At 36.1% G+C, this 230,686-nt stretch carries 233 protein-coding genes, 8 tRNA genes and 1 other RNA gene (2 of these 242 cut by a window edge); 56 read left to right on the top strand and 186 right to left on the bottom strand.

What is annotated here, in order from left to right:
- Together ACMAWV_RS02955 and ACMAWV_RS02950 are read left to right on the top strand one after the other, a co-directional pair.
- Positions 1 to 98, top strand: the 3' end of a protein-coding gene (locus ACMAWV_RS02955) for an MFS transporter (RefSeq protein WP_412469971.1). Its footprint begins 1,150 nt before the window's first position; 98 of the gene's 1,248 nt are visible here — the last part of the coding sequence; its start codon lies off the left edge, out of view; the stop codon is at positions 96 to 98.
- A gap of 22 nt (positions 99 to 120) precedes the next feature.
- On the top strand, positions 121 to 1,176 hold the full coding sequence (locus ACMAWV_RS02950; protein ID WP_412469972.1) for a saccharopine dehydrogenase: 1,056 nt from the start codon (positions 121 to 123) through the stop codon (positions 1,174 to 1,176).
- 29 nt (positions 1,177 to 1,205) lie between these two features.
- On the opposite strand, the gene ACMAWV_RS02945 is transcribed toward ACMAWV_RS02950, so the two are convergent.
- Genes ACMAWV_RS02945 through ACMAWV_RS02930 form a run of 4 tightly spaced genes read right to left on the bottom strand, consistent with a single transcriptional unit; the run spans position 1,206 to position 5,610 of the window.
- Positions 1,206 to 3,239, bottom strand: a complete 2,034-nt coding sequence (locus tag ACMAWV_RS02945) for a M3 family metallopeptidase (RefSeq protein ID WP_412469973.1) — start codon at positions 3,237 to 3,239, stop codon at positions 1,206 to 1,208.
- Between the two features lie 31 nt (positions 3,240 to 3,270).
- Positions 3,271 to 4,488, bottom strand: coding sequence for an Npt1/Npt2 family nucleotide transporter (locus ACMAWV_RS02940; RefSeq protein WP_412469974.1), 1,218 nt, complete (start codon positions 4,486 to 4,488; stop codon positions 3,271 to 3,273).
- Positions 4,488 to 5,075, bottom strand: a complete 588-nt coding sequence (locus tag ACMAWV_RS02935; RefSeq protein ID WP_412469975.1) for a hypothetical protein — start codon at positions 5,073 to 5,075, stop codon at positions 4,488 to 4,490. The genes ACMAWV_RS02940 and ACMAWV_RS02935 overlap by 1 nt, the downstream gene beginning before the upstream one ends.
- A complete protein-coding gene (locus ACMAWV_RS02930; protein ID WP_103218849.1) occupies positions 5,041 to 5,610 on the bottom strand; it encodes a metal-dependent transcriptional regulator in 570 nt (189 codons plus the stop codon). The genes ACMAWV_RS02935 and ACMAWV_RS02930 overlap by 35 nt, the downstream gene beginning before the upstream one ends.
- 274 nt (positions 5,611 to 5,884) lie before the next feature.
- On the opposite strand from ACMAWV_RS02930, the gene ACMAWV_RS02925 reads away from it, so the two are divergent.
- Both ACMAWV_RS02925 and ACMAWV_RS02920 read left to right on the top strand, forming a co-directional pair.
- Positions 5,885 to 7,594 carry a hypothetical protein gene (locus ACMAWV_RS02925; RefSeq protein ID WP_146037902.1) on the top strand — a complete coding sequence of 570 codons (1,710 nt, stop codon included), beginning with the start codon at positions 5,885 to 5,887 and terminating at the stop codon, positions 7,592 to 7,594.
- A 16-nt stretch (positions 7,595 to 7,610) separates the two neighbouring features.
- Positions 7,611 to 7,997 (top strand): thiol-disulfide oxidoreductase DCC family protein, encoded by a 387-nt coding sequence (locus ACMAWV_RS02920; RefSeq protein WP_103218847.1) that lies wholly within the window; start codon positions 7,611 to 7,613, stop codon positions 7,995 to 7,997.
- A gap of 12 nt (positions 7,998 to 8,009) precedes the next feature.
- Here ACMAWV_RS02920 and ACMAWV_RS02915 read toward each other — a convergent pair whose 3' ends face one another.
- From ACMAWV_RS02915 to ahcY, 3 genes are read right to left on the bottom strand one after another with little or no spacing between them, the layout of a single operon-like run.
- On the bottom strand, positions 8,010 to 8,690 hold the full coding sequence (locus ACMAWV_RS02915; RefSeq protein WP_146037901.1) for a hypothetical protein: 681 nt from the start codon (positions 8,688 to 8,690) through the stop codon (positions 8,010 to 8,012).
- Between the two features lie 4 nt (positions 8,691 to 8,694).
- Positions 8,695 to 9,135 (bottom strand): ribose 5-phosphate isomerase B, encoded by a 441-nt coding sequence (rpiB, locus tag ACMAWV_RS02910; RefSeq protein ID WP_412469976.1) that lies wholly within the window; start codon positions 9,133 to 9,135, stop codon positions 8,695 to 8,697.
- A 55-nt stretch (positions 9,136 to 9,190) separates the two neighbouring features.
- On the bottom strand, positions 9,191 to 10,486 hold the full coding sequence (gene ahcY, locus ACMAWV_RS02905; protein ID WP_103218844.1) for an adenosylhomocysteinase: 1,296 nt from the start codon (positions 10,484 to 10,486) through the stop codon (positions 9,191 to 9,193).
- Between the two features lie 183 nt (positions 10,487 to 10,669).
- Here ahcY and ACMAWV_RS02900 point away from each other — a divergent pair, with 183 nt between their 5' ends.
- The gene (locus ACMAWV_RS02900; RefSeq protein ID WP_103218843.1) at positions 10,670 to 11,905 is read left to right on the top strand and encodes a THUMP domain-containing class I SAM-dependent RNA methyltransferase; all 1,236 of its coding nucleotides are present in this window, start codon (positions 10,670 to 10,672) and stop codon (positions 11,903 to 11,905) included.
- Positions 11,906 to 11,907: 2 nt separating this feature from the next.
- Here the strand turns inward: ACMAWV_RS02900 and ACMAWV_RS02895 are convergent, their stop codons facing one another.
- The 3 genes from ACMAWV_RS02895 to ACMAWV_RS02885 form a co-directional block, all read right to left on the bottom strand.
- A complete protein-coding gene (locus ACMAWV_RS02895; RefSeq protein WP_146037900.1) occupies positions 11,908 to 12,711 on the bottom strand; it encodes a hypothetical protein in 804 nt (267 codons plus the stop codon).
- A gap of 39 nt (positions 12,712 to 12,750) precedes the next feature.
- A complete protein-coding gene (locus tag ACMAWV_RS02890; RefSeq protein ID WP_412469977.1) occupies positions 12,751 to 14,475 on the bottom strand; it encodes an acyl-CoA dehydrogenase in 1,725 nt (574 codons plus the stop codon).
- Between the two features lie 167 nt (positions 14,476 to 14,642).
- On the bottom strand, positions 14,643 to 15,398 hold the full coding sequence (locus ACMAWV_RS02885; RefSeq protein ID WP_103218840.1) for a hypothetical protein: 756 nt from the start codon (positions 15,396 to 15,398) through the stop codon (positions 14,643 to 14,645).
- Positions 15,399 to 15,600: 202 nt separating this feature from the next.
- Between ACMAWV_RS02885 and gpmI the strand changes: the two genes are divergently transcribed.
- The 3 genes from gpmI to ACMAWV_RS02870 are packed head-to-tail and all read left to right on the top strand — an operon-like array spanning position 15,601 to position 19,728.
- Entirely contained in the window at positions 15,601 to 17,124 is a 1,524-nt protein-coding gene (gene gpmI / locus ACMAWV_RS02880) for a 2,3-bisphosphoglycerate-independent phosphoglycerate mutase (RefSeq protein ID WP_103218839.1), read from the top strand.
- A gap of 8 nt (positions 17,125 to 17,132) precedes the next feature.
- Entirely contained in the window at positions 17,133 to 18,140 is a 1,008-nt protein-coding gene (gene pfkA / locus ACMAWV_RS02875; protein WP_199177567.1) for a 6-phosphofructokinase, read from the top strand.
- Positions 18,141 to 18,156: 16 nt separating this feature from the next.
- Positions 18,157 to 19,728, top strand: a complete 1,572-nt coding sequence (locus ACMAWV_RS02870; protein WP_392990689.1) for an ArnT family glycosyltransferase — start codon at positions 18,157 to 18,159, stop codon at positions 19,726 to 19,728.
- On the opposite strand, the gene ACMAWV_RS02865 is transcribed toward ACMAWV_RS02870, so the two are convergent.
- From ACMAWV_RS02865 to ACMAWV_RS02815, 11 genes are all read right to left on the bottom strand, one after another.
- Positions 19,710 to 20,462, bottom strand: a complete 753-nt coding sequence (locus ACMAWV_RS02865; RefSeq protein ID WP_103218837.1) for an alpha/beta fold hydrolase — start codon at positions 20,460 to 20,462, stop codon at positions 19,710 to 19,712. The genes ACMAWV_RS02870 and ACMAWV_RS02865 overlap by 19 nt on opposite strands.
- A 3-nt stretch (positions 20,463 to 20,465) precedes the next feature.
- Entirely contained in the window at positions 20,466 to 21,422 is a 957-nt protein-coding gene (locus ACMAWV_RS02860) for a DUF2817 domain-containing protein (RefSeq protein ID WP_392990685.1), read from the bottom strand.
- Positions 21,423 to 22,103, bottom strand: a complete 681-nt coding sequence (locus tag ACMAWV_RS02855) for a hypothetical protein (RefSeq protein WP_103218835.1) — start codon at positions 22,101 to 22,103, stop codon at positions 21,423 to 21,425.
- Positions 22,104 to 22,156: 53 nt separating this feature from the next.
- A complete protein-coding gene (locus tag ACMAWV_RS02850) occupies positions 22,157 to 23,428 on the bottom strand; it encodes a Y-family DNA polymerase (RefSeq protein WP_392990683.1) in 1,272 nt (423 codons plus the stop codon).
- Positions 23,429 to 23,437: 9 nt separating this feature from the next.
- A complete protein-coding gene (locus ACMAWV_RS02845) occupies positions 23,438 to 23,833 on the bottom strand; it encodes a LexA family protein (protein WP_103218833.1) in 396 nt (131 codons plus the stop codon).
- Between the two features lie 78 nt (positions 23,834 to 23,911).
- Positions 23,912 to 24,427 carry a hypothetical protein gene (locus ACMAWV_RS02840; RefSeq protein WP_103218832.1) on the bottom strand — a complete coding sequence of 172 codons (516 nt, stop codon included), beginning with the start codon at positions 24,425 to 24,427 and terminating at the stop codon, positions 23,912 to 23,914.
- A 47-nt stretch (positions 24,428 to 24,474) separates the two neighbouring features.
- A complete protein-coding gene (locus tag ACMAWV_RS02835; protein ID WP_103218831.1) occupies positions 24,475 to 24,960 on the bottom strand; it encodes a hypothetical protein in 486 nt (161 codons plus the stop codon).
- A 53-nt stretch (positions 24,961 to 25,013) separates the two neighbouring features.
- A complete protein-coding gene (locus ACMAWV_RS02830; RefSeq protein ID WP_103218830.1) occupies positions 25,014 to 26,276 on the bottom strand; it encodes a Glu/Leu/Phe/Val family dehydrogenase in 1,263 nt (420 codons plus the stop codon).
- Between the two features lie 109 nt (positions 26,277 to 26,385).
- Positions 26,386 to 27,132, bottom strand: a complete 747-nt coding sequence (locus ACMAWV_RS02825) for a hypothetical protein (RefSeq protein WP_146037899.1) — start codon at positions 27,130 to 27,132, stop codon at positions 26,386 to 26,388.
- A gap of 177 nt (positions 27,133 to 27,309) precedes the next feature.
- The gene (locus tag ACMAWV_RS02820; RefSeq protein WP_103218828.1) at positions 27,310 to 28,191 is read right to left on the bottom strand and encodes a ParB/RepB/Spo0J family partition protein; all 882 of its coding nucleotides are present in this window, start codon (positions 28,189 to 28,191) and stop codon (positions 27,310 to 27,312) included.
- Positions 28,192 to 28,298: 107 nt separating this feature from the next.
- Complete coding sequence (locus tag ACMAWV_RS02815; protein WP_158246927.1) at positions 28,299 to 29,075, bottom strand: ParA family protein; 777 nt, start codon at positions 29,073 to 29,075, stop codon at positions 28,299 to 28,301.
- 208 nt (positions 29,076 to 29,283) lie between these two features.
- Between ACMAWV_RS02815 and ACMAWV_RS02810 the strand changes: the two genes are divergently transcribed.
- The 4 genes from ACMAWV_RS02810 (at position 29,284) to ACMAWV_RS02795 (ending at position 32,983) form a co-directional block, all read left to right on the top strand.
- Positions 29,284 to 29,601: a rhodanese-like domain-containing protein gene (locus tag ACMAWV_RS02810; RefSeq protein ID WP_103218826.1), complete on the top strand. Its 318-nt coding sequence runs from the start codon at positions 29,284 to 29,286 to the stop codon at positions 29,599 to 29,601.
- 28 nt (positions 29,602 to 29,629) lie between these two features.
- On the top strand, positions 29,630 to 30,736 hold the full coding sequence (nadA, locus tag ACMAWV_RS02805) for a quinolinate synthase NadA (RefSeq protein WP_103218825.1): 1,107 nt from the start codon (positions 29,630 to 29,632) through the stop codon (positions 30,734 to 30,736).
- 36 nt (positions 30,737 to 30,772) lie between these two features.
- Positions 30,773 to 31,921 (top strand): cysteine desulfurase family protein, encoded by a 1,149-nt coding sequence (locus tag ACMAWV_RS02800; protein ID WP_103218824.1) that lies wholly within the window; start codon positions 30,773 to 30,775, stop codon positions 31,919 to 31,921.
- A 90-nt stretch (positions 31,922 to 32,011) separates the two neighbouring features.
- Positions 32,012 to 32,983, top strand: coding sequence for a hypothetical protein (locus tag ACMAWV_RS02795; protein ID WP_412463033.1), 972 nt, complete (start codon positions 32,012 to 32,014; stop codon positions 32,981 to 32,983).
- Here the strand turns inward: ACMAWV_RS02795 and ACMAWV_RS02790 are convergent.
- Both ACMAWV_RS02790 and ACMAWV_RS02785 read right to left on the bottom strand, forming a co-directional pair.
- Entirely contained in the window at positions 32,978 to 33,769 is a 792-nt protein-coding gene (locus ACMAWV_RS02790) for a hypothetical protein (protein ID WP_412463034.1), read from the bottom strand. The genes ACMAWV_RS02795 and ACMAWV_RS02790 overlap by 6 nt on opposite strands.
- On the bottom strand, positions 33,769 to 34,938 hold the full coding sequence (locus ACMAWV_RS02785) for a hypothetical protein (RefSeq protein WP_392990673.1): 1,170 nt from the start codon (positions 34,936 to 34,938) through the stop codon (positions 33,769 to 33,771). The genes ACMAWV_RS02790 and ACMAWV_RS02785 overlap by 1 nt, the downstream gene beginning before the upstream one ends.
- A gap of 81 nt (positions 34,939 to 35,019) precedes the next feature.
- Between ACMAWV_RS02785 and ACMAWV_RS02780 the strand changes: the two genes are divergently transcribed.
- Both ACMAWV_RS02780 and ACMAWV_RS02775 read left to right on the top strand, forming a co-directional pair.
- Positions 35,020 to 37,218: a hypothetical protein gene (locus tag ACMAWV_RS02780; protein ID WP_103218820.1), complete on the top strand. Its 2,199-nt coding sequence runs from the start codon at positions 35,020 to 35,022 to the stop codon at positions 37,216 to 37,218.
- A gap of 14 nt (positions 37,219 to 37,232) precedes the next feature.
- Positions 37,233 to 38,318: an RluA family pseudouridine synthase gene (locus ACMAWV_RS02775; protein WP_103218819.1), complete on the top strand. Its 1,086-nt coding sequence runs from the start codon at positions 37,233 to 37,235 to the stop codon at positions 38,316 to 38,318.
- On the opposite strand, the gene ACMAWV_RS02770 is transcribed toward ACMAWV_RS02775, so the two are convergent.
- Positions 38,281 to 39,009: an HAD family hydrolase gene (locus ACMAWV_RS02770; protein WP_103218818.1), complete on the bottom strand. Its 729-nt coding sequence runs from the start codon at positions 39,007 to 39,009 to the stop codon at positions 38,281 to 38,283. The two genes, ACMAWV_RS02775 and ACMAWV_RS02770, sit on opposite strands and share 38 nt — an antisense overlap.
- A gap of 70 nt (positions 39,010 to 39,079) precedes the next feature.
- Entirely contained in the window at positions 39,080 to 39,682 is a 603-nt protein-coding gene (locus ACMAWV_RS02765) for a hypothetical protein (protein ID WP_412469978.1), read from the bottom strand.
- Between the two features lie 162 nt (positions 39,683 to 39,844).
- Here ACMAWV_RS02765 and ACMAWV_RS02760 point away from each other — a divergent pair.
- From ACMAWV_RS02760 to ACMAWV_RS02740, 5 genes are all read left to right on the top strand, one after another.
- Positions 39,845 to 39,920, top strand: a tRNA-His gene (locus ACMAWV_RS02760).
- Positions 39,921 to 40,510: 590 nt separating this feature from the next.
- A complete protein-coding gene (locus ACMAWV_RS02755; protein ID WP_412469979.1) occupies positions 40,511 to 42,214 on the top strand; it encodes a hypothetical protein in 1,704 nt (567 codons plus the stop codon).
- A gap of 52 nt (positions 42,215 to 42,266) precedes the next feature.
- Positions 42,267 to 44,546 (top strand): hypothetical protein, encoded by a 2,280-nt coding sequence (locus tag ACMAWV_RS02750; protein ID WP_412469980.1) that lies wholly within the window; start codon positions 42,267 to 42,269, stop codon positions 44,544 to 44,546.
- A gap of 630 nt (positions 44,547 to 45,176) precedes the next feature.
- Positions 45,177 to 45,722, top strand: coding sequence for a hypothetical protein (locus ACMAWV_RS02745; protein ID WP_412469981.1), 546 nt, complete (start codon positions 45,177 to 45,179; stop codon positions 45,720 to 45,722).
- Positions 45,719 to 46,273: a hypothetical protein gene (locus tag ACMAWV_RS02740; protein ID WP_412469982.1), complete on the top strand. Its 555-nt coding sequence runs from the start codon at positions 45,719 to 45,721 to the stop codon at positions 46,271 to 46,273. The genes ACMAWV_RS02745 and ACMAWV_RS02740 overlap by 4 nt, the downstream gene beginning before the upstream one ends.
- Before the next feature lie 308 nt (positions 46,274 to 46,581).
- On the opposite strand, the gene ACMAWV_RS02735 is transcribed toward ACMAWV_RS02740, so the two are convergent.
- Entirely contained in the window at positions 46,582 to 48,162 is a 1,581-nt protein-coding gene (locus ACMAWV_RS02735; RefSeq protein ID WP_412469983.1) for a hypothetical protein, read from the bottom strand.
- On the bottom strand, positions 48,155 to 48,901 hold the full coding sequence (locus ACMAWV_RS02730) for a TIGR02147 family protein (RefSeq protein ID WP_412469984.1): 747 nt from the start codon (positions 48,899 to 48,901) through the stop codon (positions 48,155 to 48,157). The genes ACMAWV_RS02735 and ACMAWV_RS02730 overlap by 8 nt, the downstream gene beginning before the upstream one ends.
- Positions 48,902 to 49,456: 555 nt before the next feature.
- Here ACMAWV_RS02730 and ACMAWV_RS02725 point away from each other — a divergent pair.
- The gene (locus tag ACMAWV_RS02725) at positions 49,457 to 50,017 is read left to right on the top strand and encodes a hypothetical protein (protein ID WP_412469985.1); all 561 of its coding nucleotides are present in this window, start codon (positions 49,457 to 49,459) and stop codon (positions 50,015 to 50,017) included.
- Between the two features lie 19 nt (positions 50,018 to 50,036).
- The gene (locus ACMAWV_RS02720; RefSeq protein ID WP_412469986.1) at positions 50,037 to 51,608 is read left to right on the top strand and encodes a flotillin family protein; all 1,572 of its coding nucleotides are present in this window, start codon (positions 50,037 to 50,039) and stop codon (positions 51,606 to 51,608) included.
- 26 nt (positions 51,609 to 51,634) lie between these two features.
- On the opposite strand, the gene ACMAWV_RS02715 is transcribed toward ACMAWV_RS02720, so the two are convergent.
- From ACMAWV_RS02715 to ACMAWV_RS02675, 9 genes are all read right to left on the bottom strand, one after another.
- Entirely contained in the window at positions 51,635 to 52,411 is a 777-nt protein-coding gene (locus ACMAWV_RS02715; protein ID WP_412469987.1) for an MBL fold metallo-hydrolase, read from the bottom strand.
- A 4-nt stretch (positions 52,412 to 52,415) separates the two neighbouring features.
- Entirely contained in the window at positions 52,416 to 53,348 is a 933-nt protein-coding gene (locus ACMAWV_RS02710) for a hypothetical protein (protein ID WP_412469988.1), read from the bottom strand.
- A 160-nt stretch (positions 53,349 to 53,508) separates the two neighbouring features.
- Positions 53,509 to 55,125 carry a methyl-accepting chemotaxis protein gene (locus ACMAWV_RS02705; protein ID WP_412475792.1) on the bottom strand — a complete coding sequence of 539 codons (1,617 nt, stop codon included), beginning with the start codon at positions 55,123 to 55,125 and terminating at the stop codon, positions 53,509 to 53,511.
- Between the two features lie 223 nt (positions 55,126 to 55,348).
- Positions 55,349 to 56,308, bottom strand: a complete 960-nt coding sequence (locus tag ACMAWV_RS02700; RefSeq protein ID WP_412469990.1) for an FAD:protein FMN transferase — start codon at positions 56,306 to 56,308, stop codon at positions 55,349 to 55,351.
- Positions 56,305 to 56,709, bottom strand: a complete 405-nt coding sequence (locus tag ACMAWV_RS02695) for a TlpA family protein disulfide reductase (RefSeq protein ID WP_412469991.1) — start codon at positions 56,707 to 56,709, stop codon at positions 56,305 to 56,307. The genes ACMAWV_RS02700 and ACMAWV_RS02695 overlap by 4 nt, the downstream gene beginning before the upstream one ends.
- 49 nt (positions 56,710 to 56,758) lie before the next feature.
- Positions 56,759 to 57,922 (bottom strand): DUF3570 domain-containing protein, encoded by a 1,164-nt coding sequence (locus ACMAWV_RS02690; protein WP_412469992.1) that lies wholly within the window; start codon positions 57,920 to 57,922, stop codon positions 56,759 to 56,761.
- Positions 57,909 to 58,076: a DUF4266 domain-containing protein gene (locus ACMAWV_RS02685; RefSeq protein ID WP_392990630.1), complete on the bottom strand. Its 168-nt coding sequence runs from the start codon at positions 58,074 to 58,076 to the stop codon at positions 57,909 to 57,911. Before ACMAWV_RS02685 ends, ACMAWV_RS02690 begins: the two co-directional genes overlap by 14 nt.
- A gap of 68 nt (positions 58,077 to 58,144) precedes the next feature.
- Entirely contained in the window at positions 58,145 to 59,494 is a 1,350-nt protein-coding gene (locus tag ACMAWV_RS02680) for a hypothetical protein (RefSeq protein WP_412469993.1), read from the bottom strand.
- A 3-nt stretch (positions 59,495 to 59,497) separates the two neighbouring features.
- Positions 59,498 to 60,892 (bottom strand): hypothetical protein, encoded by a 1,395-nt coding sequence (locus ACMAWV_RS02675; protein WP_392990627.1) that lies wholly within the window; start codon positions 60,890 to 60,892, stop codon positions 59,498 to 59,500.
- Between the two features lie 131 nt (positions 60,893 to 61,023).
- On the opposite strand from ACMAWV_RS02675, the gene ACMAWV_RS02670 reads away from it, so the two are divergent.
- The 3 genes from ACMAWV_RS02670 to ACMAWV_RS02660 all read left to right on the top strand — a co-directional run bounded on the left by ACMAWV_RS02670 (position 61,024) and on the right by ACMAWV_RS02660 (position 62,638).
- Positions 61,024 to 61,398, top strand: coding sequence for a VOC family protein (locus ACMAWV_RS02670; RefSeq protein WP_392990625.1), 375 nt, complete (start codon positions 61,024 to 61,026; stop codon positions 61,396 to 61,398).
- Between the two features lie 237 nt (positions 61,399 to 61,635).
- Positions 61,636 to 62,385, top strand: coding sequence for a hypothetical protein (locus ACMAWV_RS02665; RefSeq protein ID WP_412463044.1), 750 nt, complete (start codon positions 61,636 to 61,638; stop codon positions 62,383 to 62,385).
- Between the two features lie 10 nt (positions 62,386 to 62,395).
- Positions 62,396 to 62,638 carry a DUF6868 family protein gene (locus ACMAWV_RS02660; RefSeq protein ID WP_412463045.1) on the top strand — a complete coding sequence of 81 codons (243 nt, stop codon included), beginning with the start codon at positions 62,396 to 62,398 and terminating at the stop codon, positions 62,636 to 62,638.
- A 5-nt stretch (positions 62,639 to 62,643) separates the two neighbouring features.
- Here ACMAWV_RS02660 and ACMAWV_RS02655 read toward each other — a convergent pair whose 3' ends face one another.
- Both ACMAWV_RS02655 and ACMAWV_RS02650 read right to left on the bottom strand, forming a co-directional pair.
- Positions 62,644 to 63,387, bottom strand: a complete 744-nt coding sequence (locus ACMAWV_RS02655) for a hypothetical protein (RefSeq protein ID WP_412469994.1) — start codon at positions 63,385 to 63,387, stop codon at positions 62,644 to 62,646.
- A gap of 51 nt (positions 63,388 to 63,438) precedes the next feature.
- Positions 63,439 to 63,624 carry a hypothetical protein gene (locus ACMAWV_RS02650; protein WP_412463047.1) on the bottom strand — a complete coding sequence of 62 codons (186 nt, stop codon included), beginning with the start codon at positions 63,622 to 63,624 and terminating at the stop codon, positions 63,439 to 63,441.
- 176 nt (positions 63,625 to 63,800) lie between these two features.
- On the opposite strand from ACMAWV_RS02650, the gene ACMAWV_RS02645 reads away from it, so the two are divergent.
- From ACMAWV_RS02645 to ACMAWV_RS02630, 4 genes are all read left to right on the top strand, one after another.
- The gene (locus ACMAWV_RS02645; protein ID WP_412469995.1) at positions 63,801 to 65,390 is read left to right on the top strand and encodes a methyl-accepting chemotaxis protein; all 1,590 of its coding nucleotides are present in this window, start codon (positions 63,801 to 63,803) and stop codon (positions 65,388 to 65,390) included.
- A gap of 340 nt (positions 65,391 to 65,730) precedes the next feature.
- Complete coding sequence (locus tag ACMAWV_RS02640) at positions 65,731 to 66,075, top strand: hypothetical protein (RefSeq protein WP_392990605.1); 345 nt, start codon at positions 65,731 to 65,733, stop codon at positions 66,073 to 66,075.
- Positions 66,076 to 66,148: 73 nt separating this feature from the next.
- Positions 66,149 to 66,721, top strand: coding sequence for a hypothetical protein (locus tag ACMAWV_RS02635; protein WP_412463049.1), 573 nt, complete (start codon positions 66,149 to 66,151; stop codon positions 66,719 to 66,721).
- Between the two features lie 7 nt (positions 66,722 to 66,728).
- Positions 66,729 to 67,301: a hypothetical protein gene (locus ACMAWV_RS02630; RefSeq protein WP_392990601.1), complete on the top strand. Its 573-nt coding sequence runs from the start codon at positions 66,729 to 66,731 to the stop codon at positions 67,299 to 67,301.
- On the opposite strand, the gene ACMAWV_RS02625 is transcribed toward ACMAWV_RS02630, so the two are convergent.
- Positions 67,298 to 67,894, bottom strand: coding sequence for a hypothetical protein (locus ACMAWV_RS02625; protein ID WP_412469996.1), 597 nt, complete (start codon positions 67,892 to 67,894; stop codon positions 67,298 to 67,300). The genes ACMAWV_RS02630 and ACMAWV_RS02625 overlap by 4 nt on opposite strands.
- Entirely contained in the window at positions 67,884 to 68,678 is a 795-nt protein-coding gene (locus ACMAWV_RS02620; RefSeq protein ID WP_103218795.1) for a biosynthetic peptidoglycan transglycosylase, read from the bottom strand. The genes ACMAWV_RS02625 and ACMAWV_RS02620 overlap by 11 nt, the downstream gene beginning before the upstream one ends.
- Before the next feature lie 205 nt (positions 68,679 to 68,883).
- Here ACMAWV_RS02620 and ACMAWV_RS02615 point away from each other — a divergent pair, with 205 nt between their 5' ends.
- On the top strand, positions 68,884 to 69,726 hold the full coding sequence (locus ACMAWV_RS02615; RefSeq protein ID WP_412469997.1) for a hypothetical protein: 843 nt from the start codon (positions 68,884 to 68,886) through the stop codon (positions 69,724 to 69,726).
- A gap of 16 nt (positions 69,727 to 69,742) precedes the next feature.
- Here ACMAWV_RS02615 and ACMAWV_RS02610 read toward each other — a convergent pair whose 3' ends face one another.
- Genes ACMAWV_RS02610 through dapF form a run of 4 tightly spaced genes read right to left on the bottom strand, consistent with a single transcriptional unit; the run spans position 69,743 to position 72,230 of the window.
- Positions 69,743 to 70,273 (bottom strand): TIGR00730 family Rossman fold protein, encoded by a 531-nt coding sequence (locus tag ACMAWV_RS02610; RefSeq protein WP_103218793.1) that lies wholly within the window; start codon positions 70,271 to 70,273, stop codon positions 69,743 to 69,745.
- A 1-nt stretch (position 70,274) separates the two neighbouring features.
- On the bottom strand, positions 70,275 to 71,060 hold the full coding sequence (locus tag ACMAWV_RS02605) for a TlyA family RNA methyltransferase (protein WP_103218792.1): 786 nt from the start codon (positions 71,058 to 71,060) through the stop codon (positions 70,275 to 70,277).
- Positions 71,060 to 71,449 (bottom strand): hypothetical protein, encoded by a 390-nt coding sequence (locus ACMAWV_RS02600; protein ID WP_103218791.1) that lies wholly within the window; start codon positions 71,447 to 71,449, stop codon positions 71,060 to 71,062. The genes ACMAWV_RS02605 and ACMAWV_RS02600 overlap by 1 nt, the downstream gene beginning before the upstream one ends.
- Complete coding sequence (dapF, locus tag ACMAWV_RS02595; protein WP_392990592.1) at positions 71,442 to 72,230, bottom strand: diaminopimelate epimerase; 789 nt, start codon at positions 72,228 to 72,230, stop codon at positions 71,442 to 71,444. The genes ACMAWV_RS02600 and dapF overlap by 8 nt, the downstream gene beginning before the upstream one ends.
- Before the next feature lie 132 nt (positions 72,231 to 72,362).
- On the opposite strand from dapF, the gene ACMAWV_RS02590 reads away from it, so the two are divergent.
- Positions 72,363 to 72,439: transfer RNA gene (locus ACMAWV_RS02590), tRNA-Ile, on the top strand.
- A 392-nt stretch (positions 72,440 to 72,831) separates the two neighbouring features.
- Here the strand turns inward: ACMAWV_RS02590 and ACMAWV_RS02585 are convergent.
- The 6 genes from ACMAWV_RS02585 to ACMAWV_RS02560 all read right to left on the bottom strand — a co-directional run bounded on the left by ACMAWV_RS02585 (position 72,832) and on the right by ACMAWV_RS02560 (position 76,090).
- Positions 72,832 to 73,107 (bottom strand): DUF4242 domain-containing protein, encoded by a 276-nt coding sequence (locus ACMAWV_RS02585; RefSeq protein ID WP_392990588.1) that lies wholly within the window; start codon positions 73,105 to 73,107, stop codon positions 72,832 to 72,834.
- Between the two features lie 124 nt (positions 73,108 to 73,231).
- Positions 73,232 to 73,660 (bottom strand): hypothetical protein, encoded by a 429-nt coding sequence (locus ACMAWV_RS02580; RefSeq protein WP_412469998.1) that lies wholly within the window; start codon positions 73,658 to 73,660, stop codon positions 73,232 to 73,234.
- Positions 73,661 to 73,694: 34 nt separating this feature from the next.
- Positions 73,695 to 74,492: a hypothetical protein gene (locus ACMAWV_RS02575; RefSeq protein WP_412469999.1), complete on the bottom strand. Its 798-nt coding sequence runs from the start codon at positions 74,490 to 74,492 to the stop codon at positions 73,695 to 73,697.
- A 48-nt stretch (positions 74,493 to 74,540) separates the two neighbouring features.
- The gene (locus ACMAWV_RS02570) at positions 74,541 to 74,906 is read right to left on the bottom strand and encodes a cupin domain-containing protein (protein ID WP_412470000.1); all 366 of its coding nucleotides are present in this window, start codon (positions 74,904 to 74,906) and stop codon (positions 74,541 to 74,543) included.
- A gap of 40 nt (positions 74,907 to 74,946) precedes the next feature.
- A complete protein-coding gene (locus ACMAWV_RS02565; protein WP_412470001.1) occupies positions 74,947 to 75,645 on the bottom strand; it encodes a type II CAAX prenyl endopeptidase Rce1 family protein in 699 nt (232 codons plus the stop codon).
- A 160-nt stretch (positions 75,646 to 75,805) separates the two neighbouring features.
- Positions 75,806 to 76,090 (bottom strand): hypothetical protein, encoded by a 285-nt coding sequence (locus tag ACMAWV_RS02560; protein WP_412470002.1) that lies wholly within the window; start codon positions 76,088 to 76,090, stop codon positions 75,806 to 75,808.
- Positions 76,091 to 76,265: 175 nt separating this feature from the next.
- Here ACMAWV_RS02560 and ACMAWV_RS02555 point away from each other — a divergent pair, with 175 nt between their 5' ends.
- Entirely contained in the window at positions 76,266 to 77,858 is a 1,593-nt protein-coding gene (locus ACMAWV_RS02555; RefSeq protein ID WP_412472279.1) for a GMC oxidoreductase, read from the top strand.
- Positions 77,859 to 77,883: 25 nt separating this feature from the next.
- Here ACMAWV_RS02555 and ACMAWV_RS02550 read toward each other — a convergent pair whose 3' ends face one another.
- Entirely contained in the window at positions 77,884 to 79,428 is a 1,545-nt protein-coding gene (locus ACMAWV_RS02550; RefSeq protein WP_392990580.1) for a carbon-nitrogen hydrolase family protein, read from the bottom strand.
- 124 nt (positions 79,429 to 79,552) lie between these two features.
- Between ACMAWV_RS02550 and ACMAWV_RS02545 the strand changes: the two genes are divergently transcribed.
- A complete protein-coding gene (locus ACMAWV_RS02545) occupies positions 79,553 to 80,155 on the top strand; it encodes a radical SAM protein (RefSeq protein WP_103218781.1) in 603 nt (200 codons plus the stop codon).
- On the opposite strand, the gene ACMAWV_RS02540 is transcribed toward ACMAWV_RS02545, so the two are convergent.
- Together ACMAWV_RS02540 and ACMAWV_RS02535 are read right to left on the bottom strand one after the other, a co-directional pair.
- Positions 80,152 to 81,342, bottom strand: coding sequence for a nucleotide sugar dehydrogenase (locus tag ACMAWV_RS02540; protein WP_412470004.1), 1,191 nt, complete (start codon positions 81,340 to 81,342; stop codon positions 80,152 to 80,154). The two genes, ACMAWV_RS02545 and ACMAWV_RS02540, sit on opposite strands and share 4 nt — an antisense overlap.
- A gap of 4 nt (positions 81,343 to 81,346) precedes the next feature.
- Positions 81,347 to 82,900: a tail fiber domain-containing protein gene (locus ACMAWV_RS02535; protein WP_412470005.1), complete on the bottom strand. Its 1,554-nt coding sequence runs from the start codon at positions 82,898 to 82,900 to the stop codon at positions 81,347 to 81,349.
- 117 nt (positions 82,901 to 83,017) lie between these two features.
- Between ACMAWV_RS02535 and ACMAWV_RS02530 the strand changes: the two genes are divergently transcribed.
- Genes ACMAWV_RS02530 through ACMAWV_RS02515 form a run of 4 tightly spaced genes read left to right on the top strand, consistent with a single transcriptional unit; the run spans position 83,018 to position 86,099 of the window.
- Positions 83,018 to 83,977 (top strand): NAD-dependent epimerase/dehydratase family protein, encoded by a 960-nt coding sequence (locus tag ACMAWV_RS02530; protein ID WP_412470006.1) that lies wholly within the window; start codon positions 83,018 to 83,020, stop codon positions 83,975 to 83,977.
- Positions 83,978 to 83,996: 19 nt separating this feature from the next.
- On the top strand, positions 83,997 to 84,539 hold the full coding sequence (locus tag ACMAWV_RS02525) for a polysaccharide deacetylase family protein (RefSeq protein WP_412475809.1): 543 nt from the start codon (positions 83,997 to 83,999) through the stop codon (positions 84,537 to 84,539).
- Positions 84,529 to 85,440, top strand: a complete 912-nt coding sequence (locus ACMAWV_RS02520) for a radical SAM protein (protein ID WP_412470007.1) — start codon at positions 84,529 to 84,531, stop codon at positions 85,438 to 85,440. The genes ACMAWV_RS02525 and ACMAWV_RS02520 overlap by 11 nt, the downstream gene beginning before the upstream one ends.
- Positions 85,437 to 86,099: a PIG-L deacetylase family protein gene (locus ACMAWV_RS02515; protein ID WP_412463060.1), complete on the top strand. Its 663-nt coding sequence runs from the start codon at positions 85,437 to 85,439 to the stop codon at positions 86,097 to 86,099. Before ACMAWV_RS02520 ends, ACMAWV_RS02515 begins: the two co-directional genes overlap by 4 nt.
- Here ACMAWV_RS02515 and ACMAWV_RS02510 read toward each other — a convergent pair.
- From ACMAWV_RS02510 to ACMAWV_RS02430, 17 genes are all read right to left on the bottom strand, one after another.
- On the bottom strand, positions 86,092 to 87,165 hold the full coding sequence (locus tag ACMAWV_RS02510; protein WP_392990565.1) for a DegT/DnrJ/EryC1/StrS family aminotransferase: 1,074 nt from the start codon (positions 87,163 to 87,165) through the stop codon (positions 86,092 to 86,094). The genes ACMAWV_RS02515 and ACMAWV_RS02510 overlap by 8 nt on opposite strands.
- A complete protein-coding gene (locus ACMAWV_RS02505; protein ID WP_103218774.1) occupies positions 87,165 to 87,842 on the bottom strand; it encodes a hypothetical protein in 678 nt (225 codons plus the stop codon). Before ACMAWV_RS02505 ends, ACMAWV_RS02510 begins: the two co-directional genes overlap by 1 nt.
- Positions 87,843 to 88,682, bottom strand: a complete 840-nt coding sequence (locus ACMAWV_RS02500; RefSeq protein WP_103218773.1) for a hypothetical protein — start codon at positions 88,680 to 88,682, stop codon at positions 87,843 to 87,845.
- Between the two features lie 5 nt (positions 88,683 to 88,687).
- Positions 88,688 to 89,782 carry a hypothetical protein gene (locus ACMAWV_RS02495; RefSeq protein WP_103218772.1) on the bottom strand — a complete coding sequence of 365 codons (1,095 nt, stop codon included), beginning with the start codon at positions 89,780 to 89,782 and terminating at the stop codon, positions 88,688 to 88,690.
- The gene (locus ACMAWV_RS02490; protein ID WP_412470009.1) at positions 89,779 to 90,684 is read right to left on the bottom strand and encodes a radical SAM protein; all 906 of its coding nucleotides are present in this window, start codon (positions 90,682 to 90,684) and stop codon (positions 89,779 to 89,781) included. Before ACMAWV_RS02490 ends, ACMAWV_RS02495 begins: the two co-directional genes overlap by 4 nt.
- On the bottom strand, positions 90,684 to 91,613 hold the full coding sequence (locus tag ACMAWV_RS02485; protein ID WP_392990557.1) for a radical SAM protein: 930 nt from the start codon (positions 91,611 to 91,613) through the stop codon (positions 90,684 to 90,686). The genes ACMAWV_RS02490 and ACMAWV_RS02485 overlap by 1 nt, the downstream gene beginning before the upstream one ends.
- Positions 91,603 to 92,541: a radical SAM protein gene (locus ACMAWV_RS02480; protein ID WP_412463064.1), complete on the bottom strand. Its 939-nt coding sequence runs from the start codon at positions 92,539 to 92,541 to the stop codon at positions 91,603 to 91,605. Before ACMAWV_RS02480 ends, ACMAWV_RS02485 begins: the two co-directional genes overlap by 11 nt.
- Complete coding sequence (locus ACMAWV_RS02475; protein WP_412470010.1) at positions 92,541 to 93,482, bottom strand: radical SAM protein; 942 nt, start codon at positions 93,480 to 93,482, stop codon at positions 92,541 to 92,543. Before ACMAWV_RS02475 ends, ACMAWV_RS02480 begins: the two co-directional genes overlap by 1 nt.
- Positions 93,483 to 93,489: 7 nt before the next feature.
- Positions 93,490 to 94,521 (bottom strand): radical SAM protein, encoded by a 1,032-nt coding sequence (locus ACMAWV_RS02470; RefSeq protein ID WP_412470011.1) that lies wholly within the window; start codon positions 94,519 to 94,521, stop codon positions 93,490 to 93,492.
- Positions 94,511 to 95,431 carry a hypothetical protein gene (locus ACMAWV_RS02465; protein ID WP_412470012.1) on the bottom strand — a complete coding sequence of 307 codons (921 nt, stop codon included), beginning with the start codon at positions 95,429 to 95,431 and terminating at the stop codon, positions 94,511 to 94,513. Before ACMAWV_RS02465 ends, ACMAWV_RS02470 begins: the two co-directional genes overlap by 11 nt.
- A 1-nt stretch (position 95,432) precedes the next feature.
- Entirely contained in the window at positions 95,433 to 96,122 is a 690-nt protein-coding gene (locus tag ACMAWV_RS02460) for a hypothetical protein (RefSeq protein ID WP_103218765.1), read from the bottom strand.
- A 97-nt stretch (positions 96,123 to 96,219) separates the two neighbouring features.
- Positions 96,220 to 96,828 (bottom strand): hypothetical protein, encoded by a 609-nt coding sequence (locus ACMAWV_RS02455; protein WP_103218764.1) that lies wholly within the window; start codon positions 96,826 to 96,828, stop codon positions 96,220 to 96,222.
- A gap of 18 nt (positions 96,829 to 96,846) precedes the next feature.
- On the bottom strand, positions 96,847 to 97,410 hold the full coding sequence (locus ACMAWV_RS02450; protein WP_103218763.1) for a hypothetical protein: 564 nt from the start codon (positions 97,408 to 97,410) through the stop codon (positions 96,847 to 96,849).
- Positions 97,400 to 98,620, bottom strand: a complete 1,221-nt coding sequence (locus ACMAWV_RS02445) for a radical SAM protein (RefSeq protein ID WP_103218762.1) — start codon at positions 98,618 to 98,620, stop codon at positions 97,400 to 97,402. The genes ACMAWV_RS02450 and ACMAWV_RS02445 overlap by 11 nt, the downstream gene beginning before the upstream one ends.
- Complete coding sequence (locus ACMAWV_RS02440; RefSeq protein WP_103218761.1) at positions 98,620 to 98,835, bottom strand: hypothetical protein; 216 nt, start codon at positions 98,833 to 98,835, stop codon at positions 98,620 to 98,622. The genes ACMAWV_RS02445 and ACMAWV_RS02440 overlap by 1 nt, the downstream gene beginning before the upstream one ends.
- Positions 98,825 to 99,829, bottom strand: a complete 1,005-nt coding sequence (locus ACMAWV_RS02435; protein ID WP_103218760.1) for a radical SAM protein — start codon at positions 99,827 to 99,829, stop codon at positions 98,825 to 98,827. Before ACMAWV_RS02435 ends, ACMAWV_RS02440 begins: the two co-directional genes overlap by 11 nt.
- A gap of 13 nt (positions 99,830 to 99,842) precedes the next feature.
- Positions 99,843 to 100,502, bottom strand: a complete 660-nt coding sequence (locus tag ACMAWV_RS02430; RefSeq protein ID WP_412470013.1) for a hypothetical protein — start codon at positions 100,500 to 100,502, stop codon at positions 99,843 to 99,845.
- Between the two features lie 60 nt (positions 100,503 to 100,562).
- Between ACMAWV_RS02430 and ACMAWV_RS02425 the strand changes: the two genes are divergently transcribed.
- Complete coding sequence (locus ACMAWV_RS02425) at positions 100,563 to 100,937, top strand: hypothetical protein (RefSeq protein WP_412470014.1); 375 nt, start codon at positions 100,563 to 100,565, stop codon at positions 100,935 to 100,937.
- Here ACMAWV_RS02425 and ACMAWV_RS02420 read toward each other — a convergent pair.
- The 3 genes from ACMAWV_RS02420 to aroC form a co-directional block, all read right to left on the bottom strand.
- On the bottom strand, positions 100,903 to 101,622 hold the full coding sequence (locus tag ACMAWV_RS02420; protein ID WP_392990540.1) for a hypothetical protein: 720 nt from the start codon (positions 101,620 to 101,622) through the stop codon (positions 100,903 to 100,905). The two genes, ACMAWV_RS02425 and ACMAWV_RS02420, sit on opposite strands and share 35 nt — an antisense overlap.
- Positions 101,623 to 101,786: 164 nt before the next feature.
- Positions 101,787 to 103,973, bottom strand: coding sequence for a hypothetical protein (locus ACMAWV_RS02415; RefSeq protein ID WP_412470015.1), 2,187 nt, complete (start codon positions 103,971 to 103,973; stop codon positions 101,787 to 101,789).
- Between the two features lies 1 nt (position 103,974).
- A complete protein-coding gene (gene aroC, locus ACMAWV_RS02410) occupies positions 103,975 to 104,967 on the bottom strand; it encodes a chorismate synthase (protein WP_103218755.1) in 993 nt (330 codons plus the stop codon).
- Between the two features lie 83 nt (positions 104,968 to 105,050).
- Between aroC and ACMAWV_RS02405 the strand changes: the two genes are divergently transcribed.
- Entirely contained in the window at positions 105,051 to 105,764 is a 714-nt protein-coding gene (locus ACMAWV_RS02405; protein WP_392990536.1) for a zinc ribbon domain-containing protein, read from the top strand.
- A 4-nt stretch (positions 105,765 to 105,768) separates the two neighbouring features.
- Here the strand turns inward: ACMAWV_RS02405 and ACMAWV_RS02400 are convergent, their stop codons facing one another.
- Positions 105,769 to 107,157 (bottom strand): TolC family protein, encoded by a 1,389-nt coding sequence (locus tag ACMAWV_RS02400; RefSeq protein WP_412470016.1) that lies wholly within the window; start codon positions 107,155 to 107,157, stop codon positions 105,769 to 105,771.
- Between the two features lie 134 nt (positions 107,158 to 107,291).
- Between ACMAWV_RS02400 and rnpB the strand changes: the two genes are divergently transcribed.
- Positions 107,292 to 107,655, top strand: an RNA gene (gene rnpB / locus ACMAWV_RS02395) — RNase P RNA component class A.
- A 58-nt stretch (positions 107,656 to 107,713) separates the two neighbouring features.
- Positions 107,714 to 109,732: a S9 family peptidase gene (locus tag ACMAWV_RS02390; protein ID WP_412470017.1), complete on the top strand. Its 2,019-nt coding sequence runs from the start codon at positions 107,714 to 107,716 to the stop codon at positions 109,730 to 109,732.
- Here the strand turns inward: ACMAWV_RS02390 and ACMAWV_RS02385 are convergent.
- The 4 genes from ACMAWV_RS02385 to ACMAWV_RS02370 are packed head-to-tail and all read right to left on the bottom strand — an operon-like array spanning position 109,724 to position 112,595.
- Positions 109,724 to 110,152, bottom strand: a complete 429-nt coding sequence (locus ACMAWV_RS02385; protein ID WP_412470018.1) for a hypothetical protein — start codon at positions 110,150 to 110,152, stop codon at positions 109,724 to 109,726. The two genes, ACMAWV_RS02390 and ACMAWV_RS02385, sit on opposite strands and share 9 nt — an antisense overlap.
- Complete coding sequence (locus tag ACMAWV_RS02380) at positions 110,152 to 111,177, bottom strand: hypothetical protein (RefSeq protein WP_412470019.1); 1,026 nt, start codon at positions 111,175 to 111,177, stop codon at positions 110,152 to 110,154. Before ACMAWV_RS02380 ends, ACMAWV_RS02385 begins: the two co-directional genes overlap by 1 nt.
- Positions 111,178 to 111,198: 21 nt before the next feature.
- Entirely contained in the window at positions 111,199 to 111,969 is a 771-nt protein-coding gene (locus ACMAWV_RS02375; RefSeq protein ID WP_412463069.1) for a hypothetical protein, read from the bottom strand.
- Positions 111,969 to 112,595, bottom strand: coding sequence for a helix-turn-helix domain-containing protein (locus tag ACMAWV_RS02370; RefSeq protein WP_103218748.1), 627 nt, complete (start codon positions 112,593 to 112,595; stop codon positions 111,969 to 111,971). Before ACMAWV_RS02370 ends, ACMAWV_RS02375 begins: the two co-directional genes overlap by 1 nt.
- A gap of 221 nt (positions 112,596 to 112,816) precedes the next feature.
- Here ACMAWV_RS02370 and ACMAWV_RS02365 point away from each other — a divergent pair, with 221 nt between their 5' ends.
- Entirely contained in the window at positions 112,817 to 113,344 is a 528-nt protein-coding gene (locus ACMAWV_RS02365) for a pentapeptide repeat-containing protein (RefSeq protein WP_158246922.1), read from the top strand.
- A gap of 183 nt (positions 113,345 to 113,527) precedes the next feature.
- Here ACMAWV_RS02365 and nadB read toward each other — a convergent pair whose 3' ends face one another.
- Positions 113,528 to 115,093: an L-aspartate oxidase gene (nadB, locus tag ACMAWV_RS02360; protein ID WP_103218746.1), complete on the bottom strand. Its 1,566-nt coding sequence runs from the start codon at positions 115,091 to 115,093 to the stop codon at positions 113,528 to 113,530.
- A gap of 4 nt (positions 115,094 to 115,097) precedes the next feature.
- Entirely contained in the window at positions 115,098 to 115,946 is an 849-nt protein-coding gene (gene nadC / locus ACMAWV_RS02355; protein ID WP_158246921.1) for a carboxylating nicotinate-nucleotide diphosphorylase, read from the bottom strand.
- A gap of 111 nt (positions 115,947 to 116,057) precedes the next feature.
- Here nadC and ACMAWV_RS02350 point away from each other — a divergent pair, with 111 nt between their 5' ends.
- Positions 116,058 to 117,017 (top strand): ComEC/Rec2 family competence protein, encoded by a 960-nt coding sequence (locus tag ACMAWV_RS02350; RefSeq protein WP_412470978.1) that lies wholly within the window; start codon positions 116,058 to 116,060, stop codon positions 117,015 to 117,017.
- Here ACMAWV_RS02350 and ung read toward each other — a convergent pair.
- From ung to ACMAWV_RS02330, 4 genes are all read right to left on the bottom strand, one after another.
- The gene (gene ung / locus ACMAWV_RS02345) at positions 116,952 to 117,623 is read right to left on the bottom strand and encodes a uracil-DNA glycosylase (protein WP_412463071.1); all 672 of its coding nucleotides are present in this window, start codon (positions 117,621 to 117,623) and stop codon (positions 116,952 to 116,954) included. The two genes, ACMAWV_RS02350 and ung, sit on opposite strands and share 66 nt — an antisense overlap.
- A gap of 17 nt (positions 117,624 to 117,640) precedes the next feature.
- Positions 117,641 to 119,818, bottom strand: a complete 2,178-nt coding sequence (locus tag ACMAWV_RS02340; RefSeq protein WP_103218742.1) for an alpha-ketoacid dehydrogenase subunit alpha/beta — start codon at positions 119,816 to 119,818, stop codon at positions 117,641 to 117,643.
- A gap of 116 nt (positions 119,819 to 119,934) precedes the next feature.
- Positions 119,935 to 121,026: a hypothetical protein gene (locus tag ACMAWV_RS02335; protein WP_103218741.1), complete on the bottom strand. Its 1,092-nt coding sequence runs from the start codon at positions 121,024 to 121,026 to the stop codon at positions 119,935 to 119,937.
- Positions 121,027 to 121,138: 112 nt separating this feature from the next.
- Complete coding sequence (locus ACMAWV_RS02330; RefSeq protein WP_021265862.1) at positions 121,139 to 122,245, bottom strand: Glu/Leu/Phe/Val dehydrogenase dimerization domain-containing protein; 1,107 nt, start codon at positions 122,243 to 122,245, stop codon at positions 121,139 to 121,141.
- A 117-nt stretch (positions 122,246 to 122,362) separates the two neighbouring features.
- Between ACMAWV_RS02330 and ACMAWV_RS02325 the strand changes: the two genes are divergently transcribed.
- Positions 122,363 to 122,671, top strand: a complete 309-nt coding sequence (locus tag ACMAWV_RS02325; RefSeq protein ID WP_103218740.1) for a 2Fe-2S iron-sulfur cluster-binding protein — start codon at positions 122,363 to 122,365, stop codon at positions 122,669 to 122,671.
- Here the strand turns inward: ACMAWV_RS02325 and ACMAWV_RS02320 are convergent.
- The 6 genes from ACMAWV_RS02320 to ACMAWV_RS02295 all read right to left on the bottom strand — a co-directional run bounded on the left by ACMAWV_RS02320 (position 122,649) and on the right by ACMAWV_RS02295 (position 127,888).
- A complete protein-coding gene (locus ACMAWV_RS02320) occupies positions 122,649 to 123,389 on the bottom strand; it encodes a hypothetical protein (protein ID WP_103218739.1) in 741 nt (246 codons plus the stop codon). The two genes, ACMAWV_RS02325 and ACMAWV_RS02320, sit on opposite strands and share 23 nt — an antisense overlap.
- Positions 123,390 to 123,571: 182 nt before the next feature.
- Complete coding sequence (locus tag ACMAWV_RS02315) at positions 123,572 to 124,573, bottom strand: NAD(P)/FAD-dependent oxidoreductase (protein ID WP_412470021.1); 1,002 nt, start codon at positions 124,571 to 124,573, stop codon at positions 123,572 to 123,574.
- Between the two features lie 102 nt (positions 124,574 to 124,675).
- Positions 124,676 to 126,022: a hemolysin family protein gene (locus tag ACMAWV_RS02310; RefSeq protein ID WP_103218737.1), complete on the bottom strand. Its 1,347-nt coding sequence runs from the start codon at positions 126,020 to 126,022 to the stop codon at positions 124,676 to 124,678.
- 207 nt (positions 126,023 to 126,229) lie between these two features.
- Positions 126,230 to 126,709, bottom strand: a complete 480-nt coding sequence (locus tag ACMAWV_RS02305) for a hypothetical protein (RefSeq protein ID WP_103218736.1) — start codon at positions 126,707 to 126,709, stop codon at positions 126,230 to 126,232.
- Complete coding sequence (locus tag ACMAWV_RS02300; RefSeq protein WP_412470022.1) at positions 126,706 to 127,482, bottom strand: hypothetical protein; 777 nt, start codon at positions 127,480 to 127,482, stop codon at positions 126,706 to 126,708. Before ACMAWV_RS02300 ends, ACMAWV_RS02305 begins: the two co-directional genes overlap by 4 nt.
- The gene (locus ACMAWV_RS02295) at positions 127,475 to 127,888 is read right to left on the bottom strand and encodes an NUDIX domain-containing protein (protein ID WP_412470023.1); all 414 of its coding nucleotides are present in this window, start codon (positions 127,886 to 127,888) and stop codon (positions 127,475 to 127,477) included. The genes ACMAWV_RS02300 and ACMAWV_RS02295 overlap by 8 nt, the downstream gene beginning before the upstream one ends.
- An 81-nt stretch (positions 127,889 to 127,969) precedes the next feature.
- Between ACMAWV_RS02295 and ACMAWV_RS02290 the strand changes: the two genes are divergently transcribed.
- Positions 127,970 to 128,971 carry a tRNA dihydrouridine synthase gene (locus ACMAWV_RS02290; RefSeq protein ID WP_412470024.1) on the top strand — a complete coding sequence of 334 codons (1,002 nt, stop codon included), beginning with the start codon at positions 127,970 to 127,972 and terminating at the stop codon, positions 128,969 to 128,971.
- Here the strand turns inward: ACMAWV_RS02290 and ACMAWV_RS02285 are convergent.
- The 5 genes from ACMAWV_RS02285 to ftsY form a co-directional block, all read right to left on the bottom strand.
- Entirely contained in the window at positions 128,889 to 129,353 is a 465-nt protein-coding gene (locus tag ACMAWV_RS02285; RefSeq protein WP_146037893.1) for a hypothetical protein, read from the bottom strand. The two genes, ACMAWV_RS02290 and ACMAWV_RS02285, sit on opposite strands and share 83 nt — an antisense overlap.
- 72 nt (positions 129,354 to 129,425) lie before the next feature.
- Positions 129,426 to 130,979, bottom strand: a complete 1,554-nt coding sequence (gene rny, locus ACMAWV_RS02280; protein ID WP_368667189.1) for a ribonuclease Y — start codon at positions 130,977 to 130,979, stop codon at positions 129,426 to 129,428.
- Positions 130,980 to 130,994: 15 nt separating this feature from the next.
- Positions 130,995 to 131,600 carry a 5-formyltetrahydrofolate cyclo-ligase gene (locus tag ACMAWV_RS02275; protein WP_412470025.1) on the bottom strand — a complete coding sequence of 202 codons (606 nt, stop codon included), beginning with the start codon at positions 131,598 to 131,600 and terminating at the stop codon, positions 130,995 to 130,997.
- Positions 131,572 to 131,877: a cell division protein ZapA gene (gene zapA, locus ACMAWV_RS02270; RefSeq protein ID WP_103218729.1), complete on the bottom strand. Its 306-nt coding sequence runs from the start codon at positions 131,875 to 131,877 to the stop codon at positions 131,572 to 131,574. The genes ACMAWV_RS02275 and zapA overlap by 29 nt, the downstream gene beginning before the upstream one ends.
- A 42-nt stretch (positions 131,878 to 131,919) precedes the next feature.
- Complete coding sequence (gene ftsY / locus ACMAWV_RS02265; protein ID WP_412470026.1) at positions 131,920 to 133,140, bottom strand: signal recognition particle-docking protein FtsY; 1,221 nt, start codon at positions 133,138 to 133,140, stop codon at positions 131,920 to 131,922.
- A 76-nt stretch (positions 133,141 to 133,216) separates the two neighbouring features.
- Between ftsY and epmA the strand changes: the two genes are divergently transcribed.
- Entirely contained in the window at positions 133,217 to 134,185 is a 969-nt protein-coding gene (gene epmA, locus ACMAWV_RS02260) for an EF-P lysine aminoacylase EpmA (RefSeq protein WP_392990509.1), read from the top strand.
- On the opposite strand, the gene ACMAWV_RS02255 is transcribed toward epmA, so the two are convergent.
- The gene (locus tag ACMAWV_RS02255) at positions 134,186 to 134,962 is read right to left on the bottom strand and encodes a hypothetical protein (RefSeq protein ID WP_412470027.1); all 777 of its coding nucleotides are present in this window, start codon (positions 134,960 to 134,962) and stop codon (positions 134,186 to 134,188) included.
- 206 nt (positions 134,963 to 135,168) lie between these two features.
- Between ACMAWV_RS02255 and ACMAWV_RS02250 the strand changes: the two genes are divergently transcribed.
- Complete coding sequence (locus ACMAWV_RS02250; protein WP_412470028.1) at positions 135,169 to 138,960, top strand: hypothetical protein; 3,792 nt, start codon at positions 135,169 to 135,171, stop codon at positions 138,958 to 138,960.
- Positions 138,961 to 138,964: 4 nt separating this feature from the next.
- On the opposite strand, the gene rimO is transcribed toward ACMAWV_RS02250, so the two are convergent.
- Positions 138,965 to 140,350 (bottom strand): 30S ribosomal protein S12 methylthiotransferase RimO, encoded by a 1,386-nt coding sequence (gene rimO / locus ACMAWV_RS02245; RefSeq protein ID WP_158246919.1) that lies wholly within the window; start codon positions 140,348 to 140,350, stop codon positions 138,965 to 138,967.
- A 143-nt stretch (positions 140,351 to 140,493) separates the two neighbouring features.
- Between rimO and ACMAWV_RS02240 the strand changes: the two genes are divergently transcribed.
- Complete coding sequence (locus tag ACMAWV_RS02240; RefSeq protein ID WP_412470029.1) at positions 140,494 to 142,449, top strand: transglycosylase SLT domain-containing protein; 1,956 nt, start codon at positions 140,494 to 140,496, stop codon at positions 142,447 to 142,449.
- Here the strand turns inward: ACMAWV_RS02240 and ACMAWV_RS02235 are convergent.
- Positions 142,430 to 143,023 carry a LolA family protein gene (locus ACMAWV_RS02235; protein WP_412470030.1) on the bottom strand — a complete coding sequence of 198 codons (594 nt, stop codon included), beginning with the start codon at positions 143,021 to 143,023 and terminating at the stop codon, positions 142,430 to 142,432. The two genes, ACMAWV_RS02240 and ACMAWV_RS02235, sit on opposite strands and share 20 nt — an antisense overlap.
- The gene (gene smc / locus ACMAWV_RS02230; protein WP_412470031.1) at positions 143,023 to 146,706 is read right to left on the bottom strand and encodes a chromosome segregation protein SMC; all 3,684 of its coding nucleotides are present in this window, start codon (positions 146,704 to 146,706) and stop codon (positions 143,023 to 143,025) included. The genes ACMAWV_RS02235 and smc overlap by 1 nt, the downstream gene beginning before the upstream one ends.
- A 229-nt stretch (positions 146,707 to 146,935) precedes the next feature.
- On the opposite strand from smc, the gene ACMAWV_RS02225 reads away from it, so the two are divergent.
- Positions 146,936 to 148,069 (top strand): HD-GYP domain-containing protein, encoded by a 1,134-nt coding sequence (locus ACMAWV_RS02225; protein ID WP_392990502.1) that lies wholly within the window; start codon positions 146,936 to 146,938, stop codon positions 148,067 to 148,069.
- A 34-nt stretch (positions 148,070 to 148,103) separates the two neighbouring features.
- On the opposite strand, the gene ACMAWV_RS02220 is transcribed toward ACMAWV_RS02225, so the two are convergent.
- Positions 148,104 to 148,697 (bottom strand): LysE family translocator, encoded by a 594-nt coding sequence (locus ACMAWV_RS02220; protein ID WP_103218719.1) that lies wholly within the window; start codon positions 148,695 to 148,697, stop codon positions 148,104 to 148,106.
- 74 nt (positions 148,698 to 148,771) lie between these two features.
- Here ACMAWV_RS02220 and ACMAWV_RS02215 point away from each other — a divergent pair, with 74 nt between their 5' ends.
- Positions 148,772 to 149,224: an Lrp/AsnC family transcriptional regulator gene (locus tag ACMAWV_RS02215; RefSeq protein WP_392990498.1), complete on the top strand. Its 453-nt coding sequence runs from the start codon at positions 148,772 to 148,774 to the stop codon at positions 149,222 to 149,224.
- A 16-nt stretch (positions 149,225 to 149,240) separates the two neighbouring features.
- On the opposite strand, the gene ACMAWV_RS02210 is transcribed toward ACMAWV_RS02215, so the two are convergent.
- The 3 genes from ACMAWV_RS02210 to rph form a co-directional block, all read right to left on the bottom strand.
- Positions 149,241 to 149,317 (bottom strand) — tRNA-Pro (locus tag ACMAWV_RS02210).
- Between the two features lie 70 nt (positions 149,318 to 149,387).
- On the bottom strand, positions 149,388 to 149,963 hold the full coding sequence (gene rdgB, locus ACMAWV_RS02205; protein WP_103219300.1) for an RdgB/HAM1 family non-canonical purine NTP pyrophosphatase: 576 nt from the start codon (positions 149,961 to 149,963) through the stop codon (positions 149,388 to 149,390).
- Positions 149,963 to 150,670: a ribonuclease PH gene (gene rph / locus ACMAWV_RS02200; protein ID WP_103219299.1), complete on the bottom strand. Its 708-nt coding sequence runs from the start codon at positions 150,668 to 150,670 to the stop codon at positions 149,963 to 149,965. Before rph ends, rdgB begins: the two co-directional genes overlap by 1 nt.
- Before the next feature lie 56 nt (positions 150,671 to 150,726).
- On the opposite strand from rph, the gene ACMAWV_RS02195 reads away from it, so the two are divergent.
- Complete coding sequence (locus tag ACMAWV_RS02195) at positions 150,727 to 151,383, top strand: biotin--[acetyl-CoA-carboxylase] ligase (RefSeq protein WP_412475810.1); 657 nt, start codon at positions 150,727 to 150,729, stop codon at positions 151,381 to 151,383.
- Here ACMAWV_RS02195 and ACMAWV_RS02190 read toward each other — a convergent pair whose 3' ends face one another.
- The 19 genes from ACMAWV_RS02190 to ACMAWV_RS02100 all read right to left on the bottom strand — a co-directional run bounded on the left by ACMAWV_RS02190 (position 151,384) and on the right by ACMAWV_RS02100 (position 173,697).
- Positions 151,384 to 152,616: a response regulator gene (locus tag ACMAWV_RS02190; protein ID WP_412470032.1), complete on the bottom strand. Its 1,233-nt coding sequence runs from the start codon at positions 152,614 to 152,616 to the stop codon at positions 151,384 to 151,386.
- A gap of 73 nt (positions 152,617 to 152,689) precedes the next feature.
- Positions 152,690 to 153,433, bottom strand: a complete 744-nt coding sequence (locus ACMAWV_RS02185) for a PP2C family protein-serine/threonine phosphatase (protein WP_103219296.1) — start codon at positions 153,431 to 153,433, stop codon at positions 152,690 to 152,692.
- Positions 153,430 to 155,673, bottom strand: coding sequence for an FHA domain-containing protein (locus ACMAWV_RS02180; protein ID WP_412470033.1), 2,244 nt, complete (start codon positions 155,671 to 155,673; stop codon positions 153,430 to 153,432). The genes ACMAWV_RS02185 and ACMAWV_RS02180 overlap by 4 nt, the downstream gene beginning before the upstream one ends.
- Positions 155,654 to 156,658: an FHA domain-containing protein gene (locus ACMAWV_RS02175; protein WP_103219294.1), complete on the bottom strand. Its 1,005-nt coding sequence runs from the start codon at positions 156,656 to 156,658 to the stop codon at positions 155,654 to 155,656. The genes ACMAWV_RS02180 and ACMAWV_RS02175 overlap by 20 nt, the downstream gene beginning before the upstream one ends.
- 6 nt (positions 156,659 to 156,664) lie before the next feature.
- Positions 156,665 to 158,236, bottom strand: coding sequence for an FHA domain-containing protein (locus ACMAWV_RS02170; protein ID WP_103219293.1), 1,572 nt, complete (start codon positions 158,234 to 158,236; stop codon positions 156,665 to 156,667).
- Positions 158,224 to 158,562 (bottom strand): DUF192 domain-containing protein, encoded by a 339-nt coding sequence (locus tag ACMAWV_RS02165; RefSeq protein ID WP_103219292.1) that lies wholly within the window; start codon positions 158,560 to 158,562, stop codon positions 158,224 to 158,226. Before ACMAWV_RS02165 ends, ACMAWV_RS02170 begins: the two co-directional genes overlap by 13 nt.
- On the bottom strand, positions 158,562 to 159,746 hold the full coding sequence (locus tag ACMAWV_RS02160) for a type II secretion system F family protein (RefSeq protein WP_158246955.1): 1,185 nt from the start codon (positions 159,744 to 159,746) through the stop codon (positions 158,562 to 158,564). Before ACMAWV_RS02160 ends, ACMAWV_RS02165 begins: the two co-directional genes overlap by 1 nt.
- Positions 159,747 to 159,843: 97 nt before the next feature.
- Positions 159,844 to 160,905 (bottom strand): beta-N-acetylhexosaminidase, encoded by a 1,062-nt coding sequence (gene nagZ / locus ACMAWV_RS02155; RefSeq protein WP_103219290.1) that lies wholly within the window; start codon positions 160,903 to 160,905, stop codon positions 159,844 to 159,846.
- Positions 160,906 to 161,733, bottom strand: a complete 828-nt coding sequence (locus ACMAWV_RS02150) for an ABC transporter permease (RefSeq protein WP_103219289.1) — start codon at positions 161,731 to 161,733, stop codon at positions 160,906 to 160,908.
- On the bottom strand, positions 161,733 to 162,605 hold the full coding sequence (locus ACMAWV_RS02145; protein WP_412470034.1) for an ABC transporter permease: 873 nt from the start codon (positions 162,603 to 162,605) through the stop codon (positions 161,733 to 161,735). The genes ACMAWV_RS02150 and ACMAWV_RS02145 overlap by 1 nt, the downstream gene beginning before the upstream one ends.
- Positions 162,606 to 162,625: 20 nt before the next feature.
- Positions 162,626 to 163,381, bottom strand: a complete 756-nt coding sequence (locus ACMAWV_RS02140; protein WP_103219287.1) for a hypothetical protein — start codon at positions 163,379 to 163,381, stop codon at positions 162,626 to 162,628.
- Positions 163,382 to 163,384: 3 nt separating this feature from the next.
- Entirely contained in the window at positions 163,385 to 164,176 is a 792-nt protein-coding gene (locus ACMAWV_RS02135) for a hypothetical protein (protein WP_103219286.1), read from the bottom strand.
- A 19-nt stretch (positions 164,177 to 164,195) separates the two neighbouring features.
- Positions 164,196 to 165,236 carry a rod shape-determining protein gene (locus ACMAWV_RS02130; protein ID WP_021266421.1) on the bottom strand — a complete coding sequence of 347 codons (1,041 nt, stop codon included), beginning with the start codon at positions 165,234 to 165,236 and terminating at the stop codon, positions 164,196 to 164,198.
- Positions 165,237 to 165,257: 21 nt separating this feature from the next.
- Positions 165,258 to 166,337 carry an AMP nucleosidase gene (locus ACMAWV_RS02125; protein ID WP_103219285.1) on the bottom strand — a complete coding sequence of 360 codons (1,080 nt, stop codon included), beginning with the start codon at positions 166,335 to 166,337 and terminating at the stop codon, positions 165,258 to 165,260.
- 318 nt (positions 166,338 to 166,655) lie between these two features.
- Positions 166,656 to 168,659, bottom strand: coding sequence for an ABC transporter substrate-binding protein (locus tag ACMAWV_RS02120; RefSeq protein WP_412470035.1), 2,004 nt, complete (start codon positions 168,657 to 168,659; stop codon positions 166,656 to 166,658).
- A gap of 127 nt (positions 168,660 to 168,786) precedes the next feature.
- Entirely contained in the window at positions 168,787 to 169,932 is a 1,146-nt protein-coding gene (gene dnaJ, locus ACMAWV_RS02115) for a molecular chaperone DnaJ (RefSeq protein ID WP_103219283.1), read from the bottom strand.
- Positions 169,933 to 169,995: 63 nt separating this feature from the next.
- Positions 169,996 to 171,912: a molecular chaperone DnaK gene (gene dnaK, locus ACMAWV_RS02110; RefSeq protein WP_103219282.1), complete on the bottom strand. Its 1,917-nt coding sequence runs from the start codon at positions 171,910 to 171,912 to the stop codon at positions 169,996 to 169,998.
- 19 nt (positions 171,913 to 171,931) lie between these two features.
- A complete protein-coding gene (gene grpE, locus ACMAWV_RS02105) occupies positions 171,932 to 172,489 on the bottom strand; it encodes a nucleotide exchange factor GrpE (protein ID WP_103219281.1) in 558 nt (185 codons plus the stop codon).
- A 107-nt stretch (positions 172,490 to 172,596) separates the two neighbouring features.
- Entirely contained in the window at positions 172,597 to 173,697 is a 1,101-nt protein-coding gene (locus ACMAWV_RS02100) for a coproporphyrinogen-III oxidase family protein (RefSeq protein WP_392990477.1), read from the bottom strand.
- 60 nt (positions 173,698 to 173,757) lie between these two features.
- Here ACMAWV_RS02100 and ACMAWV_RS02095 point away from each other — a divergent pair, with 60 nt between their 5' ends.
- The gene (locus ACMAWV_RS02095; protein ID WP_103219279.1) at positions 173,758 to 176,343 is read left to right on the top strand and encodes a M16 family metallopeptidase; all 2,586 of its coding nucleotides are present in this window, start codon (positions 173,758 to 173,760) and stop codon (positions 176,341 to 176,343) included.
- On the opposite strand, the gene ACMAWV_RS02090 is transcribed toward ACMAWV_RS02095, so the two are convergent.
- A complete protein-coding gene (locus tag ACMAWV_RS02090) occupies positions 176,327 to 176,857 on the bottom strand; it encodes a hypothetical protein (RefSeq protein WP_103219278.1) in 531 nt (176 codons plus the stop codon). The two genes, ACMAWV_RS02095 and ACMAWV_RS02090, sit on opposite strands and share 17 nt — an antisense overlap.
- A gap of 91 nt (positions 176,858 to 176,948) precedes the next feature.
- Here ACMAWV_RS02090 and ACMAWV_RS02085 point away from each other — a divergent pair, with 91 nt between their 5' ends.
- From ACMAWV_RS02085 to meaB, 3 genes are read left to right on the top strand one after another with little or no spacing between them, the layout of a single operon-like run.
- On the top strand, positions 176,949 to 177,596 hold the full coding sequence (locus ACMAWV_RS02085) for an HAD family hydrolase (protein ID WP_412470036.1): 648 nt from the start codon (positions 176,949 to 176,951) through the stop codon (positions 177,594 to 177,596).
- A complete protein-coding gene (gene scpA / locus ACMAWV_RS02080) occupies positions 177,597 to 179,735 on the top strand; it encodes a methylmalonyl-CoA mutase (protein ID WP_103219276.1) in 2,139 nt (712 codons plus the stop codon).
- On the top strand, positions 179,735 to 180,694 hold the full coding sequence (gene meaB, locus ACMAWV_RS02075) for a methylmalonyl Co-A mutase-associated GTPase MeaB (RefSeq protein ID WP_103219275.1): 960 nt from the start codon (positions 179,735 to 179,737) through the stop codon (positions 180,692 to 180,694). Before scpA ends, meaB begins: the two co-directional genes overlap by 1 nt.
- On the opposite strand, the gene ACMAWV_RS02070 is transcribed toward meaB, so the two are convergent.
- The 52 genes from ACMAWV_RS02070 to ACMAWV_RS01815 all read right to left on the bottom strand — a co-directional run bounded on the left by ACMAWV_RS02070 (position 180,680) and on the right by ACMAWV_RS01815 (position 221,772).
- On the bottom strand, positions 180,680 to 180,982 hold the full coding sequence (locus ACMAWV_RS02070; protein WP_103219274.1) for a hypothetical protein: 303 nt from the start codon (positions 180,980 to 180,982) through the stop codon (positions 180,680 to 180,682). The genes meaB and ACMAWV_RS02070 overlap by 15 nt on opposite strands.
- Before the next feature lie 8 nt (positions 180,983 to 180,990).
- Entirely contained in the window at positions 180,991 to 182,430 is a 1,440-nt protein-coding gene (locus ACMAWV_RS02065; RefSeq protein WP_412470037.1) for a hypothetical protein, read from the bottom strand.
- A 108-nt stretch (positions 182,431 to 182,538) separates the two neighbouring features.
- Positions 182,539 to 183,162, bottom strand: coding sequence for an L-threonylcarbamoyladenylate synthase (locus tag ACMAWV_RS02060; RefSeq protein WP_103219272.1), 624 nt, complete (start codon positions 183,160 to 183,162; stop codon positions 182,539 to 182,541).
- A gap of 3 nt (positions 183,163 to 183,165) precedes the next feature.
- Positions 183,166 to 184,107: a protease modulator HflC gene (gene hflC, locus ACMAWV_RS02055; RefSeq protein WP_392990469.1), complete on the bottom strand. Its 942-nt coding sequence runs from the start codon at positions 184,105 to 184,107 to the stop codon at positions 183,166 to 183,168.
- On the bottom strand, positions 184,104 to 185,096 hold the full coding sequence (gene hflK / locus ACMAWV_RS02050; protein ID WP_103219270.1) for an FtsH protease activity modulator HflK: 993 nt from the start codon (positions 185,094 to 185,096) through the stop codon (positions 184,104 to 184,106). Before hflK ends, hflC begins: the two co-directional genes overlap by 4 nt.
- 21 nt (positions 185,097 to 185,117) lie before the next feature.
- Positions 185,118 to 185,624, bottom strand: coding sequence for an acetyl-CoA carboxylase biotin carboxyl carrier protein subunit (locus ACMAWV_RS02045; protein WP_199177580.1), 507 nt, complete (start codon positions 185,622 to 185,624; stop codon positions 185,118 to 185,120).
- A 1-nt stretch (position 185,625) separates the two neighbouring features.
- A complete protein-coding gene (locus tag ACMAWV_RS02040; protein ID WP_103219269.1) occupies positions 185,626 to 187,077 on the bottom strand; it encodes an acetyl-CoA carboxylase biotin carboxylase subunit in 1,452 nt (483 codons plus the stop codon).
- A complete protein-coding gene (locus ACMAWV_RS02035) occupies positions 187,074 to 188,648 on the bottom strand; it encodes an acyl-CoA carboxylase subunit beta (RefSeq protein ID WP_392990464.1) in 1,575 nt (524 codons plus the stop codon). Before ACMAWV_RS02035 ends, ACMAWV_RS02040 begins: the two co-directional genes overlap by 4 nt.
- A 198-nt stretch (positions 188,649 to 188,846) precedes the next feature.
- A complete protein-coding gene (locus ACMAWV_RS02030; RefSeq protein ID WP_103219267.1) occupies positions 188,847 to 190,418 on the bottom strand; it encodes a sigma-54 interaction domain-containing protein in 1,572 nt (523 codons plus the stop codon).
- Positions 190,419 to 190,556: 138 nt separating this feature from the next.
- On the bottom strand, positions 190,557 to 191,114 hold the full coding sequence (locus tag ACMAWV_RS02025; RefSeq protein WP_103219266.1) for a TlpA family protein disulfide reductase: 558 nt from the start codon (positions 191,112 to 191,114) through the stop codon (positions 190,557 to 190,559).
- 81 nt (positions 191,115 to 191,195) lie between these two features.
- On the bottom strand, positions 191,196 to 191,552 hold the full coding sequence (rplQ, locus tag ACMAWV_RS02020; RefSeq protein ID WP_021266273.1) for a 50S ribosomal protein L17: 357 nt from the start codon (positions 191,550 to 191,552) through the stop codon (positions 191,196 to 191,198).
- Between the two features lie 26 nt (positions 191,553 to 191,578).
- Positions 191,579 to 192,589, bottom strand: a complete 1,011-nt coding sequence (locus tag ACMAWV_RS02015) for a DNA-directed RNA polymerase subunit alpha (RefSeq protein ID WP_103219265.1) — start codon at positions 192,587 to 192,589, stop codon at positions 191,579 to 191,581.
- Between the two features lie 29 nt (positions 192,590 to 192,618).
- Positions 192,619 to 193,005, bottom strand: coding sequence for a 30S ribosomal protein S11 (rpsK, locus tag ACMAWV_RS02010; RefSeq protein ID WP_021266246.1), 387 nt, complete (start codon positions 193,003 to 193,005; stop codon positions 192,619 to 192,621).
- A 16-nt stretch (positions 193,006 to 193,021) separates the two neighbouring features.
- Positions 193,022 to 193,405 carry a 30S ribosomal protein S13 gene (rpsM, locus tag ACMAWV_RS02005; protein WP_103219264.1) on the bottom strand — a complete coding sequence of 128 codons (384 nt, stop codon included), beginning with the start codon at positions 193,403 to 193,405 and terminating at the stop codon, positions 193,022 to 193,024.
- A 21-nt stretch (positions 193,406 to 193,426) separates the two neighbouring features.
- The gene (gene rpmJ, locus ACMAWV_RS02000; RefSeq protein WP_021266475.1) at positions 193,427 to 193,540 is read right to left on the bottom strand and encodes a 50S ribosomal protein L36; all 114 of its coding nucleotides are present in this window, start codon (positions 193,538 to 193,540) and stop codon (positions 193,427 to 193,429) included.
- Positions 193,541 to 193,561: 21 nt separating this feature from the next.
- Positions 193,562 to 193,786, bottom strand: a complete 225-nt coding sequence (gene infA, locus ACMAWV_RS01995) for a translation initiation factor IF-1 (protein WP_021266177.1) — start codon at positions 193,784 to 193,786, stop codon at positions 193,562 to 193,564.
- 75 nt (positions 193,787 to 193,861) lie between these two features.
- On the bottom strand, positions 193,862 to 194,497 hold the full coding sequence (locus tag ACMAWV_RS01990) for an adenylate kinase (RefSeq protein ID WP_412470038.1): 636 nt from the start codon (positions 194,495 to 194,497) through the stop codon (positions 193,862 to 193,864).
- A gap of 3 nt (positions 194,498 to 194,500) precedes the next feature.
- On the bottom strand, positions 194,501 to 195,814 hold the full coding sequence (gene secY / locus ACMAWV_RS01985) for a preprotein translocase subunit SecY (RefSeq protein WP_103219262.1): 1,314 nt from the start codon (positions 195,812 to 195,814) through the stop codon (positions 194,501 to 194,503).
- Positions 195,815 to 195,830: 16 nt separating this feature from the next.
- A complete protein-coding gene (gene rplO / locus ACMAWV_RS01980) occupies positions 195,831 to 196,286 on the bottom strand; it encodes a 50S ribosomal protein L15 (protein ID WP_103219261.1) in 456 nt (151 codons plus the stop codon).
- Positions 196,287 to 196,313: 27 nt separating this feature from the next.
- Positions 196,314 to 196,496 (bottom strand): 50S ribosomal protein L30, encoded by a 183-nt coding sequence (rpmD, locus tag ACMAWV_RS01975; RefSeq protein WP_103219260.1) that lies wholly within the window; start codon positions 196,494 to 196,496, stop codon positions 196,314 to 196,316.
- 11 nt (positions 196,497 to 196,507) lie between these two features.
- On the bottom strand, positions 196,508 to 196,996 hold the full coding sequence (rpsE, locus tag ACMAWV_RS01970; protein ID WP_233189739.1) for a 30S ribosomal protein S5: 489 nt from the start codon (positions 196,994 to 196,996) through the stop codon (positions 196,508 to 196,510).
- Between the two features lie 111 nt (positions 196,997 to 197,107).
- Positions 197,108 to 197,485, bottom strand: a complete 378-nt coding sequence (gene rplR / locus ACMAWV_RS01965; protein WP_146037929.1) for a 50S ribosomal protein L18 — start codon at positions 197,483 to 197,485, stop codon at positions 197,108 to 197,110.
- A gap of 54 nt (positions 197,486 to 197,539) precedes the next feature.
- Positions 197,540 to 198,076 (bottom strand): 50S ribosomal protein L6, encoded by a 537-nt coding sequence (gene rplF / locus ACMAWV_RS01960; RefSeq protein WP_103219258.1) that lies wholly within the window; start codon positions 198,074 to 198,076, stop codon positions 197,540 to 197,542.
- Between the two features lie 13 nt (positions 198,077 to 198,089).
- Positions 198,090 to 198,470 carry a 30S ribosomal protein S8 gene (rpsH, locus tag ACMAWV_RS01955; RefSeq protein ID WP_040313878.1) on the bottom strand — a complete coding sequence of 127 codons (381 nt, stop codon included), beginning with the start codon at positions 198,468 to 198,470 and terminating at the stop codon, positions 198,090 to 198,092.
- A gap of 22 nt (positions 198,471 to 198,492) precedes the next feature.
- Positions 198,493 to 198,798: a 30S ribosomal protein S14 gene (rpsN, locus tag ACMAWV_RS01950; RefSeq protein ID WP_103219257.1), complete on the bottom strand. Its 306-nt coding sequence runs from the start codon at positions 198,796 to 198,798 to the stop codon at positions 198,493 to 198,495.
- A gap of 14 nt (positions 198,799 to 198,812) precedes the next feature.
- Positions 198,813 to 199,352, bottom strand: a complete 540-nt coding sequence (rplE, locus tag ACMAWV_RS01945) for a 50S ribosomal protein L5 (RefSeq protein ID WP_103219256.1) — start codon at positions 199,350 to 199,352, stop codon at positions 198,813 to 198,815.
- Between the two features lie 14 nt (positions 199,353 to 199,366).
- A complete protein-coding gene (gene rplX, locus ACMAWV_RS01940; protein WP_103219255.1) occupies positions 199,367 to 199,678 on the bottom strand; it encodes a 50S ribosomal protein L24 in 312 nt (103 codons plus the stop codon).
- A 21-nt stretch (positions 199,679 to 199,699) separates the two neighbouring features.
- Positions 199,700 to 200,068 carry a 50S ribosomal protein L14 gene (rplN, locus tag ACMAWV_RS01935; RefSeq protein ID WP_103219254.1) on the bottom strand — a complete coding sequence of 123 codons (369 nt, stop codon included), beginning with the start codon at positions 200,066 to 200,068 and terminating at the stop codon, positions 199,700 to 199,702.
- Between the two features lie 30 nt (positions 200,069 to 200,098).
- A complete protein-coding gene (gene rpsQ, locus ACMAWV_RS01930; protein WP_021266428.1) occupies positions 200,099 to 200,347 on the bottom strand; it encodes a 30S ribosomal protein S17 in 249 nt (82 codons plus the stop codon).
- A gap of 2 nt (positions 200,348 to 200,349) precedes the next feature.
- Positions 200,350 to 200,547 (bottom strand): 50S ribosomal protein L29, encoded by a 198-nt coding sequence (gene rpmC, locus ACMAWV_RS01925; protein ID WP_103219253.1) that lies wholly within the window; start codon positions 200,545 to 200,547, stop codon positions 200,350 to 200,352.
- Between the two features lie 17 nt (positions 200,548 to 200,564).
- A complete protein-coding gene (rplP, locus tag ACMAWV_RS01920; protein ID WP_021266311.1) occupies positions 200,565 to 200,984 on the bottom strand; it encodes a 50S ribosomal protein L16 in 420 nt (139 codons plus the stop codon).
- A gap of 39 nt (positions 200,985 to 201,023) precedes the next feature.
- A complete protein-coding gene (gene rpsC / locus ACMAWV_RS01915) occupies positions 201,024 to 201,653 on the bottom strand; it encodes a 30S ribosomal protein S3 (RefSeq protein WP_021265986.1) in 630 nt (209 codons plus the stop codon).
- A gap of 8 nt (positions 201,654 to 201,661) precedes the next feature.
- Positions 201,662 to 201,997, bottom strand: coding sequence for a 50S ribosomal protein L22 (gene rplV, locus ACMAWV_RS01910; RefSeq protein WP_103219252.1), 336 nt, complete (start codon positions 201,995 to 201,997; stop codon positions 201,662 to 201,664).
- Between the two features lie 30 nt (positions 201,998 to 202,027).
- A complete protein-coding gene (gene rpsS, locus ACMAWV_RS01905; RefSeq protein WP_021266332.1) occupies positions 202,028 to 202,312 on the bottom strand; it encodes a 30S ribosomal protein S19 in 285 nt (94 codons plus the stop codon).
- A 12-nt stretch (positions 202,313 to 202,324) separates the two neighbouring features.
- Positions 202,325 to 203,149 (bottom strand): 50S ribosomal protein L2, encoded by an 825-nt coding sequence (rplB, locus tag ACMAWV_RS01900; protein ID WP_103219251.1) that lies wholly within the window; start codon positions 203,147 to 203,149, stop codon positions 202,325 to 202,327.
- 19 nt (positions 203,150 to 203,168) lie between these two features.
- Positions 203,169 to 203,459 (bottom strand): 50S ribosomal protein L23, encoded by a 291-nt coding sequence (gene rplW / locus ACMAWV_RS01895; RefSeq protein ID WP_103219250.1) that lies wholly within the window; start codon positions 203,457 to 203,459, stop codon positions 203,169 to 203,171.
- Between the two features lie 3 nt (positions 203,460 to 203,462).
- The gene (gene rplD, locus ACMAWV_RS01890; RefSeq protein ID WP_103219249.1) at positions 203,463 to 204,080 is read right to left on the bottom strand and encodes a 50S ribosomal protein L4; all 618 of its coding nucleotides are present in this window, start codon (positions 204,078 to 204,080) and stop codon (positions 203,463 to 203,465) included.
- A 22-nt stretch (positions 204,081 to 204,102) separates the two neighbouring features.
- Positions 204,103 to 204,777, bottom strand: a complete 675-nt coding sequence (rplC, locus tag ACMAWV_RS01885) for a 50S ribosomal protein L3 (protein ID WP_021265983.1) — start codon at positions 204,775 to 204,777, stop codon at positions 204,103 to 204,105.
- A gap of 72 nt (positions 204,778 to 204,849) precedes the next feature.
- Entirely contained in the window at positions 204,850 to 205,158 is a 309-nt protein-coding gene (rpsJ, locus tag ACMAWV_RS01880; protein WP_021265868.1) for a 30S ribosomal protein S10, read from the bottom strand.
- Positions 205,159 to 205,324: 166 nt separating this feature from the next.
- Entirely contained in the window at positions 205,325 to 206,515 is a 1,191-nt protein-coding gene (gene tuf / locus ACMAWV_RS01875; RefSeq protein ID WP_393022178.1) for an elongation factor Tu, read from the bottom strand.
- Between the two features lie 52 nt (positions 206,516 to 206,567).
- Complete coding sequence (gene fusA / locus ACMAWV_RS01870; protein WP_103219303.1) at positions 206,568 to 208,643, bottom strand: elongation factor G; 2,076 nt, start codon at positions 208,641 to 208,643, stop codon at positions 206,568 to 206,570.
- A 163-nt stretch (positions 208,644 to 208,806) separates the two neighbouring features.
- Positions 208,807 to 209,277, bottom strand: a complete 471-nt coding sequence (gene rpsG / locus ACMAWV_RS01865) for a 30S ribosomal protein S7 (protein WP_103219304.1) — start codon at positions 209,275 to 209,277, stop codon at positions 208,807 to 208,809.
- A 91-nt stretch (positions 209,278 to 209,368) separates the two neighbouring features.
- A complete protein-coding gene (gene rpsL / locus ACMAWV_RS01860) occupies positions 209,369 to 209,743 on the bottom strand; it encodes a 30S ribosomal protein S12 (protein WP_021266546.1) in 375 nt (124 codons plus the stop codon).
- A gap of 108 nt (positions 209,744 to 209,851) precedes the next feature.
- A complete protein-coding gene (gene rpoC / locus ACMAWV_RS01855; RefSeq protein ID WP_103219305.1) occupies positions 209,852 to 213,970 on the bottom strand; it encodes a DNA-directed RNA polymerase subunit beta' in 4,119 nt (1,372 codons plus the stop codon).
- Positions 213,971 to 214,016: 46 nt separating this feature from the next.
- Positions 214,017 to 218,144, bottom strand: a complete 4,128-nt coding sequence (rpoB, locus tag ACMAWV_RS01850; protein ID WP_103219306.1) for a DNA-directed RNA polymerase subunit beta — start codon at positions 218,142 to 218,144, stop codon at positions 214,017 to 214,019.
- 162 nt (positions 218,145 to 218,306) lie between these two features.
- A complete protein-coding gene (gene rplL, locus ACMAWV_RS01845; protein WP_103219307.1) occupies positions 218,307 to 218,675 on the bottom strand; it encodes a 50S ribosomal protein L7/L12 in 369 nt (122 codons plus the stop codon).
- Between the two features lie 50 nt (positions 218,676 to 218,725).
- The gene (gene rplJ / locus ACMAWV_RS01840; RefSeq protein WP_103219308.1) at positions 218,726 to 219,256 is read right to left on the bottom strand and encodes a 50S ribosomal protein L10; all 531 of its coding nucleotides are present in this window, start codon (positions 219,254 to 219,256) and stop codon (positions 218,726 to 218,728) included.
- 95 nt (positions 219,257 to 219,351) lie between these two features.
- On the bottom strand, positions 219,352 to 220,059 hold the full coding sequence (gene rplA / locus ACMAWV_RS01835) for a 50S ribosomal protein L1 (RefSeq protein WP_103219309.1): 708 nt from the start codon (positions 220,057 to 220,059) through the stop codon (positions 219,352 to 219,354).
- Positions 220,060 to 220,070: 11 nt separating this feature from the next.
- Positions 220,071 to 220,496: a 50S ribosomal protein L11 gene (gene rplK / locus ACMAWV_RS01830; RefSeq protein WP_103219310.1), complete on the bottom strand. Its 426-nt coding sequence runs from the start codon at positions 220,494 to 220,496 to the stop codon at positions 220,071 to 220,073.
- A gap of 37 nt (positions 220,497 to 220,533) precedes the next feature.
- Positions 220,534 to 221,103: a transcription termination/antitermination protein NusG gene (gene nusG, locus ACMAWV_RS01825; RefSeq protein WP_368667192.1), complete on the bottom strand. Its 570-nt coding sequence runs from the start codon at positions 221,101 to 221,103 to the stop codon at positions 220,534 to 220,536.
- 77 nt (positions 221,104 to 221,180) lie between these two features.
- On the bottom strand, positions 221,181 to 221,567 hold the full coding sequence (gene secE / locus ACMAWV_RS01820; RefSeq protein ID WP_103219312.1) for a preprotein translocase subunit SecE: 387 nt from the start codon (positions 221,565 to 221,567) through the stop codon (positions 221,181 to 221,183).
- A 129-nt stretch (positions 221,568 to 221,696) separates the two neighbouring features.
- Positions 221,697 to 221,772: transfer RNA gene (locus ACMAWV_RS01815), tRNA-Trp, on the bottom strand.
- Between the two features lie 151 nt (positions 221,773 to 221,923).
- Here ACMAWV_RS01815 and ACMAWV_RS01810 point away from each other — a divergent pair.
- On the top strand, positions 221,924 to 222,454 hold the full coding sequence (locus ACMAWV_RS01810; protein WP_412470530.1) for a M35 family metallo-endopeptidase: 531 nt from the start codon (positions 221,924 to 221,926) through the stop codon (positions 222,452 to 222,454).
- A gap of 75 nt (positions 222,455 to 222,529) precedes the next feature.
- Here ACMAWV_RS01810 and tuf (ACMAWV_RS01805) read toward each other — a convergent pair whose 3' ends face one another.
- From tuf (ACMAWV_RS01805) to lpxC, 8 genes are all read right to left on the bottom strand, one after another.
- Positions 222,530 to 223,720, bottom strand: a complete 1,191-nt coding sequence (tuf, locus tag ACMAWV_RS01805) for an elongation factor Tu (protein WP_393022178.1) — start codon at positions 223,718 to 223,720, stop codon at positions 222,530 to 222,532.
- A gap of 245 nt (positions 223,721 to 223,965) precedes the next feature.
- Positions 223,966 to 224,040, bottom strand: a tRNA-Thr gene (locus tag ACMAWV_RS01800).
- An 80-nt stretch (positions 224,041 to 224,120) separates the two neighbouring features.
- Positions 224,121 to 224,196 (bottom strand) — tRNA-Gly (locus tag ACMAWV_RS01795).
- Positions 224,197 to 224,253: 57 nt separating this feature from the next.
- Positions 224,254 to 224,339: transfer RNA gene (locus ACMAWV_RS01790), tRNA-Tyr, on the bottom strand.
- 18 nt (positions 224,340 to 224,357) lie between these two features.
- A tRNA-Thr gene (locus ACMAWV_RS01785) sits at positions 224,358 to 224,434 on the bottom strand.
- 64 nt (positions 224,435 to 224,498) lie between these two features.
- Positions 224,499 to 225,260 (bottom strand): TrmH family RNA methyltransferase, encoded by a 762-nt coding sequence (locus tag ACMAWV_RS01780; RefSeq protein ID WP_392994142.1) that lies wholly within the window; start codon positions 225,258 to 225,260, stop codon positions 224,499 to 224,501.
- Positions 225,260 to 226,978 (bottom strand): proline--tRNA ligase, encoded by a 1,719-nt coding sequence (locus tag ACMAWV_RS01775; protein ID WP_103218705.1) that lies wholly within the window; start codon positions 226,976 to 226,978, stop codon positions 225,260 to 225,262. The genes ACMAWV_RS01780 and ACMAWV_RS01775 overlap by 1 nt, the downstream gene beginning before the upstream one ends.
- Positions 226,979 to 227,071: 93 nt before the next feature.
- Entirely contained in the window at positions 227,072 to 227,989 is a 918-nt protein-coding gene (lpxC, locus tag ACMAWV_RS01770; protein ID WP_103218704.1) for a UDP-3-O-acyl-N-acetylglucosamine deacetylase, read from the bottom strand.
- Between the two features lie 225 nt (positions 227,990 to 228,214).
- Here lpxC and ACMAWV_RS01765 point away from each other — a divergent pair, with 225 nt between their 5' ends.
- Positions 228,215 to 228,637 (top strand): hotdog fold thioesterase, encoded by a 423-nt coding sequence (locus tag ACMAWV_RS01765; protein WP_103218703.1) that lies wholly within the window; start codon positions 228,215 to 228,217, stop codon positions 228,635 to 228,637.
- A gap of 4 nt (positions 228,638 to 228,641) precedes the next feature.
- On the opposite strand, the gene ACMAWV_RS01760 is transcribed toward ACMAWV_RS01765, so the two are convergent.
- The 3 genes in view from ACMAWV_RS01760 to ruvB are tightly spaced (each overlapping or abutting the next) and all read right to left on the bottom strand, a layout consistent with a single transcriptional unit that may run on beyond the window.
- Positions 228,642 to 229,865 carry an amidohydrolase family protein gene (locus ACMAWV_RS01760; RefSeq protein ID WP_412463476.1) on the bottom strand — a complete coding sequence of 408 codons (1,224 nt, stop codon included), beginning with the start codon at positions 229,863 to 229,865 and terminating at the stop codon, positions 228,642 to 228,644.
- Positions 229,865 to 230,614 carry a hypothetical protein gene (locus ACMAWV_RS01755; RefSeq protein WP_412463477.1) on the bottom strand — a complete coding sequence of 250 codons (750 nt, stop codon included), beginning with the start codon at positions 230,612 to 230,614 and terminating at the stop codon, positions 229,865 to 229,867. The genes ACMAWV_RS01760 and ACMAWV_RS01755 overlap by 1 nt, the downstream gene beginning before the upstream one ends.
- Positions 230,604 to 230,686, bottom strand: partial view of a Holliday junction branch migration DNA helicase RuvB gene (gene ruvB, locus ACMAWV_RS01750; RefSeq protein ID WP_103218700.1) — the final stretch only. The gene runs 910 nt beyond the window's last position; the window shows 83 of its 993 coding nt (coding positions 911-993); its start codon lies off the right edge, out of view — the gene reads right to left on this strand; its stop codon occupies positions 230,604 to 230,606. The genes ACMAWV_RS01755 and ruvB overlap by 11 nt, the downstream gene beginning before the upstream one ends.

Here is a 230,686-nt window from a genome sequence, read left to right as displayed (position 1 = left end):
TCATTTTTCCTCGAATGCTATTTTCTGATATGAAAGCACTATTTAACTTAAATAACGAAACTGTCGATAGGGATACATCAATACAAGATCAAATCTAATTTAAAGACAAGGTTATATAGTATGACAACAATATGGTTAAGAGATGAGGATAAAGCATTTGAAAAAAGAACTCCTCTAACACCAGAGAATGCAAAGAAGCTGATCGATGCCGGCTATAAAGTTATCGTTGAGAAATCACAGGATAGAATCTTTCCAATAGAAGAATATGAAAAGCTAGGTTGTGAAATTAAAGAAAGTCACGCATGGATAACAGATGCTCCAATAAGCGATGACGTCTTTATTCTAGGTTTAAAAGAATTGAAAGAAACGGATGAGTTTCCCCTAAAGCACAATCATATCTACTTTGCCCATATATATAAAGGTCAGCATGGAGCTGAGCAAGTTTTTGATCGCTACAGTAAAGGCGGTGGAACATTATTTGATCTTGAATTCTTGCTTAATGAAGACAATAAACGTGTTGCGGCCTTCGGTTACTGGGCCGGATATGTAGGAGCAGCACTTAGTGTTGAAAACTTTTTTTCAGACTCACCTGCACCCTTAAAACACTATTCCTCTAAAGAAGAGTGGCTTAAAATTATTAACAATAAAAGACAGGGTAAGCGCAACCCTTGTACTTTTATTATTGGCGCCCAAGGGCGTTGTGGAAGCGGAGCAAGAGAGCTACTTTCAGATCTTGAACTAGAGTCAATTAATTGGGACGTAGAAGAAACTAAAGTTGGTGGACCATTTGATGAAATCATTAACGCTGATATTTTCATCAACACAGTTCTTATGACAAAGAAGATTGCTCCTTTTCTTGATAAAGCGATTATGGAGAGGAATGAGAAGCTTTCACTTATTTGTGATGTTAGTTGTGATCCAAATAGTGATCTAAATCCAATCCCAGTTTATAATGTCCATACAACTTGGGATAAACCACTTCACCGTATAGAAAGTTCTATTGATCACGAGTGTAATATTATTGCAATAGATAACCTTCCTTCGGCCTTACCTAAAGAGAGTTCAATTGATTATTCAGATCAATTGATTCCGCACCTCTTAGAGCTTAAGAATGCGAAGGATTACTATACTTGGTATCATGCTAAAGAAATTTTCGAAAATAAAAAAGGCTCCTAAAAAGGAGCCTTTGCTTTATTCGTTAAGGGCTAGATAAGACCACCACGTCTAAGTAGTGCATCAACCTCTGGCTCACGTCCACGGAATCTCTTATAAAGATCCATTGGGTGCTCTGAACCACCTTTTTCAAGGATATTTTCTCTAAAGCGATCAGCAATCGTTGTGTTAAAGATCCCTTCTTCAAGGAATAATTCAAACGCATCTGCATCAAGAACTTCTGCCCATTTGTACGAGTAGTAACCTGCAGAATATCCACCAGCAAAGATGTGCCCAAATGATGTTGAAGTCATCACACCTGGTACTCTTGGAAGAAGATCAACATCTTGAGTTGCAAGTTTTTCAAATTCCTCAACACTTGTAATCGTTGATGGATCACCTGAGTGCCATGCCATATCAAGTAGTCCAAGACTTAATTGACGAACAGTGTGACGTCCTTCTCCAAAGTTTGAACTATCTTTTAGTTTTTGTACTAATTCTGCTGGAATTAACTCTCCAGTTTCATAGTGCTTAGCAAATAGATCAAGACATTCTTTTTCAAATGCCCAGTTTTCCATAATTTGAGATGGAAGCTCAACGAAGTCCCAGAATACGTTTGGACCAGAAAGCATACGGTACTGACACTTAGTTAGAATACCGTGAAGTGCGTGACCAAATTCGTGGAATAGAGTTGTTACTTCATTAAATGTTAGAAGTGATGGCTTCGTTGTTGTTGGCTTTGTAAAGTTACATACGTTTGCAATATGTGGACGTACATCTTCTCCATTTTGAACATATTGTTCTCTAAAGGCTGTCATCCATGCTCCACCACGCTTTGAAGCACGTGGGAAGTAGTCACCATAAAATAGAGAAATGAAGTTTCCATCACGATCAGTGATTTCATAAGTCATTACATCTTGGTGATACTTTGGAATATTAGAAACTTCTTTAAAGTTAAGTCCATAAAGTTTTGTTGCAACTTCAAAAACACCATTTAAAACATTTTCTAATTTAAAGTATGGCTTAAGCATTTCATCATCAATACTATATCTTTCTTTCTTAAGCTTCTCGTAATAGTACATATAGTCCCAAGAAGCGAAATCTTCGATACCATCTTGTTCTTTTGCATAAGCTTTAATTTCATCCATATGCTCAATCGCTGCAGGCATTGCTTTATCTTTAAGCTGATTTAGAAGATCAAAAACGTTTTGTGCACTCATGGCCATACGTTCTTCAAGAATATAATCGGCGTGGCTTTTATATCCAAGAATTCCAGCTCTTTCATAACGAAGCTGTGCAATTCTTTTTACATTTTCTTGGTTATCAAGCTCGTCACCCTTGGCACATTTTGTACCAGAAGCGATTGTCATTTTCTTACGTAGCTCACGATTTTCTGAGTAAGTAATGAAGGGACCAAAGCTTGGGTAATCAAGAGTAAATACCCATTTACCCTCATGACCTTTTTCAGTTGCTGTCATCGCAGCAGCTTCAATAAGTCCTTCAGGAAGACCAGCAAGATCTTCTTTATTATCAAGTACCATTTCAAACTTATTAGTTTCTTTTAAAAGGTTATCTGAGAACTCAAGTCCTAGTTTTGAAAGTTCTTCATCGATCTTTCTAACTTTGTTCTTATCTTCTTCACTTAATAAAGCACCGTTTCTAACGAAGCCCTTATAAATCTTTGAAAGAAGTGTCATTTGCTCAGCATTTAAGTCTTCATTTTCTTTGTTATCGAAAACAACTTTTACTTTTGCGAATAGATCAGCGTCAAGATTAACGTCATTTCCGTGAGCTGTTAAAAGAGGAGAGAATTCTTTTGCAATTTCATTCATCTCATCATCTGTGTTTGCAGACTTTAGGTTAAAGAAGATCATTGAAATATCTTCAATTGCACTCCCTGAATTTGCATACGGCTCAATGATATTTGCAAATGTAAGTTCTCCATCAAAGCTTTTAATCGCTTCGATTTCTTCTTTGTGCATTTTAATTGCTTCGCGAATTGCCGGCATGTAATGCTCATTCTTGATTGTATCAAATGGTCTTGCACCATGTGGATTTGTGAATTTTTCTAATAATGGATTAGACATATAAACTCCTAAATGAATTTTATTAAAGACATTACTCTGAACGAAACTTAATGGCCATAAAGGCCGCTAGAACTAGCCAAAGTAACACTGATATTATTAGCATATTTTGGGTAAAAGCCAAACTCGTAAACACTAAGAGTAGAGCTGAAATACCCATTTTTGACGCACGATACACAATCATATCCACGATATACTTGGCCCCGTACTTTTGTTCTTTACTCAAAGGGAAGTAAAGCATCTCCTTGGCGGCCGAAAAGATTGAATAATCAAGTCCTTTAAAGCCTACAAATAATATTGCTGTCCCCAGTAAACCCAAGTACTCCAATCGATCAAGTAAGATTAATACAAGATAAACAAATGGTATGAAAATATGTACAGTAGAAACTTTAAAGTATTTAAAAGCGATTGGAATAATAACAATTTGGACAATTAAGGATATCGCATTAATCGATGAATATATATTTCCAAGATATGCACCTTTTTCGTTAGCATCCTTAAATATCTCTAGACCTAGATTGAACTTATAATTTGCAAGATTAATCACCACTTGAGAAAGAATAATTAGGCCACAAATGAAGAACACATAGAGCTTCTTATCGGCAAGTGATGTTATTGGAGACTTTTCTTTAAGTGCTAAATATTGTTTTTGTGTAAGACTAAATATAACAATAACTAAAGACAAAACTAATAAACCACTTGAAGCCGCATAGTAAACCCCCACGCCCTTCATAAGTTTAGTAGTGAGTAGCCCTCCTAAAATTCCCCCTAAGGAGCCGAGAGCACCAAGTGGCCCATAGACAAGTTTGGCAACTTTGACGTCAATGACAGAATTTAAATAACCAAGTGATAAATGAACGACAAGAATAATATAGACTTCTTTCCAAACAGCGAAAACACCACTTCCAATATGATGACCACTACCATGAACAATTAAGGCTCCTCCCATTAGAACGAGTGAGACTGCCACAATAGAATTAAAAATTTTTGCTATTGAAAAATGCTTTTGAAGTTCATTAATGATACTGACACTAAATCCTAAGAACAACACAGAAGTCAGCCAAATCCAAGGCGTACTCTTTGCTCCATAGCTTTGAATAAATAAAGCTGTTGAGCTAGAGCGAATCATTGGATATGAAAAAAACGCTATAAATAAAGTGAATGTTACTAAGAGAATATTTTTCTTCTCAGATGTTGAAAGACCAAAAAGACCCGCATTTATCTCTTTAACGGCCGTTATAATATTTTTCATTATTCAATCACCATAAGAGAATATTCTTTATTCTCAAGCTTTGTAAGTGAAGTTAAATCAACCCATTTACCCAAATTAAAAGTAAGTGAAGTTAGTTGATCTTTATTAGATTTACTTCTTAGATCAAGAAGGTACACACTACCTTTTTTTGAACAAGTAGCGTAATAGTGCTCACCACCAAAATCAATTTCAAAGCGATTCCCTTCGGAACTGATAATATCAGAAATTTGCTCATTAACTTTATCCTTAAGTTTTGTGACCTCTTTCAATCGAAATTTGCACATATCTTGGGTGTATAGGGATAAAGAGCTTTTCTCTAGCTGCTTAGGAAAATACTTATTCACAAGCTTACGAAATAATTCCTGACGGTAAGATTTAACTTCAAGATTTAAGCAATTCTTATGAGAATCAATTTTTATCTTTTCACCATCAATCACATATTTCATAAGATCCATACGAATCGTATGAATTGGTCGACTTCTGTTAAAGCAGTATTCAGTGGCGGATACTGAAGATAGTTCTAAAATAAAAAGAACTAAAAGAACAAAGAATTTATGCGTCTTTTTCTTCTTGTAAGTACGTATCACCCTTTTGACCTTCCATGAATTCTTCAGCCGTCTTGTAGTCACAAAGACTTAAAGTTGTCTGAAAATTAAACCCTTTAGGAAGTTTACCACTTTTTGCAAGATCGTCACATGAGCAAGAAAGTGTCTTCATGAATTCAAAGAATTTTGTACTAGTTTCCTCACTTAAAAGGTGTTCGATCATGCATGAATCTTTTTCTGCAATCTCTTCTGAAACACCAACAAAGTCTTTAAGGAAATAATAAAGAAGTGTACGAGAAGTTAAAGTCTTGTGAACTTCATCGTGTCCGTTATCTGTTAAAAGAAGAAACTTTGTATCATCTTCTTCTTTTACAAGATTACGTTTTTTAAGATTATTAAGAGCTGTTGAAACAGAACCCTTTGTTAAACCTAAATCTTTGGCAATATCAGTAACTCGAGCATAACCTTTTTCTTCTTTTAGCTTATGAATTGCTAAAAGATAGTGAACCATAGAGTGAGATAGCTCAGCTTCACGTGGTTTTTTGTCAGTTGTAGTATCTTTTGATGTATTGGCCATGATATTTCTCACTAATTAGGTTATGCCTTTAATCTAGCAATTTCAGGTATTTTTGGCAACCAAAGCTCAATCGAAGATGCCCCAAATAATGTGCATCACTTTTCTCACATTCCCAACTAAGGCAAGCACGTAACCTACTGATTTCACATATTTTTTCATGAGGCATATATTACAGACCTCCCGACTATCACCACAGCGTGTTAAAATCATAAAGAATCTAAATAATTGGGGTTAGCTAATGTTGAGGCCAAAATCAAAAATATTCACAACTCTCGTGGTGCTATTATTAGTAACGTGTTCATTTACGTCATATGGACAAGATTCTAATTACGAAGCGCCATCTGAAGCTGATGTAGCAGCTGGGAATGTCACGGACAGAGAAAAGTATACAATGGATAATTACACTCATGCAGGCTATCAGCAAAGAGAAGCCGACGAGAAGTGGGCCGAAGAATGTGGTAGCTCTCAAGAGTGTGAAAATATAAGAAAGGGTGGCGATGCAACTGACGGTGAGAAATTCATGGGAATGTCACCATCAATGTTTAAGGCCGTAGGTCAAGCCTACTCGATTATTATGCCGGCCATGTCACAAGCTGGTGGTGGCGGAAAATTTAACGAAATAGATGTTGTCACAAAGAAGGATGTTGCCTCTAAATATAAAGAGAAAGGAATCTCATTCAACGAAAATGGCAAGGCCGAAGCAATGGCCGACTCCAAAGCATCACCAGATGATGTAAAAGCTGCACAATCAGAACATGACAAAGCTAGAGAAGAAGAAGGTACTGATTACTGCCAATATATTCCTATGGGGGCTGAAGTTATTGCACGAGTTACTCAACAAAAGAGTGATGAGTTTGCACTAGCAACAGAGCCAGATGTTGAGAATGCTCAAAGCCAGGCCCTTTATAAACAGGCACGCTCTCACCGCGATCGTCAAAAGTCTGTTGATATTCAAAGAAAAGGATGGGGAGCGACGACAGTATGCTATGTTACCTCAATGGCCACAATGGGTGGATTCACAAGTGGTTGGAGTAACTGGGTTAAGCTTGGAGCTTCGACACTTATGACTAGTTACTATATGTGGGAACACAAAATGCACGGCGATGCTGCTGATAAATTAAATAATGTAGCTAATAAACTAAGTGGTAAAGGAAAGTGTAACCCTGTTTCAGATCGTGACTGTTACTGTAGTCAACCAGAGACAATGAATGACGTTAAGTACTGTTATCCGCAAATTAGACAAAGAACTGCTCAAAATAATAACTGGCAAGTTACTTGTGTTGATAACAATGTAAAAGAAGACCTGAACTGTACTTGTCGCCAAACAAATACATGTCTCGATTCTAGAATTTCTGCAAAGATCAATGGAATGCACATTCCAGGTGGCCTAGGAACTAGTCTTGATGATTTCTACAAAATGACAAATGGTATTTCGACTCCAGGAGATAGTTCAAACAACTTTAATGCTACTGCTGGAAAGATCTTTGCTATCGCTAATGACAAGCTTAAAGATGGACTTAGCAAGGTTACTCTTCCAGATAGCTACAAGAAAAAAGACCCGAAGATTGCTGAAGGACTTAGACAACTTGGTTTTGACGGAGCTGTAGCAAATGCGATGTCAGCAACACCAGAAACTAACGAAAGTAAGTCGGCAGAGGCAAAACTTAAATCTCGTGCTTCGGGACTAAGAGGAAAAGTAGGCAAGTATACTGCTTCTTATAAACCAAAAGATAATGGCCTTTACTTTAGAGGCGGAAGCGGTCTCGATAATAAAAAGAAGAAAAAGAAGACTGCGACTAATCCATATGCTCACCTACTTAAGAAGAAAGTGAAAGACAATGCTAATACAAGTGCAGAGATATTAGATTTCTCTCAAAGAGCACAAAAAAATGCAGGTATCACTAAAGATAAATCTAGTAATATTTTTGAGATCATATCAAGAAGATATCGTTACTCAGCAACTAAGAAATTAGGAGCACAATAAATAAAAGGTTGTTTTCATGGAAGAAAATTATAAATTACCACTTCTCATTTTCGATGATGAATGCCCACTATGTGTTAGGTTCAAGGACTCCCTTGCTCGCTTAGAAGACGCAAAATCAGTTAACTTTGTCAGTGTAAACGATGATAAACTTTATCAAGTACACCCTCAACTCAACAAAGAAGAGTGCCAAGAAGTAGTCCACTATATAACAAGTGATAGTAAGATTCTAAAAGGTGATGAAGTGATCACTCACCTAGCCAAACTCTATCCTCTTGTTAATAAATTTAGCTGGCTAATCGAAAGCAATATGGGACAAAAGGCAACAAGCTACTTTCACAAGACAACAAATGCATATAGAAGAATGCTTAAAAGAAAATGTCCAAGTTGCGTAAAGCACGCTTAGCTAATAGAAAGACTAGCGAACTAAACTTCGACGAGAAAACATACTGCGGTTAAATGGCTCTAATGTTAGGGCCGTTAAAACCCAAGTCAAACAAAACTCAGCAAATTGCACCTTATTCTCGCTTGGAATATAAAGTGTAATCACTAATAGAATCATAAAACTTAAAATATGAGTGGCCTTCGGTACCGGTAGAGCAAATTTATCGATAAATTGCTTGGCCTTCTCAACTTTACAATATGAAAAAGGAACAGCAAAAAGATAGATAAACAGGATTACTCTTAACGATAAGTTCCAAGACTCATGTGAAACTCCACGGGCAATAAGCCAATTTTGAAAGTTAGTTTCAAGAAGGACACTATTAATATCTCTAAACATCTCAGGTGAGTGCCAACCAAAAACACGTTGCCCCCAACTAACCTCTTCTAGTGCACAGATCACATAGAAGACACCTTGAGTACTTAACATAATAAGAAATTTACGATCTCTAAACTTTGCTAGAACTTTTCTGCGATAGAAGTAGCCAAATGAAATGAGACAAAGCCCTACGAAAGTAAACCACTCGAGTAGTCCATTTTGAGCACTTAGTACTTTATCAAAATAAGCTAAATCAGTTCTTGATATATATAAGCTATAAATACCAACAACTAAGATAACAAAGAATGAGATATATTCAGTCCATTTAACTTTAAACATAAGATTAATTTTCACCGAGGTCAGTGAACATGTCAATGCGGGTTTGATGTCTGCCGCCTTCAAACTCAGTCGCAAGCCATACTTTTGTCATGGCCAGAACTTCTTCACTTGATGAAATACGGCCACCAAAACAAATCACATTTGCATTATTATGCTCACGTGAAAGCCTAGCTAAATCGACACTGTGACAAAGGGCCGCTCGAATTCCTTTAAATTTATTAGCAACCATGCAAACACCAATACCAGATCCACAAAGAAGAATTCCTCTTCCCTCTTTCTGAACTGCTTTTGCCAAAGCAATAGCATATTCTGGATAGTGGCATGAGTCAGTTGAGTGAGTCCCTAGGTCCTCGACCTCATAACCTTCATCGATTAAGAATTTCTTAATTGCTTCCTTTTGTTCGAAAGCACCATGATCAGTAGCTAGAAAAATCTTTTTGCTCATAGTTTTACCTTAAATAAGAAAGCCTCCTTTCGGAGGCTTCATATATAGCAGTTGCTTAGTATCTGTAGTGTTCTGGCTTATATGGACCTTGAACTGGGATGTCTAGGTACTCAGCTTGCTCAGCAGTTAATGTATCGATTTCAACATTAATTCTTTCAAGGTGAAGCATAGCAACTTTTTCATCCAGGTGCTTTGGTAGCATATAAACTTTGTTCTCATACTTACCAGCATTGTCCCAAAGTTCCATTTGAGCAATTACTTGGTTACAGAAAGAGTTAGACATTACGAATGATGGGTGACCAGTAGCACATCCAAGGTTAACTAGACGACCTTGAGCAAGAAGGATAATTCTTCTTCCATCTTTTGAAGTATACATATCTACCTGTGGCTTGATGTTATCTTCTTCGTAGTTATTGTGTAGGTGAGAAATTTCGATTTCTGAATCGAAGTGACCAATGTTACATACGATTGCACCGTCTCTCATCTTATCAAGGTGTGAAGCATTGATAACTTTTAGACAACCAGTAGTTGTAACGAAGATATCACCTTCAGAAGCTGCTTTATCCATTTTCATTACTTCGAAACCTTCCATTGCTGCTTGAAGAGCACAGATTGGATCGATTTCAGTAACGATAACTCTTGCTCCTAGACCTTTGAAAGACTGAGCAGAACCCTTACCAACATCACCGTAACCAACAACAACACAAGTTTTACCTGCGATCATTACGTCAGTTGCACGCTTGATACCGTCTACTAGAGACTCTCTACATCCGTAAAGGTTATCAAATTTAGACTTTGTTACAGAGTCATTGATGTTGATTGCTGGCATCTTAAGAGTACCTTTTCTAACTCTTTCATATAGTCTGTGAACACCAGTAGTTGTTTCTTCAGAAAGACCTTTGATTCCTTCGATTAATTCAGGATATTTGTCGTGAACCATATTTGTAAGGTCACCACCATCATCAAGGATCATGTTAAGAGCTGATCCATCTGCCCACTTAAGAGTTTGCTCGATACACCAGTCGAATTCCTCTTCGTTCATACCTTTCCAAGCAAAAACAGGAATTCCAGCAGCAGCGATTGCAGCAGCAGCTTGATCTTGAGTTGAATAAATATTACATGAAGACCATCTTACTTCAGCACCTAGCTCAACTAGAGTCTCAATAAGTACAGCTGTTTGAATAGTCATGTGAAGACAACCAGCGATTTTTGCACCTTTAAGTGGCTTTGCCGCTCCAAACTCTTTTCTTAGAGACATTAGTCCCGGCATTTCAGTTTCAGCGATCTTAATTTCTTTTCTTCCCCAGTCAGCTAGAGAGATGTCTGCTACTTTGTAATCTGTAAAGCTCATGTTTCCTCACTTTATGTATGAATAAATCTTTATATATTTATGTTCGAAACTATATCAGCATATGCTCCAAGTTTGAACCCTATACAAAGGAAATTAGCCTATTTTATTGAGGAAAATGAACGAATTTTTACCAACTTAAGCCTTTTTCTTTGACACATACCTAAATAAATCATAAATCGAGTCATGGAAAAATATCAGAAGTCGAACAAAGTCATTAATGACAAGAGTTTTTATTTTGCCTCTTGCCCAAGAGGTTGCGAACAATATCTAGTAAATGAGCTACGTGCTAACGGTATCGAGGCCAAGGCCGGCCGTGGTGGAGCTTCATTTAAGGCAAGAAATAAGGCCACAGTTGAATATATCTTCAACGCTAGAATTGCTTCTCGTGTCTTTAAAGAAGTTGGCTTCTTCTATATTCGCGACGAAAAACAAATCTATAAAAGAGCAAGTGAGCTTCCATGGGAAGACTATATTACTCCAGAGCAAACTTTTAAAATCAACACTCTTCTAGATGGTGAGAGTAAGGAGCTTTTTAGAAGTTCTATCTTCCTTTCACAAACTCTAAAAGATTCTCTTGTTGATTATATGAGAGATAAATTTAATAAGCGTCCAAATGTAGAGACAAATGAACCTAACGTTAGCTTTCTTCAACGTGTTGAAAAGGTTAAAGAAGGCTGTAAGGTAATTGTTTACGCTGATATGGTTGGAACTTCTCTTGATAAGCGTGGCTATCGTGAAAGCGGACACCGTGCACCACTACGTGAAAACTTAGCGGCCTCTCTTATTGCAGAAACAAAATGGGACTGCCAAGGTCCATTCTATGATCCAATGGCAGGTTCAGGAACAATTTTAATTGAAGCAATTTTCTACTTCTTGAAATTATCGCCAGCATTTTTAAGACTTAAACAAAATACGACTCCGTATTCTTTTACAGGTCAGCCGTGGTTTCATGATTCGAATCTAGTTGATTGGTACTTTGATAAAGTTCACGAGATCATGAAAGATTCACAGGAAAGAATAGATTCAATTCCAAATGATAAGTTCTATTGCAATGATGCTGATGTTGAAAACTTTAAACTCATGAGAACTCACCTTCTCAACTGTTTTGGCCGTGTTGATTTCGTAAACTTCAACTGCGAAAACTTCATTAATTCACAAGCACCTGCGGGATTTGAAAGAGGATTAATCCTATTTAACCCTCCTTATGGAGAGCGTATTCAAGCGATTGGTGGTCTTGATATTAACGACTTCTATTTCGAGATGGGTGAAACTCTTAAAAATAACTTCAAGGGTTCTACAGCATTTATTCTTACAGCTCACGGGCCTCTAAGAAAAAATATTCGTTTAAAAACAAGTAAGAAAACAGAGTTTTTAAATGGCGACATTGAATGCCGCCTTTTAAAATATGAATTACTATAATCTTAGCTTTCTAAGAATTCTGTTAAATTCATCGCAAGCTTAGGTAAAGCGTATTTAAGAAGAGCATTCTTATTTACGACTTTATCTTTATGCTTCGTTGACTTTGAAAAGAAGTAACCACTAATTTCAGAATCTTTTAGAAAAAGAGTATGTCCCTTTCCTGCAAATTTTCTTAAAACATAATCTGAATCGAGAAGACAGATATCTCTAATCATAAAGTTACGAGCTAGATAAATGATAATAACGCTTGCTGAAAGATCACATAGAGACTTTCTAACTTTTACACCTTTTGGAGATGTTTGATCTCCCCAGTGCACAACAACTTCAACTCTCTTATCACCAACGTAGAAATCAAAACCTCGTTGTGATGTCGACTTTTGTTGCATTAGACCGAAGATACATTTTGCGTACCACTCCCCCAACTGAACAGGAAGCTTCTTACCATTAAAAATAATTCGCTCATCGCGAAGAATATCATAAACCTTATTAACTGTTTCAATAGCGTCAAAGATTCTTTTGTTATCCGGTAAGTGAATAATTAGAACCTGCTTAGCATGAGACCTTTTCATCTTTCGAGAAAATTGTTTTTCATACCATTCAGAAAATTCTTTATCACCTACGAGCTCAAGTGAGTCGTAGATAAATCCACGACTAAGTAAGCTTTCCTCATCAAAGCCTTCAACTTTCTTTTTCATGAAACTTAAAGGAGCATACTCTCCTTTCTTTTTCATGATATAAACATTGTCTTTATAGTAGTCTGTACTACCACGAGTCGCCTCATTAAATAGATCGACTCCTTTTTCCATTTCTTGCATCTCTCACATACCCTTGTGCTTAATCTTTAATTAAACATTAATCGAAGTTAAATCTTCCTCGAAGTTTAAAACACTATGTGCGAGTCCAATATTTCTCGTTAATTGGTACTGACAAAAAACTTTAAAATCATCGATTTTAGACTGATAATATTTCTTCTCTTCTTCACCTGTTGCCGTCTTTAATTCATTTTGAGCAATACAAGCATGCTCAAGAAGAAGCCATGAAACGACAAGGTTTCCACAATAACTTAAAAAATCAGTTGCGTGAGCTAGAACTGCGCTTTGATTCTTTGCCGCCATAAACGATCCGAATTTCTTCACAACTTCTTCACTCATCTCCATTGATTTCCCAATCATTGAAACTTCATGAGGGTACGCCTTGGCCTCTTCTCTATTCATTGTCGCTTGAATCTTCTTACCTACATTAAAGAATGTTTCGCCTTTATCCATAAGAATTTTTCTCATAACAAAGTCGATCGCCTGGATACCATTTGTACCTTCATAAATTGTTGCAATCTTTGTATCACGCATAAATTGCTCAATTCCATACTCAGTACAGTATCCGTAACCGCCGTGAACTTGAACACCTTCACTTGCGATATTTACACCCTCATCTGTACAAAATCCCTTACAAATCGGAGTAAATAATGCGATTTCTTTTTCAGCTTCATCATCACCTTTTTCAGCTTTATCAAAAAGGTTTGCTGTATAAAGAGAAAGAGCTCTCAGTCCACGTCCCGTAGATCTCATTTTAAGAAGCATTCTCTTAACATCTGGCATATTGATAATTTCGGTACCAAATTGAGAGCGCTCTCTTGCATATTGCTCAGTAAGCTCAAAGCAAAGATTTGATTGGGCTTCACCTTGAAGGCCACAAAGAAGCCTTGCCTCATTCATCATGATGAACATATTTGTCATTCCATCAAACTCTTCCCCAATCAGTTCTCCAACACACTCACCATCTTGGCCAAATGTTAATTCGCATGTTGCCTGTGCGTGAATCCCCATTTTATGTTCTAGCTTTGTGCACTTAACATTATTTGACTCACCAGTTTCAACGTTAAAGCGTGGAACAATAAAAAGGGAAAGTCCCTTCGTACCTTCTGGAGCACCAGGAGTTCTTGCTAGAACAAGGTGGATGTTATTTTCGTAAAGATCACTTTCTCCAGAAGAGATAAAAATCTTCACACCATTGATTGCGTATTTCCCGTTATCAAGAGGTTTTGCCGTCGTCTTTGCGTTCCCAACATCAGATCCAGCACCAGGCTCAGTAAGACACATTGTGCCTCCCCACTCTCCTGTCATCATCTTTGTCACAAATAGATCTTTCTGTTCTTGAGAACCAACCTTAAGAATTACATTCATGGCACCTTGAGACAGTCCGTAGTACATTGACCACGCAACATTTGAACCAATTGCCATTGAAGTACATGCAACTTTCATTGCGTGAGGAGCTGGCATTCCACCAACCTCTTCAGGATAACCAAGTGCATACCAACCATTCTCATAGAAGGCTTTATTTGCTTGGTGAAAAACTTCTGGAACAATAACTTTTCCATCAACGTGCTTTACGCCAATCTCATCACTAATTTGACGAGTTGGATAAATTTCATTTTCAACGAATTTATCGAATTGAGTTAGGATATCTTTTAATTCAGCTTCACCATATCCAAGCTCGCTTGCTTCGTCTTGAATTTTGCACGCTTTAAATAGATTGAAATTCACATCCATTAAATCTGTACGATACTTTGCCATATAATAGTCCTTTTTTAATACTAAAACAGTTCTATTATAAATGATGTTCAGATTTCATGCACGTGTAGACACAATTTAGCCGGAGTAAATTAGGTTAAATTTAATAAAAAAGCGCGAACAATGCCGCGCTTTTTAGTCAGGTATAAATTAAAAATCGTTTTTATTTATTAGTGAGCCGAAACTCCTACACTTGTTGCTCTTAAAACTGGTTGTAAAGCAAGTGGTGCATTCATATTAATAAGGGCCCTTTTTCCGTTAATTGTCACAATCCACTCCACTGCATATGTTTGTGCAACTTGAGTACAAAATTGTATCGATCCATTGTAGTAGCTTCTTACCCAATTATAGTCATTACACATTCCATCTTTATATGGAGCATATCCATAACCATAACGTTTAAAAAGTGTACCATTTGCATCAGATTCTTGTACTTTATTGGCCAAGAAAGTAGCTAATTGTGAAATAGTAGATCCAAATGCGCCATCAAGAGACTCATTACTACGTGCAATTCTTCCATCTCTATAGAGACCACGATATCCACCGACAGTATAGCCAGATGAAGACGAAGAAGATGATGAAGTACATATAGTTCCTAAACTCATTCCAAATACTTCAAAATCATCACAATTACCTGAATTATTTGATCCTGATAAATTATCAAAGCTAGAAATTGTATAAATAGGATATTCAGAATCGCCAATACTTCTATTTGCAAAATTATTATTAACAATTGCTTGAGATAATTCATCCGCAGTGCTTAAGCTATTTGGTAAGCCTCTTGCTGTATCAACATACTCACTAGCAGAGCCAGCAGCGTAATTTCCATAAGTGCTTCCATTTCCAGACCCACCGTCAGATCCACACCCGACAAGCGAAGCTAGAACAATAACTGAAAGTAATGTGTTCTTAAGGTTAAGTTTCATAGTATTCTCCAAAATTCTCTGTGTTTGCGTGTGTTTAAACTATTTGCCTATATATATACAAGTTGTGTGCCAAGTTTTAAGATGAGATTACAGTCCTTTACAAAGACCTAGTGTTTAAAAAATGAACACGATAGAGTATTTTGTCTAATCTTTGGGTAGTATTAGAATAAGGATTGAATAAGCTTTTAACGGGAATCAATTTATGTCGATTAAAAATATTAGCCAAAAGGCCCTTCTTGTCATCCTAGATGGCTTTGGGATTAGTGAAAATACTGAAAAGAATGCGATTCGAGATGCAAAAACTCCAGTTTTAGATGAATTGTTTAAAAGTTATCCATTTACAACGATCCAAGCAGGCGGTGTTTTAGTAGGTCTTCCAAAAGGTGTTGTTGGAAATTCGGAAGTTGGCCATATGAACTTAGGTGCGGGACGTGCCATTCGCCAGGATTTAGTTCGTATTAATGAAGCAATTAAAAATCATACTTTTGGTGAACTTCCTAAACTAAAGGAACTCATTGAAGTAGCAAAGAAAAATAATAATCGCATTCACCTCATGGGACTTCTTTCGGACGGTGGAATTCACTCACATATTGAACACACGAAAGAAATCATCAAATGTCTTAAGAAAGAAGGTATTGAAGTTTTCTTACATGCTTTCATGGATGGTAGAGATACACCGCCAGCATGTGGTGAAATGTATTTAAAAGAGATCGTTGATTTTGAAGGATCACACTTTGCTTCAATGCAAGGCCGCTCAATTGGAATGGATCGTGATCGCCGTTGGGAAAAAATCAAATTAGCATATGATATGTTCCTAGGTCATGGTGATGTGACTGACTTATCACCTATTGAATATCTCAATAGTGAGTATGAAGCTGGTCGCACTGATGAGTTCGTATCGCCGACACTCTTTAATAAAGACTACGCTATTAAAGAAGGAGACTGCGTCTTCTTTACAAATTTTAGACCCGATCGCGCAATTCAGTTAACAATGGCATTTAACTATCCAGAGTTTACTGAGTTTGAAAGGCCATTCTTTCCAGCAATGTTTCTATGTATGACGCCATTTATTCCGGATGAAATGGAACTTCCAATTTTATTTGATAAAGAGAAGCTTCAAGGAACAATGACTGAGTACTTAAGTAGTATTGGAAAGAAGCAATTAAAGATTGCTGAGACTGAAAAGTATGCACACGTAACATTCTTTTTTAATGGTGGAGAAAAGAAGCCTTTTCCAAATGAAGAACATTTTCTAATTCCTTCGCCAAAAGAAGTTTCAACTTATGATGAAAAGCCACAAATGAGTGCGCCAGAAGTAACAGAGAATTTAATTTCTAAAATAAGTGACTTTGATTTTAGTGTCGTAAACTTTGCAAACTCAGATATGGTTGGACACACGGGTAAATATGAAGCTGCAGTTCATGCTATTGAAACACTTGATGAGTGCGTAGGAAAACTAGTACAAAAATGTCTTGATGAAAATATAACTATTATTATCACTGCCGATCATGGCAATAGTGACCAAATGGTACATAAGGATGGAACACCACATACAGCTCATACAGGAGCACCGGTACCGTTTTGTGTTATCAATAGCGCATTAAAGGATAAAGCTTTTACTATAGCACCGGGGGATCATTCGCTAATGGATGTCTCACCTACTTGTCTTTATATTATGGGGATTGATCGTCCAGCAAGTTTTACTGGCCATCATATTTTTGAATAGGAAATTTTATGAGTGAAGTTGAAAAAGATGTAAAGTCGATTAAAACAATTGCTGTTCTTTGTAGCGGTGGCGATAGCCCAGGAATGAACTGTGCGATTAGAGCAGTCGTTCGTACTTGTATTGCAAATGATATTGAGATTTATGGAATTCGTCGTGGTTTTGCAGGTCTACTCGAAGGATCGCAACACAAAATGGATGCCGCAAGTGTTGGTAACATTCTTCAAAAAGGTGGAACAATTCTTCAAACTTCTCGTTGTCCTGAATTTATGCAACCAGAGATAAGAAGAGAAGCGGCACATATTCTTAAGAGAAAGAATATTGATGCCTTAATTGTTATTGGTGGTAATGGTTCATTTAATGGTGCTTGGGAGCTTCACAAGGAACACGGTGTTCCAGTAGTTGGAATTCCTGGAACAATTGATAATGATATTGAAGGAACTGATTATTCAATCGGTTTTGATACTGCCGTTCAAACTGCTATTGAGGCCGTGGATAAAATTCGTGACACTGCACACTCACACGATCGTACATTCATTGTTGAAGTAATGGGGCGAAAGTCTCCTGCTATCGCTCTTCACGTAGGACTTTGTACTGGAGCAGAAAATATTATCTTCCCTATTCAAGATGAAAGTAATGTTGATGTTGACACAATTGCGACAGATATTAAACGTGGACTTCAGCGTGGAAAAGGTTCTTCAATCATCATTGCTGCTGAAGGGGAAACTGAAGGTCTGTCTCACTACGTTCACAACAAACTTCTTGAAGATCACAAGATTGATTCACGTGTTTGTATCCTAGGACATATTCAACGCGGAGGAAACCCTACTGGTCGTGATCGCTTTATTGCAACCCAAATGGGACATCTTGCTGTTAAATCACTTCTTGAAGGAAAAACTGCAATTGTTACAGCAGAACAAAATGGTCAAATTGTTGTCGAAAACTTAGAGAAGTGTCTTGGCAAAAAATTTGAAGTTGAAGAGAAATACGTAGATATGGTTAAGACCTTATCAAAATAAAACGAAGTTTATAAATATGACAAAAGTTTCAGATAAGAATTTATTTATTATTTTTACATTCCTATTTTCAATTTTCTACTTTTGGGACATTGGAAATATTAGTGCCCCAAGACAAGGGACAGAATCATTATATGTGCAAATATCACAAGATATGTATGACACAAATAATATCATGACACCCCACTACCGCGGGGAGAGACATTGGTCAAAACCACCAGTTCATTTCTGGCTGCCGTTTCCTATTTATGTACTAATGGGAGAATCTTCTTTAACAGGTGCACGAGCGTCGATGGCATTTCTTACAATCGCTCTCGGTATCTTGACTGCAGTTTGGTTAAAAAGAAGATTTAATATTGAACCACTATTATCTCTGGCCTTCTTTTTAGGAGGGTATGGTGCTATTAAATTTGGTCGAACATTTATGATGGAAACATCTCTATCTCTTCTTCCATTTATTAGCTCACTCTTTCTTTTTGACTACTTAAAGACAAAGGCTAAAAAGTATTTTATTTGGGCGATTCTTTTTGGAGCGGCAGGAGCTCTAATCAAAGGCCCTGTTTCAATTGTTATGAGCTTTCTTGCAATGTCTCTTTATCAAGCTTTCTTATTCAAGAAAGAAAAGCGCTTTATTATTAAAGAGTGCTTTTTCTATTTTCTATCGATTACTATTTTGAGTTGTCTTTGGTACTTCATTAGTTATCTAAACTATGGTGAAGAGTTTTTCAATTACTTCTTCGTAAGAGAAAATGTAGGAAAATTTGATCAAAAGCCAATGCCAATGATTAAGGTATTCCAAGGACTCATTCTCTATTCTCTTCCATGGTTATTAATTCTTCCATTTGCTTGGAAGAAAGTAAGAGAAAACTTTAAGAACTTAAATAATGAAACATATTTTTTCTTTGCACATTTTTTATGTTTCTTTATCACATGGTTAATTCCATCTCAGAGATCACACCACTATGCAATACCATCAATTCCATTCCTAATGGTTTTCATGCTCTTGCAAATTGATATTGAAACTATTCGAGAAAAGGCAAAAGGTATCCTTTTTATCTTCTTGCCAATAAATATCCTATTTTTGGCCATTGGATGCCTACTCCTTTATTTTTCTGATGGAGTAACGATCGTTGCCAATTTACTATTTGTTGCTCTAATTATTGTGACAAATATTTTCATTCTTAAAAGAAAGATGCTCATTGCTTTCAACACGATGGGACTATATTTAATTTTCTTATGGTCCGTTGTTGCATCTCAATTTTACATCTTACCTGTTCCACAAGCCGCTCAAGGTCTTTTCAAAGATAAAAATGTAGCACTAGTTGATCGTCGTTCTTACTTTTACGAGCAAACTCTTGAGATGAATGTTGAGCCAATTAGCTACGCAAATATCTCTTCATTTCTAGAGAAAGAAAACACTGTGGTTATTACTGCAGAATCAAAAACTCCTTTAGAGTATCGTAAGAATTTAAGAATTTTAGCAAAATGGCAAAAATGGAAGAGAAGAGTTAAATGGCCACATATAAAAGCGGCCCTTAATGCACGCTCTTATGGGCCATTAAAAGAAGATGTTTATTTACTATCTAAGTAATGCTCTTCAATCTTTTTAATGATCCATTCAGGATCGTCTAGAGGTAAATCGTGTCCCGCTTGTTCATGTAGTTCAAGCGCGGCACCAAGCCTTTTAGAAATTTCAACACTGCATTTATAATTTGCAAGCTTATCTTGCTTGCCTGCAAGCAACAAGACATCCGTTTTCAATTTCTTAGGTAAACGGTAGTGTGATGCCGCAATTAACTGCCTTACAAAGTTAGCGCGATTAAGAGGTCTTTCCTCAAAATATGCAGCATATGCATCAAGTAAATCATCAGACAACTCTTTCATCTTAACAGTTAAAGATAAGGCCTTTTCTTCTCGTTCGCGGTGATTGTTATTAAAGGCCAGTTTTGAAAAGGTCGTTACTGCTTCAAGAGACATACGATGATAAATTTTCCCTGAGTCACTCGTTGAAGTGTTAAGAAGAACAGCATGTTCAAAGTCATCGCTATGTCGCTCACACCAATCAAGGGCCATCATTCCCCCCATTGAAATTCCGATAACACTCCACGGGCCATCATTTTCTTCTTTAAGTTTTAGCCAATCACTTCTCATATCTTCAACATAATCAGATATCTTTAATGGAGACTTCTCTTCATTCTTGCTACCAACACCCAAGTAATCAATTGCAAAGACATGATTTGTGCCTTTCATTTTTTTTACATAGTCAGGGAATTCATACCAATGTCGACTATCTCTTGCTAAACCCCTAAGAAGCAACCAATTCATAACTTACCTTTTCACCCATGCTTTAGAACTTCCAACAGCTCGAAAGAGAAATTTAATTAGCATAATATGTCTTCTCATCGTTCGATCATATCGATGAGACTTAAGAGGATTAAATAATCCTCCTCTTCTAAATATTTGTAATGGATTCTTTTTAACCCAAATCCAACTTCCCATCTCAAGAGTTAAAGGTAGATAGACTCCCTCTGGATTTTTTTCTAAATACTCATCATATAGATAATCCCAGGCATCACCTTGGATTGTATAACTTTCAGATGTCGGCTCTATTCGATAAATATGATGAGGATGGGTTTCATTTAATAAGTGCTCTAGGTTTTCCATTTCTGTTATATGCTTAAAAGGTGTAAGCGTTCTGGCATAAGGATACCAAAGTCGATCTCTTAGGCCAAAGCCAGAATGGAAGTCGACAGAGATAGCACGCTGAGATTCAAATATATGTTCTTTCACATAGTCTACTAGAGTTTGAAGTTCATGCTCCATTTGATCACTATTTCCCTGATACCATGGAAGCTTATCTGATAACTTATGTCCTGATAGTAGAAATTTTGTTTTCTCATGAGTTCGCGATGGTGAGTTTCTCATAAGATCAATATTGTTTGGATTAGAGCGGCGATGATGATACATGCCCCATGGATTGATAAGAGGAATCGATACGATTCTAAACTTCTCTAGGCTTCGTCTTAACTCTTCATCCCAAGATAGTTGTTTAAATAATGAAGAAAGATAAGTAACAACGACTTGTGTCCCTACTTTTTCTAGTCCGTGAATACCACCAAATAAACCTAGAACCGGAGCGCTTGGATCTGAGCTACCTATTTCAAAACTATGAATTGGATAGCTCTCACCTTCATGATTAATACGTGTAATTTCACGACAACGAATGAGTGGGTCTTCGATACAAGTTAATTCGCTTATGGCATTTAACTCATCGAAGTCTTTCATTTATGACCTCTGGAAAGTCTTGTCGTTATAAGGAAATAAGAAAATAACGAAGAACATTGCACACCCAACAAGTTCTACAACTTCTCCTTTTTTACCATGATCAATTAAGCTTACTAGAATAAACATTAAAAGATAAAAAAGAGAGTGCATTAACTTTGGAACAGGAACTGCAAAGTCATCAACAAGATACTGAATAAAACCAATTGCTCTATAGAGAAATGGAAGAATTAATACATAAACACCAACAATAATTCCGACAATAAGACCAAAGATAATTTTATTAACTTTGAAATCACCGAATTTTAAGTTGTGGAGTGTAATATCATTTTGTGTATTGTATTGCTGAAAAAACTCAGGCGCAGTCACGTTGAAAATTCTTTGGCCCCACGCAATCTCTTCTCCAAATCCAAAAAAGAAAAGTGCTGCAAAACCAAGAAGCGCAAATGAGAATAATTTTGGCTTTGTACCTTTTAACTTAAAGTAGCGCCACAGACAGACAAATGAAACGAGTAGTAGATAGATGGCCTGTTGTATTTCTAAGAATCCATCTTCAACTGTGTAAACATCGCTAAACCATTGAGGATTTGCTTTCGCAAAATACATTCCAAAGAATACCATATGGGCGATTGATGTTAATATTACTGCTTCAAATATATTAATCTTGTCTTTAAATATGCTCATTTCGTCATTATAGTCACGTCATCAACTAATGGCAATATATGTCATCGCTGACACTACGAACATTTTGGCAATTCGCTCCAACCTGTGACATAGCGCAAAGAAACTTTCTCCCTTCGCATTTTCCATGCCTGATTATCGACCCCACAGGCCATTGACCTAACCATGCCACTTCCCTCTCGTCGATTAATTTTATCAATGATTTCCATTAGCTTCACACTTCGTGGATCATCTAATTCTTCAAATAGGCTTTGTTGGATAATCTCTGAATCTGAAAAGTCTCCAAGCTTTACTCCGGCCTTTTTAAAACAAACCCCCATGCGAAAGAGATCATCAAGGGCCGCCCATGCATACTTGATAATTTTTCTGGTATCACTTGTTGGACCAAGAAGCTTAACTTTGTCTTTACCATAATATGGCGTTTGATCGATCTTATGTGGATCACTTAAACAAAAAACTTCAATAGTTGAACACAAGCTCTGCTGATTTCTCATTTTCTCACTGGCATTTGTTACATAATTGGCCACTGATTCTCGCAAGCTTTTTAGATCCACAACACTTGTACTAAAGCTTCGTGAACATAGAATTTCTTTCTTTTTAGGCTGAGCTTCTTCTAACTCAAAACAGGTAATTCCTCGTAACTCATCTTGAGTCATGCGACCTAGCTTAGTTAAAAGTCTTTGTATGACATGAGTATTTTTGAACTTCTTAAAATCATACGCCGTTTTAATTCCAATGCTTTTTAACTTTACGCTATTCTTCCTTCCAATTCCCCACACGTCTTCAATAGGAGTTCTCTGAAGTGCAATATCTTGCAACCTCTCTTCTAGAATACAGACGACTCCTTGCGCCTTTTGTGACTTCTTCCCAATATGATTGGCCACTTTTGCGAGAGTCTTTGTTGGAGCAATACCAATACTTACGGGAATCCCCGTCCATTGCAGCACAGTTTTTCGAATATGCTGACAGTACTCATTTAAATCTCCGCTTACACCAGTTAAATCAATAAAGGCTTCATCAACGGAGTAGATCTCTATTGATGGAGCGAAGGTAGCAAGAACATGCATTACCCGATCACTGATATTTGTATACAAAGAAAAATTAGAAGAAAAAACATGAACATCGTGTGACTCACAAAGCCTCCTTACTTTAAAGTACGGGTCCCCCATTTTTACTCCCAAGGCCTTAAGCTCAGGAGTTCGAGAGACAAAGCACCCATCATTATTTGATAAGACACCAACAGGTTTATTTCTTAACTCAGGTCGAAATAGTCTTTCACAAGAACAGAAGAAGGAATTACAATCCACCAGCGCATACACTTTCTCCATCGTAAAACCTCATAACTCTTTCATGTCACGGGCCACGGCCACAATTGGCCCCCACACCAAGAAGTCCATTTCTTCTGAAATGATAATGTCTCGATGCAGGGGATTGTGTGAGCGCAAAATGGACTTTCCATCTTGTCTAATGAATCTCTTGCACAAGAACTCTCCGTCCAGATAAACCACGGCAACTCGACCGCTCTTTACTTCTAAAGATCGATCGATAACCAGGACGTCACCGGGCATAATCAATGGTTCCATCGAGTCACCTTGTGCTTCAAAGAAAAATGTCGCAGAACGATTCTGTACAAAACGATCATCTAGAGATTGATAATTCTGTATGTGATCCTCGCTGATTCCAAAGAGTCCACAATTTGCAATCGGTAGTTTTGCTCTAATTTTCTTTTCCATGAAAGTTAGTATAACTTACGCATAACTTACGCACAAGAAAAAGAATTACTTTCCCACTCTAATAGTAATTACAGAGACTTATGATGCATCGGGGAACTTAATAATCTCATCAAGGGGAATAAAGTACGTAAGTCCTCGAAGATCTTGGGTGTAGCTTGCAATCACTTTCAAGTTCATAGCATCCAATCTCTCTAAAAAAGCATGGGATGTTTCATCAAATCGAAAGGGCTCAATCTTTCCTCGTGTTGAGATTCTTCCTGCGCAAAGACAATCATTTAAGTTTTGAATGGGAAGAACCCCGGCCATTGACCAATAGAGAATCAAAAGTGGTAACTCAAGCCAGCGATAAAGTTCTTCTTTGGAACTTAAAGAGCCTAAAACCATATTGTCATCAATGCACAGAACATAGCGCTTTGGTGAGATTTTCAAGTTGTACTTCTTTGAGAGAAAAATAAACTTCTCTTTTATCGACTTTCCTTTTGTACCAAGACCAACAATTTCAAGTCCCGGAACTCCCTTTGAAGCATAACCATAAATTTCTGTTAAATGTCCCTTCCCCCCAAGAGGTAGAAGACCTAGCATTTGCTTGTGCATAATCCCTCCTATTACTAGGAGTGCAAGAGTCATGAATTTTTTTTTAATTATAAATTACTAGAATTAGGGATCTTAGCTTTTGACTGATAAAAACATTTTAAATGAGGAGGATAAATTTCTAGAATCATCGCAGATGAAACTTCGAGAGAGTGAGCGAAGTCTCCCTTTAAACTTTGACAAGAGCCTTTTGCGTCCTTACAAAATTTTTCGTACTTATCTTTACATGTAAGTTCAAGAATAACAGTATCAGAGAAATGACAAGAGACCTTTCCATCAACAAGGTCAAAGCGAGCTTTTGTGTAATTTAGTTTTTTTGAAAACTTAGATTCACAAAATTTTGCAATCTCAAACTCTTTTCCCATGCAATCGATCTTCGTTGTCGAAGACTTACTCATTAACATTGCATCTTTTACACCAAAAAATTCACACACCTTTGCGTAGCTGAAAATCTTGCGATCAGCGCCAGTAACAAGTTCACTAGTAACACTAGCGAAAATGCAGAATGTAAAAAGAAGTGTTGCAATATATTTCATAATAAAAAAAAAGCGCGCCCATTAAGGACGCGCCTATGATTGTAATATAAATCTTAACCTGGGAAAAGACCTCTAAGTCTCATTGCTCTCTCTAGTCTTCTTAGAGCGGCAACGAAAGCAGCCTTTTTCATATCAATATCATATTTCTGGTGAGCTTCATAAACATTCTCGAAAGCATCTTTTAGGATATCGTGAAGTTTTTTGTTGATCTCAGAAAGATCCCAGAAGAAGTTCTGAAGACCTTGTACCCACTCAAAGTAAGAAACGATAACACCACCAGCGTTACAAAGAATATCTGGAACTAGGAATGAACCATTCTTAGTTACGATATCAATCGCAGCTTTATTAAGTGGACCGTTTGCACCTTCTGCAATGATCTTAGCTTTAACATTGTGAGCATTCTTTTCAGTGATAACACCATCGATTGCTGCAGGGATTAAGATATCAACTTCAAGAGCGAAAAGTTCTTCGTTAGAAATTTTCTCTACTCCATCCATATCAGCAAGAAGGCGTCCACCTTTTGCCCAAGCAACAGCTTTTTCAATATCAAGGCCATTTGGATCATAAATAGCACCTGAAACATCAGATACAGCAACGATCTTTGCACCTTGTGCTTGAAGGTCTTCAGCAGCAGGTACAGCTACCTTACCAAAACCGTGAATTGCAACTGTTGTATTTGTATCAATTGTCATTCCAAGTTTCTTTGCAGCAAAGTTAACACAGAATGCAACACCTTTACCTGTAGCTTCACTACGACCTAGTGAACCACCAACAGTAATTGGCTTTCCTGTTACTACACCTGGAACAGTGTAACCTTTTAATTGAGAATATGTATCAAGCATCCACGCCATTGTTTGACCGTCAGTACCAATATCTGGTGCTGGAATATCAATCGTTGGACCGATAATCATGTTGATCTCAGTAGTGTATCTTCTAGTTAGAGACTGAAGCTCTTGACGAGAAAGTTTTGTTGGATCAACACAAATACCACCTTTTGCTCCACCTAGAGGCAGACCAACAAGGGCACATTTAAAAGTCATAAGCATAGCAAGACCAGCTGTTTCAGCTAAATCTACGCCTGGGTGAAAACGTACTCCACCTTTTCCAGGCCCAAGAGTCATATTGTGCTGAACTCTGAATCCTTGAAAAGTTTTAACAGTACCATCGTCAAGACGAATAGGAACTGCTACTTGAAGTGCTCTTTTTGGGTGTTTAAGTCTGTCGGCAACGTTTGGATCAAGTCCCATAATTGCTGCAGATTCTTCTAATTGCGCAATGGCATCCTGGTATAGTGGATTATCTAGAAGATTGCTCATTTTTTTAACTCCGTTATACGTAAAATAAGGACTAATTTACTCCTATTGTAACGGAAGCGCTAGCTTTTGCTTAGGGCAAAAGCTGACTTTTTTTGGCGAATTCGGTTAATTAGAAATTGAATGGTGCATGATAATTAATGCGCAGCACATGGTCAGCATTACTTCCCCCTACCATATCAATTGAAGACGCTCTTGCTCTCAAGTTATTTGTGATGGCCTGTTCAACATAGAATTCAACAGTCGTCCCTGCCGGATTGTAATCAACAGAGGCAATAGTACGGTTATCATTAAATTTCTTTTGTAGCTGCATTGTCACGCCATCAGATAAAGAAAGGTGTGTGTTTGCATCGATATAAGGATTGATAAACTTAATTGTTGCAAGACCTTTTAGAACCTTCGCTCTAAACTTCACTTTAAAATTTGGTAGAAGCTCAGCTTCAGAACTAGGTGAAAGAGTATCTTTCATATTTCCAACGGCTTCAAGAGTTGAGCCTTTCTTAGCAGATTTAACAGAGCCCGAAATTCTCTTATCAATATATCTTAGAAATTGCTTATTAAAGTAGCGCTTTCTCTCATCAAGAGTCGAAAGTCGATAGATCGTCGTCGTAGAAAGATCCCAATTTTTTACGTATTCATCGCGTTCTTGTAGCTGATGGTAGTGATTAGACATACGCTGAAGGACGCCGGCCTTATCGTAAACAAAGACGTAATCAAGAAATGTTTTATACTCTTCAGGCTTTGGCGTGTAGTCAACATCTGCATAGAAGCTTTGCGGAGTACGATCTTGAATCTTCACTCTAGGGTTGAAGTTTTTAAACAAAGTTAGGTCAGAAGCAACTGTCTGAATAGTAAACACTACCAGAGTTAGCTGTATAAACCTTGAACAGTGTGTATAAAATTTCTCTCTCTTGTTTGCCTTGTTTAGCATCGTAAGCCCCTCAAATTACATAAGTAATATGTTTAATTACTAATATAATTTGCAAGGACGATGCCAAAGGTGAACTAGTTAAACTAGCTCACCTAAAAGCAGCGATTACATATCTACGATATTTTGTGTTTCTTTAAGAAGTTGATTTAGAAGCGCTTGCGTGTCTTTATCAAGCTTCTTTGATTTAGCTTGAGATTTAAGCGTCTTGATGAATGCATTAGCAGTAAGTCCCTTTGGAACTGTTGGAGTTTTCTTAACTTTACCAGCTTTTAGAACACCACCATCTTTAATGGCCTTCTTAAGCTCAGCTCTTTTAGTCAACTCACCTTTATAAAGCATCTTTGTAAGTTTAGTTTTAAGAACACCCTTTTCAAGAGCATCAAGTTCAAGAAGAACATACTTCTCAATATTAAATGCTTTTGCTGCTTCCTTAATTTTCTTGCCCATTTTAGCAATCATTAGTGAGCGGTGAACTTCAGACTTTGAGATACCAAGTGCAGCTTGGATCTTTCTTTCACTAGCTTTTGTCGCTTTTTGGTAATTAAGAATACCATCTGCTTTATCAATATAGTGAAGCGCTTCTCTTGAAGAGTTTTCAGAGAACTGAATTGCCATAAGCTCTTGTTCTGTCTTCTTATCAAGAATAAAACAAGGACACTTTTCTTTCTTAATAAGTGTCATGGCACGGTAGCGTCTTTCACCACAAATTAGAACTAGTCTGCCTAATTTATCTTTATGAAGAACAAGTGGTTGAATTAGACCGTTTTGCTTAATGTTTTCAGAAAGCTCTTTAAGAGAGCTATCATTAAACTTCGTTCTAACCTGTTCTTTAACTACGATTTCTTTTAAATAAACTTCATCAAGCTTAGCACCTTGAAGAAGGCGATCACCCGATAGTCTTTCAACTACTTTACTATCTAGACCTTCAGTTAGATCGATTGTCTTTCTTTGTCTTTTAGAAACTCTTGGAGCAAAGTCTTTTGCCATAAATTCCTCTTCCCTATGTTGAGACTGTTTTCCTTTAAAGAGGGCCAGTCACACACACATGGCCCCTTTAAAAGCGAAACACATCCGTGTGTCTCAAAAATTATAGATTATAGATTTAATGATTCCCAAAGTGCCGTGTAATCACCGTGACCACGAGACTTTTTCCCCATCTTACAGATAGGTCTTCTTAACGAAATTGATTCTTGCATTTGAACAAGATTTCTAATTGGTGGCGTAATATTGAAAGATTGAGCAAGTTCTTCAAGTCTCTGCCTTTCAATCTTTCTTCTAGTATTAACCATTGATGGAATAATTGAAAATTCAAGTGATGGATTTTCAGTTTCTTTAATAATTTCGAAAGTATCCATTAACTCTTCTAGACCATCAATTGAGTAGTCCTGTGCCTGAGTTGGGATAAGAATTCTATTTGAAGCAACTAGTGCCATAATAAGCTCATCTCCAAGCATTGGAGGAGTATCGATTACAACGTAATCAAACATTCCTTCAGGAACTTGCTCAAGTCTAAGTCTCATCAACCTTTCCTTACGACCTGCTTCTTTTCTAATCTCACCTTCTGAAAGGATGAGAAGTTTAGAAAGATTGGCCATATGACGGCTTGATGGAATAACTGTGATATTCTTATGAAATTTGCCCTTACCTTCTGATGGAACCATAACGTCTTCAATAGTAACGTCACCAATTAACCACTCAGGGATAAGAGTTCTGTGAATTTGTAAATTAAAAGTTGAACTTAGATTGGCCTGTGAATCTAGGTCAATAACAAGTACTTTGTTCCCTTTATTAGCTAAGTGTGTCGCTAATTGGTAGCACTGCATTGTTTTCCCAACACCACCCTTGTTATTTGCAACCGTAATAACTTCCATGTAAGCTCCCTCGGTCATCCCTTTGACCGTAATAAAAGACTATCTATATAAAATGTTAAGAAAACTATCACGCAACGTCAAATACCTGATAAAACATTTTTTTAACTTAGCGCAACACGAACTGGAACCAATTTTAAGGATGTTCAGATGACAGCTCGTTTCAAATGTTCTATCTTCCAAAACGTCAATTATATAAGGAGATGACACAATGATTAACTTTATGGAAGTTGGTGAATTAAAAGATTTAATGGACAAGAATACAGACCTAGTTTTAGTTGATTGTCGCGAACAAGATGAGTGGGATGCTGGCCATATTGATGGTGCTATCTTTATTCCTCTTTCTGATTTTGCAAATCAATTTGGTAATCACCTAACTGACAAATCAAAGAAGATCGTTGTTCAATGCCGCAGTGGAAAGAGAAGCTTAACTGCTTGTCAATTTCTACTAGAAGAAGGATTTGAAGACCTTTACAACCTTGAAGGTGGAATTCTTGCTTGGGACGAAAGCGGTTACCCAATCAAATAATTAATCTTAAAATCGAGAAGGAAGAAAAATGTTAGATCTATTCGGTAAAGAAGAAGTTCACCGTCCGATAATTTCTCAAGAAGAGTTATCTGATGAAGAAGTACTAGTTGAGTTAAGAAAGATCAAAGAAGAACTTAAAGATCAAGTTGTGGTTCTTGGACATCACTATCAGCAAGACGACGTTATTGAATTTGCAGACTATAAAGGTGACTCACTAAAGCTAGCACAAGATGCAGCCGTTTTAGACAAGCCTTATATTATTTTCTGTGGTGTTCACTTCATGGCAGAAACAGCAGATATGCTAACGAATGAAGATCAACACGTAATCCTTCCCGATATGCAAGCTGGATGCTCGATGGCCGATATGGCAAATCGTGAAGAGATCGATAAAGCATGGGCATTCATGCAAAGATCAACTAATGATAAGATCATCCCAATTACTTATATCAACTGTGCAGCAACTCTTAAGTCATTTGTTGGCGAGAACGATGGAACAATTTGTACTTCATCAAATGCACACAACATTATCAAGTGGTCCTTTACTCAGGGACAAAAACTACTATTCTTCCCTGACCAACACTTAGGACGCAATACTTGTTTTGATCTAGGCATTCCACTAGAAGATATGGTTGTTTACAACCCAAATATGCTTAATGGTGGATTAACAGCAGAACAAATCGATAATGCAAAAGTAATTCTTTGGTACGGATTCTGCTCTGTTCACCAAGGCTTTACTGCAGCTCAAGTTGAACAAATTAAAAAAGATAAACCTGATACAACTGTTATCGTACACCCTGAGTGTAACTTTGATGTTGTACAAGCAGCTCATGACAATGGATCAACTGCTTACATCATTAATAAGATTAAAGATGCACCAGCTGGTTCTAAATTTGCCGTTGGAACAGAAATCAACTTGGTTAACAGACTAGCAAATGATTTTCCAGATAAAGAAATCACTTCCCTGTCACCTTACCAGTGTTTGTGTACAACAATGTATCGAGTAAGACCTCGTTGGCTACTTGCCAGCTTTAGAGCAATTAAGGAAAATAAACCTATAAATATAATTAAAGTAGATGAAAAAACAAAAGAGTACTCATTAAAAGCACTTAATAAGATGCTTGAGCTGAGTAAGTAATAGGTTTAATACACAAGATTAAGGAAGAGGGACAACATGCAAGAAATTTACGCGGATTACAATGGTAGTGCTCCAATTTGTAATGAAGTTAAGGAGTATATTATCAACCGACTTAACAAGGGGCCATTTGCTAACCCAAATGCTACTCACCACGTCGGCGCTCGCGTAAAAGTTGCAATGGAGAATGCTCGTTCAGTATGCGCAAAGCTTTTAGGTGCGCATATGAGCCAACTAGTTTTTAACTCAGGCTCAACTGAAGGTATCTCAACTGTTTTCCAATCTGTTTTGTTAAATAACCCAAAAAAGAAAATCATCATCTCAGGTATTGAGCATTCAGCAGTAAGCAACAATGCTCAATTCTATGCAGATAACTTTGGTTGTGAAGTATACACACTTCAAACGAAACCAAATGGTATCGCAGATATTGAAGACCTCATTAATCATATCGATGACAATACTGCTCTTGTTGCAGTAATGGCCGCTAATAATGAAACTGGTGTTATCCAGCCATATAACGACATTGCAAAAATCTGCCAAGAACAAGGCGTACCTTATCTTTGTGATACAACTCAATTTGTAGGTAAAACTTGTTTTAACTTTGAAGAGTCAGGTATTGATTATGCAGTGATCGCTGGACACAAAATTGGCGGAATGACAGGCTCTGGTATTCTCGTAGCTAAAGATCCTACAACTTTAAAGCCTCTTATCATTGGTGGTGGTCAAGAAAAAGGCCTACGTGGTGGAACACAAAACTACTTAGGTAACGAAACGCTAGCAGTAGCGCTTACATATTCAATGAATAACCTACAAAAACACGAAGCTATTAATAGCAAACGTGAAGAATTTGAAAAGAATATTAAAGCTAAGTTTCCACAAGTTGTTATCATTGGTGAAGAAGCTCCAAGACTTTCTTCAACAACATATCTTTCATATCCAGGTATCCACGGACAAGCAGTTCAAATGGAACTTGAGTCGGAAGGTATTTATGTAACAACTTCATCAGCATGTTCTGACAATAATCCTCAGACATCTAAAGTTCTTAAGGCCATGGGAGTAGCTGACGATATTGGTCGCGGCGTAGTGAGAATTTCTTTAGGGCTATGTAACGATCCGGCCCTCTATGATAGAATTGAAAATGCACTTACAATTGCATATGAAAAACTATCTAAAATTAGAAGCTACTAGAACTTGAAAAAAAACAAATTACTAATACCTATATTGATACTTATCGGAGTTATCACTTCATGTAGTGATAACTCTCGAAAGTATAGTTATATGAAAGCCGACAAAAGCTTTCTCTCAAAAAAAGACTCAGACACAATCTACTTCGCTTACACTTCTAGTTTAAATTCAAAAGTTGAATCACACAGTGACGAACTTATTGTTTCTTCTAAAATTGAATTTGGTGGAGATGCACTACTTTATAAGTTCATTTCTGCATTAAAAGAAAAGCTTAGTAATCTTGTGCTGATTGATGGTGGACAGATTTTAGAAAAAGAGTATGACCTTGCTGGCGAGTTGATCCTAAATCAATTGGCCAATTTCAATTATGATGCGATTCTCTTATCTGATCATGAATTAATTAATTTTAAAAATAACCTTCTTCCTCGTGAGCTTCCATTTGTAAATTCTAATCTTATTTCACTAGATACAAATTCAGCATTTAATCAATATGGTAATCAAGAGTATGTCGTTAAAGAAGTTGGTGGAATTAAGGTTGGAATTATTGGATTGACGCCATATAAGCCAAAGTTAAAAAAAGAAGATGGCCTAGAAGGGATCCTTTTTGATGATGTTGTTGCTCGTGTAATTGAAATCAAAAAGGCACTAAAGGGTAAAACTGACCTTAATATTGCACTTCTTCACTCACATACAGAGTGTAGCGATAAGATCGATTATAAATTTAAGAATTGTTCACTTGATAAGCAAGCAACAGAGACTATTCTTAAACGCTTACCCCCAGATACCTTTGACTTAATTTTCACTGGAAATAGTTTTGAACCATATATGCAAGTATCGGGCTATCCAATTATTTCAAATATAGGTCATGGTGAATTTATCACACTTGTAAGCTTTAACAAAAAGACAAAAGAAGTGAAGGCTGAACAAATTAGGGTATGTTCTCATTTTTATCAAGCCGTAGATAGCTGCTATATTGACCCAGAAGATATTGATAGTATCAAGAAAGTAAGAAAATCTCGTATTAAGCTAAAACCTGCTACAGTTTTTGGTAAAGAGATCTTATAAGCAAATAAGAATCCCCTCATCATTACAGAATGTACTAAGTCCAGGAGAGCAAAAACCTGCCGGAGATCCATTAAAACAAAGAGAAGGAAACTTCGTATCTAAAACCTTATAACCACGAGGGCAAGCTGGTTGATTCTTTGTTCCACACTTATCCTTTCCACAAAATTTACTGCCACCTTGTGCACAATTAAAGTCGACGACTTCGTAACTGCCTTCCTCACAAAGATCACACTTATACTTCACCACATCCTTACACTCGATATTCACACCGTGACAAAGAGTTCCACTTTTTAAAGTTTTAGATTTTAAATAATCCAAACCACCATTTACAAATACATTATCAAAATATGATTTCTTAAGTTGATTGTTAAACGGAGAAAACTTTTTAGAAACAGTATGATTTAGAAGAGGATAGTTTACACTCTCTCCATCAATTATAAGATTAAGCTTTATCTTATCCTGTACATGAAGATTCATCTTAAAATCACTAATTCCTTCTTTAGAAAGAATTGCATCATCATTAAAGCTACATTTCCCCGAGGATCTCTTAGTAACTCGGTACTCGCCTAGAGATTTATTAAATGGTGTTTTATAAAAGTAGCAATAGTCATTAAAGGTAAATAGAAGAAGCCATGTATTCTTCGGTTCATAAACCCCTTTACTTCCCTGATAGAGTTCATTAATTTGAAAGTTATTAGTAAAGGCCAACTCTTCTTCCAAAATGAAATTCTTTTGGTTGCAAGAAATGAAATTTAATAGAAGTAATAAACCCATTATAAACTTCATTATAGTGTCCTCATACAACGAAAAGCGATTTTATAATCTGATCCTATCTCGTTAGAAACAAAAGGATCAAAAGCAATATTATTAATGCCAAATCCCTCTCCATCCCAATATCCACGCATTCCAGTCTGATGAGCTTTTTGATGCCAACTAAAATAAAATGAAGCCAATTTTATATTTTCACTTGGATGAATAATATTTCTTAAGTATTCAAGTGGGCCGCCAAAAATTTCATAAACACCGGCCCATGAAACATTGTGACTATTTTTTTGGATATAATTCTGATCCAGACACTCACTAGAATAATCTTTTTTACAAAGTTTAATTCTTTCTTCTTTAGTTATTTCGTCAATATGAAATTCTTTCATGCGCTGAATTTTATTAATTAGAGTTTTGGTATTCTTTCTTTCCCATGGGTAAAAAGGCGCTCTTAAGTACTTTGTTGTCGTATCATTTAGATCTTCTGGATGAATTGATATAGCATCAAAGACACGGGCACTTAAAATTGATTTCCCTTGAAAAGAACAATAAGCATCCATCTCATCAATTGAAAGCCCGTAAGCATAAGAGTACTTATTTCTATCCTGTATTTTCTTTGCCGCTTCTTGAGCAACTTTATCTTTAGAGATCTTTGCCCAATTTAGAACTTCCCAGTTTTGCACATGGTATTTATCAACAAAAATATTGCGATTGAAGTTATCCCACGAAATAGTTACATCTCTTTTATTGGCCAAGAACGGATAATATCTTTGAGGAACATAGACTTCCTGACAACTGTCGACAAAGCTAAGTTTAAGTTCTTCATCAAAGCCATCGGCCTTAACTGTATAATCATAGTAGCGGTAGCTAGGCATCTGATGGTAGCTGTAGTTACCCTTCAGCGTAATTGGTACTAATTTCTTATTAATATGGACATTGACAAGCTTCTTTTCCAGTAAACAGGCCATATACTCTGGAAAACATTGGTAATACTGGTCATCTACATAGCTAAGCTTCTTACACATTCCCTCTTTATCGAGGTGTGCGTTCTCCCATTCAAACTTTAATGTTTTAACAATTTCGATAATTTCTTCATTTGAAAGCTTAGGGCCAGAGCTTTTCTTCGTGAAAAGCCAATACCCGAGTCCAACACTCAGAATAAGAATGGAAGTAAAGATTATTTTTTTAAACATTTCTCACTTATATGTAACACCCAATCAATGGTAAAATTATAACTAGAAATCCCCTATGTTAAAAGGTTTCAAAGGAATATTATGGATTGGTTAGATAGTTTAAATGATTTAGAAGTTAACGGAAATGAGACAATGTCATTTTTTGACTACTACGAGCTCTTCAAAAAATTTCCAGACAGGGAATTAAGACCAACTTCGGCCTATCTTCAAGACATGGTGGACTATTTTGGACGCGATGATCACGGACACCTCAATGTTTTTCAAAAAGATGATCAAGATGCTCCTGCAGTTTTTGGTCAATATAAAATTGAAGAAAAAATAATTGAGCAGTTAAGAAATTTTGCTGAAGAAGGTTTCAATAATAAATTTATTTTACTAGTAGGGCCAAATGGTTCATCTAAGAGCTCACTTGTAAAACGCCTTATGAAAGGTGCTGAAGATTACTCTAAAACTGATGAAGGCGCTCTTTACACTTTTAGCTGGATATTCCCAATCAATACTGTCATTAAGGGTAACCTTGGACTTAACCAAACTCATTCTTCGGTAAATTTAAATTCTTATGCTTTATTAGAAGATAAAGATATCTCAGCAATTCTCGCTTCGGAGCTTAAGGATCATCCACTTCTTCTCATTCCAAAAGAAGTAAGAAAAGATATTATTCACTCAGCTTTTAACGACCAACCAGAGAAATTAGAAGAAATTGAAAAATCGTACCTTGTGCGCGGTGATCTTTCGAAAAGAAATCGTATGATCTACGATGCACTCTTAAAAAACTACAAGGGTAAACACGAAGAAGTATTAAAACATATCCGTGTTGAGCGCTATACAGTTTCTCGTCGCTATTCTCGTAGTGCCGTTACAATTGAGCCTCAATTACATGTTGATGCAAAGATGCAACAGATTACAATGGATCAAAGACTTGCATCACTGCCACCTTCTCTACAATCACTGAACCTATTTCAAATGTCAGGTGAAACAATTCATGCAAATCGTGGAATCCTAGAATACTCAGATCTTTTAAAGAGACCACTTGATACTTTTAAGTATCTACTTATGACAATGGAATCTGGTTCAATTAATCTTGGTGGTATTCTAACTGAGCTTGATATTTTCTTTATTGGAACATCTAACGAAGTTCATTTAACAGCATTTAAACAACATCCAGATTTTAATTCATTTAAAGGACGTTTTACATTTATTCGCGTTCCTTACCTACTGGACTATAAGTGTGAGATGGATATTTATAAGAAGCAAATTGATAGCATTAAGGATCGTACTCGATTTGAGCCGGGGTCACTTTCTGCCATTGCAAAATTCTCAGTTATGACGAGAATTCGCTCTTGTATGAGTAAACACTATGAAGATAACAAAAAATTATCTGCAATTGTGACAACTCTTAATCCACTTGAGAAATGCGCGCTTTACTCAAGTGACCGCCAGCTTCCGGCCCATCTTAATGTTGAAGAAGCACAGCTTCTAAAACACAATATTGGAAAAGTTGAATCTGAGTTTGAATTCGATAATCTCTATGAAGGTAAGTTTGGTATATCTCCTCGTGATATCAAGAATATGATTTATCGCCTTGCGGACTTAAATAAAGATATTACTTTCATTGAAGTCCTTGAGTATTTCAGAAGAATTATCAATAAAAAGTCTGAGTATGACTTCTTAAACATGTCTGCCCATGGTGACTACCATAATCCAGAAAAGTTCATCCAACTTATAAATGAAGACTGTCTCGATCAATTTGATCGTCAGCTAAGAGGATGTCTTGGACTTGTCGATGATCGTTCATACGAAGAGTACCTAAAGAAGTATATTCAAAATATCAACGCACTTATTAAGGGTGAAAAGATAAAGAATGAAGTGACTGGAAAATATGAGGAAGGCGATGCTTACCAAATTAAAGAATTTGAAAACAATATTTCTTTAAAAGAAGACCCTTCAACTTTCCGTTCACACTTAATCTCTAAACTTGGGGCATGGTCGTTAGATAACCCAGGACAGAAAGTTGATTATATAAAGATCTTCCCTGAGGTTGTTGATCGTCTTAAAGAATCTTTTAGACAAGAGCAAGAGAAGGTCATTAAGAATATTTCTAAGAACTTAGTCTTCTTTGAAGCTGAAAAAAGTGGCAAGGATGTTCAAGGCCACATTCCTTTAAAGGAAGATATTAAGAAAGAAATTCAACAAATTATTGATAATCTTAATACAACTTATGGTTATTCACAGAACGGATCATTTGCGCTAATAAAGTATCTAATTAAAGAAAGATATTAGTACTTTATTAGATTATGGCCATTCTCAATAAGAAATTTACAACACAAGTATATGAAGTCACTTACTATGTTGAGGAAACTCAGCATGGTATGAGACTTGATCAATATATGCAAATCTATCTTGAGACTTGGTCACGTCAAGAAGTAAAGAAACGTATCAAGGCAGGCGATGTTCAAATCATTGGCCGCCCTGGAAAACATCGTCCTTCAACAACTCTCCACTACAAAGAAAGAATCTTCTTTAGAATCGAAAGAACAACTCAAGAAGATGAGTACTGGCGTGGTGAATTAATTGAGTTAGACGAGAAACCAGAGATTATCTTTGAAGACAAAGAGCTTATTGTTATGAATAAGCCTCCTTATATGGCCTGCCACCCTACTGGCCGCCACCTCTTCTACTGTGCAACTGTTATGTTTGAAGAGAAGTATGAAAAAACCATTCACTCTATTCACAGGCTTGATCGTGAAACATCAGGGGTCATGATGTTAGGAAAAGAGCCCCAGATAGCCAACTTAATGGGAGAAGAGTTTATCCACGATCGCGTAAAGAAGTGTTACTTCTTTATCGCCAAGGCAAATGAAGACTACAACGGCGAAATTGAGTTCTATTCAGATGAGCGACTTGGCGCTGGTGAAGAAGGTTTAAAGCGTGTCTATATCGACTCTTACCCTGTTGATTCCCATGAAGGTAAACACGCCTACACAGACTTTAAGGTTTTATTTAAGGAAGGCGACTATGTTATTGGCTTGGCCTTCCCTCAAACGGGACGCCAACACCAGATTAGAGTTCACGCTATGCTAAGAGGACTTCCACTAGTTGGCGACAAGCTCTACCTTGGCTCATTTGAAATGTTTCAAAGATTTAAGGACAATTTAGCGAGCCCAGAAGAATATGATCAAATGGAGCACAATCGCCACTGTCTCCATGCCATAGGACTCAAGCTTCACTACAAGGGTGAAGATCGCATGTATATTTCTTCACTGCCAAAAGATTTCATTCCACTTATTAGTGAGAGATTTACAACTCCTGTTGAAGAAATTGAATCGACTGTAAAAGATGCTGCTAGAGATTATTTTTCAGGTAGTTTAAAACCCCGCTAGGCCCTGCATTCTCGCTTCCTTCAAGAATTACGTGAGGCTTAACTGCAAGCTTATCGAGAACTGATTTAATATTTGAAACACCAATTGATGTTTTCACTTTATCAAACATTGATTGGTCGTTAAGGCTATCTCCAAAATAGATGGCATCTTCGGCCATATTTAAATTTGGATAGAACTTATTAAAGAGTACTTTCGTTGCATTTGCTTTTGAAAGATTTCCACACCAAAAGTTTAAGTGCACATTAGACGTTGAGTAGTTAATCCCCTCTTCATCCATAAGGTGGCAGATTTCATTTTTAAACTTCTCATCTTCAAGATCACAAAGCTCAATTGCACGATCAGCAACTCGTCCTAGAGAGTCACTTGTTAAATAAAGGTTAGGATATTTTTCTTTAAGCTTTATACAAAAGGCTTCAAGTTTTGCTAACTCACTTTCAGGAACAAGAAATTCATTTTGAATAAGTCCTGCTTTATCACGCCAGCTAATTGCTCCCCCACCCTCAGAGATAACAATTGGAAGTGAAGTAAAGTGAGTGATTAAAAAGTGTGCCCAAGAAATTGAGCGGCCAGTAACAATGACAAAAGGGACTTTCTTCTCATCTGCTAATTTTAAAATATCGAAAAGCTCACTACTCATTTCTGTGTGATGAGTAAGTGTTCCGTCGAAATCTGAGAGAATAATTTTTGTCATTGGATAGTCCTCTTAATTAAAAAGGCGGCACTAGGCCGCCTTCTTAGTTATATATAATTTCTGGAAGATATTATAGTGGAAACGATACACCAGCAAGGAATGCTGTGAATGAATCTTTAAGTCCAACTTGAACTTCCATTGTTCCATTAAGGTGTTTAAAACCTTCGATTGGAAGTTGTCCGTTGATACCAGTGTTAAGACTGATTGTTGTATCGTAAGTTTTAGTGTCACCATTTAGTGAAAGCCCTACTGGTAGTGAAGCATATGGATAAGCTTCTTTACCCCAGAAAGAGAATCCCTTAGTGATAGTTGGTGCTATCGAGATTTTTGTAATCCCTTGGTCAAACTCAGTTGAACGCTCTAAAATCCCTTTCACAGAAACTCTTGGTTGTTGCATATAATCTGGATAGATTTCATAGTCAGCACCAACAAATAGTCTTTGTGAACGCTCACCACCTGAGATACCAATCCCACCGTCTACGATTAATTTTTCATCTAGTTTTTGAGTGTAACGAACTTGCATCCCCATTCCGCCCTTATCAGACGTAATTCCAGTAAGTTCCGTTGCAATTTGCTTGCTTCCGCTAAGCATTGGCATCGTTGATTGACCAATCCCATAAGCAAAAATTGAAGCTTGTGAAAGCATCATTAATGATAGAAATACCTTTTTCATATATCCTTCCTAGTTTTTTGGTAACTTCACTAATCATTTTAATGCCTTGGAGCATTTATATGCAAGATATTCCTAGGACGCTTCGCACAAACCTTACACATTATGCAATTAACTGTTGACTCATAAGGCCCAAGCATTTATAAATAATTCCACATTCTTATGGTGACCGTAGTTCAGTTGGTAGAGCGCCAGATTGTGATTCTGGTTGTCGTGGGTTCGAGCCCCATCGGTCACCCCATTAAAAAAAAGCCCCTTCGAAAGAAGGGGCTTTTTTTTATATGTGGAGAATGATTGGGTTTTGTAGCAACGACAAAGTCGTGGGTGGCCCTCACGATGAGGGCCCCCCGCGAGGCCACGATGGCCGCAAAGCGGGGTCACCAACTCTGCATCATTTCAAAAACTTTATAAGAACAATAACTTATTTCATAAATCTAAAGAACGACTCAATATCTAAATATAATCTGAATTTAGTATATAATTAGCAAATGAGAGAGTTTTTCACAGACATCTTTTACGAATTATTCGTAAACGTTTTGCATTACATCGGTTCATTCGCTAGATGGATATTTTCAGGAAGAAGAACTTCATTCAACGACTTTCATACACAAAATGAAAAAAAATGGTATGACGTTTTTATATCTATTAGCATCACAATTATTATAGGCTTCAGCATTTACTATACTTATAACCAACTAATAAAGCGAGAGGACTAGGTAAACAACTGAGTTATATTTTAGATTGGAAGTACTCGATAGACAGAATATTACGAACCAATAAGTTTCTGATATGCTGCTCTTCAAAATTAAACAAGACAAAATGGAGATTCACTTGCTTGAACCAACATTTAAACAACTAATAAATCAAATTCTAAAAGTGGAAATGTCTCACTTTAGGAGCAATCAAGACAAAGAAATGCTCTCTCGTAATTGGGAGTTTATTTTTCAGGACTGGGATGGATGGACTATTCTCAGTTTATCAACTCGTACTTCGGTTGGGGGTTACTGGATTTATCCACGGCTTTGTCCATTGAATTACGTCGACGAATTAAAAAAAGAATTGCCTCATTTCAATTTTGTTCCATCATGTTCAGCTTATACCAACGTAATGAGTGGTAATGATCACTCGTTAGAGCCTTACTGGAAAGAGGATAAGGGCTTCAATCAATCTGAAATCCAATTATATTTTGAAAGACAACACTATGGTCATGGGAAAGGAAAAGAGTCTTATATTGAGTTTAATCAACTTGTTACTCATCCCCTAAATCTCCACTGGTCACCTCGAAAAAATTCTTATTGTAGAGTAGATGACCAAGGTGAAGAAATTGAAAAAATAAAAGTAATCGATAATGAGAATTTGAGATTAATTTTAATAAGAAGAAAAACCTTAGATAAATTGCTCTATTTAGGGAAATGGACATTAATTCGATATTTTGATTTCAATCGACGTAAAGTCGAAATATGGAACTACGAATTTGATAACAAAAAAATAATTAAGCCAGAAGAGTACGAAGCTATTTTTGAAATGCAGTCAATAGGAATAGAACCTATGAACTACATCGAATTCAGAGGAGCAGAGATCCTGAGACCGATTACACCAAAAGAACAACTCCTTTCATGGCGCACCAGTGATGAAGAAGAAAATCAAAAACAATATGCTACTTTTACTGTTCAAGACTGGAAGAATAAAAAAATTCTAAACGATTACTCTATTTCTCCTGAAAATTTTGCAAATTATTTTACAGAGAGCGACCTCCCATTTGAAATAAGTCCCATTTTTTTTAATGCCGCCGTATTAGATAAATACAAAAACAATCCCGACAAGTACGAACTAAAAGAAAGAACAATTAGTTGTTATGGCGGTTGGTATTTAAAAACCTACGACATTAATGAATATAATCAAGTTCACACTTATGCTATTTATCTTTCCCATCTTCCTTATAAAGAGCAGCTCTATTGGAAATCATTTAACGAAGAACCAAAGGGAGGCCTTTCCAAAAGATCAATTCAAACTGATTTCAAAGCAAAGTTTCCCGATGAGAAACCTCTTTTGTCTCAATTAAAAGCCTCTTTATATGATTTACAAAATATCAAAATTAATGGAGAAGTACATTCAATTTGGTCTCCCAAAGGAGGAGAATGGAATATCGCAAGTAAAGGACTATTCTATCTAAAAACCGAGAACCAAAACCAATGGCATGATTTTATTATAACTCTTGCGAATACAGTAACAGAAGGTCTATTAAAGAAGTCGATTAAAAGGATCGCTGAGGCTTTTGGAGACGTTGATAACAAAACTGGCTCGCTTGGATTAATAAAATTCATTTTAATAAATACAAATAACGATAATCTTATTAAAGAAATTCATACGGTACTTAATGATCTCCAAAAGTTGAGGGGCCAAGGAAAAGCACATGGTAACTGGACAATTCCAAACGGGTCTTTGATTACAGACGCTGAAGCGAGACTTAAATCGGTCATCGCAGCACTTAAAAAATTAAAATTTTGTTTAGAAAAGATAGGTAGAGACGATTAGTAATATGGGAAAAAAGAACAAACAAAAACGGGCTTTAAAAAAACGAAAAAAAGTGCAATCTAAAAAGCACCGAAATAAACCTGACCTTATTAGCAAGTCTATCAACACAAAGAAAACATTTTATAAAATGGATAATCCATTTGAAGGACTATCACTTGAGGAACGGAAACACGCACTAAACTCTATAGGAGAAAGGTCTAAAGAGAACTTTGAAAACAGCATAACTGAGCTAGATAAAATCTTTACTGAGAATGATCCACTTCAACTTTTGGCGATGCTCTCTTATTATGAGCTAACTACTAGTGTGAGTGATTCAGGGATAAAATATACAGATTTTGAAGCTGCGGGAATAAATCAATTTCATCCAGAATTTTGTCAGGCATATATACTAAGAGATAATAAATATAATCATTCAAAACTTGTAAAGCATGATACTTATTCAAAAATGAGGGAAACCCTAACAATCTTATCTTTTTCATTGCATTTTCAAGGATACTCTGCTGAAAAGCTGGAATTGACTGAAGCTGAACATGCTATTGAAGGACTTCGCAGGAAGGTCTTAGGTCATACTCAGATAGTTCGTAATTGGGGTTACATAAATCAGGTGAAAGAAATTACTAAATCACTTTTTTCTGAACTTGATGAATTATATTACTCTTCTCTTGGCTTCACTGCATCTCAAGTAATTCAATTCTTTGAGGCTTTACTTGAGATGACAGAAACAAAGTTAAATGCTAGGCTTCAAAGCCTTTCAATTTTGGCAATGTATAAGAATAAAGCGGAGTTAGTAAAATCTTACCATGTAACAATTTTAGGCCAAGATGAAGAAAAAGCAGAAGATTTTATCAATAGCGAAATGTTCAAACAATCCTCTTTAAAGCAAATACGGGCAATGCTACTATCTCACCAAGACCTATTTCTAAAAGATATTTACGCATTTGATACTTCTTCGATTGCTGAGTTCCTTGAGTGGAATGTATCGACTATTGAAAATCTTGTAGAAGTATTTTCTTTTTCTTTCGGCGATCTCAATAACTCTCGTATCGATTATATCATTAATGATAATCCGATTTGGGGAAAACCACTTATAAAGTCAGATAACAATATATTTTACTGCTTTACACCACAAGTATTTTTTAGTTTTGCACTAAGAACACTCACCGTGTTAGCTGAGCCATTCGCAAAAAAGCAAATTGAAAGAAGAAGAGCTACTTTCTTAGAAAATCGTATTGAAGAAATTGTAAAAGAAAAGTTTCCTGAGAATAAAACATTTAAAAGTATCAAATGGAAATATGATAATAGAGAATACGAAACTGATCTTATAACAAGTATTGATACCTGCCTACTTATTATTGAAGCAAAATCTGGACGAATTACACCTTCGGCATTAAGAGGGGCACCGGGCCGTTTGAAAACTCACTTAAAAGAAATTATCATTTCGCCAAACCAACAATCAATGAGATTAAAGAATAAAATTTTTGCAATCAAGAGAGGAGAAGAGGATTCTGAAGAACTAGAAAATCAATTAGATATTAATTTGAAGTCTATTTCAAAAGTTATTCGGCTCTCAGTTTCTTTGGAAGATTTTGCAATGATACAATCAAATGTAAAGCAGCACGAAAAAACAGGATGGCTCCCAAGTGACTTTTCTCCTTGTCCATCAATGAACATCGCTGATTTTGATACACTCTTTAAGTTATTTGATCACCCTCTAGGAATTATCCATTATTTATCAAGAAGAGAAGAAATAGAAGAATATGTAAAATTCCATGGCGATGAACTAGACCTAATGGGATATTATATAAAGACCCTCTTTGACTCTAGCTGCTTCCCTAACGACGAAAATTTCTTCCTTAATTTAGATGGTGAATCCAAAACTGTTGATCATTACTTCGACTCACTTGCTCACGGTATAAAACTTAAAAAGCCTGAACCAATACTTACTCCTTTTTGGAAATCACTTATAACTAAACTTGAGGAAAGAAACTTTGAAAATTGGACACAGATAGGCATCACTTTACTTCATGTTGCACCTGATGATCAAAAAAAAGTAATAAAGAAACTGGCTGATATCAAAAAAAATGTAAGAAAAAACTGGCATAAAGAAGGTCACATTAATATGCTTGTCTGGTGTCCACCTGATGTTCAAGATACATCGATGGTATTTCTTTTCTTTTGCAAAAACAATTGGCCAGAGAGAGATAAGTTGATTCAATCCGCTACCAATCATGGACTATCAGAAAAACATATTAAGAAATGTGTTGTATTTGCCATAAATATTGATGCTGAAGATAGACCTTATGATCTAGTAGGAATGTTTCTTAAAGAATAAAGCAATTAAAAAACTTATAGCTAAGTTAGTACAATCTAACTTGATTTATTTTAATAAATTTAGTCCTTGATTATGTCAGCGACCTTCGGTTCTTTTATATTTTTTCGATCCAAAATACAAAAATTTAATAATTAATTTACTTAGACTCTTATCGGTAAAATACATCTATTATAGAATAAAAGTTTTATCAAAACAAATTCGACAACTTATAAAAACAACATCTTTAAAAACTAAAGAAATCGCCCCGTAACATCACTTATAAAAAGAGTTTGAATTTATAATAACAAAAGAAAGAATATGATTATAAAACACTATGTATTTGGTAATTAAGTTTACCAAGACTAAGTCTTTACATATTATTTGAAAAGAGAAGTAATATGCCAAAACTCTCCTTTTTAAGAATTAAAAATAACCTTAAAATTTTGATAGTAAATAACTGCAATATTAGAAATAAAAGTGTCATTAAAATAGGACGTTATTAAATCAAACAAACGATATAAAAGAACTCACGTAAACCTTCCAGAAGCCATGCTCGAAAAAAGTCCAGCTTTTCAATTATTATAATGAAGGACAATATTAAAACTGAATAATAAATCTTAACATTTTCAATAAAATGACGATATTAGTATTATGAAAGAAATTTTTTACAATTTAACAGAAAAGCAAATTTCAATCATAATTTCATTATTTGCTTTATTATTATCTACGCTGAGTTACATTAACTCTAAAAAAAGAACTTTGATTACAGAAGAAGAATACAAAGAAAAATTACTCGGAATAAAAGCGACATTAGAACAATCATTCAAATGGAAAAAAGACGAAGACTTATTTGCTTCATTTCTAATTACAATCTCAAATTTAGCAAGTATCACCAAGTCAATTATAAATTACAGACTTAGTATAAAATATACGGGGCCAGATGATATTGTAAAAGAGCTACTTATTGATCAAAAAAATATCTCAATAAAATTAAACAATAACGCGAAAGTTAATTACATCGAAAGCCCAACAGAGCTTACTGCGAGAACAGCAGTAACAGGTTGGTTATCTTTTAAAATACCGCCTTTTTTGAATAATAATAAAAATAGAATTGAAGAATACAAAATTATTATAACAACTTTAGATGATAAGGAAATATATTTAGAATCATACATTTTAAATGAGAGAGACATATGAATAAACCAAGACAGTTTGGCAAATCAGAAGTTGTTATAGCAGAACGAGTTAGCAGCATTGCGTCTTCCACTACAGGAGATGGAAGAATGCTTCCGGTTATTTTTATAGATATAAGAGATAGAACTGACATACTAGATCTAATTAAAGTTCACGAAGATGGAAATCAAGGAGATGTGGTATCCTGCTGGGGAATAAGAAAAATTCTACCTAAACACATATTCCTAACACTTGAATTTAAAAATCCCATGCCTATTTTTTTTGCAATCCAATTTGATTTAAAAGATTTTAAGAATGCCGTAGACTTAATTATAAACGCTAAAGGAGCATATATATTACCAACATGTTACGCTAAAAATATCAAAGAAGGTGTTAGTGCACCAAAGATACTCATAGAGATTCCACCTGGTACAAAACCAAAGTACTGGGACAACTTATATTATAAGTTGATATATAAATCTTTTAAGAAAGATGGAATGAGTAAGAAAAAAGCGACAGAAGCAACTAACAACTATATAATCGAATTTAGAAAAATAAATAAAATAAGGGTATAACTTATACACTATATAAACATTAAGGTTATTTTAATAAGTCCAGAATAGTTATAGGTATAAATCTAGATCAATACAAATTCAATGAGTTATTTTAGATACATAGACGTCTAAAATAAACACAAAATTATGTTTCAGGTACTTTTTCATAACTCACATTCAACGAAAAGCACCTGGATACTTTCGGCTTTTTTTTATATGTGGAGAATGATTGGGTTTTGTAGCTACGGCAATGTCGTGGGTGGCCCTCACGATGAGGGTCCCCCGCGAGGCCACGATGGCCATAAAGCGGGGTCACCAACTCTACATACCTAGTAACAACCTTCAATAAAATTCTCATCCTCATTAAGACAAAATCTGTAATATGGTTTCCAATTGATTGTACGGCCATCCACCATCTTGAAGTTAAATGAACCAAAGTTTTCATGGATAGCTGACGCTATTTTACCGTTATCATGAAACTTAATTTCACCATCCAAAACAATTTCCTTCCCTTGTAGAACAGTTTCCATGCTATCAATGCGTCCACTTATTAAATTACCTAAATCATTGAACTCTATTTGCCCGGTAAACTCAAACGATCTGTCTGCTAAGCCTACATTTATAGCAGACTCCGTTATCACTAACTTTGCAATCTCATCCTCGTGAAAAATAACTTCGCTTAAGGTTTCAAATGAAATGCCATTAAACTCAAGTTCTCTAGCTTCTCCAAAATTTATTTTTTTAAAACCAAGGTTTGTCTTTAAGCTAAAGGAGTTAACGGGGTTCCATTTGTTTTGAAAAAATAAGAGCCCGCCGGCCCAGTCAGAAGAAGATGAGCAAGTGAAATCAATGACGTTCCCCATAGAGACTTCTAGCTTTATTTTTCTTTTTCCAGAACATATTAGATTCGTTGAGGATAAATTTAAATTTACTTCACCATCTGTATCAATATTTTTTAAGTTACCATTTTCATTAAATACAACTCTCGAAATGTCTCCATTTAGTATTACCAAATCAAGATCATTTAATTTAAACTTCAATGGGTTATTTACAGAAAAGTCTCCCACTTCCTTTATCTGCGAATTCTTATAAAATGAGATCGACTGTGCAGGAAAGTCTATCTCATTACTCTCAATCTTTATTTTTTGATTTTCTTTGTAAGACTCTGCATACCCACTTTTTAACTTGGAATCATTATAAAATGTTAAACCATTTTCTATTCTAGTACCGTTCCTCCAAGAAAAGAGCGAGAAAGTTACTCCATGTGCATCGAAATGACGAAAGTCAATTGACTTAATTAGTTCAACGTAGTCTCTCAGTGATTGGGATGAGAAACTATTCGTACTCAAACGAGCGTTATAATACCTTGCAGAAATAGAGTTCGTGTGGCCAGAAATGTTTACAGCTTCTCGAAGAATTAATTCATGCAAAATAGCTGAAGCCTTAGAGGTATTATCCATTAAGTCCCATAATTTTTTATCTATGGTATACCTTTTTTGACCTGGAAACCTTGGAGTCCTCTGAACAATAACTTGCTCCAAAGAACAAGAGGGAGGTATTCGGCCATCAATAGTATCTGGAACATCAATTAAGTTATCTGAAGTAAATTCGGTTTCAGAAAAAAATAAATCAAACCAATTTTGATACAACTTTTTTCGGCTCGGATTTATATCTTCAAGTCGATTTAATGCTAGCTCAACTTTATTTTCAACACTTAATGTCTCGGCTCCAAGATCAATATTTAATCCATAAACAGCTTTAGCCTCATATAGGTCATAGAATTGCACATAGGTCTTTCCATCTGTCTTAGTGCACAGTATTCCATCTCCACCATTTCCTGTTTCATGCCCTGCATACACTGCTCTTGATGTGATAATAGACAAAAATAATAATAAAATCTTTCTATTCATTTTCGATCTCCTTACGCTTCCTACTTAAAGGGAATAATTGAACTGACAATTTATAAACTTCTTTTTTACTTCCAGTTTCGAGTTTCTTAGACAATCGCTTTCTAAACGACTTAATCATCTTTTTTGCTTCATCGATTTTAGAGGGGTCGATGGCCATTGTAACAGTTGAAAAATCCCTCTCTTCAATTGGATCATTGAGAACGGAATTCATAGCGAGTTCTAGAGTTTGAACTGTATGATTCTTTAATGAAACATTTAAGATATCTGTAGGTGTTTTATATTGGATGCCTGATGCTTCAAAGCTTCCATCTTTGTTTTCCACTAACATTTCAAGTTTTATAAGCCTATCTAGAGCGAACTTTGCTTCTCTCCGTGAAATATTTAATCTTTTGGATATCCATTCAGGCTGTGCTTTGAAATTTGGAATTTCAGCCAAAGATAGAATCGCAAAGTAATACCAATCAGAAATGGCCTTAAAATAGTCCAATGATAAATTAGATTCTTCTTTAGCTTTCGAACCTGATAATATTTTCTCAGACTCGATAGGATTAACTCCAAGACCAGACAAAATGTTTTGTCCCATCTTTTTTGTAATGGCTCTTTTTCCATTCAATATCTCAGATAAAGCTGAAACTTGAATGCCTAACCTATTAGCATAAGCCCTCAGCGAATAAGATGGATTCTTTGCCCTTGCATTAGCAAATTCATTTGAAAGTCTTTCTATTATCTCGTTTTGCATAAGAAGATTTTTGCAGATAAAAACTAGAACAACAACAGATTTTAGAACAAAGTGTTCTGTTTCATTTTTAGAACACAGAAGTATTGTTCAATCATTTTCCATTACACATTATTCCTTGCCACAGCCGGATGTGACGCTATGCTCGGGAAGGTTTTGGCCGTAAAGCAGGGTCACCAACTCTACACTAATACGCACAAAATTCTTGGTAAAATACTTGCTATCTTCAATTTTGATATCTTAATTTTTAAATAGGCACTTTATAAGTAAAAACAAATAAGAGAAATTATTTCTAATATACTTGCTCTCTATTTTTTTTAAAAAAATTTAATCAAAGAAAGTGATAAAAAACAAAAATGATCACTTTTAGTGCTCCAAAACAACTGAAACCTCCACAATATAAAATCGAACACTTACAAAACAAACCTATATTTAAAATAAAGAACAAAAATCACCAATCCCCTCTCCCAGAGCCACTCTAGACATTTTTACCCCCTAACTACTAATTCTTTTTTCCATATACTTAAAAATGAACAATATTTAATTTTTGGAGATTGGATGAAAGAGATATTTTCTCAAAACCCAGTTTATGCAGTCATGGCATTTGCGGGAACACTGCTATTTGTTTTAAAAATGCTTCTTCTTTTTGTAACGGGTGATGGAGACACGGACTTCGATGGTGACGTTGACATTGAACATACAGATGGTGGCGAAGCTTTCACTCTTGTTTCGACTCAATCAATACTTGCTTTCTTTATGGGCGCTGGGTGGATTGGACTTGCAGCAAAACAAGAATGGGAAATGTCAGATATGTATGGAGTAATTGTGGCCGGTGTTTTTGGTTTTGTGATGATGCTTTTCAGTTCTTTTATAACTTTTCAAATTAAAAAATTTAATAATATTCCAAAAGTAAATATCAAAGAAGCAATTGGAAGAACAGGACGTGCATATACAAATATACCTGCAAAAGGTGAAGGTATTGGCCAAGTTGAAATAACAATTGGAAATAAACAACAGATTCTACAAGCAAGTAGCAAGGGTGAAGCGATTAATGCATTTGAGAGCATCAAAGTTCACTATGTTGATGACTCAGGAAACTTAATCGTTAAGAAAGCATAATATTTAAGGGAGATTATTCATGCTATTTAGTACTTTTGGAATTATGGGGATAATTGTTGTTCCTGTTTTAATCCTTCTTTTTGCGGCAATCTTTTTATCAAAACAATATAAAAGATGTCCCTCAAACCAAATCTTAGTTATCTACGGTAGTGTTGGAACAGGACAATCGGCGAAGTGTATTCACGGTGGAGGATCCTTTGTTATTCCTCTTCTACAAGATTATACATATCTGTCACTTGAGCCGCTTACAATTGAAATCGATTTAAGAAGTGCACTTTCTAAAAAGAATATTAGAGTAAATGTTCCGTCAACATTTACAGTTGGAATTTCAACGACTTCAAACATCATGACGAATGCAGCAGAACGTCTTCTAGGTCTTTCGACGGGTGAGATATCAAATCAGGCCCAAGATATTATTCTAGGGCAAATGCGTCTTGTTATTGCAACTCTTGCTATTGAAGAGATCAACCAAGATAGAGAGAAATTCTTAGATCTTGTTAATAAGAACGTAAACCTTGAGCTTAATAAAATTGGTCTTGATGTAATTAACGTTAATATTAGAGATATTACAGATGAATCTGGATATATTGAAGCCATTGGTAAGAAAGCTGCCGCAGAAGCAATTAATAAAGCGAAAGTAGAAGTTGCTGAGCAAGATAAAGATGGTGCTATTGGTGAAGCAAACGCTAACAAAGAAAAAGAAGTTCAAGTCGCCAATCAAGTTGCAGAATCAGAAGCAGGACAAAAAGAAGCTGAGAGAAATAAGAGAATTCGTATCGCAAAATATGAAGCAGAAGGTGTTACTGGAGAAGCAGCAGCACTAAGAGAGCAGGAAGTTGCACAAGCAAAGCAAAGAGCGATTACGGAGCAAGGAAAAAAAGAAGCTTTAAAAGAGCAAAGAGTTTTCGTTGCAATCCAAGAAGCAGAGTCTGTTAAGGGTGAGAATGAGTCAAAAGCAAATATTGCAGAATACGATGCAACCCTAAAAGAAAAGCAAGCCGATGCGGCAAAGCGTGGTGAAGTTGCTCTCGCTCAAGCACAAAAAGCTGTTCTAGAAGCACAAAAACTAGAAGAGATTGCAAGACTTGAAAAAACAGAGCTTGCACAAGAAGAGATTAATAAGAGAAAAGTAGAAATTACAGCAGAAGCAGAAGCCGAAAGACAAAGAAGAATTGCAAAAGGTGAAGCCGATGCAATTTTAGCGAAATATGAAGCTGAGGCACAAGGTATTCAAAAAGTTCTTGAGGCCAAGGCACAAGGTTATCACAAACTAGTTGAAATTGTTGGTGATGATAAGAGGCTTGTTCCTACCCTACTTATGGTAGAACAACTTCCAGAAATCATCGCACAACAAGTTAAGGCCGTGCAAGATCTTAAAATTGATAAAGTTACTGTATGGGACAGTGGCGGAAATAGTCACAATGGAAAGAGTGCTACGTCAAACTTTCTAAGTGGGCTAATCAATTCACTTCCAGCAGTACACGATCTAGCCAAGCAAGCAGGTGTTGAGCTACCAGAATTTCTTGGTCAGCTAACACCAACAGAAAACAAAGCCATTGAGAGTGTCCCTCCAACAAGTCACAATCAATAAAATAATGGCCTTCTTAGTAGTAATTACTAAGAGGGCCTTGTTATTTTTTTAATAGCAGTTCTTGCTAACATTAATAAAATAGAAGGAAGAGTTGTAATATGTCTTCGTGGCCTTTGTGGCGTCGAATCGATTAATCTCTGAATACGCTCTTTAGGAATTGTAACACGTCCATAATGTGCAATTAAAAAATCTGAAATTTCTAAATCAATATAGCGCTTAAGTGATTTTTTATATTCTGAAGGATTAAAGAGTGGGTATGGCCTTGCTGTAAATTTTGGTGAACCTATGAAGTTATCTGCAACATAAGCAAGCTTTGTATCACTGTGATAAATAGTTAAATCAATATCGGTATGCCCAGAAGTCTCAAGAATCTCCCACGATTCAAACCCAGGAACTCTCATACCTTCGCTCAAGACAAGGTCAAGATCAGTTTGCCTTGGAAAGAGAACATTTTTAAACCCTCTCTTTTTGTTAACTGCAACCATATAAGTAAGAAATATATCGACACAGTAAGTGAAGAGTCCAGTTATACCGCTATACCAATCATTTAATCCTTGAGGTCCAGCAACAGTAACACCAAGTTTTTTAAAGTAACTAAGTCCGCCAACATGATCCGGATGAGCATGTGTTGAGATCACGAGTTTAAGATCCTTAAGAGTTTTTCCAAGTTGGTTTTCGATATAGTCATTAATAATGGCCACATCAGGACGACAACAACCATCTAATAGCAGAAGAGAGCCGTTCTCTTCCACTATATAGATCGTTTGAATATAACCTTTAAGTTGATGTAATTTATAATTCATAGAATTATATTATACTCACAAAATTCTCATAGCGCACAGGTTTGCGTCCATTAGACAATGCAGTTTTAAAAGAACTTAAATTGGAGTAATCAATTGTTCCCCAAACATAATCAGCATCATTTGTATTTTCTACAACAAATTTTCTCTGAATTGCTTTAGCAAGTCCCTTCCCCTTCCACTTTTTATCAATGAATATTTCATGGAAATAAATACCATCATGACCTAAAAATGCAGAGCGTTCAGCAGAGATTAAGCCAATTTGTTCATCACCTAAGAAAACTAATTGTAGGAGCCCTTGCTTCATAGACTCCTCCATCGACTCATGAGTGTTTACACACACTTTCTTAGAAAGCTCTGGTACTTCACGATTAAATTCTTCATAACCACTTTTATACCACTCGTAATAAGAGTCATCTTTAATAACCTTAAAACTCAAATCTTGCTCTAAAGGCCAAGGCTTAAGTGACTTCATTCCACTAGTAGTCGTTACTAAATGAGTTGCAGAAATCATGTCGACATCTTTCAATTCACCCGATGAATGAAAACAGATATAAAGTGGTTTAAATTTAATAAACTCATGTTTAACATTCTCGTATAAACTGAGTGCTTCATTTGTCGTTAAATTGAAATTAGCAAGAAATTGGATAAATGGAATATCAACATTACCACCCATATGACGAATTCCATAGATTAGCTTTCTATCATCATCGAACTGAATCACCCTTTCTCTATATTCCTCTGCAAAAACTCCATCAATTGAAAAATAAGAATGCCGTTCTTGCATTACTTCATAAGAATTTAGCTCTTCAAATTCTTCTTTGATTTCAGCGCTAATATTACCAAGTGCTAAACCAATATCAATTTTAAATTCACTTAGATTAAAAGTATCTAATTGCGCCTGTGCAAAAGAATGCACATCATTTTTATTTAAATTCATTTATTTACCCTTTGTATAATTTGATCATTAAAAGGGCATATTTGAAATCTATTTTTAACTGACTCGCAGAGACAAAACGGTGAGAAATTAATGTCAAGATAGATATATCTCTAAAATACACTTAAGCTTAAATCATAAGCTTAAGTGCATTTGGGGTTATTTAAGCGGCCATCTTGTTAGGAGATGACTCCGAGGAATTTTCTTCACCAAGAATAAGTTTTTGGATATTTACGATTGATCCATTTACAGATCCGACCTGTTGTTGCAATTGTTGTGCAATTCCAGACGTTTCTCTAGCAATACCTGTATTCGACTTAGAAAGTACATCAACTCTAGAAATTGAACTTTGTAGTTGAGAAATACCACTAGACTGTTCTTGAGTCGCTGATGAGATTTCAGCGATAGAAGATGAAACACCTGCAACACTTGTAACAATATTTTCAAGAATATCTTCACACTCTTTTGCGATATTTGTACCACTTGTTACATTGCTTCTTGCTGATTCAACGACACTTGTAATCCTTTCCTGTGATTCACTTACAATATGATTTACTTGATCAACACTTGAAGAGAGCATATCAGTGATCTCAACTGCAGCTACACCACTCATCTGTGCAAGTTTCCCAACTTCCTCAGCGACAACTGCAAATCCTTTACCGGCTTCTCCTGCTCTTGCCGCTTCTACTGAAGCATTAAAAGATAGAAGTTTAGTTTGAAAAACAATGTCATTAATAATTTGAGTCTTTTCATCAATGCTGTTTATTAGTGTAGCAATCTCTTTCATTTTATCATTGTTGATATCGAGTTCTTTAACAATAGTATCAATACTTCCATTAATTGAGTCCATTGAGATATTCATATCTCCTACAATGTCCTTCCCCTTAGAAGCTTTATCTAAACTCTCTGTCGCTAGCTCATTTGATCTCTTTGCATTTTCTGCTGTCATTCTAACCATTGAGCTTATCTCTTCTAGAGAAGCACTAGATTCATGTAATGAAGAGTCTTGATTTTCACTTGAAGCTGAAAGTTTTTGAGATGAAGATGAGATATTATCTGCACTGGCAGTAAGAAAGTTAGAGCTCTTTGATAGTATGTCTAAAGTATTTCTAATTGATGTTGAGATCTTATTAGCAAAGATAATTCCGATTACAAGACAACTTGAAATACCTGATATTGTTAAGATGATTAGTAATTTATTAATAAATGCGATTGTTTTAGAAGTCTCTTCAGATAATTTAGCGGCTTTAGTAATTTCATCTCGAATACTCTGATTATATTGATCTAGTGCATATTGAAAGTCTGCTGCTGCTTTCGGGCAATGAACTAAAAATATATCTAATAGTTTTGCACGAGACTGAACATCATATACTTTTGCTAGATTGATTGCTTCAACACCAACTTTCTTAAAGCTGGCCCATTGTGCACCTAACTTATTATATAACTCAAGTTCTTCTTTTGTTTTAATCATAGTTTTAAGTTCAGATGCAGCTTCCTCATATTGGCCAACTACTTTTAGAGCTCCTTCAATGGCCGCAAAACGATCCTCTTTACTCAAATTATCTAAACCAAGAGTTCTAACTTGAATTCTCGTTTTTTGATAATTTACATCCATCCTATTTAATAATGTTGTTCTAGGAATAACACTTTGATTAACTTCATCTGAAACTTCAATAAACTTTTTGAAGCCAAATAAAGCAACACCACCAATAATCAAACTTACTGATGACATGAAAAAACACAATAGTAATAATTTCTTTTTAAAACTTGCTCTGAACATTTTTTTTACTCTCCGATGAATGCTTAACGCCCCACTCTTTACTCTAGATTCCATACACAGTATTTACGAAGATAATTTATTGAATTCTCTAAATACTTAAGAACACTTCGTCACCTCCTGTATTTTTATTTAGATAATAAATAAAAAAACTTTCGATCACGCCAAGTAAACAAGGCATATTGATCAAGTAAATTGAAAATTCAGCTACTTGGGATTTATTGATTTATAGTCCAAAAGAAGAAAGTGCTCTAACCGAAAGATGAGTTTTGCCGTTTCTATCAATCACAAAACCAATAAGTTTCTTATTATCTAAATATCTAATTGCTTCAATGACATCTAAATTCATTAGAATAGTGGCCGTAGTATCGGCTTCAACTGTATGTTCTGCAATAACAGTACAAGCTATTATTTCATCATTACTAAAACCACTTCTTGGATTCACAATATGATGATCACTCATCCCCTCACTGTAAGGATTGAAGTGAATATAACCGCCAGAAGAAGCAATACTTCCTGTCGAAACTTGTAATACTCCGATGGACTTTGATGAATCTGCTGAAAAAGGATTTTTAATACCGATACGCCAGGCTCTTGGTGCGCTTGGTAGCGAGTGTACACGAATATCACCTGAACCATTTATATAGAAGTTTGAAATACCTTCTTTTAATAATAGCTCATAAACCATATCAATCGCATAACCTTTACCAATACCACCAAGTCCAATTCGCATTTGTTTGAAAGGAAGAAAAATGCATTTAGAAAAATAATTCATCTGAATATTGCGATAATCAATAAAAGCTTTCATCTGTGTTCGCTCAAGTAGACTTAGTGTTCTACCATTCTCTTTAGCTTCACGCCATAAATGGCCGATTGTTGCAAATGAAATATCAAATACACCATTAGATTCTCTTGATATCCTATTTGCGATCTTAATAATATTCCAAATCTCATCATCAACCTTAACTGGTCTAATTCCTGCATACTTATTTATTTCATTAAATGGACTCTCTTCAAAGTCTGAAAATTTCGACTGAATACGAAGGACTTCCTTTTCTGCTTTATGAAAAATTTTTAATACATCCTCACGAGATAGAAAGCTTTGTGGAAAGCAAAGAAGTTGAAATTCTCCGCCCATGGCAGAAAACCTATATTCACAAGTTAGTTGATTTTCGTTATGAATCAAAACGATATTTCCTTTGGTGGCCGATCTGAGCTGTATAAAATATTTCGATTTTTATCGATAATAATAGAGCGTGGCAGCTCAGTTACTCCTAGTTGTTTTGAAACTCTTCGGTCACTATCTTCAAGGATAAGGTAAGAGAATTTATTCTTTGTTAAAAATCTTTTTATCTTTTTTCTTTTCTCTCCAGCATTGATTGCAATGAAAAGTATTTTTTTATCTACATATTTAGACTTTAGACCTTCTAGCTCATCGATTTCCTGGATACATGCGCTACACCAAGATGCCCAAAAGTTTAAATAAACTCTTTCATAGTTTTTAGAATAATGAGCTAGATTAAATTCTTCTTTTGTGTCGTAAATAGGAAGTGTAAAATTATCAATTTTGTTCGCAAAAATATTCATTTTTATGAAAAAACATATAATTAAAAGTATGGACTTCATCATTGCCTCCCTAGAATAGAAATCCAATAGAGGATTGAATATATGCATATATTAGGTCATTTGAGCGTTTGGCAAATGTGACCCCATTATTCCAGATAATATCTTCAAATTCAGTACCATAAATATATTTAGAATCGTAATTACTAGAGAGAAAAGCACTTAGCTCATAGGATGAAAAGTCCGCGAGATCGGAGTCACTTGTCATAAAATCCTTAGCAGTCACAAATGAGTCTTGGTAGTACTTAACACTTGTTTGATTATGATAACGAAGCGCAAGCTCGATAAAATCTTCATCATCATTAATTTCTTTAAGCAAAGCAAGTCTTAAAGTGTGTGCCCTCAAATCCCATTGATCAAAGTAATAACGATATGAGATATTTGTAGCGACTTCATCACTATAACCATGAACCCATTTAGAAGAGATTGCGTAGCGACTTCGAGTTTCAGGTAATTTCTCTACTTGCCTTATACCACCAACAGAGACTGAACTGGCAGTTGACTCTAAATACTTACTGGCATGTACAAATGTAAAGTCCATTTGCATAATGTCTTGTCTTGTTAATATTTGCGACGCTGTCAAACTCGCTGCAAAGATATCACGTGGCAGGAAATCTGAGATTTTGGCCGTAGGAGGAGAGCTTAAGTCCTCAAATAACATTACCTCATCATTATAGTATTGAAGATTTAACCCTAATGTAAAATTGTCCTTGGCCATTGACCTCTGAACGCCTAAACTTGCATTAAAGGATCGATAGTCGTACTCAGAAGAGAATCCAATTGATGCACTTGTTTCCCAATCACTAACTTCTTTGCGCACACCAATATTACCTGAGAATCGAGATTGCTCTTTACGACCTGCTCCACTGGCGCCTGTCGCTCCATCAAGCTTTGTATCAGAAGCAGCAGTCCAAAAATCAAAAACAAAATGTGCATTAATAGCAGTACTTTCTGTTATTTGATGTTCTATAAAGATCATAGGCTCAATAACATTTGCTTCTTCCTTTCCGGAGTCATCATAAACTTGATTACCTTCATCACCATTTTGATGATAAATATTAAAAAGTAGTTTAAATTTGGTTTTTCCACTTTCCATCATTTCAGCAAATGTATTTTTTGTTGCAAGAAATAACAAGATACTTCCAAACAATACTTTGTTGAGATTAGTTACATCCACATCCACCCCCAACAGCATTTGTACCGCCAACAGCACCTTCTCTAAAAGCACGTACTTCATTTTGAAAAATACTTTCTTCAGGATGGGGATCTAGTTGCATAATTTGTTTTGATAATAGTCCACGATCAATTTGATCGACATTAGCGCAAGACATAAATATTAGTAAAAATATAAATATATAGATTTTCATGGGTATCCTTTTTCACACTCACATCACCTAAGCTATTTTGGAGTCAAAGGACAAAGTGCATCTAGCACTAACGAAGGTGACTTAGTAAAATCATCAAACCATTTACACTCTGACAGATCTCTATAATGATTTGAAAGAAATATTTGACCATTTAATTTTTTACTACAGAGTGAAACAGAGTTCTCCTCACCACTTTGTAAATTTGTTAATTTATCTTTTAAACTTTTTAAAGCTTCTTCTGTAAGAATTTGGTAGATAGTTGCAAGTGCAATTCCAGCTCCGTCAGAGTCGAGATGATTTACAAATAATTTCTTCTCATTACCACGAAGGGGCCAATCCCTTAGCATTTGATTGCGACAAACTTCGAAACGTTCTACGATACTTGCTTCATAAGCAATTGCATCACTCATTAGTCGTGCGACTTCCATATTTTGATAGAAGTTAAACCAATGTGCACGAGATGGCTCAACAGGTATGGGCTGCTTTGAACTACGTACAAGATAATTATAAAATGAAGTTTGAAATTGATCGTTATAACCCCAAGGAGTGTATTCCATTGCCATATAAAGACCAGCATCTGACGAAAGCATTGTAGATTTTATTTTTGATACGAGAATTCTAAATTCTTCAATATCTCGAAGGTTTTGAATTGGCACAGGAAGTGGATTAACCCCACGAAATTCTGCATAGAGAACAACTGCACGATTAGCTAATTCTCTATTCAATTGTGCTCTTAGCTTTGGCTCGGCCGCTGAATCAAATAAACGAATATAGGCTTCAAACAAATTTGTGAAGACTGTGTCATCACCATCTGCACTTCGATTGAATACAATTGTGAACCAAGCACCTGCATATTTATTAAAAGAATTCACATAGCCACTACTACATAACTCACTAAAGCCAAAAAAATCACCATTCACAATTAATTGATTATATCGTGTATTTATGTCGACATAATCAGTATCACGCTCCCGTGCATATGTAGTTTTATGTAGTGCGATTTGGAATGCATTCGTTATTTTTTGATCTTGTGCCTTAAGTATTTTATCAACATGACTACTATAAATATTATTATAATATTTACTGAAGAATGGATTAAATAGGTTTGTTCCAATCACTTTTTGATGAAAATCAAGTTGAATGTTAGATTGCTGTGTGCCTTTAAAGTTCTCGAGATTGAAACATGTATTTGATTGTTTAAATAGTTTTCTTGAAAAACCATCCAGTAACTTAAGATGACCATTAATTTGTGTCACGCGAGGATCATCAATGTAGATTGATGAGTGAAAGTTTTCTTCATTTATTGTATTTTGTAGAGGAAGGGCCATTGAACTGGCCCCGCCTAGGAAAATCACTAAAAATATTTCTAATATTCTTTTCATATATTATGCATCATCAGGAATTATCACTCTGGCCAACTCTGGCATACAGTAGTTATCTAAAAGTGGTGAAACAGGAACCCCCGTAAGTCTTGCTTCAACACACGCAGGTATATTTCTAAAATGTACTTGATCAATACCCTGCTCATGGATTGCCTTAATACAGGCCAAGGCTCCAGTTTCTGGCTCAGGTGTAGGCTCAGCTTGACCATAATTGAAAATATAATTTGCGATTAAGTATTCCTCCACCTTATCAGTTGAAAGAACAGCATCAAACGCCTCTAATGAAATTTCGGAACTCTGACTATTCGGTTGAGAAAGATTTGAGAAGAATGTGTTCTCTGGTTCGTACCCTCCTCCAAAGTCGTCATCAATATTCAAATACTCATCTTCTAAAATTCGTCGACAATTACTTGCTTTAAAATATTGATCTACTTGAGCTCTATCAATACGATCTAGCTCGCTTATGATTTCAGCATTTGCTTCTAAATTCTTCTTTTTCTCAAATAGTAACTTATCTTCTTCATCTTCAAGTTCTAAGAGATCTTGAAATTGAGTATTTTCAATCCAAGGTGCTACTTCCATTGTCGTTATACGACCAGCGTTTGGATCTTGCATTGTTTTTACAACATCACGTACAGAATCTTTAAAGCTGTCTATGTCAGTAGGAATAATATCCGCTAGTTCGCCTTTACCAAGCCCATATGCCCAAATATTGATTTCAAGTCGTTTTGTTTGAGTTTCAGTTCTAAACTCAGTTGATATCGTTGTATCAGTGGATCCACCAGAGAAGAACCCTCGCATTTTAGATTTTAACTCTAACTCAAAATTGACATCTCTTTCAACTGAAGTCGTACGGTAGCGTAGAAGACCAAGAAAGCTAGAGTGTCTCCCAATCGAGCGAACATAATATGGCCCACAGGAATCAAAGAAACCAACCACATCCCCTTTAGTTAAGAGACTTGCAGCACTCTCGCTTAAATCACTATTTCCTTCTGATAAAGAATGGTAGTAACTATCAACATCAATGTCTGCAAATATATAGTGGTAGTGATAGGTAGTATTGCCTTCTACTTCTGAAAAGACATTTACATTATTTTTAAGGAATAAAAATTTAAATGTATTCTTCGTTTCAAATGAACGGCGATATTGTGTTTCCCAATCTTGTTCAATTTCAATGTATCGATATTTTAAGTCATAAGATGGTTGTGTAGTTTCGATCTTACTCAAACAAGTACTTTGATATGTATTTGTAGCTATTGAATATCCCCTGCCAAGTACTGGCGCAATTCCTAAATCTTTTAAACGGTTGTCACGAATTACTCTCGATGAAGCAGAAACAGACGTTGCGACCGTTGAGATAACGGCCAAGGCAACTGCCATATTTGTTAACTTTTTCACATATCCTCCTATGATATTGTTCAGTCCCGAAAAAAATTTGTATATTAAATAAATGCCAGTGAGTAAATCATGTCAAATTAAGCTAAGGTTAAAACAAGACAATTAAAACTAACTCAAAACACGGAGTCTTTATGAGCATGAAAGCAATAGGTATTGCATGTAAAAAAATTGAAAACTCTCTCAGGTTTTACGAACTTCTTGGATTAAAATTTGAAAAGTTTGGTGAAGGACACTATGAAGCGAAAACACAGCAAGGAATCAGAATTATGCTCGATTCGCATGAATTATTAAAAGAAATAAATAACGAATGGAAAGAACCTGTTACTCCAGGAATCACTCTTTGCTTTGAACAAGAGTCATCGAATGATGTTGATCAAATTTTTGATAAAATCATCAAAGCTGGATATCAGAAAGAGAAGAAACCTTGGGATGCTTTCTGGGGTCAAAGATATGCATCAGTGAGAGATCCAGATGGTAATCAAATTGACATATTTGCTCAACTTTAAAAATCAAAAAAAAAGGCCCTCGCATAAATGCGAGGACCTCTTTCGATGCCCACAGACAGTAGCTGCGAGCTGAGCAGTCATCCAGAAAGGATTCCTACCATCTTCATAATAGCAGAAAAACAGGTTCATACATTTAATTTCATCTTAATTTTTCCAAATCATAAGCACGTAAAAACTAACCTATTGTTAAGTATGCTTTGGTCTAATAAAATAGATTTATCTAAATTGGAGGCTTAAATGTTAAAATCCCTAGTACTTTTAAGTACGTTACTGATTACTTCTTGTGCAACTAAGGTACATGGACTTAGAAAAACCGCAGATTTTACATATTCAAATGTACAAAATGGACGCCTCACTATTGCTGGAATAGTTCATACAAGTGAGAATTGGGATTATAAAAAACAGATAACAACAGCAAATCAATTTCGAGTTGAATTACAAGAAAAAAGAAGAGATCTAGTTGTCGATAACGCTGGACCTTTAATTAAAAAGATTGGCCGAGGGTTATATCGAGAACTACTAAGAGAAGTAGAAGAAGATGGAATCCTTAGTGAAAACTCACTTACAATACTTTCTCAAAATGTAACGAATCGTCGCTATATAGTATTTGGAAGAGTAGAAAGTGATATTGTTGAAAATGATAGAACTGAAACGGCACTAACGAATTCAGAAGGAAAAGAAACCGGTGATAAAAGTCTTACGACAACAACAAAAAGAAGCATGGATATCAATTTCTCTGTTTACGATATTAGAAATAAATATCTTGCCTGGAATGGTGTTATAAAAAAAACAGATCGTAATGATTTAGAATACACTATTAGAAAAAGAAACGGTGTTGATCAGATCATTGATCTTGTTGAAGCATTTTCATCAAAAAATGCTGAGAGTATGAACAAGAAGTATCCGTTCCCTAAAGCACCTGTTGATCGAGATATTTTATCTTATGCATTCAAAGGATTTGCTGAAAATCTTCCTCAAAAAGACTAAGGTTATAACAATGAATTTCGAAACATTCACATCATTCCTAGGGTATTGTTCTATTATAAATATGAGCTTTTTACTACTATCAACTTTTATGATTTTAGTATTAAAAAAACAAGTCATTGAGATACATTCAAGTATGTTTGGTATTAAAGAAAAGAAGCTCCCTAAGATGTATTTTAAATATTTAGCAAACTTCAAATTACTAGTGATTGTCTTTAATATTACACCATATCTAGTTCTAAAGTTTATTTTATAAAGCTATTACTGGAAAACTAATTCAATCTCTTCGAGAGGAATTTGCACAACTTCTGTTGCGTCATGAACACTTGTAAGTTCTGCAAATTTCCTATCCTCAGATAGCACGATTACACCATCTTCAACTTCACCATTGTTAAGTCGTACAGATACAAATTCACCTTCATAGGTTTGTACTTCTTTTCTCGCAGCAGCAGAAGGATCAAATGAAGAGAAATGATAAACCTCTTCTAAAGGAATCTGATTTTTCACCCCTTGTAAATTTTGAAAACTAATTGTCTCACCATCTGTTTTAAAATTTTGACCTTTTATATCCTCAAACTCTAAATTATTTAGAACTCGAACTATTATATGATCTGCACTTGTTTTATTAATTTCAGCAGCAAGAAGTAAACGATATATTTCAACTGAGTTAAGCTCTTTTCCGTTAATTGTTGATATTTCATCATATGAAATTAACTGGTGGCTACCGTAACCTCTAATTTCGATACCACCACGTGCATAAGCAACAATTTTCCCGTTAACCTTTCTTTCATTATCTTTAAGCACAAGATTAACTTTCGCATAAGGCTCAATAACTTTAGGGCCTAGGAAAGAGCTAATTGCGCTCATACAATTTTTAATAAGTCCTTCACTTGCGATTGATCGCTGGATTGTTCTTGATTGTTCAATATAGTTTTCAGTAAAGTAAAAAGTAGATGCACCAATTGCTAGTACGGCCACCCCGTACTTTAAGTCTTTTATATTCATAGGGTTCTTATCGACAACCCGAGCATTTTACTTGAGTATTTTTAATGAATGTTACTTTTCTTTTAGCTTCTTAATACAAGCTATTAATAATAGGACAGCACCTGCCTCATCGAGATTGCCAACATATGGAATATTATCTGGGATTATTTCAATTATTCCTGCAGTGGGATTTAAAAGATAAATCACAGAAATAATCAAACCTATGAATGGAAATATTTTGTTTGAAAGTAACTTCATTTATTTTCTCACCAATATTAGTTTTACTCAGATAAATTGTAACAAACTTAATTTCAAACTTACAAAATTGTTAGCTCTTCGAACATAAAAACTGATTAACATCACTAACAAATACATTTCTTTTACCGAAGTTATAGCAAGAATCTTTAGAAATTGTATAGAAAATCAGGAGTATTATGAAAACGTTTGTGAAAAGTCTAAGTTTAAATACTAAGATAATTTTAATGGCCCTCATACCATTCTTTATCTTTACCTCAATCTTCATTGCCTATTCTTATAGCTCAACAAAAGCTGCTCTCTTACAAGAGAAGAAGAATCAAATTGAAGACGTTACTAAGACTGCTTATCATTTTCTTGAATCAATGGATGAGAAAGTTAAGGCCGGAGAATATTCGCTAAAGGAAGCCCAAGAAATTACTAAGCATTACATAGCATCAATTCGTTATGGACGAGATATGGATGATTATGTTTGGATTAACGACCTTGAGCCAAGAATGATCGTTCACCCTAGTAATAGCCTTCAAGGAAAAAGTGTTAAGACATTTGTTGATAAAGCGGGGAAACCACTTTTTAATGACGTTGTTGCACTTGTAAAAAAACAAGATAAAGGTTTCGTTAACTATATCTGGAATAGTAAAACAGATAGTAATAAGTTTGTTGAAAAGTATTCTTACGTTGAGTTATATAAGCCTTGGGGCTGGGTACTTGGTACAGGAATTTATGTTGATGATGTAAATGATTATATCTTTAGTGTATTTCTCAATCAGGCCATGTTTGGTTTTGTAGGACTACTAATCATCGGCGCACTTTTTACTTACGTATTAAAAACAAGTGTTTCTAACCCTCTTCTAACGATGGCAAATCAACTTAAAGAAACATCTCTTCAAGTTGCTAATGGTTCTAAAATTACTTACAACACTTCAACACAATTATCGGCTGCAACAAATGAACAAGCAGCTTCACTTCAAGAAACTGTTGCCTCAGTTGATGAAATATCATCAATGATTCGTCGAAACACTGAGTTTGCAGAGGATTCAAAAAAATCGGGTGAGCTTTCAGAAATGGAAGTACAAAATGGTAAACGCACGATTGATGAAATGCTTTATGCAATTGAGAATATTTCTAATAGTAATACTGATGCTATGAAGAAAATGGAAAGCAGTAACGGGCAAGTACAAGAGATCTTGAATATCATTAAAGAAATTGAAGATAAAACAAAAGTAATTAATGATATTGTTTTTCAAACAAAGCTACTCTCTTTCAACGCTTCTGTTGAAGCTGCAAGATCGGGAGAAAGTGGAAAAGGATTTGCAGTTGTTGCAGAAGAAATTGGCTCACTCGCTTCAATGTCGGGAGCAGCATCAGATGAAATAAAAGTTTTAATTGATGAATCAATCAAGAATGTAGAAGCAATTGTTTCTGGTACAACAACAATGGTGAATGAAGTTATTCAAAGTAGCTCAAAGACAGTCGAAGCTGGTCGCCAGAAAGCAGGACAATGCAAGGAAGTACTAGATAAGATTGTATTCAATGTACAAAACGTAAATGGAAAAATCACAGAGATTGCAAGTGCATGTAACGAACAAACACAAGGTGTAAATGAAATTACAAATGCAATCAGATTAATTGATGAAACTACAATACAAAACAACAATTCAGCACAAGAAGCCTCACGCTCAGCGGCCAACCTTAAAGGCCAAGCAGACAATCTAGACGACATTGTAAGGCTAGTAATAGATCTCGTCGGTGGTGATAAGGCCGCCTAACCATAAATAACCTAGTGAGTAGGGCCCCTCCCTACTCACTCCCTATTTTCAAGTATTTATAATTTTCAATTCAACTTGTTTTATATATCAAACTTTTATTTGACATTAGCGACCAAGGTGTTATTATAGTTACAGATTTAGGATTTATATCGGTTAGATGATGTGTTTCAGTATACTTTAATCACTTCTACTTTCTTTTTTATAGCAATTCATTCTTATATATCTTTTTGAACATTCCCAAATACACATCTGACCATATAAATTTCCTAATATTATTCTTAACTCAAATATCCCAGTCGTTTTCTTTACTCTTTAGTATTTTCCAACGTAAAATATTTATATGGAAAAAAAATTTGAAACATTATTCTATTTTATGAATGAGAATGTATCGATTATCGAAGTAAAAAAGTTGGGATTAGCTGATGACGCTCCAAAGTCAGAAATCTATCACTGGTTTTTTATTTTGAACGAAGAACTCTCTTTAGATAAACTTAAGTTTGAATCTTCATTTGTAGATCAGGTCAATGGCAATGAAATTAATGTGCGTACTTTTGAAAATGCGGAATTTCGTTTTGATGATAGTTTTGGTAAATTTCAAAACAAAGAAGGTGGCCATATTATTATGAAAGTACCTAACAATATCCTTCCAAAACCGCTCTCAGAGCTTATTTCAAACAACATATAAAGAACTTTTTTCTCTCTTAAATAAATTTTAATAATACTTAACAATGAGTTTAATATTTATTTAAGGGAGAGATATGAAAGTTTTATTTCCAATTTTAATTCTATTTTTATTAACTTCATGTGCAGCAAAATATGGAATAGTTGCTGGTGCACAAATGCCATCATATGAAGAAGAAGCAACAATCAACGATCTCATGAGTGGAACAAGTACAACTCTTCCTCGTTTCAAAAATAGTGGGTTTGGTTATCATATTGGTATCTCAGAAGAAACAGATATTCTACTTACTAAAATTACTTATTTTGCTAATAGCTATGACAAGAAGTCATATACATATGAAAGCGTAACTGAAGATTATTCAATTGAAGAAAGTGGAATCGAAATTAGTACAGCATTTAAACTTTGGTGGTTTCAACCACTTTTCGGTGTGAAATTTTATAATTCAGAGTATACAGGCGAAACAAATAGCAATGAAGGAACATATGCTTCATTTATTTTTGGACTCGACTTTGAAGTGCCTATCTCTGATCGCTTCTATGTTTATACAGGTTATCATTACGAAAAAGGCTATAAGACTAACATCACAACAGAAGTTGATTACTATCACTACAATTATGTTGTTGGCCTAAGATACAATTTTTCAAAGTAAGTAATTAATGAAACTAGTATTAATTTCACTTTTATTTATTTTAACATCTTGTGCTGAAAAGTATGGAATTATCGGTGGTGCCCAAAAGTCGACAGTATATTATGAAACGACTTCTTGGGATTACTCGATGGGATTTGAATCTTATGAAATTGATTATAAGAATAAATCAGATACATACTTTATCGGCATGTCTTTTGAAAACGATATTTTCATTGGGAAATTTAGTTACTTTAAAAGCTCATATAAAGACAAGTTAATTGACGAAAATGGCACTGACCAGATTGCGAAATACAATGAGAATGGCTTTGAACTCACATATAGTTTTCCTTATAAATGGCTTCAACCACTTGCAGGAGTAAGACTTATAAAAAATGATTTTGAAAGTAGTAATCAAAGTTCATTTGAAAGAACCTTATTCTTTGTTATAGGCCTTGATGTTGAATATAAATTCAACGAACGCTTTGCTCTCTATGCTGGATATCATTATGATATAGAAATGATGTTTTTATATTCGAGTGCCAATGATGAAAAAAAATATCATTCAAATATTGTAGCTGGTTTTCGCTTTATCGTATTTTAAGACTTAAACTTATCCCACAACTCTAGGAGCTTTATTGGAATAGGCTCCTTAAGTTGTGATATCTTATATTGCTCATAAAGATACTTATTAGCTCTATCCTCTGCGCTTTCATACAAATCATTGCGTTCTTCTTGAATTGATAGATCACTTTGACAGTTCCCACCATCCTCTTGATTCGCTTCACATGGATTAAATGCAATACATCCGTAAGGTTTATGATCAACACCTAGTCCACAACCAAAACTTGGATAAAAATAGAAAGGGCATGTATATGACTTTCTAAAAAACTCTCCAGGGCCTATTTGAATATACTTATCTAGGCGAAACTCTGAAATACAATCTTCAAGCCTTTTCTTAGTTTCATCATTAATAAGATTCTTCTCTTCAAGAACGGCCATAGCCTCTAGAGCCTCAATTGAAGTCATTTGCATCGAATTTGCTTCATACGTACAACATCGGCCAGTACACTTAAGACAATCAAGACCAGAAGCTTCATTAGTAAACATTTGCTCGACAAGAAGTTCTCGACGCTTCTTTGCTTGTTTCAATGATGTATTTGAATATACTTGCTCCAAGGCACTTTTAAAGCTCAAAGAATTCCTCTTCTAGTATTTGCTTACTTCCACTTTCTTTAACAGTTACCTGCTCAAATGAAAGGGCTTCCTTTTGATAGGCTAACATCTCTTCTTCCGATATGGCCTTAGTAACTTTCATTTTTCGAAGGATTGAGTTAACTGTTGTCGTTGCATACTCAGTTAGCTTTTTGTCTCTAAACGATTGTGAATAAATTTTTGGATTAGGAAGTAACATTGCTAAAAAAGCAGATTCTTTTGGATTTAAATCAGCAGGGCGCTTTTTAAAATAGTACCAACTTGCGTCTTTTATTCCATACAAGCCTTTTCCAAATTCAATGACATTCAAATAGGTTTCAAGAATACGATTCTTTGATAACTTTTCTTCTAAATACATTGTCGTAAAAAGTTCAAAGACTTTTCGTTCAAGACTTCTTTCACTCTTAGTATAAAGATTCTTTGCAAGCTGCTGAGAAATTGTACTTGCACCTCTCAACTTCTCACCTTTTAAGTGATCAGTAACAGCATGATAGATTTGTCTAAAGTCGACACCTTGGTGCTCATAAAATGACCAATCTTCACTAACAATGAAGGCATAGTAAACATGCTTCGGCATAGTATTGATATAGGCCCAATTGCGAGGTCTCTTACTTGTTACAAGATAAGACACATCTTCATTCTTTACAGTCGTTTTAACATAACCACTGGCCAGTCTATTAATGTTTAGAACGGGCACACGTGATAATACATAGCCTGCTAAGACAAATAGAAAGAGGATAAATAGGAACGTAATTTTCTTGAACATTTCTCGCACTTTAACACAAAAACTCGATTCTTGAATAGTCTATCAAAGTGAACAACTACTGTATCAATGAATGTAAATTTAACAACTTAGACTCAACTAAAGCGGCATTATTTACCCTTTTTTCTAAGAGCTCATCAAATTCTACGTAAAGCATGACTTTATCCCGATTTTGTTTGTAACCACACACAATCAAACGGAGTTGTTTATGTTGAAGAAGTCATGTCAAATGATAGCGGCATCCTATTGCCTAATTTTCACCAATATTTCCACGGCCTATGCCAATGATCTTAATGAGAAACCAGCATTTCCTATTGGAAAAATCAACCAACTGAATGCTAATTATACAAGTCCTAAAGGGACGGGAACAAGTAAAGAAATTTCAATTAAGGGCTTTGGAGACTTTATCAATCCAAATCTAGAAGTTGAAAACTATGGTGGAACATTAATCTTTTCTATTGATAACGAATCTTTTGAGTTAGACCTTTCAACACTTCAAATCAACGATGCCGATAAAATTGGAATCTCAAATATTAATTACAATAACGGCGACACTAATATTGGATTGAACTTAAACCAAGTACAAGCTAGTGGAGAAGGATTTTCAACTCGTCTATCCGGAACAAGCTTAGAGTGTCAAAAGCAAAGCCGTGAAGGTAATGAATACGAGCAGCTTCTACAAAACTGTTTTAATTATCTTAGTCTAAATGTTGGTAGTGCCTTTTTTCAAAGTAGTGAGAGAAGTTTCTACAATCTAACAAATGAATATGAAACTCTTGGAAGTGCTGTCGAAATTGATGACTTAAAGCTTAATATTCGTGGTGGAAAGTTTGATGGCCACCTTAAAGGGAATGTTTCTAAAGGTGTAAAAGTTAAGTTTGAAGGACGTGCATCTTACGACCTTGGAAATAAAATTGTTAATATTAGAATTGATAAGGCAAAAGCTGGACTATTTAATGTTCGTCGTACAATTTTCAAAGAATTAGAAAGATTTGAAAATGATAAAATCGAAATCGACGAGCCAAATATTTATATTATTCTACAAGAATAAAATATATGAGAGGATCTTAATTGATCCTCTCCATTAATTCTTCATTTGAATTTAAAATCGTAATCAACTCAAAGTGCTCTTTAGAGATAAATCCCTCAGCAACTGAATTTTCAATATGTTTAATTAAATGATCAAAGTAGCCGTTTACATTAACTAAATAGATTGGCTTCTTGTGATATTGAAGCTGTGCCCATGTTGTAATTTCAAATAATTCATCAAGTGTTCCAAACCCACCAGGATAAGTCACGAAGACATCTGAAAGCTCATACATTCTTTCTTTGCGAGTATGCATTGTATCCACTTCTATAAACTCAGTTAGACCTTGATGCCCTACTTCCCAATCAATAAGAGACTTTGGCATAACACCAATAACGTGTCCGTCTTTAGCCAGCATTGTATCTGCAATCTTTCCCATTACACCAATAGAGGCACCACCATAAACGAGGTAGTGGCCATTACCGACAAGCTTCTCACCTAAGTCTTTGGCATAATTTAGATACGTTTCACCCTTTCCACTTGATGATCCACAAAATACACATACTCTCATTTTATTCTCCAACTTCTTTATTCAAATCTTCTAGCGAAAGAAGAGATTTAGCGTTCTTCTTTAAATATAAAAAGTATTCTTGATTTCCACTCTTACGTCCTTTAATTACACAAGGCTTAAATCCAAGAATCCCAAGTCCCATGGCCTCACATTGAATCTTCATTTCTTCAACGGCCCTTAGAACATAACTATTATCTTTTACAATTCCCTTCTTACCAATACCATCTCTTCCAACTTCAAATTGAGGTTTAAAAAGAACGATCATTTCAGCATCGTCATTACTGATATCAACTAAATTTTTCCAAATCAAGTTCAGGGAAATAAATGAAAGGTCAACAACACAAAGATCAACAGCTTTGTCTAACTTATGAAGCTCCCTTATATTTGTTCCTTCGAGGTTTACCACTCTAGCATCACTAACAAGACTTGGTGCAAGTTGTCCATGCCCAACGTCAATGGCAAAGACTTTAGAGGCTCCATGATTTAGGCAAAATTGCGTAAAACCACCAGTGCTGGCACCAACATCTGCGACTAATTTATTCTCAATAATAACATCAAATGCTTCGAGGGCACCGGCAATTTTATGAAAGCCACGGCCAACTTCTTCGCTACTTTCATTAAGTTGAACGTCATCACTACTTGAAACTTTATATGATGTTTTAGTTACAACTTTACCCGCAACAGTGACTTTACCATCACCTATTACCTGTTGGGCACGACTGCGAGTAGCAACAAGGCCAAGCTCGACGAGTTTCTTATCTAATCTTTCAAAATTTTCTTCAGACATTAATGAACTACTGGTTTGATTTTAATTTTTGTTTTTTGACCAAGCTCAGGTTCACTGAAAACAACATCACCTTCTGTTCCTAAATTAAGACTCAGTTCAAAACTCTTTGAGAGCGTTTTGGAAAGAACTCTCCCTTCTATTCTAACCATAGCACCTGGGCCATAGATTTCACCGCTATCAACAAATTGACCACTTAAGAGAAGATCGATCTTACTCTTCATCACAAATCGACTCATCTTTTCTGGCTGAATATTTTCTATGAAGTGAAGTTCACTCATGAGAATCGTTTGCCCTTCGAAGTCCTTTTCATGAGTCATCACAACTTCCACAAAAATTGTGGCATATGTGTTTAGACATAGAAGGAGAAGTAATAAAAACTTTTTAATCATTAAATTCACCAGTATAGACAAGTTTTGTCTGGCCCCCTAGATAGATGAAGCCATCGACTCTTTTAACAAATAGTATACCACCATTTGTGAGAAATTCTATTTCGTCTCTATGTTCATATTCCTTATCCCACAGCATACATGCCGCTGCGACATTCCCCGTCCCACAAGCAAAGGTCTCGGCTTCGACCCCACGCTCATATGTTCGAATACGCCACTCACCTTCATCAATTTGATTAATGAAGTTAGCATTTGAGCCTCGAGGGAAATCTTCATCAAAGCGAATGCGTCTGCCAACAGAATCAACATCAACTTCTTGCGCGTCATAGACCATAAATACACTGTGTTCAACACCAGTATTAATATAGTACGAATCTTGAGCATCTTCATATTTGCTAGAGAGATCGTATAGGTCAGCATCTTTAATGACGGCCATGTGAACCCAGATCACATCACCTTCAATACCCGAAGAGTAGAGCCCACTTCCCGTGGTAAATTTAAAGTCAGTATTCTTTGTTTGCGTCGTACGGCGATAGAAGTCAGTAATGGCGCGAGTTGCGTTTCCACACATACTCTCTTCATTGCCATCGGCATTGAGGTAGCGCATATGAAAGTCATACTTGTCACTACTTTCCAGAAAAACCACACCATCGGCACCAATGCCAAAGCAGCGCTGACATAGTTGCTGCCATTTTTGTGTGTTGCCAACGTCTTGCTTCCCATCGCGATTATCAATGAGAATGAAGTCATTTCCATTAGAGCTATACTTACTAAACTTTGTCATAAATTAATCATTTCATTATTTTGCGTATTTGACTACTCCCGCCAATTACACATCGCACCACTGCCACATAGCAAAATTTTGTAGCCAGATTACCAAAACTTGGATAAATTTAAGTTTCAAAATTCCAATTGAGGGCCATTAGCTCAGTTGGTTAGAGCCCCCGGCTCATAACCGGGTGGTCGCAAGTTCAAGTCTTGCATGGCCCACCAAATATAAAAACCACCCTTGCGGTGGTTTTTTTATTTTCCACCAGCGGTACGCGCCACCTTTTGAAGATTACAACGACTTACAAATTTAAAATGACTTTTTTAGCTTCTATTAATGGATTATTTAACATTTTATAAATATCGCTAATACAGCATGACATCAAACATAAGAACGAACTTATACTCCAATCAAATTTTGGGAAAAACAAAAATAATTAACTGCTAAAGAATTGAAATACTCAAAAGGTGGCGCGTACTGATCAGGGAAGGGCGAGAGAGCATCCCTCTCACACCACGAAACCAATTCTAAAAATGAAGCCGAACAAATTCGAGTCTGCATGACTTAACAACAAAAAAGCCTTCTACAGAGAAGGCCCTTATTTTTAAAAATAAATTTAAGACTCAGCTGTGGTGGGATCAATAATAGTTCCAACCTTAGCAATACTAGTAATAGGAAAATCACCCTTATGTGCGTGTTCCCTAATAAGATCTTCATTAGGAGCAATGTACTCACAATAGATCTTATCATTTGTTACATAGCTTTGTACCCACTGAATACTTGGTCCCATTTCCTCTAAAACATCACAAGATTTCTGAGAGAGACCTTGTAGATCCTTTTGCGATAATTTACCAGCACCAGCAAGCTCCCTTTCAATGATGTATTTTGGCATGATAACTCCTTAGTTTAGATTATGTACGATGACTCTACACCTAAAGTGTTAACCAACTATCAAAATTAATAGTAGAAAGTATAATAGTGTTCAATCCATTTAGATCAACAACACTGAGGAAAAGTTATTTTGAAAAAATACTAATTATTCTAAATTCTGATTTTTTATTGAAATTATTCACCCAAATTTCCCCTCTTCCATACATAAGCCCCGTTGACTTACAGAAAAAGGAATCTTGATCTTGTTTTAGAATTATTCTTTTAATTTTTTTATTAATAATAGAATCGTAATTTTGTATAAATTCACTTTTGCTTTTTACAACTTTTTTCTCAGAAAGCCTCAGAGGATAGTTAATCATACTGGCAAGTTCTGTTTTTTTATCTTCTTTGATATGGCCAACTAACTTGTTGTGAAATTTCAAAAAGTCTTTTTTATCTGCAAGTCCGAGAGAATGCTTAACATTACAACCAGAACTTTCCTTTGTAACTGGAGTCAAAACTGGATCATTTGCAAAAGCACTCATGCTTATTAAAGTTATAATTAAATTTTTCATACATTTATCATCTCTTATTTTAAACAATATTCCCTTACTTAATTTCAGATATTTTCTTATAAGAGGTCTCAAAAGAAGAAAATATCTCTTCGCATCTATCAATAGCGTCATTTTCAGAAATATTTGTCTCTGAACACTCTTTTCGAACAACATTATAAGAGTCTAAACTTCGAGCAGCAGATCGTCGTAGTTCCTTAAACTCATCACTAGTCGTTCTCTCAAAAAAGGACTTTAGAGAGAGCATCTCTTTTTGAATCTTAAGTGAAGCAGAAATATTATAAAGTATGCCTCTCTCATGATCATGAGCAACTTCGATAACAATATCCATAAGCCTAGGAGGCAACATATTTGAAAAGAGAGCTAATCCTAGGGCCTTCTCAATTCCAATGGAATCATTTAAGACACTGCTTGGATTTGTATTAAGATATTGTGCAAATAATGTTGGTGAAATTTTCTTATAATTACTTTGAGAGCAAATATTAGAACAAAAAGACTTTATCGAGTTAGCTTTTAAAAAATCATCGACAATAATTCGTGCGCTAGTAGCGGCATTTGTCATCTCTCGCATTTTCTCTACTCGCGAGACCTCTTTATTATTCTTCTCATTATTTTTATCGTTTGATTCTACAAGAGCAGCATCAGGGATAACATTTTCTTCATCAGAACTATGTACTTCTTTATTATCATGCTTCTTAGATTTTTTATTATTAACTTTAATTACTTGGGGGTCTGCGACTTTAATGCCCTTAACAACATAGACTGTCGTTCCTAAGAAAATCATATAGCTTACGATGACAATAGCTATGATTGCGATAATAAAAACCTTTATCAATTTTTTGAATAATTTTATAACTCTCTCCACGAATTAGTCTGTCTTTAGTTAGTGGTGTGAATCTTCAGGTACCCAATAGGGTGCTGTAATTATCAAATAAATAAATTCGTCATTACCATCATTTATAAAGGCATGCTTTTCATTCGGTTTCGTATAGACCAAACTTCCGGCCTTAATATGATTCTCGACTCCATTAATAATTGCCCTTCCTGTACCGCTAATTACAAAGTATGACTCTTCTCTTTCTTTATGATAATGCTCGTCTGATTTTGTACCTGCAGGAAGTTTTACAATTGCAACTGTATGGTGCTCGCTTGCACCTGTTGAGTCATGCCTTCCAACAAGTACGCTGAACATATCTCCACCTGGAAAAGTTTTAAAATTAACATCTTTTACTGAGTCGATAATTTTCATCAAATCTCCAATAATTTATAAGGTGGCGCGTATCTTTTTCTTAAACTTTTAGAATCGTATCTAAGACGATATCTGATACTTGATGTGATGACCAAGATGAAACTAAATTAGATGTTCTGATATAAACATAGCTAAAAAAACAAGACCCTAAGAACACAAGACATTTAAACTCAAATGGATATTGAGTATGTGTACTAACCATAATCAATGATGGAATAACTATCGCAATCCATTTATTGCGGAATAATGCTAGAGAAACACCAACAAGTAGGGCCCTATAACTTATTTCTTCATAATAATTAGAGAAAATATTCCCAAGAATACTTTGAGAGTTAATTAGAAATTGAAAATCATATCCGCGGATTAACCAATAAATAATAAAAAGCACAGATAAAACAAGAGCACTTACGATACCATATAAGAGGGCCGCCTTTATATTAACTAAATACTTTGGGAGTCTTATTACGCCTAATTTGTAAGCAATAAAAATCATAATATATGAGCAAATCGCGCTAAATATTGATCCATAAATAAGTAAGTGACTAAAAAAAAGCTTTGGTTTTAAAACTCCGTTTTTAATATAACCATAGAAAAGATTCATTAAAATATCTTTCCCATAGTACCAACTTACATAATAAATAGTTATGGCCATGATAAATACGGCCACTCTTTTTAAAAGTTCGCAATCTTCATAGTATAATTTTTCATTTAAATTAGAATTCATAACCTCTACTTTCATTTATTCTCATATAATCGTCTATTTCATAGGTGCATATATCATTTTCAATATAATGACAGAATTAATAGAATTGAGGTCATAATTGGAATCATTACAGAATACTGTCTGAAAAACATACAAGTCTAACTAAACTATACCGTACGCGCCATAAAAACGATGATTAGCTACAAGTAGGATCAATATCCACATCGCAAATTCCGCACATCTCTTTCTTATCAGCATACTGTGTGTTTTCACAGTAGCCAGCATAGTCACCGTGGTCTAAGTGATCTTGAACTGCGTTTTTGTTGATTGTGATTTCCTTGGCCTTATCTGGATTTCCTGGAGGCACGTGACAGATAATAATCTTGTTACCTTGCTTTGGGCATCTAAGAAGTGGTCTTCCTTTGGCGAAGATAGAAGACGTCGTCATGGCCAATACTAAGAATGTGATTGTTGCTTTCATAATTCCTCCAAAATCTCCTTTATTATAACATCAAATAAGGAAGCTCCTGCTTTTGTTAAACCATTAAAAATACGAGAATTTTCAAGATTACTTTAATCAATAATTAATATTCAAACACTCAACATATTGAAATCCTTATGTATAATTATGAGTGATCGAAAGTTTTGAGGGATATATGCCAAATACAACAATCAGAGAAAGTTACGACTATATTATTATTGGATCAGGTTTCGGCGGTTCGGTTTCAGCACTAAGACTTGCTGAAAAAGGATATAGTGTCTTAGTCGTTGAAAAAGGGAAAGACTTCTCTGATACAACGAAGTTTCCAAAAACTAATTGGAATCTTCCAAGGTGGATGTGGCTTCCTCAGTTGAAGTTCTTTGGTATCCAGCAATTGACCTTCTTTAAGCATATTTCAGTTCTAAGTGGCGTTGGTGTCGGTGGCGGATCTCTTGTCTACGCAAATACACTTCCAAAGCCTAAGTCACAATTCTTTAATCACGGCCCTTGGAAAGATTTAAATAATTGGGAAGAAGAGCTCTCTCCATATTACGATCTTGCTTGGAAAATGCTTGGTGCAGAAAAGACAAGACACTATGGTGATGCAGATCACACAATGCTCGAACTTGCTAAAAATATTGGACGAGAAGATTACTTTGATTCAACAAAGGTCTCTGTCTATTTTGGAGAAGAAGGTAAAGAAGGTGTAGAAGTAGCAGATCCATACTTTAATGGGAAAGGCCCAAGCCGCTCTGGCTGTATCTCATGCGGTGCCTGCATGACAGGTTGTCGTCATAATGCAAAGAATACTCTTGATAAGAATTACCTCTATCTTGCACGACAACTTGGAGTTGATATTCTTGCTGAAAATAAAGCAGTAAAAGTTTCACCTCTCGATGGTGCTAATGGAAAGACAGGTTACGAAGTTACTTTAAAAGAATCGACAAGGTACTTTGGAAAAAAAAGAAACCTGAAGGCCAATGGGGTTATCTTTAGTGCAGGTGTTCTAGGAACTATTAACTTACTACTTGATTTAAAAAAGACAACGCTTCCAAAATTATCACCAGCTCTCGGTGATACTATCAGAACAAATAATGAAGCGCTTATTCTCAATACGACCTATAGGAAAGATATTGATATGACCAAGGGAGTTGCTATTGGTTCAATTATCGACATTGATGAGCACTCTCATCTTGAGCCAACTCGTTACGGCAAAGGATCGGGATTCTGGCGTGTGCTTATGGTTCCAATGATTTCAGAGCCTAATTTCTTTTTAAGAATGATTAAGCTTGCGATAGAGCCATTAAGAGATCCTATTAAGTGGTTTAAAGTTTTAACAGTAAAAGATTTCGCAAAACAAACAAATATCCATCTATTTATGCAGCACCTTGATAGTACTCTAAAATTCACAAAGGGTATTTTTGGAATGAAGTCAGTTCTCTCAAAAGGAGAGGCCCCTACTGCGTTTATTAAAACAGCACATCAAATGGCCAAAGAGTACTGTAAAATCATTGATGGAAAGCCAATGGTTATGTTTACTGAAACCTTAACAGGGATTCCTTCGACGGCACATATTCTGGGAGGAGCATGTATGGGAGAAAGTGAAAAAGAAGGTGTTATCGACAAAGACAATAAAGTATTCAATTACGAAAATATGTATGTCTTTGACGGATCAATGATCTCAGCGAATCCTGGAGTTAATCCTTCATTATCGATTACTGCAATTACTGAATATGGAATGAGTAAAATACCAGCTAAGAGCAATTAAGATACTGGTGGCCACTTAAGGCCACCTACTTCCCATGCCAGACGACAGAATATAAATCATGTCTGCGATCTTTTAAATTTTTCACAGCTCCATTTTGTCTTGCTTCTAAAAGTGTATCAATTCTTAAGTCTGCAATTGCGACCATCTCAACATTTGGCGTTGTATCTGCAGCAATTCCATCTTTTGCAAAAGGAAAGTCACATGGAGTTAGAATACAACTTTGAGCGTATTGGATATCGACATTGTTTACACGAGGAAGGTTTCCAACATTTCCGGCCATGGCCACATAGATTTGATTTTCAATGGCACGGGCCTGACAACAAAACTTCACACGACAATAGGCTTGTCGGTTATCAGTTAAGAATGGAACAAAGAGAATGTTTATCCCTTGATTGGCGAGGTGTCTTGTGAGCTCTGGAAACTCACTATCGTAACAGATTAAAACACCAATCGGGCCACAGTCAGTATCAATAACCTTAACCTCATCTCCCCCTTCAATATTCCACCAATATTGTTCATCTGGCGTTGGGTGGATTTTTGCTTGTTCGTGAATCTGTCCATCACGAAGGCAAATATAGCTAATATTATGGACACGATCCCCAACTTTTGTTGGATGAGAACCAGCGATAATATTGACGTTATACTTTACAGCGAGGCGCTGAAAGAGCGCTTTTACATCTTCTGTGTAAGCAGTCATATGTTCAATTGCAACATTGGCCTCAACTTCTTCATTTTTGATTGAAAGTAGCTGCATCGTAAACAATTCTGGAAATAGAACGAAGTCAGCACGATAGTCTGCCGTTACATCAACATAGTATTCAACAAGATCTTCAAACTCCTTGAAGCTAGAAATACCTCGTTGTTGATACTGAACACTAACGACTCGAACTGAATTTTGCTGAACAGGGCGATCTTTCTTACTCTCTTGCGCTTGATATTCAGGGTTCTCCCAAATCAAGTGAACTCCATATCCCATCGACTCTTTATCAGTAGGAAGATATTTTTCAAGAACACCTAAAACTTCAAAACCATTTCGAAGTTGGAAGCCAAGAGTTGTATCTCTAATTTTTTTCTCTTTTACTTTTTCAATATAATCTTCAACACTTTCAACTTGTTTGATACGTCGATGTAAACTTGGAATACGACCGACAAATACGATACCTTTTAATCGCTCATACTTAACAAGTCTTTTTCTAGCATTATATAATCTTTGACCTATTCGATGACCACGAATTGATGGGTCGACACAAGTTTCATAACCATAGAGATAATCACCATCTTCGTCATGAGTCGAGCCATATCCCCTTCCTGTAATACTGGCCCATGTGTGTTTTTTAAATACTGTTTTTTCAGGAAGTAGTATACTTGCCGAGTAGCCAACAATTTTACCATTTAGTGTAGCAACAAAGTTTCCTTCTGGATAATTTGTAATCTGACCGCGAATCATTCCCTTTGTATAATCATCAGGAAACCCAGTATAAGAACGGGCCACTAAATCATGAATTCCATCAATATCTTTTAAATTAGAAAGCCTTACTTCAAGCTTCACATCTTTTGCTTTTATCGTCATTTCATCATCCTTGATAAATCTATTTTATCAATAAAATCGCTGCTTTCAAGGCTCACTTAAGTATTTAAAATCTTTAGAGAAAATAAAGCTTTTTTACAATTTTGGACCATGTTACAATTAACATATGACAGCAAAGCGTGATGAATTCACTATCATTACTACATTCAACTGCAATTGGGATTGTACTTACTGCATTATTGATACTCATGAGCGCAATAAAAAGAATCCAATTAGCAAGGAGATGCTGCTCGACAAAGTTTACTCTGTTACAGAAGGTGCACAAGTAAGCTTAAGCGGGGGTGAGCCAGGCCTTATCGATCCCAAAACAATGGAAAAGGTTTTTGATCATTTAGTAAAACTGAATTGTACTATTGATGTTTTTACAAATGGTCTTTTTATCAAAAGATACGGTGATAAGTATTTAAAACATATTGATGAAGTCCTTTATCACTGTGTTGAGTATCTAGATCACGAAATCGAATTTCCTGACTTAGATGAAGAACAAGTCACCTACGTAATTATTGTAACAAATGATAATCATCATCAAGTTGATGACTTCCTTGATCGCTACCCTCATATTTCATTCAAACTGGCTTGTAACTCGAAACATGGCCAAACCCTGAACCGTGGTGATGCCTTTAAGCTATTTATGAGAAATAAGCATAGAATTAGCGAAGATAGTTTTGAAACTCTCTTCCGCTATCACTGTGATTGTAACCTTATCTAATAATAGACCTTGATCGAACTACTTAACTCGTCTCTTAGAACTTGAGCAAAGTCTAAAATAGCACCGCTTTGATTAACAAGATTTAACCAATCATTCGCAGTCATTTCGACAAATTCATTATGAGCAACGAGTGTTAGAACAAAATCAAAGCCGCTGTTTTTATCTTTTTTATGATCACGATAAGGATCATAAGCTTCGACAACTCGATCACTTATATTCTTGAGTTCTTCATAGACTTGCATCGCTCTAGAGTCTCTAAAGTCATTACAATTCTTTTTATACGTAAGACCTAGTACGAGAATTTTATCATTATTCTTAGTTAAGGAAATAACCCTACTTACAATAGACTCAACCATAGAATCATTTATACGGCGCGAGTGAAGTATTATAGAATCTGAAGAGTTATCTAGGAACTTAGAAAGGTAGTGCGGATCAACACTAATACAGTGTCCACCGACAAGGCCCTTATTAACATTTGGGAAATTCCACTTTGTTCGTGCAAGCCTTAGGGCCTCATTGAAATCGATACCTTTGCTTATTGCACCAAGATAGAATTCATTCATCATGGCGATATTGATATCTCTAGACGTATTTTCTAGAAGCTTAGCAAATTCACTTGCAATGATGTCATAGCTTCTCTCAACTTGCTTAAATATCTTATTATAAATTCCAACAAGTTCTTCAAGCTTCTCACTAGACTCACAGGCTACAACCTTAACAATGTCTTCAAACGCTACAGTATTATCACTGGGACTAATTCTTTCAGGAGAAAAAGCAAAGTTCACATCATCCCTACCAAGATACTCTTTAAGCGCGTTTGTAGTACCAGGAACGACAGTTGATTCGATAACTATCGTATCTCCAGGGTTCAGGTAATCTCTAAGCCCCTCTATGGCCTTAATAACAAGATCCTGGTTTGGTTGTTGATTAGAGTCTATAGGAGTAGGAACCGTAATTAGATAGAAATCAACGGCCTTTAAAGCAGATACATCAGAGCTGAAATTACAGCCACATTCAAGAATGTCATTTTTAGAGAACTGATTAGACGGATCGACACCTTCCTTTAGAAGGTTGATCTTTTCTTCATCAATATCATATGCAATTGTTTCAAAGAATTGTGGGAATCTAACAGCTAAGTTGATTCCCACATATCCGACACCGATAATGGCGATTTTTGTCTTATTCATTTTTTTATTCTAAAGGTGCTATAGGAATAGAGCAAACCTCTTCATACTTATGTGCATCTTCACCATTACAAAGAGCATTCATTAGTAGATTTACTCTAAACTTGAGTTCATCGTTTTCACGCTTAAGCTCTTTAATGGCGGCAGTGTTTACTGCTGGCATTTTTGTATATTGTACATTCAGTAAACCAGTTTCAGGATCTCTCTCAACAACTTCAGGAAATACCTTTTCTAAATCTTGTGCGATATAACCAATATCTTTTCTTCCAGTATCCTTCCACACAAATGAAACACCTTTTACTCTTTCAAGTTTATCTAGTACCCCATCTAATACTGCTACATCATCTTTAACACTTTCGTCTGAAAGGAAGTTAATGTACGAACCGTCATATAAATTAATAACTCTAGTAGTGGTAATTGTCGAACTTGGATCACCTATATTCAAATTACCATATAAATTCAAATGCGCTACTTCTTGTGATTTACCAATTGTCACACTTGGTCCATATGGATTTAAATGTAAGCCTCCAGTTGATGTACCATTTGACACCTGAATCTCATTTTCATCAAAAGCCATAAAAGTTGAACCTGCTCCCATAACTTTAAGAGGCGCATTCGCAGGTGCTGTTGTTCCATTACTAATCTCTGAAGATCCTGCACCACCACCAACTTGGACACGGCCAAATGGGTTTAATTCAAGTGGACCACCATTCGTTTGTATAGAACTATCATCAACAGATAAGTATCGACTTGCACTTCCTAGTTTTACTCGTAAAGGAGCATTGGCGGCACCAGCATCACCAATTGCAGCAGAATCACTACTACCAATAGTTACAGCATTAGTAATTGAAGTATCTGGCGTAGTTTTAAGAGTTGTTAGCTTAACGTCTTTACAACCACCATCGACTCCATCAATTGTTCCACCTAGATTTCGACAAGCACTATCAAGGAACTCATCCGCTGTACTATAACAAGACTGTATTTGTCCTGCAGCATTTACAACGACCATCATGCTGATTCGCTTTGTAATATCGATACTACCAACAGAACTCTTCTTAATAACATCATCACTTGTTCCAACTGTTCCCTTTCTAAATGTGATGAGTAGTTGTGCTTCTAACTTTGTAAAAGGGACTGCTCCAACTGTATAATTTTGAAGAGAACCATAAGTACCTGTCTTAGGATCAAAGTATCTTCTTACCTGCATTGAATTAACGTTTACAGTATCTGGACCTGCACCTAATTCCTTACCTATTGTATAGATATTATCGTCATTTGCATCTTTAATCGCTGGTACATTTTGAGTAGTTGAATAATTAGGAGCATTACCGATATCTATTCCTTGTAACGTATTCTTACAGGCATCTCCATTAGATAAAATCCCCGTAATTCTTTGTGTTTCTTGCTGAACATTAAAGACTTGAGATGCACGCTTAGAAGTTCTGTTAATATTACTCATCATATTAACAACCGCAAGCGATAGTACACCGATAAGACCGGCCGCAACCATTACTTCAGCGAGAGTAAAACCAAATTGATTTGAGTTATTTTTCTTCTTCATTGAGACACCCCAGAAACATGCAATATGCTATAATTATAAGTGTAATTAAAATTTGATGCATTATTATTAACTAAATAATTTTACCAATAGATAAAATTACTGCAAGTGGCTGAATTTATGACCAGACGTAAAATGATAGTAAGTGGTGGCCTTGGCTTCCTTGGTAGCGAAATCGCCAAGAATTTCTTTCAAGAATTCGACATCACGATAATCGACAATTTATCGACAAACGTCCTTACAATAGACGATTTAGCACGTATATGTGGTGAAATCTCGTACAAAAATATGGACTTGGCCAATATGTCTGAAGAGGATAAAATCTGGCTTAATACTGAACTAAAAGACACCACAATTTTTTGTCACTTTGCTGCCGCTGTAGGAGTAAAAAAAATTGATCAATCACCCAGAGATGCAATCATTAATGAGAACAAGATAAATCACGATCTACTACCACTTTTGGCCAAATTCAAAACAAGGTTGATCTTTGCATCAAGTTCTGAGGTTTACGGTAACCAAGAGGATTGTAAAGAAGAGCAAAATCTACAAATAGGCTCTCCCGATACACTTAGATGGGGATATGCCTGCAACAAGCTTATGACAGAGTTCTTAATCAAGAGTCACGAAATTCCACATATTATTTTAAGACTATTTAATGTAACAGGACCAGGACAATCACCTGAGTATGGCATGGTTATTCCTAAAATGGTTAGGGATGCTAAAAGAGATGGAAGAATACAAATATTTGGAGACGGAAAACAAACGAGGGCGTTTTGCCACGTTAAGGACCTTATCAGCGCAATGAAATATCTTATCAACGAAGATCGATTTGATAATCAGACAATTAATATTGGAAATGATAAAAATCGAGTCACGATCGAAGAATTAGCAACTCAAATCAAGTTAACATTAGATAAAAGTATAAAAATAGAAAAGATACCTTTTAACCATGAGTATAGTAAGAATTCAAAAGATATTTTGAAGAGATCTCCAAATATTGAAAAACTAAAAAGCTTCTATACTCCTAAAGTTACACTTCAAGAAATAATTAAAGACATAGTGCAAGGTTATGATGAATAAATTGGATAAACCTATATTAATGATTCATGAAGTATATGAATGGATGCTTAATTTGGATCTTTCAGAATATATCATTACATTTGATGATGGTCTTTATTCTCAGTACAAATACTTAGAGCATTTCTTAAAATTTGACACACCAAAAATCTTTTTTATTTCTACAAATATAATTTCTCCAGAAGACGAAATTCAAAATAAAGAGACAATTCCATGTGCAAGGGCACATGAGCTTTTCTTTAAGAATAAAGTAACAAATAATTATATGAAATGGAGCCAAATTAAAGAAATAGCAAATACAGCAAATTGCTATATAGGTGGCCACTCTCATAAACATAAAGATCTAAGAAAAAATATAAGTTTAAAAGAACTACATAGTCACTTAAAAAATGATACCGACACGATGATAAGTGAATTCGAGAAGAAAGGAATTCAAATCAAAGACTTTTGTTTTCCATATAATTACGAAGCGCCATTATATAAAGAAGTCTTAAAACAAAAAGGTATTACTAATATATATGGGAGCGGACGAATCGCAATTGAGGAACTCAAAAATGCAATATAACAATCAAGACATTATTGCTATTGGAGAAGGATCCCCTCTAAACATAAATTGGGAGATGGTATCTCATTGTCAATTTGACTGTAGTTATTGCTATTACAGACCTTTTACAAGTGACACTAATTATACAACATTAAGTAAAATCGTTTTAAAGAAACTCAAGGCAATAGAAGAAGACTTCATCATTAATTTAATTGGTGGTGAACCCACTCTACACCCAAATTTCCTAGAAATAATTGAAGAATTAATTAAGATTGAAAAATTAAGAGAAATTAGAATAGTTACAAATTTTGTAAAACCTGAGAATTTTTGGTCTAAAATACCTAAGAATAACAAAATCAAAATCACTGCAAGTTTTCACCCTGAATACCCAAACAAAGATTTTGTAAAAAAAGCGGATATTCTATCTGGCCAGTATAAAATTGATATTGCCTTTCTATTCACTAATAAAATAGATGAGTATAATCAATATAAGAATATATTTGATGATTTATACCGACTAGCTTCAAATAAAAAATTAACTTTAAATTGCATAAGACTACACAATGAGACACAACAACAAGTTTCATATGAAGCATATCAAGAAGTAATCGAATCCTTTATAAAAGAATGTGAAGCTAAAATAACTCTACTAGAAAATAAAGAAACAACCTTAATAAAATTAAAAAACTCGATTCACCACCTTTCTAAATCAGATTTTTTAAATCATGGCTATAATAGGCTTAAAGGTTGGAGGTGTGACATTAGGGCATTTATCATTCATTATGATGCTCAAGTATCCTATGCTTGTAAAAACACGAAAAAACACATTCTAACTTGTGACTTTAAAACGACAGCAATCACATGCCCTTTTGAAGTCTGCCAGTGTGATGATTATTGGAGTTTTGAAAAGGTAGCGCCATGAAAAACAAAGTATTAGTAGTAGTTGCCCATGCAGATGATGAAGTACTAGGTTGTGGAGCAACAATTAATAAACATATTAATTGTGGTGATGAAGTATTCATACTAGTCCTAACGGACAGTACTTCTGCACAAGGGAAAGATGTAGAAAACCGTCATCAAGAATTCCTAAAGGCCATGAATATCCTGGGAGTAGAAAAATTTAAAAAGTTAGATTTTAAAGACAATCGCCTAGATGGCCATGAGCTCATCGACATAATACAGAAGATAGAATCTGTTAAAAAAGAATTTTGTCCCAATATTGTCTACACACACTCATCTAATGATTTGAATATTGATCATCAAATCACCAATAAAGCAGTATTAACTGCTTTTAGAGCACTACCAGAGAATTTAACCACCCATATTTTTTCTTTTGATATACCTTCAAGTATTGAATTTCAATCTTCGCAATATCAACAAACAAGAAAAAACTATTTTAATTCAATAGATAGTGAGGACTTGAAAATAAAGATTAAGGCCATGTGCGCTTACGAAAGTGAATTGCATGCCTTCCCTCATCCTCGTTCGATTGAAAATTTAGAAATTCTCGCAAAAACAGAAGGCACAAAGTGCGGGAAATTATTAGCTGAGTCCTTCTACATTGAGCGTATTATTAATTAGAATAAAATTTAGCTATAAGCTCCACGATGTAACTTATTTCATTATCTTCGAGAGTTTCGTAAAAAGGTAAGCTTAAAGATGTAGAGTAATAGCTTTCAGCACCTGAAAACACTAACTCATCTTTTTTCCAATATGAATGTAAATGAAGAGGTTTAAAGTGTATAGATGTTTGGACTCCATTATCAGCCAAATGAATTTGAAGCTCTTTTCTATTTTCAGCATGTATGACAAAAAGAGAGGAAATAATATTTTCACTATGATATAAACAAGAGATTTGTGGAATATCCTTCAGAAGATTCTGATATCGAACAACTCTTGATTGTCGACGTTTTATTTTTTCATCAAGTGCATATATCTGATCTTTCAAAATAACTGCACTAAGATCAGTCATATTTGCTTTTCGGCCAAGACATTCAATATCATATTCTATCGGAGAAATACGCTTAATTCCATGCAAGCGAACCTTACGTAAATCTTCTAATTTACTCTCATCAGATAGAACAAAACCACCTCCATCAGGCGATGATAGTATTTTATTAGGATAAAAACTAAAGAATGCTGCATCAACAAAATGATCGAAACAATCTTTATAAATAAGTTGAGCTAAATCTTCAATAATATCAAATCCATAGCTTTGTTTTAATTCTTTAAGCTTCTCTCTGTCATAAAGATGCCCACCAATTGATACGGGAATAACACAATCAACTTTATGAGAATTTAATATCAATTTTAGAGACGCTATATCAATCATTCCTGTTTTTACATCTACATCACAGAAAATAACCTTATGCCCTAATCTACGAGGTACTTCTGCAGTAGCTGCGAATGTATTCACTGGAACAACGATATTGACCTTTGAATCAGGATAAAATGTATCTATTAAAATTTCAAAGGCTGAAGTAGCGCTACTTGTACAAGTAAAATTGGGAAAATTAAATGTTTCAGCTAATATATTCTCAACCTCGCTAACTTCACGTCCACCAGTCCAGTGACCTGATTCAATCACCCTTTTAATTTCCATTGGTAATGAGCTACTAGAATATGGACGAAAAAGAGGTATTTTCATTATTTATATAGAATTTTCTCTTGGGCTTCATACACAGGGTACTCTCGCGACAAGATATCCTTTAAGTCGTAGAATGGATTGAGATTTTTTTCAAAATAAAATATTGTATTTATATTATAATCGCAGATATACATAAAAATTGGTCGACGTTTTTGAATTTCAACATATTTTAGATCGACAATTTTAATTTCACCGCTGTCTAAATGCTTATACACTTTAGAATAGAGTTGATTATAGAAAGGGAAAAGCACATTTCGATCACTTCCCCATAAATTTCTTGTTAAGGTTACAACTGTTTCACAATCGCTTTTTTTAAGATCATCCATCTTGAACCAACCATCTTCTTCGCGATAATATTCAAAAACAAGAAAACTCTCAGATTCTTCTAGAAGCGTAGGTAGAATTGTTTTTTTATTCATTACTTTACGATATTTATTCAAGAGATCATCAAAAGTAAAATTCAGTTTACGATCGATATCTGGAGCATCAGTAACAAGATACTTAAGCGCCGGCTTAAAAACATATTTACGATTACCTACAGGTATAAAATAAAAGCTTTTACTCTTACCAAATCCTGTACCGACTGGTACATCGATATCAAATTCCTCTTTTAGCTTTTTTTGAGCTGCATAAAGAAATTCAATCTTTTTTTCTCGCATGATATGTTCAATATCCATCTAGATTTCCTTCATCCTTTTGAAGTAGGCAATACGCTCTCTAACTTTATCATACTTTGAGCTAGGATAAAGATGCTCATGCCAAAAGTAGATATTCTTCAATTTTTCTTTAGGGAAAGTAGAAATAGAAGCATATCCTTCACCTACTTGATAATACTGAATTGGAAAAACATCTAGTCGGCCTTCATTATAAGCCTTCTCTATTACATATTCTTCCAAGAAGTACTTCTCTACATTTTGACAATTTTTTTGCCAACGTTCATCACCATTAGTTTCATAAAGCTTCATAAGCTCTTCAAAGAAAAATTTATAAAATCCACTTTCGCGGCGAGAAATGATAAATCCAGTATCGAGAGGATTATCCCAATCTTCTCCGATAAAACGTTGGTCTTTCTTAGAAATATCATCGTACTGCCCTACAACAATCTTATTTTCATTGTAAACGACATCAAATAAATTTTGATCAATTGGTTTAATTAAATTCATATCGAGATCAATATGAATTAGAATATCTTCCTCTAATTCCTGTTCAAGAAGCATTCCACAAAAAGGAACATTCACAAAACCTGATTCAAAATGCTTTGTTTCTTCGTGATACTTTTCTATATAGGTAACATCTAGTTCCTTGAATTTCTCTTTAGTCTTTTGCGAAACAGTATTGTGAGTTGGGCAATAAGTATATATTGGAATATCCTTCAATTCACCAGCGTTAGTTCGCCAATTCTCAAAACAAAGAATCGCCTCATCTTCATAATGTCTTTGATTTTCAAAAGTAATCCCCTTCTCATCGTTAGTACTTTGGCCATTACTTTCAATCATTGTTATAAGTGCAATCTTCATATGTACTACTTTGTATAATCGATATATTCATCGTCTCTATTTATATCCAGGGTAGAGCAATGTATACCACCACCAAATATTTCACAATTCTCTAATCTAACAGGATGAGGTTTAAAACCATGCTTATCTAAAAGTTCAATGACATTTACAGCACTTTCACTTACTAAAACATTTTCTTCATCAACACTTACTATATTGATATCCATCCCACGTGTACTTGCAAGTTGAATATCGATATCCGTTTTACCGGATTCAATAACTGGCTCTGCCTTATAGTCATCAGGAAATAAACAATCCCAATTTTTAAATTTATCAGGCAAGAAATCTTTTATATTTCGATACTTAGGATTTACTAAAAATGTACCAGGCTTAAGGCAAACGAGAACACCATCAATATGATTATCCGCTACATTAACAATATGGAAATCACTCTCGGGAAAAAATGACTTCACCCACTCAAGTCCTAGATAGTGATTATAAGAATTAACATTCACAATGACATCTTTCCCAATACGTAGAAATTGTGCTCCATCAATGGCCATTGTATATTTAGAACGATCAAAATTTTCATAATCTCTTACTGAATCCCAAGGACTTAAATCCATAGTTTCTTCAATTAACTTATTGTGTGGTGAGCGAATCCATTTTCCACCGCGTCCCCCATCAAATAATCCGTTGTACACATTATACAAGAGGGTATTTTCAAAAAATCTATTTCTTACATAAGTTGGAGTTTCAATAATATAGTCACGATATACCAAAGATACATCACGTACATTACTGGCACTTGAAAGCTCTGTTTTATAATCAGGCGTTTTAATTGTTACGACCTGCCCCAATCGCTCAGGACGATATACTTCAATACCAAGTCTCTCAAAAGTGTTTGCCAAATCATCAAGCTGTTTGTTTCGTTTTAATAAAAGATCATGATTCACATAGTATTCTTGACCCGCATGTTCTAGCCTGTCATATACTGCATGTGTTAAATTTTCTCCGTAGAAGTGCTGGAAAGTAAAATCAGCGATACGCTTACTAATCTCAAGTTCTCGTCCAACAATTATAGAGTTTAACTTACCAAATGAGGTATTACTTTTAATCACGAAATATCCTTAATACTTTCTAAATCATCATATTCAAAATCATTCATATAAAAATCACAATTGAGTTTACACTGCGTGGTATTTCCTAGAGCTTGATAGCAGTTACAAAATTTTTTTGAAAATTTTATAAAATCAGAAAAAAACTCAAAAGTACTCTCATATGAATAGATATTTACTGGTTTTACTTCTGTACTTGCATAAATAAAAGAAACGCACGGATAACAACTTCCATCAGAGTTGATATAAATTCTTTTAAACCAGGGCACAACAGGCTTTGAATACTTCTTATCATAAAGAAAATCCATATTCCCTTTAACACTTCTCTTTCTTGGAGGCTTAATTTTTCTCGTAACTAATGTAGTATCTCTAAATAATAAATCCAGGCCAAATTTTTTATTTATTAATTCCGCAGTTTCAATTGCATACTCTTCGTTAAGTTCATGCCTAGAAAAAATTGGTTCAATATTTAAAAAGTTTTTTGTTTGTTCAATATTACTTAAAACTTTAGTAAAACTACTTCCACAACGTGTTAGTTCATGTATCTCTTGTCTTGGTCCGTCAATGGCAACCTGAAAGACCATGTTTTTATATTTTTTTAGTTTATCCACATCGAGACTGAGTAGGTTTTCCCCATTAGTTGCAATAAGGATATCTTGTGAGAAATTTTCCCCCAATGAAATGAGGATATTATTAATATCACTATGCTCTAATGGTTCACCATCATTACCACAGACAAAAACTTCTTTAGGGTTAAATTTTTTGATTATAGGCAGGACTTTTGAAAAATCGAGCTCTCTTCTATTTTTATGACCAGGATTAAGGCTTGGACAACCCTGGCACTGTAAATTACAGCTATTATTTAAACTAAGTTCTATGAATTCAACAAACTTATTATATTGCATTATAGAATCTCAAGCTCCCACATATCCATTAGTCGCTTGCAGTTCTTTTCACAAATTTGACAACATTCATATTCAAAATTCTGTATCTTTTTATAATCAAGATCCCACTTTTCTAAGCGACTTTCTTCAAGCCATACATAACATGGAAAGACTGTACCATGCTGATCAATATGAATACTTTTATTGTGAAATGAGCGACAATCGATATCATAATCTTTACTACCACTAACTTTCTCGCCCCATTTCTTCTTGGCCGAGTTTATAATGACATCATACTTTCTCTTAAGTTCAGGCGTAATGAGCATTTTATCGAGATTAAAAGGGTTCTTATATACCTCTGTTTCTCGGCGATACAGTGTTTGCGTCAAATTGATATTACTAAACTCATTTAAAAGTTCATCCATACTTCCATTTTCAAGATCTTCAGCATTGTAATCGAATAAGATATGTTGGATATAATCAATTCCATAGGGATTTGTTTCACGAAAGGCCTTCGCATTGGCCCTAATATTAGCAAGACTAGTATTAACTCGATAGATTTCGTGAAGCTCTTGTGTTGAACCACAAACTGTAAAGTAGACACTATCATCAGGACCTAATATCGTACCTAACTCGGCCCACCATTCAGGATTGTGAGTGTCACCATTTGTACATATTTCGATTGCGATATCTCTTTTTCTTAAATAACGACAAAGATCAAAAATAGAGCGATATAATGTTGGTTCAGAGAAAGCACCTACCAAATGTACATACTTTGCATTTGGAAACTGATCTAATTGATTAGTAATCTCATTCAAGTGTCTCTCATTATATTTAACTTCAATATGCTTATAGTTACGAGCACACAAAGGACACTTTGCATTACAAGTACCTGTGAGATCAATTTCAATTCTCTCACTACGAATAAGGGCATCATTACTAGCAGACAAAGTCTAACTCCATTACATCAATTAATTTTTGAATTCTTCTTTCACATTTAAAACAGTCTTTAAATTTAAAGCTTAATACTTCACCATAATCAAATACTTCTCCAGAAAAATGTCCTGGTCCCTCGTATTCAGCATGGCCATAACAAGGTGATATTTGTCCAAATTGATCAATATAAATTTTACGATCTCTAAGACTCATGCATTTTATTTCAATATCCTCACTCTCACCTGGTGATGGTTTTATATTAAATAAAGCATCAATCGCTCTTTTTCTTTCATCTTCAGGACGTATTAAATCCTTATCAAAGGATTTTACATACTCATTAAATGTTCGCTGTCCTTCAGTGTCGACATTGAAAGTTTTACTAAAGCGGGCAATTATGTTCTTCATCGCCTCACTTTCATAATCTTCACGATTATATTTGAACATAATATGCTGTATATGATCGATCCCTTCTTTATTTGTCGAAATAAATCCTTGATGATTATCCAAGATATCTTGAAGCTTACTACCTACACGATATTTTTCGTGTAGCTCTTGTGTTGAGCCACAAATAGTAAAATATATGCGATCATTTGATGATAGTATCTCTCCTAGTTCGGCCCACCATTTAGGATTATGAGTACTACCATTTGTAAATAGTTCGATAGCAACACCACGTTCGACTAAGTATCGACAAATATCTTTAACTTCAGGATGAAGTGTTGGCTCAGATATATTTCCAGCCATGTAAAAAACTTCAAGATTAGTGAAGGTATCTAATTGTTCTTTTATTTGCTCATAGCTTCGTACATTACGTTTTAATAAATGACCCGCATGTGCGTAGTTTCTTGTACACAGAGGACAGCGTAGATTACAAGTACCCGTTAGATCCATTTCAAGCTCTAGGATTTCACTACGATGTAATGTCGTCTGTTTACAGCTCATTACCCCATCCTCTCTAAACCTATATCTTCTAGCATTTTTGTCGTCATGGCTTCACACTCATAGCAGAAGTCATATTTAAATTGATTAATTTTTGAATAATCTAAATTAAATTTCTCACCAACATTATAGATACGATAGAGAAAGCATGGAAAGATTTCACCCCATTGATCAATGGCCACAAATTTTTCTTCAAGACTTTTACAACGCATCTGACATTTAATTTCACCAGATTTATTTCGTTCGTAACGTCTCTTAGCATGACGAGAAATTAGGTTATAACTTTTTGCCAAATCTGCAGTTAATGCAATGTCATTTTTTTCATCTTTAATGAAACCAAATCTTTCATTGTATGGAAGAGTATTAATATTATACTCACGACTAAAGCGAGAGCGAATCTCTTTCATCGCATCACTTTCAAAATCTTTAGCATTATATTCAAACATGATATGCTGTAGATAATCGATATCGTACTTACATCCTTCTTTAAAAGCTGCATGATTGTCTAACACTTGTTGAAGATTAGAACGAACACGATATTTTTCATGTAGTTCTTGAGTTGATCCACAAATTGTAAAGAATACGTGATCTCTAGGACTCATCATCGAACCAAGCTTTCGCCACCAATCTGTCGTATGTAGAGAAGCATTCGAATAAAGCTCGACTTCAATTTCACGACCAATTAAATATTCCATTATCGTGAAGAATTCTTTATGGAGTGTTGGCTCAGAAATCATTCCGGCCATACAGCACATCTTAATATTTGGGTATTCATCAAGTTGAGCAATAATCTCACTTGCTGGTCTTTCATTATATTTAACTAAATGCTTAGCATTTGAATAACTTCGTGAACAAAGTGGACAGTCGAGATTACATGTTCCTGTCAACTCGAGTTCTATTTCAAGAATATCTTCTTTTGCTAATGAATTTGGTAATTTTTCCATAACTTACCTACTTATAGTCACACTCTGGATAATGGCCACGACGATAATGTTGTACATCATCAATTTTATCACCATCAACAGGATAGACCTTTTGTACATTTGAAATTTTCTTTTCTACGCCATCACATACAAAGAAGTACATACAATTAAAACACTCCTTACCTTTTGTGTACGTGTGCTTTCTCTTTTGAGCGGCAACTTCGAAATATTCTTTTGTATCGAGAACCTTCTCTTCAATTTTCTCCACATCGTAAGCATAAATATTCCAGTCATTACGATCATAAATATGCTGATAAACACCAACGACATATTTCTCATACCCCTGCATAAAACAAAATGGGATATAGCGGACATTAATTTGAATACTATTGTTGAGACTATCAATGGCCTTTTTAATATATTTACTTAGATGTTCATAACTTTGTGACTCAAGTCGATCAGCATCTTCCCAATAATTAAGAGGAAGGAAGTTTAATTGATAAGGCATGATCTTATTGATTAATTCGACATATTCATTGAGTAGTTCTGCATTCTTATCAGTTACAGTACAGTTTATACGAACCCTAATGCCTATTTCTTGGCAATTTGAAATGGCCTTTAGCATTTTTCGAAAGGCACCCTTTCTTCCAACAATTGAATCATGATTTTCTTCATTAACTCCGTGAAGACTAAAAAGTAATTCCGTTAACCCATGTTCTTGCGATTTTTTACAGAATTCTATATTTGCAAACTTCGCACCATTAGTAAGTGCTGAAATATTTGTAAAACCAAGCTCATTACAATAATCCAAGATGGCAAACCAATCTCGGTGGACTGAACTTTCTCCACCACTAAGATCAATTTCTCGCATTCCACAGTTATAGATTTTTTGTGCTCTTTTTTTAATAGTTTCTAATGGAGTCACTTTATCGAGATCATCAAGATAATAGCAAAAGTAACATTCATAATTACAGAATGTTCCCGTATCGAGCTTTGCTCTTTTATTGAATTTGTCATTTATTAGCCTCAAACCTGAATGGCTAAAAATATTATAATCCAATATGTGCTCCCAAGATTTCTAGTATGGGATCTCCCTCTTTTAAGAATATCGATTCAAAGTCATTGTCGATATCCCACTTTCTCCAGTAGAGGCCTTTATCTTCATCCCAGTAGTCTATATTATAATACACAACCTCTTTTTCAAAAAATTTACATTCTGCAATCATGCGAGGACTGCAATCAAACTTACGTGGGACGGGCGTATAGATATATCTATCAAACTTTTCAAATAAGTCTGGAATTGGCATTTCCGGGAAGTCAAAACGCTCAGAAAGGCCTTCTAAACGTCCTTCAGGTCGATTTTCCCTATTAGTTAAGCATATGAAATCACCATCAAATTGCTCAAGGAGCTCCAAGTACATCTGATCCGGAATATTTCGACAATTTTTTGTGCCATACAACAAGTTACAACGATTTGATTTTGCAGGCTTTTTAAGACGATCAAAATTGATACGTTTTTTGTAATCAATAGCATTCTTACAATCACGATAAATACGGGCATCTTGTAAGATATAAACATTATCTTTATCGTTATCTTGAAGTTCTTTATCACCACAGGCGAAGTGAAATATCTTCTGTGCAAGAATATGTTTTCCCATAAGTGATTTAGCACCACCATCAGTAAAGAGAATATTATTAGCGTGTACTAAATTAGGACGATTAACAAATATTGTATCTTTTTCAAGTTGCAACAGCTCTTCATTTGAAATGATGTATTTACCAACAACAGAATCTCTAAATGTAGGCCAATCAATATCTTCACAAAGAAGAATTCCAACTCGCATATAATCTTTCAAAAAAAGATAGTAATCAATAACCTCGTATGTATGTCCACATAGGCCATGATTATTTGCACTCCAGCTATATGTTAACCAGAGATCATAATTTTCTTTATCTAATCTAAGAATCATATTAATCCAAAAAGTCTTGAATTAACTTATCTTCATCCGTTAAGTGATAAGCTTCAAATCCATTTAATAAGATATCATTATATCGCATATTTACGGAGTCTTGAATAACACTCTTAAAGATTTCGACCTTCTTCTTATAATAAAGGCTTTCGGGAACAAGACGATTATTTGTATCAACTTTACCAGATTGGTAATACAACATTGTATCAAATTTCTCGTGTAAATTTTCGTGATGCTTATTAGCGATTTTATAAATTAGTTTTCGATCCCTGTAGAGCTCTGGTATCACAACATTTGTATAGTCTAGAGATGGCGTATTAACAAAGACATAGTTATCAACTGTATTAAGATCTTTATAATTTCCAAACGAGAATTTTAAAAGTTCTTGCTCATCAAAATTTTGATATTCATAGAATCCGTAATACTTGACCTTTTTCATCCCATAACGTCGCATTTCATGGCCTTCATTTGAAAAAACCACCAGGTCACATGGAATTGTTTCTCCAAGAAGTTTAAGCGTATGAATATCAAGAATCATACAACGCTTAGGCTTTAATTTAAAAATATCATAAACACTATTAGTAACGAGAAAGTCAGAAATATATTCATCCGGAAAATGGTATCTTTCTTTGAAAACACTAATCCAGTTGATTCTTTCTTCTTGGGTGCAGTTATAGAGGACAAATTTCACATCACTGCTTCGAGCTCTTGAGAATAAGAAATACTCGAAGCAGTAAAATAATGTTCCATTTACTTTACGGTGATCTTTTTGCGAATAGAGAATAATTCTAGAAGAATGTTGAATAATAATCCTCTAAGAACTTATTTGTAAGCTCGTCGATTTTATCAGTACACTCTTCTTCGTTAACGATTTTTCTAAAGTGATCAAATTTCTTATTAAGAGCACTGATTCTTTCAATCTGATCGCGCATATTCAGGTAATCTTCTAATTTTTGAATAAGTTCTTCATTACCTGTTTCTAAGATTTCTAAATATTTTGACTCGCGGTTTTCAGCAGTAATAAAGTAGCCCTTATCGCAAAGCTCATTATTTAAACACATATAGCTATAAAAAGTATAACCACTTACAGAAGCAAGATCCTGCGTTACGACCATACGGGCCTTTTTAATTGCGGACTCTCTTGCAAAATTATAATCGTTAGCATCACCTTCGATAATTTTGATTTCATGAGGCATTACTTCATTAAATTCAATTGGCTTTGCAATTCTTACTTCATAGCCTTCTTCTAAGGCCCTTTTGATAAGAGAAGCAGATACTGCTGAAAGATTTAATAACTTCTCATGTCTTTCAATAGGATCAAGGGTATGAGGATAAACATTCGTTACATACCAGTGCGATCCACGATCCTCTACAGAAGCTACATCATATAACATCATAATTAATTCCTTTTAAATCTAATAGTGACATCCACAATTATTGTGACATGAACATACAGCATTACAATTACAATCAGAGTTACAAATACAATCTGCTCTAATTGTATTATAGTAATTCAATAATTCTTGTACATGTGATCTAACAACTTTTTGTCCATACTTATTCCATGTTCTCGCTCCCGATGAACCACCAGCAGTAGGATCATCCGCGGTACGAGGTCTATTATCGGCCGGAGAAACACCTGTTGGTGCTGGCGTATAACTTACAGTTGAATCATTATTAGGAGAAAGGTCATTAATCTCGTTATTCATTGATGCTGATGCGGCATTTGTAATTCTAACACCAACACCAAGTGACGCCGAAGGAGTTCCTGGATTATAAAAAGGGTGTACACGATATCGTGCTAACTCCGCAGCTATATTATTTCTTAAGTTAGTTATATGACTACTTAAAACTTTATTACCCGTCGCAACTCCAGTACTTAGGGTTACACCTCTATTTGACGTACAAACACCTCGGTGCCCTGAACAAGTAGCTGTTCCTGTATTGTGAAAGGTACAGTGTCCACCACTACATGCCATTTGTGACCTCCTTTTCAATATACTCTTCTGTAGTCATTACACCAACAGAGTATATATGCTTCTGTACAGCTCGATCAATCTCACCAAAAGTTTTAAAGAAACCACATAATTCGTTAACCCAATTATCAGTCCATTTTTCAAAAAAGTCTGTTTTTTCACTCTTCTCGTGACTTGCCACAGGACAAATCATACAAGTAGTTGCAACACAATCCTGACAATCTTTGTGAATCTTCTTAAGTGGTTCTTCAAATTTTTGCGTATATGCACTTATTTTTTCAACAAATGCATCATCATTGATATCGCTATAAGCTAACTCTTCCTTATGTTTTGAATAAATCGCTCCGTGACAAGCATAGAGATTTCCACGTTGATCAATAGCGGCCATATTATAACCTGCAGAACAATGCTTGCGGTTATCTTCACCACCAAACCAAGAACATAGGTAGCGACCATTTTCTTTATAGAACTCGATTTCTCTTTTTGCTATTTTTAAAAACTCTGCCCTAAAAACCTTGATGGCATCTTTTTTCTCATCAAGAGAAAATTTTGTAATATAGTCAATCGTTGGAGAATAACTAATATTAATATCTTTTGATACCTTCCAAAGAAGCTTTTGAATGTCATGATAATCTTCCCAACATGAATAAAGATTCTCCATACTATCAATAGGAAGAGTTGCCTTCATACTTACATTAATCCCAAGATTAGCAAGCTCATAAAGGTTATTAATAACATGATTACTCGAAGGCTTTTTATTCTTCATTAAACGATAGCTGTCATTAACGGCACGGCCATCATAGGAAACCTGTACATGAAGTTTGCTTGTATCTACATTTTCAATAATCTTTCTCATATTGTGAATATTGAAAGCATTAGTATAAAGGTGAAAGTCAACATTATCGTGGTCACGATAATTGTTCATCAACTCAATAATGAAATTAGGGTTAAGAGTTGGCTCTCCACCCCAAAGAGATATGTTTAAACCATCATATTTTTCTTGGAACCAATTTTTATCCGCAAGGATACTATCAATTCTTTTAAAGATAACAGGAAGCTCATTATCAAGACGAGCCTTATCGACTTTTTCACCTTCGAAACAATAAGTACAATTTAAGTCACAAAGTGCCGACGTTGTAATTTCTAAAGTAAAGAAATTCTTTGCATATCTTTTTTTAGCTTTTGCTGGATTTTCAAAATTATAAGCGACCATTATTCTATCTCCACGTTAAGGATTTCATCTAGAATTCCGTCCAACTTTTCATCTGATACTTTCTCAACTTCTGGCTTTATCATTGAAAGAATTTCATCTGCTTCGAGCATTAGCCTTTCACCATATTCTGGTGAAATTGGCATCAAATGTTTACCCGCTTCAAATAAATGTTCAGCCGCCAAAAACATACTGCGATTTAGAGCTTTAAGATTCATACACTTCTCTTTTCAAGATTCTAGTAAAATATTCATTAGACCTAATTTCAGAAATCATGCGTTGTATTTCCTTATAAAAATGGCGATACATTATGCAAATATTTTCAATAGGTCCTTCGTTCTTAATGTTCTCATATAAACAACCTTTTCTACAGAATTTTTTTACACTACAGCTCTCACAAGCGGCCATATTCTTATATTCTGGGATTTTTAAATAAAGGTCGTCATCTTTGAAGCGATTACAGGCAATTAGCTTATCTTCTGAAAAAGATAAATGAGTGTCTCCTGCTCCGCAATAATCAATCGTTATATCTTTGGCCGTATAGCGAAGAATGTGTCTTAAGTAAGTGAGAATTATTTGTGGCATCTCGACATCATCAACATTTTCAATATACCAATCAACAAGCTCACTAAATCCTTTGTTTACATCATTTGCACTCTCATAGGTCCAAACATCAACATCTCTAATGAGAGTAAGATCAGGATTTAGATTTAAAACTTTTTTGATAAAGAGATGATTCTCAAGAAGATTACTATTTCCTGCATAAATCATGGTGTGACAGCTTAAATCATTAAGTTGTTTAATAAGCGGAAGCTTCTTTTCATATAAGTAACTTGTTGCGCGATTATCATGCTGTTTACGATTGATATCTTGCCATAGTCCATCATATGAAAGAGAAACTCGAATGTTATTTTCATTTAAAAAATCGACTTTCTCTTGATCTAATAGCAGACCGTTCGTTGGCATATAGAATTGAATATTATCTTCATTTTTTAATTCTTCAGTTACTCGAACAATCTTATCCCAATGAAGAAGAGGTTCGCCACCGTAGAAATCAACCTGAATTAACTCATCAGGATTTTCAGCGCGAACCTTCTTATATGATTCAAAAAATAAATCTGTATTGATTGATTTCTTGGAAAGCTTATCAACATTGCAGTAACTACAACTTAAGTTACAAGCTTCCGAAAAAGCAATTGATAAGACTATCATAGTAGACCTTTTATTACTTAACTTTTACCCAATGACGGCCATCAACTTGAATCTCAATATTACCATCACCGAATGTATCTTTGTGTTCTTTTTTCTTATAAATAGCAACTAATCTTTCAGGATAATCACGTTTCTCTTCAAGAGACATTTCCGTTAAGTTTCCATTTTCATCATTTGTTAATGGTGTTCCACACGGGTACTCATCGTCAACATAAGCAAGAACCCAACCTCCAATGGCTATAGGGACTTCAAGACCTGCATTACCTTTTCCAACACCAAAACCAAAAGTATCTGACGCAATACCAATAACACTTAATTGGCATCTTTCAGAGCATATACGTGCACCTTCAATAGTATCGTAATAACACTTTCCAGGGATTAATTCATCATTAAGAAGCTGATAATCTGCAACATCATTCCAAACAGCATTCCATACTCTGGCACCTCTTACATCACCTGTTGCTGTAATAGAGCCACCATTTGTGATATTTCCACCTGCATTAATATTTGTACCTACACTTAAGTTACGAGCAGCACGAATATCCAATCTTGCAACTAGGTGATTATAAGCAACAAAACTTCCACCTGAATAGTAAAGGTCAGGTCCTGTTACACTAGCTGTCGAAAATGTCGCCGTATTAAAATTTGTTAACGTACCATTTCTTAAAGTCATAACCGTATCCTCTAATAAATAATTTTCTGTATTTTTATAAATCTATTATATAATAGTATCATGAAACGAAGAAATTTTATTTTATCTACAATTTTCTCGCTATTTACCTACAAATCAATTGTACACGCATTTTCGCGTTCTAAAGTAATTGACTCAGGTAACATCCTAATTTCCAATGATTTTGGTACATGTGTAACTTTAAAATCGGGAATGAATTATAAACTTCCTGAGAATCCAACGAGCGTAAAATCTTGTATTCACTTTAAGGTCGTTAAAAGTAAATTATCACAAACGCCAACAGTAAGTAGTAATAAACATATGATTGCCAATAAAACCGGCCAATTTGTTATTGACAAGAATGTAGATCTTGATAAGTCACGTTTTTTTACACTTCAGTATATTAACGAGAAGATTGGCTGGATTCTTTTTTCTTAGGAAAGCAAAAAATTAAGCCTAGAAGAATTATATTTGATACAAACTCAATCTTCATAACTGCAACAGTCAGTAAATGAAAGGCAATTATTAACAGCGCCCAAATGTATAAAGCCGACTTTTTCCTAAAGTATAAGATTAGACCACTCAGTTCTAAGGATACGATAAGTAATCCAAAAATAAAGAATATAAACGTTGGTACTTGATCTAAAACTGGCCAGCTATAACCAATACTAGAATTATAATTATATATAATTTTATGTAAGCCATTTAAATGAAGATAGCCTTGTCCTTCGGAAAAGAAACTTGTGAGAGAATAAAAAACCTTCCAAAACCCAGACATAAAATATACTAGAACAGTTAGAAGTTTAGATAAATTTAGAACATCATAACTTGGATCTTTATTATTATTTTCAAAAATCAGAATTATCGAAATATAAAGCCATAAGAATAAATCGTGGTCGATATCAGCACCATTTGTCATTCCTATTATTAAAAAGAGTAATATTGAATAGAGAATACGAAAATATTTTCGACAACAATCACTTATGGCCCCAAATGTAGAGATAGTCCATAAGCATAAAATTGGAAAAAGAAAACTTACTGGAAGAAATGAAGATATCCAATTTGTTTGTTTTTGAGATGGAAAACTCTCATATAAAAACATGCTGATAATTGAAAATGTCATTAAGTAGAATATCTGAGAGAAACTACTAATCATTTAATTAGTCCTCGACACACTAAAGAGATTCCAACTAAAAAATGGATAAATATTTCCACGATAACCAAATATTTCGCAAATGATTGAAATCGAAATAAAGGCCGAAACAATTATGACTTCAATCTTTTTCACTAGGCGATTACCTCAAAGAAATCAGGAAACGACTTCTCGACACAATCCTTATTTTCAAGATTTCCACCGCCGTTAACCAATTGGTAGAGGTAAGAAACCATAACCATACGATGATCACGAGGTGGTACAATATCAACAATTCGTCCATCTGGCTTGGTACCTATAATCTCTAGAAAATCTTCTGCTTCATTATAGTGATGTTCGATATCGTAAAGTTCCATTAAGTCCATTACAGCACTTAAGCGATCTGATTCTTTATGAATTAAGACTTCAACACTTCTAATAATTGTTGCTCCATTAGCATATGAAGCAAGGAAACATAATGTCGGTATAAGATCCGGACAATCACGACAATCGATCTCAAATCCATTTAGATTATCCATTCCATTAAAGAGTAAACCATTTGATGTGAAGTCAAATTGACCTCCAAGCTCCTCTAGTAAACCAATAAACTTACTATCTGCTTGAAAACGGTCGATACCTTTACAATTTTCAACGAGCACAGGGCCTGTTAAACACCCATAAGCTAATGGATAACCAAGAGAACTAAAGTCCACAGGAACCTCAAAGACTTGCTCACCATTTTTAAATCGTTCAATTAAATTTAGAGTCATGTCCCAATATGGGCGACTCGTAGTTAAGTTAACTGGCTCAACATCAATATCACGTGGAGATAAGGCCATAGCAAGACCTGTAGCAAACTGCGTTGATCGACTACAGTCAACTTCATAGACTCCTCTAGAAATACTTATTGGACCTTGGATTTGAAACCATGTTTTTTCATCACGTGTTACAACTGCATCAAGATCATCTAAGACACTTACTAATTCATCCATGGGTCTTTCAAACATTTTTTCACTTGGAATAAGGCTATACTTATTCTTTCCAAGTGCAAGAAGTGGAATAATAAAACGATTTGTCGTTCCACCATCACCGGAGTAAAGTTCGACCACATCTTCCGTCTCGATCTCACACTCTGGAAATGATCCACGAATAATAATTCCATCTTCTGCTTTTTCAATTGTAAGGCCAATACTTTCTAGGCAGCTTAGCATATTAACAACGTCTGTTGATTCAGGCATGTTAATGAGTTGAATGTCTTGTGGATATATTGCTGCAAGCACAAGAGCTCTATTGGCAAAAGATTTTGATGAAGGTACTTTTATTTTCTTTATATAACTCTTAGATGAGCCTGCACCATTTGCATAGGCCAATAGGTGTTGTCTAATATCATCTAAAGATACCGTTTGAATTGACGGAGAGCCAATACCATTTGGTAGAATCACTTCAATTGTATTACGACTTATTATCTTTTTATCTTTTGCGATGAATTCCATCATTTCATCAACTGGAAGTGAATCCTCCCAAGGACACATCAAGGCATCCAGCCCAAAAATACTTGAGAATTGATTTAAGAATTGGCTTTCTTCATCTCTGTGAAAAACATTAAAAATTAACTTAAGGCCCCAATAAACGGCTACACCATGCGGAAGTTCATAAACCTTTTCAATTGCATGACCTAGAGTGTGACCTAAGTTTAATACTTTTCTTATTCCACCTTCTTTGAAATCTTGCTCAACAATTTCTTGCTTATACTTTGCACAGCGAAGTGTGATTTCATCAAAGCTTGCTTCATTATTAATCAAATTAAAAACTTGCTCATCAAGAAAGTAGTATTTTGCCAATTCTCCCAGACCCGAAATAAAGTCGTCTTCCGCAAGTGTTTCCAAAAATTTTGCACAGATATAAACTTTCTCTGGAAGATGGAATGCACCTATTAGGTTTTTTCCGTATTTTGAATTAACTGCAACTTTTCCACCGATACTTGCATCAATCATTGATAGAAGTGTCGTTGGAATAACACTCCACTTAATTCCACGAAGCAATAATGAAGCAACTAGGCCCGCAAAATCAGAACATGCGCCACCGCCAATAGCAACTAGATGAGCTCCACGATGTACACCCTTTTCAATAAAGAACTCACATGCCCTTTCTACTTCAGAGATATTCTTGCAATCTTCACCAGCAGGTGCAATATAGATTTCAATCCCCTCTCGAACATCGATGAGATCAAGATAAAGACTATTAATATTAGAATCGAGCACAACGAGAATTCGATCAGAGTCAATCTCATTTAGGATTTTATTAACATCATTAATTTCATCAAATAACTTTATTTCTGACAAATTATACCTCGTACGCCTTCTGTCTTAAAAAATGATCGGCCAATACTACCCTAACCATTGACTCTACGACAACAACAGCTCTTGGTAGAATACAAGGATCATGACGTCCCTCTTTAGCATTTGCTCCAACAGTCGATGTTGGCTTGAAAGTTAAATCAAGATTGATCATTTCACCATTACTGATTCCGCCCTCGATTCCACCAAAGTTAGCACTATTAGAGCTTACTTCTTGTCCACTCATATCTGCCATCTTAGAACCTGCACCAAAAGAGAATGCGACACAAGCTCCAATTGAAAGAACAGCTTTTGCAAGATCAGCTTTTAATTTATCAAAAGCTGGCTCACCTAGACCTACTGGACAATTTTCAATATTTACTGAAATTCGACCACCAATTGAGTCTCCTTTCGCCTTTAAATCTATTAAGTACTTTTCAATTTCAGCATCTTTTGATGGATCACCAAAGTTATATGTTCCAAGATTCTGTGGAAAACTCTTAATTATATTTTCACATTCAAATGGACCTAATTTTGAAATAAAAGTATTAACCTTAACTTGAGGTAAAACTAGGCTCGCAAAATACCCTGCAACAACACGGGCAACAGTTTCGCGTCCACTACTACGTCCTCCACCGCGGTGATCGCGAATACCATACTTTAAATCGTAAGTGCGATCAGCATGACCTGGGCGGTAGTTATCCTTTAATTTTTCGTAATCTTTACTTCTTTGATTTGTATTGCGAATAATAACGGCGATTGGAGTCCCTAAAGTTTTTCCCTCAAACACTCCAGAAAGAACTTCCGCTTGATCAGGCTCTTTTCTTGCAGTCACACCCTTTGAGCGTCCTGGTGCCCTCTTATCTAACATTTTTTGTAGATCTTCTAAATTAAAATCAAGTCCACTTGGAACACCATCTAAAACGACTCCAAGGGCCGGGCCATGTGACTCACCAAACGTGGTCATAGAAAACATTTTTCCGAATATACTTCCGCGCATTACAACTCCTGTTTCCCTATTATCGCCTCAAATAAACAAATATTCCAATCGCGACTGCTAGGTAAATATGTTATTAATTACAAATGGAAAACTTAAAATATCTAAAAGATGTCATGGATTTAGAAAAAGTCATTGAGGGCCTAGAGTCCGCGACAGACGAAGAGTTGAAAAGAATTGATTTTTTAAATAAACAACTAGACAACAAAACAGAGTTAAATGATCAACTTAGTGTGCAACTTACTGAAACAAAAGCAAGTTTAAGTTCTCTTGAGAAAGAACTCTTTGATACAGACAAGAAGCTAGATCAGGCAAAACAGAATTTAAGTTCTGTTACTAGCTCTCAACAAGAAGAGGCCATCCAAAAAACTATATCTTCCCTAGAAGAAGATTCAAATCAAAAGCAAGATACTATTTTAGAGCTACTTGAGAAAATTGAGGAAATTGAAACTGAAATTTCTAATACACAAGAGTTTATTAAAGGTGTTAACGAGACCATTTCAGAAATTAACGAAGAAGTTACACAAATAAAATTAAGAAATGACTCTAAAGTAAATGATCTCAATAAACAAATCGATGGCCTCCTAGACGAGGTAGGTATTCGTGCAAAAGACCTATACCTTAAAGCAAAAGTTAAAAATCATCACAGTGCTGCGACATTTCTTCAGGGAAATAGCTGTGGAAGTTGTCGTTTAACTTATTCTGCAGGTGAATGTAGTGAGTTTAATAGTGGAAAAGATTTAATTCTATGCCGAGGGTGTGGAAGATTGATTCTCCCTAGCACCCTGCGAACATTATAATTTTTTATTGAAAGTAATTACCAAGCTTTCCATAGATATCAAGTAAGCTAAAATATAACTTTTGGCGACGGCTGATATACTCAACAAATTTATTCTCTGTACTAATAAGTCTTTCTTCAGCTGAGATGACATTATCAAAGTCAGCACGCCCTCTTGAATAGAGCTTATTATACTCCTTAACTGATAGAGTCGCTAACTTGTGTCTCTTTAGAACTAAATCAATTGTCTTATCAATAAGACGAATCGTATTTTTAAGAGCTTCTAGCTGATTCTTTGTTCGAATTTTAGCTAGTCTATGTTGATACTCTGTATTTAGCTTAATAATTTTCGCTTCTTTTAAATTATTCTTTTCAACAGTCATACCAAGTGGGATCACAATCTGTAGACCAACTTCGGTAGCGTCATTATCAGAACCAAATGTACCATCACTAAATACATTCCCACTACCTGCTACAGTATAACTATTTGTCTTATATGCACCACTAAGCTCGATTGTTGGAAATACTGAGTTATCGTACTTTTCAATTGCACTTTCCAAAGCCTCTAGCTTCTTATTCAATGCTTGAATTGTCAGGTTAGAATCAATCTCTCCATCAGTAATTGGCTCCATTTTGATTTTTTCGATTTTATATAAATCTATATCTCTAAATGAATGGGCCCTCTCTAGTTTACTTTCTAATGACTTCTTGTAAGTTTCAAGTTGTGACTCAAGCTCTGCATGTTCCTCTCCAACAGAGTTCACAGAAGCTTGTGCAGAATAAAGATCTACTCTTTCCTTAAGTCCATCTCTAACTTGCTTTTGAACAAACTTAAGTCTCTTTTCAGCACGTTTCATCGCTTCATCTTTAAGCTGAATTAAAGTCTTTGTTTTCTTATAGTCATAATATGTTTCAATTAGGCCAAGAACATTTTGAGAAACTTCGGCATCGAATGCATACTTAGAAGAATAAACATTTTTTTCGGCAATTTTGATATCAGCATCGTCATTACGTCCAAAGAAGTTCTTTCCTAGATCCTGAGTATATGAAACTTCTTGGTTATAACCTTCATATTCAGTCCCACCACTAAAATCAATATAAGATCCAGTAATAGAAAACTTTCCCCCCCAAACATTTTCTTTCGATAGTTCAACTCCAGAGTTGAATGCTTTGTATGTGTTAACAAGATTTGGATTATTCGGGTTTGATATCAGTCCAACATCATCATGTTGAGCAAGAACACCTAAAGTCCATGGCCTCTTATCACCAGACTCAAGTTCTAGAGTAAGTTTTGAGAGTTCAAAGTTATAGCTAGCTTCTTTTACTTCTGTTGAATCTTTTAAATATTCACGTACATAATTTTTTAGATTTGCACTTGCTGAAAATGACACAAGAGCCAATAAAATATATTTCATCAATTCTCCAAGGCGATTGGCTATATAACTTATACGAATATAATTAAAAAAAGTTTTACCATACTCCCTTAGTCCATGACCAGAGGTGTAACAAGACTTTGACATTTGATGTGACATAGGGCATAAATTCGCAAAGAGTTAAGGAGACTATCGCTGGTTTATTATGCTTCGGTGTAATAGACGGGAGGAAAGTCCGGGCACCATATGGCAGCTTAGCGGGTAACGCCCGTCGGTCGTGAGACTAGGACAAGTGCAACAGAAAGGAAGTACAGGGGTTTGAACTCGATTGGGGTAGCTTCGGCCGGCCAATCAGTGACGAGATTCGTCTCACCTGCTGTAGTGAAAACAGGTAAACTCTAGGCGGTGCAAGCTTGAATAGGTCGACTCATGGGGTAGCCAGCCCTTGTTGACGGGTTAAGCGCTCGAGCCAGTGGGTAACTACTGGCCTAGACGAATGATAGTCCAATACAGGACCCGGCTTATACCTTAACTCTTTATGGGAGTGTGTTGCTAACGCAATTCACTCCCTTCCTTACATTTCAAACACGGAGGCAGAATGAATTATCCTCAACCCAAAAAAATCCCACACGAGACAAAGATTCATGACCAGGTTTTAACTGATGACTACTTCTGGATGAGAAATCGCGAAGAAGATAGTGACGTTATGAAATTTCTCAATGAAGAAAATGAACTCTTCAAAAACTATCTTAGTGACTCTGAAGAACTTAAGAATACAATTTTTGAAGAATTAAAATCTCGTGAACTTCAAACATATGAAACATGCCCATACCCACATGATGAGTATGAGTATTTTGAAAGATATGAAGAAGGGAAAGATTACCCAATTCACTTTCGTCGCCACATTGGCACAGATGAAAGACAAGTCTGTCTCGATGAAAATGAATTAGCTAAGGGACGTGACTTCCTTGATGTTGGTGCATTTGAAATTTCTCCATGCCATCGCTACTTAATCTACACGATTGATGACAATGGTGATGAGCTATACGATCTATATATTAAAGACTTATCAACAAATGAAATCATTAAAGAAGGTCCTAAGAAAATTAATAGCGGCCCTGTGTGGTTTAACGATTCAAAGCACTACGCCTATATTGAAATGGATGAAAATATGCGTCCATTTAAAGTTCACGTTACTGATATAAATAATTCATTTGATAAAGTTATTTATACTGAAGAGTCTGGTGAATACTTCCTTACTGTTGAAGAAACAATGGATCACAGGTTCTTACTAATCAATGCGGGTGGATCTTCAAATAATTCAATCTCATATTTGAAAGCTGATGCGAGTGATCTAAACCCTATTGAAATCTTCCCTAAAGAAGACAAGATTGAATATACAGTTGAAGCAGATGGGAACGATTTCTTAGTTCTAACAAATAAGTTTAGCGAAAACTTCTCAGTTCTAAGAACTCCAATTACAAACCCTGATTACGCGACTGCTTCCGTTGAAGTTGAAGGAAGTCCTGAGAGATATCTTACAAATATTAATGTATTTAAAGATTTCAAAGTTGTAAGCTTTCGCGAAAAAGGACTAAATCACTTTCTTGTTATCAATGGAGATGAAAGAAGAGAAATTACTTTTCCAGAAGATGCTTATCATGCAGGCGGTGGTAATAACGCAAATTTTGATACAAATGTATATCGTTACAACTACAGCTCACCAACGACTCCGAGTACCACTTTTGACTACAATGTAGAAACAGGTGAATCAACGCATATTCATCAAGTTGAAGTTCCTGGCTTTGATCATGAAAATTATGTTGTCGAGAGAAAATTTATCCCTTCTCACGATGGAGTCCTCGTTCCAATGACAATCATTAGAGCAAAGACAACTAAGATTGGTGATCCTAACAAGTGTCTTCTTTACGGATATGGATCATATTCAATTTCAATTCATCCATGGTTTAACCGCAATAATATCTCACTCCTTGATCGTGGCTTCGTTTACGCTATTGGGCATATTCGTGGGAGTTCTACAATGGGACGTGCATGGTATGAGAATGGAAAATTTCTAAAGAAGCAAAACACATTTAAAGATTTTTACTCTTGTGTAAAGTATCTGATTAACGAGGGATATACTGCAAAAGGTAAAATCGGAATTATGGGGGGAAGTGCTGGCGGAATGCTTGTTGGTGCAACAATTAACCTCGACACAGAAAACCTCATTGGTGCAGCTTGCGCAGATGTTCCATTTGTCGACGTTCTAAACACAATGCTTGATGATAGTCTTCCCCTAACTCAGCTTGAGTATGAAGAGTGGGGAAATCCAAATGATAAGGAATACTTTGATTATATCAAGTCATATTGCCCGTATTCAAATGTACAAAAGAGAGATTATCCAGCAGTACTAGCAATTGCAGGTCTTAATGATCCTCGAGTGACTTACTGGGAACCAATGAAGTGGACTTATAAACTTCGTGACTACGCGACGGATTCAAGAGTGAAGCTTCTGTGGACAAATATGGAAGCGGGACACGCAGGTGCGTCAGGACGCTTTGAAACATTTAAAGAAGTTGCCGATATCTACACTTTCTTTATTAAAGAACTAGAATAATACCTTTAAGTCTTGGGGAGAAATCCCCAGGACTTTTGTCATCTTGGTTTTCTTAATTTCTTTTGACCAAATAAATCCAAGAATTTCATCACCATCTAAAATTAATTTCATCTCCCCTTCACCAAGTCCAGGTCGAGTACACACTTCATTTGAATGAGGCTGTTTTGAATAATCATAAACTCTGATCCAACCATCAGTTAGAATTTCTCTAATAATTGCAATGTGACCAGTATCACCACTAAATGGAATGGTATTCTTTCGCCAAAGAATTAAGTCACCAACAGCTAGTTCACTTAGGCGATGTTTTACAAAAGACTTGTCTTCAACAGAATCAAAGAACTCATAAACTCGTTCATATGGAATCTTTATTCCATCCGCAAGAAGAATTTCTTTAATGGCCGTGAAACAATTTACTTTCATTACAGCTTAGCAAGGGCCTTCGTTGTTGCCGTCGAAATATTTAACTTCTCATTTAGCTTATACTTTCTAAATGATCCGGAATAACTCTTCTTAAATTCGGCATGAGAAATTTCAAGAATATAATTAGTAATCTTATACTTTGTAATGGCCGTTTTATACTTCTTTAACTTCTTATAGGACAACTTTGAATCAAGCTCTGGATATTGCTTAAGTTTCTTATCTTCACTATTTAGAATAAAAGTCGGACATTCAATTTGACCAGAAAGCCATTCATCATCGGCTTTTCGATAACCTAATATAGAATCCTTCTCTTTAACAATAATTCTAAGAAGATCAAGCTCATAAGTTTTAGCAATTTTCTTAACTGGAATTTCTGGATACTCGAGAGCATCTTTTGAATTACCAGCAACACAATCTTTATGAACAGGACAACCAACACAATTTGCACTTCTTGCCTGACAATAGATTCGACCAAGATCCATTAGGGCCTCGTTGATTTCACGTCCCTTGCACTTTGCAATTTCAGGAAATTCTCCATCTTCAAATTTTTTCTTAATTAACTTTTGAAGCTTTGGCCCTTTGGCACCTTTTAATCCATAGATACGGCTAACAACTCTTTCAATATTTGCATCAATTGAAAGTGCGCTCTTATTTTGTCCAATACTTAAAATAGCATTGGCCGTGTACTCTCCAATTCCAGTAATAGAGATCAGGTCTTCGTACTTTGTTGGAATTTTACCATTGAAGTTTTCAACGATATCAATTGCGGCCTTTCTAAGGTTTCGAGCACGTCGATAGTAGCCAAGACCTTTCCAAGCGACGCAAATTTCTTCCTCAGTTGAAGAAGCAAGTGTTTCAATATCTGGATAAATTGAAAGGAATCTATCAAAGTGATTTTGAACTGTACCTACAGTTGTTTGTTGCAACATTATTTCAGAGACAAGTGTCTTGTACACAGTTCTATTTCTTCGCCAAGGAAGCTCTGTATAAGTATCTTTCGACCATTTAAGAAGTTTTTTAAACATGATTATTTGTAGCGATTTCTACTATTTTTGACAAGATGCTTTTAAAGTATCGGCCAATTTCAATAGATCTTCTGGATAAAAACCCTTACTTCCGACACCATGGATCGTCGCACCAATATTACTAAGGAAGTCCATTAACTCTCCTTTGGCTTCATCAATATCAGTCAGAACAAAAAGATGCTTTGCATCTGAGTTCTTTACCCAACGAATAATTTTTTGTGTGTTATTGCCACCTTTCGTTTGGCAAAGATAGAGGTCATTTTTAATTTCTCTAATTGATGAGTCAAAAGCCTTGATTGTGACAGGACAGCCATAAGTTAAACGGCTTACAAAACTTCTGCGGTAACAAGTGTCTCCAGATTTAGACCAATCTGAATTACGAAGTGACGCACTTGTATCGATCCAAACCTCATACTTAGGTACTTTCTTCTTTTCAACTTTCTTGGCCTTTCCACAGAAAATATCGAAATATGCACCTGTACATCTAATCATATCGGAATCTATCGTATTCTCGACAGCAACATCTTTATCAGGTGTGCCATACTCTTGATCAACATAGTCTTTGCCTGACTTACCAACCATGTAACCTGTTTGCGGATCAAAGCATCCGTCACCCATCTCTATACAGTGATCGTCATTTTGGGCAATTTTACGTGAGATATTTTTGAATAGAATTTGTTCTAAAAGTGTTTGTTTAGGAGCCGCTGATAAAAAGACAAATTCCACCGTTTGCGGAAGTGCTACTACCGCAGATGAAAATATGAATGCAAGGAGTGTCTTTTTAAAATGCATTAAGCAATCATTCCCCTTTGTCTAAAATATCTAAATAAGTCATTTCCAAGATCGACAATTAAATCTCTAGCGTCGATATCAAGACTTAAAAAATCAGCAACGTAAGCTTTTTGCCTTGGTGTTAATTGGGCCATACGCTCTTTTAACAATTCTTCATTACTCGTATCTGTAACAAATGGCATCGTTCTCGTTTTACCACCAATCTTCATTGTTGGATTAGCATTGATTTGAGCATTGCCAGTTGTTCCACTTTTAATTGTGTCAACGAGGGCCTCTTCAAATCCACCACCGGCTGGTTTCTGTTGAGGTTGCGCTTGTTGTTGTGTAGGCTGCTCTTTCTTTTCATCACCTTTATAGAATTTAACTAATCTTATAAAGTGATCCGTAAAGTGCTCTTCGACAAAATCGATCATTTCATGAAGAGGAATATCCAATTCGGCCGTAATTTTAGCGACTACCTGAGGATTAATCTCAGTTGTCTTCATCGAAAGAAAGCGAGAAACAGTAGAAACACCAAGACCAGTTGATTCAGCGAGATCTTTTTGTGTCATCGGCCCTCTAACCTGCATGTACTTCCTAATAATTCCTAAATAATCGTCTAATTTCTCTTTGTTAAATTCAGACATATACTTCTCCTTGCATATTGAAACACCTGCAACTAGCTGATATTTCGTTCAGGTGCAATTGCGGCCTGAAATTTTATGCCTCAAAAGTCCCTAATATCATTATCGGTTTTAATTTTTATTTCTTGATGCAATTTTATTGCTTGACGCAACTAGTCAAGAATGGTTATTATTGCAGTGTGGATGAACTAATCCACAAATTAAGCAAGGCTTGGGGGGATCACATGGCCACTTTAACAAACTTCATTATGACTGAGACATTATCTGACTTCACAAATGGACAGTATGAAGTAATTGAAAAAGAGCTAGTAAGATCAAGTGATTTAAGTAACTTAACCATATCTGGTTCTCTCTTCTCTCAAACCACTTTCATCGCTGTAAACTTCAAGTCTTGCATTTTCTTTGGCTCGAAGATGAAAGAGTGTAAATTTATCAATTGTTCGTTTGAAAATTGCAGCTTCGAATTTTCACATATTGAAGCTTGCAATTTTGATGGATGCAAGATCGTTGGGAATACATGGAAGTATTCCACTTTAAAGAATTCAATCATTGAAGATTGTGAACTGGATCTTGAAGTATATAAGGTTATCAAAGATGGTGACCAGAATAAAATTGATATTTACGAGGAAACTCAAGATATCGAAGAAATTAAGGAAGAAGTTGAAGAAGTTCTAAGTTTTGAAGCAGCATTGATTGCTTCACCTAACCAATGGGGAACTAGCTTACTAAACTTTATTAAATCTGCAGCTTAAATTTGAAACACCTGGCAATCGTGTTTACGTCACCAGTCTCAAGGATAATACGGCCAGATACAAATCTTTATTAGAGACGATATATCATACCTAGTCTTCTTCTACTGGATGTAGATAAGCAGGAAATCTCGCAACTGATACTTGCTCTCGGGCCAGCTCTCTCAAGGGTGTTGGCCTTCTTTTTTACATTTTACGATAGAAACAACCAATCGATTCTTTATTTCTCATGGACGACTTAACTATCATCGTTGAAACTTCAATAGCATTTCTTAAACCAATTAAGCTGTCATCAAGTTTACAGCTTCGATAGAAGCGAGAAACTTCATCATTGATTTCATTAAACATTGCTAGTGCTCGTTTAAGACGATTTGTTGTTCTTGAAAGACCAACATAGTTCCACATTGTAAGCTTTAGAGTCATCCAGTCTTGCTGAACAAGGGCCTTATCAATTGAAGCGTACTCTTCTTGCCAATTCTTAATTTGCAGATGCGAATAAAGAGTTTCCTCTCCAATATTTTCTGAAATATCAATAGCCGCAAGATAACCCCAAGTTAAACCTTCAAGAAGTGAAGTTGAAGCAAGTCGGTTTGCGCCATGAAGTCCTGAACAAGACACTTCACCTACAGCGTAGAGATTCTTAATTGAGGTTTGTCCCTTCATATCAATCTTAACACCACCACAAGTATAGTGAGCAGCAGGAACAACAGGAATAGGCTCCTTTGTCATGTCCACACCGTGTTCTAGACAGTGCTTGTAGATCGTTGGAAAGCGCTCTTTAATCCACTCTCCATCTTTATGTGAAATATCGAGATAAACACACTCGTGTCTCGTCTCAATAGTTTCTTCCATTATTGAACGAGCAACAACATCACGTGGAGCAAGTTCCATCTCTGGATGGTATTTGCCCATAAATCTTTCACCATTACAGTTAACAAGAACTCCACCTTCTCCGCGCACAGCTTCTGAAACTAAGAAGCGTCCATGTGAAGATGAATCATAGAATGTTGTTGGATGAAATTGAATAAATTCCATATCAATAATATCTGCACCAGCTCTCTTTGCCATTGCAATCCCATCACCACGACTTGCTCCAGAGTTTGAATGATGAAGATAAAGTGCACCGACTCCACCTGTGGCCAGAACTGTCTTCTTTGCCATGGCCTTAACAACATTACCCTTTTCTTGATTTAATAGATAAGCACCAAGAATTTTTCTTTCCTCATAACGCTGAGAAATTGAAATACCATGATGGGAAGCTGTAATTAAATCAATTGCAGTATGTGCTTCTAAGAAGTGTACTGTTGGATAGCGTTTTTGATCTTTTAGTAAATTTAAAAGACTAATTTGAATTTCCTTACCAGTGTAATCACCACGATAAAGAATTCTCTCAATTGAGTGGGCGGCTTCTTTTGTATATTTTAATGAGTTATTCTCATCTCTTTCAAAATTAGCATTTGCTTTCTCTAATAAGAGTTCATCAATCGCTAACTTTCCAAAATTTCTTAATGTTTCAATCGCTTGCGGATTAGAAGTATTAGAAGATGCTACTTGAATATCTTTTCCTAGAGCATCATCACTTGCATTTGGATAAATGATTCCGCCTTGTGCCCAGTATGTATTCGATACCTGAGGATCCTTTGCACGAGTCACAATTCCTACTTTTAAATTACTCTCTGCAAGCTTTGCAGCAGTAGCAAGACCTGCAATTCCACAACCTAAAATAAGAACATCGAAGTCGTAACTATTCACTTCTCTAACCTCTCGCGTACTTTAGCGATAAATCCACAGCAGGAGCATCGTAAGTAAGAGCGCCTATACTGATAGCGTCGACACCTTTTATCAGATAGCTTTCTAATGTATTTAAACGAACACCACCAGAAACTTCAAAAGTAACACCTTCTGGCTTCTCTTTTACAGCTTCTTTAATCTCTTCAGGAGAGAAGTTATCAAGCATGATATGTCTTACACCTTCACCTAGTGCAATCTGTAGTTCATTAAGATCATGAATCTCAACTTCGATTGGCGTATAAAATGAGTTCTTAGATTTGAAAAAATCAATCGCCTCTTTTACACCACCAAAGAATGACTTGTGATTATCTTTAACCATCCACATATCACTTTGACCGAAGCGGTGGTTATATCCTCCACCAGTTACTACTGCGTACTTCTCAAGTGCACGGTATCCAGGAAGAGTCTTTCTTGTATCGAGAATTCTTACGCCACTATCATGTGCAAGAGTTGTAAATTTATTTGTGTATGTTGCAATTGAAGATGCTCTTTGAATTAAGTTAAGAGCAATTCGCTCTCCTGTTAGAGCAATTGAGAAAGGAAGTTTAAATTCAATTTCGGCCATTTCATCCTTTGTGAATTTTTGACCTTCAAACTTTTTAAAGTTTTCATAATTTAAATTAGCACCTAGGTAGTTAAAGGCTTCAATAAAATAAGGCAGGCCACAAAGAACCATATCATCCTTAATCTTTAACTTACATTGAACTTCATCATTTGGAAGTGATTGAATATAGTTCAGGTTACGACTTAGATCATCCTCTTTGAAATAGATCTCTATCGAATCTTGTAGTGCTTTATTTACTAATAAATTCATTTCTTTCTTACTCCGTTTAGATGTTTTTTCTACCATTTTCAAATGAGAAAAAAAACTCCCGAAACCCCCAAAAATCCTGATAATTGCTCAATTTTGACTTATATAGCTGCAATGCGTTTCAATATTATCTTTCTCTTTGCATTTCTACTCATTAATCCACTTTTCTCAAAAGATGACAACAAGCAATATAATCGTCCCCCAAAAATAAAGCTTCCAATTAAAACGAAGGCAGCTTTTCACAAAAAGTCTGAGTTTTACTTCTACCGTTCAGTTTTAACAGGACAAAAATGGGGACTAGATAAAGAATTCAGAAGAAAGCTATCTCACCTAAATTTGCTTCATCTCATGACTCCCTCAGGACTCCACTTAAGCTCCCTCTTTCTCATTTTCTATCTACTAAGAAGAAAGTATCCAAAGGTATCCAATTTTATTGAACTTGTCCTATGCTTAGGATTCTACTTCTTTCTTCCAGGTTATTATTCATTCAGACGAGTGGCACTAATTCGAAGCTTCTTTATTTTAAATAAGATGAGAGAAACAAACTATTCTAAGTTACAAATTTTTATCTTCTTTCTTGTAACGGATTTCTTTTTTGGAACTTATCGATTCTCTCCACTATCATTTTACTTAAGTACACTATTTCTTGCTCTCATCTTTTCAATTAAAGAGTTTCGTCTTTATAAAATGTATCTACTCTTCTTTGTGGCCCAACTTTTTATAGCTCATAAATTTACGGGTATAATCTATCCAGCAACAATCGTTCTCTCACCGTTACTAACAAGTATTTTCACACTCATTTATCCTATTCTCTTTCTTAATTTATTCTTTATTGATTATTTTAATTACGCACAATGGTTCATTTCAGCATATACGGGATTAATAGAGATAAGTTACGATTTAGCGCAAGCACTAGGCTTTATTCATGTAAATTTTCTCATTTTAATTGGAGTAATTATTTACTCTCAAAGAACAAAGAAGCATGCCTTAGCACTAGTAACAATTGGCCTAATTGCGAACTTCCCAAGAGATAGTCTCGCGATTCTTTTGAGCGAGATAGGCATTGGCCTGTGAAAAAGGCTTAGAGCCAAAGAAACCACGATATGAAGATAATGGTGATGGATGAACTGTCTTAATTACTAAGTGTTTTGATTCATCAATATTCTTTCCCTTCTTTTGAGCAGGAGAGCCCCACAGAATAAAGACAACATTTTCACAGTGATCATTTACGACTTCGATAATCTTTGCTGTAAACTTCTCCCAACCTTTCTTTTGGTGAGAGCCTGCTTGTGCCTTACGGACACTAAGACAATTGTTAAGAAGTAGAACTCCTTCTTTTGCCCAGTCTTCTAGAAAGCCATGCTGGGGAATTTCAATTCCTAGATCTTCATTTAATTCTTTATAGATATTTCTAAGAGAAGGTGGAATTTTAACTCCCTTCTTTACAGAAAAACTTAGCCCGTGGGCCTGTCCTTCACCGTGATATGGGTCTTGCCCAAGAATCACAACTTTTACCTTATCGAGTGGAGTAAGATTGAGAGCTGCAAAGAATTCATCCTGGGAAGGATAAACGTCACCCTCTTCTGAATCTAAGAATTCAGCGAGCTCTACCATATAATCTTTTTGGAATTCGTTTTCTAAGTGAGAAAGCCAGCTCTTATCATTTAAATAATTAATCATAAGAGCTGGCCTCGGTATTAGTAATTTAAAAGTTTGTTAAGTTGTTCGTATACGTCTGCAACTTGTGGAAGAATGAAATCCTCTGAAGTTGGGCAGTATGCAACGTGAGAGTCTTTTGCAGCAACACGAAGGATTGGAGCATCAAGGGCCTCAAAACATTCTTCGTTAACACATGCAGCGATCTCACCAGCAAAACCAGAAGTCTTAGTTTCTTCGTGACAAATAAGAAGACGATTTGTTTTCTCAAGTGACTTCTTAATTGCATCCATATCAAATGGAGCAAGAGTTCTAAGGTCGATAACTTCAACAGTCTTACCTGTTTCCGCTTCGATTTTCTTAGCAGCATCAATTGATTTTTGAACTAGAGCTCCCCAAGCAACTACAGTTGCATCAGCACCTTGTTTTGCGATACGAGCTTTTCCAAATGGAATCATATACTCTTCACCTGGATCTGCAGTACGGTTATAACCTTGGTAGTAAAGGTGCTTGTGCTCTAGGAACATAACAGGATCATCTGATCTAATTGCAGTTCTTAAAAGCCCAGCTGCGTCCGCCGCATTTGAAGGGAAGACAACTCTAATACCTGGAACGTGAGTAAATAGTGACTCTCCACATTGTGAGTGATAAATCGATCCACCTCTTAGGTATCCACCGATTGGAACACGTACAACCATTGGACACTTGAAGTCTCCACCTGAACGGTAGCGAGTCGTCGCCATCTCATTCTTAAGTTGCATATATGCAGTCCAGATATAGTCAAAGAATTGAATCTCAACAACTGGCTTAAGTCCTCTCATCGCCATACCGATTGCACGACCGATGATATTTGCCTCAGCTAGTGGTGAGTTAAACACTTGTCCTTCTAAAGATGCTCTTTGAACACCTGAAGAAACTTTAAAAACACCACCCTTACCTTTAAGGTCTGGGTTATTAAGTCTTTCAAGATCAGAGAAGTCTGCAACGTCTTCACCAAACATTCTTAGTAATGGGTTCTTAGAGAACTCAGAACGTAGAACAGCATTGATAGCTGACGCCATTGGAACATCATCTTTTCCTTCAAAAGTACCTTGAGTTTCAAAGTCTGAAGAAGTTGGATCAATATCGTGTGAGTATAAGTGATCAAGTGAAGTTTCTGGCGCTGGCCATTCAGTATCAACTGCTTCTTTCATTGCACGTCTAACTTCTAGAGAAACTTCTTCAAGAAGATCATTAACTTCTTTCTCAGTCATCACACCAAGTGCGATAAGAGTTTTTGGATATGAGTTAAATACATCAACTTGTTTTTCCTGCGCTAACTCGTCTTTCGTACGATACATTGATTGATCATCAGAAAGAGAGTGAGAGTATGGACGAGTTACATGAGAATGAAGAAGAACTGGCCCCTTCCCTTCTCTAATATGTTTAGCTGCTTTTTCAGCTGCTTTGTATGATTCAATTGGACAATTACCATCACATTCAATGATTTTTAAACCTGGGAATTCATCAAGTGCTTTTGAAATTGATCCACCTGGTGTTTGCATTGAAGTAATTGTTGAAATGGCATAACCATTATCTTCAACGTGGAAAAGAACTGGAAGCTTATTAGCACAAGCAGTTGTAAGTCCTTCCCAGAACTCACCTTGAGCAATTGTTCCATCACCACATGAAGTATAAACAACTTCAGCATCTTCAACTAAGAATTTTGAAGTATCAAATTTGTGTTTTTCTTTTAGGTCCTTAAGTGCAAGTCCTGCTTCAGCAACACCACATGCTTGAAGGAACTGAGTTCCAGTACATGAAGACTTTTGAACGATATTTAGTTTTACGTTACCCCAGTGAGCAGGCATCTGACGCCCGTGAGTTGCCGTGTCTCCGATATTTCCGTTAGCTTGGCAAAGCATTTCATATGGAGTTACACCAAGACCAGTACAAAGTGCTCTATCACGGTAGTATGGGATAAACCAGTCATGCGCAGGCTTTAGAACTTTTGCAAGAGCAGATAAAACACCTTCGTGTCCTGCACCAGAAATTTGAAAGAACGCAGTCGACTGCTTCTTCATTGTGATCTCTGCATCGTCTAGTTTTCTTGAAACGAAAACGTTACGAAGCATCCAAATAAGATCTTCTTTCGAAAGATTGTATTTTTTAATAATCTCTTTTTTCTTATCTAAGTTGGTAGAACCCACATTTGATCCTTTTGCAGTTTTATCAAGCATTTAACGCCCCTTTTTAAGTGGAGCTAGATTACCAATTTTAGTGCAAAAGGTGCACATGCTGTGCATTAAATTTTAAAATAATATTTGACGGATTTCAGCTATTTAGAGGTATTTGGCTAGAAGCCACTAGAAATTCCTAGAACATATCGACGATCGACCTTACCTCTGAAGTCAGAATCTGTTGTATCAACAGCATAAGTTGAGAGATCGAACTCCATTTTCTTAGTGCGAATACCAATTCCACCAGAACCGAAGCCATCGCCGTAGCCCATTCTCAAGAAGAAGATACGACGTAGATCAAACTCAAGACCAAGCCCAAGCTTTCTTTTGAAGTCCACTGTATCATGAGCATTTAAAAAATCTTTATAATCTACTTCTAAGTGAACGCGTACAGTTCTACCAAGTTGTGGCGTAATAGAAAGTCCAAGGTCATAACTTTGTTTAACTTTATCAGGGGCTCCAGCACCATTCATTTTTTTAAAACTATCACCTGTTGTATTGTGGCTAACAACAGCAAGCGTAGGGATAAAGGCCGTTGGAAGAGTTATTCTCATTCCAGTTGTTAGATATAGCATTCTTCCGCGATTATAATCATCATCCGCCAATGCTAGTGGAGTATTTGGGTCCGATTGTCCAACAGCTTCTTTACGAAATAAATAAGTAGCAGAAGCACCAAATTTAAAAATTCCTCCAAAGAGAGAAAAGTTAAAGGCTGCATATGGACCAGTATCTGTTCTTTGGGCGTATTCAAATTGGTCACCAACCTGATCACCGATAAATGTTCTTTGCTGAACTGAATACATATAACCAATCGTGAAATATCTAGTCGCAAAATTTGGCATCATTTGAAAACGGCTGTGAGCAACTGTTCCCTTGTTTTGATTAAGTAATTTTCTAGCACCTTCAAGTGATAGGGCCTCAAATAAATCACCAGCATTACCAGTTACATCTCCACCAAAAAGCGTTTCCATCCAACCTTTATTCGTCTCAAATTGGAAGTTAGAAAGATGGAAATGACGGCCTCGATAAGTACCTAGTCCGGCAGGGTTATAGAATGCCGCTGAAGCATCATCGACTTTACCAATAAAGGCATTTCCCATGGCAAGTGCACGGGAAGACGTAATGAGTTCTGGAAAAACTGCATCCTCAAACTGTATTGCAAAAATACTTGAGTGAATTAATAGGCAAAATAAAATCAACTTCTTCACAGGCTAATTTTACCTTAAGAAGCGACTGATTTTAACTCGTGGCACAAAGTGCCTCTAGACATAAAAAAGGCCCGTAAAAACGGGCCCTTATATCGTAAAATCTTGATTGAGATTAACGCTTTTTTCTACCTGGGAATCTATGTCCAACGTGACCTAGGAATTTCCCTTGGATATTCTTGATTGATTCAATTCTAGACTCAGCAAGGATATCTGTCGCTTGGTAAACTGGAATATCTTGTTCTTCAGAAATATTGAAAACTTCTAGAGTTGTATCATAGATTGAATCAACCATTCTGATTGCTTTATCTTCTGACCAACCTTCAAATTCGATTGAAACGTTCATAACACCACCAGCATTGATTAGATAATCTGGAGCGTATAGAACACCTCTTTCCTTAAGAATTTTACCGTGACGGTTTTCTGCAAGTTGGTTATTTGCAGCACCAGCTACGATTTTACACTGTAGACGATCGATTGTGTCATCGTTGATTGTTGCACCAAGTGCACATGGAGCATAGATATCCATTTTAACGTCATAGATTTCATCGATCCCAACAACTTTTGCATTTGGAACTTTTTCCTTGAAAAGCTCAAGGTTCTTTTCATTGATATCACATACGTAAACTTCTGCACCTTCATTGTATAGGTACTCACCAAGGTAGCGTCCAACAGAACCTGCACCTTGAAGTGCTACTACTTTACCTTTTGGTGAACGGTTTCCATAAACTTTCATACATGCTGCTTCAATACCTCTGAAAACACCACGTGCTGTCCATGGAGATGGGTTACCTGAACCACCGTGGATTTCAGCAACACCAGCTACGTTATTAGTTTCAGTAAATACGTGCTCAATATCATCAACACTAATATTTACGTCTTCTGCAGTAATATAACGACCGTTTAATGACTCCATAAAACGTCCGTAAGAACGGAATAGAGCTTCTGACTTATCTTTTTCTGGATCACCGATGATAACAGCTTTACCACCACCAAGGTTTAATCCAGCAACAGCATTCTTATATGTCATACCTCTCGAAAGTCTTAGAACATCGTTAAGTGCTTCTTCTTCTGATTCATATGGCCACATTCTTGTTCCACCTAAAGCTGGTCCAAGTACAGTGTTGTGAATCGCTACGATTGCCTTAAGGTTACAACTTGGATCACTAAAAAAGATAACTTCTTCGTGTCCGTCTTTGTATAATCTCTCAAAACTAGGCATTGTTTTTTCTCCTTAGAAAGTTTGCAATAATTACCTGAATTTACGCAGGAATTAATGATGCTAAAATAGTGCTATTAGAGCTGAAAAGAACAATAAACTTTCAAGGATGAAAACTGTATGCACAGAGTGTCACTAATTGGAAATGATGAGCAAGTAACTGAATTTACAATCGAAGAAGGTCAGACAATTTTTGACGCAATACAGGATCAAGGTCTCACCCTACCCCATGGATGTCTAAGTGGGTCATGCGGCTCATGTCGTATTCAAATTATAGAAGGTAGTTGCAATCTACAAAAGCCAGGAATTATCGAAGAAAATACAATTGAGGCCATCGCTCCCGAGCACACTGAAGTTGCAGAAGGTAATATCCGTCTAGCTTGTCGTGCAAAAGTCACAGGTGATATTAAAATTTCGATTCTAAAATAAGTTGAAGAATTGCACGAAAGTGTTGCTTGCGATCAAATCTCCAAGATTCATTTTCACCTTTTAGAAAGTCCATATTTTTTTGATCTAGCACTGTTGTTAAGTGATCCACGTCGTTAATGATTACATGGCGATAAGGTTTTAGTAATGAAGATCTTAAATCAACCATTCCATCGTTGCGCCCAACTCTTTCAAAAATAAAGTTACGACTAATCTCTAGTGATGTCTCTCTTCCTTCTTGCTCGTTGATGAATGTAATAAATTGAAGAAGGTTAATATTTTCAAGTGCCGCTTCAATTTTAGCAGCATTGGCCTGCATATAATCAGAACGAATTTTTGTTCCAACTGATTCCATTCCGCTAACATCACCACCAAGCAGCGCAAATAGCCACCCCATAACAGTTTTCTTAAACGAGCTCTGAATAAAATAATCCGCTAAGACCGAACCATGATAAGGCGATTGCATTGAAACCCAACCAATAACTCTTTTAGAAACCTGCGGATTATTAATAAGTACATCCAAGAACTCGAGTCCACCTTTAGAATGACTGACGACGAGTATTGGGCCATTTATCTTATCAATCTCATTTTTTATAAATTTTGAATTCTTACTAACTGGATCTTCTGACTCAACGACTATTCTTTTGAATTTTACTTTATGTTCTTTTAATAGATCCATATAGTCGCGAAAGTAATCACCTGTAAAATACGAAAGATTCACGATCTGACCTGAACCCTCTATTGCTGATTGCGAGAGAATTCCAGGAAGGAAAACAACAGTTAGATTTGAAAGATTCTTTAGTTCGGCTTCTGTTAAGCCTTGTTTTGATTGATAAAGACTTCGGTATTGAGTTGTCTTATTTTGTGCCCTGACTACTACTGTAGTCAGGACAATTAATATAATTAAGCTAAACCTTGTGAAGTTAATAACGCTGCCCTTTTCTTTCTTCTGATTTTGGCGTTGATATCATCAAGTGAGTCAACGGCCATATCCCAAGCTGTGTAGATTTGCTTCTTACGGTTGGCCCTTAAATCACCTGCAACATAAAAGTTTTCAATATTTGTTTCACCTTTATCATTAGCTAGAACATAGCCTCTACCGTCAATTTCAGCACCAATAGCTTTGGCAAGTTCATTATAAACGATAGTTCCAAGCGAAACAAAAGAAAAGGCAGACTCTAGCGTTCTTCCGCTAGCAAACTTATAACCCTCGATTATTCCGCTCTTGCGATCACCAAGAATATCAACAATGGCTTCAGTGAACACTTCAATCTTATAGGCTTTGATTAATTTTTGAGTCTCTTCATCAAATTGTGGAGTCTCACCATTTGTTAAGATCGACATTGAAGGCGTGTTGTAGCGTTCTTTAAGCATCACTGCAACCCAGGCTGCTCCAGAAGTGTGACCAATAATTGAAGTATGCTTGTCATAAACATGGTGGCCATCACAACGCAGGCAATAGTCAACAGTTTGAGCGTTTGCAAAAGGTAGAATTGGTTTGATGCTATCATTAAAATGAGGCTGAACATCCATAATTCCAGTACAAAGCACAACATACTCTGCTTGATACTTTTCACCTGCACTATCGATTAACTCAAAACTTCCGTCACTTAACTTTGTTACTTCAGTAACACCCTTTCCCTTAACGAAAGTCAGATTATCTTTAAATTCAGATTGTTCAATCCACTCAAGAGTTTCTTTGTTAGGCTCTTCAATACCTTTTTTATATTTATGAGTACCAGGCATATTTTCAACTTTATATACCCATTTCTCACGAGAACGTTTCTTATCCTTAGGTGTTCCAGGAAAAAGAACAACTGAATCATTATTTAAAACACCGCGTAGTGTGGCCATCATTCCGGCCGCGCCACCACCGATTACTGCAATTTGATATTTATTAGACATAACTACTCCATGACTAGTTCATATTTAGTATAGTCTATCAGAAAGAGGGAATCTAATAGATTCCCTCTATGTAAGCTTTAGCTAAATTTATTTTAATTTGGATTATTTAACAGGAATTTCTAAGAGATCGTCAGTATTCTCAGTGGCCTCTTTGGCCTCTTTCTTAGAGAAGAAGTGCTTCTCCCCATCAACATCTTTAATCTTAACTTGCTTGATTTCATAGTCAAAGACTTCAGTTAATTCAAAGCTATAGCCTTCCCAGATAATAATCTGACCTGCTTCAGGAAAGTTATTCCCAAGCATATCAAGTAAAAAGCCAGCAAGAGTCGAATAATTATCATTAAGTGGTATCTTAATATCGTAATCGTGATCAAGATCTCTTAGATTAGTTGCACCATCGATATCAACACCTTCAATAAGATCACTCTCTTGATAGTCCTTTGTAATTTCATCAATATCATCATCGTGTTCATCTTGAATCTCGCCAAGAATCTCCTCGATAATATCCTCTAGTGTAATGATACCAACAATTAAACCGTTCTCATCTTTTACCAGGGCCATGTGAACTTTCTTACGGTTCATATGGTCGAAAACCGCTTGAATTTTCATGTGCTCATAAACAAAGAATGGGTCTCTTAAGTGGTTAACTAGAGTAAAGTTGTCACGTTCAGACCTCTTTAAAAAAGCAAGCTCTTTGACGTGAAGGAAACCTTCTATATTATCAATCTCACCATCAACAACTGGATAACGTGAGTGAATTGATTCTTCAATTTCACTAATTACATCTTTATATGAGCTATTAACTTGAATACTCTTGATTTCCTTACGAGGAATCATAATGTCTTTTACTTTAATCTTTGGAAATTCAAGAATTGAGTTAAAAAGATCAATTTGCTTATGATCAATCGTATTTTCTTTCTCTGCTTTTTGAATCATAAACTCAAGGTCATCCTTCGTTACAATTCTTCCTGTTAGCTGAGCATTCTCACCAAGAACAGTGTGGATAAGCCAAACCATAATTTTAATAACAGGATAAAGTAGATAATAGAAAATTTGTAGAACACGGATAACAAAAAGAGATAAGCTTTCAGCGTGCGTTCGTGCAAATGTCTTTGGAATAATTTCACCAAAAATTAGAATGACAAAAGTTGTCGCCCCGACTGCAATACCAATGGCATCATCCGCAAATAAACGGGTGGCAAGAACTGTCGTTAATGATGAGGCAAAAATATTGACGACGTTATTTCCAACGAGAATTGTCGTTAGAATCTCACTTGGGCGATCAATCATAAATGCAATTGCTCTTCCCTTTGCACCACCTTCTTGAATAAGCTGGCTAGCACGATCGTGAGGAATCGAAAGTAGGACCGCTTCTGAACCAGAAAAGAAACCTGAGCCAATAAAGCAGATTATTAATAGGACAATCTCAAGGCTGCTTACATCAGTCATTGCCTTGTCCTTGTTTAGTAAATTTCGTTGAGATTTTTTTTAAGAAGTAACAACAATAAAGCGGAGGTTCTATAAGGAGTTTCCTTGTTACGGGTAGGAATCTATATTGAGCTACCCCTTCGTTTAGATATAAATATTTTATCAGTAATTCTGATATGATTCAATACATCATAAACCAACAAATTTCAAGGATTTGAGCTACAAACCCTAGTGATGATCGAGTTGTTCGCCCTTGAAGTCATGATCCGAGTAAACAATACGATCATTCATTTCATGGTTAAAATCATATATCTCATTGATATTACTGACCTTCCTGAAGATTGTATGACACTTATAACAAATAACAACAGGAGGAAGTCTCTTAAATAGTGCAAAATCAAATACATATAAAATAATAAAAGGTGCCACAGAATATGGGGCATATTGAGTTGTTGCCACATATAAAGTCGCTAAGGCAGCAATTACAAAGAGCATTACCCCAATTTTTCGATTAAAGTCTTTTTGTTTGTAAAAATCCTTTCTTTCGCAACATGGGCAATCCTTAAGAATACCCTGTTCGTGCTCTTCATTCATCTTCACAGGAGCTTTGGTATGACAAATTTGACACTCAACTTCTGTCACCTCTTTATTAGGGTGAAAAGAAACAGCTGAACCACATTCTTCACAAGTTAAAGTAATTTCCATCATAGTAGTAACCCATATGTATAAAATAAATAAATCGCAATCATTTCACCAATAAAGACAAAGATTGTCATGGCATAGAAAATCCCTGTCGCACTTTGAATACTTCGCATACTAACAAGCTTCCACCCAAAGACGCTCATTCCAAAAATAACCAAGTATCCCCAAACATCACGCATGATAACCATTAGCCAATTGAAAGCATAACCGCCACCAAGTTCAGTTCCAGTAACTAAGTAAGGCCCAAGTTTAGTATGCTCAAATCCAGACCAAACAAGCTTAACAGCAAGTAGTAGCCACATAGCGAGGGTAGCCTTTTTAAGAGGAACTTCCGAAAGCTTTGGTGTAACAAGATACCAGTGACCTAAGATCATGGCATAAGTAATAGCACCAAGATAGTAAACAGAAGAGCCAATATATAGGTAATTCACTAAGTTCTTATCTTGAAAAAGATAGAGAGCGTAAAAGCCAATTAAAGTTGGGATCGCATATAAAATCCAAAGAGCAGTATTCTTCTCATCATAGTGATTATGCAACTGATGATGAAAAAGGATGCATATTGTACTGATATAAAGAAGGATTGCTTCTAAGTCTGTAGCACTATTTCCAGTTACAATATGAGCAATGGCCGCAAAGAATAAACTCACAAGACAAGTCGTTGATAAAAGCTTTTGAAAGCCTCCACCTGTCATTTTAGAATTTGCTACTGGTGCGAAAGTAAAAACTCCAAAGCCCAGGGCCAAGAAGAAGTACTTTGCCATTTCAAATGTATTACTCATTCAAATTACTCTCTCGTATAAAATGCTCAACTAAGCGCATGATAATGATTTTATTTGCTGCTGGAATATTAAGGTTTTCTACAACATTTTGAGCGTTTTCAAAAGGTATCTTTTGACTGATCAGACTCATTTCTTTTGTATATTCAGTAACATAGACATATAAGAAAACACTTCGGTCTGAATATTCATGTTTGAGCTGAGTGAAGAGATTAATTTTATTTAATCCAAAACCAACTTCTTCCATAAACTCACGACGAGCGGCTTCTTTAACACTCTCGCTAGACTCGACCTTTCCCCCTGGGAATTCAATCATGCCATCGAGTGGGCCATCTTCTTTTCTAACTTGTCCCCAAAGAACAAGCCCATCACTTTCAAGTGAATATGGGATTACAATTGCGATTTCCATAAATAAACTTTTACCCTAAAAATTTTGAAATGTTAAAAAAGCAACGTAGCTTTTTGCGCCTTTATTGTTTATAAACCAAGGGTGAGTACATTACCCTTTAAACAAAATTCAATCATATTCGCTCCGATGGAAGGTGTGACGGATGGCCCATATCGTGAGGTCATTCAAAGAATATTTGGCGACTGGGATTATTACTATACTGATTTTTATCGAATACCATCTGTTGGTAATGTTCACGCAAAAACATTAATCAAACACTTTGGTGAGCCTTATCTACAAAAAAAGGCCCATACTAATCAAACGGCTTACCAATTTCTCACTTCTGAAATTGCACAAACTGAGCAGGCCATCTCACTTATCAGCGAAATGAACTATCACCATATCGATTTGAATCTTGGCTGTCCTTCAAAAAAGGTGAATTCAAATAAAGGTGGTGCCTATCTTTTGTCTGACCTCAAGGCCCTTGAAAAAATTATTAAGCAAATTAGAGAAGGTTTTAAAAATACTTTTACAGTTAAAATTAGAATTGGATATCGCGATGATAGTCTCTATCTTGATCTCTTAAAACTTTTTGAAGATTGTGGCGTTGATGGAATCACAATTCATGCTCGTACAAGAGACCAGCTTTATAAAGGCGTAGCAGACTGGAGCTATATCGAAAAGGCCGTCAAAGTTTCCAATCTTCCCATCATTGCCAATGGAGATATTTGGACTATTGAAGATATCAATCGAATCTTCGATCAATGTAATCCATATGCTGTCATGTGTGGTCGAAGCGCACTTAAGACACCATGGCTTGCTTCAATCTATAAAGAGTATCAAGGCAATTTAGATTTCATCAGTGACGAATTTCTATTAAAGGTACGCGCTCAAAATCTAGACCTCTACTTTTATGAGTTAGAAAAAGAATATCGAAAGTATGGTTTTGTCGATTCAACTATTCTTAAAAGATTTAAGGCATTTTGCCGCTATCTATTTGATGACTATGAAAATTTTGAAACTATTCGTGGCCGTTTTCTTCGTGCTCAGAACATTCATGAGTTTCGTGCTCATCTAGATCAATTTGTGGCGAGTTATTCTTAATAAAGAAATAAAATGTGATTTCAAAAAGAAGCACACCAACGACGTAAACAATTCGCGCTTGAGTTGAAATCCCAACAAGACCAACTAGCAAGAAAAATAAGAAACCTGGTAGATGTCTAAGGACGACATTCCCCCAAGTGTTATCAGGAATACGGTCTTCTAAGATCGTATAAAAGTTCATAACCGCATTGGCAAAGTTGAAGCGACTTGTACGTCCTTCAAAGTATTCGTCACGGTTTGGATGGCAGTAAAGACCTGCAAATGAAATGGCCGTAAAGAAACATATATATTCTTCAGTTGAAAAACTAAAAATAGCGGATGCAATAAAGAAAATTATCAATGCCGGAAGAAAATATAAATAATAACGAATCCCAATTTTCATCTCATCTCCAGAAGTTCCAAAAAAGAAAGGCACCATATCGGTGCCTTACTTATATTATAAATGGAAGTTATTTTACTTAGCAACTCCAACTGCTTTTGTCTCACGAACAACTGTAATTTTAATTGTTCCAGGGTAAGACATTTGCTCCTCGATTTGCTTAGCAATATTACGAGATAGCATAACAGTTTCCTCATCCGTAACCTTGTCATTTTCAACAAAGACACGAACTTCACGTCCACCTGAGATTGCGTAAGACTTGCTAACACCTTCAAAAGAATTAACAATTTCTTCAATATCAGTAAGACGAGATACATAAGACTCAGTAAGTGCTTTACGAGCACCTGGTCTTGCTCCAGAAATCGCATCTGCTGCTGCTACAATGTGAGCAAGAATTGATTCTGGTTTTTCGTCATCGTGGTGAGCACGGATTGCGTGAACAACGTCCGCAGACTCTCCATACTTTCTAGCGAAGTCAGCACCGATAACAGCATGTGAACCTTCAGCAGATGCATCAAGTACTTTACCGATATCGTGTAGTAGACCTGCACGGCGAGCTTGTTTAATATTCAGCCCCATCTCAGCTGCCATTGAACCACAGATAAACGCTGCTTCAATTGCATGCTGGTATTGGTTTTGAGTATATGAAGTTCTAAAGTTTAGAGCACCAACAAGCTTAAGGATTTCAGGGTGGATACCATGAACACCAATCTCCATTTGTGCTTTTTCACCTAGAGAAAGAAGCTTCTTCTCAAATTCAGCTTTTGATTTATCGTGGAATTCTTCAATCTTTGCAGGGTGAATACGACCGTCAGCAATTAGCTTCTCAATTGTATCTTTAGCAATCTCACGTCTAACAACGTTGAATGAAGAGATAACAACAATTTCAGGAGTATCATCGATAATTAAGTCAACACCACAGATTTGCTCAAATGCACGGATGTTACGACCTTCACGACCAATTAGTCGACCTTTAACATCATCAGATGGTAGGTCTACAGTTGAGATCGTCTTTTCACCAACGTGCTCACCTGCGTATCTTTGAATTGCAATTCCAACAATTCTCTTCGCACGAGTTTCAGCTTCTTCTTTAGCTTCTTCTTCCATACGAGTGATCATTTTAGAAAAATCTACTTGAGCTTCTTCTTTCATCGTATCAAGTAGTTCATCTTTTGCTTGCTCTTTTGTCATAGCAGCAACTTCAGATAATTTAGTTGCATACTCTTCTTGGCGAACAACAAATTTTTCTTTTTCTTTAAGAGCATCAAGCTCTTTTTCTTTTACGTCTTCTTCACGCTTCTCGACTTTCTTAGTCTTCTCATCAAGTTCATCCATTTTCGATTCAAGCTTTGCTTGTCTCTTATTTAGATCTTTTTCCTGATCGTTAAGTTCGCGCTTCACACGCTCGGCATACTTGTCAGCTTCCTTCTTTTCTTCTTGAGCTGCCTCTTTTGCCTCTTTTCTTGCTTTATAGCTAATGTCTTTTGCCTGTGCCTTGGCCTTTTCAATTATTTCGTCACCCTTCGCTTCTCTTTCAAGCACTTCTTTTTTAGCTTGAAGATTACGGATAACAAAACCAACTGCTAGTCCAACGACAAGGAAAAGAAGTGAAGCTAAGATTAAATCCATACTCATTTCTCTCTCCTATTTATTAACTTTAATCACTTCCCGATCAGTTACGATAAAATCCATTGCTTGATCATGTTCCTCAAAGACAACTTCATCACTTAACTGTTGATTAAAGCAAACTCCTATTTTTATAACTTTCTTCTTATCAATATTAATCAATCTATTAAGGTAAATGTCGTAATAACCTTTACCTCTTCCCAAACGATGGCCTTCATTATCAAAGGCAACCCCTGGAACTAAAATAACTTCAGGAAAAATTATTGAATCACTATCTCTAGGAACTCTAAATTCTTTTCCAAAAGCTTGAACTTTTTCAAGTTCATTTATTGGTGTATTTCGAAAACACATCTGTGTTGATTCTTCACCAAACGAAGGGAAACTAAGTATTGCTTTCGCCTTCAAATTTAAACAATTAACTTCACCAGGAATTGGAAAGAAAACCCCTAGGTGCTTAGGATTTAAGTTTTCGGATTTTAAAAGAGAATCGATATTGGAACAGATTTTCTCAGACAGCTGTCTTTGATCATCTAAGCTTAAATTAGCTAATATTTCTAATACCTTTTTTCGAAGCTGTTTCTTTTCAAGACTCATCTTAATGAGTTTTTGGAAGTGCTTCTTCAATCAACTTTAGTGCATTATCAGAAAGAGACTTAACTTCGTTAATCTCACTTCTGTATTCCCTTTCTAAGGATAGCTTTTCTTTTGCCAACTCAAGTGCAACTAGAGCTGCTAGTTGTGAGTTAGAAATTGAAGGCGCCTTTTGGCGAATATTGCTTGCGATTGATTCAACATACTCAACAATTTCAGTTGCTGAAACAACCTCATCTTCATTAGACTCTTTGAGTCTAAAGTTATGACCTAAAATTTGATATTCTTTTACTTCCGTACTTATATCCATAGTTATTTAATTGTAGTCCTACAAAGGATTTCAGTCAATCAATCAATTACCTACTAGTGCGTCAAGATACTCATCTAAATTAAACACACTCAGGTCTTCGACATTTTCTCCAACACCAATATAGGTAATTGGAATTTGTAGACTATCAACAATGGAAATTGCACTTCCGGCTTTTGATGAACCATCACATTTCGTAAATACCAGACCAGTTAAATCAAGTGCCTTATGAAATTCCTCTGCTTGGCGAATTGCGTTTTGACCAGTGATCGCATCAATTACTAAGAGAGTATGGTGTGGCGCATCTGCCATTAGCTTCTTTAGAACATTCTTACTCTTTGTTAACTCTTCCATCAGGTTACCTGCAGTATGAAGACGTCCCGCAGTATCAAGAATACAGTAATCAGCTTTTTCATTAATCGCTGTTTGCAGTGCATCGTATCCAACACCGCTTGGGTTGGCCCCTTCTTTTGCACGAATCATTGTCGCACCTGCTCTCTCACACCAAACTTGAAGCTGATCAACAGCTGCTGCTCTGAATGTATCGCATGCACCAACAACAACTTTTGCACCCTGCTGAGTAAGTTTTGTTGCTAATTTTCCAATTGTTGTAGTTTTACCTGCACCGTTTACACCTACGATCATAATAACCTTAGGCATTCCCGTTGCATTTCCTTTAAATTCAAAAAGATCACCTTCGTTTCTTGATTGAACGTCGGCCATTTTATTCTTTAAGAATTCTTTAATATATATTTTAAATTGAGCTTCATCGAAGTCAGCGCTCTTTGCTTTCTCTTCAAGAGATTCGATCAGCTCACTTGTTGCCTTTGGCCCAAGATCTGCACCATAAAGAAGTTCTTCAACCTCCTCAAGCGCGTCTTCATCGAGACCACCAGCACCAAATAGACTTCCAATTTTTCCCCAAACACCATTACGTGAACTACTTAAACCCTTTGTTAGTCTTTCTTTCCAAGACTTCTCAGGAACAGGAGTTGGTGCTGGTTGCGCCTTCGCTACCTCTTCAGCAACAGCAACTTCTTCGACCTCTTCAACTTCTTTAGTTTCAGAAGTAATCTCTTCTTTGACCTCTCGATCTGGAAGCTTTGATTGTGCCTTTGGCTTAAGAAGATAGAAAATACCAGTAAATCCACTGATACCTAGTGCTGAACATAGCGCGATAAATGCATACGCCATTTCAATAGTTATCGTCATATTTAGCTGGGCCTGATCTGCCCAAGACTGTAAAAGAGCAACGAGTTGCAACATAATATATTCTCCATTTTGTGTGTTTAAGAGATATGATATGTAAGCATAAAAATCAATATTTAAGGCGTAAATTGGCATGAAAATGACAAATAAGATCAAACTATTTCATCTACAACAAGCAATTCGAAACTTTTTCAATAAAGATGGTTTTATGGATGTGCTAACGCCGCCAATTGTTGAAAATCCAGGAATGGAAGTTCATATTCATCCCTTTGCAATTCACTCTGTGCATCAAAATAAAACTCATGACCTCTTTCTACATACTTCTCCAGAATTTCATATGAAGGAGCTACTTCAAGAGGGCCTAGAAAAAGTTTTTACAATGAGCTACTGCTTTCGTGATGAGCCAAATAGCTCAACTCACAGAAAACAATTCATTATGCTCGAATGGTATCGTGCCAATGAGAATTATAAAAAAATCATGGAAGATACAATAGACCTATATCGATTTTGCCACGACTACCTAAAGTCTAAAGGTGTTAGAGTTATCGAGTTAAATGACAAGATAAAGAAAGCAACTGTTCAAGAAATATTTTTAGAAGTTCTTAACATTGATATTTTAGAACTTATGGATCGCGATGAACTTTATCATTTAATTGATAAGAAATTTTCAAAAATTAGCTTATCAGGAAATAAAGATGATTACGCATGGGACGACCTCTTTTTTCTCCTTATGTATAATTATATTGAGCCTGAAATGGAAAAGTATGAATTTCTTATGCTCTATGAATTTCCTGCTCCACTTAGAGCACTCTCTACCATTAAAGAGGATGACTCAAGAGTATGTGAAAGATTTGAAGTTTACTGTCGTGGAATAGAGATTTGCAATTGCTTCAATGAGCTTACTGACTTAAATGAGCAAACTTTACGTTTTGAGAAAGATGCAGCATTAAAACAGGATCTTTATAAATACAATCTTCCTTGGCCTAAGAGATTTTTAAAGCAATTAGAAAACGGTTTACCAAGAAGTGCTGGCATAGCACTAGGAGTAGAGCGCCTTCTAATGTCCTTAACAGGAATGGAAGAAGACGCATTCTTTGATTAACTATTGTTTCTTTTGAAGTCGATTAAATAATAAGTGAGTCTTTAAGATAAATTCTGATTTTACAATATCAGGAGTCATCTTCATGGCCCAACGGTAGTGAACACCACTTTCCTTTGCCGAGCGTAACTTACTATTCCACATTGGAAATTCATTTGCTAACTCAGCAGAATAAACAGCATACCAGCGTGCAAACTCATCTTGCGAACGGGACAATAATGCATCTTGTACCTCAATTGCATTTTCAACCAAGATTCTTTTCACTGAGTAAATATTTAAAGGATCAAGTTTTTTAATATCTAAATCCTTATTCAAATATTTTTTAAATATTGTAACTGTAATTTCCTTAGCAACTCTTGAAGTTTGTTGGTTATAATTTTCTAAGCGTTGGTAGTATTGCGATAGCACAAGTGAGCGATAAACTCCTTCTCGAGTTCCCCCCTGCTCTAGAGTTGCATACCATTTTGATAACTCATCTCTATTTGCATCAAGTTCGCGCGTGGCCTTAATTAACTCATTAATAAATGATAAGTTATATTGAGACATCTGCTCTTTAGTGAAAGGTGATTTGTATTCTTTTTTAGAGTAAACACTTAGATCTTTAGCATCCTTTTTAACAATAGGAATCTCAGGAAGTTCGACTTCATCTCTTTCCCCCCAAATTTTATCGGCCAACGATGTCGATATATTCTTTTCTACAAATGGCCTTAAATCTTGCAAGAATGTTATCTGTGCAAAAGCAGAAGTTGAAATTAAACAAATTAGAATGAATCTCTTCACAAGTCTCCCCTGAAAATTCGAGTATTTATCAATATAAACACCATTATAATGGCGCTTCGAATTTTTAGGAAGTTAGCAAATTTTAGCCAACAAAATTTGTCAATTTTGTGTCTAGGTTCTAGGCAATTAATACCTCTAACTTCCGATAAACACTGACTAAATGAATTTTGGTAAAGATTGTTTAAGAATCATTCGATAATGAAGTTATGAAAACGTTAAAAGGTAAACCGTCTCTACATTTAATATTAATCCTTCTGCTCATCGCAACTTCATGTGTGCCTGATAGCTTAACGAAGTTCAAGGAAGATGGCGCAAGCAGTGATGATGCATCAAGTGCAGTTGGAGAGGTTGTTGATCCTCCAAGTGACTTTATCGACGAGGGCGGTAATGAGATTGATGGAAGTAAGATTACTGACCCGACTTCCGTTTTCTACAACAATGCAAGCAACTACATTTTTATCACTGGTGACTCTAGCTTAGCTAATTCAACGGCCGGTAAGAATATTGTTACATTTATAATTCCAGATGGTGAATTTGGAGATTACAATATTATCGACAATGATGGTTTTTTTACTTTATCAAATGCATCTAAGAATAACTTCCTAGATCCAATCACAAACCCTGGTTTTAATTTTGGTTCAGATATCACTACTACATATGCAGCGCACTTTACGACAAGTAATCAAAGTGGTCTGATCAAGCTAACAAATAGTTCAGTTTCTCCTGTTAGAAGTTTTACACTAGCACCAATTAATTTTAATTTTTATAGCCCTTCTACAGAATCGGCTCAAACATTAACAACAACATCTCAACCGAGAGTTTCAATTCAAGCACCAATTCCTGATAGGCTTACTTTTGAAACACAGCAGTCTTTCAATTGTACAGGTGCGGGAATCGGAACAACTCCTCCAGCAACCCCAACAATTGGTGACGTGTATCTAAGCGCAGGAACATGCTACTATAATTATGATGGAACAAATACAAACACTGTTGCATTTCCTTTTGTAGGACCTGTTTTTGTGGGATTTCAGCTAGATGATAATAGCGGATTCCTTACAAATGGTTTAACAAGTGAGACATTTACAACTGAAAATGGTGCAACAGGAACAATCACTTACAAGGATAGTAGTAACAATATTTACGGTACACTTACTTCAGGTACTCTATATACTGGCGACTTAATTGATAATGCTTTTCCATTTTCAAATAGAGAAGGAACAATTCAAAAAGTTAAATACTTTTTCCAACCAAATTCAAATATCAACTTAAAGTTGATTAATGATACATCAGAAGCTGTCGCAGAACATATCAGTTATAACAACAGTACTGATATTTCAATTACACCAGACTTACCTTCTACATTAAGGCTCGTAAAAAATGTAGACAGTCCACTATTTGGATACATTATTGATACATCTGGTGTAGGAGATCATAACTATCAATCTCCTATTGAATATACAATTACCGTTAAAAATGACATTTCAACAAGAACGTTCAAGCTTGATCTTGGTATTATTAATCCTCCAGAGGATTTATCGTACTCACAACTTGTTGCGTTCAAAGTAAAAAATCTTGTTCAGACGACTTCAAATTTTACTGAAGGACAAGAAATTTCTGCAGCAACACTTCCACCACTAAGCAATGGTGCAAAAGGTATCATTAAAAGAATTCTTGATATTGATGGGAACGAAAAATACCTAATTGTTCAAGTTATCAGTGGTGAATTTGTAAAGGATATCTCAGTTGATAATTATAAAAACTTCCTAGATGAAGAAGCAGTAATTCAAACAACTCCAGTGTCTCTTACACATATTATGAGTCTTAACTCAACTGCTGCATTTACACCAACTTACTTAGAAACAAGACCAGCTCTATGTATGAGATTTCCATCTGCACCGACAGACAGGTTTGCACGCGCAGTTGTAACAGGAAATCCAACAGATGCTGGACTAGCAAATATCATCTTTGTTAACCAAACGAAGAATGTTAACGACACTAATTCTAGTGAAGATTTTATTGCATCTAATAATGCACTTGAAGATTGTGGTAATGCTACGGCATACATCCTAAATGAAATTTGGACCCCTGTAATGAGAGCTACATTTACTGATGTATCTTCTCTTGTTAGTGGAATGGATATACTGACAAATACAGGACGAGCGAACCTTGTTGCTTCACAAATTAATAGTAGTGACAATACTGCTTTATTACAAAGTACAAATGGAGTGCCAATTACGATGACACTTCCAGGAGAATCATTCTCATCAGTTAGACCGTATAGTGCAAACGGAGCGACAATCAGTGATTTTCAAACTCTAACGACATTTGAATTACATCGTGGCGTTGATTCAGTAATCAAGTCAACTCTTCCAAAAGGAGAAGACATTGCATATAGCGTAAGCCCAGAACTTCCTCCAGGTTTAACATTAGATGAAGAGACAGGTGATATTATCGGTATTCCTGAAATTGCAGCCTCATCTAAGACGTATACTGTAACTGCTCAAAATATTCTTGGAAGCTTCTCAGCATCATTTGATCTATTGATCGAAGATTACTTTGAAGTAAATGTTGAAGTAGAAAATACTCCGAAGTTCTTCACTCACAAAGATGGTGAAGATAACTTCTTTAATAAGTGTCGAGTAAAGAAAAGAGATATCATCAGCAACCCAAGGGCCTTAGCATCTGATATTGAGGATGTAATCGATATTGATTGTTATGTTGATATTGGTGAAAATAACCTTTACTTTAGAGAGCTTAAGCTACAAGCAAATGTTGGCCCAGGTATTTGTCATAGTATTCGCTATAAGCCATTTTTCTTTTACAAGAAAAGACCAATGATGACACGTAGTTCAAATTCAGACATTGCATACAGTGCAGCTGCTCGCTATATCGTACAAGTTGTAACTGGTACTTCAACAGATGCTGTGGGAGTAGCTCCAGCCGATAATACTGCGACAGATGGGTTAGGAGGTGCAACTCCAGCAAATAGTTATTATGCAGATGGAATTTATGTCAACGGTGTTCTATTCGGTGGTCAACTTGATGATCTATGTTCAGGTAAATACCATGATCTAAATTGTGACAATGGTTCTTTTGAATATGCCGAGCTTGTTTATACATATACAGAAGCAAACGCAGACACTGGAGATCCAGCTTACTATAGAAATACTGTCGAGGTTTTAGAACATCAATGTGAGGGAAATGCATACTTATGTAGAAAGGGTGCAATTGAAGACGTCTTCACAACAGATGAGCTTGAGGATGGTTTTCAGTCGCTTGTTATAGAGGCATTTAGTGGTGCAAATTATGAGAGTATCTTAAAAACTCCACAAAAAAGAGGTGCGAGATCAAACCGTTCAATTGCTTCATTTGCACATGAAAACTCTTGTTATAATTCAATTAATAATACTGAATATTACTCAGAGGGTATAAAGCTTCACGCGGAAAGTGTAAGCCTTTCAGATGATCCAAACCAGATAGTTGATCCATTTATGGGGGCACAGCCTTACTATACATTCTCTTGTCTTGATGAATTCTCAGTTACTCAAGCGAGAATAAACTTACACATTAGAGATTGGGATAATAACTATGAGATGAACAATCTTGATAAGGTTACTATTGCGAGCATGGATGAAGGGACAAACCTAGATGTTTTTGATGAACCTCTTAACGAATTTAGTGATTGGGATGATTACACAAACTCAACAAATTATTCTGCCTGTACAGATGCGACAGCACCGACTTTAGGAAACTCATATACTGCTATTACAACAGGGAGTGGGACAGTTGGGTCACTATACTTTTACACAGTATCATCAAGTGATTTCTACTCAGGTATGAACGTTATTATTGGTGGACAAACTTATATAGTTAAAAGAGTTTACTCAAATGCAGTTCAGCTTACACGTCCGCTACATGCATCTTTTGGTGCAGGAACGGCAATTACTGGACGTCAGCTAATACCGTTCCCTTACAATGACTGGGAAGAAGAACCTTAGTAATCTAAATTACACGTCCAACTAAATCAAAATCTAATACATCGGTGATCTCAACTTTAACGAGGTCACCGATTTTTAAATCTCTCTCATTTAAGTCATTGATAATAACCTTACCATCGATATCAGGTGCCTGACCAAAATGGCGACCAACAATTAGAAGATCAGTATCTTCGTGAGTTCCTTCAACAAGAACTTCAACAGTTTCACCTAGGAATTCTTGATTTAATTCTCTAGCGATTTCTTTTTGAACTTCATAAAGACGATCAAAACGATCATCAATTACTTCTTGCGAATTTTTATCTTTTAAACGGTAAGCAGGTGTTCCTTCTTCATCTGAGTATCTAAAGATACCAAGGTGGTTGAAACGTGCTTGCTTGATACCTTCAAGTAATTTTTCAAAGTCCTCTTCAGATTCACCAGGGAATCCAACGATGATTGAAGTTCTAAGAACAATTCCAGGGATTCTTTCACGAAGCTTAGTGATACGCTCCATGATTTTCTCACCAGTAATCTTTCTATTCATACGCTTAAGTACATAATCTGAGAAATGTTGAACCGGCATATCAAGGTATTTACATACTTTCGAAGAAGTTGCCATTTTTTCAATAACTTCATCAGTAAGTTCATCTGGATAGAAGTAGAATAAACGTACCCAATCTACTCCATCAACAGTCTCAAGACCTGATAGAAGTTCGAATAGATTATTTTCATCACTCAGATCGACTCCATAATCAGAAAGATCTTGAGAAATAAGATTTAGCTCTCTAACACCAGTTGAAGACAATTGCTTTGCTTCCTCAACAAGAGATTCAACAGTACGAGATCTTAGACGTCCACGAAGAGTTGGAATAATACAGAAAGTACAATTTCTATTACAACCTTCAGAGATCTTTAACCATGCCGTATAGAACGGAGAAGTATTAAGTCTTGGATCAAATTCAGTATGAATAAATCTAGGAACTTCAACAAATGACTTCTTCTCTAATTTATTATTTTCAAGAGCAGTTAAAAGTGGAACGATTTTATTGTATTCACCAGTTCCAATGAACATATCAACTTCAGGCAAGCTCTTTTCAAGTTCATCTGAATATCTCTGGGCCATACAACCAGAAACAACCAGTGCCTTACAATTACCAACTTCCTCATCTTTATAGTCTGCAAGATCAAGAATCATCTCAATAGATTCTTGTTTAGCTGCTTCAATGAATGAGCATGTATTTACAACAATTACCTCAGAATCTTGAGGCTCTGTTACAACTTTAAAACCATTTAGTCCCATATGCCCGAGCATAACCTGTGCATCAACGAGGTTCTTTGAACACCCTAGTGAAGTAAAATAAACCGTGCGGTCATTAAATTTTTGGTTAACTTGAGATGAAATCTCAGACATATAATTCTCCATGTATAGCTAAAGTAGCTACTTATAGTGTTAAACCGACGTTTTTTCAATGCCTTATGTAATTTTTTTAGGAACAGAAATGCCTGTTTTCACATACTTGAAGGAAGTTACTTAAAGGCCTATCCTAGTAGTTAATGAGATTTACCTTACTAACTATATTTATTTTGGCCTTGTCTTGTACGAATTTATCAAGACCTCCTAAAACGAAACCACAAGATGGTGCTCTAACAAACTTACTTTCTAAAATTAGTAAGAATAATTCTGTTAGTTGTAACGAGTACCAAAAATTCTTGCATACACAATTTCCATTGTCCCCATGGTTAAGGGCCAATTATCACAAGAATTGTACTAAGAGCATTCAAGAATTAAGTGAAGAGTATAAAAATACTGAAGCGTATCCGTATTGGGCAAGAGAAGAACTAATTGATGCAATTATTTCAAAAACTTACTACACAGATGTCTATGCTAGTGCTGTCTTAAATAAGGTGGATTACCTCAATACTAAAGGTGAAGTTGAAAGGCTCTTACTTGATGCCATGAAGAAATTCGAAGATGGTAGTCAACAACAAGAACGAATCTATCAAAAATTAATTGATGTCTCTCCTCGCTTCATAAAAGAGCCGGAGCGAGAAAATTATTTAGATGTAGCCAAAAGCTTTGAACAAGATCGACAGTTTGTTAAGGCCCGTGAATATTACAAAAAAATAATTCGCGACAAAGATACTGTAAAAGAAGAAAAAGTTGAAGCTTGGTTTAGACTTGCAAACTCATATAAAAGGGAAAGAAAAAACGATAGTTTTAGAGACAATATTAGAAGCCTAGTTCTTTACCTTCAAAAAAACAGAGAAAGCCAAGAGCTAAAAGAAAAACATGCTGAATACACTATTAGGCTTGCTCGAATCTATTGGACAGAAGACAAATTACAAAGGGCGGTAAGAGTTCTAAGGAACCTCCTTCTCTTTAAGGAAGTCCCAACGGAGTATGTCGTTACAACTTACTACACGATTGGTGGTATTTTTGAGGATCTTAGAAAGTATGATCGCTCCATAAAATTCTATAAGAAGGCTTATGCTGCTGTTGAAGGAAAGCATGAACACCTTGAAAGTATTGTGTGGAATGTTGCCTGGACAAACTACAAGGCGGGCAACTATGAAGAAATGATTCAATGGTTTGATCGTTTTGAAGAAAAAAATGATGAGCCAAACTACCGATTTCTTTATTGGAAATTTGTTGGCCTAAAGAAGCTTAACCGCTTCGATGAAGCACAAAAACTTTTACTTAGAATTCAAAAAGAAGATCAATTTGGATACTATGGCCAAATTGCTCACATGAATCACACAAAACTTAAGCATATTGATTACAGAGAAAAGTTTGATATCTCGATTGATGAGCTTGCTTGGGCCGTTTATCTTGGTAACACAGACCTTGCGAAAAAAATTATTGATAGTAATGATAAGGTTAGCTTTAGTGACCTTTACGCTGCAAAATACTACAATATTATGATCTTTAAATTCTTCAGAGAAGATTCTAAGACGCAAGAAAAAATCTTAAAAGATGATCCACAATTTGCCTTTCCTCTAGCGTTTAAAAAAGAGTTTCTTGAAAATAATAGATCTAAAACAGTAACGACACCACTACTGATGAGCATCGCTCGTCAAGAGTCTGCTTTTAATCAGTATGCGCGCTCACCTGCCGATGCTTTTGGACTACTTCAATTAATTCCAGAGCAAGGAAAGAGGCTTTCTCGTCGCTACAAAATTCCATATGAAGGATATGAAGACTTATATAATCCTAATATTAATATTACTTTTTCAAGTCTCTTGTTAAATGAGCTTATGAAGAGAAGGGATAATAACTTTATCGACTTTGTTGCGAGCTATAATGCTGGAGGTACTCCTATTAAAAGATGGAGAAGTCGAATCATCCTTCCGGACTTAGAGTTTATTGAAGAAATTCCGTATAAAGAAACGAGAAAGTACGTAAAGTTAGTCGCACGAAACTACTTGATCTACTCTCGTCTTCTGAGTAATGAACCATTAACGCTAAAAGAAAATTTCTTTCGTGGTGGCTTTATTGATATGACACATTAGCATTCTTTGGAACGTTAAGGATGAAGTGCTTTGCTTGAAAGCTTTCGTTCTTAACGTTGCTAAGCTCAAGCTTAACAACTTTTCCATCAGCATAATTAATGTCAATTGAAGTAATATTAGAGAACTCTTTTTTCCCTTTCTTAAAAGTCAGCTTTGTTTCGACAACGCCTGTCGACTTAACTGAAGTCTCAGAAAAAACAAGTACACTATAATTATCACCGTCTTTAACTTTATAATTCTTATTTGATTTAAGGCCATTCTTTAGTAAATCAAAGAAGTTTGAAAGACCCTTATCACTACCCTTGTGAATAATTATTTCTGCTGGATCACCAGGCATGAAACCATCTCGTCTAATCCAAGTCGTTTTCTCATTTGTCACATAGACAAGAGCATCTGAACCCTTTTGTTCAAGCCTAAGCTTACCAGGGTATTCATAATCAAATCTTCCTGTTGACTCTTTTGGAGTACCAGTAAGCTGATTTTTTACAATTTGCTTATATTGAGTAGAAAAAGACCTTGGGACAAATCCCAAGGCCATATTTGAAATCATTAAAATAGGTAGTAGCTTTTTCATTACTGTAATTGTACCGAAACTGCCTTTGAAACACCAGGCTCCTGCATTGTTACACCATAAAGTGTATCATTTAGCTCCATTGTTTTCTTATTGTGTGTAATAAGAATGAACTGTGATTCAGCACTCATTTCACGAAGAAGTTCATTAAAACGACCAACGTTTGCATCATCAAGTGGAGCATCAACCTCATCCAGTAGACAGAAAGGAGATGGCTTAACTAGGAAGATTGAGAAGATTAGAGAAACCGCAGTCATGGCCTTTTCACCACCAGACATTAGGTTAATATTCTGCATTTTCTTTCCTGGTGGCTTAGCAATAATATCAACACCACATTCAGCATCATCAATATCACCAACGATTTCTAGACGTGCTTCCCCTCCACCAAAGATAATTGGGAATACTTTTCTAAATCTCGTATCAACTTCTTCAAAAGCGATTTTAAATCTTTCTTTCGATTTTTCATCGATATGATCAATTGCATTTTGAAGGTCTTCAAGAGACTTTCTAAGTTCAACTTCTTGAACTTTTAAGAAGTCATAACGAAGTTTTTGTCTATCGTAGTCTTCAATTGCTTGCCAGTTGATTTCACCTAGGCGACCAAATTCAGACTTGTAGTTCTTAAGTTTAAATCCTTGATCTTTAAGATCTTGGCCATACTTACGAACAAATTCATATGATTCTTTTTCAATTTCTTTTGGACCATTTTCTGTTTCCATAAAGTACATTGTTGAAACATCATTAAGTTTTTCAAAATCAGTTTCAGTATACTCAAGGTAGCGTCCAAGAGATTCGCGTAGATCAACACGGTATTTTTCGAAGATATTACGAACATTCTCTTCTTCTTCATTAAGACATCTTTCAAGGCGTACTTCTTTTTCAGCAACCTCTTTATCGGCCTTATTGATATTTTTAGAAAGTTCTTTAACCTGATCTTCTCTTTCTTGCATTGCAAGTAGAAGTTCAGAGAACTCATCTTTCATAATACTAAGAACTTCATCTTTGCTTGCAAGGATATCGGCTTTTTCGTTATTTGAAATTTCAAGTTCTTCGATTTCAACCTGCATATTTTCAAGCTCACCCTCTAGTTTAGTGATAAGCTCAGAGTTTGATTCTTTACGAAGGTTTTGTTTTTCGATTTGCTTTTCAATATCTTCTGATTGAGAACGTAGCGAATTCACACGTTGCTCAAAAGTTTTTGCTTCAACTTGCTTAGAAACATAAACCTCACGGTCTGCTTCATAAACTTCATTCATTTCATTATAACTATCGCGAAGGTCTTGAACTCTTTCACTAATATCAGCAATTGCCTCTTCAACCTCAGACTTATCTTTATTAAAAGATTCTTCTTTTTCTAGAATAGCTAGTCTTAGCTTTGAAGTTTCATCTTTACGATTCTTTAGAATTTCAAGTCTCGTGTTACCAGATTCCATAGATGCTAGCTTAGACTCAAGAGCTGAGTTTTTAGCAGCGAAATCGGCACGAGCTTCACTTAGTGTAAGACGAGCATTCTCTAGCTCATCTACTTTATTTCTTAGTAATTCATTTGAAGCTGTAACGGCTTCTTCAAGGTTTGCAACTTTTTCATTAAGACTTACTAATTCGTTTTCAAGTGCTTCAATTGTGTTATTTCTTTCAATTGCACTTTGCCCTTGTTCACCAGATCCTTTTACATGAAGAACTGTTGCATTTTGGCGATTACGTACTTGAATATTTCCACTGATATCAGAGATTCCACCAAAAGAGATTGAACTCTCTAGTGAAACAACTTTATCAAGATCAAGGCTTTCAACAATAAATAGGCTTGATAAATATGGAGTTAGTTTAGCTTTATATTCTTCTGGAAGTTCAATGATATCACTTAGAGTCGTTAATTCTACCCCAAGCTTTACTTGAATTCTTTCACGTGCCTCAGCAGAAATTACATCTGCAGACTTATCTGCAAGTAAGATCTCAAGTGCATTCTCATCATTTTCAGTTACCCAATTTTTAAGAAGTGAAAGATCACTCTCAGAAGTAACTAGAGACTCTAAGAACTCTCCAAGAAGTGCTGTTACGGCCTTAGTGTACTTATCGTCACATTTAATAATATTACCAAGTACAGTATATTTATCAGAATCTACTTCACTTAAAAATTTAGAAACACCCTCTTTAGCTCCTTCAAGTGAAGAGCGAATTTCTTTTAATGAAGATAGTCTTGATTGCTTAGTAATTTGTTCTTTTGTTAAATTCTTAAGTTCTGTTTCAAGATCACGATCTTTTTGCGTCAGCTCGTTTACCGTTTCCTTAAGTGTAACTTCTGATTCAGTTAACTCTTCCACTAAATTCTTAGCGGCCATAACATCATCTCTTTCCTTTGCAAGTTCACTTGAAACACCTGAGTATTGTTTTTCAATTGCTTCAATTTCAGTCGCAAGGTCTTGAAGAGTTGCAGCATATTCTTCAAGTTTTGAATTATTTTGGAAAGCTTGTTGATCCATTTTAACAAGCTCTTCTTTCTTAATTGATAGCTCTTCTTCAAGCTCACTAATTTGCGCTTGTCTATCTTCTAGCTCAGACTTTAAAGCTTCAAGCTTCTCGCTTGCTGCTTCATAATCGTAATCTTCTTTTGAAGAAGTGATAACATCGTTGATTTCAGTTTCAATTTCTTCTTTTTTAAGAAGTCTTTCTTCGATCTCTTGAGCTAGTTCATCAATCTCTTTTTGTCTTTGCTCTAGTTGCTCTTCTTTATCAGTTAAAGACTTACAAAGTGCATTCAGTCTTTCTTCAGCAGCAGCTAATTTATTTGAAACTTCATTTCTTTCTTTTTGAGACTCATCAATTCTTGCAGTCTTCTCTTCTCTTTCAAAACGCTCTTCTTCAAGAGAGATCTCAAGAGAATCTTTTTTCATGCTCCAAGCTTCAAGATTTGCTTTCTTCTCAAGAAGCTCATTACCTCCATCGCGAAGCTCACGAAGATCTTCGAATACTTTATGTGCAACAACAGAGATTTCAGTACGTTTAATTTTATCCTTAAGCGTACGCGCTCTTTCAGCTTTTTCAGCTTGTTTTTGAAGAGACTTTAAGTTCTTTTCAATTTCAATTGTTAGATCGTTTAGACGGTTAAGGTTTTGCTCAGTTGCCTCAATCTTTCTCATTGATTCTTTCTTACGAACTTTAAATTTCGTAATACCGGCAACCTCTTCAATCATTGTACGACGCTCAACAGGTTTTGCTTGTACAAGTCTATTGATTTCCCCTTGGGCAATAATTGAGTATGACTTTGCACCAGCACCTGTATCCATAAATACTTCTTGGATATCTTTCAAACGAGCCGGCTCACCGTTGATACGATATTCAGTATCACCGTTTCTATAAAGCTTTCTTGTTAATTGAATCTCTGAAGGATTTGCAACTTTCCCACCGATGTGGATATGCTTTCCATGAGTATTCTCAAGGACAAGTGTTGCCTCGGCCCATGCAGCAGGATTATATTTTGAAGAACCAGCAAAAATAAGGTCCTTCATTGAATTCCCTCTTAGGTGTTTAGCTGATTGCTCACCCATAATCCAAAATAAGGCGTCAACAATATTCGATTTACCACATCCGTTTGGCCCAACGATCCCTGTAATACCATCGTCAAAGTTAATAATTGTACGATCTTTAAAGGATTTAAAGCCCTGGATAATTAGTCTTTTCAGTTGCACTTTGATTCACTCCGTCAATTTATCTCTATAATGTGTGTTGTGTAGGCCTTAATGTACCATTTCAAGCACCTAATCGTACACTTTTAAAATTTCAGTTCCGCTAAATAAGAAATGCAATTTCAATAACTTAGACAAAGCAAATCCTAACAAGAACTAACACAATATTTTTACTTGTACGTATTTCGTACTAGGACTTTATCTGAACGGAGATTATGCCGATAAAAGTGCAATGGATAGCAACTCAAAAACAGTTTATTTTACGATCGACTTTCACCTCGTTGTTCGAGAAAAGCCGCTTCTATACAATATCTACATCAACTCTTCTACGATCAAAGGCAAGGATCACTATGTTAAAATAGTGCGACCTGGAGAAGTTCTCACCGATGATGATGTAGAAGGTTTTAAAAAGTATCAAAGGATACATGTTCTTGAATCTGAGCGTGGGCTCTACCTTCAGTCTCTAGCAGAAGATGAGAACATAGAATCGATTGATAAGGTTTCCGTTATCAAAGATTCAGCGGTGAAGCACCTTGATGATATTTTCAATCCAGGGAAAGAATTCAATACAGAAATTCTTGGTGAAGCACTCGATGGTTGTCATGATTCAATGAAGGCAATGGTCGATGTTATCAAAGACTATGATATTAATAGCCTAAAAAAACTAATTGGTGATTTATCATTCCATGATTTTTACACTTACGACCATTCTATTAATGTAAGTATGTACAGTGTTTTAATTTATAAACAATTAAAACCTAAGGCAAGTGAAGCTGATCTTGTTGCAATTGGACTTGGTGGCCTTTTACATGATCTAGGCAAAACAAAAATTTCGACAGAAATATTAAATAAAACAGGCAATCTTACTGATGAAGAATTTGCACAAATAAAAAAGCATCCTGAGCTTGGTGTTGAACTATTTAGAGAGGCAAACCCTGAGTTTCCTGGACTTAAAAAAGAGTCTATTGAAAAAGTAATTATTGAACATCATGAGAATATTGATGGCTCTGGTTACCCAAAAGGAATCAAGGGAGAAGATCATCATATCTTCTCAAAAGTCGTTTCTATCGCCGATTTCTTTGATGCCATCACGACGAAACGATCTTATTCACAGGCACTTCCAATAGAAGATGCTCTAGAAATTATGAAACGAACTGTTGGGAAAAAAATTGATTCAGAAATATTTGATTTCTTCGTTAAGAAAGTTTCTAAGGTCATCCTAACAGGAAAGACAATGATCGAACTACCGGTCGATTTTAATACAGAGATTGCACACGCAGAGCTTCCAATTCAAAAAGTTCAGCCTAAAAAACTTGGTGAGAATTTTACGAAAGCAGATGATAACCCAAATAAAATAACAAAATAAAAAGTAGAGGAAGAACTTCCTCTACTTTTCTATATTACTTCAAAACTAAAACTGGAAATAAAGAACCAAAAAGTAGCACGGCCAAAATAATATTAAAAATGGCAAGGCGATACCCTTTCTCAAGAAAAGACTTAAGCTTTAAACCTGCAAAGACCCAAACAGAAATTGCCGGAATATCAACAAGACTATAAGCAAGAATAACTGCAACAACACCTAATGTATTACCATTTGTATAAATGGCAACAGCTGAAAGTGCCATTGTCCAAGCCTTTGGATTAATCCACTGAAACATCGCCGCTTCAATGAACGACATTGGTTTTTTAATCTGTGCTTCTTCCTTTGCAAAAGTACTAAATGCAATTTTAAATGCAAGTAATGCTAAATAAGTACCACATGCCATCTGCATAATTTTTTGAATGCCTGGATAAGTTTTAAAAATATCCGAAACTCCAAAACCAATTACCGCAATCATGAAGATAAAACCAAAGTAAACCCCAAGCATATGAGGGACGGTTCTCTTAAAACCATGATTGGCGCCAGAGGCCATTAGAAGAATATTATTTGGTCCCGGCGTTATGGCGGAAACAAAGGCAAAAGCTAAAAGTGCGTATAGATTTGTCGTGCTCATGTGGCACAGTTTACTCGATTTTAAGAATAAATTTATTGCAAAGAATCATACATTTGAGAGATAATTTGCAACATATGAAGAAAATAGACACTATTGACGAAAGAATATTGCAAGAATTAGAAAATGACGGAAGAATCAGTAATTCTGATTTAGCCTCCATCGTAGGACTTTCACCTTCTGCATGTCTTAGAAGAGTACAAGAGTTAGAGAAATCTAAGGTCATCACTGGCTACCGCGCGCGAATCAATCGAGCAAAATTAGGAACAAGATTTACTGCTTATATTACAGTTGGATTATCTGTTCACACAAAGAAGTCACAAAAAGATTTTGAAATGGCGATTGCTGAATCACCCGAAGTAATCGAGTGTCACAACGTTACGGGAAGCTTTGAATACATTCTAAGAATTGAAACGACTGATCTTGTTTCATATAAAACATTTCACACAGAAGTTCTTGGAACACTTCCACAGGTAAATTCAATATCAACATACGTAGTGCTTGAGTCACCGAAAGATAAAAGAAAATAGAAAGGGATTTTAAAAATGGTCGGAGTAGCAGGATTTGAACCTGCGACCCCTTGCTCCCAAAGCAAGTGCGCTACCAAACTGCGCTATACTCCGACATTGAAATTTTGGGTAGGCTATTTATAAGTGATCTGAACCTTTTTGGCAACCCAGAAATTAAACCTTTTTAAAGTTCTTGAAAAAACTTTATAGCGGAACCAACGGCCTTGGCCCTATGGGAGTTCTCGTTTTTCCACTCTTCTAATTGCGCTACAGTCTGATCTGGAAAGGCTTTTGGGCAAAATACAGGATCGTAACCAAAGCCTCCTTCACCAATGTAACTATCTGAAATCTCACCTTCCATTCTACCCTCAAAAAAATATATTTCCTCTGGTGATAAATAAAAGCATAAGACACAAGTAAAGTAAGCATTTCGATTCTGCTCACCATTTAACTTATCTAATAATAGCTCGGCCCTTTGGCGATCTGTTAAACCTTCACCACCAAAACGCGCAGAGTATATTCCTAACTCTTGAGGAAGTGCTTCAACAGTAATTCCTGAATCATCTGCGACGACAGGAGTTTTAAACTCTTCAAAATAAGCTTGAGCTTTCTTAAGAGCATTCTCTTGAAAAGTATTTCCATCTTCTACAACATCTAATTTTGCAGAAGCTGCATTAATTGAAATATTCGTCTCTTTGAATAAAACTGCAAATTCTTCGGCTTTATGAGCATTTCCAGTAGCTAGAATAAATTTTTTCATTACTTTCCTAGTGCTTCTTTTTGTTTTGAGAAAACAACCTTAAGAGATTCAGCAGCACAATCCATTAGCGCATCCATTTGCTCTCTTGAGAATGCTTGCCCTTCAGCAGTTCCTTGTACTTCAATAAATTTTCCAGACTCAGTCATAACAATATTCATATCTGTATCGCAGCTCGAATCCTCTTCATAATTTAAGTCAGCAATGATTTTACCTTCGCCGTTAATTCCACAACTAATTGCTGCAAGAGGCTCTATAATTGGGTTCTCAGAAAGCTCACCACTTGCGATTAAACTTTGAATAGCAAGTTCAAGTGCAATAAAACTCCCAGAGATTGAAGTCGTTCTTGTTCCACCGTCTGCAACCATAACGTCACAATCAAGAGTAATCATACGCTCACCTAATTTTTTAAGATCGATAATTGCTCTTAAGCTTCGGCCAATTAAGCGCTGAATTTCTTGAGTACGGCCACCAATTTTTGAACGCTCTCTTCTTGATCTTGTGTGAGTAGAGCTTGGAAGCATTGAATATTCTGCTGTCACCCAACCTTTTCCACTACCTTTCATCCAACCAGGAACGCTTGATTCTATCGAAGCAGTGATATGAACCTTTGTATTACCAAATTCTGCAAGAACTGATCCTGCTGCATACGGGTTGATATTAATAGAAAATTTAACTTCTCTTGGAGTAGAACGTTCGATAAGTGACATATTGAATACCTCTGAATTTATTAGTATTGTTCGATAATAACATAATGAGAAAATCTATGAAACACCTACATTTTAAAGAAATTCCATCGACTCAAACAATTGCCATTGAAGAGGCACGTAATTATGACCAATTACTTATTAGTGCAACTGTACAAACTGAGGCAAGGGGCCGAAGACATAATAAGTGGGAAGATTTACAAGATAGTCTTTGTTTCTCTTGTAAATTAGAGGCAGGCCAAAAGCCAACTCTACTGGCTTTAGAAGTAGCAGTTATACTTAGTAATTATTTTAAAGAGCACAAACTCCTCCTTAAGTGGCCCAACGATATCTTTAATGAGAATAGTCAAAAAATTATGGGGATCTTAGTTAATAAAGATGATGATAACTATATCGTCGGAATAGGTATTAACTATGGAGGTGTTCCACATGAGACATATGGTGTGCTTAAAGAAGGTACGAAATTAAGTGAGAATGATTTTGAAAGTATTCCGCTAGATATTTACAACTACTTACTAGGCAATCGTCTTACAGAAGAAGAAATTATAAAACAGTGGAATGACAGATGTTATCACCTAAATAAAGAAGTCGAAATCATCGACGAAGATTCTATTATAAAAGGTATTTTCAGAGGAATTGGAAACTTTGGAGAGGCCCTTATTGAGACTCAGGATAAAATAGAGAAAGCCTATACAGGCTCTCTCGTTATTAAATAATTATTCTGAAATTGATGTTAGAACTTGCTTACTGATATTTTTAAGCTCTTTCTTAATTAAGTTCTCGGCCAGATCAGGAACGATTTCCCAAATAATCTTTTCAATATTTTGCTCACAGTACTCGCGTGCAAATTTTTCAATAATTGGTGCAACTTCATTCTTTAGTTCGGCCTTAAGCTCTTCAATATTTACAGCCGGGGCCGTAGTAGCTGGAGCTGTAGAAGTTGCAGTATTAATCGATGCTGTCGTTGATGTACCAAATGAAAAGTCATCATTCATTTGAGTTACCGAAGAAAGATTTATCTCATGCTCATCTTCTTCTGGAGAAGAGAACATTTCACTAGACTCCTCATCAGCGTCCCATAAGTTCTCATCAGAAATCTCTTCAAAGTCATCTGAAAAGTCAGATTCAAAACCACTTTGCTCTGATTCAGTAAACACAGGCTCTACTTCTTCACTTTCTGAGTCCTCAAAATTTTCTTCTATTTCTTCTTCTTGACTAGGAAGCTCAAAGTCATCACCCAGCTCTTCATCAAGATTTCCAAAGTAGTTACTAACATCGAGTATTGTCGAGCTAGGTTGCTCTTCTTTTGGAGGTAAATTTTCTATAACAGGAGGTAGAGTATCAAATTCTTTTGTTACATCACTTCCCTTTAAATTAGTAGGATCAAATCCCCAACCATCCAATTCTGACTCAAGATTATTATCTGAATCATCGTCATCAGTGAATGAATCGTGTTGACTCAAATCAAATTCTTGAGTCTTATCTTCTTCAGTTTGGGCAATTGAGCTATCAACATCCCAACCAGAGAAATTATCATCTTCAAGCTCATCTTGATTATCATCTGAAAAATCTTGTGTCGTATCTGTTGTTGAAACTTCACTTTCAATCAATTCATTACAAAGTGAAATAAATTTCTCTGTTTCAAATGGCTTAACAACTTTGTCAGAATATCCGCTACTACGTAGCTTATTTTCATCAACGATATCAAATGTTCCTAGCATCGCCAGAACTGGAGTTGTAGGGAACTTCTTACGCGTTTCTTCACCTAATTTATATCCATCATCTGAAAGACCAAAGTCTAATAAGATTAGATCAAAATCGTCATTTTTAGAAAATAATTCAGACTCATCAAGAGCTGAAACAATTTCAAAATCTTGATTTGCGAATGTAATACTAATTACTTTTTGGATTGTCTGACTGTCGTCAGCAACTAATACCTTTTTACTCATATAAAACCTCAATATATTGTTACGCAAAAAATCCAGCTAAGCAAGAGACAGTTTTAATGATTACGGTATGTTTCTATACGATTGAATAGATAATAGCTGACTGATTATCTAGATTACCTCGACGATTTGCACCGTCAAAAAGATTATCAATCTGAATAACTTCATCTTGAGTTGATTCTTGAATAATTCTTTTAATATCATGAAGGCTTAAACTTCCGTAGACACCATCACTTAAGACAATAATACGATCATTTGGTTCTACGTTTAACTCCCAAATTTTAGGGGATAAGTCTTCATAAAGGCCCAAAGCAACGAGAGGAAATGTACTTTTTTGGTGCGAGTTATCAGAAATTGAAATCTGTTTAACACAATCAGGTGTATTAATTAGAGATAAATCCCCATCTCGGTACATAAGAACCAGGCAATTACCACATGAAACGATTGATAAAATATTTTCAGAAAGCATCGTTAAAGCAGCAGAAACCCCACCTTTATCATTAAGAGGTTTACTCTTGTTGATATTTAGTAAGTTTTTATGGGCAATAAACATCGCATTCACTAGAGCATTAGTTTCTAGTACATACTGAGGTGAATAAAAGTAAGGCATTGTAGCATTCGGATCTCCAGACAACTTTGAGAAATAAAGATCAATTGACTGCTTAGCACTTTCTAGATTTCTATCAGAAATTCCAGAACCTCCAAATCCATCAAATATACCAAAAATTTTCTGTTTAAGATTAATAAAGGTATTATCCTCATTTAGATTAAGATATGGCCCTTGATGTGTTCTAGCAAAGAAGCTTTGAATTTCTCTCATAGATTTTTTAGCCTTTCACTCGCTTTAATATAATATTCATTATCCATAGGTGAGATTTGTTGCACCTCTTGAAACTTTTCTCGGGCATCCTCAAATGAACCTAACGATTCAGAGATTAAACCTTGACGATATACCTTACGGGCTCTTCTCGTTAACGTATCATTGATATCATCGAGTTCACTTTGCGCATCTAATTCATTAGGATTATAGCGTAAGACTTCCTTAAAAACTTCATAAGATGCCTTAAGATCTTCTGCTTCTTTAAGTGAACGGGCCTTACCCAAAAGTGGGCCAGTTATATTCTTAAGATTCTGACGTGACTTTTTAAGCATATCAATTGCTTTCTTCATTAGATCTTCATCCATTGATTTTTCACTAATGAATAACTCTAAAGCTCCAATTGCCTTATACCATTCTTCTTGAAGAAATAAAGTTTCACCTGGTTTAAGAGCATCTACCATACGTTGGCGTTCAGCTTTCTTCTGCGCTTCTTCAAGTTCTTTTCGATTTTTTTCCTTAATATAGGAATCCAGTTCTAACTCAAGGTTAGCAACATCATAATTATTAGGATCAAGTTCTTTAATCTGTTGAAATAGTCCACGAGACAAAGTGACATTACGCTCTTTTACCGCTTCTGTAGCTTTATCAAGAAGCGTCTTAACTTTTGCCTGAATTAATTTTCTCTTTTCTTCTGCACGTCTTTCAAGCTCTGCTTTTTCGAGCTCAGCATATTTATCCTTAGCCAACTGATAGAAAGTTTGGGCTTGTTTATAATCTTTTGTGATCATAAATAACCTTTCAAACTCAGTAATTGCTTCCGCAACATTACCCTCATTAGCATATCGTGTTGCTAACTGATATAAAGCTTCTGCTTTTTCTTGTTGCTCTTTTGTTAGCTTTTTATCAACCGAGGTAACAACCTGTTTCTTTTTTTGTTCCTTGGCCTGCTTATCTTTAGCCGTTGGTTTTGGTTTCTCGCCACTATCTGGAAATAAAAACATATAAAGACCCAATAATACAACAGTATAGATTAGGACTTTCTTACGCTTTTCAGGGTCATTAAGAATTCTCTTAATAATAGATTTTTCTTCACTAGCTGAAGGAGCATCAGATAATTCAAGGCCATCAAAATCTTCGTCATCATCAGAAACTTCAACAATTTCCTCGACTTCAATTACCTGGTTATCTTCTACAGGCATCAGCATATCTTGCTGACTCTTTATAAAGTCACTAGCGATCTTAACTGTAAAAGTAGTTGAGCCAATAATAAATTCATCACCATTTGTGATCTCTTTTTGGTTTATTCGCTTACCATTTAAAATCGTGCCATTGGCCGATTGTAAATCTTCTAATACACAAGTGATCTTATTCTTTTTAATTACCGCATGTACTGAGGAGACTTCAGGATCAGATAAGACAATCTGACATTTACTTGGATCACGACCAATATATGTTTCAGGCAGGTCTAAATTAAAATGATCATAAGGAACATCTTCACCAAATAACTCTAGAACAAAATTTGCAAAGCCAGAGAATACTTGAGTTTTATCCCCAATATCATCGTCTAGTGTATCAATGTCGTAAGATTCATCACCATAGTTGTCATCATAACCATCATCATAATTTTCTTCATAGTTTTCATCGAAGCCTTCTGAGAATCCTTCTTCCTGCTGTCCAAATTCTTCAAAACCACCTTCTTGAGAATCAAGAGGTTCTTCAGCATTAAACTCATTCTCGTTATCAGATGATTCCTCTTCAGTAGGTGCATCAAAAGCTTGAGTTTCTTCTTCAAATTCAGATCCACCATCTATGATAGATGTTTCTTCTTCAATATCATCTTGTTCAGCGGCTTCAAAATCATCTTCAGGTAACTCTGGCTCAACGTTAACGATTTCTTCAACAGGATCATCACCAACTGGACTTTCAACTTCTAGACTTTCAAAAAGAACTTTAAATTCATTACAAACGAGGTAATAGCCACTCGATACTGGTATTTCCTCTAAAAACATTGGAGCGTTATTAACAAGAACAGTGTCATATGTTGATAACTTATTTAAAGTCCAACTGACACCATTAAAATTAAGGCTTGCTAATCGCCTTGAAATTTGTGGATCATCTAAGTGAACATGAGCTTCATCAGATCGACCAATAAGAAAGCTAGAGCTCTGCCCCATGATCACCTGATCATTAATCTCAATACGATTAAGAATTGTTCCATTTTTAGAAACAGTAATTATCACTCTTTTTCATCCCTAATTTTTCGGCCATATCTTCAACGTTCTTTTTAGCTTCGATAAAGCGCTCATCTGTCTTGTATTCAATTAAAAGTTTATAAATTGAGCAATATGTACCTAAAGCTCTATTATATTTTAAAGAATCTTTATTCTTTGTTGCTTGATTGAACATATCTTTAATTTTTTCATCAAGTCTCTGTTTTGCAATATTTAAGTGATAAGCAGCGTTACCATCATTTGGATCAAGTGTTAGAGCTAGATTAAATTCCTGCATTGCTCTAAAGTAGTTTCCTTCACGTGCTTCTCGTCTACCACGGTGAATATAAGCTTCAACTTTCTCACGAGTTTCAAGATCTTCAACATATTTACGGCCAGTATTACTATTTGAGGAATCAATAATTGAACTTCCTTCTTTTTTTACTGTTGCCTTCTTTGTTTTTGTATCACCACCATCCATAAAAAAGAACAGGCCCATAACTGCTACTGCAATATAGATAAGTTTCTTTCTCTTTTCCTCAGGTGTTGCAGGACCTTTCTTTTTCTTAGCTTTGGCTTTCTTCTTTACCTCTTCCTCTTCTTCCTCATCTTCATCATCTTCGTCTTCTTCAGGGTCCTCATATTCCACGAGGGCCTTCTCCTCTTTTACTTCGATGAATGAGTACTTAAAAACTGTAGAGCCAACAATAATCTTATCACCAGACTTAAGTTTATGTTGAGTCACTTTCAAGTCATTTACCATGACACCATTTTGAGACTTAAGATCGGTAAGAGTATATTCATTATTAACACGAGTTAATTCAATGTGTTCTCTTGAAGCTTGAGTATCAAGAATTTGAATATCATTAGAACTTAGACGACCAAGAACTACTCGATTACCGTTTAAGTAATAACAAATACCTTTATTCTTACCAGTCATACAAATAATACGATGGTACTGCCCAGATGATTCTGGGGAAGATAAATTCTTTGTCATTCTAATTGCGGCAACCATTTATACTTAGTCCTCTTTAATTAGTGTAACATAGAACGCCTTTGCAAAATTATCTCGCCCTATTAAACTCGTAACAAAAATATTATAGAAATGCCCAGAAAGCTCATATTCACCTTTCTGAGACGTTCCTCCATTATCCGCAGAGGCATCACATAACTCAATTATTGTCGCTGCGAATCCCTTTTCACGTGCCACATCTAAGAGGCTCATCCCTTCAGAAGAGCTACCTCTAATCGCCGTGATATCTTCTGCTAGCGTATTAATATGAGAAAGATTCTTTTGTGAATCTAGAACAAGGACAGCTCCCTGTGCCCCTTGCATAAATTCATATAAGCTTGAAACATAGGACTCATCACTTTCCATTTCATCAAAACTCATATCATCGTCAGTTTTCTGCAGCTCTCTAATTCTTTGAATCATGGAATTTATAGATGAACGTAATGGATCAATCTCAGACCATAAATATTCACTATCAACACTTTTTCGATTTCCTCTTAAGGCCTCTTCAATCTGAAACTTCATTTCATCTAGATGTCTAATCGTCATATAATAAACAATGGCAAAGAAGATGATTGAAGCAATAAATGACGTAATTAGTGCCTCTAGGTAAGCAACCCTACTTTTAGATGCCTCATCCGCAATTGATGCTGGTTTAAAACGAATGGCGATTACACCAACAACATCAAGGTTACCTGTCTTAACATTTGTTGCCTTAATCTTTTGACCGATTCCAATTTCACCGTTTGACAATCGACTTACCATAGGAAGGTCACTAGAGTTCTTCATTGTCTTTTCGGCCCACTCTCTTACTTGAACAGAGAAAGGATCATCAATGTACATATTTAGCTTTGTTAGCGGTCTAACAATTCGTCCGTCAATATCAAATAGATCATAAGAAACAACACCGTTATTTCCTTGTTCCATAAACTTTGTATCAACACGATCAAGATCTTTTCTAGCTAATGCACCTCTATTTTGTCTTTTAATTTCATCCGCATAATGTGCACCACGCTTAGCAACTTCTAAAAGAAGTAGACTCTGAGACGTTTTCATTACTGGAAAAATAGTTAGAGTTACCGTCACAACAACGAAGATAGAAAGTAAGATACCAGTAAGAACACGCCATTCATATTCTTCATTAATTCCATGAATTAGTGGCATTAATCGATATTTAAAAAGCCAGATGATCTTTCCAAAGATATTCTCTGGCATTTCACCACCAGTGATATATGTTGGTTCATCATCTTCTTCAACAGTTTCAATTCTTTTTTTAATAATCTTCTTTTTCTCTTTTACAAAAACGACTTGAAGAATTGAATCAGGAAGAGCTATCTTGTCTCCATTTTTAACAGTGGCCCTTTTGACTGCTTTACCATTAACAAATGTACCATTTGAACTTCCAAGATCTTTAACAAAAGCTACATCTTGAGTAACAGTAACGGATAAGTGCTTCTTTGAAACACCATTTACAGGAAAGTGAACGCTACAATCCTCTGAGCGCCCTAGGGTATTTTCCCCTTCCTCTAAAATATATTCCTGTCCACGCAGTTTACCTGCAACAACAACTAATTTATACATAACTCTAGAGTATCCCCTTCCTTAATCTCTTGAGGCAATTGTCCATCTGCCAACTCTAGTACACGACTTGCACTAAAAACAATTTGCGTATGTCTCCATGGTTTAAGTCCACGGTATATTTTCTTAATTTCATTCTTACTATTAAAGAAGACAACATCGATTTTATAATTCATAAAACAGGTATGAATTGCATTTGTTCCATAAAAAATCATGCCATCAAAGCCATCCATGCTCTGAGAAAACATCAGCCCCTTTAGTTTCTTATAAAAAGAATCTGCAACAATGGCCTGCTTACATATTTCAATACCATTACAAGAAATCTTCATTAATTCCCTCCAACTAGCTCAACAACGAGTGGAGCAAAGATCATAAGAAGAACTGAAGGTACAATAAAGGCCATCATTGGAAAAAGAATCTTTGTTGCAGCAGTTGCACCTTCTTTTTCAATCTGCGCTGATTTCTTTTGTCTAATCTCAATTGAGAGTGCTTTTAGAATTGGTCCAATTGAAGCACCAACAGAGTCTGCAGCAATTAGAGTTGCACAAAATGACGAAATCTGAATTAAGTCCACTCGCCATGCCATATTTCTTAGAGCTTCTGCACGACTGGCCCCAATTTTAATTTCTTTAAGAAGAATTTCAAATTCTTGTGTAAGTGGACCAGGTTTAGCTTTATCTACAACCTTAGTCATCGCAGCAATAAAGTCTAGTCCCGCTTCAACAGATAGTGCTAACATATCAACTGAAAAAGGCATTCCGTTGATAATATCTTTTTGGCGTTGTTCAATTTTTCCTTTAATCCAAATGTCCGGATATAAGAATCCAACAATTGCCATTACAGGAATAAGAGAAAGTTTCCAGTCTGCTTCAGTAAATTCTCTGACAGCTAAGAACATAATTGGGAAACCAATAATAAGAAATAACTTAAATGCGAAGAAATCCTCAGGAGTCATATCTTCAGTTAAACCAGCACTTGCTAGCTTTCTTTTATACTTCTCTTTAATCTTCTTCTTATTTTTCATAGAAGAAACAATTGGTGAAATATAGCGTTTAAAAAATGGTCTCGAATATTGAAGAATAAAGCCGTGCTTTTTTACATTCTCAGCTTTCTTAGAACCACCTTCTTCTAATTTTTGCGCAGCTTGGAAAGATTCATTATCTTGAAACATCATCTGCGTGACAATATAAACAGCAATACCAATAAGAATAATTCCGGCCCACATTAGAAGCTGTGAACTTTCAAATAACTCCGCACCTTTTCGATAATCACAAGCGTTCTGCTCACCATTTTGACAGGCACTAATAATTAGCTTCTTACCTTCGGCAGGATAGTTAATTCCATCTTGCTTAAAGCTTTTATCAGTAAATGTTTGGTAAAGAAGTCCTTGCTCAAAACAACTCGATTGATTTCCTTTTTTACAAGAGACATCAAGTAAATTTGCATGATCGCGCTTTGAATAATTTCCGTAGCTCTGCGCATTTGCATCGAATGCAACGAGCAACGTAAACATATAAAACAATAAGGAAGTTATGAGACCTTTAGTCATAACATAAGAATATCAAAAATAATTGATTTCAAGCAGTTAGAGGCAATATTGGCCCTATGTGCTAACCTTGATTAACCTGCTCAACAATAGATAAATTCTCACGAGTACCAACCTTACCAGCAACATCTGGAATATAAGTAGGTGAGTAATTTGATAGGTATTTTTTCTTAAGCTCTAAGACACGTTCATATTTTTGAGAGATATCAACTTTATCAATATCACCAGCTTCAAAAGCTTGCTTCACATATGTATAGGCTTCGCGACAAGCTTCAAAAGAACGATATTCCACTACATCTGCTCCAGCTGTTAGAGCTTTAAGAGCTGCTTCGCCGATTGTAATTTCATCTGAAATGGCCTTCATTTCCATATCATCAGTTATGATAACTTTTTTAAAGCGCAGTTCCTCACGGATTAGTTCATATGCTTTTTTTGAAAATGTACAAATATTTTCTGGATCAATTGCGTCGACTTTTAAGTGGGCCATCATGACAAAGTCCACTCTTGCTTTTACTGCTTTTACAAATGGAATAAATTCACTTTCTCTCAGTTCTTCTAGCGACTTATTAACAACAGGTAATTTAAAGTGCGAATCCTCTAAAGTATCACCATGGCCCGGAAAGTGCTTAGCGCATGACATAATCCCACTTGTTTGCTGACCGCGAATTATGGCCGAAACAAACTTAGTGACTTCGTCGGCGTTATCACCAAATGAGCGATCACCAATAACAGTATTTTTTGGATTCGTGAAAATATCACAAACTGGACCCAGATTAAGATTAACACCACAACTTAGTAACTCATTAGACATTAGCTGAGAGATTTCAAAACATAATTTTGGAGAATCTGTTCTTGCAACATCTAGCATTGGTGGGATTACAGTGAAGCCTTCACGAAATCTCTGTACTCTTCCACCTTCGTGGTCTGTTGCGATAAAGAGTGGATAATTATCTCTTAATGATTGAATATTATTAATTAATTCTGCCAATTGAGCTGGTGACTCATAGTTTTGTTTAAAAAGAATAACTCCACCAATATTTTCTTTTTGAATGAAATTTTCTTCCTCAGTCGTTAACTGTGTACCACTTATACCAGTAATAAATAATTGACCTAATATATTATTCATCTATTTGCCTTTACCTTTAAGTTTTGGATCTAAGTAATCTCTAAGGCCATCGCCAAAAAGATTTAACGAAATAATTAAACCAGTCATTAGTAAGCTCGTCACGATAACAACATGAGGTGCTTCTAATAAAACTAACTTCGCCATAGCAAGGATTGCTCCCCACGAGTATTCACTTGCCCCTAATCCAAGGAATCCTAAACTAGCTTCACTAATTATAACTCCACTTATTCCAAGAACAAAGTGAATGGAAATAACTGGCACAATACTTGGTAAAATTGACTTATAAAATAAACGAAATTCACTTACACCAATTGCTCTAGCACTTTCTACATATCCTAAATTTAAAACACGCATTGTCTCACCGCGAGCAATACGAGCGTAACCAGGCCATGAAGTAAAAATTAAACAAAGTACCAATCCTGTAAATGATTGCCCAGAAAAAGACATAACAAGAATGGCGAGTAAAATACTAGGAAAAATAAAAATTAAATTAGTAAACATATCCATTATTTCGGACACAAACTTTATTTTTATCGCAGAAAGATATCCAATAATTATACCAATTAAACATGCACTTGAACTAATAAGTAATGAAATACCTACTGTATAGATAAGACCGACACTTAGTACTTTAAATAAACTTCTACCATTAATATCAGTACCTAAAAAATAGTCATGTGAAAAAGGCTTAAATAATTCATGAGATATAATACTTGATGGAGTATAATCAAATCCATTCATTAGTAGCCACAAGACTGCCCACATAATATAAATTGATAGAATAAAGCCACCGAAGATCATTTCATTATTTATTTTCTTCTTTCTCATTAACCTATCCTTGGATCAATCTTTTCATTTAAGTAATCAACTAATACATAAACGAGCATATAGATAACTGTAGAGTATGCAATAATTCCCTGAACAAGTGGATAGTCACGATTATTTATTGCTTCAAATAAAAGAGAGCCTAAACCCGGAATATCAAAAATAGTTTCTGTAATAACCGTACCAGCAAGAACAACGGATAACTGAATCGCAACTACATTTAAAATCGTTGGCATACAAATTTTCACAAGACGATAGACTATTGCTGAATTAGATAAGCCTTTAGCATTTAAAACTAAGACCCATAGTTGTGACTCTTCTTCAAGATACTTATTCCTCATAACCCTTACAATTACAGATGACAGCGGTAATACTAAAGTTGTAACTGGAATAATCATATGCTTTATAGAAGTCCATTGCGAAACTGGGAATATACCGAGTTTGATAGAAAAAACTAAAACAAGTAGTGGCGCAAGTGAGAAGATTGGAAATGAAAGTAGAGTTAGTGTGATAACTCGAATTGCTGTATCAGGTAATTGAGATTTTTTTATCGCAGAGATAACACCTATGCCAATTCCTATAGGAGTTGATATTAATATCGATACTAGTGCCAAAATAACTGTTGGAGGCAAGTTATCTTTTATTAATTTCACAACAGGATCTTTCTTAAAGAATGATTTACCTAAATCTAAAGTAATAATACCTTTTGCAAAATCAACGTATTGCTCAACTAAACCTTTATCTAAGCCAAGCTCAGCACGGTATTTTTGAATTTCTTCTACTTTTGCTTCAGGACCAAGAAGTCTTTCGACTGGATCCCCCGGAGTTAATCTCAACGCGAAGAAAATTGTCGTGATAGCAAAGAATAATGTCAAAAATGACTTTAAGAATAATTTCATTTTACCAACTCTTTTGATAGACCTTGAGATGCCCAGTAGTGACCAACAACATCTAAACTCTTATTTAATATATATACTTGTTCTTGTCCGCCAGCTGATAAAAGAAAACGATAGTTTCCATTCTTATCGAAATCATCAAAACTCAATCTTGCTTCAGATAAAATCTCTTTTGGTATATTTAAATATTGTTCTTGGAAATATGGAAAGCTTTCCCAAAGAATATGAAAATTCATGTCTCCATTCTTTTTATCAATGGCCTTCTTAATAAAGCCCGAAACCTTTGCACACTCAACAATAGATGCATAGAAACATATGGCCTTAACATTTTTAGGAACATCATACTCACGCTGTCCAAGCCACTTATATTCAGGAGAATTCAGATTATAAAAAATCTTTCTACTTTTTAAATCAATCTGACCACTCACGGTGTAAATATCATTATTCAAGAAAAAAGTGGATTCGTATTTAATTGGAACTAAAAAGAACACATCCTTAGCAATCTTCTTTTGCTTAGAGATTACAATTGTCTTTTCATAAACTTTGGATTTATTTACAGGTGAAATGATTTGAGTTTTTCGTACATATTCACGATTCTTATTGAATCCTGACATTGTATCAACAAGATATTCACCACTGACTTCCAATTGCTTATACTGATTAGCACTGGCCGATAGCTGATCATTAATATCTTCTTTCAGTATACTACATGAAGTAATTAAAAATAAAAAAAGCACACCAAGAGGTCGCAACATAAACTACTCCTCTATTTGTTGATTAATATACTTATTAAATTCCTCATCAAGTGAAGTTAAAATTATAGATTTATCATCAAGCTCTTTTAAGTATGAATCTAAATCTCCATTACTTTCAAACTTAATCCCAATTTTCTTCATCGGAATATTATCAAGTCTGAAATTTACATAATCAATATCGTAAACTTTTTGAATATTTGAAATATCATATGAGTTTTTCTCTAAAACTAGAGTTCCCATTGAAAACTTTTTGTTAGAGAAATTTTTAAAGTCTTGAAGAGACATTACAAAAGAAGCACCATTACTTGAGATATCAATTAATTTTGCACCTCTTAGCTCTGGAAAATCATTCATCGAATAAGAAAAGTCTTTAATGAATGAGTCCTCTTTATTTTTAGATTTATTGAATTGAAGTACATTATCTGCAGACGGTGTATCTTCTTCGACTGCATCAAAATATAGATATGAAGATGTCATATATGAGACATTAAATCTCATATCCCCTCTTCTTTCACTTCGATATACTTTCCCTTCGATTTTTAGATTACCACCTTCAATGACACCTTTAAAAAAGTAGCTCATATAACGAAGGCTAAAGTTCGCCATCACGACTCCATCAAGAGCGTGATTATCATCTACAATAAGAGTATCTTCTTCAATCGCAAAAATCTCAACAGAAGCTACCTGCTGTGAGTTAGTCCAAATTTTTAATTTACTCTTTGTGGCAATGAGCTCCCTGATTTTCAGTTTTATATCAGAGAGCTCTAATTCGATAAAAAGATTTTGAGAATTCAATTGTAAACCTATTTTCGACTTATGATAGAGTCGCTACTTGTTTTAAAAGATCGATTGACTCTAGTGCCTTACCACATCCACGAACAACACATGTTAATGGATCTTCAGCAAGAGCAACTGGAAGACCAGTTCTTTCTTTAATTAAAACATCTAGGTTTGCAAGAAGAGAACCACCACCAGCTAGAATGATTCCGTTATCAACGATATCGGCAGCTAGTTCTGGAGGAGTTTTTTCTAATGAAGTCTTAATTGCTTCAACTACTTCAGCGATAGGATCAGAAAGTGCATCTCTGATTTCGTCAGAAGTAACTTCGATAATTTTAGGAGCACCAGCAACTAGGTCACGGCCCTTAACTTCATATGTTCTTACTTCATCATCAAATGGGTATGCATTACCAATCGACATTTTGATTTGTTCTGCAGTTCTTTCACCAATTAATAATGAGTATTTTTTCTTGATGTAAGAAGCAATTGCTTCATCAAACTTATCACCTGCAACTCTTTCAGATTGAGAGTAAACGATACCACCAAGTGAAATGACTGCAACTTCAGTTGTCCCACCACCAATATCAACAATCATATTTCCTGAAGGTTCAGTAATTGGAAGTCCTGCACCAATTGCAGCGGCCATTGGCTCTTCAATTAAGTAAACTTCACGAGCACCTGCTTGTTCAGCAGATTCCTTTACTGCACGTTTTTCAACTTGAGTAATACCGAAAGGAATACAAATAATGATTCTTGGCTTTACTAGCTTTGAACCTGATAGTGATTTTTGGATGAAGTACTTAAGCATGGCACCAGTTACTTCAAAGTCTGCGATTACTCCATCTCTCATAGGACGAATCGCTTGGATAGACCCTGGTGTACGACCAAGCATTTGCTTAGCTTCCGCACCAACAGCTAGAACCTTTGATCCAGTACCCTTATATCCTTGGTGTACCGCAACTACAGATGGTTCATTCACGATGATCCCTCTGTCCTTAGCGTATACAAGAATATTCGCTGTACCTAAATCGATCGCGAGATCGTTTGAGAAGAAATTAAAAAATTGCTTTAACATTTCATATTCCTTTATAAAATTTTACCAATGATAGTGTCTGATATTCTCACCACGCTCAGCAATGTCTGCCATAGCTTCAATCCCTAATTCGATGTGAATATCTGTATATTTCTTGAAGACAGACTTTGCAGACTTCTTCGTTTTAATACCATCCTTAGTCATTGGACAATCAGAGATTAAAAGTAATGCTCCGATATTTACCTTACTCACAAAGCAAGAAACAAAAAGTGCCGCTGTTTCCATTTCAACTGCAAGTACCCTTTGTTCGATTAAACGCTCTTTAAAACGATCATCAAATTCCCAGAATCGGTAATCTGTAGAGTGGATCGTTCCAGTACGGTAATCATGCCCATGCTCTAATAATATTTGAGAAACAAATTTTTGTACTTTAAATGTTGGAAGGGCAGGAACTTCCCTAGGAAGAAAGTGCTCAGTAACACCTTCTGCTCTAATTGAAGCGATAGGAAGAACGAAGTCACCCACTTTTAACGATGGATGAACAGCACCTGCAAGTCCTAAGAATAGTACTGCTTTAGGATGAATTACTGAAATTAGCTCACCGATAAGCGCGGCCATGGCAGCACCAACACCAAACTCAATAATCGTTACTTTTGCTTTCTTAGAACTTGAAGCTTTAAAAGCTGAACCTTGAGTATAAACATGGTCATCTAACAATGCGTTGAATCTCTCAACATAGTAATGGAAGTTAGTAAGAATAATTTGTTGTTGGAAGTCCCTAAAGTCGTGACCCGTGTAGCGCTCAATCATATCAATTGCAATCTTGCGCTTATCTTCATTCCAGTGAATACGGCGTGCTCTTAAAGCAGCCTTTTTCATTTCAAGGTTAGCACCTAGCTCTGGAGATTTAGATTTATTATTTAGTGAAAGTTCATCAACAAATGCAGTTGATAAGCTTGCATGAGAAGCCGAGCTTGTCTTACGTAAAGAATTTTTCTTTGTCGCTTTCTTTGCAACTTTCTTCACTGACTGCTTTGCAGCTTTCTTGCTGGCCTTCTTTTTAGTTACTTTTTTTGTAATTTTTTTCGTCGTTTTGCTCGCAGCTTTCTTCTTAGCTGCTACTTTTTTCTTTGCAGCGCACATTCCATTATACCTTTTGATTAGCAATCCGTTTGCTTATATATGTAAAATGTACCATTTAGCTCATTTTATTGACAACCATTAATAACAGATTAAACACCGCGCATACCTATAAATATGACTTGGCCCTTGTCAAATTCGATATTTTTTTCTAGTATAACGAGACTATTTTCTAACACTACGCAAAAGGAAAGATTATGGGTGCAGGTAGAAAGAAAACTATTGCTAAAATGAGTAAGAGAAAAGCTCAACTTAAGAAAAAAGCAAGAATTTTACGCAGAATCAACGCTGCTAAGAAGTAATATAACTGGCGCTTAAGCGTCAGTTACTTACTTCCTCTTCAACTGATTTTTCATTCGGTTTTTCACTAGTCAAATTCACTTTATTTAAGCGACCACGGTATAAGCTCATGAGATTCATGTCCTTCATCCACACGTCGTCTTCTAATCTCCAAGAACCAGTAATACCAGCAACTTTCTTAGCATCAACTAACGTTTTCTCCAGTTCATCGCGGCTTGTAAAATCACCTAACGATAGAACATTCGCTGCTAGTGCCATACCTTCAAAACCAAGAATTTCAACAACACCTGGACGTTGGCCATAGCGTGACTGATAACTTGATACAAATCCAGAATCACCTTTTGGTACTTCTGAGTCGACAAAGAATAGTTTTCCAAGCTTAGAAGTTTCTCTAGAGATTCTTCTAGAGCGCCAATTAGGTCCACCAACTAAAGTTACATTAAACGCATCATAGTAATTAAAAGACGGGATTAACTGTAGAGCATCATTTGGTGCCGCTGGAAGTAGAACCCAATCGAAGTCCACAATTGGACCAAGTGTTTGTACTCGTCTAATTGATGTATTGCCTTCTAATTTATGAACAGACTTTAGAAGTTCAAACTCCTCTTGTCTTTCACGTGTAAAGTATAGACCAAGAATTTTTGCTACTGTTGATCTGTGGTCAGTCTGATTAGTATCAAATGATTGAATACTAACAATTTCAGCACCTGCTTTTTCGGCCATCTTCCATGCCGAATCAACATATGAATAACCAGTATCTGTATTTGGATAAATGATAGATACTTTGTTACCAAATTTTGATAAGTACTTTTCAGAGAATAATAAAGAAACTTGTGATTCTACAGAACCAGGAACTTCAATTAGAAGGTGGCCTTTATCATCTTTACTCGCATAGATTTGAGAAAGAGAAATAAAGAATGCACCATACTTTCTCGCAGCTTCATATTCTGCTTTAGCTTCATCTTTTAAAAGTCCACCGATAATAATTGAAGAGTTCTCTCTTTCAATCATCTCACGAACCTTTTCCTTACCTACAATTGCACTTCCCATACTATCAAAGATTTTAATTTGAATAGGTTGAAAATTTGGTTTCTTAGCATTCTGTTCGTTATACTTTCTAACAGCGTGATCGATACCTGCTAGTGCTCTTTTACCAAATTTACTTTTATCTCCAGTAAGAGGAAGAACAACACCAATTGAGCGAAGGTTAATTTTGCTATATTTCTTAAGGTTTTCAAAACGTGCCATTACAAGAGCAATGACTTCAGGAAACATATTGTAGTTAGACTTAACCCAGTCTCCAACTTCTTGTGCCTTTCCCTTATTTCCTTGATTGATAAGTTGCTCAATTTCTAAATAAGAAAGATAAGCACAAACAAAATCTTTTCCTTGTTTAAAGTCCTGAACTAAACGCACTCGCTCAGCTTGATCCACGATGAAGTATTGTGTAACAAGTTGACCATAGAATTTTTTCTTTTTTAATTCATCCACAGTATTGGCACCAGAATTTAGCCAAAGTAGAGAATCGAGTGCTACTGCTTGAAAATCAAGCTCCTTTGAAACGCGATAACGTAATTTATGAAAATTTTCTAAATCACGATTAAGAAGCCATCTTGAGTCAGTCCCATCAAGAGTTTTGAATGTATTTTCTAGATCTCCTAATTTATAGTAACTGCTTGCTAGATTTAACTTAATTTGAGCATTAAGTTGCCCATCTTCTCCTGAACTATTTAAAGCAAGATTAAATTGAAATATAGCTTGTTCATAGTTTTGATTTGAATAATTAATTACACCAATCAGATTTGTTTTTGTTGCAAGTTCCGCCGGCCTTAACTTTGCATCTTGAATTGCATTAAGTTGTCCTAGCGCTAATTCCTTATTCCCATCAACGAAACTCTTCTTTGCAACATCAAAATCTTTTAAAAACTTTTCTGTATAAAGATGTGAAGTGTCTCGGTTGATCATTTGGATACCACCGCAACTCACAAGTAGTGTGATTAAAATTAGAGAAATATACTTAAACATAGTCGACCTTTTTTAATTTTGTATGGTCTATTTTATTTGAAATATAGATAGATGAAAACAGGAGAAATATTAGGATTTTATAAACATGGGAGACTAATTCACTCAGTCTCCCCTGTATATATTAGAATTAGCTAAATAATTCTTTAACTTTATCGATGAAACCAGTGCTCATTGGATGACACTGCTTACCTTCTAGCTTAGCAAGTTGCTCAAGTAATTCCTTGTGCTCTTTCGAAAGCTTAGTTGGTGTCTCAACATGTACAGTAAGAATTGCATCTCCTTGGCCATAACCACCAAGTTTTTGAATTCCCTTACCTTTTAGTCGCATCTTCTTACCAGATTGAGTTCCAGCAGGAAGATCAACAACAACTTTTCCATCAAGTGTTGGTACTTCAACTTCAGCACCTAAAGCTGCTTGAGAGAAGCTGATTGGTACAGTGTAGTGAACATTAAAACCTTCACGTTTAAAGATTTCATGTTCTTTTACATCAACAACTATATAAAGATCACCATTTGGTCCACCTTGAGCACCAGCATCACCTTCCCCAGAAAGCTTTAGACGCTGACCATGGTCGATACCAGCAGGGATTGTAACCTCTAGTTCAACTTTCTTCTTCTTACGTCCTTGTCCGTGACAAGTTCCACAAGGATCTTTGATCATTGTTCCAGAACCCTGACATTTTGGACAAGTCGAAGCAACAGTGAAGAATCCTTGTTGACGACGAACTTCACCTGCCCCGTGACACATATCACATGTAGTCGGTTCAGATCCTGCTTTTGCACCTGAGCCTGAACAAGTTTCACAAGTAGTTTCTTTATTGATAGAGACTTTCTTTTTGGCGCCAAATGCTGCTTCCTCGAATGTCACACTTACCGTCATTTGAAGGTCATTTCCAGGAATTCCAGAACGACGTCTTCCACCACGACGGCCGCGTCCTCCGCCACCCATCATGTCACCGAAAATATCACCAAAGATATCTCCTAGATCGCCAAAGTCACCGAATCCACCTTGGAAACCACCACCGCCAAAGCCACCAGCTTGACCATTTACCCCAGCATGTCCAAATTGGTCATAACGCTGACGTTTTCCATCATCTAGTAATACCTCTGCAGCTTCAGAAGCTTCTTTAAATTTTGCTTCCGCTTCTTTGTTGTCAGGGTTGCGGTCAGGGTGATATTTCATGGCCATCTTACGATAAGCTTTTTTAATTTCAGCCTTATCAGCACCTTTTGCTACGCCTAGAATATCGTAATAATCTCTTTTATCACTCATATTTAAAATTCTCTATTAACGAACAAAGGGAGCACAGGGCTCCCTTCAATTCTATATTTCTAATTAAACTTCTTTAAAGTCAGCATCAACAACATCGTCGTCTTGCTTGTTCGCACCAGCGTTTGCTCCTGCATCACCTTCTGGTCCAGCTTGCTGTGCACCTGCTTCAGCACCTGGCTGTTGATACATTTGTTGAGCAATTGCATGAGAAGCATTAGTTAGAGCTTCCTGAGCTGCTTTTAACTCATCAAGATTCTCAGACTGAAGCTTGCCTTTAGCTTCATTAATTGCTGCTTCTAACTTAGACTTATCGTCTTCAGAGATTTTATCAGCACTGTCTTTGATCATTTTTTCACAGCTTAAGATAAGTGCATCTAGATTGTTTCTTGTATCAACGATCTCACGTGCTTTCTTATCAGCTTCTTTATTAGCTTCAGCTTCTTGTACCATTCTTTCAATTTCTTCATCTGAAAGACCTGAACCAGCAGTAATCTTAATCTCTTGAGATTTACCAGTAGCTTTGTCTACAGCAGAAACGTGAACAATACCGTTAGCATCAATATCAAAAGTAACTTCGATCTGTGGAACACCTCTTGGAGCTGGTGCAATTCCACTTAGGTCAAAACGTCCTAGTGACTTATTATCTTTAGCAAATTCACGCTCACCTTGGCATACGTGAATTGTAACAGCTGGTTGGTTGTCTACAGCAGTTGAGAAAGTTTGTGACTTCTTCGAAGGAATAGTCGTGTTCTTCTCAATAAGTGGAGTCATTACACCACCCAGAGTCTCAATCCCTAGAGTTAGTGGAGTTACGTCTAGTAGTAGTACGTCTTTTACGTCACCAGCTAGTACACCACCTTGGATAGCAGCACCTGCAGCTACAACTTCATCAGGGTTAACACCTTTTGAAGCTTCTTTACCAAAGATTTCTTTTACTCTTTCTTGAACAGCTGGAATACGAGTCGAACCACCAACAAGGATTACCTCATCAATTTCACTCTTCTCAAGACCAGAGTCTTCAAGACAAGTTAAACATGGCTTAGCAAGAGCAGTTAAGTGGTCAGCAATTAAAGCCTCAAACTTAGCTCTTGATAAGTTTACGTTTAAGTGTTTTGGACCAGAAGCATCTGCAGTGATAAATGGAAGGTTAACATCTGTTGAGTTAACGTTCGATAGCTCATGCTTAGCTTTTTCAGCAGCTTCTTTTAATCTTTGAAGTGCCATTTGGTCTTTTCTTAAATCAATTCCGTCTGACTTTAAAAATTCATCAGCTAGAAAGTTAATGATATTTTCATCAAAGTTTTCACCACCAAGGAATGTATCACCATTAGTTGCTTTTACTTCGAATACACCGTCTGAAGTAATCTCTAGAATTGAGATATCGAAAGTACCACCACCAAGGTCAAATACTGCAATGTTTTTATCTTGCTTAGATTCTAGTCCGTAAGCAAGTGCTGCAGCAGTTGGCTCGTTGATAATTCTTTTTACTTCAAGCCCAGCAATTTTACCTGCATCTTTAGTTGCTTGTCTTTGAGAGTCGTTAAAATATGCTGGAACTGTAATTACAGCTTCAGTCACTGTCTCACCTAAGTAATCTTCCGCCGCTTTCTTCAGTTTTTGAAGAACCTTCGCAGAAATTTCTTGAGGAGACATTGCTTTACCGTCTACTTTTACCCACGCATCACCATTATCATTTGCATAAATTTCAAATGGAGCTACGTCAGCGAATGACTTTGCTTCTGGAGTATCAAATTTACGACCAATAAGTCTTTTGATCCCGTAAAGTGTCTTTGAAGGGTTAGTTACAGCTTGTCTTTTTGCAACTTGGCCAACCAGAGTTTCACCGTTGTTTGCAAAACCAATAACAGATGGAGTTGTATTGTGTCCTTCTGCGTTTGCTACGATTTTGTATTTTCCGTTCTCAAGAACAGAAACACATGAGTTAGTTGTACCTAAGTCGATTCCAATAATTTTTCCCATTATAATCTCCTTTATATAATTAGTTTTTTGCTACTACTACTTTTGCTGCTCTAATCACTCTACCATTTAGTGAGTAACCATTTTGATATGTTTGTACGATCTCTTGATCTTCTTTTCCTTCTGCTGGCATTTGTGCCATTGCTTCGTGAAAGTGTGGATCGAAAATCTTACCTTCTGTTTCAATCTTTTCTAAGCCATTCGTCTTAAGTGTTTCAAGGAATTGGTTTTTAACCATATCTACACCTGTGTAAATATTTTTAACCTTTTCATCTTCGTCACTTGAAATCGCTTGAAGGGTTCTTTCTAGGTTATCAACAACATCTAAAAGACCCATCATTACTTTCTCAGTTCCAAATTTAATTTGATCCTGTAGTTGTTTCTCGTGGCGTCTTTTTAGATTTTCCATCTCAGCCGCTACGTAATAAAATTTATCCTTAAATTCCATTAGCTCTTTCATTTCTTCAGAAACTTCATTTTCAGTTTCAATTTCTTCAACTTGAGAAGCTTCCTGAGTTTCTTCATTAGTCTCAGGTCCTAATTCTTTTTCATTTTCTTCATTAACGTGAGTTTCAGACATTACAACTACCTCTTTAAATTTATCTCTAACCTAAAGATGGTAGCCTTTGGCCCAGTGTCAACGTTGAGCAATAATTTTTTTTCGAATTGTTTTATAAGTACCTGAAACTACTTAGAAATTTTAAAGATTTCATCTATTATTGTATCTAAGATAAGAAAGCCGCGGGACGTTAAATAAAAGTGATCACGTCCGGCCATCGCTAATCCACGTGATTTCAAAGATTGAACCAGCTCGCTCAAGTCACCCCAATAAGAATCTTTAATCGGAAATCCAACGCTAGATCGAAGATTCATATAGAGTCTCTCAATTTGAAACTCATCTTCACTTAAATTTTCTTCAACGACATCGGCACCCTTGGTCTTCCACTTGTAGCGATAGCGATTGTTTTTAAGATAACCAGTGGCAGAAGGGCCTATTGCTGCAACGGACTCCATTCTCCAGTAATTAAGATTATGAATTGAAGCCTTGTTCTCTTTAGCAAAATTTGAAACTTCATAGTGCTTGAAACCATTTATAGCAAGGAAGTTAGCAACTTTAATATATTCATCACTTATCCACTCTTCATCCGGTAACTCATCGTAGTGCTTATAATGTTTTGGAACAGTTAGGATATAAAGACTAATATGACTCGGATTATAAGTAAGAATCTCAGTTAGCTCAGCAATAATATCACGATTATACTTCTGAGAAAAAGGTAGACCAATCATAAAGTCTACAGAGAAATTATAATTACCTTTATTAAAATACTTTAATGTTTCATGGACATCATCAATATTGTGGACGCGATCAATGATCTTAAGAAAATTTGGGTTTAATGATTGGACACCTAAAGAGTAGCGATTCGCTCCGATACTTCTCCAACTACTTAATGTCTCTTCAGTCCAGGCCCCTGGATTTACTTCAAGAGTAAACTCACAATCCTCTTTCAAAGAAATATTATTGTCTCTTAACCAATCCCTTAAGAAATATGCACCTCGGCTGCCCCATAAACTCGGTGTTCCTCCACCAATATAGAGAGTCTCTAGCTCCTTAAGAGTGGCCCTATGACTATCTAGAATAGTACTGTGCTTTGCAGACATATCTGCAAAGAGCCTTTCGAAATCATCGAGCTGTCCGTCGTTTTCTTTAATTGACTTAAAAAAGTCACAATAGTTACAAAGATGACGACAGAACGGGAAATGGATATATAACGACTTTATTTCTTCCATATTATTTTTTTGTAACCCAGACTATAATTAACAAATACCTAAAATTAAAAGGCAATGTAAATGAAATATGAAATAGAAAAGTTAAATAATGGTTTGGAAGTCATTTTTGTTGATGTTCCAGGAAATACAAGTGCATCTGTACAGATATGGTTCAGAGCAGGCTCAACTCTAGAAGATGAGTCTAACTTTGGAATTGCACACTTTCTTGAGCACATGTTTTTTAAAGGAACACAAAAAAGACCAGGGGCCAAGATTGCTCACGATGTAGAGTCATTTGGAGGCGAAGTAAACGCATTCACTTCTTTTGATTACACTTGCTATTATATAAATTCACCAATCGCCTACTTTAATACATCAATTGATATCATTATGGATATGGTATCTAACCCAATGTTTAAACAAGAAGATCTAGTGCCTGAAAGAGAAGTGGTTTTTGAAGAATATCGTAGAAGCCAAGACAACCCAGGCCAATACTCATTTCAAAGAATTCAAGAAATGTCTTTTAACGGTGGTTACGCTCACCCCATCCTTGGAAATGAAAAAACAATTAAAAACTTCACTCGTAATCAGTTAATTGATTTTAGAAACAATCACTATAATAATGCTAACGCATTCTTAGTTGTTGCAGGTGACTTAAAAGAAAAAAAGAAATACATAAAGACAATTGAAGGTTATGAACTACCAAAAGGTAAACGATCTGAAAGACCTTCATTTTCTCTTCACAAAAAATCAACGATTGAGATTCATAAAAAAGACGTACGTATGTGCCAATTAACAATGGCCATCGAATGTCCACCGATGAAATCAGACAGTGCAGCAGGTGAAGACCTCGCCTACAATGCTCTAGGTTATGGAGAGACGTCACCTCTTTATAAAAATCTTGTTTTAAATAATACGATAGCAAATAATTGTACATCTTCTTCAATGTTCTTTGCTGACGGTGGTATTCACTTTTTAAGAATCAACTTCCCAAAAGAGAATTATCAAAAAGTCATGCATGAGCTAGAAAAAACGATAACAGAAGCGACTACTGTTGGACTTAAAGAAAATGATATTAAAAAGATCAAAAACCAATATGTAGCAGCTAAAATCTATGAAAAAGAATCTCTTGAATCTTATGCTTTTTCTCTAGGTAGTAGTTACGCTGGAGCAAAGGATCTTGAGATCGAGCAAGAATTTATCAACAAGATTAAAAAAACTAGTCTGAAAGAAGTAAATAAGAAGTACTCTGATATTTTTGGACGCTCACTTCATCTAAGTCTTCAAATTCCAAATGAATTAAAGCCGCAAGAGTTCAAACCAAAACTTGTGGAGTTTAAGAATAAAATTGCGAAACTTAAAAAGAATACGAAAGAGCAAGCCATTAAGGCCACTAAGTCTAAGCATGATCCAGCAACTCAAATTGTTGAAATCAAGCCAGGAATTAAACTTCTTTATCGTTATAATGCAATTACACCTACGTTTGTCATGCATGCTTACCTCAAAGGTGGCCTAGTTGATGAAACAATAAAGACAAACGGATTATACAGCCTAATGAGTTCACAACTTACAAAAGGCTATAAAGGTCTAAGCTACGAAAAGCTAAAATTAGATCTTGATAATAAATCAACGATGTTTAACAGCTTCTCTGGAAAGAATGCATACGGAATGACGATGCATGGTCAAAGTGAATACTTTTCAGACCTATCTAAGCACTTTTTCAAGTCACTAATTCACCCTACTTTTCAAGCAAAGTTTATTGCGCATGAAAAGAAGTTAATCTTTAGAACTATTGAAGCCAATAAAGCGGACCCGACAAGGCACTGCTTTAATGAAGCTACTAACTTATTATTTAAAGGACATTCATATGCCCTTTCAACTATTGGAACAGAAAAATCTGTTAAAGCGCTAAAGAAAGAAGATCTAGCGAAAGTTCATGAGAAAAACTTAAGAACAAAAGAAATGCTTATCACTTTTTGTGGTGATCTTTCTTTAGATGAAGTTAAAGAGAAAGTTGAATTTTACTTTAAAGATTTAAAACCTAGAAAAGATAAGAAGAAAGAAGCAAAAAAAGTTGTTCCTATTAAAACAGTTGAAACACATATCGATTTTGATCGCGAACAAACACAAATTCTAATTGCTACTCAAACAAAGAAACTTACGGCCAAAGAAAATGTTGTTTTCAAAATGTTAACAACTCATTTATCTGGTCAATCTTCTGAGTTATTTGTTGATGTTAGAGATCGCAAAGGATTATGTTACGTTGCTCAACCGATTCATATGAATGCTCTAGAAGCAGGATATTGGGGAATTTACATGGCAAGTGGCCATGATAAAACAGTTGAAGCAATTAACGCTATCAATGCTATTTTATCTAAGTTACAAAAAGAAGGTCTCTCTAAATCTGATTTTGATCGCATTAAAATGATGATTGATGGTCAAAATCAACTTAACCTTCAAGTAAATGACGACTATGCAAATGTTTACTCTGTTCCTGCATTACATGGCCTTGGTGTTGATTACTTCTATAAATCAAATGAAGAAATTAGAAATTTTAAATATGAAGATTTCCAAAAAATTATCAAAAAAGTATTAAAACAAAATTGGATCACAATTACAGTTGGGAAATCACTTAATAATGGTATCCCAACTACGATACATCCTTAGTAAAGAGTAGATACTGCTCTTCATTTAAGTTGCAATCGCTTTGCAGTAAACTCATCAGATTAATGATGTCATAAAACTGCGAAGCGAGATTCTTAAAGAAGCCACTAGAATCATAGAATGTATGTTGATAGTGATCTAGTTTTTGATATGCAGTCTTACCAACCTCACAATAGTAGCCCAAATCAATAATTTTCTCGTTAACCGAATTTGAGAAATAACCACATAAAAATAAAGCTGTGTCAGCGATATCTCTTAATTCTCTTTTCTTTTCTCGCTCATTAAGATGTTCAGCTTGAAGTAGTTTCAACCCAAGAGTTTTCTCTCTTAATCTTCCATCTTTCTGCTCTTCAAAATAGTGCTGGGAAAGACCAAACTTATCCATAACTAATGATGAATAGAAAATAGATAGTTGCGGTAAAGGGTTTTGCCTTCTTAGGTTTATGCGATGCAGTTCATCATAGAAATATGCCTGCAGTGAAGGTTCAAGAGAAATGTTGGTCGTATGCTTTTTCACAATCTCCTCCGTATCTATAAATTATAACTTAATCTCATGACGCAAAACAACAACGAAACAAATTCCTAGGTTTTTATGGTATAAAGTTGGAATGAATATGATCGGAAAAAAGCTCAGTGATTTCAGTACTTTAGACGAAGCTGTTATTGAAGAGATCTTGGCTATTGCAAAAACAAGACCTTATATCTTCTTTGATATGGATGGAACAATATTAAATAGTGAGCCTCTTCACTACGAAGTCGTAAAATCTTTATGCCAAGGAAAGAAAATTCCATCAATGGAGGAAACTTATGGCATGTCCGATGGTGAAGTTTTTCCAATGATCCAAGAGGCATTAGGCCTAAACCACTTAGACGAATATTTGACTAAAAAAAATGAAGCCTTAGTTAAGCTTATTGGCCAGTCTGATGCAAATAATATAAGACATAGAAATATTCATTCACTGCTTAAACGCTTAAAAGACAGTGATATCCGACTTGCACTAGTAACAGCAAGTCAATACGAAGTAACTCATCCAATTTTAAAACATTGTGAACTAGACTGTTACTTTGAAAAAATAATTACAGAAAGAGAAGTAGATAAAACGAAGCCTGATCCTGCACCATATCTATTGGCACAGGATTTTTTTAAAGCTCAAACACACGAATGTCTAATTTTTGAAGACTCACCTACTGGAATTGAAGCCGCTCAAAGAGCAGGTATTGATCACGTAGTTGTAAAGTGGTTTGAAGGAGAATAAATGCCAAATAATTCAAAAGATAATTTAAACACTTGGAAAGAATTAGCTGACAAAGAGACAAGAGGTAAAGGCCCTAAGGTTACTCAAACTCCAGAGGGGATTGAACTTAAATCTCTTTATACAAAAGCTGATCTAGAAAATAATAACCTCGTTGATACAATGCCAGGAATGGATCCGTTTATCAGAGGTCCAAGAGCTACGATGTATACAGGACGTCCATGGACGATTCGCCAGTATGCTGGATTTTCTACAGCAAAAGAATCAAATGATTTTTATAAGAAGGCACTAGCGGCAGGTGGACAAGGTGTTTCAGTTGCATTCGATCTTGCTACTCACAGAGGTTACGATTCAGACCATCCTCGTGTAAAAGGTGATGTTGGTAAAGCAGGTGTTGCAATCGATACAGTTGAAGATATGAAAGTACTCTTTGATGGAATCCCATTAGATAAAGTATCTGTTTCGATGACAATGAATGGTGCTGTATTACCTGTTCTAGCTGGATATATTGTTGCAGCAAAAGAGCAAGGTGTATCTCTTGATCAACTTTCAGGAACAATTCAAAATGATATCTTAAAAGAGTTCATGGTAAGAAATACTTATATATTCCCTCCAGCTCCTTCAATGAAAGTTATCGCAGATATTTTTGAATACACTTCAACTAATATGCCGAAGTTTAACTCAATCTCGATTTCTGGTTACCATATTCAAGAAGCAGGTGCAGATGCTGCCTTAGAGCTAGCTTACACTCTTGCAGATGGAAAAGAGTATATCGACACTGCAATTAAAGCAGGTATGCAGATTGATCAATTCGCGCCAAGACTCTCATTCTTCTTTGGTATTGGAATGAACTTTTACATGGAAATTGCAAAGCTTCGCGCGGCAAGACTTCTATGGTCTGAAATTGTTGAAAGATATGAGCCGAAAAATATTAAATCGAAAATGTTACGTACCCACTGCCAGACTTCTGGTTGGTCATTAACGGAACAGGATCCATATAACAATATTATTCGTACTACAATTGAAGCAATGGCAGCGGTATTCGGTGGTACACAATCTCTTCACACGAACTCTTTTGATGAAGCGATTGCACTTCCAACTGAATTCTCTGCTCGTATTGCTAGAAATACTCAAATCATCCTTCAGGAAGAGACAGGAATTACAAACACTGTTGATCCATGGGGTGGTTCATACATGATGGAAACTCTGACGAAAGAGATTGCAGACAAAGCTCGAAGCTTAATCAAAGAAATTGAGGAAGCTGGTGGCATGGCAAAAGCAATTGAGACAGGTCTTCCAAAACTTAAAATTGAAGAAGCCGCGGCACTTAAGCAAGCACGTATTGATCGCGGTGAAGATGTAATCGTAGGTGTAAACAAGTATAAGCCAACAAAAGAAGATCACGTTGAAGTTCTTGAAATCGATAACGTTCAAGTTCTTAATGAACAAATCAAAAGACTTGAAGAAATTCGTGAATCACGTGATGAAGCGAAAGTTAGTGAATGTATGGCAAAGCTTGAATATTACGCTAAAACTGGAAACGGCAATGGTTTAGAACTTGCTGTTGAGGCAATGGAAGCGCGTTGTAGTGTTGGTGAAATCACTTATGCACTAGAGAAGGAATGGGGACGCTACAATGCAAATACAAAAACTGTTTCAGGTGTTTATGGTAAATCATTTGAAAGCGATGAGGAATGGATGAGCATTAAAAACGAAATTGACCAATTTGAAAGAGACTTTGGACGTCGTCCGAGAATTCTCGTTGCAAAGATGGGGCAAGATGGACATGACCGTGGAGCCAAAGTTGTAGCAACAGCATATGCAGATGTTGGTTTTGACGTTGACCTTTCTCCGCTTTTCTCAACTCCGGAAGAAGTTGCGAAGCAAGCTGTAGAAAACGATGTTCACGTCGTTGGTGCATCTTCACTTGCAGCGGGACACAAAACATTAATTCCAGAACTAATTGCTGAGCTTAAAAAACTTGATGCAGAAGATATCATCGTTGTTGCAGGTGGAGTAATTCCTAGAAAAGACTATGACTTCCTATATGAAGCTGGTGTTAAGGGAATCTATGGACCAGGAACAACAATTGCTGAAGCCGCAAAAGATGTAATTACAAAAATCAAAGAGGCACAAAAGTAATGCAAATTGATATCCAGAAATTAAAAAGTGGAAATATTAGATCACTTTCTAAATTCATCACTTTAATCGAAAGTAAGAAAGCTGAGCATCAAAAAGAAGCTCAGGAGCTCTTAAACGAAATTCTTCCTCTAACTGGAAAATCAATTCGTATCGGTATTTCTGGAACGCCTGGGGTTGGTAAATCTACATTTATTGAATCCCTGGGACTTCTCTTAATTAACAAGGGACTAAAAGTCGCAGTCTTAGCAATTGATCCAAGTTCTCCACTAAGTGGTGGAAGTTTACTTGGTGACAAAACTCGAATGGAGAAACTCGCCCAAGAGAAAAACGCTTTCATTCGCCCTACACCATCATCAGGTAATCTTGGCGGTGTCGCACTAAAGACTAGAGAGGTCATGCTTGCATGTGAAGCTGCTGGCTATGATGTTGTTCTAATCGAAACTGTTGGTGTTGGTCAGTCGGAATACGATGTTGCAAATATTGTGGACTTATTCACAGTACTTCTGCTACCAGGTGGAGGCGATGAACTTCAAGGAATTAAAAAAGGAATTATTGAATTATGTGACAATATTGTCATCAACAAAGCAGATGGCGATAACAAGCAAAAAGCTCACGATACAATGGTACAGTATAAGTCTGCCCTTGGAGTAATCAAAACAGATCGAAAGATTGGTGCCAATGTTATGATGGCATCGGCCCTAGAGAATAAAGGAGTAACTGAGTATTGGGACTTGATTGAAAAGATTTATCAGGAGAATCAGGAAAAAATTCAACTAAAACGTAAAAGACAAAATCAAGATTGGCTTAAGAAACTATTTAATGAACTACTTGAGAACAGAGTTAGAGCTAATCCATCACTTCAATCTGAATGGACTAAGCTCAACGACAATATCTTAAATGAAGTTGAAACACCTCTAAGTGCTGCAAATAAATTAATTCATATTTTATTTAATAATTGAACACTTCATTTTCTTCGTTACACTTTTAGGGCCAACAAGTTTTAACTCTCCTTCCTTACCCTTTAAAATGAATCGAAAACCAAGATAACCTTCAGCCTTAAGCACACCAGTATAGTTTGCCCCAGATTGCTTTACTGAAACATCATAAGTAGATTCTAAAGTTTTAATGACGGCCTTATTTTCATGAACACTAAAAGAATAGCCTTCACCCTGGCAGCTTATATTTGTCGAATTTGCAAAAGCAAAAGATGTAATAAGAGAAATAATAAACAATTTAACTAACTTCATTCAATCTCCTAGATCGAAATATAGAACTTACCATCTTCAAAAGTAACATTACTTCCAACAATAGCATTCTTAATAATTTTTTCAATTAACCAGATCCATTTAACCTTGATGAAGCCAAACGGAACAACTACATCTGTTACATCCATAATAATTTGAGATTCTTTTTCATTAAATGAAACACTTGCCGTCAGATCAACATCAAAATTCTTCTTAAGAAGAACATTCTTATATGCATGGGCCTTAACCTTAGCGACACCATTAGTAATCTTAATTGAAATATCTGAAAGGTTAGATTTATCTAAGCTTAGATTTGCCAGTGGCCTATAAGAATCAATTTCCAAGTTCTTATATCGACTCGAAACTGTTTGTCTTGAGATCACACGTCCACGAGGATCTGTAATTGTTTTAATATCTTCATTTGTTTTTAACTTAGCAATGTCTATAGATCCATCAATTAAACATTCTTTGATCATTGAAGGAATATCTAATAAGTCAGATTGAATAAGCTTTTGGCATTTAACGTTCAGATCCTTAACTGTTACTGATTTTTTAGAATCAATAAATTGAAAAATATCTGAATGAAAGTTAAGCCTCTCATTTTTCACATTTAACGTATCAATATCAAAATAAAATTTTGTTTTCTCTTTAGAGTTTGAAACTAAGATCTTTGGAACATTTAAGGCCGCAGTATTTTCACAACCACTCATAAGAGAGTCCGAATCGATCTCAATCAGATCCTCATCTTTCTCACACTTGAGATCTACAGATTTTGCCTGAACATCATATTGTTTATAGTCCATAACAAGTAAAGGTGAAGCAATTTGTAAGAATCTCGCAGCTTGTAACTGCATTGTTCCAATGTCTCCTCTTGCTGTAAATATAGCACCATCTTGTAATTTCTTTTTTAAAGCAAAGTTAACAGGCTCTTTGTACGATTTAGGAGTAATATTAAGCTCGGTCATACAACCCTTAACAATTCCATCCCCACTTGCCATATCATAATCTGGATCATTCGTTGTACAGAAAACAAAAAAGTTATTTGCCTCGAGCTCTAAACCTTCTCTATCCATAAAGAAACTTGAACCATTTATATTAAAGTAAGTAGCATTAATGGCAGTTTCAGCATTATTCATTTTTAATTTATCGAGGGTATTTAAAAAAGTATTTCCGCTCATATCAAATTGAGCAGTCATCGAACCATTATCAAGCTTCAATTGATTATTCTTAAAATAAACTTCAGCACTTGATTTATTCTTATCTCGATCAGAAATATTAAAAGAAAGAGTGTCACGCGAGATTATTGCACTTTCATATTCCATGTAGCCCATTCGACCAAATATATCATCCTGCTTAGAAACATTAAGGTCATGAACTTTAACTTCAATAAAGCTATTAGCAATTGCCAGAAATGGTGTAAGTGATAAAAGGATTAATTTCTTCTTTAACATAGAACTGAATATAGAAGAAAAAGATGCCAAGATACTGAAAGTTGAAAAAATTCAGTACCTTGTCTATTTAATAAACATTAGAATTCATAGCCTAAACAACTGGAATTACTACAAAATTCCAGCGCCTTGCCTAATGACATCGGCTTCACCATTAGTGAAGTCAACAATAGTTGATGAGCCTACAAATTCGTGTTCACCTGGATCGACAATCAAAGTAACAACACCTGCAAGCGACTCTTCAATCATATAAGAATAGAGTTCACCATAAGAAGATAGGGCCGGAGTAAATTTATCTAAATCAATATTACTTGATAAGACCGGTTCACCATGGATTTCTAGTAAGCGACTAATCAATGTCGAAGGTACAAATCTAATTCCCACTTCATGATCAGTTTTATTTGCGGCCACAGCCTTAGTAATCTTCTTATTGGCATTAAAAATAAATGTATAGTGACCTGGGATAATTCTCTTTATATAGCGAAATACACCATCATCAATATTAGCAACATCAGAGGCCATTGAAATCGAATCACATAGAAGAGAGAAAGCCTTTAGCTTTGGAGCATTCTTATACTTGTAGATTCTCTCAATCCCCTTCTTGCTAAAGGGAGAAGCAATTACAACCCAACTAGTATCAGTCGGTAAGCACACAAGCTCTCCATTATTAAGAGCTTGTGAAACTTTTTGTAATACGCGATCATCTGGATTTTCTGCAATTACATATTCAATCAATGCTTACCTCAAGTATTTTAAGAATTCATTATCGTTAGAGATTATAAACTTAGTTTTACCTTTAATCGATGTTTTATATGCTTCTAGAGAACGTACGAACTCAAAAAAGCTTGGGTCCTGAGAAAATGTCTTAGCATAGACTGCAGAAGCCTTTGCTTCAGCACGGCCCTTAATCAATTGAGACTTCTTATAACCTTCTGATTGAATTGTTTGTAAATCTTTTACCAAACGTCCTTCAATCTTGGCCTTTTCACCTTCACCAATTGATCTGATCTTCTGTGCAATTCTTTGACGTTCAGAGATCATTCTTTCGTAAACTTTACGCTCAACTGATTTCTCGTATGAAATACGTCTTAATTGTACATCAATTAATTGAATACCAAATTGTTCTAACTCTCCATCGGCTTTGCTTACGATTAATTGAGATAATTTTTCTCTACCAACGCTTACATCTTCAATGTCACCAGTTATTTCTTCTTCAATTTCGTTAACATCTACTTTAGTAGCATTTAACTTTTCAATAATTGCATTTGAATTACGTACGGCCTCAACAAGATCGTGAGATGAAATCACATTTCTCGTCGCAGAGTCTAAAATTGTATCGATTCTCTTTTTAGCACCTTCAGTATTTCGAACGGTCTGAATAAACTTAAGTGCATCAATTATTTTAAATCTCGCAGTTGTATCTACTTTAATAAATTTCTTATCCTTTGTAGGGATTTGATTTGGAAAACCATCCCAACTAAGAATTCTCTTATCAACGAAACGTACATCTTGAACGAAAGGCTTTTTAAAATGAAGGCCAGCATCAGTAATTGGATTACCAACAGGTTTACCAAATTCAGTGATAATTGCTTGTCTTCCTTCACTTACGATAAAGAGTGACTGTTTTCCTAAAACTAAACCTATAAATAGAATAACAATTAGAATTAATGCTTTATTCATTTCTTAGCTCCTTGGTCATAAATAGGAAGTAATCCCTTAACCTTTGGATCAATAATTGTAAGATTGTCGTACTTCTTATAAAGCCCTTCCATTGCTTCAATATAAAGACGCTTCTTTGTAATCTTAGGGGCACGACGATACTCTTTTAGGATTTCTTGAAACTTTGCAACATCCCCTTCTGCACGGTTTACAAGAGCAGCTGCATAACCTTCAGCTTCAGATACCATTTTCTCCGCCTTACCACGTGCCTCTGGAATAACTTTGTTATAAGCACCTTCTGCTTCGTTAATGGCCTTTTCTTGTTCTTGCTTTGCTTCGTTAACTTCATTAAATGAAGCTTTAACAACTTGTGGAGGATTAACATCCTGAAGCTTTACAGAGATGATTGAAACACCCATGTCATACTTATCAATTACTTCTTGCATAAGTAGCTTAGCATCAGCTTCAATTTCTACTTTACCAACAGTTAAGACATCAGTAACTGATCTATCCCCAACAACTCTTCTCATAATTGATTCTGAGATATCGCGGATATTTCTTACTGGCTCACTTGTTTGAAAGATAAACTTGAAAGGGTCACGGACTTGGTATTGAACGGCCCACTCAACAGAGGCAACATTTAAGTCACCTGTAAGCATAAGTGACTCGTGATCAAAGTTATCACCAGAATAAGAAGAACGTCGTGATCTCGAACTCTTTGTTCTAAATCCAAACTCTTCTTGAAGAACAGTTTTAACTTTAACCTTAATTACTTCATCAACCCCAAATGGAATCTTAAAATGAAGGCCTGGAGTATTAGTATTAATATACTTACCCAGACGAATTACGACGGCCTCTTCATCAGGCTCGACAGTGTAAAAAGATGTGTATCCGAAAATAACTAAAACAATGAATATAAAAAAGGGCCCAAGTAACTTGAGCCCCTTATCTAAATCTTGTTTCATTTTTTCGAAGTCATTTCTTGGTGCTTGTCCATTATTAAAAGACATTTGCTCTCCTTGACTTGCGTCCTATGCTTCTACTTCTAACATGAGGACGTTTTCTTCTAAGGCGTCCCCTTCCTTTACGTGAATTGCTTTAACAACACCATCGATACCACTCTTAATTTCGTTTTCCATTTTCATGGCCTCAAGAATGATTAGTGTTTCACCAGCAGCAACTGTCTGACCAACTTCAACATTGATCTTAACAACTTTGCCTGGCATTTTAGTAAGAAGTTCACCAGCGTCAGCTCCACCTAAACCAGAAGGCTTGTAACCTCTGAATAGTGAGTAAACTTTATCAACGTTAACAACTCTTGATGGAAGATCCTGTCTTGGGATCTTTTTCCAAGTTTTCTTATCTTTTGAGATAAAGTATTGGCCACAAAGCTTTCTTAACCACATTGTTTCATGAAGACTTCTTTCTCCATCTTTTAATGTAGAAAAATCAAACTCAACTAAGCTGTGATCGTGAACTTTAGTTCTTGTTAAATCAACAATTACTTCTTCATTATCATTAATTAAATATGTTCTCATCTTAGATACCCATCCTACGTGCTTCAGAACCAGCGATGATCGTATAAAGCTTAATATGATCTAGGTCTGTCTTCACGTTATTCTGAGGTGCTACTTCACCAATGTAAGCTGTTGAGTAGTGACCATCAACAAAGTTCTTCTCAGTCATAATTTCTTTTAGAAGAGGAAGATTTGTTTTAAGTCCTTCAATGAATAGTCCATCAAGTGCTGCATTCATTTTTCTAACAGCAACGTCACGAACGATTCCCTTACAAACAAGTTTTCCAACCATTGGATCGAAGTCTGGAGTTACTTCTAACCCTTTATATAGACAGTGATCAAAACGAGTTCCTTGTGGGAAGTTTGTTTCAAATCCTGTTACAAGTCCTGGAGCAGGAAGCATTGTAATTGGATCTTCAGCACAAATACGACACTCAATCGCATGTCCTGATCTTCTAATAAATTCTTGAGAAGGAATACCTAACTCATCACCAAAAGCTGCTTGGATCATACATACGATAAGATCCATTCCAGTAATTTCCTCAGTAATCGGGTGCTCTACCTGAATACGAGTATTCATTTCTAGGAAATAGAATTGCTTATCTTCACCCATGATGAATTCAACTGTACCAGCAGAATCATAATCGACAGCTTTTGCAAGCTTTACAGCTGTTTCACAAACGCTTTGACGTAACTGCTCATCATTTCCAATAAATGGAGACGGTGCTTCTTCAATAATTTTCTGGTGTCTTCTTTGAACTGAACACTCTCTTTCAAAGAAGTGGAAAGTATTACCTTTCTTATCTGCAAGAATCTGAACTTCAATGTGACGAGGATTAACAATTAGTTTTTCAACTAATAGATCCCCATTATTGAAAGCTGCCATCGACTCACGTCCAACAGCTTCAAATTGAGCACGAACTTCTGTTTCGTCTTTACAGGCACGCATACCACGTCCACCACCACCGGCAACAGCTTTAAGAAGAACTGGGTAACCAATTCTATTTGCAATTTCAACTGCTTCATCAACAGTTGGAACAGCGTGATCTGTACCAGGAACAGTAGGAACACCAGCATCATTCGCTAGCTTCTTAGATGTTGCCTTGTCACCCATAACTCTGATGGCCTCAACGTGTGGACCAATAAAAGTAATACCTGCATCTGAAAGAGCATTTGCAAAATCTCTATTCTCAGAAAGGAAACCATAACCTGGGTGTACACCATCAGCATTAACTTCCTTTGCAAGAGCAACTAGCTTCTCAACATTAAGGTATGTCTCAGCATTTGTTTTACCTTGTAGGTAAACCCATTCGTCACAAAATTGTAAGTGAGTTCCTTGAGGTTCGTTATCAGTATAAATACCAATTGCAGTATGCCCAAGCTCACGACAAGCTTTTGCAACACGTGAAGCAATCTCTCCACGGTTAGCAATTAATACTCTTCTTTCCATGTTCTTTGGCTGTCTGATCATCATAATTGAATATTCCCGTGTTTACGTTTTGGACGGTCAACGTTCTTATCTTTTAGAACAACTAGATATTCATATAAACGCTTTCTTGTTTCTTCTGGAAGAATTACTGCGTCGATATATCCTCTTTCAGCTGCAACGTATGGGTTAGCAAAGTTATTCTCATAGTTAGCAACTAGCTCAGCTTTCTTCTGATCAAAAGCTTCACCTTCAAGACCTTGAAGTTCTTTTCTAAATACAATATTTACTGCACCTTCAGCACCCATAACTGCAATTTCTCCAGTTGGGTAGGCAAGGTTTACGTCTGAACGAATGTGCTTAGATGCCATAACGTCATAAGCTCCACCGTAAGACTTTCTTGTAATAAGAGTGATTAATGGAACAGTCGCTTCTGCGTACGCATATAGAAGCTTAGAACCGTGCTTAATGATCCCACCGTACTCTTGTACTGTACCTGGTAAGAAACCTGGAACGTCTACAAGTGAAACAATTGGAATATCGAAAGCATCACAGAATCTAATGAAACGAGCTGCTTTACAAGAAGAATCGATATCTAGAACACCAGCTAGTACTTCTGGTTGATTTGCTACGATACCAATTTTAATTCCACCAATTGATGCGAAACCAACGATGATATTTCTTGCATAATCTTTATGTACTTCTAAGAAGTGTCCATCATCAACAATATCAAGAATTACTTCTTTCATATCATATGGCTTCTTAGGATTACCTGGAACTACTTCTTTTAGTTTAGAGTTATCTCTATAAACAGGATCTGAAGTATACTTAGGCGCTTGCTTCTTGAAATTAGAAGCAGGGATATAGCTCATTAGTTCTCTTACTCTTTCAAATGTCTCGTCTTCGTCTTTACACTTAAACTGACATACACCTGATTTTTCTGAGTGTGCTGTTGCACCACCAAGGTCTTCTTTTGTTACTTCTTCGTGAGTTACAGTCTTGATAACATCTGGACCTGTAACAAACATATAAGATGACTTATCAACCATGAAGATAAAGTCAGTTACAGCTGGAGAATAAACAGCTCCACCTGCTGAAGGTCCCATGATTAATGAAATTTGAGGAATTACACCAGAAGCCTTTACGTTTCTGTAGAAAATTTCCGCGTATCCACCAAGTGCATCAACACCTTCTTGAATACGAGCTCCACCTGAATCTTGAATACCAATAACTGGAATTCTGTTATCAAGAGCGAAGTCCATGATCTTACAGATCTTTCTTGCGTGAGCTTCACCAAGTGCTCCACCCCAACAAGTAAAGTCTTGAGAATAAACAGCAATCTTCTGTCCGTTAATCTCTGCAATACCTGTAACTACACCATCTCCGTAAAACTTCTTCTTTTCCATTCCGAAGTTTACACAACGATGTGTAACAAATTTATCAAACTCAATGAAAGTACCCGGATCAACAAGTCTTTCAATTCTTTCTCTTGCAGTATACTTACCTTGCTCGTGTTGCTTTGCGATTCTCGCTTCACCACCACCAAGCTCGGCCTGCATTCTTCTGTCGATTAAAAGAGCTCTTTTTTGCTCTAATATATTTTCGCTGGTTGTTGACATACATCCCCTCCACCATTTTCTCTTTCGAGATTCTATGTAATTAAATTATCCGAGCATATTACACCCTTAAAAGACAATTTGCCCAATCACATTGCGTTATTTTCGAGGGGTTAAATCATTGAAATTATAGAAATATAAATAAAAAGGCCCTCGGAGAGGGCCTAAAAGTGTCTATCTTTTTATTTTGATGTGTTTTATCTATTCATTACCTGCTTTCGCACGCTTATCTAGCCCATACTTATCAACTTTCATAATAAGGCTGGCCCTAGACATCCCAAGCTCTTTTGCAAGCTTAGACTTATTAAAATTACATCTCTTAAGTCCTTCACGAATCATAATAATTTCTAATTCTTGAAGAGCATCTTTTAGCTTACCTGCAGTGTTTACACCTCTAGTTGACTCAACAGGAGCAGCACCATGATCAAGAAGTTGTGGACTTAGATTATCTGGAGTAATCGATTTTTCGTCTCCAGCAAGTACAACTAATCTTTCAACTTCATTTTCAAGCTGACGTACGTTACCTGGCCATGGGTAATCTAGCATCTTCTCCATACACTTCTTAGAGTATGACTTCATCGGCATTCCCGACTCATCACACTTCTTCTTAAGAAAGTGCTCCATTAGTACTGGGATATCTTCTTTCCTATCCCTTAATGGAGGAAGGTTTACGTTAAGAACGTTAATTCTATAATAAAGGTCTTCTCTGAACTCACCTTTGGCCATCATTGTTTTAAGATCTTTGTTTGTTGCTGCAATAATACGAACATCAGTTCTTCTAGGTGAATCAGCACCAACAGGCAGGTACGTTCCTTCTTGAAGAACTCGAAGTAACTTTACCTGCATAGACAGTGAAGTATCCCCAATCTCATCAAGAAATAGTGTTCCACCATTTGCTAATTCGAAAAGACCTGATTTTTCTTTATGAGCACCTGTAAATGATCCTTTTACGTGACCAAATAATTCTGAATCTAGAAGGTTTTCGTTGAATGCAGAACAGTTAACAGCTAAGAACTGGGCATCCTTACGAGGAGAAGCAAAGTGTACGGCCTTAGCAACTAGTTCCTTACCTGTACCATTTTCACCTTGAATAAGAACAGATGATTCACTTGTTGAGATTCTCTCTAATAGTGAATAAATCTTCTGCATTTGTTTCGATTTACCAATCATATTATGGTAGCGAAATTTTTCACCAAGCTCTGAGTTAAGCATATGAATTCTTTCTTCACGCTTAGAAATCTCATAGTGAAATGTAGAAATTTCACCAGCGACTAGCTCAACTAATTCTTTTAAATATTCAATTTCTCTCGGGAATAATCTTCTTGTTTCATTAACACATTCTTGTGCTGCCTCTGGAGATGCACCATGCTCAATTAGTGCTGCCACAAGCTCTTTTTCTTCAGTTTCAGTGAATGTACTTTTTAGAAATGGGAAAGCGAAAACCGTACCATGATACTCACCTTCAATTTCAATTTTTGTTCCCATCATCTTTACACCTGGAAAATAAGAGTCAAAGATCATGACAACTTCACCAGACTGACTTAATTCATCACTAAATCTTTCAACATCAGCAGTAACAAAATCATAACCATGTGGAAGGGACATTTGCGTCTCAAAGAAAAGATTCTTAAAGTTATAGTCCTTATCTGTATGCGAACTTCTAATCTTAAAATGAGTATCAGCATAGAAAACCTCTACACCAAACCACTTATGAATTACTTCTTCGAGCTTAGAAATAACATGAAGTCCTTTTAGTTCATTCCAGTTGATCATTTTTATTCTCCGATGTTTAATTCTTTGGCACAAAAAACGATTGGCCAAAGCAAAGTCTGTAAAACTTTTCGGCAGAATTTAATAAAACTTAACTATGAATGATAAAAAAATAGACGAATTTAAAGAAATATTATTAATTTACTTCACGCCTAAGTAACTAAGAACACGAACAAAATATGAATCCATTTTCCAATCTTGCGGACCTTTAAACATAATTCTGTGCTCAAGTTTTGAATCGAAGACGAAAGTCTCCGGTACCTTAACAACACCTAATTTACTCATAGAAATTCCTGCTTGATCATGAATAACTATTGAATTAGACGGTAAGTCATTGAATCTTTTGAGAAATTTTTTAATTTTCATATCGTCATCTTTAACGGCCATGAAAACAACTTTTACATTTTTTTCTTCTAATTTGCGTGCAAAATCTACAAATTCCGGAAATTCAGCTTCGCAAGGAGCACACCAAGTTCCCCAAAAATGAACTACTAAACCATTTGAATTACGTGCTAAATCCTGTAGCTCAACCTCAGAATTATCAGCAAAATTATCCAGTTTCACACTTGGAAGTGACTTAAGAATATAGTCTCGACTCTTATCTACATAAGAATCAATTTTACCTTTATGGTAAATAGAATATCCCAGTGTGATAGCAACAATAATAAAAATAATAGAAACTTTAGAAGATGTAGTCATATATTTTAGAAAAAAGTTTTAAATAAAAAAACCCATCATACGTTAATATGATGGGTCTATCTATCTCATTCGAATTAAAAATTAATCAACAAATGCGATGTATGCCATTTTAGAGTTATCTCCAACTCTATTCTCAGAAAGTCTCATGATTCTAGTGTAACCACCATTTCTCTCTTTGAATTTTGGCCCAAGCTCAGTAAATAGCTTGTTTACAGCATTCTTATCATTAAGTTTTTTGAATGCAAGTCTTCTGTTAGCAACAGTATCATTTTTTGAAAGAGTTACTAATTTCTCAACTACTGGCTTGATTGCTTTAGCTCTTGTAAGAGTAGTTTTAATCATACCGTGGTCGATAACTTCAGAAGCAAGGTTTTTAACCATTGCAACTCTGTGTGAAGGACTTACACCTAGTTTATACTTATGTTTTTGATGTCTCATATCTCTACCTCAACTTATAACAACTTTTATTCTTCTTTTAGATCTTGCATGATGCTATCAACTTTCATACCTAGACCTAGTCCCATTTGAGAAAGTACTTCTTTAATCTCATTTAGTGACTTACGCCCAAAGTTCTTAGTTCTTAGCATCTCACCTTCAGTCTTAGAAACTAGCTCATAGATATACTTAATATCTGCGTTCTGCAAGCAGTTTGCAGATCTTACAGACAGCTCAAGCTCAGAAACTGGCTTTAATAGAGCTGCATTAGCAGTATTTTGTTGCTTCTTAGGCTTAGTTTCCATTCTTGTGATTTCTTCTTCATCTTCGAAGCTTAGGAATACAGCAAGTTGGTCTCTTAGGATCTTCGCTGAATAAGCTACTGCATCCGAAGGTTCAACACCTGCGTTAGTCCAAACTTCTAGAGTAAGCTTATCAAAATCTGTTCTCTTACCAACACGTGAGTTTGTAACTGTATAGTTAACACGTGCAACTGGTGAGAAAAGAGAATCAAGATAAATCCAACCGATTGGAAGATCAAAAGATTCTTTATTATCTAGAGCTGTTACGTATCCTTTTCCTCTTGCAACAAGTAGTTCCATCTTAATAGATCCACCAGTTGAAAGGTTACAGATTGCGTGCTCTGGATTTAAAATTTCAACATTTGCAGACTCAGAAATGTCACCAGCAGTAACGATACCCTCTACCGATTTCTCAAGAGTAAGAGTTACCTGCTCTTTATCTTTAATCTTAAAGTGAACTTCTTTAAGGTTAAGAATAATCTCAGAAACTTCTTCTTTTACGTTGTTGATTGTACCAAACTCATGCTCAACACCATCAATTCTGATTGCAACAATAGCTGCACCCTGAAGTGAAGAAAGTAGTACACGACGTAAAGAGTTTCCAAGAGTTTGTCCATAACCTCTTTCTAGTGGCTTAGCAACGAACTTACCATAAGTATTAGTTAGCTTATCGTTATCCATTTCCAAAGCTACTGGTCTTATCATTCCTGTCCAATTTTTTGCTGTAAATGTGTCCACAGACAACTCCTTAATATAAATCTATAAAATTATACTCTTCTTCTTTTCGGTGCACGACATCCATTGTGTGGAATTGGTGACCTGTCAGCAACAGAAGTGATTTTAAGGCCTGCAGCGATAAATGCTCTTACAGCATTTTCTCTACCTGCACCCGGACCTTTAACTCTTACTTCAACAGTAGATAGTCCGTGCTCCATAGCCTTTTTAGCTGCTTCCATAGAAGCCATCTGTGCCGCGAATGGAGTCGATTTCTTAGACCCTCTGAATCCTAATTGACCAGCAGAAGCCCATGAAATAGCGTTACCGTTCATATCTGTGAACGTAACGATTGTATTATTGAAAGAGCATTGAATGTGAGCAATACCTCTCGAAATATTCTTTTTAACTTTTTTCTTTGAAGCTGTTTTCTTAACCATCATTAACTCCTAACAATTACTTCATTGACTTAATAGACTTCTTACCTGCGATTGCAACAGCTGGCCCCTTACGAGTACGAGCATTTGTAGAAGTTCTTTGACCTCTTACAGGAAGACCTTTTCTATGTCTGATCCCTCTGTAACAACCTAAGTCTTTTAGTCGTTTAATGTTAAGACCAACTTCTCTACGTAAGTCACCTTCAACAGTGTACTCACTTTCAAGAAGAAGTCTGATTTCGTTTGCTTCTTCTTCAGTTAGTTCGTTTGAATTTTTGTTTGAATCGATGTTTGTTTTTTCTAATACTTCCTGAGCCACTTTCGGTCCTACACCGTAAATTGACTGAAGGGCAATTTTCATTACCTTATTTCTAGGAATATCAACACCAAGAATTCTCGCCATAGCTACACTCCTTTCCTATGATTAACCTTGTCTTTGTTTGTGCTTAGGTTGCTTACATACAACTCTAAGTACGCCTCTTCTTTTAATAACTTTACAATCTTTGCACATCGGCTTTACAGATGCTCTAACTTTCATAACAACCTCGTAAATTCTACACTAGCGTTTTTTACTTCTATATGTAATTCGGCCCTTCGTTAAGTCATACTTGCTAATCTCAACAAGTACCTTATCTCCAGGTAAAATCTTTATAAAGTGCATTCTCATCTTTCCACTAATGTGGGCAATAACAGAATGTCCATTCGGTAATTTAACCTTAAATTTAGTGTTAGGAAGAAGTTCAGTAACTTCACCTTCAACTTCAATCGTTTCCTGATTACTCATATAATACAAAACCTAAAGTAATTGCTTATATATGACTCAGGGCCATATTGCAAGACGAATTACTTATATAATAAATTATTTAACAATTTTTTTAATTTCTTCAAAAATCTCATCAAGCCCTTTTGTAGCGTCTACTCTAACAAGGCGTCCCTGAGACTCATAGTACTCAAGAACTGGCTCGATGTTGTCAGTAAAAACCTTCATTCTAGTCCTTACTGTATCCTCGTTATCATCTTTACGATGCACAAGGTCCTCTCCAGAAACATCACACTTACCTTCAACTTTTGGTGGCTTTGTTTTTAGATTGTAAATCTCACCACTAACAGGAGCTACACGTCTATTAACAATCCTCTCCACTAAAGTATCTAGTGCAATGTCAAAGTAAATTGCTTTAGACTGTACTCCACCAAGTAGGGCACTATCTAAATCCTTTGCTTGAACAAGGTTTCTTGGATAACCATCAAAAATATATGTTGATTTCTCAACAGCACAATTAGCCTTTAGAAGATCTAATACTAATTCGTCACTTACTAATTCACCTGAATCCATGACCGCTTTAATTTTACGACCAAGCTCAGACTCTTTAGCAACTTCTGCTCTTAATAAATCGCCAGTAGAAACATGTGTGTACCCAAGCTCTGAAACTATATTCTTAGCTTGAGTACCTTTTCCTGATCCAGGAGCTCCAATTAAAATTAGTTGTGGTGCCATGGATTAGAACCTTCTATTGTTACCGTTATATTTACCTTTAGATTTGTATGACATCTCATACTTATCAGCAAACATAAACGATTGAACATTCATCATAACTCTAACTGATACAGATACTAAGATTAGCATTGATGTACCACCAAATCTTGTCTGAGCCCCTGTGATTAGTGAAGGAACAATACAAACAACGATTAAGAATAGAGCGCCAAAAAATGATAAACGATTTAATAACGTGTCTAAATATTCTTTTGTTTTATCACCTGGTCTAATACCTGGGATAAAAGCATTATTCTTTTGTAACATTTCTGAAATCTTCTTCGTTTTGAATTGGATTGGTGCATAGAAATAAGTCATATACACAATCAGAGTTGCAAAAAGAATATTAAATAAAATTTGCCCTGGTGCCAAACTTTGTTGAATTGTATCAAAGTATGGTTTGAACACACTGTCTGCAGGGATAAAAGTAGCAAAAGTTGCAGGCGCTGCTAGAAGAGAAGAAGCTAAGATCGGAGGCATAACTCCACCTGTATCAACTCTCATCGGAAGTGTCTGATTTCCACCATACACTCTATTATTAACAACACGCTTAGCATATTGGACCGGAACGGCTCTGAAAGCCCTTTCGATGAATGCAACAACAAAGAATGCAACGACAATTACGGCCACGAAAGTAAGTAGTTCTAGTCCACCCATTTCACCGTTTCTAAATAGTGTAATCTTTTGAATAACTTCAGAAGGTAGCTCAACTGCAATACCTGCGAAGATAATAAGAGAAACACCATTTTCTAAACCAAATTCTGTAATACGCTCACCAAGCCAAAGTAAGAACATTGTTCCTGCAGCCAGAGTGATCATTGTTACAATTCTGAAAAGCATACCTGGTTCAGGGATAACTCTAGCACCGCCAGGAGAAACAAATGTCTCGAACACAGCAGCCATTGAGTAACCTTGTATGCAACAGAGAATTACTGTTGCATACCTAGTCCACTTTTGAATTTTTTTGTTACCTTCTGAGTCTTCTTGTAGCTCTTGGATTTGAGGTATAACCTCACCTAAAAGAGAAAAGATGATTGAAGTAGTAATATACGGCATAATCCCCAGTGCTAAAACTGAGAAACGCTTGAAGGCACCACCACTAAAAGTGTTGATAAGGTCAAAAAGACTTCCCCCACCAGCTTCCGCAAAATAAGAAGAGATCGCCTGCGCATCAACTCCTGGTACAGGAATTTGCGCAACCAATCTATATACTACTAATAATAAAAAAGTAAAAAAGACTTTTTTCTTAAGCTCTTCAAGTTTTCCTTGAGCGTTTGACATCAGACGATCCTTTTATCTATTTTGTTGCTATTTTTCCGCCAGCTTTCTCGATTGCTTCTTGAGCACCTTTAGAAAACTTTTCAATATTAACAAAATTTAACGATTTTGAAAGCTCTCCGTTAGCAAGAATTTTCACTGGACGTCTTTTATCTGCACCCTTAAGGATACCTTTCTCAATTAGAGCTTCTTTTGTAACGTCTCCGCCATCAAATTTAGCTTCTAATGTAGCAAGAGATACCTCAGCATACTCAGTTTTAAATGGTGCGTTAGAGAAACCTCTTTTTGGTAGACGCATGTAAAGTGGCATTGCTCCACCTTCGAAACCAGTTCTTACACCGCCACCAGCACGAGCCTTTTGACCCTTGTGCCCTTTACCAGCTTGAGTACCTTGACCTGAACCTTGTCCACGACCAATTCTCTTAATGTTTTTATGTGCACCTTTTGGACTTTTTAAGTTATTTAAAGTTAACATATTTACCTCTTAATCAACTAATACCGCTTATTCTTGAATGTCTAAAAGGTGAATTACCTTCTTGATCATCCCTCTAACAGCAGAAGTGTTTTCTAAAGTTCTTGAAGTTCCAGTTTTTCTTAGACCTAGGCCTCTTACTGTAGCTTTCTGCTTTTCAGTACATTTAATAGTACTTTTCTTTAATGTTACTGTAATTGTTTTCGCTGTCATATCAACCTCAATTAACCTTTAATTCTTAAGCCTTTAGCTTCTTTACCACGTGCCTTAGCTACTTCTTCTACAGATCTTAATTGTTTAAGAGCGTCAAAAGTTGCCTTAACGATATTATGTGGGTTGTTACCTCTTAAAGACTTCGTTAGAACGTCTTTAACACCAGCAAGTTCAAGGATTGAACGACATGCACCAGCAGCCTTAACCCCTGTACCTTCTGCAGCAGGTTTGAATAGAATCTTACCAGCATCAAATTCACCTAGTACTGAGTGAGGAATAGTTCCTGCATCTACTGGTACTGAAATCATGCTTTTTTGTGCAGCTTGAGTAGCTTTTCTGATTGCTTCAGGAACTTCCTTAGCTTTACCAAGACCGTAACCTACGCGACCATTTTTATCACCAACGATCATTAGAGCACTGAAAGAAAATCTTCTACCACCCTTCATAACCTTTGCAACTCTATTTACAGCAACAACTCTTTCTTCAAGTTCAACGTCCATTGAGCTAGCTTGACGCTTTTTCGCTGGAGCTTTTTTAGAAGCTTGTCTTTTCTTTGGTTCTGCTTTTACTGTTTTTTCAACGCTTTTATTTTCTTCAGTCATCACTTACTCCTAAATTTGAATTCCATTTTCTCTAGCAGCTTCAACAACAGCCTTGATTACACCGTGGTATCTAAGTCCGTTTCTGTCGAATACAGCAGTTGAAATATTGTTAGACTTTAGGTTTTCAGCAAGTTTTGCACCAACAAGCGTTGCACCAGCAATATTGCTTTTTCCTTCAACAGCATTTTTACCATAAGTTTGAACACTGAAAAGTGTCTTGTTAGCAACATCGTCAATTACTTGTACTGTGATGTGCTTGTTTGTACGGTTAACTGATAGACGTGGTCTCTCAGATGTTCCGTTTACTTTCTTACGGATAGCAAGTTTTCTTCTAATTTTTCTAGCTGTACTTGCTTTACCAGCTTTACCATAAGGCTTTCTAATCATTTTAAACTCCTCACCCTAGGCCCTCACTGCGGGCCATTCTCAGGCTACTTTTTATTACTTACCGCCAGATTTACCAGCTTTTCTTACGATTGTTTCTTCAGCGTATTTAACACCTTTACCTTTATATGGCTCTGGTGGTCTGAATGAACGGATCTTTGCAGCAGCAAATCCAACTAGTTCTTTGTTACTACCAGTTAGTTCGATTTCTTTACCAGCAACTTTCGCTGCTACACCTTCTGGAAGAACATATTCAATTGGATGTGAGTATCCAAGGTTAAGAGTTAATGTATCACCACTAACAGCTGCCTTATAACCAACACCGTTGAATTCTAGCTTTCTAACAAATCCATCAGTAACACCAGTTACCATGTTGAAAACGATTTGTCTTGCTGTACCCCACATTGCACGAGACTTTTTAGACTCATCAACAGGAGTTACTTTAATTTCATTACCTTCTTGTGCAAAAGTCACTCTATCATTAAAAGTGTACTCTAGCTCACCTTTAGGTCCTTTAACTGATACATTTGTACCATTTATTGTAACCTGAACTTTCTCAGGAACTACTACCGGGTTTTTTCCTACACGTGACATTACTCGCTCCCTACTACCAAATATTACAGATTACTTCACCACCAACTTTAGTCGCTCTCGCTTCTCTATCAGAAATAATTCCTTTAGAAGTTGATAAGATTGAAGTACCTAGACCACTAATAACTCTAGAGATGTCCTTGTAACCACGATACTGTCTAAGACCTGGTTTAGAAACTCTCTCAAGACCTACGATAGCGTCGTCTTTAAGTAATACTTTGATTCTAATATCTGATTGGCTCTTTGCAATAATTTTGAATGAACGAATATAACCTTCGTCTTTCATAACTTTACAAACACCTGCTTTCATTTTCGAAGCTGGAAATTCCACTCTATCGTGTCCAGCATTAATTGCATTTCTAATTCTTGTTAACATATCTGCAATAGGATCAGTCATCATAATTTCGTCTCCTCAACCATTACCAGCTTGACTTAGTTACACCAGGGATCATTCCTCTAAGTGCTAACTCTCTAAATTGAATTCTTGATAGTTTGAACTTTCTATAGAAAGCACGTGGACGACCAGTTAATTCACATCTATTTCTTACTCTAATTGCAGCTGAATTTCTTGGTAGTTTCTGTAGCTTGATCATCGCTTCGAATCTTTCTTCGTCAGAAAGATTTTCATTGATAATAGCAGCTTTAAGTTCTTTTCTTAAAGTACCGTATTTTTCAGCAAGCTTAGCTCTTTTTTTGTTACTTTCAATTTTCGCTTTTCTAGCCATTACATTATCCTCAATTACTTGTTAAAAGGCATACCAAAAAGGTTTAGAAGCTCTCTACCTTCTTCGTTGTTTCCAGCAGTAGTTACGATTGAGATTCCTAGACCTCTTACTTTATCAATTTGATCGTAAGAAATTTCTGGGAAAATAATCTGCTCTTTTAAACCTAAAGTGTAGTTACCTTTTCCATCAAAACCTTTAGAAGAAACACCTCTAAAGTCACGAACTCTTGGAAGAGTGATGTTAACAAGTCTATCAAGGAATTCGTACATTCTATCACCACGAAGAGTAACGTTTGCACCTAAGGCCATACCTTCTCTGATTTTGAAACCAGCAACTGATTTTCTAGCCTTAGCTACAACTGGCTTTTGACCAGTAATAGTACCAAGATCGTTAACAATCGACTGAACAACTTTAGAGTTAGTTACTGCGTCTCTTGTACAACAGTTAACTACTATCTTTTCTAGCTTAGGAATTTGGTTAACATTCTTATAACCAAACTTCTCAGTCATTTTATTTTTAATTTCGTCATTATATAGTTTTCTGAATCTGCTCATTTTTGCCTCTATCCTTAACTCAGTACTGATCCACAAGACACAGCGACTCTAACCTTCTTACCATCTTTTTCTTCAATTTTTACTCTAGTAGCCTTATTTGTTTTTGGGCTAACTACAGCAACATTTGAGATGTGAAGTGGTGCTTCAATGTCTACGATACCACCAGCTGGGTTCTCTTGAGTTGGTTTAATTGCTTTCTTTACTAGATTAACACCACCAACATAAACAACTTTGGTCTTGAAGTTGATTTTCTTAACTTCACCAGTTTTGCCTCTGTCTTTACCTGTTAAAACTACAACATTATCATTAACTTTTAGCTTTTGCATAACTTCCTCACTGAACCTTGATTAAAGAACTTCTGGCGCTAAAGAACAGATCTTCGTAAAGCTCTTGTTTCTTAACTCTCTCGCAACAGGACCAAAAATACGTGTCCCTACTGGTTCATTGTTATTATTTAGTATTACAACGCTGTTCTTATCAAATCTGATGTATGAACCGTCTTCTCTTCTAATTGGGTACTTAGTTCTAACGATAACCGCTTTCTTAACATCACCCTTTTTAATTTTTCCACCTGGTAGTGCTTGCTGAACTGCTACAACAATAATGTCACCAAGATTTGCGTTCATTCTTTTTGAACCACCAAGAACCTTGATACACTTTACTTCTTTAGCTCCAGAGTTATCAGCAACTTCTAACTTAGTTTGCATTTGGATCATTACTAACTCCTAAAATAGGCTTATTAAGCCCTACTTATTTACCTTTAACAGTTCCCACTTTTTGAGTTTTGAATAAGGTTTACTTTCAATAATTGTTACATTGTCACCTAGATTCGCTTCTAAACTTACGTTATGAGCGTGGTACTTTTTAGTTTTTGTAACGAATTTGCTGTAAACAGGGTGCTTGAAACGTCTAGCAACATTCACAACAACTGTATTTTCATTCTTTACAGAAACAACTACACCATCTAGCTTTCTCTTAAACGTATTTGTACTCATGGTTACTCACCTTTAGCATTTTTTGCTGTTAATAATTTAGCAATATTCTTTTTTGCAAGTTTTAGCTCATGAGGTTTTTCGATACCACTTGTCGTTTTAGACATGTTGATATCAAAAATCGCTCTTCTCATTTCAGCTACTTTTGCATCAATTTCTTTACCGCTTAAACCGCTTATATCTTTGTATTCTAACTTTTGCATAACTTCCTCTTAACGATTTAAAGTTCCTGCTGCTCTCTAGAAATAATTCTAGTCTTTACAGGTAGTTTATACATTGCAAGCTTAAGTGCTTGTTTACTTAGCTCAGGATCGATGTGCTTGATTTCAAACATTACTCTTCCTGGTTTTACAACTGCAACCCAAGAATCTGGAGAACCTTTACCTTTCCCCATACGAACTTCAGCTGGCTTCTTAGTAAGGACCTTATCTGGGAAGATCTTGATCCAAACGTTACCACCTCTTTTGATCTTTCTTGTCATTGCAATACGGGCAGCTTCAATTTGACGGTTAGTTATATACCCACATGATAGGGCTTGTATAGCAAATTCACCGAACGTGATAGTATTTCCACGGTTCGCCTTACCCTTCATTCTTCCTTTCTGCTGCTTACGCCACTTTACTTTCTTTGGACTTAACATATTTACCTCAATAAAATAAATTCACTAACGAATTTCCTACTACTTATAGATCTCACCTTTGTAAACCCAAACTTTTACACCGATAACACCGTATGTAGTGTGAGCTTCAGCAGTATTGTAATCAATGTCTGCTCTAAGAGTATGTAGTGGAACTTTTCTTTCTGTATAACCTTCAGCTCTTGCCATCTCAGCTCCGCCAAGACGTCCTGCTGTTCTAACACGGATACCTTTTACACCAGCTCTGAATGCTGACTGCATAACTTTCTTCATTGCTCTTCTGAAAGCTACACGTTTTTCAAGCTGACCTGCAATGTTTTCCGCGATTAACTTAGCTTCCGCATCTGGTCTCTTAACTTCTGCAATATTGAAGATTAGTGTACCTTTAGTAAGTTTCTTAAGGTCGTTTCTAATTTTCTCAATTCCTGCACCTTTTTTACCAATAGCAACACCTGGCTTAGCTGTATAAACAGTTACTTTAACCTGGTTTGAAGTTCTTGATAATTCGATATTAGCTACAGAAGCATTTTTCATGTTTTTTTCAATGTAGTTTCTAATCGCTAGATCTTCGTGAAGTGTTTCACCGTATTCTCTATCGTTAGCAAACCAGTTTGAATGCCATGACTTAATATAACCTAATCTAAAACCGTATGGATGTACTTTTTGTCCCATAATTTATCCTATGCTTCTTTTAGTTCAACTGTTATGTGACTAGTTCTTTTTCTAATTCTGAACGCACGACCTTGAGCTCTTGGCTGAATACGCTTTAAAGTTGGACCTTCGTCCGCTTTAATTGTACCGATAACTAGGTTATCTAGATCATACTTCTCAGAATCAGCTGCGATAGCTAATCCACTATTAATTAATTTTGTTAAAACAAGTGCAATTTCTTTCTTCTCTTGGAAGCGTAAGATTTTTAGCGCTTCAGAAGCTTTCTTCTTTCTAATTAGATCGCAAACCTGTCTTACTTTTCTTGGTGCGATACCAACTCTACTGTTTCTAACTGTAATGGCCATCTGACCTCTCCTTATTCAACTCTAACTTTACTATCTCTTCTTAGCTTTCTTATCTGCACCGTGACCGAAGTATGTTCTAGTTAGTGCAAATTCACCTAATTTATGTCCAATCATGTTATCTGTTACATAAACCGGTATGAATTTTTTTCCGTTGTGAACGGCAAAAGTAAGTCCGATGAACTCAGGAACAATAGTTGATCTTCTAGACCAAGTCTTGATCACTTTGTTACCTTTGTTACCTTCTTCTTGCATTTGTAGAGCTTTTTTCATTAAGCTAATATCAACAAATGGACCTTTTTTTAATGAACGGGCCATATTAATCTCCTACTACTTTCTTCTCTTAACGATGAACTTATCAGTTCTCTTATTAGTTCTAGTCTTGTAACCCTTAGTTGGTGTTCCCCATGGTGATACTGGATGACGTCCACCTGAAGTTCTACCTTCACCACCACCGTGTGGGTGATCAACTGGGTTCATAGCAACACCACGTACAGTTGGTCTGAAACCAAGCTTTCTCTTACGTCCAGCTTTACCAATGTTACGTTTTTCATGATCAAGATTACCAACTTGACCGATTGTTGCTACACAATCAACTTCAACTTTTCTAAGCTCACCTGATGGCATTCTAAGAAGAGCAAAACGACCTTCTTTAGCCATAATTTGAACGTAAGAACCAGCAGAACGTGCTAGCTGACCACCAGCTCCTGGGTACATTTCTACGTTGTGTACAAGAGTACCAACTGGAATGTCCTTAAGCTTCTTAGCATTTCCTACTTTAATATCTGCATCTGCAGAAGCGATTACCTTATCACCAACTTTTAGACCAAGTGGAGCTAGGATGTAGCTTTTTTCACCGTCTAAGTAAGCGATAAGTGCAATATTACAAGTTCTGTTCGGATCGTAAGAGATCGCTTGAACAGTTGCAGGGATATCTGTTTTATTTCTTTTGAAATCAATAATTCTGTATCTTCTCTTAACTCCACCACCTCTGTGTCTAACAGTGATACGTCCAGAGTTATTTCTACCTGCAAAATTTTTCTTAACAGCTGTAAGGCCTTTAACTGGCTTTACACCTTTTGTTAACTCATCACTATTTACGACTTGCATCTTTCTTAGTGAAGGAGTTGTTGGTTTAAATCTTTTAATACCCATAATTTCCTCAGCTAACTAGTTAAACACCTTTAAAAAATTCAATCTTTTGACCTTCCGCTAATTGAACGAAAGCCTTCTTGAATTTACTAGTCTTTTTTACACCTTTACCAGCTCTTTTAACTTTACCTGGAGTGATGTTTGTCTTTACATTTAAAACTTTCACATCATATAGAGCTTCAACAGCATTCTTGATTTGATGCTTGTTTGCTTTTAGATCAACTACAAAACCAAAACGGTTCTGGCTGTCTGTAGCAACAGAAGTCTTTTCAGTGATAAGTGGTTTCTTTAATACATTTTCTAACGTCGCCATAATCTACACCAACTTATTTAATAGGGTTTCTAATGCACTCTTTTCGATAACTAGGTTTTCAAATTTTACTGCTTCGTATACAGAGAAACCTTCTACGGCCATCCCTTTACCCCACTGTAAGTTCTTCACTGCTCTAAGAGCTGGTGAGTTTTTATCAGCAGTTACTACTAAAGCAGGAAGTAAACCCTTACCATTTAATAGAGTGTACATTTCTTTAGTTTTACCAGTTGATTCAATTGTATCTACTACTGTCAACTTTCCAGCTTGGAGTTTGTCAGCAAGTACAGATTGAATTGCAACCTTTGCCATTTTCTTGTTAACTTTTTGAACATAGCTTCTTGGGCTTGGACCGTGAACAGTTCCACCGCCTACCATAAGAGACGATCTAATTGAACCTTGTCTAGCTCTACCTGTACCTTTTTGCTTGAATGGTTTTGCACCACCACCGCTAACATCTGAACGACCTTTAACACAAGCATTACCTTGTCTTCTTCCCGCTAGAGTAGCTTTAACAACCTGGTGAACAGCCGCTACATTAATATCTTCAGCAGTTAAGCTTACTGGAGCAGTAAGTGTTCCTGCATTTTCAAATTTCGAATTTAATACTGTTACATCACTCATAACTTCTTACCTCAGCCTACAATTACTTCTTAAGTGCTTTTGCAATTCTTACAAAACCATTTTTAGAACCAGGTACTGATCCCTTAAGTAGCATGTATCCTTTATCTTGATTAACTTCAACAACCTTGATGTTTTGGATTGTTTTTGTGTCACAACCCATGTGACCAGGCATTCTTTTGTTCTTCCAAACCTTACCAGGAGTCGCTCTGTTACCGATCGAACCACCACGTCTGTGAAACTTAGAACCGTGAGTAGCAGGTCCACCTTTGAAGTTGTGACGCTTCATTTGACCTTGGAACCCTTTACCTTTTGATGTACCTGTTACATCAACATATGTAGAAGCTTCAAATGACTCTAGAGATAGATCTTTACCTAAGTTAGCAGCATCTACGCCTTCTGTTCTAACTTCTGCAAATTTTACAAAGTTATTTTCAACATTAGCAGCTTTAAGGTGACCTTGAGTTGGCTTGTTTACAAGCTTTTCTCTTTTTTCGTAGTAACCTACTTGGTAAGCCTCGTAACCATCTTTGTCTAAAGTTTTAACTTGTGTAACTTTGTTAGGAATTAACTTGATAACTGTAACTGGAACGTGATTCCCAGCTTCATCAAAGATTCTTGTCATACCAGCTTTAACACCATAGATAGTATTAAGCGATACAGTAGCAGTAGTCTCAACTGCTTGAGTTTCTTCTGTCATTTTGCCTCCACAGCATCACTCTTCTCCAAGAGATGCATGCATGGTTAATAATAAAAATTTTTTTCGTTTATACTAGTACTTGATCTCTACGTCAACACCAGCTGATAGATCTAACTTCATTAGGCTATCAACAGTTTGTTGAGTTGGATCAACGATATCAATTAGTCTCTTGTGCGTTCTCATTTCGAATTGCTCACGAGATTTTTTATCTTTGTGAGGTCCTCTAAGAACTGTAAACTTGTTAATTTCTGTTGGTAATGGGATTGGACCCGCTACTCTTGCGCCTGTCTCTTTAGCTGTTTGTACGATCTCATCAACTGAGCTATCTAGAAGCTTGTGATCATATGCGCGTAATTTAATTCTTAACTTAGAAGCTTTCATACTCATCCTATTATCAATTTTAAAAGTTGAACCTGACTTTTACTGTTTTTTTGGGCCTATTGTCAAATTATTTTTACGCTAGGCCATATATTTTTTACGCGTCAATTCAAAATATTGAGCATAAAAAAGGGGTGATTTAAAAATCACCCCAATATTTAACTAAAAATTAGTCTAGAATTTCAGATACTGTACCAGCACCGATTGTTCTACCACCCTCACGGATTGCGAACTTAAGACCTTTTTCCATCGCGATTGGAGTAATTAGCTCTACTGCGAAAGAAGTGTTGTCACCTGGCATAACCATTTCAACACCGTCTGCAAGTGTAATATCACCTGTTACGTCTGTTGTTCTGAAGTAGAACTGTGGTCTATAACCTTTAAAGATTGGAGTGTGACGTCCACCTTCATCTTTTGAAAGGATATATACTTCACAGTTAAATTTCGCGTGTGGCTTAACTGAACCTGGCTTGATTAGACACTGACCACGCTCTACTTCTTCACGCTTAACACCACGTAGAAGAAGACCAACGTTATCACCTGCTCTACCTTCGTCAAGAAGCTTTCTGAACATCTCAACACCAGTTACAGTTGTTTTAGTTGTTTCTTTAATACCAACGATTTCGATTTCTTCGTTAACTTTGATAATCCCTCTTTCAACACGTCCTGTACAAACTGTACCACGTCCTGAAATTGAGAATACGTCTTCTACTGGCATTAGGAAGTCAAGGTCTGTTGCTCTAGCTGGAGTTGGGATGTACTCATCAACTTGTGCCATAAGCTCTAGAACTTTATCTTTACCAATTGCATCGTCTCTCATTTCAAGAGCTGCAAGTGCAGAACCAGCTACGATAGGAATATCGTCACCTGGAAAGTCGTATGAAGATAGAAGTTCTCTTACTTCCATCTCTACTAGCTCAAGTAGTTCTTCGTCATCTACTTGGTCTACTTTATTTAAGAATACTACGATCGCTGGTACACCTACCTGACGTGCAAGAAGGATGTGCTCTCTAGTTTGTGGCATTGGCCCATCAGCCGCTGAACATACTAGGATCGCTCCGTCCATTTGTGCTGCACCTGTAATCATGTTCTTTACATAGTCAGCGTGACCTGGACAGTCTACGTGTGCGTAGTGTCTGTTAGCTGTTTCGTATTCAATGTGTGAAGTATTGATTGTAATACCTCTAGCTTTTTCTTCTGGTGCTGAATCGATTTCGTCGAATTTTCTTACGGCACCACCAAGTGCGTTAGCTAATGTGATTGAAATTGCCGCTGTAAGAGTTGTCTTACCGTGGTCAACGTGCCCGATCGTACCAATGTTTACGTGGGGCTTACTTCTGTCAAAAGATTCTTTTGCCATCTTTTACTCCTGCGTTATTACTTAGTTTAGTAGTTAAAAAATCTAAAGTGTTTTAGATGTATATTCCTCGTTTTTCAAGTATTTCTTTGGCCATATTCATAGGAATCTCTTCATATCTATCAAAATTCATCGTGAAGCTAGCACGACCCTGAGATTTTGAACGTATATCTGTTGAGTATCCAAACATTTCCGATAGCGGAACTTCTGCATCGATAACTTCTTTATCTTGCTTTACACCCATCGAATGGATCTTTCCGCGTTTCATATTAATGTCTGAAATAATATCACCTGTGTAATCAGAAGGTGTTACGATTTCAAGACTCATTTTAGGCTCTAGTAATGATAGGCCAGCTTTTCGGCATGCAGCTCTAAAAGCATTAGAAGCAGCAATAGCATAAGCTACTTCTGAACCTTCATCATCATTAAATTCAGCGGCAACAAGTTTCGCTTTAATATTAATAAATGGATAACCCGCAAGAGCACCACCCATAGATGTATCCTTAATACTCTTTTCAATAGCATCAATAAATTCTTGTGGTAAATCTCTTTTAGTTAATTCAGTTTCAAATAAGACACCAGCTTGCGAATCAGCTTGCTCAACTTCAATAACAGCGTTTCCAAATACCATTTTACCAGCTTGTTCGCGGTGAAATGTATCTGATTCTTTAGCTGTTGACGTGATACTTTCACGATATGAAACTTGAGGATCACCAACACGGATACCTACTTTGAACTCTCTTTCTAAACGATCACAAATAATTTCAAGGTGAAGTTCACCCATACCAAAAATTAGAAGTTGACCTGTTTCTTTATTATGTTGAAAAGAGAATGATGGATCTTCTAGCTTAAGTTGACCTAGGGAACTCATTAGCTTCTTTTCATCATTTGCTGTTTTTGGCTCAATCGCTACTGAAATAACCGATTCTGGAAAATCCATTAGATCATAAATTATAGTACGATTTTCGGCACAAAGTGTTTCACCAGTAACAGTTTCTTTTAAACCAGAAATTGCAATGATATCTCCGGCCTTAGCTTCTTGTAATTCAGTTCTTTTGTCAGCATGCATTTGAAGAATTTTATTAACTCTCTCACGCTTACCCTTATGTGGATTATAAACCTGTGCACCAGACTTAATTGTTCCTGAATAAATTCTGAAAAATGTTAAAGATCCAACAAACGGGTCCGTTGCAATCTTGAAAGCAATTCCAGAAAATGCTTCTTCAGTATCAGGTTTTCTAATTTCTTCTTTATCGTGATTCTTACCGTTAACACCTTTGACTTCCCCACGATCAACTGGAGAAGGAAGGTATGCGCAAACCGCATCTAGTAGAGGCTGAACACCTTTGTTCTTGAAAGCTGACCCACAAAGAACAGCAACGAACTCGTGATTAATAACAGCTTCTCTAATTGCTGTAACAATTCTTTCTTCAGTAATTTCTTCACCCGAAAGATAGTCTTCAGCAAGCTGATCATCATAATCGGCTAATGTTTCAATAAGCTCTTCACGTGCTAACTGAGCATCATCTTCAAGCTCAGAAGGAATATCTTCGATTTGCACAGTTGAACCTAGGTCTTCGTCCTTAAAAAGCACGGCCTTCATTGCAACTAAATCAACAACACCTCTAAATGTATCCTCTGCACCAATTGGTAATTGAATAGCAGCCGCTGTTTTTCCAAGTTTTTCTCTGATCTCATCAAGACACATTTGAAAGTTTGCCCCAACGCGATCCATTTTATTAACAAAAGCAATTCGAGGAACCTTATACTTATCAGCTTGGCCCCATACAGTCTCAGATTGAGGCTCTACACCAGCTACAGCGTCGAATACACCAACTGCACCATCTAAAACTCTAAGAGCTCTCTCAACCTCAATTGTGAAGTCTACGTGACCTGGTGTATCGATGATATTGATATTAGTTTTGTTCCAAGTACAAGTCGTCGCAGCAGAAGTAATAGTAATCCCACGTTCCTGCTCTTGAACCATCCAGTCCATAGTAGCAGCACCATCATGAACCTCACCAATCTTGTGGCTTTTTCCCGTGTAGTAGAGAATACGTTCAGTTGTCGTCGTTTTACCCGCATCAATATGCGCCATAATTCCGATATTACGAATATTTTCTAAACTCATACAAAGTCCTTAAAAATTTAATTTTTGCAGACATATAATTAACATAAATATGGAATTTTAGATAGGAATAAAACTTTGGAGAATAAATGGTTTTAGAAATAAAAAGGCTCCCATTAGGGAGCCTTCTATTAGTTTATTATGGACTTTATTGCTTATTTTCGAACTACCACTTAAGGTGAGCAAAAGCTTTGTTAGCTTCTGCCATTTTGTAAGTGTCTTCACGCTTCTTAACAGCGCCACCTCTACCTTGAGAAGCATCGATGATTTCATCAGATAGTTTCTCAACCATAGTTCTACCACCACGTGATCTAGCATAGTCTCTCAACCATCTTAGAGCTAGTGATTGTCTTCTGTTATTTCTAACTTCAACTGGAATTTGGTAAGTTGCACCACCAATACGACGAGACTTAACCTCTACCGCTGGCTTAATGTTAGAAAGGGCTTTCTTAAATACCTTTAACGGCTCTTCACCAGTTTTTGATTCAACTCTTTGAAGTGCACCATAAAAGATTTTTTCAGCAACAGATTTTTTTCCGTCTTTCATAAGTGCGTTTACACACTTAGCAACTACAACGTCTTGAAAGATCGGATCTGGAAGTACTTCTCTCGTCTGTGCTCTATGTTTTCTACTCATATTTTTTCTCCTTCACCGGAAACAGTTAAAACTGATCGATTACTCACCTCATGCCATGTTGCAATCGGTGTCACAATTAGTTAACTAAAAATTATTTCTTTGGTCTCTTACAACCGTACTTAGATCTTCTCTGTCCTCTTTTATCAACACCTTGGCAGTCTAGTGTACCTCTAATAGTGTGATAACGAACCCCTGGAAGGTCTTTTACTCTACCACCACGAATCATAACGATCGAGTGCTCTTGTAGATTGTGTCCTTCACCACCAATGTATGAAGTAACTTCAAATCCACTTGTTAGTTTTACCCTACAAACCTTTCTCATAGCTGAGTTTGGTTTCTTAGGAGTAGTTGTATATACTCTTGTACATACACCGCGTCTTTGAGGACACGCTTTTAAGGCAGGTGACTTAGTTTTTTCAACTTTATCAGTTCTACCTTTTCTAATTAATTGGTTAATCGTAGGCATTTCCGCTCCTTAACTACAACAATATTTCCACAATAAAAATAGGCTTTTAAGCCCATAATAAACTATAGAGGGATGGTGTAACACACCACCCCTCAATTAAGCAAGTTTTTATAGCATAAGTGTAGAAGTTTCTTCTAGAGAATCATCTTCTTCAACAAATGCTTCGTAATCACGGTACTTCGAGATACCAGAACCAGCTGGAATCAGGCGACCCATAAGTACGTTCTCCTTAAGACCACGTAATAAATCTTTTTTACCTTCAAGTGATGCTTGAGTTAAGATCTTAGTTGTCTCTTGGAAAGATGCAGCTGATAAGAATGAATCAGTAGAAAGAGCTGCTTTAGTAATACCAAGTAGAACTGGTCTTGCTTGAGCTGGCTCATATCCATCAGCAACTAGTTGCTCATTTGTTTCAAGTAATTCTGCTTTAGTTACAGAATCACCAACAACAAATGTAGAGTCACCTGGATCAGTTACTTCAACTTTCTTAAGCATTTGAGAAACGATTACCTCAATGTGCTTATCATCGATATCTACACCTTGTAGACGGTATACAGCTTGAATCTCATCAACGATGTATCCTGCAAGTTCTTTAATACCAAGTACTCTTAGGATATCGTGTGGGTTAGCTGGACCATCCATAATAGCTTCACCTGAACGGATATAGTCACCTTCGTTTACAGTTACATAGCGTCCCTTAGGAATTGTGTAAACTACTGGATCAGATCCATCTTCAGGTCTAATAAGAATTCTTCTAGAACCTCTTACTTCAGCACCAAACTCGATTGTACCAGTTACGTCAGCAATCTGAGATGCTTGAGCAGGTTTTCTAGCTTCGAAAAGCTCAGCTACTCTTGGAAGACCCCCAGTAATATCTTTTGTTTTCGTCGTTTCACGAGAAACTTTAGATACTACGCTACCAACTTCAACTTCATCACCTTCAGTTACAGTTAGTGTTGCACCAACTTGTAGACGGTAAGAAGCTTGTCTGTTTGTTCCAGGAACAATAATTGGGTTTCCATCAGCATCAAGAATCGTAATTCTTGGTTGAAGTGAAGGATCCTTAGTTTCTGTTACAGTTCTTTGAGTTAGACCTGTTACTGCATCTGTTTGCTCAGCAAGAGTTGCACCAACTACTAAGTCTTCAAACTTAACAAAACCAGCTACTTCTGTAAGAAGTGGAATCGAGAACGGGTCCCATTCAATCAGAGTATCCCCTACGTTTACTTCACTACCTTCAGAGAAGTGTAGCTTTGAACCGTAGATTGCTGGATATTTTTCTTTTTCAACACCACGAGCATCTTTAATGATAAGCTCACCAGTCTTGTTCATAACAAGAAGACCAGTTGGTGTTTCAACAGTTACAACATTGTTGTATACAACTTTACCAGATGTACGAACAGTTGTTTTATTTACTTGTGCACCAGCTGTTGCTGTACCACCAACGTGGAATGTACGCATTGTAAGCTGTGTACCAGGTTCACCAATTGACTGAGCAGCGATAACACCAACAGCTTCACCAACTGAAACCATTGTACCTCTTGCAAGGTCGCGTCCGAAACAAGCCGCACAGAAACCGTGTCTTTCGTTACAAGTAAGAACAGATCTAACCTTGATTTGGTCAACTTCTTTCTCTTCTAGTAACACAAGGTCTTTTTCTGTAAGTAGGTGACCTGTTTGAAGAACCTCATTACCTTCTGCAGAGATAACTGGAGCTGCTGTTACACGGCCCATTGCTCTAGAAGCAACGTGCTCTACAACTTCACCAGACTCAATACGAGAAGTTAGTGTAATACCATCAGTTGTTCCACAGTCTTCAGCTCTAATGATACCGTCTTGAGCAACGTCTACTAGACGTCTCGTTAGGTAACCAGAGTTTGCAGTCTTCAGGGCAGTATCGGCTAGACCTTTACGAGCACCGTGTGTAGACGTGAAGTATTGTAGTGCCGATAGACCTTCACGGAAGTTTGAAGTAATTGGCGTTTCAATAATCTCACCAGATGGCTTGGCCATTAGACCCCTCATCGCAGCAAGCTGTCTCATCTGCTGTGCAGAACCCCTTGCTCCTGAGTTTGCCATCATATAAAGAGCGTTGAATGAAGGAGCGTAAATTGGCTCTTCACCTTCTTTATCTGAAGTAAATTCATCAGTAGAAATTTTCTCAAGCATAACCTTAACAAGTTTCTCTGTAGTTTGTGACCAAACGTCAACAACCTTGTTATATCTCTCACCATTAGTGATCGAACCTTCGTTATACTCTTCTGTAATTCCGTGAACTTCATCATGAGCTTCTTTAAGAATTCCTTCTTTTTCAGAAGGGATTTCCATATCAACAACGTTAATAGAAATACCAGCTTTTGTAGCATTGCTATAACCAAGTTGCATAAGACCATCAGCAAGTAGAACAGTATCTTTTTCAGATCCTCTTCTGTAAGCAAGGTCAAGAAGCTTAACTAGTTCTTTCTTACCAAGAATGATGTTTACGTCTTCGAAGTTTAGACATGAAGGAACGATATCGAATACGAATGTACGTCCAACAGTAGTCTCATGTACTTCACCACCAATACGTACCTTAATTGGTGCTTGTAGGTGTAGGTTACCTGAGTGGTAAGCAAACTGAGCTTCTTCTTTAGAAGAGAAAGTTTTCCCGTATCCACGAGCATATGGTCTAACACGAGTCATGTAGTAAAGACCAAGTACGATATCCTGAGATGGAGTAATAATTGGTGAACCATCTTTTGGAGAAAGAATATTATTTGTCGACATTGCAAGAACACGACACTCAATTTGAGCTTCAAGTGATAGAGGAACGTGAACGGCCATCTGGTCACCGTCGAAGTCGGCGTTGAATGCAGTACAAACAAGAGGGTGAAGACGGATAGCCTTACCTTCAATAAGTACAGGTTCGAAACCTTGGATACCAAGTCTGTGAAGAGTTGGTGCACGGTTAAGAAGTACTGGGTGCTCTTGTACAACTTCTTCAAGGATATTCCATACTTCTTCTTTTTGTTGCTCAACCATACGCTTAGCAACTTTAATAGTAGTACAGTGTCCTTTTTCAATTAGCTTGTTGTAGATAAACGGCTTGAAAAGTTCAAGTGCCATAAGCTTAGGAAGACCACACTGGTGAAGTCTTAAGCTTGGACCAACAACGATTACAGAACGTCCTGAGTAGTCAACACGCTTACCAAGTAGGTTTTGACGGAAACGTCCTTGCTTACCTTTTAACATATCAGAAAGTGATCTTAGTGGACGCTTGTTAGCACCAGTAAATACTTTACCACGACGACCATTATCAAATAGAGCATCTACTGCTTCTTGAAGCATTCTCTTTTCGTTTCTGATGATGATTTCAGGAGCATTAAGTTCTTTAAGTCTTCTAAGACGGTTGTTTCTGTTAATAACACGTCTGTATAGATCGTTAAGATCTGAAGTTGCAAAACGTCCTGCTTCAAGTGGAACAAGAGGTCTTAAGTCTGGTGGAAGGATAGGAATAACATCCATCATGAACCACTCAGGCTTGTTTTCAGACTTCATAAGAGATTCAACAACTCTTAATCTTTTAACAAACTTAGTTCTTGCCATCTCTGTAGTTGCGTTAGCAAGACCACGTCTTAGGTTCTTATTTTCAAGATCGATATCAAGCTTAGAAAGTAGCTCTTGAACAATTTCTCCACCCATACCAGCTTCGAAATCAATACCTTGATCTTTAAGTTCATAATATTGTTGCTCAGAAATTACGCGACCTACATCTAGACCACCTTCAACACCATCAGTTGCTGAAGCAGTTACGATATATGCTTCATAATATAGAACTTTTTCAAGTTCTTTAAGAGAAAGGTTAAGAAGAGCTGCCATTCTTGATGGAAGTGAACGTAGGAACCAAATGTGAGCAACTGGAGTTGCTAGTTCAATGTGTCCACATCTTTCACGACGTACTTTTGAAAGTGTAACTTCAACACCACACTTCTCACATACAACACCTCTGTGCTTCATTCTCTTGTACTTACCACAGATACATTCGTAATCTTTTACTGGTCCGAAAATCTTTGCACAGAATAAACCGTCTCTTTCTGGCTTATAAGTTCTATAGTTAATAGTTTCTGGTTTTTTTACTTCACCAAATGACCACTCTCTGATTGTATCAGGAGAAGCAAGCTTGATAGATACACCTTCAACGCTTACTGGATCTTTTGGCTTATCAAAAAAGTTTAAAAGGTCTTTCATTTTTTTATGCCCTCTTAATATACGGCAGGACTAAGCCTGCCATAAATTAACGAATAGATTCTTCAATTCTGTCTTCTTCAAGTTTAACGTCTAGACAAAGTGCTTGAAGCTCTCTGATTAGAACGTTGAACGATTCAGGAAGACCTGGTTCTAGTACTTGCTCACCTTTAACGATTGACTCATACATTCTTGTTCTACCGATAACGTCATCTGACTTAACAGTTAAGAACTCTTGAAGAGTATAAGCTGCACCGTATGCTTCAAGTGCCCAAACTTCCATTTCCCCAAGTCTCTGACCACCGAACTGAGCCTTACCACCAAGTGGCTGCTGAGTTACAAGTGAGTAAGGACCTGTAGAACGTGCGTGAAGTTTTTCATCTACAAGGTGGTGTAGCTTAAGCATGTACATAACACCAACAGTAACGTCCTCTGCGAAAGCATCACCAGTCTTACCATCAAATAGAGTTGTTTTACCATTTGACTCAAGATCAGCTAACTCAAGCATTTCTCTGATATCTGCTTCTGAAGCACCATCAAATACTTTAGTAGAGAAACGAACACCGCTTGTAAGTTTCTTAGCAAGGGCCATAACAACATCATCTGCTGCAGACTTTAACCAAGCTTCAACTTCTGGCGTCTTATAAATTTTGTAAATGAAATCCTTAATCTCGTGAACTTTCATTTGCTCTTCAAGCATAACCTTGATTTTTTCACCAAGACCACGTCCGGCCCATCCAAGGTGAAGCTCAAGAAGCTGTCCGATGTTCATACGAGAAGGTACCCCTAGTGGGTTAAGTACGATTTCAACAGGTGTACCATCAGCAAGATAAGGCATATCTTCACGTGGAACTACGTTAGAAATAACACCTTTGTTACCGTGACGACCGGCCATCTTATCACCTGGCTGAAGCTTACGCTTAATCGCAACGTATACAGTAATCTTTTTGATTACACCTGGAGGAAGTTCATCACCTCTATGAAGTTTTGCAATCTCATCAGTTGTCTTAGCTCTAACTCTGTTGATCTTGTTTCTAACATCTGCGAAATACTCAGATAGTTTTTCTTCAAGCTCAGCTTGTAGTGGTAAGTAACCAATTAGCTCAAATGGAATTGATGCAAGAATTTCACCTGTAATCTCTGTTCCTTTAGAAAGTAGTTCAGCTGAACCATCTTCAGAAACAAGTACATCAGTAACTTTTGCACCTTTAAGCATATCTGCAATCTTAAGAATTGCTGAAGTTTGGATTGCCTTAATCTCAATTCTTTCATCTCTTCTTAGAAGAGTTGTCTCTTGCTCGATAATATCCTTAGATCTTGAACAAAGCTCAACACCTTCACGAGTATAAACTCTAGCATCAATTACTGTACCGTAAACAGATGAAGGAACTCTTAGTGAAGTATCTTTTACGTCACCAGCTTTATCACCGAAGATAGCTTTAAGAAGTTTTTCTTCTGGAGAAAGTTGAGTTTCACCTTTTGGTGTAATTTTACCAACTAGGATGTCTCCTGGCTTAATGATAGCACCAACTCTAACGATACCAGCTTCATCAAGATCTTTTAAAGACTCTTCTGAAACGTTTGGAATATCGCGAGTGATTTCTTCTTTACCAAGTTTAGTATCACGAGCTTCAACTTCGAATGCTTCGATGTGAATTGAAGTAAACACGTCTTTTGCAAGAAGGTCTTCAGAAATCAGGATCGAGTCTTCGTAGTTATAACCACCCCATGGCATGAATGCTACAAGTGGGTTTTGCCCTAGTGCTAGGTCACCGTTATCAGTACCAGGTCCGTCAGCAAGAACGTCACCTTTCTTAACGATATCACCTTCTTTTACAAGAGCTTTTTGGTTATTACATGTGTTCTGGTTAGTTCTTTGATATTTTACTAGTTTGTAAATATCTACACCAGACTCACCGTCTTTGAAGCTATCTCTTTGAATAACAATTCTGTTTGAATCAACAAAGATAACTCTTCCGTTGTCGTTTGCTACAAGAACTGCGCCAGAATCTCTAGCTACAATTCTTTCAGTACCAGTACCAACGATAGGAGCTTCAGTTTTAACAACAGGCACGGCCTGTCTCATCATGTTCGATCCCATTAGGGCACGGTTGGCATCATCGTGCTCTAGGAAAGGAATTAGTGATGTTGCAACTGAGATCATCTGAGTTGGAGAAACGTCCATCAGGTTAACTTCTGATGCATCAACAAGTGTGAATTCACCAGAAGCACGTGCTGCAACTTGAGCACCAACTAGCTGACCTTCTTTAATGTTATTAGCATCGATCTGAGCGATAACTTTACCTTCCTCTTGGAAAGCAGTGAAATACTCTACATCACCAATCTTTTGATCTTCACCAATAGTTAGGTATGGAGTTTCAATGAAACCGTATTCAGATACTTTTGCAAATGTTGCAAGAGAAGTAATTAGACCAATGTTTGGTCCTTCAGGAGTCTCAACCGGACACATTCTTCCGTAGTGAGTTACGTGAACGTCACGAACTTCGAAAGATGCTCTTTCTCTCGTTAGACCACCTGGCCCAAGAGCTGAAAGACGACGCTTGTGAGTTACTTCTGAAAGTGGGTTCGTTTGATCCATAAACTGTGAAAGTTGTGATGAACCAAAGAATTCCTTAACGGCAGCAGCAACTGGCTTTTGATTAACAAGATCGTATGGCATCATTGTATCAATTTCTTGAATTGCCATTCTTTCTTTAACCGCTCTTTCCATACGAACTAGACCAACTCTAAATTGGTTTTCAAGTAGTTCACCTACAGGTCTAACACGTCTGTTACCTAAGTGGTCGATATCATCAACACGTCCCTTACCGTTGTTAAGTTCAACAAGGTACTGGATAGTTGTAATAATATCTTCTTTAGTTAAAACAGTGTTCTCAACAGGAACATCAGTCTTAAACTTATAATTGATTTTCATACGACCAACACGAGATAGGTCATATCTTTCTTCATCAAAGAAAAGTCCTTGGAAAAGAACTTCAGCAGCTTCAACCGCTGGAGGTTCACCTGGTCTTAATCTTTCGAAGATTTTTAGAAGTGCATCTTCTTTAGCATCTGTTTTATCTAGAAGAAGAGTGTTTCTGATCTGATCACCAAAGTTGATCATATCAATGTAAAGACATTCTACTTCAGATACACCAGCAGCAATTAGTTCCTGAATCTTTGCTTCAGAAAGCGCTTCGTTAGCAAGACAGATTACTTCACCAGTAGTTTCATTGAAGATATCTTTAGCTGCAACTTTACCTACAACCTCTTCAAGCTGAGCAGGAATTTCAGTTACACCAGCATCCGCTAATCTCTTAATAGATGCTTTAGAGAATTTCTTCCCTTTTCTAACAATTGCTTTACCAGTTTTTGGATCAAGAACATCATTTGTTGCACGAGTTCCAGTCATTAGAGATAGGTCTAATGATCTTACAAACTCACCATTCTTAGCAAACTTGATTGTTTCAATATTGTAGAACATATCAAGAATTTCTTCAGTACTGAAACCAAGCGCTTTAAGAACTACAGTTGCATGTAATTTTCTTTTTCTATCAATTCTAGCAAATAGAATATTCTTATGATCGAATTCGAAGTCTAGCCAAGAACCTCTGTGAGGAATAATTCTTGCAGAGTAAAGAAGCTTACCACTTGAGTGCTTCTTCCCACCGTCGTGTTCAAAAACGATACCAGGAGATCTGTGAAGCTGAGAAACAATAACTCTCTCAGTTCCGTTATATACAAAAGAACCAGTCTCTGCCATCAGAGGAATGTTTCCTAAGTAAACTTCCTGTTCTTTAATTGAAGAAACAGTTCTTTGTTCATTACCATCTTTGTCAACAGCTACATCATAGAATACTAGACGAACAACTACCTTAAGTGGCGCTTCATATGAAAGGCCTCTTTGACGACACTCTTTTACAGTGTACTTAGGTTGTTCTAGTGAGTAGCTTACGAACTCTAACGATACAGTTTTGTTAAAGTCGTGGATTGGAAATACAGAGTTGAATACAGCCTGTAATCCCATTTCTTCTCTTTGAGAAGGAGGTACGTCCTTTTGAAGGAAATCATCATAGGACTTCTTTTGTAGAAGCATGAGTGGAGGCGTCTCTAACACAGATGGTGTTGAGGCAAAGTTCTTACGAAACCACTCGTTTGGTCTAAAAACCTCAGTCATTATGGTTCTCCCGGGTTTTAATTGTTTTAACGTGCACGTATATTTTTTAGTTACTTAATAACTTTTTTTTTCGGTTTTTACAAACGCAAAAAAGGTGTGAAGATCGCTAAATCTCCACACCTGTATTTTTTAATTTTTTATGCAATGAGCAAGGGGCTTAAATTACTTAAGCTCAACCTTTGCACCAGCAGCTTCAAGTTTTTTCTTGATTTCTTCTGCTTCTTCTTTAGATACTGCTTCTTTAACAGTCTTTGGAGCACCTTCAACCATTTCTTTTGCTTCCTTAAGACCTAGACCAGTGATTCCTCTAACTTCTTTAATAACGTTGATTTTCTTAGCACCTGCGTCAGCAAGAACAACGTCAAATTCAGTTTTTTCTTCAGCAGCAGCACCACCAGCAGCAGCACCAGCAACAGCTACAGGAGCAGCTGATACACCAAATTTTTCTTCAAGTTCTTTAACTAGCTCAGCTACTTCAAGAACAGTCATGTTTGAGATTTTTTCAATTAATTGATCATTTGTAATAGACATATATAACTCCTAAAAATTTAAAATAACTTTAACTCTAACTTTGTTAATTACTATTCTGCAGATTCTTCAGCTGCAACTGGCGCAGCTTCAACGCCTGCTTCTTTTTGCTCTTTAATTGCATTAAGAACTCTAGCAAATGCTGAGATCGGTGCATTAAATGTCGCAAGAAGAGTACCAAGCATCTCATCACGAGATGGTAGGTCTGCAATTGCATTTACTTCTGCTGGTGTTAGTGCTTTACCATCAAGTAAACCACCTCTAAGCTCTACTAGTTCAAACGCTTTTCCACATTCTTTTAGTGCCTTAGCAACAGCTGGTGCTTCTTCAAATGCGAAAGCAACAGCTTGCGTACCTTTAAGACCAGAAAGTAATCCTTCTGCATCTGTTCCGGCCGCTGCCTTAGAAAAAAGTGTGTTACGAGTAACAACTAGCGATCCACCCGCTTCGCGGATAGATTTTCTTAGAGCTGTGGCGTCATTAGATGGTAGTCCAATAACGTTTGTTAGAAAGATAGCGTTGGCATCAGTGATCTTCTTTTTTAGACCATCGATGATAACGTCTTTCTCTGCTCTAGTTAACATCGTTTACCTCCTAAACTACTGGAGGGAGATTTCATGCAGGCTTTATGTAGCTTCAAACTTAATCAGCAGCTACACCGACAATCATCAACCCCTTATTATTTTGCTGCGATAGTTGCAGCTTCTAAAGTATCAATTTTAAGACCTGGCCCCATAGTCGTACTTAAAGTAAGTGACTTAAGGTAAGTACCTTTTGCAGAAACAGGCTTAGCTTTAATAATTGCTGTAATCATTGTGTCAATGTTCTTTCTTAAATCTTCATTTGTGAAAGATGACTTACCGATTGGAACGTGAATAATACCGTTCTTCTCAGTTCTATATTCAACCTTACCAGCTTTTTGCTCTTTAACTGCGTTTTCAACATTAGGAGTAACTGTTCCTAATTTTGGGTTAGGCATTAGACCTCTAGGTCCTAGGATTCTAGCAACACGTCCAAGTTTACCCATCATATCTGGAGATGCGATAACTCTATCAAAGTCAAGCCATCCACCTGCGATCTTAGCAACGATATCGTCACCACCAACGTAATCTGCACCAGCTGCTTCAGCTTTAGCTACGTTGTCACCAGATGTAATAACACAAATCTTTACTGTTTTACCTGTACCAGCTGGAAGTGCTAGTGCACCTCTGATCATTTGGTCTGCGTGTCTTGGGTCAACACCAAGTCTGAACGCTAGATCTACAGTTTCATCAAAGTTTGCGAACTTAACTTCTTTAGCAAGGTTAATTGCTTCATCGATAGTGTAAGTCTTAGTTGTATCTACTTTTGCAAGTGCTTCTGTATATTTTTTCGATTTCTTAGCCATTGTAACACCTCTTAGTAATCTAGTTTGATACCAGCTGAACGACATGAACCTTCGATGATTCTTTCCGCTGCTTCTTGAGTAGCTGCTGTTAAGTCTGGTCTTTTCGCTTCAACAATTTCTTCAATAATTTTCTTAGATACTGTTGTTACAACTTCTGTTCCTGGCTTCTGTGCCCCTCTCTTAAGCTTTAGCTTATCTTTAAGAAGGTATGAAGCTGGAGGTGTCTTAGTAATGAAAGAAAAAGAACGATCTGAGTATACTGTAATGATTGTTGGAAGCATTACACCTGCATCTTTCTGAGTCTTTGCATTGAAAGCCTTACAAAATTCCATAATGTTTACACCTTTTTGACCTAGTGCCGGTCCAACTGGTGGTGATGGGTTTGCTTTCCCACCTGGAATTTGTAGCTTAATGAAACCTGTGATTTTCTTAGCCATAAATTTCTCCTGCGAACTTTTGTTCTACCAACTATTATTAATTTTTTTCAACCTGAGAAGCATCTAATTCTACCGGTGTTGGTCGACCAAAGATAGAAACGTTTACTTTCAGTTTTCCATTTTCATTTACAGATTCAATCGTACCGATGAATGAAGCGAAAGGTCCTTCAATAACCTTAACCTCTTCTCCTTCAGAGAAGTCCACAGTAGTACGTGACTTTTTGAAGCCACCAGTAGATTTACCTGTCATATATGCAGCCTCTTCATCTGATAAAGGCGCTGGTTTGTCAACAGTACCGCCAACAAAACCTGTAATTTTATCTGTATCTTTTACTAGGTGCCAAGTGTTCTCATTCATAAGCATTTGAATTAAGACATAACCTGGGAAAAGCTTCTTTGTGATAGTTCTTTTTCTTCCACCCGCATGAGAAGTAACTTTTTCTTCAGGAACTACAATTTCACCAAATGAATCAGTTAGCTTATAGTTAACAATTCTTTCACGAAGAGTTTTTTGAACTTTGTTTTCTTGACCAGTAAGAGTCTTTGCAATGTACCAACGAAAATTAGGATTAACTGTAGCTTCACCTTCAGACGATTCTACGGCCATTTCTTCGTTAGTTAGTTCTTTTTCTGTTTCGTTGTTATCAACCATTTCTATCTCACTTAATCAATTAAAGGTATAAATTAAAGAATAATGTCTAGTAGCTGTCTAAATGTATAGTCTACTAATACAAAAATTCCACTTACAATGCTTAGTGCGATTACTAAACCAATTGTTGTCTTTAAAACGTCATCTTTGTTAGGCCAAACAACTTTTACAAGTTCAGCATAAACATCCTCAAGCATAGTAGAAGCATTCTTGTTTTTAGCAATTACTAGGAAGACAATCAGACCTACAACAATTCCTGCAACTTGTACCGTAATAGGAAAGTTTGGAACCTTTGCTTCAAGATCGAACCACTCACTTAATTGTTCGAGGAATCTAATAGTAATAAAACCACAAATCGCACTTACGGCAGCAACAAATGCATTAATCCATTTTTTGCTGTCTTCACTCTTAATGAGGGACATCTCAAATCCTTTTTTACCTAAATTAAACGTATAAGTACCAGATTATATCCCTTAATTAACATGGTTTGGCAAGAGCTAACGCAAAAATAGGATAAATTTGCAGTCAAAATAAATAATATTTGGAAAAAGTGGCGGGCGCATGAGGACTCGAACCTCAAACCTACTGATTTGGAATCAGCCGCTCTACCATTGGAGCTATACACCCGTTTGACTTGGAAACATAAATTACCGAAAAAGGCCTACCTCGTCAATCTCTTATTACTATAAATATTTCCATAATCTTGAATACGGTTCAATCTGAGGGTAGTGTAGCGAATCGCCAACGCGACATTTATTTATTTTGGAGAGAAAACAACATGAAGTATTTAGTACTATTAATGCTTACACTAAACATCAATGCGGCCATCTTTGTATCAGATTCATGTTCTGAAGATCAGAGAGACATGCTTATCAAAGATACTCAGAAATCTCGTGCAGACATGAAAGGCATCATTAAAGATCTTAGAGAGTACAAAAAACAGAACCCGTACATGAGCAAGAATGTTGAAAAGAAAATCAACAAGGCCATCGTAGTAATGAAATGTTCACTGGCAAGAACTTACTGGACTAAACATAAATGTGTTGAGCCATATGGTGGCGCAATCGCTTATACATATGCTGTTATCGGTAAAACTGTATATATCACACCAAGCTACTGGGAATATGATATTGAAGGCCGTCAAGGGATTGTACTTCACGAACTAACTCACAAGTGTGGAACTGGAGATGCTGATTACTTTTGGACACGTAAACCAAAAGATACTAATGGTACACCTTGGTCTGATATTGCTGATACATATAGATATTGGCAACAAAATGGAACTTGTATTCCAGAGATCGATTGTTAAAAAGATAAATTAAAATTTAGGCATAAAAAAAGGGGAGCATAGCTCCCCTTCCTTATATCTTGAATATATCAAATATTAGTCAAGAATTTCAGATACTGTACCAGCACCGATTGTTCTACCACCCTCACGGATTGCGAACTTAAGACCTTTTTCCATCGCGATTGGAGTAATTAGCTCTACTGCGAAAGAAGTGTTGTCACCTGGCATAACCATTTCAACACCGTCTGCAAGTGTAATATCACCTGTTACGTCTGTTGTTCTGAAGTAGAACTGTGGTCTATAACCTTTGAAGATTGGAGTGTGACGTCCACCTTCATCTTTTGAAAGGATATATACTTCACAGTTAAATTTCGCGTGTGGCTTTACTGAACCTGGCTTGATTAGACACTGACCACGCTCTACTTCTTCACGCTTAACACCACGTAGAAGAAGACCAACGTTATCACCTGCTCTACCTTCGTCAAGAAGCTTTCTGAACATCTCAACACCAGTTACAGTTGTTTTAGTTGTTTCTTTAATACCAACGATTTCGATTTCTTCGTTAACTTTGATAATCCCTCTTTCAACACGTCCTGTACAAACTGTACCACGTCCTGAAATTGAGAATACGTCTTCTACTGGCATTAGGAAGTCAAGGTCTGTTGCTCTAGCTGGAGTTGGGATGTACTCATCAACTTGTGCCATAAGCTCTAGAACTTTATCTTTACCAATTGCATCGTCTCTCATTTCAAGAGCTGCAAGTGCAGAACCAGCTACGATAGGAATATCGTCACCTGGGAAGTCGTATGAAGATAGAAGTTCTCTTACTTCCATCTCTACTAGCTCAAGTAGTTCTTCGTCGTCTACTTGGTCTACTTTATTTAAGAATACTACGATCGCTGGTACACCTACCTGACGTGCAAGAAGGATGTGCTCTCTAGTTTGTGGCATTGGCCCATCAGCCGCTGAACATACTAGGATCGCTCCGTCCATTTGTGCTGCACCTGTAATCATGTTCTTTACATAGTCAGCGTGACCTGGACAGTCTACGTGTGCGTAGTGTCTGTTAGCTGTTTCGTATTCAATGTGTGAAGTATTGATTGTAATACCTCTAGCTTTTTCTTCTGGTGCTGAATCGATTTCGTCGAATTTTCTTACGGCACCACCAAGTGCGTTAGCTAATGTGATTGAAATTGCCGCTGTAAGAGTTGTCTTACCGTGGTCAACGTGCCCGATCGTACCAATGTTTACGTGGGGCTTACTTCTGTCAAAAGATTCTTTTGCCATGACTTAAGTCTCCTTAAAAAAGTTAAACAAAACATTATGTTTGTCTTAATAACTATATACCTAAAAGCTAATTTGAGTTGTAAGTATCGACTATATTCATCTTAGATTCAACATAAAAAAAATGCCATCCAAGCTAAAATCTAACCCACAAATTACATAGTGCCATTTTGATAACATAAAAAACTTGAATTGCCAGTAAAATCTATACTTAAGGGCACAAAAAAGTTTATTAATAGAAAACAAAATGGAGCTCACGACGGGATTTGAACCCGTGACCTCTTCCTTACCAAGGAAGTACTCTACCCCTGAGCCACGCGAGCAAAAAAATAAGATTAGTGTATTTTAATAATGAGTTTGGATTTTTGGCAAAAAAAAAGATCCTCTAGGAGGATCTTTTTAATGGAGCGGGCGACAAGGTTCGAACTTGCGACATTCAGCTTGGAAGGCTGACACTCTACCAACTGAGTTACGCCCGCATAAGATTTAATTTTTATAACCTTTCAAAAACAATCTGTAAAGATTTATTTTTAAAATGGTGGCGAGAGATGGATTCGAACCATCGAAGGGATACCCCGACAGATTTACAGTCTGTTGCCTTTGGCCACTCGGCAACCTCGCCACAACCGCTGTAAAAAAATGGAGCTGGCAATAGGACTCGAACCTACGACCTGCGGTTTACAAAACCGCTGCTCTAGCCAACTGAGCTATGCCAGCAAACATTCTTGCGATGGAAATAAGTTATAAAGTAGAATTAAAAACCTGGCAAGCTTTTTTTAACTTATTTTTTAGAAAAAACTTTTTCCATTGCAATTGCCGCAGCAACCGATACATTCAGAGACTCAATTTTGCCCATTGGCTCTAAACGGATTTTCTTTTCCAGTAGACGAACTGTTGCATGTGACAGTCCTCTATCTTCTGCCCCAAGTACAAGGCACTTAATTCCATTAATTTCACCAAGCTCATTATCATCAGTATGCTCTGTAAGCCCTATAGGAGTTACATTACGCTTAATTAGTGCAGATAAAAACTTAGGTAAAGAATTGCATTTAACGATGTCAATATACTCAAGAGCACCAGAAGCAATACGGGCCATCGAAGGTCCAATATTGAAATTATTTTTTACTGCAAAAACAATATGAGTAACATTGTAAAACGCTGCTGTACGCATGATTGCACCAGCGTTGTGGACATCTGTTACTCCATCTAGACATAAAATTTTAACTTCTTCACCATTATCAATAGAATCAAATAATGGCTTTGTTTCTAAAATTTCTTTTTGACTTGTTAACAAGAAAACACCTGACGGAACTCTTGAGTATTGAAATTCCTGCTCAGTATAAAGTTCCTTAGCAAGCTCTTGAACTTTGTGAGAAGAAACTAATTTAACTTTGATTCCATCAAGTTCTTGTTTCTTAATCCCACCCATCTTGTATAGCTTATCAATTCCCTCTTCACAGGCAACAAGCTCAATTGTTTTACGTTTAGGATTACGAATTGCATGTACAATCGAATGTACTCCTACAATGATATCTTGTTCCATTACAGGTCCTTTAAAAGCTCATTAACTTTCGAAATAAGTTGGTCTTGAGATACTTTTATTTTTTCACCAGTACGTCTAACTCTGATTTCTAGAAGACCATCTTCTTTGTGATCTCTTTCTCCAAGAACAACTTGAAGAGGTAACCCTAGAAGATCTGCATCCTTAAATTTGAATCCAGGTCCAGCCTTTCTATCATCATAAATAACTTCTAACCCTGCTGATATAAGCTCTTTATGAAGTTCATCAGCTTTGGCTTTGTATTCATCAGACTTAGTAATTGCAACGAAAGATAAATTATAAGGAGCAATTGCTGCTGGCCATATGATTCCATTTTCATCATGGTTTTGCTCAATCGCTGCTGCAACTAAACGAGTTACACCAATACCGTAACAACCCATTAAAGGTGTCGCAGCTTTTCCATTTTGATCGAGAATAGTTACCCCCATTCCCTTCGTATACTTGTCACCAAGTTGGAAAATGTGCCCTACTTCAATTCCTCTTTTAAGCTCAACTTGGTGTTTTCCATCAAGAGTATAATCACCAGAACAGGCAAGTCTAAGATCAGCAATCTTAATATCTTTAAGCTGCTCATTTGCGACAAAATTCTCTAAGTGCATATCAACTTTATTTGCACCTACGATGTAAGCCGCGTCTAAATCGATCTGTGCATCAAATACAATTTCTAAGTTATCGATCCCAACTGGACCAATGAAACCTTTCTCAAGACCTAATGTCTTTAGTTCATTATCAGTAGCAGCGATTAAGTCACGACCTGGATAAACTTTTTCTAGTTTTAGTTCGTTTAACTCATCATCACCTAATAGAAGTGCTAGTACAAAAATTTCATCTTCTTCATTCTTTGCTTTATAAACTAGAGACTTAATTGAATGAAATTCTTTCTTTCCTAAGAAATCACAAACGTCTTTTATCGTTGCTTTACCAGGTGTTGCAACTTCGGCCATATCACCTGTTCTAGCTGCACTTTCGACTTTTCTTAAAGTTTTTGCCGTTTCAATATTTGCTGCATATCCTGCTTCATTTGAATAAATAATTGCATCTTCACCTGCATCTGCGATCACTTGAAACTCGTGTGTTTTCGCTTCACCATCGGCCATGGCCCCACCATCTGCAACAACAGCGGAGAATTCAAGACCTAAACGATTGAAGACATTTTCGTATGCTCGATAAAGGTTGTCATAGACTTCATCAAGACACTCTTTTGTCGCATGAAATGAATATGCATCCTTCATGATAAATTCGCGTCCACGCATCAGTCCAAAGCGAGGTCTTATCTCATCACGAAATTTTGTATTTATCTGATATACCGTTAAAGGTAGATCTTTGTATGATTTGATTGTTTTTCTAAAAACATCAGTGATGGCCTCTTCATTTGTCGGCGAAATACAAAGATCACGATCTGCCTTATCCTTAAACTTAAGCATCTCGCCACCCATCTTGTCCCAGCGCCCAGTTTCTTGCCAAAGCTCTCCTGGAGTTACAACAGACATTAGCATTTCATAACATCCGGCCTTATCCATTTCTTCGCGAACAATTTGTTCTACTTTGCGAATTGAACGATAACCCATTGGTAGATAATTATATAGTCCAGCTGCTGACTTATGAATTAAACCTGCTCTCATCATTAGCTGGTGTGATGCAATTGTTGCATCCGCTGGCACTTCTTTATAAGTTTGCCAAAATCCCTTTGATAGAATCATAGTATTCTCTCTCTTTTATAACGCGTGAAAATCCATACCATTGTACACGCTGTAATTCACACAATAAATGTTAAATATTTTTATATCGACTGATTAAAATGACGGCGCAAGGGCCATGGGCAGATCAAAAGCTTGAACTGCTTCTTTCTCAAGTGATGTTGCCGATACAATTTCATATGCATCAGGTGTCTCAAGAAGCTTGCGGCAAAGAACATTGTGAACGTGGTGTCCAGACATGTAAGTTGTGATTTTTCCAGCAATTTCATAACCTAGAAGGCTGATATCACCTACAGTATCAAGAATCTTATGTCTTACGAATTCATCATCAAAACGTAATCCATCTGGATTCATAACTTTAAAATCATCTAGAACAATTGCATTATCAAGAGATCCACCCTTAATTAGGCCTTTTCTCTTTAACATATCAACATCTCTTAATAGACCAAACGTACGCGCTCGACCAATTTCAGCGATGTAATTCTCGCAAGTAAATTCAAATACTTTACGTTGAGTTTTAATAATAGGGTGCTTAAAAACGATAGTAGAATCGATCACTAGCTTTTCACAAGGTTCAATTCTCGCCCATTTTTCGCCAACTTTTACTTCTACTGCTTTAGTAACTACTAGAAATTTCTTAGTTTTATGAAGTTGTTGGATTCCGGTCTCTTTAATAACATAAAGAAATGAAGCGCCTGAACCGTCCATAATTGGAACCTCTGGCCCATCAATTTCAATATAACAATTATTAATTCCGAAACCATAAAGAACAGATAGAAGGTGTTCAACAGTATGAACTGCACCTGGACCTGAGCCAATTGCTGTATTGTTCTCAGTAGCTCCTACAGTATCTGCAGTAGCCTTTAGCACTTGTGAATCTTTAATGTCAGTTCTCTTAAACTGGATACCAGAATCTGCTTCTGAAGGATGTAGAGTCATTGTCACCTTCTTTCCAGAATGGATCCCAATTCCTGTAATCATCACTTTTTTCGCTATAGTTCTTTGGTTTAACATTAAAAATCACCTAATTTTAAGTACTTTCTGTAATTTTAAACTGAGCAGCAATATATAGCAAGTATCGTCATACATGAGCAAAATATTACTGAATTTCCTGTCCTAGAGGCTTTTGTAACAAAATTTAACCAACCCTTCCACTCTTTTAATAATAACCGTAAAATAAATGCAGATGTTAAAACAACGTTAATTTAAATTCATGAATACGTTAAAGAAGGTTTATTGATGGAAAATTTATTTAATAATCTCGATCTAAATGAGGTGAATAAGTTCAATGCTGGCTGCTGTGTTGAGCACCTTGATATAAAAATTACTGAAGCAGGAAACGACTACTTAGTTGCGACGATGCCTGTAGATGAAAGAACAAGACAGCCATACGGCGTTCTTCATGGAGGAGCAAGTTGTGTCCTTGCGGAATCAGTTGGATCAATCGCTTCAAATATTATTTTAGATTCTTCAAAATTCTATGCTGCTGGTTTGGAGATAAATGCAAATCATGTGCGTCCAGTTCAATCAGGAATTGTTACTGCAAAAGCAACGGCCATCCATCTTGGAAAATCGACACACATCTGGGATATCCGCATCACAGACGAGAAAGACAAATTAGTTTGTATCTCTCGCCTGACGATGGCAGTTATTAAGAAATAAATTTTTATTTTTTAAGAAGTCGAGCTGGCATCTCAAAGGCTTCGTTAGTGAGTTTCTCACCAGTCTTTGGGTGCCTAACAGTTCTCAGTGCTACGAAGTGAAAAAGAAGTGGATTGATTGAGTAGATCTCATTTAAGATCTCTCTTTCTTCCTCTGTAATAAATCCTTTCTCTACAAGATCAGTCGTACGGTAAATCCAGTTAATTGCAGGAAGAGGATAATCTGATCCATACATTACACGTGAGTGAAATTGTTTATTTTCAATCATTTCAATTAGAGGCTCACTAAGTCTTTCATAAATGATAAGTGCCGATAGATCTGTGAAGAGGTTTTTCTCATATTTCTTTTCTTTGAAAAGTCTCCAAAATAAATCAGAACACTCTGCTTGTACTCCACCATTATCTAGATCCTCACATTTTCCACGTGAAGCGGCGTGAGAGATAATTACATCAACACCAAGATCAAGTGCATGACGTAGGCGAAGTGGATTTCCTAACTCTTGAAACTTATCACCCTCTACAGCTTTCTCTTCACCGGCATGTGTAATAAGAGTCATATTATATTTCTTAAGCGCTTTATAAAATGGAATAACTTTTTTATTTGCAGGATCGATACCCATTGCATTTGGTAGCCATTTTACAAACTTCACTCCACGAGCGGCCCATTTTTCTAATTCTTGAATTGCATCTTTACGGTAAGGATGTACTGAAGCAACCATTTTAAAATTCACAGGATGTTCTTGTGATAACTTCCAAATATATTCATTAGGCACATGAAATTCTGAATGCGTAAGATCTTTTGTACCATCTAACTTATAATGATAATCAAAAGCAAGTGCATAGGCTGGAATAAAGTGTGGCTGGTAAGTCATCAGTTCAACGAGACGGGCCACATATTGCTCATCTGCTTGTGACTTATCATCAACTCCAGAAGCGGAAATATAAACATTAAAACGATTATATTTTGATAAGTGATTATACCAATCTTGCATATCTGGGTTTACCCAAATACCACTTCCACTATTCCCAAGACCCACGATATGTAAGTGAGTATCTCTTAATTTCTTTAGATCAATTCCATCGTAAGACTTTTCAACAAAGTCTTTTACATGTTTAGGAAGTTTTTCATATTCATTTGGTTTGTAATCAAAATCGCCACCAAGTTTTCCATAGAGGAGAGAACACGATGACAATAGCATTGCGAGAGTAATAAATAATAAATTTTTCATTAAAATAACCTTAGACCTTTTTTATAGTCGTATTTAACTTGTAGAAGCACACTGAAGTGATCATGATCATCACGGTCGTGATTTACCCCTAAGATAGTATCGTAAGTCCACTTATCTTTTTTAAACTGATTTAACATTCCAACATAAGCAGTATCTTGCTTACTTTTTTCTGACCAAGAACGAAAGTGAAGAACTCCAAATGTATATGTATCGCTATACTGGTAAGCGATGATATTTCTCATAACATTCACAATATCATTCGTATCTATTTCCATTGAATGAAGAGCATTTACAACAAGTCCTGAGTAGCCGCTGTACTTAAAAAACTCTCTCTGATAATCGTTTATTGTGACAAACTTTTTATAAGCTAGAACATTTTCTATTCTTAAATACGAACGTGTACCGTCTGCATCACATATCTGTGTTTCACAATCAAAAGTTGAAAGCTCCTTCGATGAACGCCAAACTTGTTCAGTTCCGGCAGTGAAGCCTAAAATTGAAACTGGAAAAAAATCGATACGGCCACCAACGGAATTGATCGAACCACTTGTATTGAAATAAGCAGACTCACGAATGAAGCCATAAATTTGTTCGTTATATCGCCACATCTCCTGACTGACTCCAGCATCAACTCTCGCCGCTGCTCCTAGGATATAAGAACGATACCCAGCTGATGCGGATAAATCATATGTTGCTTGAATGTTAAACGTAATAAGACATAAACACAGAAATAAAAACTTATTCTTCATTAATTAACTCTTTTGCAATTTGTGAGATCTCACGACCTCTTGGCGTACGTATTAAAAAACCTTCTTTTAAAA

The organism is Halobacteriovorax sp. RT-1-1 (assembly GCF_047085455.1).
Classification (GTDB): domain Bacteria; phylum Bdellovibrionota; class Bacteriovoracia; order Bacteriovoracales; family Bacteriovoracaceae; genus Halobacteriovorax_A.
This window is presented reverse-complemented; position numbering and strand designations above follow the sequence as displayed.

Bases quoted from the DNA above. Each gene is read 5' to 3' on its own strand.
- ACMAWV_RS02725 (WP_412469985.1), top strand. From the start codon at position 49,457: ATGAAAGAGATATTTTCTCAAAACCCAGTTTATGCAGTCATGGCATTT.
- ACMAWV_RS02835 (WP_103218831.1), bottom strand. From the start codon at position 24,960: ATGAAATATATTGCAACACTTCTTTTTACATTCTGCATTTTCGCTAGT.
- ACMAWV_RS02930 (WP_103218849.1), bottom strand. From the start codon at position 5,610: ATGGCCAATACATCAAAAGATACTACAACTGACAAAAAACCACGTGAA.
- ACMAWV_RS02390 (WP_412470017.1), top strand. From the start codon at position 107,714: ATGAATTATCCTCAACCCAAAAAAATCCCACACGAGACAAAGATTCAT.
- ACMAWV_RS02950 (WP_412469972.1), top strand. From the start codon at position 121: ATGACAACAATATGGTTAAGAGATGAGGATAAAGCATTTGAAAAAAGA.
- rplN (WP_103219254.1), bottom strand. From the start codon at position 200,068: ATGATCCAAATGCAAACTAAGTTAGAAGTTGCTGATAACTCTGGAGCT.
- hflC (WP_392990469.1), bottom strand. From the start codon at position 184,107: ATGAATAAAGCATTAATTCTAATTGTTATTCTATTTATAGGTTTAGTT.
- ACMAWV_RS02585 (WP_392990588.1), bottom strand. From the start codon at position 73,107: ATGCCAAAATACATCATTGAAAGGGAGCTTGCTGGTGCTGGTAAATTA.
- ACMAWV_RS02340 (WP_103218742.1), bottom strand. From the start codon at position 119,818: ATGCTTGATAAAACTGCAAAAGGATCAAATGTGGGTTCTACCAACTTA.
- ACMAWV_RS02685 (WP_392990630.1), bottom strand. From the start codon at position 58,076: ATGTCTTGCGCTAATGTCGATCAAATTGATCGTGGACTATTATCAAAA.
- ACMAWV_RS02810 (WP_103218826.1), top strand. From the start codon at position 29,284: ATGATTAACTTTATGGAAGTTGGTGAATTAAAAGATTTAATGGACAAG.
- rpsN (WP_103219257.1), bottom strand. From the start codon at position 198,798: ATGGCTAGAAAAGCGAAAATTGAAAGTAACAAAAAAAGAGCTAAGCTT.
- ACMAWV_RS02375 (WP_412463069.1), bottom strand. From the start codon at position 111,969: ATGCATTTTAAAAAGACACTCCTTGCATTCATATTTTCATCTGCGGTA.
- ACMAWV_RS02070 (WP_103219274.1), bottom strand. From the start codon at position 180,982: ATGAAGTTAGTTAAATTGTTTATTATTTCTCTTATTACATCTTTTGCT.
- tuf (WP_393022178.1), bottom strand. From the start codon at position 223,720: ATGGCAAAAGAATCTTTTGACAGAAGTAAGCCCCACGTAAACATTGGT.
- ACMAWV_RS02500 (WP_103218773.1), bottom strand. From the start codon at position 88,682: ATGAAGATTGCACTTATAACAATGATTGAAAGTAATGGCCAAAGTACT.
- ACMAWV_RS02740 (WP_412469982.1), top strand. From the start codon at position 45,719: ATGAATAAACCAAGACAGTTTGGCAAATCAGAAGTTGTTATAGCAGAA.
- secY (WP_103219262.1), bottom strand. From the start codon at position 195,814: ATGTCAAACGCTCAAGGAAAACTTGAAGAGCTTAAGAAAAAAGTCTTT.
- nadA (WP_103218825.1), top strand. From the start codon at position 29,630: ATGTTAGATCTATTCGGTAAAGAAGAAGTTCACCGTCCGATAATTTCT.
- ACMAWV_RS02365 (WP_158246922.1), top strand. From the start codon at position 112,817: ATGGCCACTTTAACAAACTTCATTATGACTGAGACATTATCTGACTTC.
- scpA (WP_103219276.1), top strand. From the start codon at position 177,597: ATGCCAAATAATTCAAAAGATAATTTAAACACTTGGAAAGAATTAGCT.
- rplL (WP_103219307.1), bottom strand. From the start codon at position 218,675: ATGTCTATTACAAATGATCAATTAATTGAAAAAATCTCAAACATGACT.
- ACMAWV_RS02745 (WP_412469981.1), top strand. From the start codon at position 45,177: ATGAAAGAAATTTTTTACAATTTAACAGAAAAGCAAATTTCAATCATA.
- ACMAWV_RS02655 (WP_412469994.1), bottom strand. From the start codon at position 63,387: ATGAATATAAAAGACTTAAAGTACGGGGTGGCCGTACTAGCAATTGGT.
- ACMAWV_RS02645 (WP_412469995.1), top strand. From the start codon at position 63,801: ATGAAAACGTTTGTGAAAAGTCTAAGTTTAAATACTAAGATAATTTTA.
- ACMAWV_RS02850 (WP_392990683.1), bottom strand. From the start codon at position 23,428: ATGGAGAAAGTGTATGCGCTGGTGGATTGTAATTCCTTCTTCTGTTCT.
- ACMAWV_RS02085 (WP_412470036.1), top strand. From the start codon at position 176,949: ATGAATATGATCGGAAAAAAGCTCAGTGATTTCAGTACTTTAGACGAA.
- ACMAWV_RS02845 (WP_103218833.1), bottom strand. From the start codon at position 23,833: ATGGAAAAGAAAATTAGAGCAAAACTACCGATTGCAAATTGTGGACTC.
- ACMAWV_RS02505 (WP_103218774.1), bottom strand. From the start codon at position 87,842: ATGGATATTGAACATATCATGCGAGAAAAAAAGATTGAATTTCTTTAT.
- ACMAWV_RS02525 (WP_412475809.1), top strand. From the start codon at position 83,997: ATGATTCATGAAGTATATGAATGGATGCTTAATTTGGATCTTTCAGAA.
- ACMAWV_RS02430 (WP_412470013.1), bottom strand. From the start codon at position 100,502: ATGACTTTAAGAAATGGTACGTTAACAAATTTTAATACGGCGACATTT.
- ACMAWV_RS02425 (WP_412470014.1), top strand. From the start codon at position 100,563: ATGAAACGAAGAAATTTTATTTTATCTACAATTTTCTCGCTATTTACC.
- ACMAWV_RS02720 (WP_412469986.1), top strand. From the start codon at position 50,037: ATGCTATTTAGTACTTTTGGAATTATGGGGATAATTGTTGTTCCTGTT.
- ACMAWV_RS02190 (WP_412470032.1), bottom strand. From the start codon at position 152,616: ATGAGTAAAAAGGTATTAGTTGCTGACGACAGTCAGACAATCCAAAAA.
- ACMAWV_RS02865 (WP_103218837.1), bottom strand. From the start codon at position 20,462: ATGAATTGGTTGCTTCTTAGGGGTTTAGCAAGAGATAGTCGACATTGG.
- ACMAWV_RS02310 (WP_103218737.1), bottom strand. From the start codon at position 126,022: ATGACTGATGTAAGCAGCCTTGAGATTGTCCTATTAATAATCTGCTTT.
- ACMAWV_RS02475 (WP_412470010.1), bottom strand. From the start codon at position 93,482: ATGGAAAAATTACCAAATTCATTAGCAAAAGAAGATATTCTTGAAATA.
- ACMAWV_RS02100 (WP_392990477.1), bottom strand. From the start codon at position 173,697: ATGGAAGAAATAAAGTCGTTATATATCCATTTCCCGTTCTGTCGTCAT.
- rpsM (WP_103219264.1), bottom strand. From the start codon at position 193,405: ATGGCGAGAATTCTTGGTGTTGATATTCCTAGAAATAAGGTAATGAAA.
- ACMAWV_RS02510 (WP_392990565.1), bottom strand. From the start codon at position 87,165: ATGAAAATACCTCTTTTTCGTCCATATTCTAGTAGCTCATTACCAATG.
- rplF (WP_103219258.1), bottom strand. From the start codon at position 198,076: ATGTCACGTGTAGGAAAAAACCCGGTAGTAGTTCCTGAGAAAGTTCAG.
- infA (WP_021266177.1), bottom strand. From the start codon at position 193,786: ATGAGTAATCAGGAAACGATTGAAGTTGAAGGTGAAGTTACTGAACTT.
- rplO (WP_103219261.1), bottom strand. From the start codon at position 196,286: ATGTTAACTTTAAATAACTTAAAAAGTCCAAAAGGTGCACATAAAAAC.
- ACMAWV_RS02920 (WP_103218847.1), top strand. From the start codon at position 7,611: ATGGAAGAAAATTATAAATTACCACTTCTCATTTTCGATGATGAATGC.
- rplV (WP_103219252.1), bottom strand. From the start codon at position 201,997: ATGGCCATTACAGTTAGAAACAGTAGAGTTGGTATCGCACCAAGAAAA.
- ACMAWV_RS02615 (WP_412469997.1), top strand. From the start codon at position 68,884: ATGTTGAAGAAGTCATGTCAAATGATAGCGGCATCCTATTGCCTAATT.
- hflK (WP_103219270.1), bottom strand. From the start codon at position 185,096: ATGTCTTTTAATAATGGACAAGCACCAAGAAATGACTTCGAAAAAATG.
- ACMAWV_RS02025 (WP_103219266.1), bottom strand. From the start codon at position 191,114: ATGACTACATCTTCTAAAGTTTCTATTATTTTTATTATTGTTGCTATC.
- ACMAWV_RS02535 (WP_412470005.1), bottom strand. From the start codon at position 82,900: ATGAAGAAGAAAAATAACTCAAATCAATTTGGTTTTACTCTCGCTGAA.
- ACMAWV_RS02130 (WP_021266421.1), bottom strand. From the start codon at position 165,236: ATGTTAAAGCAATTTTTTAATTTCTTCTCAAACGATCTCGCGATCGAT.
- ACMAWV_RS02570 (WP_412470000.1), bottom strand. From the start codon at position 74,906: ATGAAAATTATCGACTCAGTAAAAGATGTTAATTTTAAAACTTTTCCA.
- pfkA (WP_199177567.1), top strand. From the start codon at position 17,133: ATGAGTGAAGTTGAAAAAGATGTAAAGTCGATTAAAACAATTGCTGTT.
- rplX (WP_103219255.1), bottom strand. From the start codon at position 199,678: ATGCAAAAGCTAAAAGTTAATGATAATGTTGTAGTTTTAACAGGTAAA.
- ACMAWV_RS01990 (WP_412470038.1), bottom strand. From the start codon at position 194,497: ATGGCACCACAACTAATTTTAATTGGAGCTCCTGGATCAGGAAAAGGT.
- ACMAWV_RS02550 (WP_392990580.1), bottom strand. From the start codon at position 79,428: ATGACGATAAAAGCAAAAGATGTGAAGCTTGAAGTAAGGCTTTCTAAT.
- ACMAWV_RS02250 (WP_412470028.1), top strand. From the start codon at position 135,169: ATGAAAACGTTAAAAGGTAAACCGTCTCTACATTTAATATTAATCCTT.
- ACMAWV_RS02635 (WP_412463049.1), top strand. From the start codon at position 66,149: ATGAAAGTTTTATTTCCAATTTTAATTCTATTTTTATTAACTTCATGT.
- ACMAWV_RS02065 (WP_412470037.1), bottom strand. From the start codon at position 182,430: ATGTTAAAGAAGAAATTAATCCTTTTATCACTTACACCATTTCTGGCA.
- rplE (WP_103219256.1), bottom strand. From the start codon at position 199,352: ATGAGCAGATTCAGAAAACTATATAATGACGAAATTAAAAATAAAATG.
- rpmJ (WP_021266475.1), bottom strand. From the start codon at position 193,540: ATGAAAGTTAGAGCATCTGTAAAGCCGATGTGCAAAGATTGTAAAGTT.
- ACMAWV_RS02650 (WP_412463047.1), bottom strand. From the start codon at position 63,624: ATGAAGTTACTTTCAAACAAAATATTTCCATTCATAGGTTTGATTATT.
- ACMAWV_RS01810 (WP_412470530.1), top strand. From the start codon at position 221,924: ATGAAGTATTTAGTACTATTAATGCTTACACTAAACATCAATGCGGCC.
- grpE (WP_103219281.1), bottom strand. From the start codon at position 172,489: ATGTCTGAAACTCACGTTAATGAAGAAAATGAAAAAGAATTAGGACCT.
- ACMAWV_RS02235 (WP_412470030.1), bottom strand. From the start codon at position 143,023: ATGAAAAAGCTACTACCTATTTTAATGATTTCAAATATGGCCTTGGGA.
- ACMAWV_RS02785 (WP_392990673.1), bottom strand. From the start codon at position 34,938: ATGTTTAAAAAAATAATCTTTACTTCCATTCTTATTCTGAGTGTTGGA.
- ACMAWV_RS02520 (WP_412470007.1), top strand. From the start codon at position 84,529: ATGCAATATAACAATCAAGACATTATTGCTATTGGAGAAGGATCCCCT.
- ACMAWV_RS02480 (WP_412463064.1), bottom strand. From the start codon at position 92,541: ATGAGCTGTAAACAGACGACATTACATCGTAGTGAAATCCTAGAGCTT.
- ACMAWV_RS02455 (WP_103218764.1), bottom strand. From the start codon at position 96,828: ATGATGTTATATGATGTAGCTTCTGTAGAGGATCGTGGATCGCACTGG.
- ACMAWV_RS02640 (WP_392990605.1), top strand. From the start codon at position 65,731: ATGGAAAAAAAATTTGAAACATTATTCTATTTTATGAATGAGAATGTA.
- rplR (WP_146037929.1), bottom strand. From the start codon at position 197,485: ATGATTAGAAAGCCTTATGGTAAAGCTGGTAAAGCAAGTACAGCTAGA.
- ACMAWV_RS02620 (WP_103218795.1), bottom strand. From the start codon at position 68,678: ATGTTCAAGAAAATTACGTTCCTATTTATCCTCTTTCTATTTGTCTTA.
- rpsS (WP_021266332.1), bottom strand. From the start codon at position 202,312: ATGGCCCGTTCATTAAAAAAAGGTCCATTTGTTGATATTAGCTTAATG.
- ACMAWV_RS02860 (WP_392990685.1), bottom strand. From the start codon at position 21,422: ATGAAAGACTTCGATGAGTTAAATGCCATAAGCGAATTAACTTGTATC.
- ACMAWV_RS02165 (WP_103219292.1), bottom strand. From the start codon at position 158,562: ATGAAGATTTCTTGTAATGGTATTGAAATATGTAAGCAGGCCATTGTT.
- ACMAWV_RS02120 (WP_412470035.1), bottom strand. From the start codon at position 168,659: ATGTTTAAGTATATTTCTCTAATTTTAATCACACTACTTGTGAGTTGC.
- rplW (WP_103219250.1), bottom strand. From the start codon at position 203,459: ATGGCGACGTTAGAAAATGTATTAAAGAAACCACTTATCACTGAAAAG.
- ACMAWV_RS02870 (WP_392990689.1), top strand. From the start codon at position 18,157: ATGACAAAAGTTTCAGATAAGAATTTATTTATTATTTTTACATTCCTA.
- ACMAWV_RS02315 (WP_412470021.1), bottom strand. From the start codon at position 124,573: ATGTCTAATAAATATCAAATTGCAGTAATCGGTGGTGGCGCGGCCGGA.
- ACMAWV_RS02285 (WP_146037893.1), bottom strand. From the start codon at position 129,353: ATGAAAATTGGGATTCGTTATTATTTATATTTTCTTCCGGCATTGATA.
- secE (WP_103219312.1), bottom strand. From the start codon at position 221,567: ATGTCCCTCATTAAGAGTGAAGACAGCAAAAAATGGATTAATGCATTT.
- dapF (WP_392990592.1), bottom strand. From the start codon at position 72,230: ATGACAAAGTTTAGTAAGTATAGCTCTAATGGAAATGACTTCATTCTC.
- rplK (WP_103219310.1), bottom strand. From the start codon at position 220,496: ATGGCTAAGAAAATCACAGGTTTCATTAAGCTACAAATTCCAGGTGGG.
- ACMAWV_RS02815 (WP_158246927.1), bottom strand. From the start codon at position 29,075: ATGGAAGTTATTACGGTTGCAAATAACAAGGGTGGTGTTGGGAAAACA.
- rpoC (WP_103219305.1), bottom strand. From the start codon at position 213,970: ATGAAAGACCTTTTAAACTTTTTTGATAAGCCAAAAGATCCAGTAAGC.
- ACMAWV_RS02385 (WP_412470018.1), bottom strand. From the start codon at position 110,152: ATGAAAGTAAATTGTTTCACGGCCATTAAAGAAATTCTTCTTGCGGAT.
- dnaJ (WP_103219283.1), bottom strand. From the start codon at position 169,932: ATGAGTGATAAAAGAGATTATTACGATATTCTAGGCGTAGCAAAAGGT.
- ACMAWV_RS02600 (WP_103218791.1), bottom strand. From the start codon at position 71,449: ATGATTAAAAAGTTTTTATTACTTCTCCTTCTATGTCTAAACACATAT.
- ACMAWV_RS02915 (WP_146037901.1), bottom strand. From the start codon at position 8,690: ATGTTTAAAGTTAAATGGACTGAATATATCTCATTCTTTGTTATCTTA.
- rplB (WP_103219251.1), bottom strand. From the start codon at position 203,149: ATGGGTATTAAAAGATTTAAACCAACAACTCCTTCACTAAGAAAGATG.
- ACMAWV_RS02610 (WP_103218793.1), bottom strand. From the start codon at position 70,273: ATGAGAGTATGTGTATTTTGTGGATCATCAAGTGGAAAGGGTGAAACG.
- ACMAWV_RS02030 (WP_103219267.1), bottom strand. From the start codon at position 190,418: ATGATCAACTGGAATGAACTAAAAGGACTTCATGTTATTTCTAAGCTC.
- ACMAWV_RS02220 (WP_103218719.1), bottom strand. From the start codon at position 148,697: ATGAGCACGACAAATCTATACGCACTTTTAGCTTTTGCCTTTGTTTCC.
- rny (WP_368667189.1), bottom strand. From the start codon at position 130,979: ATGGATTTAATCTTAGCTTCACTTCTTTTCCTTGTCGTTGGACTAGCA.
- ACMAWV_RS02800 (WP_103218824.1), top strand. From the start codon at position 30,773: ATGCAAGAAATTTACGCGGATTACAATGGTAGTGCTCCAATTTGTAAT.
- rpsK (WP_021266246.1), bottom strand. From the start codon at position 193,005: ATGGTTAAGAAAACAGCTTCAAAGAAAAAAGTTAAAAAGAATATTTCG.
- rdgB (WP_103219300.1), bottom strand. From the start codon at position 149,963: ATGAAAAAATTTATTCTAGCTACTGGAAATGCTCATAAAGCCGAAGAA.
- rimO (WP_158246919.1), bottom strand. From the start codon at position 140,350: ATGTCTGAGATTTCATCTCAAGTTAACCAAAAATTTAATGACCGCACG.
- ACMAWV_RS02450 (WP_103218763.1), bottom strand. From the start codon at position 97,410: ATGGCATGTAGTGGTGGACACTGTACCTTTCACAATACAGGAACAGCT.
- ACMAWV_RS02445 (WP_103218762.1), bottom strand. From the start codon at position 98,620: ATGGTCGCTTATAATTTTGAAAATCCAGCAAAAGCTAAAAAAAGATAT.
- rpsJ (WP_021265868.1), bottom strand. From the start codon at position 205,158: ATGAAAGCTTCTAAGTTAAGAATTAAATTACGCGCATATGATCACAAG.
- ACMAWV_RS01780 (WP_392994142.1), bottom strand. From the start codon at position 225,260: ATGGAACAAGATATCATTGTAGGAGTACATTCGATTGTACATGCAATT.
- meaB (WP_103219275.1), top strand. From the start codon at position 179,735: ATGCAAATTGATATCCAGAAATTAAAAAGTGGAAATATTAGATCACTT.
- nusG (WP_368667192.1), bottom strand. From the start codon at position 221,103: ATGGCCGTAGAATCGTCTGAAGGTGAAGCTACAGTTAATCCTAATTTT.
- ACMAWV_RS02435 (WP_103218760.1), bottom strand. From the start codon at position 99,829: ATGATAGTCTTATCAATTGCTTTTTCGGAAGCTTGTAACTTAAGTTGT.
- ACMAWV_RS02890 (WP_412469977.1), bottom strand. From the start codon at position 14,475: ATGGCAAAGTATCGTACAGATTTAATGGATGTGAATTTCAATCTATTT.
- ACMAWV_RS02705 (WP_412475792.1), bottom strand. From the start codon at position 55,125: ATGTTCAGAGCAAGTTTTAAAAAGAAATTATTACTATTGTGTTTTTTC.
- ACMAWV_RS02735 (WP_412469983.1), bottom strand. From the start codon at position 48,162: ATGAATAGAAAGATTTTATTATTATTTTTGTCTATTATCACATCAAGA.
- rplD (WP_103219249.1), bottom strand. From the start codon at position 204,080: ATGAGTGATGTAACAGTATTAAATTCGAAATTTGAAAATGCAGGAACA.
- ftsY (WP_412470026.1), bottom strand. From the start codon at position 133,140: ATGTTGCAACTCGTTGCTCTTTTACAGTCTTGGGCAGATCAGGCCCAG.
- ACMAWV_RS02710 (WP_412469988.1), bottom strand. From the start codon at position 53,348: ATGAATTTAAATAAAAATGATGTGCATTCTTTTGCACAGGCGCAATTA.
- ACMAWV_RS02125 (WP_103219285.1), bottom strand. From the start codon at position 166,337: ATGTGCGCTGCAAAGAAAAAAGTAGCAGCTAAGAAGAAAGCTGCGAGC.
- ACMAWV_RS02680 (WP_412469993.1), bottom strand. From the start codon at position 59,494: ATGAAAAGAATATTAGAAATATTTTTAGTGATTTTCCTAGGCGGGGCC.
- ACMAWV_RS02840 (WP_103218832.1), bottom strand. From the start codon at position 24,427: ATGCACAAGCAAATGCTAGGTCTTCTACCTCTTGGGGGGAAGGGACAT.
- dnaK (WP_103219282.1), bottom strand. From the start codon at position 171,912: ATGGGAAAAATTATTGGAATCGACTTAGGTACAACTAACTCATGTGTT.
- ACMAWV_RS01765 (WP_103218703.1), top strand. From the start codon at position 228,215: ATGGAAAATTTATTTAATAATCTCGATCTAAATGAGGTGAATAAGTTC.
- rplP (WP_021266311.1), bottom strand. From the start codon at position 200,984: ATGTTAAGTCCAAAGAAAGTAAAGTGGCGTAAGCAGCAGAAAGGAAGA.
- ACMAWV_RS02150 (WP_103219289.1), bottom strand. From the start codon at position 161,733: ATGAGAAAGAAGAAAATAAATAATGAAATGATCTTCGGTGGCTTTATT.
- rpoB (WP_103219306.1), bottom strand. From the start codon at position 218,144: ATGACTGAGGTTTTTAGACCAAACGAGTGGTTTCGTAAGAACTTTGCC.
- ACMAWV_RS02295 (WP_412470023.1), bottom strand. From the start codon at position 127,888: ATGGAAATCGCAATTGTAATCCCATATTCACTTGAAAGTGATGGGCTT.
- rpsG (WP_103219304.1), bottom strand. From the start codon at position 209,277: ATGAGTAGAAAACATAGAGCACAGACGAGAGAAGTACTTCCAGATCCG.
- ACMAWV_RS02215 (WP_392990498.1), top strand. From the start codon at position 148,772: ATGAAGAAAATAGACACTATTGACGAAAGAATATTGCAAGAATTAGAA.
- rplA (WP_103219309.1), bottom strand. From the start codon at position 220,059: ATGGCTAAGAAATCGAAAAAATATACAGAAGCACTTGCAAAAGTAGAT.
- ACMAWV_RS02665 (WP_412463044.1), top strand. From the start codon at position 61,636: ATGTTAAAATCCCTAGTACTTTTAAGTACGTTACTGATTACTTCTTGT.
- ACMAWV_RS02885 (WP_103218840.1), bottom strand. From the start codon at position 15,398: ATGAAACTTAACCTTAAGAACACATTACTTTCAGTTATTGTTCTAGCT.
- ACMAWV_RS02780 (WP_103218820.1), top strand. From the start codon at position 35,020: ATGGATTGGTTAGATAGTTTAAATGATTTAGAAGTTAACGGAAATGAG.
- rpmD (WP_103219260.1), bottom strand. From the start codon at position 196,496: ATGACAGCGAAAACAATTACAGTAACATTAAAGAAAAGTACTATTAAA.
- nagZ (WP_103219290.1), bottom strand. From the start codon at position 160,905: ATGAATAATATATTAGGTCAATTATTTATTACTGGTATAAGTGGTACA.
- rpsH (WP_040313878.1), bottom strand. From the start codon at position 198,470: ATGACTGATCCTATTGCAGATATGTTAACAAGAATTAGAAATGCAATT.
- ACMAWV_RS02325 (WP_103218740.1), top strand. From the start codon at position 122,363: ATGCACAGAGTGTCACTAATTGGAAATGATGAGCAAGTAACTGAATTT.
- rpsC (WP_021265986.1), bottom strand. From the start codon at position 201,653: ATGGGACAAAAAGTACATCCATACGGTTTTAGATTAGGTTATATTAAG.
- fusA (WP_103219303.1), bottom strand. From the start codon at position 208,643: ATGAGTTTAGAAAATATTCGTAATATCGGAATTATGGCGCATATTGAT.
- rpsE (WP_233189739.1), bottom strand. From the start codon at position 196,996: ATGGACGTTGAACTTGAAGAAAGAGTTGTTGCTGTAAATAGAGTTGCA.
- ACMAWV_RS02895 (WP_146037900.1), bottom strand. From the start codon at position 12,711: ATGGAAAAAGGAGTCGATCTATTTAATGAGGCGACTCGTGGTAGTACA.
- ACMAWV_RS02405 (WP_392990536.1), top strand. From the start codon at position 105,051: ATGGAAAACTTAAAATATCTAAAAGATGTCATGGATTTAGAAAAAGTC.
- ACMAWV_RS02400 (WP_412470016.1), bottom strand. From the start codon at position 107,157: ATGAAATATATTTTATTGGCTCTTGTGTCATTTTCAGCAAGTGCAAAT.
- ACMAWV_RS02195 (WP_412475810.1), top strand. From the start codon at position 150,727: ATGAAACACCTACATTTTAAAGAAATTCCATCGACTCAAACAATTGCC.
- ACMAWV_RS02670 (WP_392990625.1), top strand. From the start codon at position 61,024: ATGAGCATGAAAGCAATAGGTATTGCATGTAAAAAAATTGAAAACTCT.
- epmA (WP_392990509.1), top strand. From the start codon at position 133,217: ATGAAAATGACAAATAAGATCAAACTATTTCATCTACAACAAGCAATT.
- ACMAWV_RS02305 (WP_103218736.1), bottom strand. From the start codon at position 126,709: ATGATGGAAATTACTTTAACTTGTGAAGAATGTGGTTCAGCTGTTTCT.
- ACMAWV_RS02540 (WP_412470004.1), bottom strand. From the start codon at position 81,342: ATGAATAAGACAAAAATCGCCATTATCGGTGTCGGATATGTGGGAATC.
- ACMAWV_RS02095 (WP_103219279.1), top strand. From the start codon at position 173,758: ATGAAATATGAAATAGAAAAGTTAAATAATGGTTTGGAAGTCATTTTT.
- ACMAWV_RS02630 (WP_392990601.1), top strand. From the start codon at position 66,729: ATGAAACTAGTATTAATTTCACTTTTATTTATTTTAACATCTTGTGCT.
- ACMAWV_RS02175 (WP_103219294.1), bottom strand. From the start codon at position 156,658: ATGGTTGCCGCAATTAGAATGACAAAGAATTTATCTTCCCCAGAATCA.
- ACMAWV_RS02565 (WP_412470001.1), bottom strand. From the start codon at position 75,645: ATGAAAGTAGAGGTTATGAATTCTAATTTAAATGAAAAATTATACTAT.
- ACMAWV_RS02765 (WP_412469978.1), bottom strand. From the start codon at position 39,682: ATGAAAAAGGTATTTCTATCATTAATGATGCTTTCACAAGCTTCAATT.
- ACMAWV_RS02775 (WP_103218819.1), top strand. From the start codon at position 37,233: ATGGCCATTCTCAATAAGAAATTTACAACACAAGTATATGAAGTCACT.
- ACMAWV_RS02465 (WP_412470012.1), bottom strand. From the start codon at position 95,431: ATGATTCTTAGATTAGATAAAGAAAATTATGATCTCTGGTTAACATAT.
- ACMAWV_RS02240 (WP_412470029.1), top strand. From the start codon at position 140,494: ATGAGATTTACCTTACTAACTATATTTATTTTGGCCTTGTCTTGTACG.
- ACMAWV_RS02440 (WP_103218761.1), bottom strand. From the start codon at position 98,835: ATGAATCTTAAAGCTCTAAATCGCAGTATGTTTTTGGCGGCTGAACAT.
- ACMAWV_RS02730 (WP_412469984.1), bottom strand. From the start codon at position 48,901: ATGCAAAACGAGATAATAGAAAGACTTTCAAATGAATTTGCTAATGCA.
- gpmI (WP_103218839.1), top strand. From the start codon at position 15,601: ATGTCGATTAAAAATATTAGCCAAAAGGCCCTTCTTGTCATCCTAGAT.
- ACMAWV_RS02420 (WP_392990540.1), bottom strand. From the start codon at position 101,622: ATGACATTTTCAATTATCAGCATGTTTTTATATGAGAGTTTTCCATCT.
- ACMAWV_RS02490 (WP_412470009.1), bottom strand. From the start codon at position 90,684: ATGCAATATAATAAGTTTGTTGAATTCATAGAACTTAGTTTAAATAAT.
- ACMAWV_RS01760 (WP_412463476.1), bottom strand. From the start codon at position 229,865: ATGAAAAATTTATTATTTATTACTCTCGCAATGCTATTGTCATCGTGT.
- ung (WP_412463071.1), bottom strand. From the start codon at position 117,623: ATGATTAATTATTTAAATGATAAGAGCTGGCTTTCTCACTTAGAAAAC.
- ACMAWV_RS02185 (WP_103219296.1), bottom strand. From the start codon at position 153,433: ATGAGAGAAATTCAAAGCTTCTTTGCTAGAACACATCAAGGGCCATAT.
- ACMAWV_RS02160 (WP_158246955.1), bottom strand. From the start codon at position 159,746: ATGTTTACGTTGCTCGTTGCATTCGATGCAAATGCGCAGAGCTACGGA.
- rpsQ (WP_021266428.1), bottom strand. From the start codon at position 200,347: ATGAGTACAAATACGTTTAAGAGAAAGCTAGATGGTGTAGTTGTTTCT.
- ACMAWV_RS02900 (WP_103218843.1), top strand. From the start codon at position 10,670: ATGGAAAAATATCAGAAGTCGAACAAAGTCATTAATGACAAGAGTTTT.
- zapA (WP_103218729.1), bottom strand. From the start codon at position 131,877: ATGGATATAAGTACGGAAGTAAAAGAATATCAAATTTTAGGTCATAAC.
- aroC (WP_103218755.1), bottom strand. From the start codon at position 104,967: ATGCGCGGAAGTATATTCGGAAAAATGTTTTCTATGACCACGTTTGGT.
- ACMAWV_RS02820 (WP_103218828.1), bottom strand. From the start codon at position 28,191: ATGGCAAAAGACTTTGCTCCAAGAGTTTCTAAAAGACAAAGAAAGACA.
- ACMAWV_RS02040 (WP_103219269.1), bottom strand. From the start codon at position 187,077: ATGATGATCAGACAGCCAAAGAACATGGAAAGAAGAGTATTAATTGCT.
- ACMAWV_RS02035 (WP_392990464.1), bottom strand. From the start codon at position 188,648: ATGTCAACAACCAGCGAAAATATATTAGAGCAAAAAAGAGCTCTTTTA.
- ACMAWV_RS02940 (WP_412469974.1), bottom strand. From the start codon at position 4,488: ATGAAAAATATTATAACGGCCGTTAAAGAGATAAATGCGGGTCTTTTT.
- ACMAWV_RS01755 (WP_412463477.1), bottom strand. From the start codon at position 230,614: ATGAAGAATAAGTTTTTATTTCTGTGTTTATGTCTTATTACGTTTAAC.
- rplC (WP_021265983.1), bottom strand. From the start codon at position 204,777: ATGACAGAAGAAACTCAAGCAGTTGAGACTACTGCTACTGTATCGCTT.
- ACMAWV_RS02695 (WP_412469991.1), bottom strand. From the start codon at position 56,709: ATGAATATTTTTGCGAACAAAATTGATAATTTTACACTTCCTATTTAC.
- ACMAWV_RS02045 (WP_199177580.1), bottom strand. From the start codon at position 185,624: ATGAGAACATATTTAATTAATGATAATGAAGAAGTAATTGTTGATTTA.
- ACMAWV_RS02380 (WP_412470019.1), bottom strand. From the start codon at position 111,177: ATGTTTAAAAAACTTCTTAAATGGTCGAAAGATACTTATACAGAGCTT.
- rpiB (WP_412469976.1), bottom strand. From the start codon at position 9,135: ATGAGCAAAAAGATTTTTCTAGCTACTGATCATGGTGCTTTCGAACAA.
- ACMAWV_RS02140 (WP_103219287.1), bottom strand. From the start codon at position 163,381: ATGTTGCGACCTCTTGGTGTGCTTTTTTTATTTTTAATTACTTCATGT.
- ACMAWV_RS02855 (WP_103218835.1), bottom strand. From the start codon at position 22,103: ATGAGCATATTTAAAGACAAGATTAATATATTTGAAGCAGTAATATTA.
- ACMAWV_RS02795 (WP_412463033.1), top strand. From the start codon at position 32,012: ATGAAAGCCGACAAAAGCTTTCTCTCAAAAAAAGACTCAGACACAATC.
- ahcY (WP_103218844.1), bottom strand. From the start codon at position 10,486: ATGAGCTTTACAGATTACAAAGTAGCAGACATCTCTCTAGCTGACTGG.
- ACMAWV_RS02580 (WP_412469998.1), bottom strand. From the start codon at position 73,660: ATGAAAAATTTAATTATAACTTTAATAAGCATGAGTGCTTTTGCAAAT.
- ACMAWV_RS01775 (WP_103218705.1), bottom strand. From the start codon at position 226,978: ATGATTCTATCAAAGGGATTTTGGCAAACTTATAAAGAAGTGCCAGCG.
- ACMAWV_RS02515 (WP_412463060.1), top strand. From the start codon at position 85,437: ATGAAAAACAAAGTATTAGTAGTAGTTGCCCATGCAGATGATGAAGTA.
- rpsL (WP_021266546.1), bottom strand. From the start codon at position 209,743: ATGCCTACGATTAACCAATTAATTAGAAAAGGTAGAACTGATAAAGTT.
- rplQ (WP_021266273.1), bottom strand. From the start codon at position 191,552: ATGAGACATCAAAAACATAAGTATAAACTAGGTGTAAGTCCTTCACAC.
- tuf (WP_393022178.1), bottom strand. From the start codon at position 206,515: ATGGCAAAAGAATCTTTTGACAGAAGTAAGCCCCACGTAAACATTGGT.
- ACMAWV_RS02530 (WP_412470006.1), top strand. From the start codon at position 83,018: ATGACCAGACGTAAAATGATAGTAAGTGGTGGCCTTGGCTTCCTTGGT.
- ACMAWV_RS02605 (WP_103218792.1), bottom strand. From the start codon at position 71,060: ATGTCTGAAGAAAATTTTGAAAGATTAGATAAGAAACTCGTCGAGCTT.
- ACMAWV_RS02225 (WP_392990502.1), top strand. From the start codon at position 146,936: ATGGATAGCAACTCAAAAACAGTTTATTTTACGATCGACTTTCACCTC.
- rpmC (WP_103219253.1), bottom strand. From the start codon at position 200,547: ATGCAAAAGTTAGAATACAAAGATATAAGCGGTTTAAGCGGTAAAGAA.
- ACMAWV_RS02350 (WP_412470978.1), top strand. From the start codon at position 116,058: ATGCGTTTCAATATTATCTTTCTCTTTGCATTTCTACTCATTAATCCA.
- ACMAWV_RS02330 (WP_021265862.1), bottom strand. From the start codon at position 122,245: ATGCCTAGTTTTGAGAGATTATACAAAGACGGACACGAAGAAGTTATC.
- ACMAWV_RS02170 (WP_103219293.1), bottom strand. From the start codon at position 158,236: ATGTATAAATTAGTTGTTGTTGCAGGTAAACTGCGTGGACAGGAATAT.
- ACMAWV_RS02545 (WP_103218781.1), top strand. From the start codon at position 79,553: ATGACAGCAAAGCGTGATGAATTCACTATCATTACTACATTCAACTGC.
- ACMAWV_RS02370 (WP_103218748.1), bottom strand. From the start codon at position 112,595: ATGTCTGAATTTAACAAAGAGAAATTAGACGATTATTTAGGAATTATT.
- ACMAWV_RS02300 (WP_412470022.1), bottom strand. From the start codon at position 127,482: ATGAGTAATACATTTGAAATGGCAAAGTACTTCTTCTTGGCCCTGGGC.
- rplJ (WP_103219308.1), bottom strand. From the start codon at position 219,256: ATGTTAACTAGAGCAGAGAAAGACGTTATCATCGATGGTCTAAAAAAG.
- ACMAWV_RS02945 (WP_412469973.1), bottom strand. From the start codon at position 3,239: ATGTCTAATCCATTATTAGAAAAATTCACAAATCCACATGGTGCAAGA.
- ACMAWV_RS02770 (WP_103218818.1), bottom strand. From the start codon at position 39,009: ATGACAAAAATTATTCTCTCAGATTTCGACGGAACACTTACTCATCAC.
- lpxC (WP_103218704.1), bottom strand. From the start codon at position 227,989: ATGTTAAACCAAAGAACTATAGCGAAAAAAGTGATGATTACAGGAATT.
- ACMAWV_RS02715 (WP_412469987.1), bottom strand. From the start codon at position 52,411: ATGAATTATAAATTACATCAACTTAAAGGTTATATTCAAACGATCTAT.
- nadC (WP_158246921.1), bottom strand. From the start codon at position 115,946: ATGAATTTATTAGTAAATAAAGCACTACAAGATTCGATAGAGATCTAT.
- rph (WP_103219299.1), bottom strand. From the start codon at position 150,670: ATGTCACTTATCGAACGTTCTACTCCAAGAGAAGTTAAATTTTCTATT.
- ACMAWV_RS02555 (WP_412472279.1), top strand. From the start codon at position 76,266: ATGCCAAATACAACAATCAGAGAAAGTTACGACTATATTATTATTGGA.
- ACMAWV_RS02560 (WP_412470002.1), bottom strand. From the start codon at position 76,090: ATGAAAGCAACAATCACATTCTTAGTATTGGCCATGACGACGTCTTCT.
- ACMAWV_RS02830 (WP_103218830.1), bottom strand. From the start codon at position 26,276: ATGAGCAATCTTCTAGATAATCCACTATACCAGGATGCCATTGCGCAA.
- ACMAWV_RS02660 (WP_412463045.1), top strand. From the start codon at position 62,396: ATGAATTTCGAAACATTCACATCATTCCTAGGGTATTGTTCTATTATA.
- ACMAWV_RS02790 (WP_412463034.1), bottom strand. From the start codon at position 33,769: ATGAAGTTTATAATGGGTTTATTACTTCTATTAAATTTCATTTCTTGC.